This window comes from Acetobacter oryzoeni (assembly GCF_004014775.2).
In the GTDB taxonomy this organism is placed as follows: Bacteria; Pseudomonadota; Alphaproteobacteria; order Acetobacterales; family Acetobacteraceae; genus Acetobacter; species Acetobacter oryzoeni.
In genome coordinates this window covers 1,869,335-2,100,020 of the sequence record NZ_CP042808.1, presented here as the reverse complement: position 1 = coordinate 2,100,020, position 230,686 = coordinate 1,869,335, and the positions used below count along the sequence as shown (strand labels likewise).

The 230,686-nt window shown below is 51.8% G+C and carries 198 protein-coding genes, 4 tRNA genes, 1 other RNA gene, 1 pseudogene and 1 riboswitch (2 of these 205 cut by a window edge); of the genes and pseudogenes, 102 read left to right on the top strand and 102 right to left on the bottom strand.

Annotation, left to right across the window (positions count from 1 at the left end):
• Both EOV40_RS09620 and EOV40_RS09615 read left to right on the top strand, forming a co-directional pair.
• Positions 1-773 carry the 3' portion of an FAD-dependent monooxygenase gene (locus tag EOV40_RS09620; RefSeq protein WP_128105787.1) on the top strand. Its footprint begins 688 nt before the window's first position, so the window shows 773 of its 1,461 coding nt (coding positions 689-1,461); its start codon lies off the left edge, out of view; the stop codon is at positions 771-773.
• 84 nt (positions 774-857) lie between these two features.
• Positions 858-2,645 (top strand): thiamine pyrophosphate-requiring protein, encoded by a 1,788-nt coding sequence (locus EOV40_RS09615; RefSeq protein ID WP_128105786.1) that lies wholly within the window; start codon positions 858-860, stop codon positions 2,643-2,645.
• A gap of 80 nt (positions 2,646-2,725) precedes the next feature.
• Here the strand turns inward: EOV40_RS09615 and EOV40_RS09610 are convergent, their stop codons facing one another.
• The 3 genes from EOV40_RS09610 to glgX form a co-directional block, all read right to left on the bottom strand.
• Positions 2,726-3,580, bottom strand: a complete 855-nt coding sequence (locus EOV40_RS09610; protein ID WP_128105785.1) for an SDR family oxidoreductase — start codon at positions 3,578-3,580, stop codon at positions 2,726-2,728.
• A 20-nt stretch (positions 3,581-3,600) separates the two neighbouring features.
• Positions 3,601-3,903, bottom strand: a complete 303-nt coding sequence (locus EOV40_RS09605; RefSeq protein ID WP_128105784.1) for a plasmid stabilization protein — start codon at positions 3,901-3,903, stop codon at positions 3,601-3,603.
• A gap of 136 nt (positions 3,904-4,039) precedes the next feature.
• The gene (gene glgX / locus EOV40_RS09600) at positions 4,040-6,160 is read right to left on the bottom strand and encodes a glycogen debranching protein GlgX (RefSeq protein WP_128105783.1); all 2,121 of its coding nucleotides are present in this window, start codon (positions 6,158-6,160) and stop codon (positions 4,040-4,042) included.
• A gap of 211 nt (positions 6,161-6,371) precedes the next feature.
• On the opposite strand from glgX, the gene glgA reads away from it, so the two are divergent.
• From glgA to EOV40_RS09575, 5 genes are all read left to right on the top strand, one after another.
• Positions 6,372-8,000 carry a glycogen synthase GlgA gene (glgA, locus tag EOV40_RS09595; RefSeq protein WP_128105782.1) on the top strand — a complete coding sequence of 543 codons (1,629 nt, stop codon included), beginning with the start codon at positions 6,372-6,374 and terminating at the stop codon, positions 7,998-8,000.
• 51 nt (positions 8,001-8,051) lie between these two features.
• Entirely contained in the window at positions 8,052-10,280 is a 2,229-nt protein-coding gene (gene glgB, locus EOV40_RS09590) for a 1,4-alpha-glucan branching protein GlgB (RefSeq protein ID WP_128105781.1), read from the top strand.
• A 32-nt stretch (positions 10,281-10,312) separates the two neighbouring features.
• Positions 10,313-12,070 (top strand): malto-oligosyltrehalose trehalohydrolase, encoded by a 1,758-nt coding sequence (treZ, locus tag EOV40_RS09585; protein ID WP_128105780.1) that lies wholly within the window; start codon positions 10,313-10,315, stop codon positions 12,068-12,070.
• Positions 12,067-14,664, top strand: a complete 2,598-nt coding sequence (gene treY / locus EOV40_RS09580) for a malto-oligosyltrehalose synthase (RefSeq protein ID WP_128105779.1) — start codon at positions 12,067-12,069, stop codon at positions 14,662-14,664. Before treZ ends, treY begins: the two co-directional genes overlap by 4 nt.
• A gap of 71 nt (positions 14,665-14,735) precedes the next feature.
• Positions 14,736-15,617: an SDR family oxidoreductase gene (locus EOV40_RS09575; protein ID WP_244296875.1), complete on the top strand. Its 882-nt coding sequence runs from the start codon at positions 14,736-14,738 to the stop codon at positions 15,615-15,617.
• A 48-nt stretch (positions 15,618-15,665) separates the two neighbouring features.
• Here the strand turns inward: EOV40_RS09575 and EOV40_RS09570 are convergent, their stop codons facing one another.
• Both EOV40_RS09570 and nac read right to left on the bottom strand, forming a co-directional pair.
• Positions 15,666-17,027: an amidase gene (locus EOV40_RS09570; protein WP_128105778.1), complete on the bottom strand. Its 1,362-nt coding sequence runs from the start codon at positions 17,025-17,027 to the stop codon at positions 15,666-15,668.
• Between the two features lie 145 nt (positions 17,028-17,172).
• Positions 17,173-18,120 (bottom strand): nitrogen assimilation transcriptional regulator NAC, encoded by a 948-nt coding sequence (gene nac, locus EOV40_RS09565; protein ID WP_087651851.1) that lies wholly within the window; start codon positions 18,118-18,120, stop codon positions 17,173-17,175.
• A gap of 351 nt (positions 18,121-18,471) precedes the next feature.
• Between nac and EOV40_RS09560 the strand changes: the two genes are divergently transcribed.
• Positions 18,472-19,674, top strand: a complete 1,203-nt coding sequence (locus EOV40_RS09560) for a pyridoxal phosphate-dependent aminotransferase (RefSeq protein ID WP_128105777.1) — start codon at positions 18,472-18,474, stop codon at positions 19,672-19,674.
• A gap of 97 nt (positions 19,675-19,771) precedes the next feature.
• Here EOV40_RS09560 and EOV40_RS09555 read toward each other — a convergent pair whose 3' ends face one another.
• From EOV40_RS09555 to EOV40_RS09540, 4 genes are read right to left on the bottom strand one after another with little or no spacing between them, the layout of a single operon-like run.
• Entirely contained in the window at positions 19,772-20,179 is a 408-nt protein-coding gene (locus EOV40_RS09555; RefSeq protein ID WP_128106239.1) for a biotin/lipoyl-containing protein, read from the bottom strand.
• A 25-nt stretch (positions 20,180-20,204) separates the two neighbouring features.
• Positions 20,205-21,602, bottom strand: coding sequence for an acetyl-CoA carboxylase biotin carboxylase subunit (accC, locus tag EOV40_RS09550; protein WP_128105776.1), 1,398 nt, complete (start codon positions 21,600-21,602; stop codon positions 20,205-20,207).
• Positions 21,599-22,048 carry an acetyl-CoA carboxylase biotin carboxyl carrier protein gene (locus EOV40_RS09545; RefSeq protein WP_128105775.1) on the bottom strand — a complete coding sequence of 150 codons (450 nt, stop codon included), beginning with the start codon at positions 22,046-22,048 and terminating at the stop codon, positions 21,599-21,601. Before EOV40_RS09545 ends, accC begins: the two co-directional genes overlap by 4 nt.
• Positions 22,049-22,060: 12 nt before the next feature.
• Entirely contained in the window at positions 22,061-22,813 is a 753-nt protein-coding gene (locus EOV40_RS09540) for an SDR family oxidoreductase (RefSeq protein ID WP_050818406.1), read from the bottom strand.
• Between the two features lie 336 nt (positions 22,814-23,149).
• On the opposite strand from EOV40_RS09540, the gene pxpB reads away from it, so the two are divergent.
• The 10 genes from pxpB (at position 23,150) to EOV40_RS09490 (ending at position 33,607) form a co-directional block, all read left to right on the top strand.
• On the top strand, positions 23,150-23,851 hold the full coding sequence (gene pxpB / locus EOV40_RS09535) for a 5-oxoprolinase subunit PxpB (protein ID WP_128105774.1): 702 nt from the start codon (positions 23,150-23,152) through the stop codon (positions 23,849-23,851).
• Positions 23,848-24,849 (top strand): 5-oxoprolinase subunit C family protein, encoded by a 1,002-nt coding sequence (locus tag EOV40_RS09530; protein ID WP_128105773.1) that lies wholly within the window; start codon positions 23,848-23,850, stop codon positions 24,847-24,849. The genes pxpB and EOV40_RS09530 overlap by 4 nt, the downstream gene beginning before the upstream one ends.
• Complete coding sequence (locus EOV40_RS09525) at positions 24,846-25,607, top strand: LamB/YcsF family protein (RefSeq protein WP_128105772.1); 762 nt, start codon at positions 24,846-24,848, stop codon at positions 25,605-25,607. The genes EOV40_RS09530 and EOV40_RS09525 overlap by 4 nt, the downstream gene beginning before the upstream one ends.
• 118 nt (positions 25,608-25,725) lie before the next feature.
• A complete protein-coding gene (locus EOV40_RS09520; RefSeq protein WP_128106238.1) occupies positions 25,726-26,637 on the top strand; it encodes a DMT family transporter in 912 nt (303 codons plus the stop codon).
• A 131-nt stretch (positions 26,638-26,768) separates the two neighbouring features.
• A complete protein-coding gene (locus tag EOV40_RS09515; RefSeq protein ID WP_128105771.1) occupies positions 26,769-27,989 on the top strand; it encodes an MFS transporter in 1,221 nt (406 codons plus the stop codon).
• A 250-nt stretch (positions 27,990-28,239) separates the two neighbouring features.
• The gene (locus EOV40_RS09510) at positions 28,240-30,711 is read left to right on the top strand and encodes a TonB-dependent receptor plug domain-containing protein (RefSeq protein ID WP_087651853.1); all 2,472 of its coding nucleotides are present in this window, start codon (positions 28,240-28,242) and stop codon (positions 30,709-30,711) included.
• 104 nt (positions 30,712-30,815) lie between these two features.
• Complete coding sequence (locus EOV40_RS09505; RefSeq protein WP_080986835.1) at positions 30,816-31,559, top strand: energy transducer TonB; 744 nt, start codon at positions 30,816-30,818, stop codon at positions 31,557-31,559.
• Between the two features lie 90 nt (positions 31,560-31,649).
• The gene (locus tag EOV40_RS09500; protein ID WP_244296871.1) at positions 31,650-32,663 is read left to right on the top strand and encodes a MotA/TolQ/ExbB proton channel family protein; all 1,014 of its coding nucleotides are present in this window, start codon (positions 31,650-31,652) and stop codon (positions 32,661-32,663) included.
• A gap of 29 nt (positions 32,664-32,692) precedes the next feature.
• Positions 32,693-33,112 (top strand): ExbD/TolR family protein, encoded by a 420-nt coding sequence (locus tag EOV40_RS09495; RefSeq protein ID WP_128104741.1) that lies wholly within the window; start codon positions 32,693-32,695, stop codon positions 33,110-33,112.
• A 54-nt stretch (positions 33,113-33,166) separates the two neighbouring features.
• The gene (locus EOV40_RS09490) at positions 33,167-33,607 is read left to right on the top strand and encodes an ExbD/TolR family protein (protein WP_012812288.1); all 441 of its coding nucleotides are present in this window, start codon (positions 33,167-33,169) and stop codon (positions 33,605-33,607) included.
• A 75-nt stretch (positions 33,608-33,682) separates the two neighbouring features.
• On the opposite strand, the gene EOV40_RS09485 is transcribed toward EOV40_RS09490, so the two are convergent.
• A complete protein-coding gene (locus EOV40_RS09485; RefSeq protein WP_167506833.1) occupies positions 33,683-33,832 on the bottom strand; it encodes a hypothetical protein in 150 nt (49 codons plus the stop codon).
• Positions 33,833-34,007: 175 nt separating this feature from the next.
• Positions 34,008-34,934: a LysR substrate-binding domain-containing protein gene (locus tag EOV40_RS09480; protein WP_128105769.1), complete on the bottom strand. Its 927-nt coding sequence runs from the start codon at positions 34,932-34,934 to the stop codon at positions 34,008-34,010.
• A 120-nt stretch (positions 34,935-35,054) separates the two neighbouring features.
• On the opposite strand from EOV40_RS09480, the gene EOV40_RS09475 reads away from it, so the two are divergent.
• From EOV40_RS09475 to EOV40_RS09445, 6 genes are all read left to right on the top strand, one after another.
• The gene (locus EOV40_RS09475) at positions 35,055-35,924 is read left to right on the top strand and encodes a pirin family protein (RefSeq protein WP_128106237.1); all 870 of its coding nucleotides are present in this window, start codon (positions 35,055-35,057) and stop codon (positions 35,922-35,924) included.
• A 98-nt stretch (positions 35,925-36,022) separates the two neighbouring features.
• The gene (locus EOV40_RS09470) at positions 36,023-36,595 is read left to right on the top strand and encodes an NADPH-dependent FMN reductase (RefSeq protein WP_128105768.1); all 573 of its coding nucleotides are present in this window, start codon (positions 36,023-36,025) and stop codon (positions 36,593-36,595) included.
• A gap of 175 nt (positions 36,596-36,770) precedes the next feature.
• The gene (locus EOV40_RS09465; protein WP_128105767.1) at positions 36,771-37,172 is read left to right on the top strand and encodes a GlcG/HbpS family heme-binding protein; all 402 of its coding nucleotides are present in this window, start codon (positions 36,771-36,773) and stop codon (positions 37,170-37,172) included.
• A gap of 25 nt (positions 37,173-37,197) precedes the next feature.
• Complete coding sequence (locus EOV40_RS09460; RefSeq protein WP_128105766.1) at positions 37,198-38,433, top strand: MFS transporter; 1,236 nt, start codon at positions 37,198-37,200, stop codon at positions 38,431-38,433.
• A gap of 457 nt (positions 38,434-38,890) precedes the next feature.
• On the top strand, positions 38,891-40,282 hold the full coding sequence (locus tag EOV40_RS09455; RefSeq protein WP_128105765.1) for an NAD-dependent succinate-semialdehyde dehydrogenase: 1,392 nt from the start codon (positions 38,891-38,893) through the stop codon (positions 40,280-40,282).
• Positions 40,283-40,460: 178 nt separating this feature from the next.
• Positions 40,461-41,753: an NAD(P)/FAD-dependent oxidoreductase gene (locus tag EOV40_RS09445; protein ID WP_050818394.1), complete on the top strand. Its 1,293-nt coding sequence runs from the start codon at positions 40,461-40,463 to the stop codon at positions 41,751-41,753.
• Here the strand turns inward: EOV40_RS09445 and EOV40_RS09440 are convergent.
• Positions 41,725-42,357: a TetR/AcrR family transcriptional regulator gene (locus EOV40_RS09440; RefSeq protein ID WP_128105764.1), complete on the bottom strand. Its 633-nt coding sequence runs from the start codon at positions 42,355-42,357 to the stop codon at positions 41,725-41,727. The two genes, EOV40_RS09445 and EOV40_RS09440, sit on opposite strands and share 29 nt — an antisense overlap.
• Before the next feature lie 257 nt (positions 42,358-42,614).
• Between EOV40_RS09440 and EOV40_RS09435 the strand changes: the two genes are divergently transcribed.
• From EOV40_RS09435 to nadC, 3 genes are all read left to right on the top strand, one after another.
• Positions 42,615-43,499, top strand: coding sequence for an NUDIX hydrolase (locus EOV40_RS09435; protein ID WP_128105763.1), 885 nt, complete (start codon positions 42,615-42,617; stop codon positions 43,497-43,499).
• 80 nt (positions 43,500-43,579) lie between these two features.
• Positions 43,580-44,560: a quinolinate synthase NadA gene (gene nadA / locus EOV40_RS09430; RefSeq protein ID WP_128105762.1), complete on the top strand. Its 981-nt coding sequence runs from the start codon at positions 43,580-43,582 to the stop codon at positions 44,558-44,560.
• Between the two features lie 26 nt (positions 44,561-44,586).
• Positions 44,587-45,444 (top strand): carboxylating nicotinate-nucleotide diphosphorylase, encoded by an 858-nt coding sequence (gene nadC, locus EOV40_RS09425; RefSeq protein ID WP_128105761.1) that lies wholly within the window; start codon positions 44,587-44,589, stop codon positions 45,442-45,444.
• Positions 45,445-45,491: 47 nt separating this feature from the next.
• Here the strand turns inward: nadC and EOV40_RS09420 are convergent, their stop codons facing one another.
• Positions 45,492-46,496: an alpha-E domain-containing protein gene (locus tag EOV40_RS09420; protein WP_208729326.1), complete on the bottom strand. Its 1,005-nt coding sequence runs from the start codon at positions 46,494-46,496 to the stop codon at positions 45,492-45,494.
• On the bottom strand, positions 46,496-47,974 hold the full coding sequence (locus EOV40_RS09415; protein ID WP_128105759.1) for a circularly permuted type 2 ATP-grasp protein: 1,479 nt from the start codon (positions 47,972-47,974) through the stop codon (positions 46,496-46,498). The genes EOV40_RS09420 and EOV40_RS09415 overlap by 1 nt, the downstream gene beginning before the upstream one ends.
• Before the next feature lie 247 nt (positions 47,975-48,221).
• Between EOV40_RS09415 and EOV40_RS09410 the strand changes: the two genes are divergently transcribed.
• The gene (locus EOV40_RS09410; RefSeq protein WP_128105758.1) at positions 48,222-49,058 is read left to right on the top strand and encodes a transglutaminase family protein; all 837 of its coding nucleotides are present in this window, start codon (positions 48,222-48,224) and stop codon (positions 49,056-49,058) included.
• Positions 49,055-50,131 carry a zinc-binding metallopeptidase family protein gene (locus EOV40_RS09405; protein ID WP_128105757.1) on the top strand — a complete coding sequence of 359 codons (1,077 nt, stop codon included), beginning with the start codon at positions 49,055-49,057 and terminating at the stop codon, positions 50,129-50,131. Before EOV40_RS09410 ends, EOV40_RS09405 begins: the two co-directional genes overlap by 4 nt.
• A 106-nt stretch (positions 50,132-50,237) precedes the next feature.
• Here the strand turns inward: EOV40_RS09405 and dld are convergent, their stop codons facing one another.
• The gene (gene dld, locus EOV40_RS09400) at positions 50,238-51,953 is read right to left on the bottom strand and encodes a D-lactate dehydrogenase (protein ID WP_128105756.1); all 1,716 of its coding nucleotides are present in this window, start codon (positions 51,951-51,953) and stop codon (positions 50,238-50,240) included.
• A gap of 254 nt (positions 51,954-52,207) precedes the next feature.
• On the opposite strand from dld, the gene EOV40_RS09395 reads away from it, so the two are divergent.
• The 3 genes from EOV40_RS09395 to EOV40_RS09385 all read left to right on the top strand — a co-directional run bounded on the left by EOV40_RS09395 (position 52,208) and on the right by EOV40_RS09385 (position 54,881).
• Positions 52,208-53,659, top strand: a complete 1,452-nt coding sequence (locus EOV40_RS09395; RefSeq protein ID WP_128105755.1) for an aldehyde dehydrogenase family protein — start codon at positions 52,208-52,210, stop codon at positions 53,657-53,659.
• 193 nt (positions 53,660-53,852) lie between these two features.
• Complete coding sequence (locus EOV40_RS09390) at positions 53,853-54,614, top strand: glucose 1-dehydrogenase (RefSeq protein WP_050820249.1); 762 nt, start codon at positions 53,853-53,855, stop codon at positions 54,612-54,614.
• Positions 54,615-54,662: 48 nt separating this feature from the next.
• Positions 54,663-54,881, top strand: coding sequence for a hypothetical protein (locus EOV40_RS09385; RefSeq protein WP_128105754.1), 219 nt, complete (start codon positions 54,663-54,665; stop codon positions 54,879-54,881).
• Positions 54,882-54,950: 69 nt separating this feature from the next.
• Here the strand turns inward: EOV40_RS09385 and EOV40_RS09380 are convergent, their stop codons facing one another.
• Positions 54,951-55,421, bottom strand: coding sequence for a c-type cytochrome (locus tag EOV40_RS09380; protein WP_087651857.1), 471 nt, complete (start codon positions 55,419-55,421; stop codon positions 54,951-54,953).
• Between the two features lie 419 nt (positions 55,422-55,840).
• Between EOV40_RS09380 and EOV40_RS15140 the strand changes: the two genes are divergently transcribed.
• The 11 genes from EOV40_RS15140 to EOV40_RS09330 all read left to right on the top strand — a co-directional run bounded on the left by EOV40_RS15140 (position 55,841) and on the right by EOV40_RS09330 (position 65,447).
• On the top strand, positions 55,841-57,868 hold the full coding sequence (locus EOV40_RS15140) for a VapE domain-containing protein (protein WP_208729151.1): 2,028 nt from the start codon (positions 55,841-55,843) through the stop codon (positions 57,866-57,868).
• A 157-nt stretch (positions 57,869-58,025) separates the two neighbouring features.
• Positions 58,026-58,298 (top strand): HNH endonuclease, encoded by a 273-nt coding sequence (locus EOV40_RS09370; protein WP_050818380.1) that lies wholly within the window; start codon positions 58,026-58,028, stop codon positions 58,296-58,298.
• A complete protein-coding gene (locus tag EOV40_RS09365; RefSeq protein ID WP_124297189.1) occupies positions 58,295-58,624 on the top strand; it encodes a hypothetical protein in 330 nt (109 codons plus the stop codon). Before EOV40_RS09370 ends, EOV40_RS09365 begins: the two co-directional genes overlap by 4 nt.
• 76 nt (positions 58,625-58,700) lie before the next feature.
• On the top strand, positions 58,701-60,335 hold the full coding sequence (locus EOV40_RS09360; RefSeq protein WP_050818378.1) for a terminase large subunit: 1,635 nt from the start codon (positions 58,701-58,703) through the stop codon (positions 60,333-60,335).
• Between the two features lie 244 nt (positions 60,336-60,579).
• Positions 60,580-61,038: a hypothetical protein gene (locus tag EOV40_RS09355; RefSeq protein ID WP_128105753.1), complete on the top strand. Its 459-nt coding sequence runs from the start codon at positions 60,580-60,582 to the stop codon at positions 61,036-61,038.
• Between the two features lie 2 nt (positions 61,039-61,040).
• On the top strand, positions 61,041-61,937 hold the full coding sequence (locus EOV40_RS09350; protein WP_128105752.1) for a hypothetical protein: 897 nt from the start codon (positions 61,041-61,043) through the stop codon (positions 61,935-61,937).
• A gap of 135 nt (positions 61,938-62,072) precedes the next feature.
• A complete protein-coding gene (locus EOV40_RS15000) occupies positions 62,073-62,225 on the top strand; it encodes a hypothetical protein (protein WP_167506866.1) in 153 nt (50 codons plus the stop codon).
• The gene (locus EOV40_RS09345; protein WP_128105751.1) at positions 62,226-63,518 is read left to right on the top strand and encodes a phage major capsid protein; all 1,293 of its coding nucleotides are present in this window, start codon (positions 62,226-62,228) and stop codon (positions 63,516-63,518) included. It begins immediately after the preceding gene.
• Entirely contained in the window at positions 63,515-64,048 is a 534-nt protein-coding gene (locus tag EOV40_RS09340; protein ID WP_050818374.1) for an HK97 family phage prohead protease, read from the top strand. The genes EOV40_RS09345 and EOV40_RS09340 overlap by 4 nt, the downstream gene beginning before the upstream one ends.
• Positions 64,048-65,172 carry a phage portal protein gene (locus EOV40_RS09335; protein ID WP_128105750.1) on the top strand — a complete coding sequence of 375 codons (1,125 nt, stop codon included), beginning with the start codon at positions 64,048-64,050 and terminating at the stop codon, positions 65,170-65,172. Before EOV40_RS09340 ends, EOV40_RS09335 begins: the two co-directional genes overlap by 1 nt.
• A complete protein-coding gene (locus EOV40_RS09330) occupies positions 65,169-65,447 on the top strand; it encodes a helix-turn-helix transcriptional regulator (RefSeq protein WP_128105749.1) in 279 nt (92 codons plus the stop codon). The genes EOV40_RS09335 and EOV40_RS09330 overlap by 4 nt, the downstream gene beginning before the upstream one ends.
• Before the next feature lie 29 nt (positions 65,448-65,476).
• Here the strand turns inward: EOV40_RS09330 and EOV40_RS15290 are convergent, their stop codons facing one another.
• Complete coding sequence (locus EOV40_RS15290) at positions 65,477-65,797, bottom strand: hypothetical protein (protein WP_244176697.1); 321 nt, start codon at positions 65,795-65,797, stop codon at positions 65,477-65,479.
• Positions 65,798-66,034: 237 nt separating this feature from the next.
• Here EOV40_RS15290 and EOV40_RS15530 point away from each other — a divergent pair.
• Positions 66,035-66,388 (top strand): annotated as a pseudogene (locus tag EOV40_RS15530) (tyrosine-type recombinase/integrase); the annotation flags it as partial.
• Positions 66,389-66,575: 187 nt separating this feature from the next.
• Here the strand turns inward: EOV40_RS15530 and EOV40_RS09320 are convergent.
• From EOV40_RS09320 to EOV40_RS09285, 8 genes are all read right to left on the bottom strand, one after another.
• Positions 66,576-66,651: transfer RNA gene (locus EOV40_RS09320), tRNA-Phe, on the bottom strand.
• A 55-nt stretch (positions 66,652-66,706) separates the two neighbouring features.
• The gene (locus tag EOV40_RS09315; RefSeq protein WP_003628614.1) at positions 66,707-66,892 is read right to left on the bottom strand and encodes a DNA gyrase inhibitor YacG; all 186 of its coding nucleotides are present in this window, start codon (positions 66,890-66,892) and stop codon (positions 66,707-66,709) included.
• Positions 66,889-67,974: a ribonuclease E/G gene (locus EOV40_RS09310; protein WP_128105748.1), complete on the bottom strand. Its 1,086-nt coding sequence runs from the start codon at positions 67,972-67,974 to the stop codon at positions 66,889-66,891. Before EOV40_RS09310 ends, EOV40_RS09315 begins: the two co-directional genes overlap by 4 nt.
• Positions 67,971-68,603, bottom strand: a complete 633-nt coding sequence (locus tag EOV40_RS09305) for a Maf family protein (protein WP_128105747.1) — start codon at positions 68,601-68,603, stop codon at positions 67,971-67,973. The genes EOV40_RS09310 and EOV40_RS09305 overlap by 4 nt, the downstream gene beginning before the upstream one ends.
• 4 nt (positions 68,604-68,607) lie before the next feature.
• Positions 68,608-68,826: a translation initiation factor IF-1 gene (infA, locus tag EOV40_RS09300; protein ID WP_003623225.1), complete on the bottom strand. Its 219-nt coding sequence runs from the start codon at positions 68,824-68,826 to the stop codon at positions 68,608-68,610.
• A gap of 74 nt (positions 68,827-68,900) precedes the next feature.
• A complete protein-coding gene (gene hisD, locus EOV40_RS09295; RefSeq protein ID WP_128105746.1) occupies positions 68,901-70,214 on the bottom strand; it encodes a histidinol dehydrogenase in 1,314 nt (437 codons plus the stop codon).
• A 14-nt stretch (positions 70,215-70,228) separates the two neighbouring features.
• The gene (gene hisG, locus EOV40_RS09290) at positions 70,229-70,960 is read right to left on the bottom strand and encodes an ATP phosphoribosyltransferase (RefSeq protein WP_003623223.1); all 732 of its coding nucleotides are present in this window, start codon (positions 70,958-70,960) and stop codon (positions 70,229-70,231) included.
• A gap of 174 nt (positions 70,961-71,134) precedes the next feature.
• Positions 71,135-73,978, bottom strand: a complete 2,844-nt coding sequence (locus EOV40_RS09285) for an Rne/Rng family ribonuclease (RefSeq protein ID WP_456304288.1) — start codon at positions 73,976-73,978, stop codon at positions 71,135-71,137.
• A gap of 492 nt (positions 73,979-74,470) precedes the next feature.
• Between EOV40_RS09285 and EOV40_RS09280 the strand changes: the two genes are divergently transcribed.
• On the top strand, positions 74,471-75,370 hold the full coding sequence (locus tag EOV40_RS09280; protein WP_128105744.1) for an N-acetylmuramoyl-L-alanine amidase family protein: 900 nt from the start codon (positions 74,471-74,473) through the stop codon (positions 75,368-75,370).
• Here the strand turns inward: EOV40_RS09280 and EOV40_RS09275 are convergent.
• Together EOV40_RS09275 and EOV40_RS09270 are read right to left on the bottom strand one after the other, a co-directional pair.
• Entirely contained in the window at positions 75,334-76,272 is a 939-nt protein-coding gene (locus EOV40_RS09275) for a DMT family transporter (protein ID WP_050818367.1), read from the bottom strand. The two genes, EOV40_RS09280 and EOV40_RS09275, sit on opposite strands and share 37 nt — an antisense overlap.
• Before the next feature lie 140 nt (positions 76,273-76,412).
• Positions 76,413-76,499, bottom strand: a tRNA-Leu gene (locus tag EOV40_RS09270).
• A 181-nt stretch (positions 76,500-76,680) separates the two neighbouring features.
• Here EOV40_RS09270 and EOV40_RS09265 point away from each other — a divergent pair.
• The 5 genes from EOV40_RS09265 (at position 76,681) to EOV40_RS09245 (ending at position 87,202) form a co-directional block, all read left to right on the top strand.
• Positions 76,681-77,634 carry a complex I NDUFA9 subunit family protein gene (locus EOV40_RS09265; RefSeq protein ID WP_128105743.1) on the top strand — a complete coding sequence of 318 codons (954 nt, stop codon included), beginning with the start codon at positions 76,681-76,683 and terminating at the stop codon, positions 77,632-77,634.
• 194 nt (positions 77,635-77,828) lie between these two features.
• Entirely contained in the window at positions 77,829-79,277 is a 1,449-nt protein-coding gene (locus tag EOV40_RS09260; protein ID WP_128105742.1) for an NAD(P)-dependent oxidoreductase, read from the top strand.
• On the top strand, positions 79,277-83,833 hold the full coding sequence (gltB, locus tag EOV40_RS09255; RefSeq protein ID WP_128106235.1) for a glutamate synthase large subunit: 4,557 nt from the start codon (positions 79,277-79,279) through the stop codon (positions 83,831-83,833). Before EOV40_RS09260 ends, gltB begins: the two co-directional genes overlap by 1 nt.
• 61 nt (positions 83,834-83,894) lie before the next feature.
• Complete coding sequence (locus tag EOV40_RS09250; RefSeq protein WP_128105741.1) at positions 83,895-85,832, top strand: M3 family oligoendopeptidase; 1,938 nt, start codon at positions 83,895-83,897, stop codon at positions 85,830-85,832.
• A gap of 2 nt (positions 85,833-85,834) precedes the next feature.
• Positions 85,835-87,202: an ABC1 kinase family protein gene (locus EOV40_RS09245; RefSeq protein ID WP_128105740.1), complete on the top strand. Its 1,368-nt coding sequence runs from the start codon at positions 85,835-85,837 to the stop codon at positions 87,200-87,202.
• Positions 87,203-87,256: 54 nt separating this feature from the next.
• Here the strand turns inward: EOV40_RS09245 and EOV40_RS09240 are convergent, their stop codons facing one another.
• Positions 87,257-87,862, bottom strand: coding sequence for a hypothetical protein (locus EOV40_RS09240; RefSeq protein WP_196332574.1), 606 nt, complete (start codon positions 87,860-87,862; stop codon positions 87,257-87,259).
• A 221-nt stretch (positions 87,863-88,083) separates the two neighbouring features.
• Here EOV40_RS09240 and ispH point away from each other — a divergent pair, with 221 nt between their 5' ends.
• Genes ispH through EOV40_RS09220 form a run of 4 tightly spaced genes read left to right on the top strand, consistent with a single transcriptional unit; the run spans position 88,084 to position 92,095 of the window.
• On the top strand, positions 88,084-89,085 hold the full coding sequence (ispH, locus tag EOV40_RS09235; RefSeq protein WP_026019375.1) for a 4-hydroxy-3-methylbut-2-enyl diphosphate reductase: 1,002 nt from the start codon (positions 88,084-88,086) through the stop codon (positions 89,083-89,085).
• A 9-nt stretch (positions 89,086-89,094) separates the two neighbouring features.
• Positions 89,095-90,069: a homoserine kinase gene (locus EOV40_RS09230; protein ID WP_050818360.1), complete on the top strand. Its 975-nt coding sequence runs from the start codon at positions 89,095-89,097 to the stop codon at positions 90,067-90,069.
• The gene (gene rnhA / locus EOV40_RS09225) at positions 90,053-90,547 is read left to right on the top strand and encodes a ribonuclease HI (protein WP_050818359.1); all 495 of its coding nucleotides are present in this window, start codon (positions 90,053-90,055) and stop codon (positions 90,545-90,547) included. The genes EOV40_RS09230 and rnhA overlap by 17 nt, the downstream gene beginning before the upstream one ends.
• Before the next feature lie 30 nt (positions 90,548-90,577).
• Positions 90,578-92,095, top strand: coding sequence for a hypothetical protein (locus EOV40_RS09220; protein WP_128105739.1), 1,518 nt, complete (start codon positions 90,578-90,580; stop codon positions 92,093-92,095).
• An 11-nt stretch (positions 92,096-92,106) separates the two neighbouring features.
• Here EOV40_RS09220 and EOV40_RS09215 read toward each other — a convergent pair whose 3' ends face one another.
• Genes EOV40_RS09215 through EOV40_RS09205 form a run of 3 tightly spaced genes read right to left on the bottom strand, consistent with a single transcriptional unit; the run spans position 92,107 to position 95,217 of the window.
• Complete coding sequence (locus tag EOV40_RS09215) at positions 92,107-93,126, bottom strand: OmpA family protein (RefSeq protein ID WP_128105738.1); 1,020 nt, start codon at positions 93,124-93,126, stop codon at positions 92,107-92,109.
• Positions 93,123-93,938: an NAD kinase gene (locus tag EOV40_RS09210; RefSeq protein WP_050818356.1), complete on the bottom strand. Its 816-nt coding sequence runs from the start codon at positions 93,936-93,938 to the stop codon at positions 93,123-93,125. Before EOV40_RS09210 ends, EOV40_RS09215 begins: the two co-directional genes overlap by 4 nt.
• Before the next feature lie 49 nt (positions 93,939-93,987).
• Positions 93,988-95,217 carry a glycosyltransferase family 4 protein gene (locus EOV40_RS09205; RefSeq protein ID WP_128105737.1) on the bottom strand — a complete coding sequence of 410 codons (1,230 nt, stop codon included), beginning with the start codon at positions 95,215-95,217 and terminating at the stop codon, positions 93,988-93,990.
• 89 nt (positions 95,218-95,306) lie between these two features.
• Here EOV40_RS09205 and EOV40_RS09200 point away from each other — a divergent pair, with 89 nt between their 5' ends.
• The 4 genes from EOV40_RS09200 (at position 95,307) to infC (ending at position 99,793) form a co-directional block, all read left to right on the top strand.
• Positions 95,307-96,170, top strand: a complete 864-nt coding sequence (locus EOV40_RS09200; RefSeq protein WP_128105736.1) for a tetratricopeptide repeat protein — start codon at positions 95,307-95,309, stop codon at positions 96,168-96,170.
• Positions 96,167-97,123 carry a glycosyltransferase family 9 protein gene (locus EOV40_RS09195; RefSeq protein ID WP_208729149.1) on the top strand — a complete coding sequence of 319 codons (957 nt, stop codon included), beginning with the start codon at positions 96,167-96,169 and terminating at the stop codon, positions 97,121-97,123. Before EOV40_RS09200 ends, EOV40_RS09195 begins: the two co-directional genes overlap by 4 nt.
• 45 nt (positions 97,124-97,168) lie before the next feature.
• Positions 97,169-99,100 carry a threonine--tRNA ligase gene (gene thrS / locus EOV40_RS09190; protein ID WP_050818353.1) on the top strand — a complete coding sequence of 644 codons (1,932 nt, stop codon included), beginning with the start codon at positions 97,169-97,171 and terminating at the stop codon, positions 99,098-99,100.
• Between the two features lie 156 nt (positions 99,101-99,256).
• Positions 99,257-99,793, top strand: coding sequence for a translation initiation factor IF-3 (gene infC / locus EOV40_RS09185; protein WP_035351884.1), 537 nt, complete (start codon positions 99,257-99,259; stop codon positions 99,791-99,793).
• A 68-nt stretch (positions 99,794-99,861) separates the two neighbouring features.
• Here infC and EOV40_RS09180 read toward each other — a convergent pair whose 3' ends face one another.
• The 5 genes from EOV40_RS09180 to abc-f all read right to left on the bottom strand — a co-directional run bounded on the left by EOV40_RS09180 (position 99,862) and on the right by abc-f (position 105,674).
• Positions 99,862-100,572, bottom strand: coding sequence for an SIMPL domain-containing protein (locus EOV40_RS09180; protein WP_050820246.1), 711 nt, complete (start codon positions 100,570-100,572; stop codon positions 99,862-99,864).
• A 160-nt stretch (positions 100,573-100,732) separates the two neighbouring features.
• A complete protein-coding gene (locus EOV40_RS09175) occupies positions 100,733-101,614 on the bottom strand; it encodes a sensor histidine kinase (RefSeq protein ID WP_128105735.1) in 882 nt (293 codons plus the stop codon).
• A 111-nt stretch (positions 101,615-101,725) separates the two neighbouring features.
• Complete coding sequence (locus EOV40_RS09170; protein ID WP_128105734.1) at positions 101,726-102,403, bottom strand: response regulator transcription factor; 678 nt, start codon at positions 102,401-102,403, stop codon at positions 101,726-101,728.
• Positions 102,404-102,478: 75 nt separating this feature from the next.
• A complete protein-coding gene (locus tag EOV40_RS09165; RefSeq protein ID WP_128105733.1) occupies positions 102,479-103,600 on the bottom strand; it encodes an AI-2E family transporter in 1,122 nt (373 codons plus the stop codon).
• Positions 103,601-103,784: 184 nt separating this feature from the next.
• Positions 103,785-105,674, bottom strand: coding sequence for a ribosomal protection-like ABC-F family protein (gene abc-f / locus EOV40_RS09160; RefSeq protein ID WP_128105732.1), 1,890 nt, complete (start codon positions 105,672-105,674; stop codon positions 103,785-103,787).
• Positions 105,675-105,809: 135 nt separating this feature from the next.
• Between abc-f and ndk the strand changes: the two genes are divergently transcribed.
• Both ndk and hpnR read left to right on the top strand, forming a co-directional pair.
• Positions 105,810-106,232 carry a nucleoside-diphosphate kinase gene (gene ndk, locus EOV40_RS09155; protein ID WP_035362113.1) on the top strand — a complete coding sequence of 141 codons (423 nt, stop codon included), beginning with the start codon at positions 105,810-105,812 and terminating at the stop codon, positions 106,230-106,232.
• A 263-nt stretch (positions 106,233-106,495) separates the two neighbouring features.
• Positions 106,496-108,055: a hopanoid C-3 methylase HpnR gene (hpnR, locus tag EOV40_RS09150; protein ID WP_050818349.1), complete on the top strand. Its 1,560-nt coding sequence runs from the start codon at positions 106,496-106,498 to the stop codon at positions 108,053-108,055.
• 21 nt (positions 108,056-108,076) lie between these two features.
• On the opposite strand, the gene EOV40_RS09145 is transcribed toward hpnR, so the two are convergent.
• Positions 108,077-108,739 carry a hypothetical protein gene (locus tag EOV40_RS09145; protein WP_128105731.1) on the bottom strand — a complete coding sequence of 221 codons (663 nt, stop codon included), beginning with the start codon at positions 108,737-108,739 and terminating at the stop codon, positions 108,077-108,079.
• A 132-nt stretch (positions 108,740-108,871) separates the two neighbouring features.
• Between EOV40_RS09145 and EOV40_RS09140 the strand changes: the two genes are divergently transcribed.
• On the top strand, positions 108,872-109,084 hold the full coding sequence (locus EOV40_RS09140) for a heavy-metal-associated domain-containing protein (protein WP_003623174.1): 213 nt from the start codon (positions 108,872-108,874) through the stop codon (positions 109,082-109,084).
• 173 nt (positions 109,085-109,257) lie between these two features.
• On the top strand, positions 109,258-109,557 hold the full coding sequence (locus tag EOV40_RS09135; protein WP_003623170.1) for a hypothetical protein: 300 nt from the start codon (positions 109,258-109,260) through the stop codon (positions 109,555-109,557).
• A 15-nt stretch (positions 109,558-109,572) separates the two neighbouring features.
• Here EOV40_RS09135 and EOV40_RS09130 read toward each other — a convergent pair whose 3' ends face one another.
• Positions 109,573-110,136 carry an HNH endonuclease gene (locus tag EOV40_RS09130; protein WP_050818347.1) on the bottom strand — a complete coding sequence of 188 codons (564 nt, stop codon included), beginning with the start codon at positions 110,134-110,136 and terminating at the stop codon, positions 109,573-109,575.
• A 192-nt stretch (positions 110,137-110,328) separates the two neighbouring features.
• Here EOV40_RS09130 and gluQRS point away from each other — a divergent pair, with 192 nt between their 5' ends.
• The 3 genes from gluQRS to EOV40_RS09115 are packed head-to-tail and all read left to right on the top strand — an operon-like array spanning position 110,329 to position 113,816.
• Entirely contained in the window at positions 110,329-111,240 is a 912-nt protein-coding gene (gene gluQRS / locus EOV40_RS09125) for a tRNA glutamyl-Q(34) synthetase GluQRS (protein ID WP_128105730.1), read from the top strand.
• 8 nt (positions 111,241-111,248) lie between these two features.
• Entirely contained in the window at positions 111,249-112,607 is a 1,359-nt protein-coding gene (locus EOV40_RS09120) for a pyridoxal phosphate-dependent aminotransferase (protein ID WP_208729146.1), read from the top strand.
• A 3-nt stretch (positions 112,608-112,610) separates the two neighbouring features.
• Complete coding sequence (locus tag EOV40_RS09115; RefSeq protein WP_128105728.1) at positions 112,611-113,816, top strand: pyridoxal phosphate-dependent aminotransferase; 1,206 nt, start codon at positions 112,611-112,613, stop codon at positions 113,814-113,816.
• Positions 113,817-113,867: 51 nt separating this feature from the next.
• On the opposite strand, the gene EOV40_RS09110 is transcribed toward EOV40_RS09115, so the two are convergent.
• On the bottom strand, positions 113,868-114,902 hold the full coding sequence (locus tag EOV40_RS09110; RefSeq protein ID WP_128105727.1) for an ABC transporter substrate-binding protein: 1,035 nt from the start codon (positions 114,900-114,902) through the stop codon (positions 113,868-113,870).
• Positions 114,903-115,023: 121 nt separating this feature from the next.
• Here EOV40_RS09110 and EOV40_RS09105 point away from each other — a divergent pair.
• Positions 115,024-115,099: transfer RNA gene (locus EOV40_RS09105), tRNA-Asn, on the top strand.
• Between the two features lie 111 nt (positions 115,100-115,210).
• On the opposite strand, the gene EOV40_RS09100 is transcribed toward EOV40_RS09105, so the two are convergent.
• A complete protein-coding gene (locus EOV40_RS09100; RefSeq protein ID WP_128105726.1) occupies positions 115,211-115,567 on the bottom strand; it encodes a RidA family protein in 357 nt (118 codons plus the stop codon).
• A gap of 45 nt (positions 115,568-115,612) precedes the next feature.
• Positions 115,613-116,452 (bottom strand): pantoate--beta-alanine ligase, encoded by an 840-nt coding sequence (gene panC, locus EOV40_RS09095; protein ID WP_128105725.1) that lies wholly within the window; start codon positions 116,450-116,452, stop codon positions 115,613-115,615.
• A 205-nt stretch (positions 116,453-116,657) separates the two neighbouring features.
• Between panC and dnaE the strand changes: the two genes are divergently transcribed.
• From dnaE to parC, 9 genes are all read left to right on the top strand, one after another.
• A complete protein-coding gene (gene dnaE, locus EOV40_RS09090) occupies positions 116,658-120,077 on the top strand; it encodes a DNA polymerase III subunit alpha (protein WP_128105724.1) in 3,420 nt (1,139 codons plus the stop codon).
• Positions 120,078-120,079: 2 nt separating this feature from the next.
• A complete protein-coding gene (locus tag EOV40_RS09085; RefSeq protein ID WP_128105723.1) occupies positions 120,080-121,465 on the top strand; it encodes an anthranilate synthase component I family protein in 1,386 nt (461 codons plus the stop codon).
• A complete protein-coding gene (locus EOV40_RS09080) occupies positions 121,462-122,262 on the top strand; it encodes an aminotransferase class IV (protein WP_128105722.1) in 801 nt (266 codons plus the stop codon). The genes EOV40_RS09085 and EOV40_RS09080 overlap by 4 nt, the downstream gene beginning before the upstream one ends.
• A gap of 71 nt (positions 122,263-122,333) precedes the next feature.
• On the top strand, positions 122,334-122,729 hold the full coding sequence (locus tag EOV40_RS09075; RefSeq protein ID WP_128105721.1) for a hypothetical protein: 396 nt from the start codon (positions 122,334-122,336) through the stop codon (positions 122,727-122,729).
• A gap of 309 nt (positions 122,730-123,038) precedes the next feature.
• The gene (locus EOV40_RS09065) at positions 123,039-124,166 is read left to right on the top strand and encodes an aromatic ring-hydroxylating oxygenase subunit alpha (protein ID WP_050818336.1); all 1,128 of its coding nucleotides are present in this window, start codon (positions 123,039-123,041) and stop codon (positions 124,164-124,166) included.
• 166 nt (positions 124,167-124,332) lie between these two features.
• Positions 124,333-125,139, top strand: a complete 807-nt coding sequence (gene rpsB / locus EOV40_RS09060) for a 30S ribosomal protein S2 (RefSeq protein ID WP_050818335.1) — start codon at positions 124,333-124,335, stop codon at positions 125,137-125,139.
• A 134-nt stretch (positions 125,140-125,273) separates the two neighbouring features.
• Entirely contained in the window at positions 125,274-126,179 is a 906-nt protein-coding gene (gene tsf, locus EOV40_RS09055; RefSeq protein WP_050818334.1) for a translation elongation factor Ts, read from the top strand.
• A gap of 15 nt (positions 126,180-126,194) precedes the next feature.
• Positions 126,195-126,986: a DNA repair protein RecO gene (recO, locus tag EOV40_RS09050; RefSeq protein ID WP_128105720.1), complete on the top strand. Its 792-nt coding sequence runs from the start codon at positions 126,195-126,197 to the stop codon at positions 126,984-126,986.
• A 78-nt stretch (positions 126,987-127,064) separates the two neighbouring features.
• A complete protein-coding gene (gene parC, locus EOV40_RS09045; RefSeq protein WP_128105719.1) occupies positions 127,065-129,269 on the top strand; it encodes a DNA topoisomerase IV subunit A in 2,205 nt (734 codons plus the stop codon).
• A gap of 10 nt (positions 129,270-129,279) precedes the next feature.
• Here parC and EOV40_RS09040 read toward each other — a convergent pair whose 3' ends face one another.
• The 3 genes from EOV40_RS09040 to EOV40_RS09030 form a co-directional block, all read right to left on the bottom strand.
• Positions 129,280-130,053, bottom strand: coding sequence for an arginyltransferase (locus EOV40_RS09040; protein WP_128105718.1), 774 nt, complete (start codon positions 130,051-130,053; stop codon positions 129,280-129,282).
• A gap of 74 nt (positions 130,054-130,127) precedes the next feature.
• Complete coding sequence (gene hemB / locus EOV40_RS09035) at positions 130,128-131,132, bottom strand: porphobilinogen synthase (protein ID WP_050818330.1); 1,005 nt, start codon at positions 131,130-131,132, stop codon at positions 130,128-130,130.
• Positions 131,133-131,248: 116 nt separating this feature from the next.
• A complete protein-coding gene (locus EOV40_RS09030; protein WP_128105717.1) occupies positions 131,249-132,730 on the bottom strand; it encodes an amino acid permease in 1,482 nt (493 codons plus the stop codon).
• A 181-nt stretch (positions 132,731-132,911) separates the two neighbouring features.
• Here EOV40_RS09030 and glyA point away from each other — a divergent pair, with 181 nt between their 5' ends.
• Entirely contained in the window at positions 132,912-134,204 is a 1,293-nt protein-coding gene (gene glyA / locus EOV40_RS09025; protein ID WP_128105716.1) for a serine hydroxymethyltransferase, read from the top strand.
• A gap of 40 nt (positions 134,205-134,244) precedes the next feature.
• On the opposite strand, the gene EOV40_RS09020 is transcribed toward glyA, so the two are convergent.
• Positions 134,245-135,303, bottom strand: a complete 1,059-nt coding sequence (locus tag EOV40_RS09020; protein ID WP_244296863.1) for a M14 family metallopeptidase — start codon at positions 135,301-135,303, stop codon at positions 134,245-134,247.
• Positions 135,304-135,467: 164 nt separating this feature from the next.
• Between EOV40_RS09020 and EOV40_RS09015 the strand changes: the two genes are divergently transcribed.
• On the top strand, positions 135,468-136,676 hold the full coding sequence (locus EOV40_RS09015) for a glycosyltransferase family 4 protein (protein ID WP_128105714.1): 1,209 nt from the start codon (positions 135,468-135,470) through the stop codon (positions 136,674-136,676).
• Between the two features lie 15 nt (positions 136,677-136,691).
• Positions 136,692-137,801: a glycosyltransferase family 4 protein gene (locus tag EOV40_RS09010; protein ID WP_128105713.1), complete on the top strand. Its 1,110-nt coding sequence runs from the start codon at positions 136,692-136,694 to the stop codon at positions 137,799-137,801.
• Here the strand turns inward: EOV40_RS09010 and EOV40_RS09005 are convergent.
• Entirely contained in the window at positions 137,752-138,954 is a 1,203-nt protein-coding gene (locus EOV40_RS09005; protein ID WP_128105712.1) for a DEAD/DEAH box helicase, read from the bottom strand. The genes EOV40_RS09010 and EOV40_RS09005 overlap by 50 nt on opposite strands.
• 129 nt (positions 138,955-139,083) lie before the next feature.
• Between EOV40_RS09005 and EOV40_RS09000 the strand changes: the two genes are divergently transcribed.
• Positions 139,084-140,115 (top strand): mitochondrial fission ELM1 family protein, encoded by a 1,032-nt coding sequence (locus tag EOV40_RS09000; protein ID WP_128105711.1) that lies wholly within the window; start codon positions 139,084-139,086, stop codon positions 140,113-140,115.
• A gap of 23 nt (positions 140,116-140,138) precedes the next feature.
• Here EOV40_RS09000 and EOV40_RS08995 read toward each other — a convergent pair whose 3' ends face one another.
• Positions 140,139-140,333: a hypothetical protein gene (locus EOV40_RS08995; protein WP_003623125.1), complete on the bottom strand. Its 195-nt coding sequence runs from the start codon at positions 140,331-140,333 to the stop codon at positions 140,139-140,141.
• A 36-nt stretch (positions 140,334-140,369) separates the two neighbouring features.
• Complete coding sequence (gene serB / locus EOV40_RS08990) at positions 140,370-141,260, bottom strand: phosphoserine phosphatase SerB (protein WP_128105710.1); 891 nt, start codon at positions 141,258-141,260, stop codon at positions 140,370-140,372.
• 30 nt (positions 141,261-141,290) lie between these two features.
• Between serB and miaA the strand changes: the two genes are divergently transcribed.
• The 4 genes from miaA (at position 141,291) to ilvC (ending at position 145,833) form a co-directional block, all read left to right on the top strand.
• Positions 141,291-142,304, top strand: coding sequence for a tRNA (adenosine(37)-N6)-dimethylallyltransferase MiaA (gene miaA / locus EOV40_RS08985; protein WP_128105709.1), 1,014 nt, complete (start codon positions 141,291-141,293; stop codon positions 142,302-142,304).
• 14 nt (positions 142,305-142,318) lie between these two features.
• Complete coding sequence (gene ilvB, locus EOV40_RS08980; RefSeq protein WP_208729144.1) at positions 142,319-144,169, top strand: biosynthetic-type acetolactate synthase large subunit; 1,851 nt, start codon at positions 142,319-142,321, stop codon at positions 144,167-144,169.
• Positions 144,170-144,235: 66 nt separating this feature from the next.
• The gene (ilvN, locus tag EOV40_RS08975) at positions 144,236-144,754 is read left to right on the top strand and encodes an acetolactate synthase small subunit (RefSeq protein ID WP_003623117.1); all 519 of its coding nucleotides are present in this window, start codon (positions 144,236-144,238) and stop codon (positions 144,752-144,754) included.
• Between the two features lie 59 nt (positions 144,755-144,813).
• Positions 144,814-145,833: a ketol-acid reductoisomerase gene (gene ilvC, locus EOV40_RS08970; protein WP_128106233.1), complete on the top strand. Its 1,020-nt coding sequence runs from the start codon at positions 144,814-144,816 to the stop codon at positions 145,831-145,833.
• A gap of 83 nt (positions 145,834-145,916) precedes the next feature.
• Here ilvC and EOV40_RS08965 read toward each other — a convergent pair whose 3' ends face one another.
• The 3 genes from EOV40_RS08965 to EOV40_RS15135 are packed head-to-tail and all read right to left on the bottom strand — an operon-like array spanning position 145,917 to position 149,118.
• The gene (locus EOV40_RS08965; protein ID WP_128105707.1) at positions 145,917-146,912 is read right to left on the bottom strand and encodes a copper resistance protein B; all 996 of its coding nucleotides are present in this window, start codon (positions 146,910-146,912) and stop codon (positions 145,917-145,919) included.
• On the bottom strand, positions 146,909-148,654 hold the full coding sequence (locus EOV40_RS08960) for a copper resistance system multicopper oxidase (protein WP_128105706.1): 1,746 nt from the start codon (positions 148,652-148,654) through the stop codon (positions 146,909-146,911). The genes EOV40_RS08965 and EOV40_RS08960 overlap by 4 nt, the downstream gene beginning before the upstream one ends.
• A 44-nt stretch (positions 148,655-148,698) precedes the next feature.
• Positions 148,699-149,118, bottom strand: coding sequence for a hypothetical protein (locus EOV40_RS15135; RefSeq protein WP_208729135.1), 420 nt, complete (start codon positions 149,116-149,118; stop codon positions 148,699-148,701).
• Positions 149,119-149,241: 123 nt separating this feature from the next.
• Here EOV40_RS15135 and EOV40_RS08950 point away from each other — a divergent pair, with 123 nt between their 5' ends.
• The gene (locus tag EOV40_RS08950; RefSeq protein WP_128105705.1) at positions 149,242-151,614 is read left to right on the top strand and encodes a heavy metal translocating P-type ATPase; all 2,373 of its coding nucleotides are present in this window, start codon (positions 149,242-149,244) and stop codon (positions 151,612-151,614) included.
• A 5-nt stretch (positions 151,615-151,619) separates the two neighbouring features.
• On the opposite strand, the gene EOV40_RS08945 is transcribed toward EOV40_RS08950, so the two are convergent.
• From EOV40_RS08945 to EOV40_RS08920, 6 genes are all read right to left on the bottom strand, one after another.
• Positions 151,620-152,924 (bottom strand): lipoprotein pyruvate-formate lyase, encoded by a 1,305-nt coding sequence (locus tag EOV40_RS08945; protein WP_128105704.1) that lies wholly within the window; start codon positions 152,922-152,924, stop codon positions 151,620-151,622.
• Between the two features lie 33 nt (positions 152,925-152,957).
• The gene (locus EOV40_RS08940) at positions 152,958-153,587 is read right to left on the bottom strand and encodes a nicotinamidase (RefSeq protein WP_128105703.1); all 630 of its coding nucleotides are present in this window, start codon (positions 153,585-153,587) and stop codon (positions 152,958-152,960) included.
• 12 nt (positions 153,588-153,599) lie between these two features.
• Positions 153,600-154,928, bottom strand: coding sequence for a glutamate--tRNA ligase (gltX, locus tag EOV40_RS08935; RefSeq protein WP_128105702.1), 1,329 nt, complete (start codon positions 154,926-154,928; stop codon positions 153,600-153,602).
• A gap of 56 nt (positions 154,929-154,984) precedes the next feature.
• Entirely contained in the window at positions 154,985-155,404 is a 420-nt protein-coding gene (locus EOV40_RS08930) for a hypothetical protein (RefSeq protein ID WP_042787758.1), read from the bottom strand.
• A complete protein-coding gene (locus EOV40_RS08925) occupies positions 155,401-156,648 on the bottom strand; it encodes a nicotinate phosphoribosyltransferase (RefSeq protein ID WP_080986698.1) in 1,248 nt (415 codons plus the stop codon). The genes EOV40_RS08930 and EOV40_RS08925 overlap by 4 nt, the downstream gene beginning before the upstream one ends.
• 80 nt (positions 156,649-156,728) lie before the next feature.
• Positions 156,729-158,108: a class II 3-deoxy-7-phosphoheptulonate synthase gene (locus EOV40_RS08920; RefSeq protein ID WP_050818311.1), complete on the bottom strand. Its 1,380-nt coding sequence runs from the start codon at positions 158,106-158,108 to the stop codon at positions 156,729-156,731.
• A 291-nt stretch (positions 158,109-158,399) separates the two neighbouring features.
• Here EOV40_RS08920 and EOV40_RS08915 point away from each other — a divergent pair, with 291 nt between their 5' ends.
• On the top strand, positions 158,400-158,804 hold the full coding sequence (locus EOV40_RS08915) for a hypothetical protein (protein WP_003623098.1): 405 nt from the start codon (positions 158,400-158,402) through the stop codon (positions 158,802-158,804).
• On the opposite strand, the gene EOV40_RS08910 is transcribed toward EOV40_RS08915, so the two are convergent.
• The gene (locus EOV40_RS08910) at positions 158,801-159,400 is read right to left on the bottom strand and encodes an IMPACT family protein (protein ID WP_128105701.1); all 600 of its coding nucleotides are present in this window, start codon (positions 159,398-159,400) and stop codon (positions 158,801-158,803) included. The genes EOV40_RS08915 and EOV40_RS08910 overlap by 4 nt on opposite strands.
• 172 nt (positions 159,401-159,572) lie before the next feature.
• Between EOV40_RS08910 and EOV40_RS08900 the strand changes: the two genes are divergently transcribed.
• The gene (locus EOV40_RS08900; protein WP_087651874.1) at positions 159,573-160,031 is read left to right on the top strand and encodes a hypothetical protein; all 459 of its coding nucleotides are present in this window, start codon (positions 159,573-159,575) and stop codon (positions 160,029-160,031) included.
• Between the two features lie 50 nt (positions 160,032-160,081).
• Here EOV40_RS08900 and EOV40_RS08895 read toward each other — a convergent pair whose 3' ends face one another.
• The 23 genes from EOV40_RS08895 to rnpB form a co-directional block, all read right to left on the bottom strand.
• Positions 160,082-160,906, bottom strand: coding sequence for a pyruvate, water dikinase regulatory protein (locus tag EOV40_RS08895; RefSeq protein WP_050818308.1), 825 nt, complete (start codon positions 160,904-160,906; stop codon positions 160,082-160,084).
• Between the two features lie 50 nt (positions 160,907-160,956).
• Entirely contained in the window at positions 160,957-163,632 is a 2,676-nt protein-coding gene (gene ppdK, locus EOV40_RS08890; protein WP_128105700.1) for a pyruvate, phosphate dikinase, read from the bottom strand.
• Between the two features lie 223 nt (positions 163,633-163,855).
• Positions 163,856-165,943, bottom strand: a complete 2,088-nt coding sequence (gene ligA / locus EOV40_RS08885; protein WP_128105699.1) for an NAD-dependent DNA ligase LigA — start codon at positions 165,941-165,943, stop codon at positions 163,856-163,858.
• Complete coding sequence (recN, locus tag EOV40_RS08880) at positions 165,936-167,669, bottom strand: DNA repair protein RecN (RefSeq protein ID WP_167506865.1); 1,734 nt, start codon at positions 167,667-167,669, stop codon at positions 165,936-165,938. The genes ligA and recN overlap by 8 nt, the downstream gene beginning before the upstream one ends.
• 157 nt (positions 167,670-167,826) lie before the next feature.
• Positions 167,827-168,864, bottom strand: coding sequence for an outer membrane protein assembly factor BamD (locus EOV40_RS08875; protein ID WP_128105697.1), 1,038 nt, complete (start codon positions 168,862-168,864; stop codon positions 167,827-167,829).
• 96 nt (positions 168,865-168,960) lie between these two features.
• The gene (gene lpxC / locus EOV40_RS08870) at positions 168,961-169,941 is read right to left on the bottom strand and encodes a UDP-3-O-acyl-N-acetylglucosamine deacetylase (RefSeq protein ID WP_128105696.1); all 981 of its coding nucleotides are present in this window, start codon (positions 169,939-169,941) and stop codon (positions 168,961-168,963) included.
• Between the two features lie 153 nt (positions 169,942-170,094).
• Complete coding sequence (gene ftsZ / locus EOV40_RS08865) at positions 170,095-171,609, bottom strand: cell division protein FtsZ (protein ID WP_128105695.1); 1,515 nt, start codon at positions 171,607-171,609, stop codon at positions 170,095-170,097.
• Between the two features lie 86 nt (positions 171,610-171,695).
• On the bottom strand, positions 171,696-173,132 hold the full coding sequence (gene ftsA / locus EOV40_RS08860; RefSeq protein WP_050818302.1) for a cell division protein FtsA: 1,437 nt from the start codon (positions 173,130-173,132) through the stop codon (positions 171,696-171,698).
• Positions 173,125-174,087, bottom strand: a complete 963-nt coding sequence (locus EOV40_RS08855) for a cell division protein FtsQ/DivIB (RefSeq protein ID WP_050818301.1) — start codon at positions 174,085-174,087, stop codon at positions 173,125-173,127. Before EOV40_RS08855 ends, ftsA begins: the two co-directional genes overlap by 8 nt.
• Complete coding sequence (locus EOV40_RS08850) at positions 174,084-175,022, bottom strand: D-alanine--D-alanine ligase (protein ID WP_128105694.1); 939 nt, start codon at positions 175,020-175,022, stop codon at positions 174,084-174,086. Before EOV40_RS08850 ends, EOV40_RS08855 begins: the two co-directional genes overlap by 4 nt.
• Positions 175,019-175,963, bottom strand: coding sequence for a UDP-N-acetylmuramate dehydrogenase (murB, locus tag EOV40_RS08845; RefSeq protein ID WP_128105693.1), 945 nt, complete (start codon positions 175,961-175,963; stop codon positions 175,019-175,021). The genes EOV40_RS08850 and murB overlap by 4 nt, the downstream gene beginning before the upstream one ends.
• Entirely contained in the window at positions 175,960-177,393 is a 1,434-nt protein-coding gene (gene murC / locus EOV40_RS08840; protein ID WP_128105692.1) for a UDP-N-acetylmuramate--L-alanine ligase, read from the bottom strand. The genes murB and murC overlap by 4 nt, the downstream gene beginning before the upstream one ends.
• A complete protein-coding gene (gene murG / locus EOV40_RS08835) occupies positions 177,390-178,538 on the bottom strand; it encodes an undecaprenyldiphospho-muramoylpentapeptide beta-N-acetylglucosaminyltransferase (protein WP_128105691.1) in 1,149 nt (382 codons plus the stop codon). Before murG ends, murC begins: the two co-directional genes overlap by 4 nt.
• Complete coding sequence (locus EOV40_RS08830; protein ID WP_050818296.1) at positions 178,535-179,698, bottom strand: FtsW/RodA/SpoVE family cell cycle protein; 1,164 nt, start codon at positions 179,696-179,698, stop codon at positions 178,535-178,537. Before EOV40_RS08830 ends, murG begins: the two co-directional genes overlap by 4 nt.
• Before the next feature lie 7 nt (positions 179,699-179,705).
• A complete protein-coding gene (murD, locus tag EOV40_RS08825; RefSeq protein ID WP_128105690.1) occupies positions 179,706-181,121 on the bottom strand; it encodes a UDP-N-acetylmuramoyl-L-alanine--D-glutamate ligase in 1,416 nt (471 codons plus the stop codon).
• A complete protein-coding gene (gene mraY / locus EOV40_RS08820; RefSeq protein WP_050818294.1) occupies positions 181,118-182,212 on the bottom strand; it encodes a phospho-N-acetylmuramoyl-pentapeptide-transferase in 1,095 nt (364 codons plus the stop codon). The genes murD and mraY overlap by 4 nt, the downstream gene beginning before the upstream one ends.
• The gene (locus EOV40_RS08815) at positions 182,212-183,597 is read right to left on the bottom strand and encodes a UDP-N-acetylmuramoyl-tripeptide--D-alanyl-D-alanine ligase (RefSeq protein WP_128105689.1); all 1,386 of its coding nucleotides are present in this window, start codon (positions 183,595-183,597) and stop codon (positions 182,212-182,214) included. The genes mraY and EOV40_RS08815 overlap by 1 nt, the downstream gene beginning before the upstream one ends.
• Positions 183,594-185,063, bottom strand: coding sequence for a UDP-N-acetylmuramoyl-L-alanyl-D-glutamate--2,6-diaminopimelate ligase (locus EOV40_RS08810; protein WP_128105688.1), 1,470 nt, complete (start codon positions 185,061-185,063; stop codon positions 183,594-183,596). Before EOV40_RS08810 ends, EOV40_RS08815 begins: the two co-directional genes overlap by 4 nt.
• Entirely contained in the window at positions 185,060-187,078 is a 2,019-nt protein-coding gene (locus tag EOV40_RS08805) for a peptidoglycan D,D-transpeptidase FtsI family protein (RefSeq protein WP_050818291.1), read from the bottom strand. The genes EOV40_RS08810 and EOV40_RS08805 overlap by 4 nt, the downstream gene beginning before the upstream one ends.
• A 32-nt stretch (positions 187,079-187,110) precedes the next feature.
• Positions 187,111-188,106: a cell division protein FtsL gene (gene ftsL / locus EOV40_RS08800; RefSeq protein WP_128105687.1), complete on the bottom strand. Its 996-nt coding sequence runs from the start codon at positions 188,104-188,106 to the stop codon at positions 187,111-187,113.
• Positions 188,107-188,110: 4 nt separating this feature from the next.
• The gene (gene rsmH / locus EOV40_RS08795; protein ID WP_128105686.1) at positions 188,111-189,118 is read right to left on the bottom strand and encodes a 16S rRNA (cytosine(1402)-N(4))-methyltransferase RsmH; all 1,008 of its coding nucleotides are present in this window, start codon (positions 189,116-189,118) and stop codon (positions 188,111-188,113) included.
• Positions 189,115-189,600 carry a division/cell wall cluster transcriptional repressor MraZ gene (gene mraZ / locus EOV40_RS08790; protein ID WP_128105685.1) on the bottom strand — a complete coding sequence of 162 codons (486 nt, stop codon included), beginning with the start codon at positions 189,598-189,600 and terminating at the stop codon, positions 189,115-189,117. The genes rsmH and mraZ overlap by 4 nt, the downstream gene beginning before the upstream one ends.
• 288 nt (positions 189,601-189,888) lie before the next feature.
• An RNA gene (rnpB, locus tag EOV40_RS08785) (RNase P RNA component class A) lies at positions 189,889-190,316 on the bottom strand.
• Between the two features lie 60 nt (positions 190,317-190,376).
• On the opposite strand from rnpB, the gene EOV40_RS08780 reads away from it, so the two are divergent.
• Positions 190,377-191,435, top strand: coding sequence for an alpha/beta hydrolase (locus tag EOV40_RS08780; protein WP_128105684.1), 1,059 nt, complete (start codon positions 190,377-190,379; stop codon positions 191,433-191,435).
• Positions 191,436-191,450: 15 nt separating this feature from the next.
• Here EOV40_RS08780 and EOV40_RS08775 read toward each other — a convergent pair whose 3' ends face one another.
• Both EOV40_RS08775 and zwf read right to left on the bottom strand, forming a co-directional pair.
• A complete protein-coding gene (locus EOV40_RS08775) occupies positions 191,451-191,897 on the bottom strand; it encodes a hypothetical protein (RefSeq protein WP_050818287.1) in 447 nt (148 codons plus the stop codon).
• Complete coding sequence (zwf, locus tag EOV40_RS08770) at positions 191,894-193,528, bottom strand: glucose-6-phosphate dehydrogenase (RefSeq protein ID WP_128105683.1); 1,635 nt, start codon at positions 193,526-193,528, stop codon at positions 191,894-191,896. Before zwf ends, EOV40_RS08775 begins: the two co-directional genes overlap by 4 nt.
• A gap of 95 nt (positions 193,529-193,623) precedes the next feature.
• Here zwf and EOV40_RS08765 point away from each other — a divergent pair, with 95 nt between their 5' ends.
• Both EOV40_RS08765 and EOV40_RS08760 read left to right on the top strand, forming a co-directional pair.
• Positions 193,624-193,896 carry a DUF2312 domain-containing protein gene (locus EOV40_RS08765; RefSeq protein ID WP_003623048.1) on the top strand — a complete coding sequence of 91 codons (273 nt, stop codon included), beginning with the start codon at positions 193,624-193,626 and terminating at the stop codon, positions 193,894-193,896.
• Between the two features lie 23 nt (positions 193,897-193,919).
• Positions 193,920-194,573, top strand: coding sequence for a hypothetical protein (locus tag EOV40_RS08760; RefSeq protein WP_128105682.1), 654 nt, complete (start codon positions 193,920-193,922; stop codon positions 194,571-194,573).
• 3 nt (positions 194,574-194,576) lie between these two features.
• Here the strand turns inward: EOV40_RS08760 and proB are convergent, their stop codons facing one another.
• The 4 genes from proB to rplU all read right to left on the bottom strand — a co-directional run bounded on the left by proB (position 194,577) and on the right by rplU (position 197,517).
• A complete protein-coding gene (gene proB / locus EOV40_RS08755) occupies positions 194,577-195,704 on the bottom strand; it encodes a glutamate 5-kinase (RefSeq protein ID WP_050818285.1) in 1,128 nt (375 codons plus the stop codon).
• Between the two features lie 54 nt (positions 195,705-195,758).
• Entirely contained in the window at positions 195,759-196,778 is a 1,020-nt protein-coding gene (gene obgE, locus EOV40_RS08750; protein ID WP_050818284.1) for a GTPase ObgE, read from the bottom strand.
• 108 nt (positions 196,779-196,886) lie between these two features.
• Positions 196,887-197,156 carry a 50S ribosomal protein L27 gene (gene rpmA, locus EOV40_RS08745; protein ID WP_050818283.1) on the bottom strand — a complete coding sequence of 90 codons (270 nt, stop codon included), beginning with the start codon at positions 197,154-197,156 and terminating at the stop codon, positions 196,887-196,889.
• A 46-nt stretch (positions 197,157-197,202) separates the two neighbouring features.
• Positions 197,203-197,517, bottom strand: coding sequence for a 50S ribosomal protein L21 (rplU, locus tag EOV40_RS08740; protein ID WP_003623027.1), 315 nt, complete (start codon positions 197,515-197,517; stop codon positions 197,203-197,205).
• Positions 197,518-197,736: 219 nt separating this feature from the next.
• Here rplU and EOV40_RS08735 point away from each other — a divergent pair.
• A tRNA-Ser gene (locus tag EOV40_RS08735) sits at positions 197,737-197,826 on the top strand.
• 725 nt (positions 197,827-198,551) lie between these two features.
• Here the strand turns inward: EOV40_RS08735 and EOV40_RS08730 are convergent.
• Positions 198,552-200,312 carry a glycosyltransferase family 2 protein gene (locus EOV40_RS08730; RefSeq protein WP_128105681.1) on the bottom strand — a complete coding sequence of 587 codons (1,761 nt, stop codon included), beginning with the start codon at positions 200,310-200,312 and terminating at the stop codon, positions 198,552-198,554.
• Between the two features lie 489 nt (positions 200,313-200,801).
• Between EOV40_RS08730 and EOV40_RS08725 the strand changes: the two genes are divergently transcribed.
• From EOV40_RS08725 to EOV40_RS08715, 3 genes are all read left to right on the top strand, one after another.
• On the top strand, positions 200,802-201,386 hold the full coding sequence (locus tag EOV40_RS08725; protein ID WP_128105680.1) for a glycosyltransferase family 2 protein: 585 nt from the start codon (positions 200,802-200,804) through the stop codon (positions 201,384-201,386).
• Positions 201,349-201,978: a hypothetical protein gene (locus EOV40_RS08720; protein WP_128105679.1), complete on the top strand. Its 630-nt coding sequence runs from the start codon at positions 201,349-201,351 to the stop codon at positions 201,976-201,978. The genes EOV40_RS08725 and EOV40_RS08720 overlap by 38 nt, the downstream gene beginning before the upstream one ends.
• A gap of 213 nt (positions 201,979-202,191) precedes the next feature.
• Positions 202,192-203,469, top strand: coding sequence for a glycosyltransferase (locus EOV40_RS08715; RefSeq protein ID WP_167506864.1), 1,278 nt, complete (start codon positions 202,192-202,194; stop codon positions 203,467-203,469).
• Here the strand turns inward: EOV40_RS08715 and EOV40_RS08710 are convergent.
• From EOV40_RS08710 to pgm, 3 genes are all read right to left on the bottom strand, one after another.
• Positions 203,464-204,294: a hypothetical protein gene (locus EOV40_RS08710; protein WP_128105677.1), complete on the bottom strand. Its 831-nt coding sequence runs from the start codon at positions 204,292-204,294 to the stop codon at positions 203,464-203,466. The genes EOV40_RS08715 and EOV40_RS08710 overlap by 6 nt on opposite strands.
• A gap of 60 nt (positions 204,295-204,354) precedes the next feature.
• Positions 204,355-204,678 (bottom strand): hypothetical protein, encoded by a 324-nt coding sequence (locus EOV40_RS08705; protein ID WP_128105676.1) that lies wholly within the window; start codon positions 204,676-204,678, stop codon positions 204,355-204,357.
• A 360-nt stretch (positions 204,679-205,038) separates the two neighbouring features.
• Entirely contained in the window at positions 205,039-206,697 is a 1,659-nt protein-coding gene (gene pgm / locus EOV40_RS08700) for a phosphoglucomutase (alpha-D-glucose-1,6-bisphosphate-dependent) (protein WP_128105675.1), read from the bottom strand.
• Positions 206,698-207,449: 752 nt separating this feature from the next.
• On the opposite strand from pgm, the gene EOV40_RS08695 reads away from it, so the two are divergent.
• Both EOV40_RS08695 and EOV40_RS08690 read left to right on the top strand, forming a co-directional pair.
• Positions 207,450-211,097: a Hint domain-containing protein gene (locus tag EOV40_RS08695; RefSeq protein ID WP_128106232.1), complete on the top strand. Its 3,648-nt coding sequence runs from the start codon at positions 207,450-207,452 to the stop codon at positions 211,095-211,097.
• Positions 211,098-211,453: 356 nt separating this feature from the next.
• Positions 211,454-212,410 (top strand): alpha/beta hydrolase, encoded by a 957-nt coding sequence (locus EOV40_RS08690; protein ID WP_003624578.1) that lies wholly within the window; start codon positions 211,454-211,456, stop codon positions 212,408-212,410.
• A 51-nt stretch (positions 212,411-212,461) separates the two neighbouring features.
• Here EOV40_RS08690 and EOV40_RS08685 read toward each other — a convergent pair whose 3' ends face one another.
• Both EOV40_RS08685 and EOV40_RS08680 read right to left on the bottom strand, forming a co-directional pair.
• Entirely contained in the window at positions 212,462-213,166 is a 705-nt protein-coding gene (locus tag EOV40_RS08685; protein ID WP_128105674.1) for a hypothetical protein, read from the bottom strand.
• 101 nt (positions 213,167-213,267) lie between these two features.
• Positions 213,268-213,510, bottom strand: a complete 243-nt coding sequence (locus EOV40_RS08680; RefSeq protein ID WP_050818276.1) for a hypothetical protein — start codon at positions 213,508-213,510, stop codon at positions 213,268-213,270.
• Positions 213,511-213,735: 225 nt separating this feature from the next.
• Here EOV40_RS08680 and EOV40_RS08675 point away from each other — a divergent pair, with 225 nt between their 5' ends.
• Positions 213,736-215,094, top strand: a complete 1,359-nt coding sequence (locus EOV40_RS08675) for an NCS2 family permease (RefSeq protein ID WP_128105673.1) — start codon at positions 213,736-213,738, stop codon at positions 215,092-215,094.
• A 47-nt stretch (positions 215,095-215,141) separates the two neighbouring features.
• On the opposite strand, the gene EOV40_RS08670 is transcribed toward EOV40_RS08675, so the two are convergent.
• From EOV40_RS08670 to EOV40_RS08645, 6 genes are all read right to left on the bottom strand, one after another.
• Positions 215,142-216,458 (bottom strand): outer membrane beta-barrel protein, encoded by a 1,317-nt coding sequence (locus tag EOV40_RS08670; protein ID WP_128105672.1) that lies wholly within the window; start codon positions 216,456-216,458, stop codon positions 215,142-215,144.
• 129 nt (positions 216,459-216,587) lie between these two features.
• On the bottom strand, positions 216,588-217,175 hold the full coding sequence (locus tag EOV40_RS08665; RefSeq protein WP_208729133.1) for a hypothetical protein: 588 nt from the start codon (positions 217,173-217,175) through the stop codon (positions 216,588-216,590).
• 42 nt (positions 217,176-217,217) lie between these two features.
• Positions 217,218-217,769, bottom strand: a complete 552-nt coding sequence (locus EOV40_RS08660) for a flavodoxin family protein (protein WP_128105671.1) — start codon at positions 217,767-217,769, stop codon at positions 217,218-217,220.
• Positions 217,770-217,953: 184 nt separating this feature from the next.
• Positions 217,954-218,592: a ubiquinol-cytochrome c reductase iron-sulfur subunit gene (petA, locus tag EOV40_RS08655; RefSeq protein ID WP_003624571.1), complete on the bottom strand. Its 639-nt coding sequence runs from the start codon at positions 218,590-218,592 to the stop codon at positions 217,954-217,956.
• A gap of 18 nt (positions 218,593-218,610) precedes the next feature.
• The gene (locus EOV40_RS08650) at positions 218,611-219,384 is read right to left on the bottom strand and encodes a cytochrome c1 (protein ID WP_128105670.1); all 774 of its coding nucleotides are present in this window, start codon (positions 219,382-219,384) and stop codon (positions 218,611-218,613) included.
• Positions 219,384-220,802 (bottom strand): cytochrome b, encoded by a 1,419-nt coding sequence (locus EOV40_RS08645; protein WP_128105669.1) that lies wholly within the window; start codon positions 220,800-220,802, stop codon positions 219,384-219,386. Before EOV40_RS08645 ends, EOV40_RS08650 begins: the two co-directional genes overlap by 1 nt.
• 230 nt (positions 220,803-221,032) lie before the next feature.
• Positions 221,033-221,179: riboswitch (FMN riboswitch) on the top strand.
• A gap of 99 nt (positions 221,180-221,278) precedes the next feature.
• On the opposite strand from EOV40_RS08645, the gene ribD reads away from it, so the two are divergent.
• The 6 genes from ribD to EOV40_RS08615 all read left to right on the top strand — a co-directional run bounded on the left by ribD (position 221,279) and on the right by EOV40_RS08615 (position 228,555).
• Positions 221,279-222,331, top strand: coding sequence for a bifunctional diaminohydroxyphosphoribosylaminopyrimidine deaminase/5-amino-6-(5-phosphoribosylamino)uracil reductase RibD (gene ribD / locus EOV40_RS08640; RefSeq protein WP_128105668.1), 1,053 nt, complete (start codon positions 221,279-221,281; stop codon positions 222,329-222,331).
• On the top strand, positions 222,313-222,915 hold the full coding sequence (locus tag EOV40_RS08635; protein WP_128105667.1) for a riboflavin synthase: 603 nt from the start codon (positions 222,313-222,315) through the stop codon (positions 222,913-222,915). The genes ribD and EOV40_RS08635 overlap by 19 nt, the downstream gene beginning before the upstream one ends.
• A gap of 14 nt (positions 222,916-222,929) precedes the next feature.
• Complete coding sequence (gene ribB / locus EOV40_RS08630; protein WP_128106231.1) at positions 222,930-224,243, top strand: 3,4-dihydroxy-2-butanone-4-phosphate synthase; 1,314 nt, start codon at positions 222,930-222,932, stop codon at positions 224,241-224,243.
• 36 nt (positions 224,244-224,279) lie between these two features.
• Positions 224,280-224,765 carry a 6,7-dimethyl-8-ribityllumazine synthase gene (ribH, locus tag EOV40_RS08625; RefSeq protein ID WP_128105666.1) on the top strand — a complete coding sequence of 162 codons (486 nt, stop codon included), beginning with the start codon at positions 224,280-224,282 and terminating at the stop codon, positions 224,763-224,765.
• Positions 224,766-224,835: 70 nt separating this feature from the next.
• Complete coding sequence (locus EOV40_RS08620; RefSeq protein WP_087651892.1) at positions 224,836-225,846, top strand: lysylphosphatidylglycerol synthase domain-containing protein; 1,011 nt, start codon at positions 224,836-224,838, stop codon at positions 225,844-225,846.
• A 114-nt stretch (positions 225,847-225,960) separates the two neighbouring features.
• Positions 225,961-228,555 (top strand): MMPL family transporter, encoded by a 2,595-nt coding sequence (locus EOV40_RS08615; protein WP_128105665.1) that lies wholly within the window; start codon positions 225,961-225,963, stop codon positions 228,553-228,555.
• A gap of 105 nt (positions 228,556-228,660) precedes the next feature.
• Here EOV40_RS08615 and EOV40_RS08610 read toward each other — a convergent pair whose 3' ends face one another.
• The 3 genes from EOV40_RS08610 to EOV40_RS08600 all read right to left on the bottom strand — a co-directional run.
• Positions 228,661-229,920 (bottom strand): NAD(P)/FAD-dependent oxidoreductase, encoded by a 1,260-nt coding sequence (locus EOV40_RS08610; RefSeq protein WP_050818268.1) that lies wholly within the window; start codon positions 229,918-229,920, stop codon positions 228,661-228,663.
• Positions 229,921-230,021: 101 nt separating this feature from the next.
• The gene (locus tag EOV40_RS08605; protein ID WP_050818267.1) at positions 230,022-230,258 is read right to left on the bottom strand and encodes a DUF3297 family protein; all 237 of its coding nucleotides are present in this window, start codon (positions 230,256-230,258) and stop codon (positions 230,022-230,024) included.
• 101 nt (positions 230,259-230,359) lie between these two features.
• A protein-coding gene (locus EOV40_RS08600; protein WP_128105664.1) for a hypothetical protein crosses the window boundary here: on the bottom strand, positions 230,360-230,686 show its final stretch. The gene runs 438 nt beyond the window's last position; 327 of the gene's 765 nt are visible here — the last part of the coding sequence; the start codon falls outside the window, past its right edge; the stop codon is at positions 230,360-230,362.

The window sequence follows — 230,686 nt, the reverse complement described above, 5'->3', positions numbered from 1 at the left end:
ATATGCCGCATTTGGAAGAAATGCAGACCATCATAAACCAACGCGGGCCGGGTGGAATTGCTTTGTCCGATCCGATATGGCTATCTAGCTTTAATATTAATGAACGCAAAGTTCGAGAATATCGTAAAAACCGTGTATTTTTGGCAGGCGATGCAGCACATGTTCATAGTCCTGCAGGTGGGCAAGGCATGAATATAGGCATGCAAGATGCCTTTAATCTTGCATGGAAGTTAGCCCTTGTAGAACAGGGAAAAGCTAAACCCTTCCTTTTGGATAGTTATAGTATTGAACGCAATGGTGTGGCGCAGCAGATATTGTCGGTCTCTAGGTGGATGACTAAAGTTGTTCTTGTCAGAAATCACCAGTTGCAGAGAATGCGCAATGTTATTGTAAAATTATTTTTCAGTATTCCGATAATTCGTCGCGCTCTTGCTAACAGGCTTTCTGGTATCAGAATAAATTATCCTGATAGTCCTCTCAATGCAGGTTCAATACGTGGTTTATATAGTCCTGGAGAAAGATTGCCTATAAAGCATCACTTCCATCGGGGTGATACTCCGCGTTTTTTACTTGCAGCCAAACACAACGTAAAAGCACGTAATATGCTTTTACGTTATACATCCTTGTTAGAACCAGAACTATATGCACCACCGTATGCAAATGGTATCTGGCTTATAAGACCGGATGGTTATGTTGCAGTGGCAGCGCAAGGTGGAGACTGGACAATTATTGATACATTTTTATCTAGTATATCCGTAAAGAAACATCAGTAATTTAAAATATATTTCCGTAATTAAAAGCAACCTCTTCAAAATATGGTCGTTTATTCACTTCATCCCCTGGAGGAGATTCCAAAAATGAATGTGAGTGAATTCTTATGGAAACGTCTTCAGGAGTGGGGGCTCAAGCGTGCTTATGGTTATCCGGGCGATGGAGTGGGTGGTATTGATGTTGCGCTCCAAAAAGAAATTGATGCCGGGAACTTTGAATATATTCAAGTGCGGCATGAAGAAATGGCAGCATTTATGGCCACGGCTCATGCCAAATTTACAGGGCAAGTGGGGCTCTGCTTTGCGACATCCGGCCCTGGCGCGATCCACCTTTTAAATGGACTGTATGATGCCAAGCTAGATCATGTTGGTGTTGTGGCCATTATGGGCCAGCAGGCACGGGTAGCGATTGGCTCCAATTACCAACAGGAAGTTGATCTGCAATCACTCTGCAAGGATGTTGCTTGCGAATATATCGTGACAGTAACTGAACCATCACAGATCCGCCACGCGATTGATCGTGCAGTACGGATTGCACGAGATAAACATGCTCCCACGGTTATTATTGTCCCTAATGATTTACAGTTACTCCCTTATTCAGAACCACTTATGGCGCACGGCTTTACGCACACGGGCATTGGCAGAACAACTGTTAGCAAAGTGCCAGAGGATGAAGCCTTACGTGCGGCTGCCGAGATACTGAATTCAGGAAAAAAAGTTGCAATTCTTGCTGGGGCTGGCGCGTTGGATGCAACAGATGAGCTTGTGGATATTGCGGAAATACTTGGTGCAGGTATAGCCAAAGCTCTTTTGGGTAAGGCGGCAGTTCCTGATGACTTGCCTTTCGTTACCGGTTCCATTGGTTTGCTGGGTACAAAACCTTCGTGGGACTTAATGAAAGAATGCGATACCTTTTTAATGGTTGGCTCAGCCTTTCCTTATAGTGAATTTCTGCCCAAACCAGGACAGGCGCGTGGTGTGCAAATTGATATCAACAGTGCCAATCTTTCCCTGCGTTACCCAATGGAAGTGAATCTTCAAGGTGATAGCGCAGCAACATTGCAAGCCCTTGTTCCGCTCCTTCGGCGCAACCACAATCGTTCGTGGCGGGTGCGAATTGAAAAAGAGGTGGCTAAATGGTGGAAGGTTCTGGAAACGCGCGCCATGGCGCGCGCACAGCCTCTTAATCCCCAACGTGTATTTTGGGAGCTTTCATCCCGTTTGCCAGAAAATGCTATTATTACGGCAGATTCTGGTTCTGTTGCCAATTGGTATGCGCGAGACCTTAAAATACGACGAGGCATGAAGGCTTCTCTTTCGGGTGGGTTGGCATCTCTTGGGGCAGGCACACCATACGCTGTGGCAGGAAAAATGGCGTTTCCAGAACGCACAGTTATTGCCTGTATGGGAGATGGCGCCATGCAGATGAATGGTTTGAATGTTATGATTACAATTTCCAAATACTGGAAGCAGTGGTCCAACCCAAAATTGATTGTTCTTGTATTAAACAATCAGGATCTTAATCAGGTAACTTGGGAAGAGCGTATTCAGCTAGGTAAAGGTAAGACGGAATCAACTCAATCTATCCCTGATTTTCCTTACCATAAGTATGCAGAACTGCTGGGGCTTAAGGGGATTTATGTTGATGATCCAGAAAAAGTGGCGGCCGCATGGGAAAAGACCCTAGATGCAGATAGGCCAGTTATTCTTGAAGCCCGAACAGATCCCAACGTACCGCCATTGCCGCCTCATATTACTTTACAGCAAGCCAAAGCCTTTCTTTCCTCATTACCAACAGATACAGAGCGTAGCAGTGTAATTAGTAGATCAGCTAAGCAGATTTTTGCATCTATTATGCCTGCACGTAAATCATAATCCGTTGGGTAAAATCTTTGGCCGCCTATTAAAAACAAGGCGGCTGTAAGTTTTTTGTTTTTACCTGCGGTATCTTTATTCTAAAGCATAGGTCTTCCGCCAGTTACGGGAAGAACAGCGCCTGTTGTGTAACTTGCTTCATCTGAAGCGAACATGACGTAGGCAGAAGCGAGTTCTGCTGGTTGTGCTGGCCGGCCAAGAGGAGTGTTTTTACCAAATTTGGCAATCTCTTCCTGCGGCATTGTTGATGGAATAAGAGGTGTCCAAACTGGACCAGGTGCAACGGCATTTACACGAATATTTTTTTCTCCCAACATTTGGGCAAGGCCCGCTGTAAAATTGGAAATAGCTGCTTTTGTGGCAGCATAGACAGGCAAATGTGGAGATGGTTGTACAGCGTTGATCGAAGTGGTGTTAATAATCGAAGCACCACTGCTTAAATATGGCAAAGCTGCCTGACAGAGAAAAAACATACCGTAAAAATTTGTACGGAACGTAGTATCAAGCTCTTCTTCATCAATTTCGGAAAGATCTTTAATAGATTTTTGATGAGCCGCATTGTTTACCAAAATATTGAGATTTCCGAATGCATCTATTGTGCGTTTTATAATATCGTTACAATGTGAGCGTAATCGAATATCTCCCGGGAGTAAGATTACGCGGCGCCCGGCTTTTTCTACCCATTCAGCTGTTGTCTGAGCATCTTTGTCTTCTGTATAATAAGCAATTGCAATATCTGCACCTTCACGTGCAAAAGCAATGGCAACTGCTCGACCTATTCCAGAATCTGCTCCTGTTATCAAAGCAACTTTGCCAGAAAGCTTTCCAGATCCTCGATAACTTTCTTCTCCATGATCGGGGATAGGATTCATTTTGTCTGTTTCACCAGGAACTGTCTGATGTTGAGGGGGAATTCTTTCTTCATGTACCATCATATTTGCTCCTAAAGAGTGCGTTATGTTGAATTTTTCTTGCGAGTTTGAGCGGCTTTTCGTGCAGAGGCAGAGCGCTCTTCTGCCGTCCGGTGGGCGGAGGCCTCTCCACCTGCTTTGCCACCTTTGCGTGAGGGAGCATGTGTTACGGGATGGCCTCTTCCTGATCCACTTTTCTTGCCGCCACCGGTTTCTTTGTTAACCGTAGCCCAAGCCCGGCGTTCAGCTTCCTTTTCACTGACACCATGTTGCTCATAGCTTTTTTCGATATGTTCAGCTTGTCGTTTTTGCTTGTCTGTGTAAGTAGATTTGTCACCACGAGGCATGATTTATGCTCCGTTTTTTATGGTTCTAACTTTCTTTTCGTATCTCACGAAAGAAAGATATATGTTTGATAGTAACGTTGAGTAATAAGAAAAGTTTTTGTTAAATCAGCCTGTTTTATACGGTGTTAATGAAAAGTTAAGTTCCAAGAAGTTCAAAAAGTAAAACGGAACGTTCTGTAACAGTAAAAGCTCTTTTCTGTTCAAAGATACCCTTTTCTATTTCATCGCCAGCATCGGGACGGTTGGTATCAAGAAGCAACTTCCAATCACCGCCTTCAGCTTCTGGTAAAGTAAATTCCACGCTGTCTGTCCAGCCGTTTAAAATCAGGAATAATGTTGCATCTCCACCACGTTGCATAATTCCACTCGGTTGGGCGCGCCCATCTAGCATAAGACCAAAGCATTGTGCATGGTCCCATTCTTCCTGTATTATTTCCATGCCATTGGCGCTAATCCAGGTGAGTTCTTTAATATCCAGTTCTTTGTTGTAAGCTTCAGTAAGAAAACGGCTACGCCGTAAAATAGGAAAACGCTTTCTAAGATAGAGTATTCTTTGTGTGAAAGTTTTTAGGGTTTGCCCTGCTTCTTCAATGTTCCAGTTTATCCATGATATATCGTTATCTTGGCAATATGCATTGTTGTTTCCATTTTGAGTGCGACCAAATTCATCTCCTGCCAGAATCATGGGAGTACCTTGTGAGAACAGGAGAGTTGCCAACATATTTCGGCATTGTCTCCAGCGTAATGTATTAATATTTTTATCGTGAGTAGGGCCTTCTATGCCATAGTTACAGGAACGGTTGTTGTCTGATCCATCTTTGCCACCTTCACCATTGGCATCATTGTGTTTATCGTTGTAGGAGAAACAATCTTTAAGTGTGAAACCATCATGGGCTGTAATAAAGTTAATGCTAGCCCATGCCTGACGGCCGCTATGGTTAAAAAGGTCCGGACTACCAAGAAGGCGCGGCGCCAGAGCAGCAGCACGTGCTTCTCCTCGCCAGAAATCTCGTACGGTATCACGAAATTGGTCATTCCATTCTGACCAACTGGGAGGGAAATTTCCAATCTGATATCCACCGGGGCCAATATCCCATGGTTCGGCAATGAGTTTGAGGTGCGCCAAGGTGGGGTCTTGTCGGCAGACGCGTAAAAAACCAGCTTGGCGGTCAAAACCATTTTTTTCCCGCGCTAGAATAGAGCCAAGATCAAAGCGAAAACCATCCACGCCCATTTCTTCAGCCCAGTAACGTAAGCTGTCTGCCACAAATTTTATGACGTGCAGGGTATTCAGATTGAACGTGTTGCCGGTACCTGTATCATTGATGTAATAGCGAAAATTATCAGGTATGAGCCGATAGTAAGAGGCATTGTCCAACCCTTTAAAGGACAACGTGGGACCAAGTTCATTACCTTCTGCCGTATGATTATAGACGACATCCATAATAACTTCCAAATGAGCTTTATGGCAGCGCGCAACCATCTGCCGGAACTCTGCTGTTGGATCAGCATGGTTTGCAGCATAGCGCGTATCTGGGGAGAAGAAACCGATGGTATTATAGCCCCAATAATTTGTAAGGCCTTTTTCTATAAGAGATTGAGGGTTTACAAAACTCTGGATAGGCAGAAGTTCAATAGAGGTTATGCCTAAAGACTTGATATAATCCAATACAGAATCATGGCAGAATCCGGCATAGGTGCCGCGCAAATTTTCAGGCACCAAAGGGTTATTTTGTGTAAATCCCTTAATATGTGTTTCGTAAATAACAGTATCAGACCAATTTATTTTTAGTGGTTTGTTTTTTCTTTCTGATGGTGTGGAAATAATACATTTCGGAATAAAAGGTGCGCTATCTTGCTCATCAAAACTTAAATCCAAATCAGGGTGTCCCAGTTGATACCCAAAAAGGGCAGGGTTCCATTCCAGATTTCCCAAGTAGCTGCGAGCATATGGGTCTAAAAGCAGTTTGTTGGGATTAAAACGGTGTCCGGCATCGGGCTCGTAGGGGCCATGTGCACGTAACCCATAGAGCTGGCCCGGATGTAAATCAGGTATCCAACCGTGGAAGACTTGATCTGTGTATTCTGGAAGACGAATACGGTTTGTTTCTGTTTTTCCATCCTGGTCAAAAAGACAGATATCTACAGCCGTAGCGTTGGCAGAAAAAACAGCAAAATTAACACCAGATCCATCATATGTTGCCCCAAGTTCTACGGGGTTTCCTTCACGTAGGCGCTGACGAAGCGGAAGACTCATTGGCAGTGTCCTCATTCATTTTTCACCCCTTGGCGAAAACATGGCACAGCATAAGTCCGTAACGCGTGGTCATTGCGAAAATTCAGTAACATAATCGTGTGTGAGGGACATTTTAGGAGGGGCAACGTTCTATATGTCATAGCTACTGATAGCTGCGTCATACCTGTCAGGGCGAAATATTCCATTCAAGATATACAAAAAGGGATGAGACATGACGCAGACATCCGTTGAAATGCTACCAACCAATCTGAACGTTCTTTCCGTTGCGTCAGAAATGTATCCGTTAATAAAAACTGGTGGTTTAGGGGATGTTGTCGGCTCTTTACCCGGTGCTTTACGTACATATGGAATAAAAACGCATACATTATTGCCTGGCTATCCTTCCGTAATGGATGCTTTGGAAGGGCGACAAATTGTTAAGCAATTTGATAATGTATTGGGATATGCTGTTACTATTTGGGAAGGCGTGACAAAGAATCGTGCATTATTTGTAGCTGATGTGCCCGCTTTATATAATCGAGCGGGAAACCCTTATGGCAGCCCAACAGGCCAGGACTGGCCAGATAATGGCATACGTTATGCGGTTCTGGCACGTATTGGCGCATTTATTGCGCAAGGATATCTGGAACATTGGCGGCCTGCAGTCGTGCAAACTCACGATTGGCATTCCGCATTAGTTGCAGCTTATCTGCATTATGATGCCGTAGAAGCTCCGCCTGTTGTACATGTTATTCATAATTTGGCGTTTCAGGGCATTTTCCCCCGTAATAAACTTGAAGAATTCGGGTTGCCACCGCATGCATTTGCCTTGGAAGGTTTGGAGTATCATGGGCAGATAAGTTTTTTGAAGGGAGCACTCTTTTTTGCAAATCGCTTAACAGCGGTATCTCCTACATACGCAGAAGAGATTCAAACACCAGAACATGGTATGGGTCTTGATGGTTTGCTTCGTACCCGGTCGGCTGCGTTGAATGGCATTCTCAATGGCCTAGATCTTTCGGAGTGGGATCCTATGACAGATCCTGCCGTAACATTTCCATATGCAGTTGGGGATATCATTGGGCGCCGTGCAAATAAAAGAGTATTACAAGCTGAATTTGGATTGCCGCAAACGACAGAAACCTTTCTTTTAGGGCTTGTTAGCCGTTTAACCACACAAAAAGGTGTGGATATTCTGGCCGAAATTGTACCGCGTCTGTTTGAATGGAATATACAACTTATTATTGTAGGTGTGGGAGATCGGGAAATTATGCGATCTCTTGCGGAACTGCAAAGTCGTTATCCACATCAATTAGCATGTCATTTGCATTATAGCGAAACTCTTGGTCATAAATTGCATTCTGCTGTTGACGCTTCTCTTATCCCATCCAGGTTTGAGCCGTGCGGTCTCACCCAACTACATGCGCTGCGTTATGGATCTGTGCCAATTGCCGCGCGTGTTGGCGGGTTATCAGATACCATTGTGGATGCAAATTCAGCTGCGATAGCAGAAGGTGTTGCGAACGGTGTTTTATTCGCTCCAACTAATAGTGAAACACTTTTGGTAGCTATTAGGCGAGCATATGCTTTGTTTCAGCAAAAATCTGTTTGGGCACGTTTGCAGCGTAATGGTGCATTGCATGATGTCTCATGGGAAGGGAAAGCGGCAGAATATGCCCAATTATTTAGAGAGTTAGCTGGTCACTCCCCATTACATCATAATACTTACGCCGAAATTGCGCCTCGCCGAGGCGATATTTTACAGCGCTCGTTCCGGGCTCTGCGCAGAATACAGCCAGCCCGTATGCCGCTTGGTGGACAAAAAAGTGAAAGCCTGAAGAGCACAGGAACATATGCTTGATTAAGCAGAACAGAATTATTTTGCAGTAATAAAAAAACGGTGTGTATTGCGATGCCTGCTCGCTCTGTATCTAAAAATCGTAAAACGGCAGATTTGGCGCTTCAAAAGCACATAGAAGAGCTTGTTGTCGGAAACTGCTCTAATCCTTTTGCTGTATTGGGGCGGCATCCTGATGGGCGAGGGGATATTGTGCGCGTATTTTTCCCGGATGCTTTTGAGGTTCGGGTCATTATTACCTCATCGGACGGCTCTATCGTTGAGCGACAAATGCAGCGTATTCATCCTCATGGCGTTTATAGTGTTACGATTCCCAAACGTAGCCAAAGTTATTTTGTAAGGGTGAAGTGGGCGGATAGTTGGCAAGATGTTGTTGATCCTTACAGTTTTGGTAAATTATTAGGAGATTTAGACCTACATTTATTTTCAGAGGGACACCATCACTCTCCTGATGAGATTATGGGGGCACATTGTATCGAGATTAATGGTGTAAAAGGTGTGCGCTTTACGGTTTGGGCGCCTAATGCCAGTAGGGTTTCTGTTATTGGAGATTTCAACATCTGGGATGGTAGACGCCACCCTATGCGGTTACGCCATGGAGCAGGAGTATGGGAGCTGTTTGTTCCCGGCCTTATGGCAAGTGAACGCTATAAATATGAAATTCTTTCTTCTAAAGGCAAAGTTTTACCAGCAAAGGCAGATCCTTATGCGCGTTTTACGGAAAAGCCTCCAGCTACAGCATCGCGCGTTGCAGCCCCACAGAATTATGAATGGCATGATACGGAATGGATGGAGCAAAGGCATAAACGGCATAAAGTTAATGCTCCGCTATCTATTTATGAAATTCATGCACCTTCTTGGAGACTGTCAGAAAATGGCCAAGGGTTTATATCTTGGAGCAGTTTGGCTGATGTACTTATTCCCTATATTCAGGAATTGGGATTTACGCATATAGAGTTACTTCCAATTACAGAATATCCTTTTTCTGGATCCTGGGGATATCAGCCTGTCAGTATGTATGCACCAACAGCTCGGCATGGTGAGCCCTCTGAGTTTGCTGCATTTGTAGATCGGTGCCATCAGGCTGGTATCGGGGTAATTATGGATTGGGTGCCGGCTCATTTTCCTTCTGATCCGCATGGACTTGCCTGTTTTGACGGTACACATCTTTACGAACATGCTGATCCACAAGAGGGATTTCATCAGGACTGGCACACACTTATCTATAATTTTGGCCGGAACGAGGTGAGGGGCTTTTTACTGGGAAGTGCCTTGTACTGGCTGAAGCATTTTCATATTGATGGTCTGCGGGTCGATGCCGTTGCATCCATGTTGTATCGTGACTACAGCCGTAAGGATGGGGAATGGAAGCCTAATATTTATGGTGGGCGTGAAAATCTTGAGGCTGTCTCGTTTTTTCACGAATTTTCTGCACTTATCCGAGATACGCATGATGACGTTATGCTGATAGCTGAAGAGTCTACTGCGTGGCCGGGCGTAACCATGTCTGCTGAGGCAGGCGGATTAGGGTTCCATTTTAAATGGAATATGGGCTGGCTGCATGACACTTTGCGTTATATGCAGCGAGATCCGCTCTGGCGTGGTTATCATGCGCATGATCTGACGTTTGGCATGATTTATGCCTATTCCGAACGGTTTATTTTACCTCTTTCTCATGATGAAGTTGTGCACGGCAAAGGTTCTCTTTTGTCGCGCATGCCGGGGGATGCTTGGCAGAAGCATGCAAACCTACGGTGCCTTTATGGGCTTATGTGGGCGTATTCCGGTAAGCAGCTACTTTTTATGGGGGGGGAGTTGGCCCAATGGGAGGAATGGAACCATGATGGCCAAATAGCCTGGCACAGGCTGGTAGAGGCATCTGGAAAGGGGATGCATGATACCGTTGCCACTCTCAATCGCCTTTATCGTGCTTATCCGGCTTTATATGCGGATGATTATAGCCCTCAGGGTTTTCAATGGGTGATTGCAAACGATACGCAAAATTGTGTTTTTGCATGGTTGCGTTATGCGCCAGATGCAGCACCAGTGTTGGTTGTCTGTAATATGACCCCTGTGCCTCGCCATAATTATAGGGTGGGAGTGCCGCATGGTGGATATTGGCACGAAATCCTCAATACTGATGCTGCATGTTTTGGTGGCTCTAATGTTGGCAACGCTGGGGGCCTGTATGCGCAGGATGTGCCGGCTCATGGAATGTGTTGTTCTCTAGAGGCAACGCTCCCACCTCTTTCTGTTTTATATTTTAGTCCGGTTGCTATCTAGGCACGTTATGCTTGCTTGAAAGGTTCCTGACCATGCGCACGTTTCTTTTTAGAAAAAGTTTTGGTGCGGAACTGTTGGAAAAAGAACAAACCTTTTTCACTCTTTGGGCACCTTCAAGTGAAAATGTCTTTTTACATATAGAAGGTATGCAAGATCAAAAAATGCATTCTAATGGCCTTGGGCATTTCAGCCTTATGGTTCCTTGTGGTGCAGGGGCACGTTATCGTTTTTGTATTTCTGGTGGTCTGTGCGTGCCGGACCCCGCAAGCCGTAGTCAGCCAGATGGCGTGCTTGGTGCAAGTGAAGTTATAGATCCAGAACATTATCAATGGCAGTGCCCAGAATGGCAGGGTAGGTCTTGGCATGAAGCTGTTATTTATGAACTGCATGCAGGTTTGCTGGGTGGCTATGGCAGCATATGCCAACAGCTAGATGAATTGGCAGCGCTTGGCATTACAGTTATTGAACTTATGCCGATAAATAGCTTTGGGGGGACTAGAAACTGGGGATATGATGGTGTTTTACCGTATGCTCCAGCAGTTTCTTATGGTCGGCCAGATGAATTGAAGCATCTGATTGATGCAGCCCACATGCGTGGAATTATGGTTATCCTTGATGTTGTTTACAATCATTTTGGACCCGAGGGAAATTTTTTACCTGAATATCCTGATGATTTTTTCGATCATGATCAGCACTCTACATGGGGTGTAGGTATTCATTTTAGCAAACCTGAAGTGAGAGATTATTTTATAGAAAATGTAATATACTGGATTATGGAATATCGGTTCGATGGTGTACGGATTGATGCAGCATCTGCCATTTCTGACCATACATGGTTTGAAGCTTTGCAGAAACGGGTCCAGACCACGATTGAACCGGGCCGACATGTGCATTTGATCCTTGAAAACGAAAATAATGATGCAGGTCTGCTAAGAAATGGTTTTACGGCTCAATGGAATGATGACGGCCATAATGCCTTGCATGTTCTTCTGACGGGAGAACATGAAGGATATTACAAAATGTTTTCTAAAAACCCAACGCAGGATTTAGCGCGTGTTTTAGCAGAAGGTTTTGTTTATCAAGGGCAATTCAACCCTTATTCTGGCAAAAGGCGAGGAATGCCTAGTGGGGATCTGCCTGCAACAAAGTTTATTTTATTTTTGCAAAATCATGATCAAACAGGCAATCGCGCATTTGGGGAGAGATTGTTAGCGCTGGCAAATCCAAAAGCTGTGAAGGCAGCCTATGCTTTGCTCCTTTTAAGCCCAATGATTCCCATGATTTTTATGGGAGAAGAGTGGGGGTGTATCACACCGTTTTATTTTTTCTGTGATTTCCATGGTGACTTGGCTGAGCAGATCCAAGAAGGGCGGCAAAAGGAATTCTCTCAATTTTCTACATTTCAAAACGAGGAAGAGCGTAAACGTATTCCAGATCCGAATGCATTAAGCACTTTTGAAGCGTCTAGACCTGATAGAAGTTTGCGGGATACAGATTGGGGAAAGGAATGGTTGGCCGTTACACATCACTTACTCGAACTGCGTAAAAAATGGATTATTCCTTATCTGCATTATGTGCAGAGTGCAGGAGTAAAAATACTAGGATTGGGTGCTATTTGTGCTCATTGGTATTTGAGAGATAAAAAATTACTTACTATTTTTATAAATATTTCTGATGAAAATTATAAAATTACTGAGCCGCATGGTGTTTTGTTCGCCATTCCAGATACAAGAGAAGCAGGAACATTGCCGGCATTCAGTTTTGTGGCCAGTATGGAAAGCAGGTCATGAACAGATCATTACGTGCAACTTATCGACTGCAATTTCATAAAGATTATACTTTGTATGATGCCGTGCAACTTGTGCCGTATCTTGAAAACCTTGGCATTAGCCATATTTACGCATCCCCACTATTGGCAGCAGTACCAGGTTCAATGCACGGATATGATACAATTAGTTGGGATTATATAGACCCAGAAAAAGGTGGAGAAGCTGGGCTACAAGCTTTGGTAGATGCACTACGTGCCCATAATATGGGCCTTATTCTTGATATTGTACCTAATCATATGTCCACACACCATCTTAACGTATGGTGGCAGGATGTTTTGAAATATGGATATAGTAGTAAATATGCAGCTTTCTTTGATATCGATTGGGATGTATCTCAGGTAGATGAGGCGCACCATATTATCCTTCCATTTCTTGAGAAACCTTTAAGTGATATCATTAGAGAAAAGAAAATTCGTTTTTTATATATGGATGAAGAAAGGTCTTTTGTCTTTGTTTATGAAGACAGAATTTTTCCAGTAGCCTTAGAAAGTATGAAATGGGTAGAAGGTTTTGCTGAGTATAAAAATGAAGAGAGTCTTACCTCTGTTTCAAGAAAACATTTGATAGATTTTTTTTCTTCTGAAACGTCAGAAGGAAGGCAAAACCTTTCGATGTTGCTTCAAAAGCAACATTATCGATTGGTTTGGTGGCGTAATGCTGGTGATTTAGTAAATTGGCGTCGTTTTTTTGATGTAACATCACTTATTGCACTTCGTATGGAACAGTCATACGTTTTTAATAATACTCATGCATATTTATTTGATTTATATCAACGAGGTTTGATTGATGGGTTTCGAATTGATCATATAGATGGTTTGTTACAACCAGATGAATACTGTCGGAATTTAAGAAAAAAACTGGAACAACTAAAACAAAAAAGACCAGAGTTTTTACGTAATGATCCTATTATTTTTATAGAAAAAATTTTAGCTGATAAGGAATCTCTCCCAAAAAAATGGCAGGTTTCTGGCACCACAGGTTATGATTTTCTTGAGCAAATTTCTCTTCTTTTGCATTCTCCAAAAGGAGAGAAAAAGTTAGATTTCGTATGGGAACAATGTGGGAGTTTCCCCTATAAAAAAGTGCAGGATTTAGCGCGGAATGAAAAACTGAATTCTTCATTTTATAAAATGTTTCATGATTTGATATCATCTTTTGTAAAATTTTTTCCGTTAGAACAGAATATAACAACGCATTCTATAGAAACTGTGCTGCGCAATATTCTACTGTCATTTCCTATATATCGTATTTATTTTTCAGGAAATACTATCAGCAAACATAGCCTTCCATACTTACGAAAGGCCTGTAATGAAGCACGTAAAGGGTTACCTTCTTATCATCTTCCATTATTGAATAAGATTGAGCAGATTTTAAGCCAGGCAATTTATCAAACATTGAATAGAAAAGCCCCTGAAAATTTATTTGTTAATCTCACAGCTCCTTTGGCAGCAAAGGCTGGGGAAGATACCGCATTCTATCGTTATGCATGTTTATTGTCTCGGAACGAAGTTGGGACAGATCCTGCCCTTTTTTCAAAAAATATAGAAGCATTTCATCAAGCCAATATGTCACGTTTTACATCATATCCAGAGGCATTGCTTTGTACGGCGACGCATGACCATAAACGAGGAGAGGATGGCAGGGCTCGCCTTATGGTTTTAAGTGAGCCTGAGGTGAAATGGCCTGAAACTGTCATGCGCTGGTTTGCAGAAAATCCATATATTTCTAAAGCAGATCAAATTTTTATATACCAAACCCTTATTTCTGCCTGGCCATTAAATAATGAAGATTTTTCTAATTTTTCTCAAAGACTCCAATCTTATTTAACCAAAGCTTTGAGAGAAGCAGGCTTATGCACTAGTTGGGATAATCCCGATTTGGCATATGAAAAAACATGCCAAAATTTTATGGTGCAGCTTTTATATACATCATTTGTCAAAGATCTTGCCACATTCATAAATAATATTTCTCCTTCTGCAGCTATTAATAGTCTTACCCAGGTTATTCTTCGTTATACGGTTCCTGGCGTTCCTGACCTGTATCAAGGGCGTGAGGAATGGGATTTTAGTCTTGTAGATCCCGATAATAGAAGGCCTGTGAATTATCTAAAATTACAAAAAAGTTTAGGGAGAGAAGAAAATCTTTCAGCATTAGCAACAAGTTGGCGTGATGGGAGGATTAAACAAGAAATAATCCGAAAACTTTTGATATTAAGAAAAAATTATCCACAATTATTTATAAACGGTTTGTATAAAGAAATTTTGGTAGAAGGTGATTTGTTAGATAATGTTGTGGTATTTCAGAGATTTACTAAAGATATAAAAATAATTGTTATCACGTCACGGTTTAATTTTTCACTTAAAATTAATGAGAGTTTACAAAGCTGTCATGAAGGATGGAAAAAGACTAAGATTTTTTTACATGATGATTGGAAAAGTGCAGAATGGAAAAGCATTTTATGGAATAAATCCTGTAAAAATAAAGACTTTGATAATCTTGGCTATTTTTATGGTGCGTTGCCGTTTGATGTTCTTATTGCGCATCATGTTACATGATCTGGTGTATAAAGCAGGATGCGGATTAAAGATCAAAAGGCAGATTGGGAACATATACGCCAGACCACACGTTGTTTGATCTCTATCTGAATGACGAAGAGGAAAAAGTTGTGGCGACAATACTCATAACTGGTGCAGGCACAGGTTTTGGTCACGAAGTTGCACTTCGACTGGCCGCCAAAGGTTTTAATGTGATTGCTGGAGTGGAAATTGCAGCACAAGTTCATTCTTTGTCTGAAGAGGCAAAAAAACGTGGTGTCAACTTATGTGTTGAGAAACTGGATGTGACGTGTGAGGGGGACCGTTTGAAGGCAGCTAAATGGGATGTTGATATTTTGCTGAATAATGCAGGTATTTCTGAAGGGGGTGCAATTGCAGATATTCCAGCCGAAAATTTGCGCCGTCAGTATGAAGTCAACGTCATCGGTCCAGTTATACTTACGCAGTTGTTACTGAAGAAAATGGTAAAGAACAAGAAAGGCCGGATTGTTTTTATGTCATCTGTAGCTGGTTTAACGACAGATCCGTTTTCCGGCGCATATTCCTCTTCCAAACATGCTATTGAGGCAATTGCATCTGCTCTAAGTCAGGAAGTCAAGGAGTTTGGTATCGAAGTTGCCACGGTAAACCCTGGACCATTCCTTACTGGCTTTAATGACCGTATGTTCGATAGTTGGCAAAGTTGGGTCGATGATCCTACACAACGTTTATTCGACTATGAAAATATTGCATTTCCGCATGAACAGTATGATCCCGAACCTGTTTTTGAAACGACAATTGGCGTTCTGACAGGGGAAATTGATAATTATCGCAATGTTGAACCCAAGGAAATTATCAGCCAGCAGAAAGAACTTCTGGATGCTGTATGGAAACAGAAAGTGACTGATGGACTTGGGAAACGGTCCGACCTAGTGCAAAAGGCTTACGATATCAGGCCGGGAACCCCAGCCTGATACAGCCTTCGGAAAGCAGGGTGGCCAATAGGTGCAGGCGTATGAAGTTTAATCTGACAGCATATGTTCAATCTGCGCAGCAATATGGAAAAGGGTACGATCTTCTGCATGGCGGCCCATAACCATCAGTCCTACGGGAGCCTCACCCGCACGATGGCATGGAAGACTGATAGCACAAAGATCAAGAAAATTGGCTATAGTGGTGTTGCGCAGCAAAAGCAGATTAGTTGCGATGTAATGGGCATTGTCATTCATATCGCTGATTTTGGGCGCGATAATGGGCACAGTTGGTAAAATAACAGCGTCATAATGGTTCATAATATCGGCTGCCTGCCGGATAAGTCTGGCTCTGCTTTGCTGCAAAGAAATATAATCTACGGCGTTTTGCTCATAACCTCTTAGAATGCGCTGCAATACAAAAGGATCATAAAAGCTACGGTGCGTTTTTAGCAAAGATTGATGCCATGTGAGAGATTCAGCTGCGGGAAAACCTCCCTTACTGTTGGCCTTAGGAATTTCTTTAAGGGGAGGGCATGTAAATGTTTCCAGTACAACGCCGTTACCGGAGAGCTTGCGCAAACTCTCCTCCCATGTCTGGGCTACTGTCTTGTCCATATCTTCCATAACGGAAGTGCCAAGAATACCTAAGCGGAGCGTGTTCCCCTCCCGTCCGGTTGGGGCATCTTGTATGCGGAGTGTTCCTGTTGCCATAAGGCTATCTGCAGCCCAGCAGCACTTTACGGTACGACCAATGCTGCCAATGGAATCTAACGTGAAAGAAAGGGGCACAGTGCCTTGGGTAGAGATACGGCGTGCTGTAGGTTTGAAACCAACAAGGCCAGTAAGTGCCGCAGGGATACGGCAGGACCCCCCCGTATCACTGCCAATACCGACAAGAGCCATGTTGTCCGAGACTGAAATGGCCGCTCCAGAAGAAGAACCGCCGGGAATGCGTTTTTCATTTCTGTGCCACGGATTGGCTGGGGTGCCAAAGTGAGGGTTTATGCCAATGCCGGAAAAAGCAAATTCGGTCATGGTTGTTCTGCCAACACTAATTAGCCCGGCCTGCTTAAGCCGCTGAATAGCTGGCGCATCCATACTGGCTGGTGGCGCATCTGCTAGCACCATGGAACCGGCTTTGGTGGTGGAACCAGCTTCGTCAAAAAGATCTTTAACGGAGACAGGAAGCCCGGCTAAAGGAGATGGGGCTTGTCCCTTTGATCGTAATCTATCCATGTCATCGGCTTGCTGGCGCGCAGCCATGGCATGCACAGATATGAAGGTACGCGGGCCTTCTCCATGTGGGTCTGCAATATTGGCTAAAGCGTTTTCTACTAATTGCCGGGCCGTTGTACGGCCATCCGCAAGTGCCTGTGCAGCATCTAGCATGGATGGGAATAGAAGGGACATGAGGGGCAGTTCCGTGTTTATTGGCTGTTGATCCATGACAAGAATGGGTGGGAGTGTATCATGGTTGGCTTACAGCCACAGCAAAAGACAGGTCACGCCAGTTTTATGTGAACATATGTCCCGAATTATTGATTGTGTTAAATTTTTAATTATTGGCATCCATAATTTGTGTGCCCGGCCAATTTTGAGACATCACCATGCTTTTTGCCAATTCAATAAGAATATTTCTAACGGCAACACCAGCCTCTGTTTCAGGAATACTTTCTGGTACGCATAGAGAAACATCTTCCTGAATGATGGGGCTGCGGAGTTCATGCACGCGGGATTTGCCCGGAACAATAATCTTGCTGGCAACAGACCAAGGCAGGATAGTAAAACCAATACCAGCAGCAACGGCATCCTGAAGTGTCAGAAGAGCTTCAACTTCTGCAACAATATGTGGCTCTATTTGCTTGCGTGCAAAAGCAGTGTTGATACGTTTGCGCACAAAATTGTAGTCTGGAGGAAGCAATAGGGGCACTTCAGTAAGTTCTGAAAGTTTGACAGGTGCTGATCCCCTTTCTGCAAAAGGGGAGTTTTCTGGTGCAACCAAGAAAAAATTTTCTTTCATCAAGGGTGTAAAATTCACACCTTTGATTGGCCCAGCACCGTGGATAATGGCCATATCTAACCGACCGGTCATGACCATTTCGCTGTAAATATCATCAAAGCTTTCGGTTAAATGAAGGATGATGCCAGGCAGTTTGGCACGCACTTCTTTCAGAAGAGCCAAAGACAAAGTAGAACCAGAGGAATATGGCGAAAGACCAACAGATACTTTGCCAACTAAAGGCCCACCACCACTGCTGACTTCTGTCATGGCCCGATCAAGCTGTTTGATCATGGTTTGAGCGTGACGGTAAAGTTCCAACCCTGCAGCTGTAGGAGTGACCCCCATTTTACTGCGGATAAGCAACTTTTGTTTAAATGCGGTTTCAAGAGAGGCTAACTGCTGGCTGAGGGCTGGCTGCGCAATGTTCAGGATATCAGCAGCACGGGAAATGCTTCCGATATCAATAATTTTTACGAATGCCTGTAGTCGCCTGATGTCCAATTTGAGTCATCTCCATGCGCTGCATTTCAAATTATTGTTACCGAAAATATGCCGTCAGTCAATAAGCATTCGAAACGAATATTTTGATGGAACTTCCATTCATAATTGAGTATTTATTTCAACAAATCTATAAAATTACATTACTTTCAATAAAATTATAAATAAAATAAGAAAATACAAAATATTTTTTATGTTTTTCATTCATATACTTTCCATAATATTCTTGTATGGGGGTAGAAGATTTTCAAAGCTATCTCTTAAGGGTGGGTTTGGCGTACATTCATTCGATATTGATAATTGACTGAATATTCTCACGCGCCTGCGCAAGAATATCTTCGGAGTATGTGTGTAATGCCGGGTTTTGCCGATCGACTTAACGGAATTGCCATTTCTGCTTCAGCCGCAATGACGGATAAAGCAACAGCATTGAAAGCAGAGGGCATTCGGGTCATCAGCCTTTCATCGGGAGAGCCGGATTTTCCTACGCCTCCACATGTTGTTGAAGCTGCGGTTGAAGCCGCACGTGCCGGTGATACAAAGTATCCGCCACAATCAGGCAAGCCCGCACTTAAAAAAGCGGTGCAGACCAAATTCTTGCGCGAAAACAATCTGGATTATGCGCTGGATGAAATTCTGATTGCCAATGGCGGCAAGCAAATCATTTTTGATGCCATTATGGCAACCTGTAACACGGGTGATGAAGTTGTTCTGCCAACACCTTTCTGGATTAGCTATGCTGATCAGGCACGCCTTGCCGGGGCAAGCGTGGTGCAGGTGCCATGCAAAGCAGAAAATGGTTTCCGCCTCCACGCAGCAGATTTGGATGCTGCGATTACCGAACGCACCAAATGGGTTATTCTCAATTTCCCTAATAATCCATCTGGTGCCTGTTGCCCCCGCGCAGATATGGAAGCTATTGCAGCCGTACTGCTCAAGCACCCTCATGTTTGGATCATGACGGATGATATCTACGAACACCTTGTGTATGATGGTTTTGAATTCTGCACGATTGCCCAGGTTGAGCCACGGCTAAAAGATCGTGTTCTTACTGTTAACGGTGTTTCTAAAGCCTATGCCATGACAGGCTGGCGTGTAGGATATTGTGGCGGCCCCAAAAATCTGGTTGCCGCTATGAATAACATGCAAGGGCAGTCAACAAGCGGTATCAACACAATAGCACAGGCCGCAGCCGTAGCCGCGCTGGAAGGGCCTCAGGACTTTCTCAAAGATCGTGCGCAAGAATATCAGGCACGGCGTGATCTTGTAGTTGATCTGCTGAACGCCATTCCAAATGTGTATTGCCACAAGCCACAAGGTGCCTTTTACGTATATGCAGATATTAGCGCATGTATGAACAAGGTTTCTGCTGGTGGTAAAACTATTGCTACGGACACAGATTTTGTCATGGGGCTGCTTGAAGAACAGCAGGTCGCAACAGTGCAGGGAACAGCTTACGGAATGAGCCCGTTTTTCCGTATTTCCTACGCAACAGATGTAGAAACATTGCGCGAAGGTTGTGAGCGTATTGCAAAGTTTGTTGAAGGCTTGAAGTAAGAGATTTTTGCCTGCAAGGCTTTTGAGATAACCCCATTTCTTAACGAGATGGGGTTATTTTTTGTTCTCTTACTGGGGTTTTAGAAAAGAATAAAAATTAAGAAGACTGAAGCGTTAGAATAGGCTGACCGTATCCAATTAACTCACCTTCTTTAGCGAGAACGTCTGCAACTATACCATTACTGGATGCTGTAACTGGTATGGTAACGTCTTCTATCTCCAATATGGCAACAATTGCACCTGTGCAAACAGAGCTTCCAACAGGTGCTAATGCTTCCTTTGTAGCAGGATTGTGCAGTAACAAATGACCAAAATAGGGGGCTGTAACAGTTACATTTGTTTCCGCTTGTATGTTGAGTGATGATGGTTCCAAAGCATTGTGTTGCTCAGAACCATCCGTAGGCATTTCAGCCGTTTCAACACAAATACGGAAATGCGTGCCCTGTGCATTAGAAAGCTCCAGAGAACTCAGGCCTGCTGCATGTAGCCATTGGCTAATCTGCACAACTTCGTCTGAATTGGGCAGGCTTTCAAATGTCGGCAGAGACAGAGGCTTTGTCATCAGGATTTTCCCTTTTTTCCAACCAGTGTTCTAAATGGTGGATATCAACCCCACCTTTCAGAAAATCCCGGTCACACAGTAATGCCTGATGGAGCGGAATATTGGTTGCTATTGTTTCAACCTGCATTTCAGAAAGGGCAACCTTTAGGCGTTGAATGGCCTCTTCTCGTGTTGCTCCGCGCGCAATAACCTTGGCAATCAAGGAATCATAATATGGCTGCACCACACTGCCCGCAACAATATGCGTATCTATACGAATACCAGCCCCACCGGGCAGATTCCACTGGCTGATCTGGCCGGGGGAAGGTGCAAAGGTAAAGGGATCTTCAGCATTAATTCTGCACTCAATGGCATGACCAGATGTCTGAACAGCGTTTTGTGCTATCATGAGCGGCTTGCCTTGCGCAATTTCAATTTGCGCACACACAATATCAATGCCTGTGGTTTCTTCTGTAATAGGGTGCTCAACCTGTAGGCGCGTATTCATTTCAATAAATGCAAAGATACCGTCTTCATACAGGAATTCGAACGTGCCAGCACCGCGGTACTCGATATTACGGCAAGCCTGCGCACAGCGTGCACCAATTTCTGCAATAAGTTCAGATGGAATACCCGGAGGAGGCGCTTCTTCCAGCACTTTCTGATGACGACGCTGTAAGGAACAATCGCGCGCTCCCAGCCATAAGGCGGTGCCATGCGTATCGCACAGAACCTGAATTTCAATATGTCTGGGTTTTTGCATAAACCGTTCAAGGTACAGTGTTGGGTTGCCAAACGCCTGCTGTGCTTCCTTGCGCGTAAGGGCAACAGCTTTGATAAGTTCATCAGCAGACCACACAACCCGCATGCCGCGGCCACCACCACCACCAGAGGCCTTCACAATAACCGGAAAGCCCACAGAATTGGCAAGGTCCAGAATGGCATTTTCGTCTTCTGGTAATGGGCCATCAGATCCGGGCACGCAGGGTACGCCAGAGGCTTGCATGGTCTGTTTTGCCGTAATTTTATCCCCCATCAGGCGGATAGAATCAGGCGTAGGGCCAATAAAGGTTATTCCTGCTTTTTCAACGGCTTCTGCAAAATCAGCATTTTCTGAGAGAAATCCATAGCCAGGATGAATGGCAGTGGCTCCAGTCACTTTTGCAGCTAGAATAATGCTAGCGGCGTCCAGATAACTGCGTGCGGCAGAAGCCGGGCCGATGCATAATGCAATATCGGCTTCCAGAACATGGCGGCTTTGAGCATCAGCTTCTGAATAAACGGCAACAGTTTCTAACCCAAGCTGCCGACAGGCGCGTTGAATGCGGAGTGCAATTTCGCCCCGGTTGGCAATTAGAACGCGCCCAAAGCGCTGCGGCGCGCTCATGATAGACGCATCAGAGGCTGATGCGCCTCAACTTCACTGCCATCAGGTACTAAAATAGCTTCAACACGTCCGGCAATCTCGGTTTTGATGGGTGTAAAAACTTTCATGGCTTCAATCAGACCTACTTGCTGTCCGGCATGAAGAGTGTCTCCCACAGCCACAAAAGGCGGTGCATCGGGTGCAGGAGAAAGATGCAGTGTTCCATACATGGGAGCAGTTACCAGTAATTCTTTGGGAGGGCTGGCTTCTGCTTTTTCTATAGGGGGCAAAGATGTTGTGGGGGCAACTGGTGGAGCTGCCGGAAGGGAAGAAGCAGGAGGCATTGAAGCCTGTACCTGCCTTGCCCGCGTGATTTTAACAGTTTGGCCGCAATCCGAAATCTCAAGCTCACGGAGCGGAGCACGGCCAAACAGGTCTATCAGCGCTTTAAGAGCTTGAGTATCCATGGTTATCAGCTATCAGGCTTTGGTAGGTTTCTTTGCGAAGTTCAGGCCACCCACAACCTGCATGGTTGGCAGCACTTCCATAAAGCTGACATTCATGCGCTGCGGTGCTGTAATGGCAAAAGCAATGGAGTTAGCTAAATCTTCTGGCAGCAGTGAATCATATTCATCAAAGAAGCGGCGCTGTGCTTCTTCCATATTCCCAATCAGGCGACCAAACACTTCTGTTTGTACACGAGCAGGAGAAACTTCTGTAACGCGAATATTCTTGCCGAACAGATCACACCGGAGCTGTTGAGAGAGCGAATGCACGCCAGCCTTGGTGGCATGATAAACCGTGTTGCCACCAGCAAAGGCATAATGCCCAGCAATGGAGGTGATGTTCACAATATGGCCGCGGTCACGTGCAATCATTCCGGGAAGGGCAAGGCGGGTGAGTTGCAGAACAGCGCGCAGATTGATGTCCACCAGGCCATCAATGTCTTCTTCTGTGGTGTTGGTAATGTTGCCTGTGCGGGACTGGCCAGCATTGTTGATAAGAATATCAATTTCATGGTCTTGGAAAATAGCAGCCATGGCATCAAGATCGGCAACACTTGCAGCGTGCACAATGCAGCCCGTTTCTTCTGCCAGCTTGTCCAGACGCGCCTTGTCACGCGCAACAGCATGCACTTCCAGCCCCAGTTCTCGCAGGCGGCGTACGGTTGCTGCGCCAATGCCAGATGAGGCGCCGGTAACAAGTGCTGTACGGTAGGGCTGATTTGTCATGGCATAAGTTCCCGATAAAATATGGATTAATCTGCTTATGATAAAAACAGAATTCACCAAGTCATTTCACTTTAGAGACGAAATAATGCATTGACCAAGATGAGTTCGATCTTGCGTCATAAGATTATCCAATGCGTCCAAGTTGTGAATTGGTCATAAGATTATTGTATATCACCACACAAAGATAATGTTAGCCGGGCTTTGCTCTCTCCCTTTATCGTTACGAATACAATACGTAACGCCGCAAAACAGGATGTCTTTGGTGGTAGCTTTCTTATTTCAGTGCTCGTGTTGTTTATCTTCCAAGCACATTTGGGGTGATAAGGCCGCACATTCATGACAGATACTATCTCTATGCTGGAAAACACTCCATTTGGGCATTCAGCGGATACGCCAACAATTAGTATGATCGGCACGCGGGCTATGCTGTTTGAAGCGCCCGGTGCATTCACTCTGGCTTGTCAGCGGCGTATCTGGGCGTTGATGGATGCCTGTGCAGATCGGGCAGATATTGAAGAAGTTATGCCGGGTGTAACCAACCTGATGCTGATTTTTTCAGTTCCGCCAGAAGACCCGGAAGCTGTGGCAGGCTGGTTGCGCAAGGCATGGGCAACATTACCAGAAAAGCATATCAAAGGCCGCTTGTTTGAAGTGGGCGTGCGCTATGGTGGGGAATTAGGGAGTGACCTGCCACGTGTGGCAGAGCATTGCGGTATGTCTACGCAGGATGTGATTACCCTACATCAGGCACCCCTTTATACAGTATGTGCCTTGGGCAGCGTGCCCGGCTTTGGCTATCTGCATGGGTTGGACCCACGCCTTGCCACACCGCGCAAGTCTGTGCCTTCTTTGAAAATGCTTGCTGGTACAGTCACTATTGGCGGGCCACAAGCAGGTATATCAGCCCTGACAGGGCCGAATGGTTGGAATTCCATAGGCTTTACAGACCTTGTGATGTTTGATCCGGAGCGTGATCCGCCAGCGTTATTTGCTGTGGGGGATCAGATCCGCTTTTATGCCGAAAGTATTGAAGTGTGATTACAGTTCTTGAAACAGGTGTGCTCAACAGTGTGCAGGATGTAGGGCGGTTTGGGTATCGCCATCTGGGTGTTAGTACTGCTGGAGCAATGGATCCGCTGGCTTTGCGCTGCGGCAATGCACTGTTGGAAAATGCGCCCAATGCTGCCTGTATTGAGGTGCAGACATTTCCATTCAAGGTTCGTTTCGACAAAGCAGTTAGTTTTGTTGTCACAGGTGGGGAAGGTGCTCTCACACTTGGCGAAAGAAAAATCCTGCCTTGGTTTGTTGTGTCTGCCCAAGACGGAGATGTTTTAACAATTGATCATCCTACCGTTGGTGCACGGATGTATCTTTGCGTATGTGGTGGCATTAATGTGCCGGAGGTTCTTGGGTCCCGTAGCACGCAATTGCGAGGTGGATTTGGTGGCTATCATGGCCGCCCCTTGGAACAGGGGGATCATCTTGCATGTGTCGGAGGGTGTGTGCCTGATGGCTTTGGGGCGCTTCCACCATCGCAGGCATTGAAAGTAACCTGTGAAAAGGAAAAAACCGTAACATTACGGGTTATTCCGGCAACGGATTATCTTTTGTTTTCTGAAGACTCTCGCAAGCATTTTTGGGATGCATCATGGCAAATCACAGCGCAAAGTAACCGTTTGGGGTACCGCCTAAAAGGTGGCGCGCTGAAACTGCAGCACCCTGTGGAATTACGTTCTTACGGTGTCATTCCGGGTCTTATTCAAGTTCCTCCTGCTGGGGAGCCTATTGTGCAGATGGCAGATGCCAATACTGCTGGTGGTTACCCACGTATTGCAACAGTAATTGATGCTGATGTGTGGCGGCTCGCGCAGGCACGTATCGGAAGTTACATTCAGTTCCAGCAATGCGATCAGGCAGAAGGCTTGCGGGCCATGCAAGAAGTTGATGACTATCTGAACAATATTCAAGATATTGCGGCACTTTACAAAAAATCGCTCATCAGAAGGGATGCCGGAAAAGCCGGTAAAAAATCATGAAGATTGATTTGAACGCTGATATTGGCGAAGGCTTTGGCCGGTGGACTGTTGCCAATGATGATGCGCTGATGAAGGTGATTTCATCTGCAAACATCGCGTGCGGTTTTCACGCAGGTGATCATCTGATTATGGATCGCGTGGTAAAAGCAGCCAAGGAACAGGGAGTGAGCATTGGGGCGCATCCCGGTTTGCCAGATCGCATGGGGTTTGGTCGGCGCAATATGGTGGTCAGCCCAGAAGAAATGGAAGCGATGCTGGCTTATCAGATTGGCGCACTGAAAGGGATTGCTGCAAGGCATGATATGCGTGTGGGGCATGTAAGTTACCATGCTGCTTTTGGGAATATGGCCAACGCTGATCAGGATTTAGCAGACCGCTTAGCCCGTGTGATTGCAAAAATTGATCCTGAACTGGTTATGCTGGCTATGGAGGGGCACCCCATCGATCTTGCTGCCAGAAAAGCAGGATTACGTGTGCGATATCTTTTTCTGGCAGATCGGGCCTATCAATCCACCGGAGCTCTGGTTCCACGTGGGGAGGAAGGGGCAGTGATTCATGATCTTGATAAAGTTAAAGAGCGTGTAAAGAACTTCTTGGAAACAGGAAGTGTAACGACAATTGATGGTAAAATATTACCTATAAAATCACGTTCCATACTTGTGCATAGTGATACGGCGGGTTCCGATAAATTAGCAGAGGCCATTGCAACTCAGGTTCATGCCATGGGCGGAAGAATTGCTGCGGCGGATACGGAGTAAGCTGCCATTATCTGGCAGATAACAGTGGAAAATACGGTAAGAAAAAGGATATGATTTTGCGCAAAAAAGGACAGAAAAAAGAGGATATGTTTCTGTCCGGAGCAGAGCAATAATGGCTATGCAGCATAATTTGGCGCGAGGCGCTTATTTTCTTGCCTTGGCAACATTGTTTACGGCTCTGCTTAATGCGCTTCAAAAAATTACAGGTTCAACACTTTCTGTTGTTGAAATTGTCTTTTTTAGAAATCTCTTTTCAATGCCGTTTGTTATTGCCATCGCTTTACGTGGTGGTCTGGTTTTAAAAACGCACCACTTTGGCGGCCATGTTATTCGCTCTGTTGTGGGGCTTATCAGCATGATTATGACTGTTGTGGCAGTCACTCATCTGCCGTTAGCTGAACAGCAGGTTCTTTCTTATACACAGCCGCTGTTTCTCATCTTGCTGTCTATCCCATTCATGCATGAACGGCCATCTGTTCAAAGATGGGTTGCGGTAGGTGTCGGATTTGTTGGGGTTATTATTGTTGCAACCGGCAAGGGTCTGTTAGGAGCGGCACATGGTACGGTGCCTACATGGGCTTACGCTGTTGCGTTGGGGCAGGGCGCTGTTGGGGCATTAACAACCATGCAGATCCGGCAGCTTTCAGCAACGGAAAAAAGCACAACAATTGCAATGTGGCAGGCCATTTTAATGACAATTGCTACAGCAGCAGCTCTACCTTTTGTCTGGCAGATGCCAACACGGGCTGATGTATTATGCCTTATTGCAGTTGGTGCTTTTGCTGGCATTGCACAGGTGTTGCAGACAGAGGCTTTTGCTTCGGCTCAGGTTTCAGCCATTGGGCCATTTGCATATTGCGGTCTGATTTGGGCGGCTCTTATCGGCTGGCTAGGTTTTCATGAGATACCTGGTGTTGCCATGTTTATAGGTGGTCTGCTGATTATTGGTTCAGGCCTGTGGATGTTAAGGCATGAACGACCACAAAAACAAAAAGTGGTTTTAGAAACAGAATCTTCTTCTGGCGCATAATATGAAAGACGTTTTTTCTTTTATAGACGGGTGAATTGCGTCCATAATGTTTCGGTATCGTAAGTAATATTGATGATCTGCGCGATGCAGGGTGGCTCTTGGAGCCATAAAGTTGAAGGGTAGAGGAAGATATGAACAAGGCTGCAGGTTCATCAAGATACATATTCTTCACTATGATTTTTCTGATGTATGTCATCAGTTATGGAGACCGCGCAGCTCTTTCTATTTCACTTCCGGCATTGGGGCAGGAGTTCTCCTTGTCTTCCGTGCAGATGGGGTGGGTTTCTTCCAGCTTTCTGTGGTCTTATTTTTTGCTGAATTTGCCTTCAACAATATTTCTGGATCTTGTTGGCGCGCGTTTGGTTGGTAGTCTGGCTGTTTCTGTTTGGTCATGTGCCATGGTGCTTGGCGGACTTACACAAAATGTTACTCAATTTATTTTATCACGCATGCTGTTGGGGGTAGGAGAGGCTCCTACATTCGGGGTTGGGGCAACTATAGTTCGGAACTGGGCCAAGCCGCATGAGCGTGGAACAGTGATGACCATATTGCTGACCGGTATGCAGATTGGGTTGGCTGGGGGAACAATTGCTGGCGCGTATCTTATAGCAAAAGTAGGGTGGCGGTTTGAATTTATGGCCTTGGGTGCCATTGGGCTTGTTTGGGCTCTTGCATGGTGGCTGATTTATAGAAATCCGGCTAAAACTGCCGCGCAACCGCGTGTTCGCCCTATTCGGTTTTCAGAAGTATGTGCACTCTTTCGATCTTCAACCTTTTGCGGCATTCTGGTTGTGCAGTGTACTCAAAACTTTCTGAATTTTCTATTGATGTCCTGGGTGCCATTTTACCTTATTCATGAACTACATGTTAATGTTATTGGATCAGGGAGTGGTACGGCAGGATGTTATGTACTGGGCGCTGTGGGAGCTATTATTTTAGGGCGTATTGCGGAGCACATTGTATTCCGCAATCATTCAGATTCTAGTCATCGCCGGTTTATTGTCGCGTTTTGTATTATGGGAAGTGCGATGATTGGTGTTCTCCCTTTCTTTCATCAGGCAACACCTATCCTTATTATTTTATCTCTGTCTCTTTGCTGTCTGATTGCAGCAAATGGTGCCAACACAGCCATGTTGGCCGACATGTTGCAGGATGGACAGAAAATAGGATCCGTTACAGGGGTTACGCTTACTTTCAGCAATGCCATTGGGCTTACAGCGCCAATTCTGACAGGATATATTGTGTCATATACAGGCAATTTTAATATGGCATGGTATAGTTGTTCAGTTGCGTTGATTTTCGCTGGCTTCATTTCGCTGCTGACAGTGCGTAAGCCGATTGTTATGGCATAAGTGCTTAAAAGAGAAATATAGATACTTAGGAGTATCTATTGATTGCATAGGAAAGCCCCCGTGAAAGCTGTAAGCGCAGCTTTGCGGGGATTTTTTATTATGCAAAACCTCGGTTTTACCGAGAGATATAAGCTCTGCCTTGAGCGCAGGGGAGATATATCAATATTAAATATGACGTCAAAACGTAACGGAACCGTATCATAATTTCATACGATATTTTCTTAATCCTACCGGATTTGAGGGTGATGCGATGGCCAGGATCTCAAAGTTTGAATTGTCGCTTGTCGCGAGTGTGGCATTCGGTGCTCTCATTCCGGCAGAAAGTGGGTTTGCTGCAGATACAACATCTGCAACAGCAAACCCACAAAAGGTTCTTGTAAAAAAAACCAAAAGTGCAAAAGCAGCGCCAACCCGACGCACCAAAAATCTTGCGGCATTGCGTGGTGGTGAAGAGGCTGTTGAAGTTGGTGGACATTCCAGCAACTCTGTATTTTCTCCGGTAACGCAAAAGCATAGTACGACGCAGGTTACTGTGGTGACGGGTGCTGAACTGTTAAAAACAGGCCAGACAAACGTGCTCTCTGCTCTGGCACAGGCAAACCCGGCTATTACAACAGCAGCTTTGCCAGGTGGTGGTGCCAGTTCATTTGTGCAGACTATGCAGCTGCGTGGGCAATCTCCTGATGATACGCTAATTTTGGTGAATGGTCATCGCCGGCATATCGGGGCCAACTTCAATTCAAACTCTGGCACAAACTGGGGGAGTGAGCCTGCTGATATTTCTCTCATTCCAGTATCTGCCATTGATCATATTGAAGTTGTTACAGAAGGTGCTTCGGCCCTTTATGGGCAGGATGCCATTGCCGGTGCTGTAAACATTGTGCTCAAGCACAATACGCATGGTGGCAGCGTTAATTTTAAGAACAGTGGTTATTATGCAGGTGATGGTCAGGCCTTGGATGGCTCGGCTAACTACGGTATGGCGCTGGGTCATAATGGTGGCTATCTGGATCTTGCAGCGCAGATTTCTCATCAATTGCCAACCACACGTGGCGGCGATTTTTATGGGACAATGTTTGATGATTCCAGAAATGAAACGGCAAACCGCAATGTTCAGCGTGGGCTAGGTATTCCTAAATCCACACTGGAAACTATCAGCGAAAACATGTCTGTGCCGTTGGCAAGTAGCGGGTTCAATTTCTACAGCACTTCCACGTTTTCTCACAGACGTGCCAACGTGCCTGAAACCTACCGTGCCAACACGGCGTCTGATGAGTGGATCAATCCAGACCTGTATCCAGCTGGTAACCAGCCTTATATTGCAATGGATCAGCTGGATTTTGAAACGGATAACGGCATCAAGGCCCGCAAGTTTGGTTTTGCATGGGATGCTTATGTAACCTACGCACGTGATAAGCAGAATTACCGCACTACCAATTCTGAAAACGTTTCCATACCCGGCAGCACGCAAACATCTTTTTATGATGGTGCTTCAGTTGCAACAGAGTTAACGGCTGGCCTGCGTGGTTCTCGTTCGTTCCGTCCAGATTGGGCGCCACGGCCTATCAATCTGCGGTTTGGTGGTGAATATCGCCACGATACTTTCCAGATGGTTGAAGGTGAAATGGCCTCATGGAGCGGGATGGGCGCAACAGATCACCCTGGTAACGTTCCCATGGCGGCAACCTATCAGAACCGCGATGTTTATGAAGGTAATGTCAATCTTGATTTCTACGTGACCAAGCAGTGGGAATGGACATTGGGTGGCCGTGTTGGCAGCTATAATAACATTGCAACAGTGGAAACAGGGTCTGTTGGCACGCGCTACAACTTTAATAAGCGTTGGGCGATCCGTGCGAATGTGAATACGGGGTATCGTCCACCTACCTTGGGTGCGATGAACTACTTCTATTCTGCGCCGTATCCTGGCTATACGGTAGACCAGATTCCTGCAGGCAGCCAGATTGCTAAATATCTTGGTGCGGGCAGCATGAAAGGGGAATATTCTCGTAGCTACTCAATCGGTTTTGATTCCACGCCGGTTGATGATTTCCACGTAACAGGCAACCTCTATTACATTGCCATTAACGGCAGAATGGGGAGCACAAAAACCTATTCGGTAGATCAGAATGACTCTGTTCTTCTGGAAATGCTGAAAAACGCAAATCTGGAAAGCGCAACCTCACTCTCATATTATGCAAACCTGTATAATACGCAGACATTTGGTGGCGATTTGAGTGCAGATTATACCCTGCACACAAAAAATCTTGGTCAGTTCCGCTTTGCTATGGGGATCAACTTCTCGGACAACGAAATTCGTTCTGCAAAGTCTGATCTGGTAAATGAATATACCAAGATGATGGTGTTGCACTCTGCTCCCAAAAATCGTGAGCAGATCAGCGTCAATTGGACGCGTGGAAAGTGGTCCTTTATGGCGCAGGAACTTCGGTATGGTTCCATTGTCTATATGGCATCCCCAACAGGGGCGGGCAGTGTACCGTTCCAGCAGAATCCGGGCTTTATTACCAATCTGGAAGTTGACTATAAAATTTTCCCGCGGTGGACTGTGGGTATTGGGGCTAACAATGTAGGAAATAAGCATCCTACCCGTGTGCCAAGCTCCATTGCCAATACCCAGCAAGGTCTTGCCAAATACGCATCCTATTCTCCGTATGGGTTCAGCGGCGGGATGTATTATGTGAAAACTTCTTTGGATTTCTAAAGGGAAAGGAAGGTGTTCACATTTAAGCCTTTGGAACCATGGCTGACACATCTTGGGTTGTTGAAACAAATAGCCCAAGCCAGTGCAAAAACAGCGAGAGCATAATGCAGAATATTTCAGAACACTCCGAAAAGCTGGAAAGTGACGCTGCTCAACGAACAGAGGGGAAGGAGCGTTATGTTCTTCGCGCTGGTGGTGCGGTTGGGGCTGGTGCGCTTATAGCGGTTCTTCTTTTGCATGGAGCTGGTGTGTGGGGGCTGATGTATGGGATGGGCACGAAGGCGAGCGTGCCCGTTGAACACCCGCCCATTCAGACGGAAGTGCTGCCACCACCTCAGCCGCCACCGCCGCCACCTCCACCGCCGCCGCCACCGCCGGTGATGGCAGAGCCGCCGCCGCCGTTCATTCCACCGCCCAAGATCAAGGTGCCACCGCCGCCCAAGCCGCCCATCAAGCATGTGGCCAAGGCGCCCCCCAAACATCCGGCACCCCCACAGACCAAAACGGCCAAGGCGCCACCTGCCGCCACCGAACCCGCAGCCAGCGCACCGTCATCCGATGCGCCAGACACCACGGCCGGAACGGCACCGCTTAACCATGTGCAGCCGGTCTATCCCCCAGAAATGGAGGAAGACAACATCGAGGGCCGCGTGACGGTTGCATGTGATGTGGAACCCACGGGCATGACCAGCAACTGCCAGGTGCAGTCGGTCTCTGGTGGTCAGGCCTTTGCCCAGGCGGCGTTGGATTACGTGCACAAGGCCCGTTATCGCCCGGCCATGCGCAATGGTGTGCCGGTGAAGGAACTGCACAAGGTCTATGTCATCCACTTCAAGCTGGATGACTAAGATCAGCTTACGAACACAATAACGGATTGCCCGGCCCATAATGGCCATACCCTGCCGGATCGGGCCCTGATGATGAGGATTATGAGGAAGATGACCAGACTGCCCCGTTCTTTTGTGTCAGGTCTTGCGGCTCCGGCTCTGGCGCTGCTGATGAGCACTGCAGCCCCAGTTGCGGCTTTTGCGCAGGATGCCGCGCCCGCAGCACCCGCACCCGCAGCCACGGCCCCGGCTCCTGATGCGGCGCCATCTTCCGCACCGGCACCTGCCGCCACACCGGATGCAGCCCCAGCCCCTGCGGCGCCAGAAGCGCCTGCACCTGCTGCCAGCGCCCCGGCCGAACAGGCGCCACCTGCAGCAGACACCAAGGAAGAAGCCAACCCCTACGGTCTGGGTGCTCTGTGGTCCAATGGGGATATCATTGCCCGCGGCGTGCTGCTGATCATGCTCACCATGTCCCTGGGCACATGGTATATCATGATCACCAAGTTCATCGAGCAGGCCCGCCTGTTCGCTGCCGCCAAGGAAGCCACCAAAAGCTTCTGGACCAAGCACAGCATTCAGGAAGGTGCTTCCGCACTCACTTCCACATCCCCGTTCCGCTACATCGCCGATACCGGTATTGTGGCTGCCGAACACCATGAAGGCACGATGCAGGAAAGCATTGACCTGCATAGCTGGACGGGCATGTCCATCCAGCGCGCGGTCAACAACATCCAGAACAGCCTGCAAAAGGGTCTGGCCTTTCTGGGCACCGTGGGTTCCACCTCTCCGTTCATCGGTCTGTTCGGCACGGTGTGGGGGATCTACCACGCGCTGACAGCCATCGGCATTGCCGGTCAGGCTTCCATCGACAAGGTGGCAGGGCCCGTGGGTGAATCCCTGATCATGACGGCCATTGGTCTGGCCACCGCGGTGCCGGCCGTTCTGGGCTACAACCTGCTGGTGCGCCGCAACAAGACGGCCATGGACCTGGTGCGTGACTTTGCTGCTGACCTGCAGTCCATCCTCATCGGTGGCGTGCGTCATGGGGCTGCGGTGGATCAGATTGTGGTGCGCCCGGATAACTCCCCCACCACGGCCACGGTTTCCAACCGCGTCGGCTAATCGCTCAGGTCAAGGCAAGGAGAACGCTTATGGGCATGCAGGTTGGCGATAGCGGCGGGGAAGACGACGTCGTCTCCGCCATCAACACCACACCGCTTGTGGATGTGATGCTGGTGCTGCTGATCATCTTTCTGATCACCATTCCGGTGGCGACACATACCGTGAAGGTGCAGCTGCCCAAGGACATGAACCAGCCAACCCAGACCAAGCTGAGCAATGTGGTTTTGGCAGTCACGGCGGATGGTCAGACCTTCTGGGATGAAACGCCGATCAGGGACCGGGCCGATCTTCTGGCCCGGCTGGAGAAGGCGGCGGTGCAGAAGCCCCAGCCGCAGATCCAGATCCGCGGAGATGTGACCACACGCTATGAGAGTGTGGGCCGTCTGGTGGCGACGTGTCAGGAAGCGGGCATCAGCCATATCGATTTCATTACGGAAAAGCCGAAATAGGCAGGGGCGGGTGGCGCAGCACGCCACCCCATCCTGTGGGGGAGAGCACAGGCCATGGGCATGAATGTTGGCTCCGAGAGCACAACGGAAGATGAAGGCATTGTCGATATCAACACCACGCCGCTGATTGACGTGATGCTGGTGCTGCTGATCATGCTGATCATCACCATCCCGTTGCAGACGCAGGCGGTCTCGATTGATCTGCCGCAGGGCAACCCGCCGCCCAGCACGGAAGAAACACCTGTGGTGACACTGGTTGTGGACTTTGACAACTCGCTGACCTGGAATGGCCAGCCCATCAATGGCGAGGCCGATCTGCAGGCGCATCTGCGTGAGATCGCCAGCGGGCCAGAGGCTTCCCGCCCGGAGTTCCACCTCCAGCCCAACCGTCTGGCTGACTACAAAACCGTCATCCACGTCATGGCCGACGCACAGCGCCTCGGCGTCACAAAACTCGGAATCGTCGGACAGGAACAGTTCGCTGACGGTAAGTAATAAGGGAGGCTCTCTCTTTAGGAATGTTTGCCTAAAGAGAGAGCTATCTTGAAGGCACGTTAAAGATAAACATTCTTATTTCTTGGGTTTTTTAGGTGGATCTTTATCTCCGGTAAAACCCGTTTGAGACGGCGGATCACTAGCCGGAAAGCTTTCATCCAAAGCCTCATCAAGCTTTTCATCTTGAGCCTGCTTTTTGCTGTCTTTGTTTTTCTTTTCGGCCATAACAAACCTCATACATATTGTAGTGGAACAAGCCGCATCCAAAATGGCAGGATCTTTGGGTGTCTGCCTGATTGGTGTAGGGCGTGTAGATACAACGTTCCCGACAAATAAGGTTTCCGTTTTTACAATTCTGAAAAAATGTTTTTGTTATCTGTTTTGAAAAGAGGGTTTTGTGTCAGAGGGATGTTTTAAAAGCTTCAGTGGCCAGGTTGCGTTGTGTGCGGCATTCCGCGGCCAAAAAATCCAGTAAAGCGCGAACAGCGGGTACAAGCCCACGGCGAGATGGAAAGACTGCATGAATAATACCTGCTTGTGGCTGCCAGCCAGGAAGCACACGTACGAGGCGCCCTGCTTCAATATCCTGCCAAACCATCATGGTGGGCATTTGCACAATACCTGCACCTACAAGGGCAGCTTCACGTAGCACAGCCATATCGTCTGTTGCCAATCGTGGTTCATGGAAAATGGTCGCTGTTTGTCCTTCCTGATTTTCGAGCAACCATGAGTGAGAACCCGGCGTGGTATGAAAATCCAGGCTGGGAAAGGCGTTTAAATCAGCCGGAGAAGCCAGAGGGCGAGGTACAAGGCTAGGGGCTGCAATTAAACATTGCGTGCTGGTATCAAGCGTACGCATTACAAGATCGGATGATGCAATGGGCGGAAACCGCACGCGTATTGCAAGATCCATGCCTTCTTTTAAAACATCTACGCGCCTGTTGGTGCTTTCAAGCTGTAGTGTTACGGCCGGATAGAGCATGATAAAGCGGGCAAGTAAGGCGCCAAACTGAAAGTTCAGTAAGGCTACAGGGCAGCTTAGGCGCACAAGCCCACAGGGCTCGCTTTGAAGTTGGGCTACAGAGCGCTCTGCCGTGTCTGCTTCCTCCAACATGGCAATACAGTGTTCGTAAAAACGATGTCCTGTTTCTGTAACACTAAAGTGGCGTGATGAGCGTTGGATCAGGCGCGTATGCAGGCGTTCTTCCAAAAGGCGGATGCGGCGGCTGAGAAGAGATTTTTGTAGGCCAGTTGCACGCGCAGCGGCAGAAAAACCACCATATTTTACAACCTGCACAAAATATCCAAAGTCGTTAAGGTCTCTCATCGTCCTGCTCATGCAACGCAATGTTTTATTTAGGAATCTTTATAAGACGATAAGAAAGGTGCATGTTTCATGTCAACACAAGGCGCAAAAGCGCTTCTTGCTTCAGACAGGACAAAAGTCATGCAGAAGAAAATTCTTGGTCGTTATGGAAATGACCGTGGGCACTGGGTTGGTGATGGTTTTCCCGTACGCTCTCTGTTTTCCTATACAGATTTTGGTGAGCATCTGAGCCCGTTTCTGCTGTTAGATTATGCTGGCCCGCATAAATTTGCGCCCACAGATAAGCGGCGCGGCGTAGGCCAGCATCCACACAAAGGGTTTGAAACCGTTACCATTGTTTATGATGGTGAAGTGGAACACCGTGATTCATCTGGCGGTGGCGGTATTATTGGCCCCGGGGATGTGCAGTGGATGACAGCAGGCAATGGCATCCAGCATGAGGAATTTCATTCTCCAACCTATGCAAAAACGGGAGGAGATTTTCGGATGGTGCAGTTGTGGGTGAATTTGCCCGCCAAAGACAAAGGTGTGCCGGCAGGTTACCAAACTATAGAGGCAGGAAATATTCCGGCAGTTATATTCCCGGGCAATACTGGCAGCTTGCGTATTATTGCAGGAGATTATGAAGGCCAACACGGACCTGCGCATATTTTCTCTCCGCTGAATGTATGGGACGGGAAGCTGGAGGAAGGAGCACACATCACGCTTCCTTTGCCAGCAGGGCATAACGCAGCCATTGTTTCACTCGAAGGGAAGCTGATTGTGAATGGTGCGGAAGAAGTGGGAAGTGCACAATTTGCGCTTCTGGGCAGGGAAGGGGCAGAGGTAACATTACAAGCAACCCAGCCTTCCAGTTTTCTTGTTTTAACTGGCGCACCGTTGAATGAACCTATTGCCGGATATGGACCGTTTGTCATGAACACGCGGGAGGAAATCCGTCAGGCGATTGAAGATTTCAAGAGCGGACATTTTGGCAATATCTCAGCCTGATACCTCATGCCATGGCACGCAACGATTGTGCAGACTGCACGTCATGTCATCCATGGCGGTCTATTGTTCAATAATGACTTCAAGTTAGGGCAGAAAATATGACGCAGGGAAAAGAAACTCTACATTTTGTAACGATGTTGGGAAGCCTGCGTAAGGCATCTTATAACGGTATTGTGGCACGCACGTTACCTGCATTGGCGCCAGAGGGCATAACTATTTCAGCACTCGGGTCCATTGCTGAGTTTCCACATTATAATCAGGATGTGCAGGAGCAGGGTTTTCCTGCTGCTGTGCTTGCGATGGGGGAGCAGATTAGGAAAGCCGACGGCGTTATTATTGTTACGCCAGAATATAATTATTCCGTGCCGGGTGTGCTGAAAAACGCGCTTGATTGGCTTTCTCGTCTTACGCCGCAACCATTTGCACGTAAGCCTGTTGCATTACAGACGGTTTCTCCCGGAATGATTGGTGGTGCACGTGCGCAGTATCACATACGCCAGAGCATGGTGTTTATGGATGCTCTTGTGCTGAACAGGCCAGAAGCCATGATAGGTCAGGCAGCGGATAAGTTTGATACAGACAAGCAGGAACTGACAGACGAGCGAACACGCGCTTTTCTTACGCGCCAGATACAGGCATTGGCAGATCTGGCACGTAGAGAACAAAAATAGACTATCGGAGGAATTGTGGGGCCGAAAATAAAAAACCAATAAGGGCCTCACACTCAATTTGTAACAAGAATATGTTCATTGCCGTTAAATAAATGTGTTTTGTGTATAATTTCTCTTTCATTTAAGAGCGAGATGAGTAGTCTGCGCGCTTTTCTTCGTGCAGGAGTTCTGTTTCATGCAGCTTTCTATGGCTTTATCCATGCTGGATGCCGCCTTGGCAGAGGCACGCCGGCTTAATGTGAATGTATGTGTCTCCATTGTAGATACCGCTGCATGGCCAGTGGTTTTTGCCCGGATGGATGGGGCGCCATTAGGTGTGGTTGATGTCAGCCAGAAAAAGGCGCGCACGGCGGCTCTGTTTCAGATGGACAGTGCGGATTTTGCATCAAAAGGCCACCCGAATGGTGAGGCCTATACACTGGAAAATACAAACGGTGGTTTAACCAGCTTTGGCGGTGGGTTGGTAATTAAAGCCACTGATGGTTCCTTTTTAGGTGCCATAGGTGTTTCCGGCGCCAAAACGGAAGATGATATTGCCATTGCGCGTGTTGCAATGAAGCAGGCCGTAAATAACTGATCCTATCTTATTTTTGAGTTTTTAAATGACCACAGCTCCTCAGCCTCCTCCCGCAAGTACTTCGTTCATTGAGCCCCCTCATGGTCGTGCTGCAGCCCTATTTATTCTTACTTTTGGCACTTTTGTTGTGGGAACTGGTGAATTTGCCATTATGGGCATGTTGCCAGAATTTGCTCGTTCCTTACATCTATCTGCGGCAGATGCAGGATACGCCATTACAGCCTATGCTTTGGGGGTGGTGATTGGCGCGCCACTTATTACAATTCTGGGTGCTCGGCTTTCCCGTAGAGAGCTCCTTCTTTCTTTGTTGGTGTTGTTTTGTTTCGGGAATTTCCTGAGCATTTGCATGCCCACGCCAGAACTGGTTGAAGTGGCGCGGTTTATTACCGGCCTGCCGCATGGGGCATTATTTGGTATTTCTGCGCTTGTTGCGGCTTCCATGGTGGAGCGTTCACGCCGCGGATGGGCTGTTGGGCGGGTTCTGTCTGGTATTGCCATTTCCACTTTGGTTGGCGCACCGTTTTCTACATTTGCGGCGGATCATTTTGGCTGGCGTGTGGCCTATCTTATTATCGGTATATTTGGCTGCATTACCTTTTTGGGGGTGTGGCGGTATATTCCGGCAGATCAACCCAACCGCAAGAACTCACCGCTTAAAGAAGTTTCTGCCATGGGTAACACGCAGGTTTTGCTTACGTTGCTTACAGCGGCTATCGGTTTTGGCGGTATGTTCGCCATTTATACTTATCTTACCAGTATCCTGCAGAATGTAACGCATGTGCCGGAATGGTCCGTTATGGTGTACATGATTATCTGGGGCATGGGCATGTTGGTGGGGGCCAATCTGGGCGCATGGCTTGTTGATCGTAAGTTGGATCTTGCTGCAATACTGGCTCTTGGCGGAAGTGCAGTTGTTATGCTTGGATTTTCTACGGTTTTGCATCAGCCGTTGCTCTTGGCGCTTGCTGTCTTTCTTATTCCAACCTTTGTAAATGGTTTGGGGCCTGCATTGCAGACACGTCTGATGGATTTTGCTGGGGATGCACAAACCTTGGCGGCTTCCCTTAACCACTCTGCATTTAATATTGCCAATGCATTGGGGGCAGCGCTGGGGAGCATGTTGCTGGCACATCAGTTTGGGTATTCGGCTCTGGGTGTTGGGGGCGCTGTTCTCTCAGCTGGTGGTCTTGTCGTGTATTTGCTGGCAATTCTGGTGTTGCGCCGGAGTGGGCAGAAAGAAATCAGGCAACCTATTTCCTGAATAGATTATGATAGAGTGCCTGAGACGGCATTCTATATTGAGTTGTGTGCGAACATTTTAAGCTGGAAGGGCAATATCCCTTTCAGCTTTTTTGTATTTACTACATGGCAAGGTGAAAGGGGGAGGGCAGAAGCATAATACCTGCTTGAACCCATTTATACGATCCCACCATAAATGGGATAAGAGTTATAAGACGACTGGTCTAATTATAAATTGACTTCATCTATATCCGTTCATATACAGATAACCAGAACAGGCCATACAGATTCGGTAGGAATATTTCCAGTTTGTATATGGAACTTTACCATCAGGGATTTTCCTGCTCGATAAAAGTTGACCGGTCTATTTTTTGGATGAGGGAGACGATGCCACACATAAGAGCATTCTGCTCTGCCGGGTGCATGCCGCATTTGCGGGCTCGTTCTGCTTTTTCCATTTCACTGTTCACGAGGTAAAAATGGCGTACGCGACAACCAATCCCTATACAGGGGAAGTTCTTGCTAATTTTCCTGAAGCTACAGATCAGGAAGTTCAGACCGCACTGTCCGAAGCTCATGCCGCTTTTGAAAAATGGCGTGATACCTCCTTTGCTGAACGCGCTCGTATTATGAATGCCGCAGCTGCCATTCTGCGTCGTGATGTTGATAAGTATGCCCGTCTGGGCACGCTGGAAATGGGCAAGCTGTTTGCAGAGTCCAAAGCGGAAGTTATCCTTTCTGCTGAAATTTTCGAATACTATGCAAAATATGCAGAAGAGCTGCTGAAGCCGGAATCCCTGCCGGTTGCTGATCCGGCTGAAGGCAAGGCTGTTCTGGTGCACGAACCTCTGGGTATTGTGCTGGCAATTGAGCCATGGAACTTCCCGTTCTATCAGGTTGTTCGCATTATTGCGCCGCAGCTTTCTGCTGGTAACGCTGTTCTGCTTAAGCACGCTTCCAACCTGCCGCAGTGCGCTGCTGCATGTGAAGAACTGATGAACGAAGCTGGCCTGCCAAAAGGTCTGTTCCGTAACCTTTATACAGCACGCCGCCACACAGAAGTTATCCTGAATGACCCCCGCGTTTGCGGTGTGGCACTAACAGGTTCTGAAGGCGCAGGCACCATTATTGCTGGTGTTGCTGGTAAAGCCCTGAAAAAGGCAACCATGGAACTGGGCGGCGCAGACGCCTTTATTGTTCTGGACGATGCCGACGTAGAAAAAGCTGCTAAATGGGCCGTTATTGGCCGCCATTGGAATGCTGGCCAGGTATGTGTATCTGCCAAGCGTCTGATTGTTGCTGATTCCATTTATGATCGCTTCCTGGAACTGTACAAAAAGGGTGTTTCCGAGCTGAAAGCTGGTGACCCGATGGATCCTTCCACAACGCTGGCACCTCTGTGCTCCAAAGGCGCTATGGATGATCTGCATCGCCAGGTGACAGAAGCCATCAAGCATGGTGCGAAGGTTGAAGTAATTGGGCCAGAAGTTCCTGGTAAGGGTGCTTTCTTCCGTCCGCTGCTGATGACCGGTCTGGACGGTGATAACGCAGCCCGCCATTGGGAATTCTTTGGCCCGGTAACGCAGTTGTATCGTGCAAAAGACGAGAACGATGCAATCCGCATTGCCAATGATTCTCCTTATGGTCTGGGTGGTTCTGTCTTCACTAAAGACGAAGCACGCGGCGCACGTGTGGCTGCAAAAATCCGCACGGGTATGGTGTTCATCAACCATCCGCTGGTGCCTAAGGCAGATCTGCCCTTCGGTGGTATTAAAAACTCCGGTTATGGTCGTGAACTGATTGGTCTTGGTATCAAAGAGTTCGTGAACCACAAGCTGATCAACACGGTCGATATCGACGCACCGTTCTGATCATACTGTTAGCAGGCGCCTGTAAAGGTGCCTGCTTTCACAGAATAGTTATAGTATAAGAAATATAAGTAATTAGAATTATATAGTGTAATAACAAATAATTCTTTTTAATAAAAATATTCATCCCAAAATATAACGTTATCTCCCGCTTACTTCCTGAAAGAGGCATGTAAACCTGATGTCGTCCAAGTCTGAAATTCTTATTGTCGGTGGCGGAGTGGCAGGACTTGCCCTTGCAACGCGTCTGGGTAAAACACTTGGCCGGCATGGAAAAGCACGTATCACGCTTATTGATAAAAGCTTTTCACATGTATGGAAGCCCATGCTGCATTGCTTTGCCGCAGGCACAGTGCAGAATGAAAATGACCGCATCAGTTTTATGGCACAAGCCAGCAGCCACAATTTTGAATTCTGGCCTGGTGAAGTTGTTTCTATTGATAGAGAAAAGCGGGAAGTTGTTTTAAGCCCCCTACATGCATCAGACGGCAGCAAGGTTCTGGATAGCAGAACCATGACGTATGATGCCATTGTGCTGTCCATCGGAAGCCGCGCCAATGATTTTGGCACCCCCGGTGTACTGGAAAATTGTCTGTTTATTGATAATCTTGTTGAAGCAAATGCTTTTAATGAAAAGTTCAGAATGGAAATTCTGAAGTCATTTGCTGATAATTCCGAATTGGATATTGCTATTGTTGGGGGTGGGGCCACAGGCACTCAGCTCGCTGCGGAACTTCATAAATCTCTTGAGATTGTTGACCCGGTCAGCTTGCATGCATTTGGCAAGGCACCGCCAAAACTGAGCATCACTTTGTTACAGTCTGGCGCACGTATTCTTCCTGCCTTTCCGGAATCTGTTTCCATTGCAGCGCAGCAGGAACTGGAGCGGATTGGTGTGAATGTGCGCACATCTGCGCGTGTTGCTGCTGCTGATCCCACAGGGTTTACGCTTAAAGATGGCACACATGTGCCAGCTACCCTGCGCGTATGGGCAGCCGGTGTGAAGGCGCCGGAGGTGACAAAAACCTATGGCGGCCTTTCCCTAAGCCGTTCTGGGCAGATCAACGTCAAACCCAACCTGTGTTCTGTTGATGATGATCGTATTTTTGCAATGGGGGATTGTTCTTACATTGTAGATGATCCGCTGCCCGCTACGGCACAGGTTGCTCGCCAGCAGGCGCATCATCTGGCACAGCATCTGCCAGCATGGCTGGAAAGCGGTAAGGAAGTGCCTTCCTGCATCTTCCATAACAAAGGCGCCATTGTTGCATTGGGTAATTACAATGGCTGGGCCGCTCTGCCGGGTGGCCGCGTTATGGGGGGCGGTATGCTGCATGGGCTTTCAGCCCGTATTGGGCATATCATGCTGTATCGTCAGCACCAGATAGAACTGTTTGGCTGGATACGCGGCTTGGCTTCCATCTTTGCTGATATGGTAGAAACCGTTATTCGTCCTTCCGTGCGGCTGGACTGATCTGATTTGCGGTGCAACCAAGAAGCGTGAGCGAAGTTTGCCATGCTTCATCCATTGGATGGGATGAATGCGTAATTTTCGTCATTAAGGTTGCACCCAGCCAGAGCTGATAGAGTGATGATGCAAGTTTATGGGCAGGTAGGGCGGAGTGTACAGACCCGTCCTCCTGTCCTATTTTGATAACTTGAGAGACATGGGTGATAACGGAAGCTGTGCCGGTTTCCATAATACGGCGCATGCGTTCTGATATGTCAGAAACCTCTGCGGCCAGTTTAACAATCAGGCATTTATCCCCAACTTGCCCTTTGATATGTGAACAGCGCCAGAAATCCAGATAAGAAAATAACTTTTGCGCACCATTTTTATCTGGTGTGGCAAAGAGCGCATGAATATTTATTAAATAATCATGCATGTAAGAGCGGAGAAGTTCCTCTCCAAACGCCTCTTTAGATGCAAAATAATGGTAAAACGAACCCTTGGGAATACCCGCAACTTCTAGAATTTGCGAAAGGCCCACTGCCGAAAATCCGCGTTCAGCAATAAGCGCGCGTGCTGAATCTACAATTTTCTTTTTTGCGATATCATGTTTTGTAGGCGTCTTCATGGGCGCGGGAATATCCTGATTTCTTTCAAAAAGTTTCTATATCTTTATCTAAACAAGCACAAATATCAGCCTGAAGATGCCAGAAATGAATGATGTCTCTGTATAATATCACGAGACATGTGCATTTGGAAAATATTGCAGTGGAAACATTGTTAAGAATATCTGTTTTTTTGTGTGGAATCTTCACGCCCATATGAAAAATGAGTATGCAGATTTCATCCATGATATTTTCATTTTTGCTCCATTATTGAGGCTTCATGAAACAGACAGCGTTTTGCAGGGCAGAGCTTGTAGCCGTTCTTTTGAATGTCAGAAAGGATACGCCCTGTGTGCTTACGCTGGAAAATGGTCTGGCCTTACCATCTGGCCCGTTAACCTTGGGCGGTCATTCCTTGCAAAAGGAACTATGCCGATGGGTGGAGCAGCAAACGGGCGTGATATTGGGTCATACAGAACAGCTTTATACGTTTGCAGATACGCAGGTGGCAGATAAAAGCCGCTTGGTGCGTATTTCCTATATGGCTCTGATCAGTTCCAATGCAGACCAAACAATAGCAGAGCGTTCCCTATATGATTACTTTCCGTGGGAGGATCGGAGAAATCCAGAGGCTCAGCCTCTCCTGGAAAGTATCATTTTATTACTGAAAAATTGGGCCGGAAAGAGTTCTGCCAAACAGCAAAGATGCGCCAGACTGTTTGGCCTTTCTCCGCATCCATGGAACGATGAACTGGCTTTAGACCGTTACGAACTTTTGTGGGAAGCTGGTTTGGTGCACGAAGCCAAACATTTTGAAGGACAACTTCAATTAGGTTTGCCAATGCAGGCAGATTATAGGCGCGTTTTGGCGACAGCTCTTTCGCGCGTGCGGGCTAAAATTCGCTATACAGCGGTTGTATTCGATCTGTTGCCACAGACATTTACATTGTTGCAGCTTCAGTTGGCCATGGAAGCATTGGCGGGTTGTTGGATGCACAAGCAAAACTTCAGACGCCTGGTTTTGCAGCAAAAGCTGGTGGAAGAAACGGGTAATTTTGATGTGCCTCAGCAGGGGCGGCCTGCAAAACTATACTGTTTTCGGCCAGAAGCAGGGCAGAACTGCTATCTGGCTGGCGCTAAATTGCCGCTAACGCCATTGTTATAAAAAGTAGGTTCAAAGTGCTTGTTTTTCCTGTGCGGTACATATACTCAAATTGAGCATATGTACCGCGCAGGAGGGTATTCATGTTGGTCGTCAATGTTCCAGACAGGGATACTCTGTATCAGCCTGTAGCCAGCATTATGGCACGAGATTTGTGGGAAGAACGGTATGCAGCGGATATTGAGGCGATTATACGCCTTAAAAAGCAGCATAATGCCGTTATTCTCGCGCATAACTATCAAACGCCAGAAATCTTTCATTGTGTGGCTGATATACGGGGCGATAGCCTTGCTCTTGCACGTGCAGCGCAGAATATAGATGCCGATATCATTCTTATGGCTGGCGTGCATTTTATGGCAGAAACAGCCAAATTGCTGAATGCAGAAAAGAAAGTTCTTATTCCGGATGTAGCTGCAGGTTGTTCTTTGGCGGAAGGCATTACAGCCGAGAATGTGCGTAGCCTTAAACAAGCGTATCCCGGCGTGCCTGTTGTAACTTATGTGAACAGCACCGCCGCAGTTAAGGCCGAAAGCGATATCTGCTGCACTTCAGGTAATGCGCGCAAGGTGGTGGAAAGTCTGAACGTTCCGCGTGTCATCATGATTCCAGATGAGTTTCTGGCCCGTAATATTCAGGCTGAAACCGGAATTGAAATGATAACATGGCCTGCACATTGTGAGGTGCATGAACGGTTTACCCCGCAAGAAATTCGGCAATATCGGCGTATGCATCCAGGGGTTAAAGTTGTTGCGCATCCTGAATGCCCACCAGAGGTAGTGGCAGCGGCAGATTATTCGGGCTCCACTGCCCAGATGATTACCTATATTGCGCAAGAAAAACCCGAAAAAGTCCTTCTGGTAACAGAATGTTCTATGAGTGACAATTTGGCAGCAGAATATCCAAACACAACTTTTGTGCGGCCCTGTAATCTGTGCCCGCATATGAAGCGGATTACATTGCCCGCTATCCGAAAGTCTTTGGAAAATCTGGAGGCCGAGGTTGTTATCCATGAAGCCTTGCAAGAGCGTGCCCGCTTGGCTGTTGAGCGTATGCTGCGTGTTTAAAGGCTAGGATAGGAGCTTCCATACATATGTCTTACACATGCCATTTTCCTGCTTTGTTATGGAAACCTGTTGTTCAAGCCGCATTGTTTGAAGATCTGGGGCAGGGAGGAGATATTACCACGCAAGCATTGGTAACGCCGGAGCAGAAAATACGCGCAGTATTTCGTGCGCGTCATCCAGGTGTTATTGCGGGGCTTGAAGGCGCACGGCAAGCTTTTGCTTTGTTGGACGAGCATGTGCAGTTTCGTACCCTCAAGCAGGATGGGGACAAGCTGGCCATTGGTGATGTAATTGCCGAAGTAGAAGGCGATGCCCTAACTGTTCTGGCAGGAGAGCGGACAGCCCTGAATATCCTCTCGCATCTGAGTGGTATTGCCACTCAAACACGCCAGATGGTGGATGCAGTGGCGGGCACAAAAGCTGTTATTTGCTGCACCCGTAAAACACTGCCGGGTTTAAGGGCTTTGCAAAAATATGCTGTAAAGGCGGGAGGAGGTGGCAATCATCGTTTTCGGTTAGATGATGCTATTTTGATCAAGGATAATCACCTTGCCTTGTGTGGTGGACGGGTTGATGTGGCTTTGCAAAAAGCACGTGAGCGAACAGGTCATCTTATGAAAATCGAACTAGAGGTAGATACGCTTCAACAGTTAAAAACTGCTCTAGCCTGCGGCGGTGCTGATGCCTATCTGCTGGATAATATGGATACGGACACTCTGCGTAAAGCTGTCAGTATGATCAAGGGCTCTGCCATAGCCGAGGCATCAGGCGGGATTACGCATGAAACAGTGCGCGCTGTTGCTGAAACCGGAGTGGATGTTATTTCTGCAGGGTGGCTAACCCATAGCGTAAAAGCTTTGGATATTGGTTTGGATTACATCTAGTTTTCCAAAATTATATCCAAAAGCTTTTATACTCTATGCAACCAATCTTAGGCTTGCATCTGAAAATCTGCCTGAACGGATACAACTGAAACAGGAGGCCAGAATTCCAATGCAATCTGCCCCTGTAGCTGTGCAAGCTGCTGTTGTATCCAACTCATGTAATCATGTAGGCCACGAATAATGATATCTTCTGCAGTTTGATCAGCAAGTGTCACGCGCAGTTCTGCAACACATTCCTGCAGTTGGCTGCAACGTGAACGCAAACCGGGGTAAGAGGCTAAAAGCGCGAGCGTTTCATCCATCAAGCGCAAATTGGCAGCTAAGGACCGGCAGAAACCTTCATTCTTTAGCAAGAAGCCTACAATATTGGCAGGCGTAATTGTAACAGGCCGCAAGCGTCGGAAAGCATGGTAGGCTGCGGCAGAACGCAATACAGCTGTCCATTGTGTGATGTCGATTTCAGAGCCGGGAGCCTCTCCCTGCGGCAGCAGCATATGGTAGCGAATATCTACCAAGCGCGTAATTTGGTCGCACCGCTCAAGCGTTTTGCCGAGTTTGTAAAAAAGCCATGCCTGATCGCGGTAAAGCGTGCCTTCTGTAATACCAAAATGAGCCTGACAATCCTGTTTGATATGTGTGCACAGGCTTGAAAGGCTGTTTTGATAAATGTCCTTTTCTTTTAGATCCAGAACCCAGCGCGTGAACACATTTAACTGTGTCCACATTTCAATAGAAACCAAAGGGCGAACAGCACGCGCATTTTCACGTATTGCGTGGGCAGTTGCGCAGATAGAGGCCGGGTTTGCCTGTTCTGTCAGATAAAAGCTGGCGACGGCGTCTGCATCGCCTGATGGGTGCAGGGCAAGAAAAGTTTGCTCGTCCGAGTTAATTTGCACAATGGAATGCCATGCAATCTGGCCGTTGGCATCGCGCACAAATGTTTCTGTTACCTCCAGAAGGCGGGCCAGATTTTCTGTGCGCTCCATATAGCGTGCCAGCCACATCATGCATTCGGCGTAGCGAGAGAGCAGGTGGCCCTGTGTTTCGTTCATCATGATGCCATCACCCATGTATCTTTAGAACCACCACCCTGAGATGAATTCACCACCAGAGACCCTTTGCGGAGTGCCACACGGGCCAAACCACCGGGCAAAACCCATACAGAGCGACCGGTTAAGGCAAAGGGACGGAGGTCCACATGCCGGGCTTCCACGCCATCCGGGCAGAGGGTGGGGGTGACAGACAGATTGATAACGGGTTGGCTGATATAGTTGGAAGGATCAGCCAGTAATTTTTCTCTAAAATCTGCCAGTTCTTTTTGGCTGGCGTGCGGGCCAATTAACAGGCCATACCCCCCTGATTCTCCAACAGGTTTTATAACCAGCTTGTTCAGATTGGCTAGCGTATAGGCAAGGCCGTCTGGTTCTGCGCAGATATGCGTTTCAACACTTTGCAGAATGGGGTCTTGCCCTAAATAGTACCGAATAATGCGCGGCATATAAGCATATACGGCTTTATCGTCAGCTACACCTGTGCCTAAGGCATTAGCGAGCGTGACGTTGCCGCGTCTATACGCTTCTACCAATCCGGGAACCCCCAACAAACTGTTAGGGTTAAACGCGAGTGGGTCCAAGAAATCATCATTCAGGCGGCGATAAATGGCATGTACGGCCCGCGGGCCGTTAACCGTGCGCATAAACACCCGATGGTTTTCAACAAACAGATCTTTACCTTCCACAAGGGGCACGCCCATCTCGCGCGAGAGGAAAACATGCTCAAAGTAAGCAGAATTATAAATGCCGGGAGAAAGAAGAACGACTTGTGGATCCACTACGCCTTCTGGGGCCACTTCACACAAGGTTTGATGTAGGCGCAGGCCATATTCTTCAACCGAGCGAATGGGCAGGCCCGATGCCAGATCCGGCATAAGGCGTAGCATCATATGCCTGTTTTCAATAACGTAGGATACGCCGGAGGGCGTACGGGCATTATCTTCCAGAATCAGAAACTGGCCGTTATCATCCCGTATCAGATCCGTGCCGTTGATATGCACATAAACGCCGCCCGGAACATCTACCCCCACCATGGCCTCACAGTAATTGGGGTTATTCAGCACCAGTTCGGCGGGTAATATGCCATCACGCAGGATGTTTCGATCATGGTAAATATCATGCAAAAACAGATTGATAGCCTGAATACGCTGTTGCACACCGCGCTCTACGTGGTCCCACTCCTGTGCGGTAATAACGCGGGGGATGGCATCAAATGGCAGAATACGGTCAATCGCTTCCTTATCTGAATACACTGTAAAGGTAATGCCCATGCGGTAGAGCTGGGCCTCTGCAGCCTGCGTTCGGCGGCGCAGTTCTGACAGACTGAGTGCTGCAAGCCGGTCTTTTACACATTGTAGGGTGGCGGGCGTTGGATCACGCCGATTCATCAACTCGCAGAAAAAATCAGGGATGTGGTAATTATCCAGTAATCCTGAGGAAGTGGCCTGAGGGGGAGCATGCAGGGCTGTTGGTGTCATGGTTTCTTTCCCGTCAGGCTGGTGGCCAGTGCGGCCTCAACTCGTTTCACTACCGAATTAACTGAACAGGTTTCCAGATGTTTGCCAAGTCTAAAAAAGCGGCTATTTGAGCAAGTTTTTGATTGCGTTGGATATGTATTGCATGTGCAGACCATGCTGCTATGGTTTTACGCTACAAGTGTGTGTTCTTGTTGAACGAGGCAACAATGCTTGCCATAAATAAGATAAAAGACAGGGTTAGGGTTTGATGAGTTCTCACGTTATGCTGACGCATCGAACCTGCTATCGGTATGATAGGCCCGTCAGCATGGGGCCACAAACAATTCGGCTACGCCCTACGCTATATTCCCGCACACCTGTGCTCTCGTATAACCTACATGTGCAACCAGCAGAATGCTTGGTAAATTGGACACAGGATGCACTGGGCAATCAGATTGCGTGTGTTGAATGTGCCGATCAGGTGACGCAGTTTGATATTGAAGTTGCGCTGATGGTGGATCTTACGCCGTATGATCCTCTTGCTCATACAGTTATAGGCTCGGAACCTGTGAATGAGGGAAATGGGCAAACGCCGCAGCATATAAGTGAGAATATGCAATCACTCATAGGTGCGCATCAGGTTCTGGCCGCGCAAAACCCTTTGGATAAAATAAAAGCCCTTAACCAGCTTATCGCACAGCGGATTCAATACCAACGGCGTATGGAGCCGGGGGTCTGGACGGCAGAGGAAACATTGCAGCGTGCAAGCGGTTCTTGCCGAGATAGCGCATGGTTGCTGGTAAGTGCCGCGCGTCAGCTTGGTTTTTCGGCGCGCTTTGTTTCCGGTTATCTTATTCAGGAAGAATGTGCGGAAGGTAAGATGACAACCCTGAATGGTGACTTACACGCGTGGGCGCAGGTTCTTATCCCGCAAAAGGGCTGGATTGGGTTTGATACCACATCTGGTTTTCTGGCAGGAGCAGGGCATATTCCGTTGGCAGTTGCAAATACCCCGCAGGATGCAGCGCCAGTTTCTGGCGTGTTGGATTGTTGCAAAGCCGTATTTGATGTGTTCATGCAAGTGCAGCACTTACCCCAACAATGAAACGGTTTTTCTGCCAATCCTGCAACCATCTGGTGGGGTTTGAGGCGACACAATGTGAGTGCTGTGGTGTTACTGTAGGCTATTTGCCAGAGCTTGCTGCCATGACTGCGCTAGAACCTCAGGCCGATGGAACATGGTTGCCTTTGGAAGAAAAGGCAGAAGGCAAAGCGCATGCCTTTTGTATCAATCATGCTTATGGCGTGTGTAACTGGCTGACATTAGCCGCAGATAATGGTGCATCTGCCGGGTTCTGTATTGCCTGTCAATTTAACCGCGTGATCCCCAATCTGAATGTGCCAGAAAATAAAGACCGTTGGTACAAACTGGAAGTTGCAAAACACAGGATGTTTTACACAATTCTGCGTTTGAAGCTTCCATTTAAAAACCGGCGGCAGGACCCGGAAAACGGTTTGGCGTTTGATTTTCTGGATGATGCGGCAGATGGTTCTGTTGCCGTCATGACAGGCCATAGCAACGGCATTATCACGATTGCCACTAAGGAGGCAGATGATGCCTACCGTGAAAAGATGCGCATTGAAATGGGAGAATATTACCGTACTCTGCTAGGGCATTTTCGCCATGAAATTGGGCATTATTACTGGAACGTTCTGGTAAGAGACGGTGGAAAGCTGGAAGCCTGCCGTGCTGTATTTGGTGATGATCGTGCAGATTATCAGGCTGCATTACAAACTTATTATGCGCAATCTCCTCCACAAAACTGGCGTGAGAATTTTGTAAGCTTTTATGCGACATCTCACCCATGGGAAGATTTTGCGGAAACATGGGCGCATTACTTCCATATCGTTTCTACACTAGAAACAGCATTGGCTTACGATATGACGGTAAGTGCTACAGTTGGTGGGGATGCTCCTCTTTCTCCGCATGGAGATCCATATACAACCATGCCTTTTGAGGAAATTATCGACGCATGGGTTCCGCTCACTTATGCGGTCAATAATTTGAATCGTTCCATGGGTTTGCCAGATTTTTATCCATTTACGTTAACGCAGGGCGTTCTACACAAACTGCATTTCATTCATGATCTTATTCGAGGTGCTCAGAATAAATCATAAACTCTTGGAGCGTGTGGGCTTGATGTATGCGCAAAATAAAACCCGATGCAGCCAAAGGAGCCGCATCGGGTTTTGAGTGTTATGCTAGGCTAACAGAAAGTTGCGATTACACGCTTTCTGCAACCCAGTTTTTGCGTTTTGTTGCCTGGCCAATGCCGGGGTTCATGCAGTTGCAGGGATCAAGCTGCTGATAGTGATCCAGCATGTTTTGCGGAGCCTTGTACAGGTGGCCCACATTATGCTCAGCCGGATAGCGCGCTCCACGGGCATCCAAACCGGGCAGCATTTCATGCTCAACAGCTATGGCATTGTAACCCTTTTTCACCACGTAGTCCTGATGCATGACATGGCAGAGGAAGTGGCCGTAATAGAGTTTAACAATCAGCTTGTTTTCAATATCCTGCGGAAGTTTTTCAAACCACTCCCGATCATTCCGGCGCAGGGCAACGTCTAGCGCCACAATGTCTTCTGCTTCCTTATGGTGCACTGCGCGGTATCTTACAGCCGCGCCAGCAGCAGCAAAACGATGCAGGAAGGCAAGTTTGCCTTCTTCTGGCGTGCATTCAAAATATTCGCCAGTGACACTGCCAAAATATGTCTGCAGATATTGGCGCATAGGTCCAGCCAGATCGTGCGAGACCTTGAGCATGAGGTGGTGTTCAAACTTGTCCCGATAATCTAGCATCCGCTTAGGCAATTGGCGAGGCAGCAGGTAGCTGACAGCCTGCATGATCCGATCACTCAGGTGGTCGGGCAGGAAGCCAAGTTTTTTGGCAAAAATGTCAAACCGTGATTTCATGGCGAACATTTTTGGCAAGAACTTGGTGCCAAAATAACGGATAACTGCAAAGGTATCCTTGCCGTATTTTTCAGCAATATTAAACGCATCACGGTGGATATATTCCCCCGCAATCGGCAGTTCATTAAATGCTGTCAGCACATGGCGGCGCAGGTTTTCCAGCTCATCCGTATTGTTAGTGCCGATATAAAAAACAGATGTGTCTTTGTTGGCGGGGAAGGTATCAAGGCGCACAGCAAACACAACCAGCTTGCCCGCGCAGCCTGCAGCTTCGTACCAGCGTGCCGGATCTGCATTGTAGCGGGCAGGGGTGTCGGCATCAATTTCGCGCACGTGGTTGATGTAATTGCCATCGTGCCCTTTGCCGGCGTTCCAATCAATATCTGCTTCTGTAAAGGTGCCAGCTTCCAGCTTCTGCAGTATGGCTTCCGGGTCATTCCCCAGTTGGATACCCAAGTGGTTAACGAGTTGCAGTTTACCATCTGGCCCGACCTGACCAAACACAGCCATTTCTGTATAGGCAGGGCCGCGCTGCACCAATGCGCCACCAGAGTTGTTGCTCACACCACCCAAAACAGAGGCACCAATACAGGAGGAACCAATAACAGAATGCGGTTCGCGCCCAATGGCAGCCAGTTTGCTTTCCAGTTCGTAAAGCGTGGCACCCGGTAGGCACACCACCTGCTTGCCGTTGCCAATCAGGTGAGATTTATCCAGCCGCAACGTGCTGATAAGCACGATATCGCGGTCATAATTATTGCCATCGGGGGTGGAACCACCAGTCAGACCCGTATTGGCGGCCTGCATGATAATAATTTTATCAGCATTTACGCAGGCCTGAGCAACATGCCAAAGTTCGATAAGTGAGCCCGGCTGGACAACAGCAAGCACCTTACCCGCGCCAAAGCGAAAACCATGGGTAAAGCGATATGTGCTGTCTTCTCCGGTCAGGACATGGTGCTGGCCAGCTATATTCTTCAGCTGTTCAATCAGCTGTTTGTTGTTTTCTGCGGCGGTTGTCACGCATAAATCCTTTCTACGGCAGCCGGAGGTCGTGTTTCAGATACCGGCAAGAGTATAACGTAAAGCTGTTTTCACGGTTATGCCTGATATTGCGCCGTGAATAACAAATGACAAGAAACATGGCATAGGCAAGCAAGAAAGTCTTTGGCTACCCCCGTTTCTGGTAACGCATGGCTGTTATAACATGTTGGGGCGCGTTTGTCGTATTATCCTGAAATGCCCAACGCATCAGGCGGTTACTGGAGGGTGATGAAATGGATTGTTTAGAAAATTCTGAAAGATTTTTTATCAATGGGCAGTGGGTTTCCCCATCTGCTCAAGATCAAAAAGACATTATCAACCCAGCAACAGAGAAGCCATGTGGCCGTATTGCATTGGCCCACGCGCAGGATGTGAATCGGGCTATTGAGGCTGCTCATGCGGCATTTGAGGCATGGAGCACCACAACGCGTGCAGAACGGCTAGAGGTTCTAGGCCGTATTCCCTCTCTCTATCAGCGCAGAGCGGAAGAGATGTCGCGGGCGATCTCTCTGGAAATGGGGGCTCCCATCACTCTCGCGCGGGAAAGTCAGACACCGGCAGGCTTGGCGCATATAGAAGAAACGCTAGATGCCTTGCGCCACTACAAGTTTGAGGAATGTGAGGATGATATTCTTATCGCTCATGAACCAATAGGTGTTGCCGGGCTGATTACGCCATGGAACTGGCCCATGAACCAGATAGCCTGCAAGGTTATGCCTGCCTTGGCTGCCGGATGCACTGTTGTGCTCAAACCCAGTGAAATTGCACCTTTATCTGCCATTATATTTACAGAAATCCTGCATGAAGCAGGTCTGCCCGCTGGTGTATATAACATGGTGCAGGGTGATGGCCCTGTGGCCGGAGAAGCCTTGGCAAGTCATCCGTTGGTCAATGTGGTGTCTTTTACCGGGTCAACACAGGCAGGTATTGCCGTGGCGCAGGCCGCAGCGCCTACTGTTAAACGTGTTTTGCAGGAACTGGGCGGCAAATCTGCCAATATTATTTTCCCTGATACGGATTTTGCAGATGCAGTAGAACGAGGTGCCCAAGACTGTTTTGGAAACTCTGGCCAGTCCTGTGATGCACCAACCCGCATGTTGGTGCCGCATGAGCTGATGGAAAAGGCCATGGATATTGCTGCTAAAGTTGCGAATGGCCTGCGTGTGGGCGATCCGGCTGATAGCATGACAGAGCTTGGCCCCGTTGTAAGTGCCAGCCAGTTTAAGCGTATTCAGGCATTGATTGAAGAAGGCACGGCTCAAGGAGCCATTCTGGCTGCTGGCGGGGTAGGGCGCCCAGAAGGGCTTGCGCAAGGCTATTACGTGCGCCCAACCGTGTTTGGTCACGTGACATCGGATATGGTGATTGCGCAGGAAGAAATCTTCGGTCCGGTTTTGTGCATCATGGGGTATGCGGATGAAGATGATGCCATCCGGCTGGCAAATGGCACGCCATATGGTTTGGCGGCATATGTGCAATCAGGCAGCGAGGAGCGTGCGCGCCGGGTTGCGCGCAAACTCCGGGCCGGCACAGTTACCCTTAATGGTGCAGCGTGGACCGTAAAGGCCCCGTTTGGTGGCTATGGTCTGTCTGGCAATGGTCGTGAATGCAGCCGCTTTGGAATTGCAGAGTTTCTGGAAACCAAAGCAATTATTGGGTACGGGGCAGACTCAAAAAAGCAGTGAACGGCTCGGAAAGAAACTATCATTGTCCTGGCACATTATGTTCAGGGCAGAAGTTTGTCCCAATCTTTGGGGCATTTTGAGATGCTCCAAAATACACATTTGCAAGAATTGATGCAGGTCATGGTTGGGATATCTGATTCAGGCTGGGATCAGCATGCAATGCAACAGAATGCATAAATGGGGGAAAAGTATTATGGCACGTGTGGCAGGCAAGGTGGCTATTGTTTCTGGCGCCGCTAACGGCATAGGCAAGGCAACCGCACAGCTTTTGGCCAAGGAAGGCGCTAAGGTTGTTATTGGTGACCTGAAAGAAGAAGACGGGCAGAAAGCCGTTGCAGAAATTAAGGCAGCAGGTGGTGAAGCCGTATTTGTCAAATTGAATGTAACGGATGAGGCTGCATGGAAGGCTGCTATTGAGCAGACGCTCAAGCTTTATGGGCGGCTGGATATTGCAGTGAACAATGCAGGCATTGCGTATTCTGGCAGTGTGGAAAGTACATCTCTGGAAGATTGGCGGCGCGTTCAGTCCATCAATCTGGATGGCGTATTTCTGGGCACACAGGTGGCTATTGAGGCCATGAAGAAGTCTGGTGGTGGGTCTATTGTCAATCTGTCTTCTATTGAAGGCTTGGTTGGGGATCCAACATTGGCTGCTTATAATGCCAGTAAAGGTGGGGTAAGGCTGTTTACAAAATCTGCGGCTCTACATTGTGCCAAATCTGGTTACAAGATTCGCGTCAATTCAGTGCACCCCGGTTATATCTGGACACCAATGGTGGCCGGTCTCACCAAGGAAGATGCCGCTGCCCGCCAAAAACTGGTGGATCTGCACCCCATTGGCCATTTGGGTGAGCCCAACGATATTGCTTATGGTATTTTGTATCTTGCCTCGGATGAATCCAAATTTGTTACCGGAAGTGAACTGGTGATTGATGGTGGTTACACTGCACAATAAGCAAAGCAGCACATGCAGCTGCATGCAGGTGTAAAGGAGTGAAATTTCATGTCCGGTAAAAAGCACTTTTCCCCACGGAGGGAGAAAAAACATGCAACACGGGAGGACCTGATTCTCGCCTTGCTCAATCAGTTTGGTTCTTCTGTAGAAACTGATCGGGAGAAATATCTGGATCTGGTGTCTGAAATTGCAGAAGCTGTAGATGGACGCCGAAAGAGAGCAGGCACAGTAGATGCTACCGAAGGCAATCCAGACGTTAGCGGCTAAATATTTTTAAAAATTAAAGAGAATTAAAAAGAGCCAGCCATTTATAGCAATGACTGGCTCTTGTTTCATTTATGGCAGAGGGTGAGCAGCATTCAGCTTTTCACGCTCTTCCAGCACAACACCCGGCTGCAGCGGTGTAGCGCGTTCCTTTTTAATATCATCAGCCGAGAAGGTGGGCGTAGAAGCCGCGCCACTCAGGGAAGAAACATAAGTCAGCAGAGCGGCAATTTCTTCATCAGACATGGATGACATGGAAGGCATGTACCCCATGTAGGAACCACCAGCTGCCTTCAGGCTGCCAGCAAGGCCGTTCAGCAGTACGTGCGTCACGTAGGTTTTGCCTTCAGGAGAAGCCGCAATTTTGTCAATGCGTCCTTTCAGGGGAGGAAACTGCCCAGGAACGCCATCGCCGCTGCTCTGGTGGCACATGGCACAGTGCGTTGCATAAAGCTGTGCGCCATCTGCCGCTGCATGCGCCGCACCGGAAAAGCCTACGCCCCCGGTAACAGCTGCTAGCAGAGCGAGAACGGTCTTTTTCATAAAATACTCCTGAAAACTGTTCGATAATGAAATGACTATACACGGATAGCCTATCTTCTCAACCTAAGGAGGTTGAAAGAATATGCTTTCTTTATTTCGAACAATCAGGGCGGAAGAAAGGCTTTGTGGCTACAAATAAGGGGGAAAACGGTTACATAGCCGCGCAAAAAGGGAGAACAGGGCGCATGAGGTGCTACGCATTTTGCGCGCATATTAAGATAATGGATAGAAAGCCACTTAATTGCAGCATTATTAAATTTTTAGGGGGAGAACGGTTTTACCGTTAAATGGTGCCCAAGGGCGGCATTTCTACCCCCAATAAAAACAAATAGTTACAGCGCGGTGGGTAAAAGCCTCTGCCACTTTTTTATAGCGTTTTTTTGGGGTTCTGTCCCACAAATTCGGCACGGTGCGACTCTATGAGTGACGCCGGGAATACTGCCTTCAAAGCGTGTGCTAGCGATGTTGCGCGGCGCTTGCTTGGCGAACCCAACAAAAGCCAGTCCATAAAAACAGAATGGCGCTGGGGAAGTCGTGGTTCGTTCTGTCTCGATGTGAGCAAGGGAACGTGGTTTGACAATGAAACCGGCGAAGGTGGCGGTGTTGTTGCTTTGGTCATGCGTGAACAGCGTGTGCCCAAGGCAGAAGCCATTAAGTGGCTGCAAGACCACGGATACCTTGAAAAATTAGAACGCAAACCGACCCAGAAAGGCCAGATTGTCCAGACTTACGATTATGTGAGCGAGGATGGTGAACTGCTTTTTCAGGTCTGCCGGATGGAGCCGAAGGACTTTCGCCAGCGCAGGCCACTGGAAGGCGGCAAATGGTCTTGGCAAACCAAAGGCGTGCGGCGTGTCTTGTATCGTTTGCCGGAAATCCAGCAAGCCATGCAGGCAGGTCAGCCGATCTATGTTGTAGAAGGCGAAAAATCAGCCTTACGCATGGCTGAATATGGCTTTGCGGCAACATGTAGTCCCGGCGGTGCAGGAAAATGGCGTGCAGATTATTCCAGCAGCTTGCGCGGTGCAGATGTAGTCATCCTGCCGGACAATGATGCACCCGGCAAAGATCATGCAAACCGAGTCGCCAAAGCATTGCATGGCAAGGCCAAGCGTGTGCGCATCCTCACATTGCCAGATTTGCCAGCAAAAGGTGATGTATTCGACTGGTTAGAGGCCGGACACGGTGCGCAAGAACTGGCAGCACTTGCAGAAGCAGCGCCAGATTATGATGCTGCCGATGTGGAACCCAAGGAAATTCTCTCACCAGATTGGCTGGAAATGTGCTTGCGTGATGATCGCGGGCAGCCGATTCCCAACGTAGCAAATGTGCTTCTGGCTTTGCGTGCAGACCCTGCATATTCAGGGAAATTCGCATACAACCAGATGGTCTGCCTGCCATACTTGGCACAACCACTCGGCCCGCAGGCGGAGCCGTTCACGCCACGTCCGATCACGGATGAAGATGTAACGCACGTTCAGGAACGCTTGCAGATTGCCGGTTTGCGCCGTGTTAGCAGCGAAATCATGCACCAAGCTGTCAGATGTGTAGCCGTAGAACGCGCCTACCATCCTGTGCGTGATTATCTGAACGGCCTGCAATGGGACAAAATACCCAGACTTGATACGTGGCTGACAGATTACCTTGGTGCGGAAATGTCAGAATACCATGCCGGTATTGGCCGCATGTTCCTGATTGCAATGGTTGCTCGCATCTTCAAACCCGGATGCAAGGCAGACTACATGATGGTGCTGGAAGGCGAACAGGGTGCAAAAAAGTCTACAGCCTGCGCCATTCTAGGTGGTGAATGGTATTCTGATGGTATGCCAGACCTGAAAACCGGCAAAGATGTGCAAATGCATCTGCGCGGCAAATGGCTGCTGGAAATTGCAGAGCTTTCAGCCTTAGGCAAAGCCGAAAACGAAATGCTCAAGCATTTCATCACACGAACAACAGAACGCTTCAGGCCACCATTCGGCCGGTGTGAGGTGATAGAGCCAAGGCAATGTCTGTTTGTCGGAACCACCAATAAATCCGTCTACCTGTCTGATGAGACAGGCGGACGCCGATATTGGCCCGTGAAGATAGGCGAAATTTCCATTGATGATCTGGCGGCTGATCGTGACCAGATACTTGCCGAGGCTGTTCATGCGTTTCGGCATGGTGCGCAATGGTGGCCAGATGCCAGTTTTGAGAAGTTTTTCATCAAACCAGAGCAAGAAGCACGTTTTGAGCAGGATGAATGGGAAGGCTTGATTGCAAACCATTTGATTGGCCGAAATAAAGTCACCATCCATCAGGTGGCTCATGACTGCTTATTCTTTGAAAACAAGAAGATAGGCACAGCAGACCAACGCCGAATTGCCAAAATTATGGAACGCCTTGGCTGGAAACGTGGCACTGTTCGCGGGACTGGTGGCGTTCGATTGTGGGAAAAAATGGTATGAATTACACATCAAACAGGGACGCAGTGACGCACAGGGACGCACTTTCTTATAGAGCGCCCATGCGTGTGCGCGCACACCTACGCACGGACATACCCTTCTATAGAAAAGTGCGTCCCTGTGCGTCACTGCGTCCCTACATGGTGCAGAAAGCAGCCTAATGACGAGCTTTTACAAAACCACGTTCTGGAAACGCTTGCGTGCTGCGTGCCTGAAACGTGACCGGATTTGCACAACACCCGGCTGCAATGCCCGTGCTGTAGTGGCTGACCACATCATACCGCGCTCCAAAGGCGGTGCAGACGCATTGGAAAACCTGCGTGGTCTATGCATTCGGCACCACAACATGCGCAGACACGGCAATGAACCATACCTCAAGGGCTGCAACACGAATGGTCAGCCCGTAGACCCAAACCACTGGTGGAATTCATGACTACAGACCTGACATCAACTTTTATTGCTGATCTGACCGCCCAATCTGAAACCGTAGATGCCAATCGTGTTGCAATGGCTTTAAATCAGGCATGGGGCATTGCATCCGATTATTGCGGGCAGGATGTGACCACCCTTGACCCGATGCCGCAGACCATCACCCGCACAGTGATGGACATTGCAGCAGCCATCTACCATCAGGCAGCGCGTGATCGGTCTATCACCCAAGACCAAACCGAAGGTGTGGGCGCAACCAGCTTTGGCCTTAGCGGATGGGCTGACATGCTGGAAAACCTTGACCCTTGGCGCGGCTTTCATGTGGCTTAAAAATCGCTCAGGGCTTGGGGTTCTCGACCGTGCTGGGGGTCAAAAAATAGTTAGTTCAAAATTGGGATTTTAAAAAATGGGCCTTCGTGGACCCGGTGCCAAACCGGTTTTAAAGACAAAGACCCCGGCACCATTGCCGCTCTTTGGTGATGCACCCGGTGGGGACCAAGTTGCAAGCACCGGTGAACTTCCACTGGTAGGAGAAACGCGGGCAGAGAGGCTGATCTGCTGGATAGAACGCCTGACAATTACCAGTGGCGCTCTGGCAGGCCAGCCCATGCGGCTGGATGAGTGGCAGAAAGATATCATCCGCGCCTTGTATGAGACCGATGAAAACGGCCTGCGCTTTGTGCGCACCGGCGTTATCAGCATGGGCAGGAAGAACGGTAAAACAGGGCTGGCATCAGCTTTGGCGCTTGCCCATTTGTGCGGGCCGGAAGCTGTAAAACGTGGGCAGGTGTTGAGTGCTGCCGCAGATCGCGGGCAGGCGTCCATTGTGTTTGATGAGATGGTGGCCTTTGCCTTGGAACAGCCCCAGCTTGCAGCGCGTCTGGTGGTGCGGGCCTTCAATAAAACCGTAGAGGATGCCGTGACCGGCTCGGTCTATAAGGCACTGTCAGCAGATGCTCGTAAGGCACACGGCCTTTCACCAACCTTTGCGATTGCGGATGAGGTTGCCCAGTGGCGCGACCGTGATCTGTTTGACGCACTTAAGACCGGCGGCGGTGCGCACAGGGAAAGCCTGCTGCTGGGCATTTCCACCAGATCACCAGATGCAGATAACCCACTTGAGGAGCTTTTACGTTACGGTGCCAGCGTGGCAGATGGCACCTTCCCAGATCGGACGTTCAAGTCCTTTGTCTGGTCCGCGCCTATGGATGCAGACCCGTGGGTTGAGGCAACGTGGCGCATGGCAAACCCTGCGCTGGGCACATTCCGCAGCGTGGAGGACATACGCTCCCAGGCAATGCAGGCCATGCGCGTGCCGTCACAGGAAGCAGCTTTTCGAGCTTACACCCTGAACCAGCCGGTGACATCAGACGTGCGTTTTTTGCGTCCTGATGATTGGGACGCCTGCGCGGGAGAGGCCGAAGCAGCAGGGCCGTGTTATTGTGGGCTTGATCTGGCGTCAGGCGCATCTGACTTGACGGCCTTTAGCTTCTATTGGCCGGAAACCGGAAAACTGACCGTCAAGGCATTCTTGCCAAGTGAGCTGGTGGACGTGAAGCAATCTGAAGATCACGCACCATACCGGGAATGGCTTTCGGCTGGTCTGATTGAAGCAATACCAGGGCGTGCCATTGATCGTGCATGGCTTCTGATGTGGGTTGCGCAAGCCATAGAAGGGCTGGATGTGGTTGCTATCGGGCTGGATAGGTGGAACCTGAAAGACTTGGAGGCCGTTGCAGACCGTGAGGGCATAAGCCTGCCGTTGTCACCCGTGGGCATGGGCTTCAAAGATCAGTCACCAGCCATAACGGCTTTTGAAACCGTGGTTCTTCAAGGCACGCTGCAACACGGCGGCAATCCATTGCTGCGCTGGGCTGTATCGAACGCGGCTTTGGATACTGACCCGGCGGGCAATCGCAAGTTGAGTAAGCAGCGTGCCAGAGGCCGTATTGACCCACTGGTTGCTAGTGTGGTGGCCGTAGGCTTGGCTGCAAGTGAGCCCGCCGAGGAAGAACTATTTTTCGATGTGATCGCGTTGTGATGTTGACACAGGAATCGGGTTTTGGCAGGTTCACCAGCGGAGTTTGATCACTCCTTGTAGCTGAAGCGGTGACTGCACGTAACGTGGTATCCGCGCAAATAGAATTTCTCCGGGGGCGTGGGCGCTGTCCAGGGCGCAAGCCTAAAAACCCTCGGCCTGACTTCAGCCAGGTGATCAACCCCCGGAGGCGCGCGCTTTGATCAGTAGGTGCCTTCGGCAATCAAAGCTGAAGGAGTCGCACGTCATGCGCTCATTGTCTCGTCGTGACATTTTCCCCGCATTTGGAGCCGCCGCACTGGCAGGCATTGCCGCCGCCGGGTTGGCAAAACCAGAAACCCTGACCGCCGCGCCTGCCGCGAAGCCGGAAGGGAAAGACGCTGTTGGCATTGCTCTGTGTGAACGCTTCATCAAAGATAACCAATTCGCACAATCTTTCTATGATGGCGTAAATAGAATTGATGATGATGACAGGCGAGATGTCATTGTTAACTCTATTTATGACCGAAATGATGAGGTTGTAGAGAGCATTGTTCTTTGGCGTGCCGTTACGCCGGAAGGCATAAAAGCAAAAGCTCGTGCTCTTGCTGTATGGGCAGGCAAACACATTGCATATAGTGCACATAGTGGCTTGTGGGAAGAAACACTTCTACTTTCTCTGCTACAAGATTTGGCTCCCGAAATTATGAAAATGCAGGGAGCATAAAGATGTTTTTCCGTCATCCCTGCGAGCCAAAACCAGAACGGCCACCAGTTCCATTCCCTGTTTTTCCATTGCCAGTGCAAAATAGTATTGACGCAAGTTATAACCTGCGTGATATATCTCTCATGGGCATATTAATTTCTGAGCATGAGTGGAAAATGATACAATTTGATATACGTCAGTTGGCACAGGCATCTGGTATGACGGAAGCTAATATTGTTATGCTTATGAACAGAATGCCAGAATTGTTTCCAGAAGATCAGGTAGCTAAGGGACACGGCAAAAAGCGGCTTGTATCTGTAAATGGTTTGCGGCGCATTGCATTTGTAGGAGCTATCGCAAGCATTGGCATTGGACCAACACAAGCGGCAAAATTTGTAATTACATTTTTGGAGAATGTTGCTTTGCGTGGCTGGGCTAAGGCAATTATTGACCCTATGCCGTGGCCTGAGCATAGAAAAGAAGCAGATAGATTGCTTCTTGATGCTAATTTAATAAAATTACCGCACTATAAGGATATTATTTGCAAAGAAACCAATGATATTGGTATTGATGAATTAAATTTCAAGTCTTCCGATGACATTACATTTAATTGCGTAATGAGTATTATGGAAAATGGTGATGAATGGGATTTATATAAGGCTGGGAAAGGAGATGTAATACTTACAATTATAAATGGTGATTATGTTGCTGTTAATAGATTGGAAGAAGATGAACTGATATTTGCATTCCAAATCCGAGGATGGGAAAGAGGAGCTGATCTTATTTTCAAAGATATATTCAAGAATAAAGACAAAGAAGACATTCAAGCAGAATTGTCAGTTATAGAAAATGCTTCCGTAAAAATAGTAATAAATCTTAGCGCAACAACACGCATAGCCTTTATGCGGTCAGTTTTATAAATAAAAAAGCGTTGCAGGGGCTGAACTGGAAACCACCACCCTGCAACGCTCTTATCCGATTACGAGAATGACCGTCCCGCAATGCCTCCCAAGTTATAGGCGAGGCATAATAGAAGTACAAGTGGAATTCATCCAATGAGTGAAAATAAAGAACTTTCGCCATTTCAAACCATTGGCAGCCTCGTATCCAAACTTGTGGAAGACATGAACCCACGCCGGGTTTTTGAGGAATTTTATCGTGAAGAAGTCAACGAATTTGGCTTTGTTCATGAAATGGAAGGGCTGTAAATGACACTCCGCGAAATGCAGGCACGTAAAGCAGAAATTGCAACTGAACTGCGTGCCTTGAATACTGCACATCCAGATGCATTACCGACCGAAGCACAGACCCGCTGGACAGAACTGTCCACTGAATTGGCCGGTTTGGAAAGCCGTATGGCGCGTCAGGCGCAAATTGATGAACTGGACAGAACAGCGCCAGCCGATCGCATAGGCGGTGGTGCGCCAGTGCAGCCAGAAATCCGTGTTGCCGGGTTCGATGAACCAGCCAGGACGCCAGAGAATTTTGACGGCCTGTTCTTGCGCACACAGGAAGGTCAGACTGTTCCGGTTTTGGAGGCGCGGCATAGTCTTGCATCATTCCTGCCTGCAACAGAAAACCGCGCACAAGAACTCGGCCTTGGTGGCTTCTTGCGTGCGCTTTATCGTGGCCCGCAGACTGAACTTGAACGCCGCGTCATGTCAGAAAGCAGCATTGGTTCAGGCGGTGCGCTTGTGCCTGTGCCAGTCGCTGCCGGTATTCTTGATGAACTGCGAGCAGCAACGGTTTCTTTCTGTGCTGGTTGCCGCACTGTGCCGATGGGTTCCCAGTCTCTTACATTCGGGCGGCTGACCAAAACACCAGTAGGTGCATGGCGGGCAGAAAATGCCGCCATTGTTGAAGATGAAAGCACCTTTGACCAGGTGAAAATGACCGCCAAGTCATGGGCATTGCGCTGCAAGATCAGCCGCGAACTGCTGGAAGATGGGCAGAATGTGGATAGCATTATCCGTTCCGCCTTTGCTGCATCTGGTGCTTTGGCATTAGATCAGGCCATTCTGTTTGGTGATGGCACCGCCAACAGCCCGCTTGGCATCGTCAACACGCCAAACATCCAGACATCAGCTCTCAACGGCAAGTTAACAAACTGGGACCCGGTTTTGGATGCCGTGCTTGATCTGGAAAACGTGAATGCAGGCAAGGTGTCTGCCATGATTATGGCGCCGCGCACCAACCGTGCAATTCGTGGTTTCAAGGATGCCAACGGCAACCCATTATCTGCCCCGGCTGATGTTTCCACTATTCCGCGCCTCACAACCACAAGCGTTCCGGTAAATCAGGGCACGGACAATAACGCCAGCAGCATTGTCATGGGCGATTTTTCCCAGGTCTACGTTGGTATGCGCACCAGCTTGCAGATTAGCGTGTTGAACGAACTGTATGCAGAAAACGGGCAGATTGGCTTCGTGGCATGGATGCGTGCAGACGTTCTGGTCGTGCGGCCACAAACATTGCTGACCCTGACAGGTATTACGCAATGACGGGCGCGACTGGCAGCGTGGAAAGGCGTTCGTGTGGCGTAGAATTTCGCGCCGCCGGTCGCAAGCTGGAAGGCTATGCCGCAGTGTTTGGGGCATCAGCTCGCATTGGCAGTTTTTCAGAAACCATCCGTTCTGGGGCGTTTTCACAAACGCTCCAGAGCAACCCGGATATTCTTGCCTTGGTAGATCATGACCCAACTAGGCTGCTGGCACGCACGGCGTCTGGTTCGCTCAAACTGGCGGAAGACACGCGCGGGCTGCATTTTGAACTGGCAATCCCAGACACCCAGCTTGGTCATGATGTTCTGGCTTTGGCCGAGCGGCGTGATCTGGGCGGCATGTCTTTTGGTTTCCGCGTCAAAGATGAAGCGTGGCCCGCGTCAGATCAACGGGAACTGCGTGCAGTCGATCTGGTGGAGATCAGCGTTGTGCAGGCGTTTCCTGCCTATGCCGATACCACCATATCAGCACGTAGCCGTCTGGTTGGTCTGACACCTGCACAACGGCTGCGCTTCTTGGAGACAATCTGATGAGCTTTCTTGATCGCCTTTTTGGCCGCACAGAAAAGCGCGATACGGTATCAGCAGAACCTGTTTTGCCCAGCATGTGGTTTCCACGCGGTCCCGGCAATCCAGAAGGACTGTCAACTGTTCTGGCTTGCGTCAACGCGATTGGCAGCGGCATTGGTTCGCTGGATGTGTATGTTTACAACACATCTGGCGATACCAGAACAGAAGCCCCAAACCATCCAGTGGCGCGGCTGATACGCCAGCCCAATGAGAATCAGACATGGCCCGATCTTGTGGAATGGCTCATGGGTAGTGTTCTGCTGACAGGCAACGCGCTGCTGACCATCCAGTATGATGGTGCAGGCCGTCCTACGGGATTAACACCTGTGCCGTGGCAATGCGTGCAGGTGGATAGGCTGGCATCAGGTCGCCTGCGCTACACGGTCATTGCATGGCAAGGTATCACACGCACCTATCTGGATGATGAGGTTTTCCACCTGCGCGACCGTTCAGATGATGGGCTGATGGGACGTAGCAGGTTAAGCCGCGCAAGAGATGTGCATACGGCTGCTGCTGCCTTGCAAGATTACAGCCTGAACATGTGGCAGAACCAAGCCACACCAAGCGGCATCATCACATTCGAAAATGCACGGCCTGCACCAGCCGCACTGGATGAATTGAAGCAGGAAGTCCGCAACAAGTTTTCTGGCACCGGCAATGCACGTCAGGTCATGGTTATGTCCAATGGCATGAAGTGGCAATCTATCGGTATCAGCCCAGAAGATGCCGAAGCATTGGAAAGCCGCAAGTTCAGCGTTCAGGAACTGTGCCGAGTCTATGGTGTGCCGCCACCGATTGTGCAGGATTACAGCAACAACACATTCACGAACGCAACACAGGCCAGCTTGTGGTTTGCCACCAATACGTTGCTGCCTTGGGCACGCAAGATTGAAGCTGAATTCAAGCGTTCAGTGTTTGGTGCATCCAGCCCGTTCGAAATGCACATAGACCTGTCCAGTCTGATGCGTGGTGACTACGCAACCCGCTGGCAGTCCTATGGCATTGCCATACAGAATCAAATTCTGACCGTGAACGAAATTCGTGAGCAGGAAGGATATAATCCCAAGCAGGAGGATGCAGCGTGAAATCGCGTTATGACCATCTGCCGCCCGGTCTTTTGCCTATTGTTTTGCGCCGTAAAGCTGCATCGGCATTTTTTGATGTAAGCGAAAGCACTTTTGACAAAATGGTTGAGCAGGGACTTGTCCCTAAACCGGCGCGTATAGGATCAATATCAATCTGGTTCCGGCCTGCTTTAGTAGCAGCGGCGGCAAGAATGACCGGCACAGAGCTGCAATATTCTGCCCAGTCGGAAATGCAGGATGCACCTAACGAATGGGATGCAATCGTTAAAAAATGATACAGGTGAAGCGGCGCTATAAATACGTGTCAGAAGATATAGACCGGCACGGCAATGTGCGTGTGTATTTGCGCCGTCCGGGCCATAGAAAAGTCCGGCTGCATCAGATACCCGGAACGCCGGAATTTGATGAAGAATACCGCAAGGCAATGGCAGGCGAAATCCTGCCAGCCACGCCAACCAGAGAAGTCGTCATTCCGGGCAGTTTTCGGGATCTGTGCATAAGCTATTTTGGTTCGGCCATATTTGCACGGCTGGATGGTCGCACCCAGTATGTCCGGCATGGCGTTCTGGATGGTCTGTGTGAAACATGCGGCAAGTTTCAGGTTGCTACCATCCAGCCACGGCATGTTCTGGCGTTGCGAGATAGCAAGCAGGGCAAAGTAGCGGCAAGCAACGGCATTCTCAAAGCCTTACGCCAGCTTTTTGCATATGGTGTTCAGATTGGCGCGTTAAGCAAAAATCCAGCCAAGGACGTGCCTTATATTCCATCATCAGGAACGGGTTTTCATAGCTGGTCAGAAAAAGAAATCGAGCAGTTCGAAAATACCCACCCGATTGGAACGCCTGCCAGATTGGCTTTTGCCATGCTGCTTTACACAGGGCAGCGCCGTGGTGATGTGGTGCAGATGGGCATCAAGGATGTGCGGAATGGATACATCACCTTCACCCAAGAAAAGAACATCAAGAAGAAGCCTGTCACACTCACGCTGCCAATCTTTCCTGAACTCAAGAAAATCATAGAGGCAACACCAGGCGCGTTAGAGGGAAACACATTCATCCAAAGCACCTATGGCAACCCATACACGCCAGAAGGTTTTGGGAATCGGTTTCGCCAATGGTGCAACGAAGCAGGGCTACCGCATTGCGCAGCGCATGGCTTGCGTAAGGCAGCAGCGGTGCGGATGGCAGAGATCGGATGCACAGCGCATGAGATCGCGGCTGTAACAGGCCACCGGTCATTGAAAGAGGTTCAACGCTACACGCTTGCAGCAGATCAGAAGCGACTGGCAGCGAGTGCGTTCGCACGTATGCAGGGACAAGAAATGTCCCACAATGAAGCGAAAAATGCAGAGTGGGGCAAAAACAGCCCGCAACGCATTGTAATTAAAGGGAAAAAATATGATATGGTGCCCAAGGGCGGGATCGAACCACCGACACTGCGATTTTCAGTCGCATGCTCTACCAACTGAGCTACTTGGGCACCGCAGCCTCGCGGCGTGAGAGAGCATGTATCTCACTCTTTGCACGAGATCAAGTCACCTTTCGTCATTTCTTTCAGCTTTTTCATCATTTTCAATCGGAGCAGGCGCACCGGGAATACGATAGTCGCCAGAAAACCAGCGGCCGAGATCCACATCCGCACAACGTTTTGAGCAAAAAGGCCGAAATTCAGCCTGTGCAGGTTTGCCGCATACGGGGCATTTAGCGGGTTTAGAAGTCATGCGTCCTGAACCGTCCAGAAAAAATCAGGCAAAGCAGGATCAGCCTTTAGGGCTAAAGGCTTCCCACGGAGCTGCACACAGTCTGCCACAGCTTGCGGGTCCTGCTCCAGTGCCCGAATAAGGGGAATACTGCCACGTAAGATGGTTGCTGTAGGGGCTTCTGCCAAAATGGTGCGGAGCGCCTTAAGCGCATGCCCATGGGAAGAGTTTAGAAGCTCTGGAAGAGAAGGATAAATACGCGGGCGCACAATTTCAATCAGCCCTAAAGCGCTGACACCAAGGCAGCGTGGGCGAAGAGGGTCTGCCTGCAAGGCTGCCTGCACAACATCCTGCAAGGCCTGACGCTTGCGCATGGCCATCCCTGCTGGATCAATAACAATGGCGCCAGAAAGATTGCGCAGGCGAATTTGGTGCAAAAGTTCAGGCAATGCATCACGGTTTGCAGCAAATTGTGCAGTCTGCTTAGGCCGAGACCCCGCAACAGGTGGGGCATCTATATCAATGGCAACAAGTGCAGGGGTGGGCGTAATGGTGGCCTGCATATTGCCGGGCAGTTCTACGGTGCTGTCTTCCAGAGCATGACATGCAGCCACGATTTCTGGTGGCATGGGTGTAAACCCGGAGTCTCTTTTTGCGCGTAAGGATAGAGGCACGCGGGCAGCTGCTTGTGGGGTATCTACTACAATGGTTGCCTTAGGCCATTGGCTGGCCAAACGCTCTAAAGGTGTTGGGCCAGCAGTTACAAGGCCAATATCCTTACCTTGTGCAGAAGGCTCCAGCATGCGTACACGCACACCCTTGCCACCTTGTGCAGCGCGAGAAACGCAAACTGTTATGCTTTGGCCTTCGGTAAGATGCGAGACCGCTTTCTGATCAGATAGAAAGCCCTGCAAGCCTTGGCCCAGATCAACAAAAGCCCCACCCATAAAGGCTGCTTGCGCCGCCACGCGGGCAACATAAATATTGCCAACAAGATCCGGGGCAGCTGGCCGCCAAAGTGCGTAATCCAGCAGCGCATCATCTTGGGTAACGGCAAGGCGCATTTCACCCGGAAAGGTGGCAACACGCAAATATTGCATCACGCCAGCCAAGGCCCGGGTTGCCCACGTAAAAGTTGGGCTGTTTCGAACAGAGGCAACCCAATAACAGCTGAGCTGCTGCCAGATAGAAAGCGAATAAAGCTGGCTGCATGGCCTTGCAGGGCATAACCACCTGCTTTGCCTTCCCAATCACCTGCATCTAACAAGGCGTTGATCTGATGAGGCGTGAGGCGGTTAAACGTAACTGCTGTTTCTACCAGCCGGTCCGCTGCTTTGCCTTTTGACCAAGTGGCACTGGGCATAACAGCAACAGATGTGATGACCGTGTGCCGTCTGCCAGAAAGACGTTCCAGACAGAATTGCGCTGTTTCACGGTTTTCGGCTTTGGGCAAAATACGCCGCCCCAACGTAACCACTGTATCCGCAGCAAGAATTAATGCGGGTTCGGTCACATAGGCAGCTACAGCGCGCGCTTTTTCTAACGCCATACGGCGCGCATAAGCGCGAGGAAGTTCGTTTTTTGCGGGTGTTTCGTCAATATCAGCCGGAACAATGCGGTCAGGCACTACGCCAATCTGGCGCAGCAGATCTACCCGCCGGGGCGAAGCAGATGCCAGTACAAGGAGAGGTGCCTCTCCTTTAACGGAGTTCTGCTGGCCGGAAACTGTCACGGCTTTATTTGAAGCGGAACGTAATGCGACCCTTGGAAAGGTCGTAAGGTGTCATTTCAACATTCACGCGGTCGCCCGCCAGAACGCGAATACGGTTTTTACGCATTTTGCCGCTGGTGTGCGCCAGAATAACGTGTTCATTGTCCAGCTTTACGCGGAACATGGCATTAGGCAGCAGTTCAGTTACCGTGCCGCTAAATTCAATCATGTCTTCTTTAGACATTGCATCCTTCGTATGTTTCAGAGCCGTTAAAGGTCAATCTTGGTGAGCAGATATGGGTGACCGGCAGCCTATGGTCAAGCATTAGGTGTTGAGGCTGCCAGTGCATCCAGTCTGGCGGAAACGCTAAGTGCATGGGCTTCCAGGCCTTCGGCCTGAGCCAATGCTACAGCAGCAGGTCCAATCTGGCGGAGGGCATCAGGCCCACCGGAAAGGAACGTTGTACGCTTCAGGAAGTCAAAAACAGACAGGCCAGAAGCAAAACGCGCGGTGCGTGAAGTCGGCAGCACATGGTTGGGACCACCTACGTAATCCCCAACTGCTTCTGGGCAGAAACGGCCCAGAAAAGCCGCCCCGGCATGGCGCACATGGGCAAACAGGCTTTCCGGGTCATCTACCATCAGTTCAAGATGTTCAGGGGCAAGGCAGTTTGCCAGTTCCACTGCTTCTTTCATGTCGCGGCAGATGAGCACCGCCCCGTTACGGGCCCAGCTTGCACCGGCAATAGCTGCGCGGGAGAGCACGCGCAGTTCAGCTTCCACAGCCGCAATCACGGTGTCTGCAAACGCTGCATCCGGGGTAATGAGAGTGGCCTGCGCGCATTCGTCATGCTCAGCCTGTGCCAGTAGGTCTAGAGCAATGAGGCGCGGATTTGTATTCGAATCGGCAATCACCACCACATCAGATGGGCCAGCAATGCTATCTATGCCCACGTAGCCAAAAACCTGACGCTTGGCTTCGGCCACATATGCGTTGCCCGGGCCAACAATCCGGTCAACCGGGCGGATAGTTTGCGTGCCGTAAGCCATGGCACCCACTGCTTGCGCACCACCAACACGGTAGATTTCTGTCACACCGGCGCGATGCGCGGCGGCCAGCACCAGTGGATTAATAACTCCATCAGGCGTGGGCACGCACATGGCTAAACGCTTTACCCCAGCAACTTTGGCGGGAATGGCGTTCATCAGCACGGAAGAGGGGTATGCGGCTTTGCCACCGGGCACATACAGGCCCACAGCATCCAGCGGAATCCAGCGCATGCCCAGTGTCATACCAACATCATCTGTGTAACGGATATCAGAAGGCAGCTGGTTTTTATGGAAGGACTCGATACGTTGTGCCGCAACATCCAGAGCTTCCAGCAACTCCGGTCTTACTTTTGCACGTGCTTGCTCAATTTCTTCTGCTGTAAAGGCAAGCTGCTGAGCCGTAAGGGGCAGGCGATCAAAGCGTTCCGTAAAGGCGCAAAGTGCAGTATCGCCCTCTTTGCGCACCGCAGCCAGAATATCCGCAACCGGTTTATGAACTTCCTGCCCTTGTTCCTCACGGTTTGAAAGAAGGGCGGTAAATTCGGTTTCAAAATTCGGTTCGCGCGTATCAAGCCGTTTCATGGAATGCGTCTGCCTTACACATTTTCCGCAACGGGCGAGGATGCAGCAAGCGCCGTGCGAAAGCGGGAGAGAATGCGGTCAATCTGTTCCGGGCGGGTTTTAAGGGCCGTGCGGTTAACAATTACGCGGCTGGTAACCTGCGCGATGGTTTCCACTTCCTTCAAGCCGTTGGCTTTTAGGGTAGAGCCCGTGTCTACCAGATCCACAATCAGACGAGAAAGCCCAAGCATGGGGGCCAGTTCCATAGCGCCATGCAAATGCACGATGGTGGCGTTAATGCCCCGTGCTGCAAAAAAGCGCCGCGTGATAGCAGGGTATTTGGTGGCCACGCGCACTTCGGACCATCGCTTCCATTCCTGCGGATCATGCGGAAGGTGGGCAGGCTGCGCGACAGAAATGCGGCATGCGCCAATACCCAGATCAAGCGGGGCATAAATTTCGGGGTAATCGAATTCCATCAGCACATCAGCGCCGCAAACGCCAACCTGAGCACCACCGCTGGCTACAAAGGTTGCCACATCAAACGAGCGCACGCGCACCACATCAACCTGTGGGTCCTGGGTGGGAAAGCGCAGTTTGCGGCTATCTCCGCCCAAACATTCCGGGGCAGGGGCCATGCCTGTGCCAGACATAAGAGGGGACACGGCTTTGAGGATACGGCCTTTAGGTAGAGCCAGAACTATGCGCCCGTTATCTTCCGTGCCGAAAGATGTTTCGGTCTGATGGGCAGGGCGGGGATGGTTCATGAAAACTCCGGCGGAGGCAAGGCGTGTCAAATTAGGCCTGCACTCCTACCACAAGGTGCAGCAGAAGAAAAATATGTAGTGGCCACATCTGCTATCCGTTTGCTTCTGGCAGATATGGCTACCCACCAGATCTAAAGGGAAAACCCTTTAGATCTGGTAGAGGCATGGTGTGATTTACTTCTTCCACCAGCCGGTACGTCTGCGCGTTGCCGGCGGGCTATCTTCGATCACGATAGGCTGAACGATAGCTTCTTCCGTTTGTTTATCAGAAGCCTCGGTTGCGGCTGCTTTAGGGGCAGCTACAGCTTCGCTTTCGCTGGCAGCTTCCGTAGCAGGTGCGGGTTCTGCCTTTTTGCGAGTAGTACGCCGACGCGTTGTTTTCTTCGGCTTTTCCTCGGCAGTTTCGGCTGTGGAAGGTTCTGCTGTTTCCGCAGTCTCATCCTTTGCCGCTGTTTTGCGGCGGGTTGTGCGGCGGCGCACAGGCTTTTTGGGCGGCTCTGCTTCAGCTGAGGCAGCCTCATCTGCCGGTGCTGCTACAGGAGCTTCAGCCTGTTCGGCAGTTTCTTCTGCTGCAGGTTCTACCTTCTTACGTGTACGGCGGCGGCGTGGTTTAGGCGCTTCTTCCGTTTTTTCAGGCTCTTCCGCTGCGGTCGCAACAGGCTGAGGCGTAACCTCTTCTGTTTTCACTGGTTCAGCAGGTGCGCTTGCAGTTTCTTCCTGCACGTTTGCCGCTTTGGGTTCTGGTGCAACTTCGGCAGCCTGTTGGCGTGCAGTATTTTCCAGCAGCTCGAAAATATCTGGCGCCCCGCCAAATGGATTGGCCGGTGTTGGGCCTTCCCATGCTGGCATAGTGGGTCGTGGTGCGGGACCTTCTTCGATATCTACGTGGATTTCTGTGCGCGTTTCAGCCGGTTTGCGCACGCGGGAGCGGCGGGTTCTACGCCGGCCCGGCACCAGATTGGTTTCTGCATCTGCTTCTGCAACAGGTTCTGCTGCATTTTCAGAGGCTGCAATTGGTGCGGCTTCATCTGCTTCCGGTGTGACGGCATCAGATTGCGTCTGTGTCGCAGATGTCTGATTGGTATCCTGATCACTCCGCCGACGGCGCCGACGGCGACGGCGACGACGTGGCTCATCCGAATTATCGACAGCTTCCTGAATGGCAGAAGGTTCTGCCGCCGGAATTTCTGGCGCGGCTGCAACAACCTCATCTGCCACAATGTTTTCAACTGGAGGCAATGGTGGCTGGATCCGTGGCGGACGGGCATGCTGGCGACGTTCGATCCGAACTTCCGGAGCAGGCAGCGTATTGTCTGCGGCAAACAGCACTTCCATCTGGTGGCGCTGTTCAATCTGGGTCAACCAGTCTCGCTTGTTGTTCAGGATATAGAAAGCAATATCCGCAGCAACATGCACGGTAATAGCGGAAGAACGGCGGCGCGCACCTTCCTCTTCCACTGCGCGCAGAACATGCAGGGCGGAGCTTTCGATGCTGCGCATCATGCCTGTGCCATTACAGTGCGGGCAGGGCATGAAGGCAGCTTCTGCCACAGATGGCCGCAACCGTTGGCGCGACATTTCCAGCAACCCGAAGTGGGAGATGGAGCCAATCTGAATACGGGCCCGATCATGCCGTAGGGCATCTTTCAGGCGGCGTTCGATCATGGAGTTGTGACGGCGGGACTCCATATCAATGAAGTCGATCACAATCAGCCCAGCCAGATCACGCAGGCGCAGTTGGCGGGCCACTTCATCAGCTGCTTCCTGATTGGTACGGAAGGCTGTTTCTTCAATATTACGCTGGCTGGTGGCTTTGCCGGAGTTTACGTCAATGGCAACCAGAGCTTCTGTCTGGTTGATAACCAGATAACCGCCAGAGCGCAGAGACACCACAGGGGAGAACATGGCATCCAGATGCCCTTCCACGTGGTAGTGCGTGAACAGGGGCTGGTTTTCCTTGTTCCACAGTCGGACTTTTTCTGCATGCTGAGGCATTAGCATGCGCATGAAGTCCCGCGCGGCCTTCCAGCCGTTTTCTCCATCCACCACAATTTCGCTGATTTCGCGGGTGTAAACATCGCGGATGGCGCGTTTTACCAAGCTCGCTTCTTCGTAAATCAGCGCGGGTGCAACAGATTGAAGCGTATGCTCCCGGATATCATCCCACAGATGGAGCAGGTATTCGCAGTCTCGCGTAATTTCGGGGCCGGGGCGCTGGGCACCTGCCGTGCGCACAATCATGGCCATGCCGCGGGGCAGGTTCAGGTCAGAAACAATATCCCGCAGGCGGCGGCGGTCTGCCACAGATGTAATCTTGCGTGAAACGCCACCACCACGCAGGGCATTAGGCATAAGCACGCAATAGCGCCCAGCCAGAGAAACATAGGTGGTCAGGGCTGCGCCCTTGTTGCCGCGTTCTTCCTTAACCACCTGCACCAGCAGCACCTGTCGGCGGCGGATAACTTCCTGAATGCGATAGTTGCGCAGGAATCGGGCAATGCGTTTCTGAATAAGGGCTTCTTCACCCGTATCTGTTTCGCCGCCTACATAATCAGGTGCATCCTGCTTATTGGCAGCGCGCTGGCCCTGTTCTGAACCTTCCTCTTCCTCATTCTGAGCAGAGGAGTCAGATTCAGAAGTGTCCTGTTCAGCGTCAGATGCCTGTGTTTCTGCGCTTTCTGGCGCATCATCTTCATCAGCGCCGTTTTCACCGTTTTCCAGCAGAGCTTCTTCTTCAGCCTGCAAAGCGAGAAGCTTTTCGCGGTCAGAAACCGGGATCTGATAGTAATCAGGATGGATTTCGCTAAAAGCCAGAAAGCCGTGACGGTTGCCGCCATATTCTACAAAGGCGGCCTGCAGGCTTGGCTCTACGCGAACAACGCGGGCAAGGTAGATGTTCCCTTTAAGCTGCTTTTTGGCAGCAGATTCAACATCGTAATCTTCAAGCCGATTTCCGTCCATCACAACAACGCGCGTTTCTTCCGCGTGTGTTGCGTCGATCAGCATACGCTTTGACATAAAAAGAAAAACTCCGGTGCGCCGGTGGCCAGCCTGTGTGGTGCTGCCGCGTAAATGGCATGGCACGACGGAGCAGGGGCACTTCCGGCGGATATAAACAGGCGTGCGATAAAAATTGGAAGGCGTACAAAGTTTCCACGGCTGCCCCTGTATCAGCATCCATCAGGCATGGTACGGCCTGCGGTCTGGCTGTTTTCAGCAAAGGGGAGGGGCGGGCGATGGTCATGTATCCTTCAGTCAGTGTTTTCTGCCCCTGATCTTTATGCGTGCGGGCGCGGTATTTATGTAACCGGCGGCCCCCGTTCACGGCATGGACGGAGCGGAAAAAGCGCATGACGGGCATTTCTACCCTTGTGCCACGCTGTGTGAACATGGCTCAAATAACTATAAATCGCAAGCCATTCGTAACAAACACTGTTTTAGGGTGCCGATACACCTTTTTTCTGTCATTTTCAGTGCACACTTTGGCATAAAGTGAATAGGAGCACTTTAATGGCTTTTCAGGCAGACAAGATGGACGGCAAAACTGTTACTTCTGCAGCGGTGCAGAAGGGCGTAATGCGCCGTTCCGGCCTGCTGTATTTGGGTGGTGGCGGACTTGTTGCTGCCAGTGTGCCGGCAGATGTTTGGGCTGCAAGTAAGCAGGCAACAGGGCATAAGCTGGCCGCTCCGGCCATTATTGGCAAAGCACGGCCTGCTGCTCCGCTTGTAATGCTAGACCCCGGGCATGGCGGTAAAGACCCAGGCGCCATTGGGTACACCGGCACATATGAAAAGCATGTGGCAGAAGCTGCCGCGCAGGAATTGAAGCGGCAATTATTGGCAACAGGCCGTTACCGCGTGGCCATGACACGTGCCGGAGACCATTTTGTGCCGCTGGATGGCCGGGTGGAATTGGCACAACAGCACGGAGCTTCACTGTTCATTTCCATGCATGCCGATGCCTTGCACAGCCCACAGGTGCGCGGCGCAAGTGTTTATACCCATTCGCACGGTGCATCAGACAGTCAGACAGCGGATTTGGCCAAGACTGAAAACAGTGCAGACAGATATGGTGGACCAATGGTGCACAGTGCATCGCCAGAGGTGCAGCAGATTCTTGCTAGTCTGGTAACAGAGGAAACCCGCAAAGGGTCAGCCCACATGGCGCAGGCTGTTGTGTCAGCTTTCAATTCTCGGGTGTTGCTGCTGCCGCATCCACATCGGCATGCGGCTTTTGCGGTGTTGAAATCTGCCCAAATCCCTTCTGTTCTGGTTGAAATGGGCTTTATGTCAAACCGGATGGATGAGGCCGCGTTGCGTCAGGCTGGCCACCGGGCCATGGTGGCCGGGGCCATGCGAGATGCCGTTAATCGTTACTTTGCATCAGCTGGCGTAGGGTTGGCAGGCTGAAGACGCGCTTGCTTGCGGGCAAGACGGCGTTGCTTAAGGATCAGCAGGTGCTTGCGGAACCAATCCAGCATGCCAGATAGTGTAACAACTGTTACGCCAATGATTGTCCATTTATCCAACGGTTCATGGAACAGTGTGTAACTAAACAGCACCGCCCAAACCATTTGGGTATATTGAGGCAATGCAACGCGGCTGGCAGGGGTAAGGGTGGCTGCCAACATAATAAGTAACTGACCGAGGGCGGCCAGAAACCCATAGCCAAACAGATTTCCCCAATCTGCAACCGTTTCGGGCCATGTAAAATTGGGAAGGGCCAGAAGGCCATCTCCCAGTAGTGGTCCGGCTAAGCTGGAACCTAGAACGCCCAGTTTTGTCGTGCCTGTACCAGCTACCCGGTAAGCAATAACATTTACAGCACTGGCAATGGCGGCGGCTAATGCGCAGGCATGCCCAAAATGAAGTGGCCGCACACCGGGGCGCAGCACGATGAGAACACCGGCAAACCCGATTGCCACCGCAACCCAGCCCCAAGGGGACACTTTTTCCTTAAGAGCCACCACAGAAAGAATGGTGGCGATAAAAGGCATAAGGAACATCAGCGAGAGTGCTTCTGGCATGGACAGAAGCATGAAGGATTCTACGCTGGCGGCTGTGGCAACAAAGGTAGCCGCAGCCCGAATCCACCACATGCCCGGTTTTTGAATGGGCAGAATGTTCAACCACGATTGCCCGCGTGTTTTAACAAACGGAACCAGCAGCAGCCCAAAAACCCCACCAGAAAAGGCAACCTCAAATGGGTTGAGCCTGCCGGTCAGCAGTTTGGAGAAAGCATCGCTTATGGAAAAAGCTGCAAACCCCAATAAAGACAGCAGCAGGCCCTTGGTGGGCGGGCTAAGTTTCATGTGTTTTGCTCTGCCTAAAGGCGCGTAAGTGAAAAGAATAAAGAGGTGTCATAAACAGCCCGAAGGCTGAATTGAATACTCAATTCTTTATATTTACCATTTAGGGAGAAGAAAATATCATATAAGTTATATATGATATTTGGTGCCCAGAAGAAGACTCGAACTTCCACGACCTTGCGGCCACAGGTACCTGAAACCTGCGCGTCTACCAATTCCGCCATCTGGGCTCAAATGGCAACCAGGAGTGTTCCCGGCTGGTGATGAGCCGTTTACCCCGCTGTGAGGGGGGCGTCAACAGGGAAAATGATTTTTCTGACAGATTTGTGTCATTTGTCTCTCTGGCGTGGGCGGAGGGAATGGCACACAGTGCACAAAATGCTTGGTAAACCTAGAAAATGAGGGTGACTTATGGGTGCGCGTAAAATTGCAACCGTATTGGGTGGTGGCGGGTTTGTAGGGCGTTATGTGGTGCAAAATCTGGCACGCGCTGGGTATGAAGTGCGCGTGGCCAGCCGCCGGCCAGATTTAACGGCACGTTTACGTGCGTTGGGGCGTGTAGGGCAGATTGCACCTTTTTATGCATCTGTTGTGGATGATGCTTCCGTGGCCTGTGCCGTGCAGGGTGCGGATGTGGTGATCAACCTTGTGGCTGTTTTAACTTCCGTAAAGCAGCAAACGCTCCAAGCTGTTAATGTGGAAGGTGCAGGGCGGGTAGCCCGTATAGCTGCAGAAGCAAATGTGCCGGTGTTTGTGCAAATGTCCGCACTTGGTGCTTCGGAAACAGCTCTTTCAGATTACGGTAAAAGTCGCGCTGCGGGCGAAAAGGCAGTGCGCCAATATCGGCCGGATGCGGTGATCATACGGCCTTCGGTTATTTTTGGGCCGGAAGATCATTTCTTTAATATGTTTGCGGGCCTTGCGCGGTATTTGCCGTGCTTGCCGGTTTACGGCGCACATGCGCGCTTACAGCCCGTGTATGTGGGGGATGTGGCGCAGGCAATATTCATGGCTGCACAGTCTTCAGCTTTTGCGGGAAAGGAGTTTTTGTTGGGTGGCCCGCAGGAAATGACCATGCTGGATATTGCCCGTTTTGTGTTGCGTGTAACGCGGCGGCATAAGCCCATTTTTATTGTGCCGGCAGCGCTGGCAAAATTGCAGGCTATGATTTTGGAGCAGCTGCCGGGGCATTTTCTCACGCAGGATCAGCTACGGATGTTGGCGTCTGATAACGTTGTGCCGGCGGGCCAATCCGGTTTTGAAGCATTGAATATAGTGCCGCAAAGTGTTGGGGCTATTGTGCCGTCTTACTTGGCGCGGTTTAGGGGCGGTGAAGCCCAAAAAGACATATCCGTTCCTGTATAATGGGTTGAAGATAAAAAGGTCCGAAAAGTTACCTTTTTATCTGACCGATTGGACGAATTTAGGTTTCATCATGGTGAAAAATATAAAAAGGTAAGCATTGCTGTCTTTTTATATTTACACAGAACAAGCACGTTAGCCCCAGCAAAGTTTAGGGGCGGAGTCTGTCTGGCGCGCCCTTTCTCCGGGGATGCCACATGACGACCAAGATGCTTCAATTTGTCTCTGTGCCGCAAAAGCAGCCAGACAAGCGCGCGGCTACGGCGCGGCGGACAGATTTTGATGAAATTTATGAAGACTTCGCAACACCAGAAGCAGCCCAGCAGGCCAGCCGGTGTTCACAGTGCGGCGTGCCATTCTGTTCGGTTCATTGTCCGCTTGGCAACAATATTCCTGATTGGCTGATGCTGACAGCACAGGGGCGGTTGGAAGAGGCCTATGGCGTTTCCTCCGCTACCAATACGTTCCCAGAAATCTGTGGTCGTATTTGCCCGCAGGATCGGCTGTGTGAGGGCAACTGCGTTATCGAACCGGGTTTCGAAAGCGTGACCATTGGTGCGGTAGAACGCTACATTACCGATACCGCGTTTGAAAAAGGCTGGGTTAAACCCGTTAACCCGGTGCTGGAGCGTAGCCAGTCTGTTGCTATTATTGGTGCTGGCCCGGCTGGTTTGGCAGCGGCAGATCAGCTGCGTGCACAGGGTTATAAAGTGCATGTGTATGATCGGTATGATCGGGTAGGCGGTCTGCTGGTTTACGGTATTCCCGGCTTTAAGCTGGAAAAACACATTGTGGCGCGCCGCCATCAGCTGCTGGAAGAAGGCGGCGTGGTTTTTCATCTTGGCCAAGGCATTGGGGATGGTGAAGGCGAACTGTCTTTTGCAGATTTGCGTAGCCGCCATGATGCTGTTCTGATTGCAACTGGTGTTTACAAATCGCGCGAAATTGGCGGCCCCGGTGTTGGGCTGGCAGGTATTGAAAAGGCGCTGGACTACCTTACGGCGTCTAACCGTCGCTCCTTGGGCGATACTTTGCCGCCAGAAGCACAGGCATTGGATGCAGCGGGCAAAAACGTGGTGGTTCTGGGCGGTGGTGATACCGCAATGGACTGCGTGCGCACGGCTATTCGCCAAGGTGCAAAATCCGTGAAATGCCTGTATCGGCGCGATAAAGCCAACATGCCCGGTTCTGCCCGTGAAGTAAAAAATGCGGAAGAAGAAGGCGTACAGTTTGAATGGTTGGCAGCCCCAGAAGCCTTTTTGGGTGATGGCCATGTTTCTGGCGTGCGTGCCGTGCGGATGAAGCTGGGCCTGCCAGATGCTACGGGCCGTCAGTCAGTTGAGCCGCTGGAAGGGTCTTCTTTCACGCTGGATGCCGATCTGGTTATCAAGGCTCTTGGGTTTGACCCGGAACCTCTGCCGCAACTGTGGGGGCAGAAGGATCTGGCCGTATCCCGTTGGGGGACGCTCAAGGTTGCTCAGAAAGATTTCATGACATCTCTGCCGGGCGTGTTTGCCGCAGGGGATATTGTGCGTGGGGCCAGTCTGGTTGTGTGGGCTATCCGTGATGGACGCGATGCCGCCGCTAGCATGCACGCATGGATTCAGGAAAATGTAACGGCTACCGCCAAGGCGGAGCAGGGCTAATGGATATGGAACAGTTTCCCAACACCGTTTCCGCTGAAAGTGGCGAGGAATTTCTGAAAGCGTGGGATGCCAACGTGGCCGCGCTGGATGGACTGTATGATCCCGCTGATGAGCGCGATTCCTGCGGTGTGGGCCTTGTGGCCGCACTGGATGGCAAGCGCCGGCGTGAGGTGGTTGAAGCTGGTATTGCCGCGCTGAAAGCGATTTGGCACCGCGGTGCGGTGGATGCCGATGGCAAGACAGGCGATGGCGCGGGTATTCATGTAGAAATTCCGCAGGAATTCTTTGCAGATGCCATTACCAGCACGGGTGATCGGCCGGATGAAAGCCGGATTGCGGTCGGGCAGGTGTTTCTGCCCAAAACCGATCTGGCTGCGCAGGAACAGTGCCGCCAGATTATCGAAACCCAGATTCTGGCGTTTGGCTACGGCATTTACGGCTGGCGTCAGGTGCCGATTGATACGTCCTGCATTGGTGAAAAAGCCAACGCAACGCGCCCGGAAATTGAGCAGATCCTTATCCGCAATCTTCCCAACAAAGGGGAAGAAGAGTTTGAGCGTGATCTGTATGTGATCCGCCGCCGGATAGAAAAAGCTGCCATTGCCGCGCAGGTTGATCTGTATATCTGCTCGCTGTCATGCCGCTCCGTTATCTATAAAGGCATGTTCCTTGCTGAGCATCTGACAGAGTTTTATCCGGATCTGCTGGATGAACGCTTTGTCAGCCGCTTTGCTATCTATCACCAGCGTTATTCCACCAACACCTTCCCCACATGGAAGCTGGCGCAGCCATTCCGCCGCCTTGCGCATAATGGTGAAATCAACACCATTTCTGGCAACATCAACTGGATGAAAAGCCATGAAACACGGCTTTCTCACCCAGATCTTGATCCGTGGATGGCGGATATCAAGCCGCTGGTGCAGGCTGGTGGGTCCGATACCGCAACGCTGGATAACGTTTACGAACTGCTGACTTTTGCAGGGCGCGATGCGCCGTTTGCCAAGGCGCTGATGATCCCGGCAAGTGTGGGTGGCAATTCCTCCATGAAGCCCGCACACCGTGACATGTTCACGTATTGCAACGCAGTCATGGAACCGTGGGATGGCCCCGCAGCACTGTGCGCTACAGATGGCCGCTGGGTTGTGGCTGGGTTGGATCGCTCTGGCCTGCGCCCGCTGCGCTATACGGTCACAACTGATAACCTGCTGATTGTTGGTTCTGAAACCGGCATGGTGCGTGTGCCTGAAAACGCCATTGTCAGCCGTGGCCGCCTTGGGCCGGGTGAGATGATCGGCGTCGATCTTCAGGAAGCCAAGCTGTACGGTAATACCGAACTGCTTGATCTGCTGGCTGCACGGCAGGATTTTTCCAGCTGGATCAAACGTACCCAGAAAATTGGCCATATCGTCCGTTCGGATGTGACGGAGCCAGTTTATTATGAAGGCGAAGAACTGCGCCGCCGCCAGTTGGCTGTGGGCAGCACGCTGGAAGAACTGGAAGCCATTCTGCACCCGATGGTATCTACCGCCAGTGAAGCCATTGGCTCCATGGGGGATGATACGCCGCTGGCCGTGCTTTCTCCGCGGTATCGTGGGTTGGCGCACTACTTCCGGCAGATGTTCAGCCAGGTTACCAATCCGCCCATCGATTCCCTGCGTGAATCCCGCGTGATGAGCCTGACAACGCGGTTGGGCAATCTGGGTAATATTCTGGATCAGTCTCCCGAACAGTGTGACATGCTCCAGTTGCCCAGCCCGGTGCTGACATCTGGTGAGTATGAAGGGCTGCGTAACTTTACGGGTACGTCTGGTTGCGTGATTGACTGCACATTCCCTGCTAAAGATGGGGAAGCAGGGCTGCGCGAAGCCATTGCCCGTATTCGCCGAGAAGCAGAAGAAGGCGTGCGTGGTGGATGCACACACGTGTTTCTGACGGATGAAGATCAGTCTGCCGAGCGCGCATCTATCCCCATGATTTTGGCAACAGGTGCTGTGCATACGCATCTGGTGCGCACATCCTTGCGTACATTCACGTCTTTGAACGTGCGCACAGCTACGGCGCTGGATGTGCACGCCATTGCGGTGACAATTGGCGTAGGTGCCACCACGGTTAACCCCTATCTGGCGCAGGAAAGCATTGCAGACCGGCATCGCCGTGGCTTGTTTGGGCAGATGAGCCTGCGTGAGTGCATGGAACGCTACCGTAAGGCGGTGGATAAAGGCCTGCTCAAAATTATGTCCAAGATGGGTATTTCCATCGTGGCGTCTTACCGTGGCGGTTGTAATTTTGAGGCTGTTGGCCTTTCCCGCGCGCTTACGGCAGAGTTCTTCCCGGGTATGCCTTCACGTATTTCCGGTATTGGGCTTTCCGGTATTGCACGCAATGTGCTGCAACTGCACGAACACGCATGGGCTGCAACAAATACGCTCACCTTGCCTGTCGGCGGTCTTTACAAGCTGCGCCGGAGTGGGGAGCAGCACGCATTCGATGGCGGCCTTATCCATATGCTGCAAACAGCAGTGGCCACAGGCAGCTTCACCATCTACCAGCGCTATGCAGATGCCGTGCATGCTCAGCCACCTGTCGCCCTGCGTGATCTGTTGGACTTCCGTGATGGGCGCACGCCTATTCCGGTTGAAGAAGTGGAAAGCATTACGCAGCTGCGTAAACGCCTGATTTCCCCGGCAATTTCCTTGGGCGCGCTCAGCCCGGAAGCGCATGAAACGCTTTCTATCGCCATGAACCGCATCGGCGCAAAGTCCGATTCTGGTGAGGGTGGGGAAGATCCGGCACGCGCCAAGCCACGCCCGAATGGGGATAATGCATCCTCCGCCATCAAGCAGGTGGCATCTGGCCGGTTTGGTGTTACGGCACAGTATCTGAACGATTGCCGTGAGCTGGAAATTAAGGTGGCACAGGGTGCCAAACCGGGTGAAGGCGGGCAGCTTCCGGGCTTTAAGGTTACGGAGCTGATTGCCAAGTTGCGCCATGCAACCCCGGGTGTGACGCTGATTTCCCCGCCGCCGCATCATGATATCTATTCGATCGAAGATCTGGCGCAGCTGATTTACGATCTGAAGCAGATTAACCCGGAAGCAACGGTTACCGTTAAACTGGTGGCACGTTCCGGCATTGGCACCATTGCAGCCGGTGTGGCCAAGGCAAAAGCTGATGCCATTCTTATTTCCGGCCATTGCGGTGGCACGGGCGCAAGCCCGCTCAGCTCCATTAAATATGCGGGCTTGCCGTGGGAGCTTGGGCTGGCAGAAACGCATCAGGTGCTTATGCTGAACCGCCTGCGCCACCGCGTGCGTCTGCGGGCCGATGGTGGCATCAAAACCGGGCGTGATGTGGTGATAGCCGCCATGCTTGGGGCTGAGGAATTTGGTATTGGCACAGCCAGCCTTGTGGCCATGGGCTGCATTATGGTGCGCCAGTGTCATTCCAACACCTGCCCGGTAGGCGTGTGTTCGCAGGACCCCAAAATGCGTGCCAAATTTGAAGGTACGCCCGAAAAGGTCATCAACCTGTTCTCCTTCATTGCAGAGGACGTGCGGAATATTCTGGCTTCGCTGGGCTTCCGCTCTCTGGATGAAATTATCGGACGTACGGATCTGCTGCGGCAGGTTTCCCGCGGGGATGATTATCTGGATGATCTGGATCTGAACTCCCTGCTGTCTCAGGCAGATCCGGGGCCGTTTGCCCGCTACTGCACGCTGGATGGCCGGAACGAAGTGCCGGATACGCTGGATGCGCAGATGATTGGCGATGCCAAGCCGCTGTTCGACCACGGTGAGAAAATGCAGCTGCACTACAATGTGCAGAACACCCAGCGCGCCATTGGCACGCGCATTTCCTCTTTGATCGTGCGTCAGTTTGGCATGAAAACACTGGCGCCGGGGCATCTTACAGTGCGTCTGCGTGGGTCTGCTGGTCAGTCTCTGGGGGCGTTTGCTGTGCAGGGGCTCAAGCTGGAAGTGCTGGGTGATGCCAACGATTACGTGGGTAAGGGGCTTTCTGGCGCAACCATTACGGTGCGTCCTTCTCCGTCCTCCACGTTGGTGTCTAACAAGAACGCCATTATCGGCAACACGGTTCTGTATGGGGCCACTGCGGGTGAACTGTATGCCGCAGGGCAGGCGGGTGAACGTTTTGCCGTGCGTAACTCTGGCGCAACCGCAGTTGTAGAAGGCTGTGGTTCCAACGGGTGTGAATACATGACCGGCGGCACCGTGGTGGTGCTGGATGATGTAGGCGATAACTTTGGCGCAGGCTTTACCGGCGGCATGGCCTTTGTGCTGGATAAGGACAATGTGTTTGACAGCCGGGTAAACCCCGAATCCTTGTTGTGGGTGCGCGTCACTGAACCCAAATGGGAGCAGATGCTGCGTGGGCTTGTTGAACGGCATGTGGAAGAAACAGGTTCTGCTTATGCCAGCATGTTGCTGCATAAATGGGATGAGGTTCTGCCGCACTTCTGGCACGTTGTTCCCAAGGATTACGCCCGTATTATCGGCTTTACAGCGCCGGAACAGCAGTTGGAAAAAACAGCCTGAACCATAAGGCTGAATGTAAGCTGACATAAGCAGATGGGCGGAGGGGCAACCTTCCGCCCATTTGTTTTTCATGTCTGTTGTGCATGTGAACTGCGCTTGTGTTCACGGCCTCTCGCTTCCAGCAGAAATGCACTGTAAAGTGTTCAATATGGAACACACAGCGCATTCCCTCCGTTCACATCCGCTTCCGGTTTTTGCAACACAAGCCGGTACTGTTGCCAACACACCTGCAGGGCAGGGGGCGGCCTCTCTTCCGCGTTGGGATCTTTCAGCCCTTTACGCGGGGATGGATGATCCGAAGCTGCATGCTGATCTGGCTGAAGCAGAAAAAAAGGCACAGGATTTTGCCAAGCAGTATCAGGGCAAAATCAGCGGCCTTTCTGGCAAGGAACTGGCAGACGCCATTGCAACCTTTGAAGTTATCGAGGAAATGCTGGGTAAGGCAGGCTCTTACGCCTCCCTGCTGTTTGCAGCCGATTCTTCCGATGCTTCCATTAGCCAGTTCAGTCAGTCTATCAATGAACGGCTGACGGCTATCTCCACCCATCTGCTGTTTTTCACGCTGGAACTAAACCGGCTGGAAGAAGCTGATCTTCAGGAAAAGCTGAAAGACTCCGCACTGGCGCATTGGCAGCCTTACCTGCGTGATATCCGCATGTATCGCCCGCATCAGCTTTCGGATGATGTGGAAAAAGTTCTGCTGGAAAAATCTGTAACTGGTGGGCAGGCATGGTGCCGCCTGTTTGATGAAACCATTGCAGCCCTGCGCGTCACACTGGATGGGCAGGAAATTACGGTAGGAGATGCGCTTAACCGTTTGTCTGATACAGATCGGGCCACGCGAGAACAGGCAGGCAAAGCCGTAGGCGGCGTGTTTGAAAAAAATGTCCGCCTGTTTGCGCTCATCACCAATACGCTGGCCAAGGATAAATCCATTTCGGATAATCTGCGGCATTTTGCGCGGCCAACCTCATCACGCAATCTTTCCAACATGGTGGAAGATGAGGTGGTGGATGCGCTTGTTTCTGCCGTGCGGGCTGATTATCCGCGTCTTTCCCACCGCTATTATGCTCTAAAAGCCAAGTGGATGGGGCTGGACAAGCTGGAGCACTGGGACCGCAACGCCCCGCTGCCCGGTAATGATGACAAGCTGATTCCGTGGTCTGAAGCCAAGAATATTGTGCAAAAGGCGTATGATGGTTTTGACCCGCGTATGGGCAAGGTCATCAACACTTTCCTGACCAACCCGTGGATTGATGTGCCACCAGCACCGGGCAAATCTCCCGGTGCTTTTGCGCATCCTACCGTGCCTTCAGCACATCCTTACATCCTGCTGAACTATCATGGCCGTATCCGGGATGTCATGACACTGGCGCATGAGCTGGGCCATGGTGTGCATCAGGTTCTGGCGGCAAAGCAGGGCTACTTCATGTCCGACACGCCGCTGACGCTGGCTGAAACGGCCAGTGTGTTCGGCGAGATGCTAACATTCCAGTCTCTTCTGGATGCAGAAAAAGACCCGCAGCGCCGCCGTCTGCTGCTGGCCGCCAAGGTTGAGGATATGCTCAACACCGTGGTGCGCCAGATTGCGTTTTATGAATTTGAAACCCGTGTGCACGATGCCCGTAAAAAAGGTGAGCTGCTGCCTGAACAGATTGGCGCTATCTGGCGCAGTGTGCAGACAGAAAGCCTCGGCCCGGCCTTTAACTTTACACCGGAATACGATGTGTTCTGGGCTTATATTCCGCACTTCATCCATTCTCCGTTCTATGTATATGCCTATGCATTCGGAGATTGTCTGGTGAACGCGCTGTATCAGGTGTTTAGTGAAGGCGCACCGGGTTTTCAGGATAAATACATTGCCATGCTGGAAGCAGGCGGCACCCTCCGCCACAAGGAACTGCTGGCCCCCTTCGGGCTGGATGCATCCGATCCGGGCTTCTGGCGCAAGGGGCTGGATGTAATTTCCGGCTTTATTGACCAGTTGGAGCAGGGCTGATTATGGCGCGAGATATGGATAATACCGGCGTTTTTGGTGAACTGCGCCGTATGGTGCAAACAACCGGAACCGTTGGTGGCATTGCAGCCCGGCTGGCAGGCAACAAGATAGGCCTGCGTTCTGGCGGGGCTTCTCACGCTGAAGATCTTAAATCCATGCTGGGTGGGCTAAAAGGCCCGCTCATGAAGGCAGCACAACTTCTGGCAACTATTCCCGGTGCATTGCCCGATGAATATGCCGATGAGTTGGCGCAGCTTCAGTCTAACGCGCCACCAATGGGGTGGAGCTTCGTGCGCCGCCGCATGACGGCTGAACTTGGGCCGGGGTGGGAAAAGAACTTCCGTTCCTTCGGGCGGGAAGCTGCTGCGGCAGCCAGCCTTGGGCAGGTGCATCAGGCTGTGCTGGCCGATGGCCGCCGCGTAGCCTGCAAGTTGCAGTACCCGGATATGAAGGCGGCAGTTGAGGCCGATCTGCGTCAGTTCCGCATGGCTATTGGGGTTTACCACAAGCTGGATAACGCCATCCGGCAGGATGATGTGGTGGAGGAACTTTCTGAACGGCTGCGGGAAGAGCTGGATTACCGGCATGAGGCCGCCAATATGCGCCTCTATCACTCCGTGCTGGCAGATTGCCCGGAAGTTACGGTGCCCTTGCCGATAGATGAGCTCTGCACGCAGCGGCTGCTGACAATGGAATGGGTGCAGGGGCAAAACCTCAATGCAGCCATCAAGGCCGGTCTGACAGAGGAACAGAAAAAACGCATTGCGCGTGCGCTGTTCCGGGCTTGGTATGTGCCACTCTATCAGTATGGCGTGGTGCATGGAGACCCGCATATGGGCAACTTCACCATGCGGGAAGATGCCGGCCTGAACCTGCTGGATTTTGGGGCTATCCGTATTTTCCAGCCTTCGTTCATCAAGGGGAACATAGATCTCTATTACGCGCTCCGTAACAAGGATATGGATATGGCCGCGCATGCTTATGAAGCATGGGGCTTCCGTGACCTGACGCGTGAGAAAGTGGCTGTTCTGAACGAATGGGCGGGGCTGTTATACGCACCGCTGATGGTGGATGAAGAACGCTACATTCAGGATGACAATAACCCGGCCCTTGGGCGGGAAATTCTGTCCAAGGTGCACGAGGGGCTGCAAAAAGCAGGAGGTGTGCGCCTGCCGCGTGAATTTGTGCTGGTTGATCGTTCAGCCCTTGGGCTGGGGTCTGTATTCATGCGGCTGAAGGTTAAGATGAACTGGTATCAGCTGTTCCATGAAATCGTGCAGGATTTTGATGAGCAAGCTTTGGCACAGCGCCAGCAGGCAGCCGTCACGGCCGCACATTTTCCATCAGAAACGCAGCCCGCTTCCCGATAAAAGATATTTTGGCTGGGGGTGATAAAGCCCCCAGCCAAGTGCTGCCGCTTAATATCAGTAAGCCTGATACGCTGCGCGTTTCAGATGGACCTGATTATATTCAAGCTGGTCTTTGGTTAGCTGGAAGCCAATTTCAAATCGATAATCTGAATCCACATTTTTGGGTGGAATAGGCAGATCTACCGTGATCACCTTTGTGTCGTCTTCAAAGGTGGAGAGGTTGGCTGGGAAGGACACGGTGTGGTGGAACACATGCTTGTTCACAATCCTGTCTCCGTGCAGCACGGCAATAAACCACGGTAGGGTGAGTGTATTGGCTGTTGCGGCCGGGCCGCGTTCAATCACAAAGCGCAGCACGATTCGGGTTTTCAGGTCCTTGGGGCCTGCGGCAAGGCAATCACCCTGTAATTGCAGGATGCTGGCGCGGGCCACCATGTTTTTAAAGCCTGTCTGCTTACCTTGGTAGAGGTAGTAATCCGCCGCTTCAGAGGGAATATGCGTAATGGGGCAGGTGGGCGCAAAATCCATGGATTTGCTTTCACCATCACCGCAGCCGCCAAGGGTGGCCAGCAGCCCAAGTGCTGCCAGACCCGGGGCGGCAATACGGGGGAACAGGCTGCGCCGTTGGTTGTGATTAGGGAACATGTATGGATCCGGCATTATCGGTTAAAACGGGTTGAACACAGCAGATAGCAGCCATCACACCCACATAGGTATGTTTTTCAAGGCTTTGATGCCGTAAAACGGGTTGCATCCCATGCGTCCTTTGCGTAGGCCACAACTTCCGTCACCTTTATGGGTTTCGGGCATAGCCTGTTTTCAATATGCTTCTTCATAGCCAGTTTTCTTCTATACAGTCCGCTGCAACTTTGGGGAACACCATGCCCGATCAAACTGATACCCTTACCCCGCCCCAGAGCGCAGATGCTCAGCACGGCAGATCTCTTAAGGTTCTGCTGGCAGGCCCACGTGGTTTCTGCGCAGGGGTGGACCGCGCCATCCGTGTGGTGGAAGAAGCCATCCGCCGCTACGGTGCGCCTGTTTATGTCCGCCACGAAATTGTCCATAACCGGACAGTGGTGGAAGAGCTGGAAGCACAAGGCGCCATCTTTGTTGAGGAACTGGATGAAGTTCCCGTAGATGGCCATGTTGTTTTCTCTGCTCATGGCGTGCCCAAAACCGTGCCGGTTGAGGCCGAACGCCGTAACCTGCTGTATCTAGATGCCACGTGCCCGCTGGTTTCCAAGGTGCACCGTGAAGCTGAGCGTCATTTTGCCGGTGGTGGGCCAGAAAGCCGCCATATCCTGATGATTGGCCATGCAGGCCACCCAGAAGTGGTTGGCACAATGGGCCAATTGCCACCCGGCGCCATGACGCTGATTAACGATGCAGAAGAAGCCCGCACGGTAGAGCCGGAAGATCCAACCCGTCTGGCCTTTATCACCCAGACAACGCTTTCTGTAGATGATACGGCAGAAATCGTAGATATTCTGCGTGCACGCTTCCCCTTGATTGAAGGGCCAAAGCGCGAAGATATCTGCTACGCCACCACAAACCGTCAGGAAGCTGTAAAAACCATCGCCCCTGAGTGCGATCTGGTTATTGTTATTGGCTCTCCCAATTCTTCCAACTCCCAGCGTCTGCGTGAAGTGGCGGAACGTTCCGGCACGCCGCGTGCGCTTTTGGTGCCGCGTCTGGATTCTCTGGATTGGTCCGTGCTGGAAGGCGTGAACACGCTGGGCATTACGGCTGGTGCTTCTGCGCCGGAAGCACTGGTGCAGGAAATGCTGGCAGAAATGGCCAAGCGTTACACGCTGTGCATTGAAGAGCGGATTGTGAAGGAAGAAAACGTAACGTTCCGCCTTCCCGCACCGCTGGGCTAAAGGTGCTGCATGGCCGTCTATACGGACGTTGGGAACGAGGCCCTGGAAACGTTTTTGCAGGATTACGCCATAGGGTCTCTGGTTGCGTTTCGCGGTATTGCCGAAGGGGTGGAGAACAGTAATTTCCAGCTGCGTACAACAGATGGAGATTACATTCTTACCCTGTACGAAAAGCGGGTGAATGCGCAGGATCTGCCTTGGTTTTTGGGCCTTATGCAGCATCTGGCGCGTGAGGGGGTAACATGCCCCCAACCCGTGGCTGATTCGCAAGGCCATGTGCTGAAAACACTGGCAGGCAGGCCCGCTGCCATAACCACATTCCTGCCCGGTGTTTGGCCGCGCGTGGTGCGGCTTGAGCATTGTCGCCCGCTTGGGCGTGCTTTGGCGCAGCTACATGTGGCAGGGCGCTCTTACAAGCCGGAACGTCAGAACAGCTTGGGGCCAGATGCGTGGTTTGCGTTGCTGCAAAGCTGCGGTGCGGGCGCAGATAATGTGTGCGCAGGTTTGCGGGATGAACTGCAAAACGCGCTTGAGCATATTTTGCCATTCTGGCCGGGGCGGGGGAATAATCCGCTTCTGCCGCGCGGGCAAATTCATGCAGACATGTTTCCAGATAACGTTTTCTTTCTGGATCATGCCGTTTCAGGCGTGATTGATTTCTATTTCGCCTGCACGGATCTTCTGGCCTACGACATTGCTATCTGTTTGAACGCATGGTGCTTTCAGGCTGATGGGGCGTTTAACATCACTTTTGCCCGGCACATGATGCAAGGGTATGAGGAAATACGCCCGTTAGAGCCAGCAGAGCGTCAGCTTATGCCTGTTTTGGCCAGAGGTGCGGCCATGCGCTTTTTGCTCACCCGGCTGTATGACTGGATTAACACGCCAGCAGATGCCTTGGTGACGCCCAAAGATCCTATGGATTACCTGAAGCGCCTGCGCTTCCATTTGGAAACGGATAGTGCTGATGCCTACGGATTCTGAAAACAGCACCGCAACGGAACAACCTGCTCTGGCGGTTGAAATCTGGACAGATGGCGGATGCCGCCCAAACCCCGGCCCGGGTGGCTGGGGCGTTCTGCTGCGCTGCAAAGGTGTGGAACGGGAGCTTTCTGGCGGTGAGCGTGAAACCACCAACAACCGTATGGAACTCACCGCCGCTGCAGAAGCGCTGGAAGCGCTTACGCGCCCTTGTGTGGTGAACCTGCACACAGATAGCGAGTATGTGCGCAATGGCATTACCCGGTGGCATACGGGCTGGGTAAGGCGGAATTGGCGTAATGCATCGGGTGATCCGGTAGCCAATATGGATTTGTGGCGCAGGTTGCTGGACGTAGCCAAACGGCATGAGGTTTCATGGCATTGGGTAAAAGGACACTCCGGCGTGCCAGAAAATGAACGGGTGGACCAACTGGCAACAGAAGCCCGGGAAAAAATAGAACAGTCTCTTTTAGAGAGCTAAAAACAAACCGGCTGAAAGGCCGGTTTTTTCATGGGGCATTGTGAGGGAAAAATCACTGTGGCTGAAGGCAAAACATACCAAACCGTAGCCGGATATATGGTGGCATTTGTGGCGTTAACGCTGCTGTATGCCGCTTTGGGTATGACGCAGCCTTTTAATTCAGACAGTGTTTCTACCCTGCTGGCAGCGCAGGATATTCTGCACGGCAATATCTTGCTGAAGGGGTGGGACCTTTCCACCCAATCCTTCTATTTTACTGAAGTTCTGCCTTACGTTGTGATGTTTGGCCTATTTGGCTGGCATGTATCTTTTTATTACATCGTGCCCGCCATGCTGTGGGCCATTGCCATGTTGCTGGCGTTTCGTATTGCGCGTTTGGCAACGGGCAATACGGGGTGGCCGCTTCTTGTTTTGTTAGCGGCGCCGAGTGCCTTTGCGGTCCATCTGGTGTTGTCACCCTGTTACCATGTTGGCGCTTATGTGGGCATGTTGCTGTTCTGGCTGATGTGGTTGCAGAAGCCTCACTGCCTACAATCCAAAAGTTTGTTCGGCACCTGCGCGCGTTGGAGTGGTACCGTTCTGTTTGTTGCGTTGATGCTGAGCAGTGATGATCTGGTAAAATACACTCTGGCTTTACCGGTTATTTTGGCTGCTATCGGATGCAGTCTGGAACAGCGCACCCCAAAATATGTCGGGCTTGCCAGCAGCATGGTGGGCGCATTGCTATTGGAGCACGTTATTAAAACAGTGCTGGCCCATAATGGCGCCTTTCATGTGCCGGGGTTATGGAGCTCGTCTTTTGGTTCACAAAGCCGGGCCTCGTACAATCTGGGCGTCCTGTTTTCCGGCTTTTTACAGTATTTTGGTGCCGATTTTTTTGGAAAGCCGATTACGCTTTCAGGCTCTGGGCGCGAATTGTTTCATCTGGTTTGTGCAGGTGGCACGGTATGGGGTTGCTTTTATGCGCTGCGCAAGAACCGACAATGGAGCTTGTTTGATCTCTCATCCGTATTTGCCATTGTTATTATGTTGGCAGCCTTTGTTTTTGGCGAATTGACAATGGATGAGCAGTCATTCCGCTATCTGGTTTTTCCATGCCTGTTGTCTGTTTTACTGGCTATTCGGCATGTGCAGGTGCCCCGTGGCTACGGCTTGCTGTTGGGTAGCTGCTGTATTGTGTATGCGGCAACAATTTTGCCGCGCCCAGTTGTGGGATACGCAGCGGCAAATCAGAATTTTCCGGTTAACCGCACTCTGGAACAAATGGGGCTGAAGCAAGGTTTCGCGCCATATTGGAGCGCAGCGCGCAATAGTCTGCCATTTCCGGCACGTCTTGCACCAGTTGAATTCACGCCATCAGGCATCAAAGCATTTCATACCCTTAGCAAGCGGCAATGGTATGAAATGGGCGGCAATTTTATTGTGTGTGAAAGTGCAGATCAAGCCAAGCAGGCGCAAACACAGTTTGGGCCTGCACAAAGGGAAATACGCATAGGCAGCAATACGCTGCTGGTGTGGTCACATCCCTTTAAGGTGCCGCAGAACTGAAGAGCCCGTTTTCAGGGCTCAACGTCAGACTGATAAATATCAATATAATCCTGCGGTGTGTTGGGGGCTGACTGTTTGGGCAGCCCAATAACGCGCACATAAATGCGGGTAGAAGGTGTGCCGCCATTCATGAGCACGCTGCGCGCCGCTAACCCGCGCGCCAATGCCATGCGTCGTGGCAATGATGGATCATCCACTGCACCAGAACTATAGGCATCTATCAGGGCACGCACATGCGGCTTGTCAGACAAACGCTGCCCAAATGCCAGAATGGCCTGATGCGTTTCCGGGTTAAGTGTTGCTGCTTCTGGCGCAAAGGTAATGCGTACGCCGCCTTCAATAGGCGTTACGGTGCCTTGGGCTTTCAGGTCCACAGTGGGTTGTGGTGGCACCGGGAAAGGGTGAACTTCCACGTCTGATGGCGCAGGAGTTAACTGCGGCAGCGGTGGGGGTGCATTTGGTATTGTTGCTGGCGGCGGGGGCTTACGTGGTTGGGCCGCAGGTGTAACGCTTTTAGTTTCTTGCGCCGGGGTAGGCGCGGCCTTAGCCACAGGTGCAGGTGCAGGTGCAGGTGCAGTAGATGGTTTGGTTTCAGCCGGGGCCTTGGTTACCGGTTTGGTGGCGGGAGCACTTTTAGGCGCCGTTGCAGCCGGCTGCGTATTTTTTACGCTGGATGTTTCTTTTTTCTGCGCTGTGGTGGTTTGCGGCTTTTCTACAACGCGGCGGCGCGTTTCAGTGTGCGCGGGCGTTGTTGTGCGGCGCGGAGCCGCTTCATGCACAGGTGCCGCGGGTGTTGGGGGCGCGGCTACAGGCGCTGCACCACCTAAACTGTCCAGAGCCTGACTGTTGGTGACAATCTGAGCATGTGAAACCGCACTGGTGGCAAGCAGGCTTGCAGCACACAGAAGCACAAGGCGGCGAGAGAAAGGAAACATGTTCTGCATTAAATGGAAGACTAATCCAGAAAAAGAGGAAGAAGAACAGTGGCAACCTGCTTTTGGTGCCTGAAAGCGGCCACACTGCGGCATCATGCAGAAAACTGTTCTGCCGCAATACGTTCGGAAAGGGTTTGCCCGGGGTCAAACAGCAAGGTTACAGCCAATTCTCGGTCTTCCCATGCCTGCACAGAAACAACATCCCGAATTTCTATCGAATCGGCAACGGCTGCAACAGGGCGCTTATCGTGTTCCAGAACACTAAAGCCGACATGCGCTGAGGAAGGCAGAAGTGCCCCGCGCCAGCGGCGTGGGCGAAAAGGGCAGATAGGGGTAAGTGGCAGCAAATTGCCAGAAAGCGGCACAATAGGCCCGTGGGCAGAAAGATTATAGGCGGTGGAACCGGCTGGTGTGGCCAATAAGGCGCCATCACAGATCAGTTCGGGAATACGCACCAGCCTGTCCACATCAATGCGTAGTTTGGCTGCCTGCCGTGTCTGGCGGAACAGGTAAACATCGTTCAACGCCAGAGCCTCGTGCGATTCACCATGTGCCGTTACGGCTTTCATGCGCAAGGGGTGAATAACCGCCGCTTGCGCATGCGCTAATCTATAGGGAAGGTCTTCCTCATCGGTGGGGTTCATCAAAAACCCAACAGAACCACAGTTCATGCCATAAACTGGCGTGGTCAGTCCCGCTTCCAGAATAACGCGCAGGGTTTCCAGCATAAAGCCGTCTCCACCCAAGCAGATCACAACGTCTGCCTCACCAGGGTGGCAGTTGCCATAACGGGTTACCAGCCGATCAAGTTCATCCCGGGCGGTTTCTGTAGGGGCCGCCATAAATGCCAGATGTTGTGGAGGCCGCATAAAGATTGAGGGCGGGTTTGTAAGAGAAGTAGCAGTCATGCCTGTGTCCTGCTTCCTTCCAGGTCAGGAAAATTAAAGTCTTCCTTCCTTATCCTGCAAATGTTGGTTCCTGAAAGAGGGCAGCATCATTTTTAATGCAGGCAAAGCGTTCTGCCAGCGTGGTGCCAAGCAGTTCATCATACACAGCCAGCGTGGCATGTTGCATGGCAAAGGTGCTATAATGGTTTAGTACCATCTGGCGTGCAGCGTATCCAATTTCTTCTAGAATTTCTGGCGGCGCAATCAGTACGTTATGGATGGTTTGTGCCAGTTCTTCAGCATGTGCAGGGGTAAAGCTAAAGCCCGTTTGGCCATTGGCGACGGTTTCCACCGCGGCACCATGATGCGCCACAATAACCGGGCAGCACATTGCCTGAGCCTCTACCACCACACGTCCAAAAGGTTCCGGGCGGAGGGAGGGTACAACCACCATGTTGGCAAGCATCATGGCGGCAGGCATATCATCGCAATGGCCTGCAAAACGGACACGGTCAGTCAGGCCCAGCTGTGCTGCTTTGGTGCTTAGTTCTTGTGCGTATTTATCTTCTGCGGCGCAACCACCAGCAAATACGCAGTGCCAGTTTACGTCTGGTAACAGGTCAAGCAGTTGTGCCAGTGCATCCAGCACAAGGCTTTGGCCTTTCCATGCTGTCAGCCTGCCGGGCATGAGAATAACCGGGGCATCAGCAGGAAGCGCCCATGCCTCCACCAAACGGTGCACACGCTGGCCGGATACCACTTGAGGAGAAAACTGATCGGTATCTGCCCCCCGCGGAATGGTGCGCAGCCGATCTGGCCCGACATGGTATTCTTCTGCAAGGCGCTGGGCGATGTGGTTGCTGATGGCAATAACACGATCACCAGATGCCAAAACGGCATTGTAATGCCGTTTGCCGGGAAAACTGTTGGCGTGCACGCCATGCCACGTTGTTACAAAAGGTGTTTGCGTGCGCTTGCAGGCCATTTTGGCAACCCATGCCGGCGCGCGTGAGCGCGCGTGAACAAGCTGCACATTATGCTGGCGAATGATATTGCTGAGGAAGTGGCTGTTTTTGGCAATTTTCAAAGGGTTGCGGCTGCCACAATCGGGAAGGGTAATGTGCTCAGCACCAGTATGTCGTAGCAGAGGCTCCATACGCCCGCCAGCGCTGATAACAAGCGCCTTGCCCCCAGCCTGTGTAATGGCCTGCGCCATTTCTATGGTGCCTCTTTCCACTCCGCCCTGCTCCAAAGCGGGCAGGATTTGCAGAATGGAGGCAGAGGCCAGAAAACTGCTCATGAACAGGGTGTTATCACAATTTGCACATTTTGTGCCATAAGAGACAGTAGGGCAGAACTGTTCTTCCTTTTCAGGTTCCCGGCCTGTGCGTGAATGAACCTGTTTGGTATGGAGGCAGGATGAAGTTTTCTTTTGTGCCTACACGGCGGCATCTTCCCTGCGTGGTTGCAGGTACAGCTTTGCTTGTATCCGCACCTGTTATGGCGGCCACGGCACGCGGCCATGTGGCGGCTGCATCCGGGCCAGTTAATGGGCAGAAATGGTCGGTCGAAGCCTGTATGGCCATGGTGGGGGATGATCCTTTTGGCGCAAGAGATTACGCGCTGGACTGGGAGCGCCACGGCAACGGAGGGCAGGAGGCTAAGCATTGCCACGCCTTGGCATTGCTGGAAGCTGGAGATGAAGAAAGTGCGGCGCAGGAACTGGATGAGCTTGCCCACCAACCCATAGAACATGCAGAGCGTGCACCTTCCAGCTTTCGCGCAGGGTTAGAGGAAGATGCGGCAGATGCTTGGCTTTCTGCCGGGCAACCAGAAAAAGCCTTGAGCAGTGTAGATTACGGGCTGGCGTTTGAGGATGATACCCGCCTGCATCTGCTGCGTGCCCGTGCCTTACTGGCGCAGGATCAGGCCGATGTAGTGGTTAAAGAACTTTCTGCGCTGGTGGCTAAAAAGCCAGATATCGGGGCCGAAGCCTATGTGTTGCTGGCATCGGCAGAGCGCCGCGTAGGGCAGCTTGATGCAGCAGCGACACACGTGGCCCATGCTTTGGAGGTAGAGCCGGAAAACCCGGCAGCCTTGCTGGAACGCGGCATTGTGCGTGAACGTAAAGGAGACGCCACCGGCGCACAGGCAGATTGGCAGCGCGTGCTTGATCTGGCGCCAGATAGCCATGAGGCAGATCTGGCGCGGCAGGACCTTGCCGTTATGGCTGCAGACCCGGATACACCATGAAGCCCCTCATGCACTCTGAAAAAGCTCAAGGCATCATACCGCAGCGCATTCTTGTCATCCGTTTGGGGGCGTTGGGAGATTTCGTGCAAAGTTTTGGCCCGTTTCAGGCCATTCGGCAGGCATTTCCTGCTGCACATATCACCTTGCTCACAACCGCGCCGTTTGTTGAGCTGGCCAAGCTTTCGCCTTGGTTTGATGAGGTGCTGACGGATACACGCCCACGTTGGACAGATGTGCCGCAAATTCTCGCCCTGCGTAAGATGCTGCGTGGGTATGATCGGGTTTATGATTTGCAGACATCAGCCCGCACAGCGCGGTATTTTGTGCTGGCCGGTCGGCCTGTTTCATGGTGTGGGCATGTGGGAGAAGGGCATCTCGCCCATTTAAACCCGTGGCGGGATGAAATGCACACTCGTGCTCGCCAGCGTGATCAGCTCTCTATGGCCGGCATTAAGGATGTGCCGCTGCCAGATATTTCTTGGTTGCGTGATAAAGGGCCAAAGCTGGATGAGCCCTATGTATTGATTGTGCCCGGGGCGGCTGTGCATCGGCCCGCCAAACGCTGGCCTGCCAGACGGTATGGTGAACTGGCAGCAGAAATTTTTCGCCGTGGTTTGCAACCTGTCTTGGTGGGGCATGAAACCGAGCAGCCTTTGGCGCAGGACATCCTGAAATATTGCCCCGAAGCGTTAAACCTAATGGGTAAAACCACTTTGCCTGAGCTTGCAGGGCTGGCAGCACGGGCGCAGTGCGCTGTGGGGAATGATACAGGCCCCATGCATCTGGCTGCCGTTATGGGCTGCCGCTGTGTTGTGCTATTTTCTGCTGATAGTAACCCTGCGCTTACAGCCCCGTTAGGCTGGCAGGCAGGGCAGGTGCGCGTACTACGTGTGCGTGATCTTGCATTGCTTTGTGTGCAAAGGGTTGCAGCCGCGCTCTGGTGGCGTCATTAAGCATCTTCCATCAGTTTCTGATTTTCTTTTCTGGAGCCTTTGACCATGCCCGCCATTACCTTGCCTGACGGTTCTGTTCGTAGTTTTGACGGGCCGGTTACAGGCACGACGGTGGCGGAAGCTATCGGCCCCGGTCTTGCCAAAGCCGCATTGGCCATGGAAGTGGATGGAAAGCTGTGCGATATCCGCCAGACCATCAACAAAGATGCTGCCCTGCGGTTTATTACCCGCAAGGACCCGGAATCGCTGGAACTTATCCGGCACGATGCCGCCCATGTGCTGGCAGAAGCCGTGCAGGCGCTGTATCCCGGCACTCAGGTTACAATCGGCCCGTCCATTGAAAACGGCTTCTATTACGATTTCTATCGTTCCGAACCGTTCTCCCCGGAAGACTTTGCGGCCATCGAAGCCAAGATGCGCGAAATTGTCGCCAAGGCTGAGCCTTTTGTGCGTGAAGTCTGGAAGCGCGATGATGCGATCCGCTTTTTTGAAGAGCGTGGTGAAAAGTTCAAAGCCGAGTTGATCCGCGATCTGCCGGAAGATGAAGAAATTTCCATTTATCGGCAGGGTGAATGGCTGGATCTGTGTCGTGGCCCACATTTGCGCACCACCAAGGATGTTGGCACTGCTTTCAAGCTGATGAAGGTGGCAGGTGCCTATTGGCGTGGGGACCACCGTAACCCCATGCTCACCCGTGTGTACGGCACGGCATGGCGCGATCAGAAGGAACTGGATGCGCACCTGCACCAGTTGGAAGAAGCAGAAAAGCGCGATCATCGCCGGATCGGCAAGGAAATGGGCCTGTTCCATTTTCAGGAAGAAGCCGTAGGGCAGGTGTTCTGGCACGCCAAAGGCTGGCGGCTTTATACCGCGTTGCAGGATTACATGCGCCGCGCCCAAACACGCCACGGGTATCAGGAAGTACGCACACCGCAGCTTGTTGACCGTGCCCTGTGGGAAGCTTCTGGACACTGGGACAAATACCGCCACCACATGTTCATTGCGACGGTTGAGGACGAGAATAAAACACTCGCACTCAAGCCTATGAACTGCCCGTGCCATGTGCAGATTTTCCGCCACGGCCTGCGCTCTTATCGTGAACTGCCGCTGCGTATGGCGGAATTTGGTGCCTGCCATCGCTATGAACCATCAGGCGCATTGCATGGCCTGATGCGTGTGCGCGGCTTTACGCAGGATGATGCGCATATTTTCTGCACCGAAGACCAGATCGCAGATGAAACTGTGCGTTTCGTGAAGATGCTGCACGATGTGTATCAGGATCTGGGCTTTGAGCATGTGCGTGTAAAGTTTGCTGATCGCCCAGAACAGCGTGCTGGCAGCGATGAGGTATGGGACAAGGCTGAAAATGCCCTGAAAGAAGCCTGCACCGTGGCTGGGGTAGAATACGAACATAACCCCGGTGAAGGTGCATTCTACGGCCCCAAACTTGAGTTTGTGCTGCGTGATGCCATTGGGCGTGATTGGCAGTGCGGTACGTTGCAGGTTGATCTGGTTCTGCCAGAACGACTCGATGCCAGCTACATTGGTGAAGACTCCGGGCGGCATCGCCCCGTTATGCTGCATCGTGCCATTCTGGGTTCTTTCGAACGCTTCCTTGGTATTCTGATCGAACAGCACGCAGGGCGTTTCCCGCTTTGGTTAGCGCCTGTGCAGGTGGTTGTGGCTTCTATTGTAAGCGATGCCGCACCTTATGCAGAGGAAGTGGCTGCTGCCCTGCGTGAAGCCGGGTTGGCTGTGGAAGCCGATGTGCGGAATGACAAGATCAACGCCAAGGTGCGTGAGCACAGTGTGGCCCGTGTTCCGGTTATTCTGGTGGTTGGCCGGCGTGAGGCAGAGGAACGCACTGTTGCCATGCGCCGCCTTGGCACGCAGGCGCAGGAGACTCTGAGTTTGGATGAGGCTGTTACGCGCCTGAAAAACGAAGCAACACCGCCAGATTTGCGCAAAAAAGGGTGAAGCAGAGTTTTATTGTTACAGCAGGGCAGCAATGAAGATGTTTTTGTGCTTGCCCTGCTTGATAAAGCGCGGATAATTGCGCACATACTAACGATAGGCAGAAGCACCTGAAGAGGTGTGTCTGCAAGTTATTGAAATGTACTACAGGAGCCGACCATAGCCAGATCACCGTATCCCGCGCCGCCCAGCCGAGAAGGGCCGCGAGTGAATGAAGAAATCCGTGTGCCGCAGGTTCGCCTTATTGATGAAAATGGCGAAATGGCCGGTATCATGACCGTGCGCGATGCTTTGGCAAAAGCGTATAGTGTTGGGTTGGATCTTCTAGAAATAAGCCCGAATGCTGAGCCGCCTGTTGCCAAGATTCTTGATTACGGCAAGTTCAAATACGAACAGCAGAAAAAGCGTAACGAAGCCAAGAAGAAGCAGAAGGTCATTGAAATCAAGGAAGTCAAGGTTCGTCCGAATATCGACGAAAATGACTACCAGGTTAAAATGCGTGCTGTGAAAACCTTTATTGGTGAAGGTGATAAGGTAAAGGTTACGCTGCGCTTCCGTGGTCGTGAAATGGCGCATCAGGAACTGGGTATTAAGGTTCTGGAACGCATTCGTGGCGAAATGGATGAGGTTGCCAAGGTGGAGCAGATGCCACGCCTTGAAAACCGCCAGATGATCATGGTTCTGGCCCCGCGCTAAACCGTGCTTTCAGTCTGATTTCCGGAAAAACCCCTGCCTCCTTATTAAGGAGGCAGGGGTTTTCTGTTTTACGGACCAAGCAGGATAGTTGCGTGCGCGTTTGCGCGAACGTGCTGGGTTTGTGCTGTGCTGGATGGGGCTGCCGGGGCATCTGCGCTGCGAGCCATAGACATCATCATAGGCATGGGGCGCATGATTGGGTTTTCAGACATGGTTACGTTTGAAAAACGCACGACATGCAAGCCCAGAGATGATGCTACCGTATCTGCCTGCTTTTTAAGCTCGGCAATAGCGTTCTTTTCAGCATCCAGAAGCAAGGCGTCTCGTTTATCATCAGAAATAGACCAATCCAGACTTTCCAGAATAAGGCCATTCGCTTGCAACTGCCCGGCTAAGGGGAGGAGTGCGTTGCCATTCTGGGCTTTTAGGCTCAACCTTTGGGTGGCTGTCCAAAAAGCGGGGTCTTTGTCTGGGCGTGTTTCAGAAACATCGTATCCAGTTACCGCTAACTGCACGGCATCATTTTTGCCTGTCTGTTCAGTAATTTTCTGCACCAGTGCATTGACAGCCTGCTGAGCAGTTGCCGCATTTTTATTGCGTGCTTCTGCCCGGAATGTAGCAGTCAGCTGGTCTGGCGCTGCATCTGTTGTGCCAGAAGCAGAGAGTTCAAGCTTGGTAAAGGTGTTTGTATCTTCTGCATGAGCTGCAGGGAGCAGTGCCATGAATGCGCAGGAGCTTGCGGAAAGCAGGCTCAGAATGGAACGAGAATAAAAACGCATCAGGATATGTTTCCTTTTAAGATCAGTAGCCTGATAAAATAACGCAGGCTGCCACAACGGGTGAATGCTTGCTGTTAAGATAACAATCCATCAGTGAGGCAAGTTCAAGGCAGAGGGGTATATATCTGCCGCAAAGAAAAAGTTGTGTCGAAAACGTAGATTAACGGTTTATTTCCGTTACGTTGTCACTTTCTGTGCGGGGTAAGGGCATATCAATACGTACGATCAAGCCCGGATTGTTATCGGCTAGATGGAGTTGGCCATCATGCAGTTGCACAATAGCCTGCACAACAGAAAGCCCAAGGCCCGAGCCAGCAATATGGCGTGACTGTTCTGCCCGAAAGAAACGTTTTGTGGCATGTGCCATGTCTTCCGGTGTCATGCCGAGACCGCGATCTGCTATGCTAAGCTGTATGGTGCCACCATTTTTTGAATGGCGTTTTGGTGAAAGAACCTGTGCAGAGCAAGTAATGAGGCTTTGGGCAGGGGAAAATTTAATGGCATTGTCCAGCATATTGGCCATAGCCTGCTGAAGCATGGCGCGATCACCATAAAATGGAAGTTTTTCGGGAAAATTGGTCTTAATTGTTATCTCCCGGTCTTCTGCAACGGCAGCGTAAAGTTCCAGAATGTCCTGTAGGGCTGGTATCAGATCAAACCATGTAAAAGCAGAATGGCGGCTTCCAGTTTCTATCTGCGCGATACGTAATAAGGCATCACAAATGCTGGTAACATGATCAAGATGCGCAATAGCGTGGTCAATGGTTGTGCGTAGTGCCACCTCAGTATGTGCGTGTGCAACGGCATCTTCCAGTTCAGCGCGCGCGCGCGCAATGGGTGCACGCAGATCATGCGCGATGGCGTTGGAAGTTTGCCTTATGCCATCCATTTGCTGGCTGATACCATCCAGCATGGCATTTATGGCGGTGGCAACCTCATCGCTTTTATCTTCATTTCCAGTCAGTGGAATACGCTGAGAAAGATCACCGTGCATAATTGCGTTGGTGGTCTGGTGGAGGAAATGAAGAATGCGATGGACCATTTTGCGGATCATTCCTACCCAGCTTGTAGAGATTAAAGCCTCAAGTTCCGGCTGATCCAATCAAACCGTGGTAAAAGGATTTCTCCCTTTAATCCTTTGGTGCCACTTAATTCATTCTTGCAGCATATACCCAGCATTGCGGATGGTATGCACAAGGGCGCGCTGAAAGGGTTTATCTATTTTCTGGCGCAGACGCGAAATATGTACGTCGATCACGTTTGTCTGGGGGTCAAAATGGTAATCCCACACCCCTTCAAGCAGCATAGTACGCGTAACAACCTGACCGGCATGACGCATCAAAAATTCCAAGAGGCGGAATTCACGCGGCTGCAAGTCAATTTTCTGCCCAGCGCGCCTTACATTGCGCGAGAGCAGATCTATTTCCAGATCTCCAATTATAAGGCGCGTCTGGGGTTGGGCCTCGTTTCTGTTGCGGCGGACCAGTGCTTCCAGACGGGCCTGAAGTTCAGAAAATGAAAAAGGCTTTGTAACATAATCATCCCCACCGGCTTTCAGGCCGGCCACTTTTTCATCTACATCTGCTAAAGCGGAAAGAAGCAGCACGGGGGTTGTGTTGTTTTGATTTCGCAATGTTTGCAGGATGTGAAGGCCCTCTACACCACCCGGCAGCATGCGATCTAAAATAATGACATCAAACTTTTCGCTAGCAGCCAGAGATAAGCCGCTTTTGCCATCTTCAGCCTGCTCAACCAGGTGTCCGGCTTCTGCAAGGCCTTTGGCAACAAAATTGCGAACTGTTTGATCGTCTTCAACAAGAAGAACGCGCATGATCCAGACCTTACATTATCCAGAGCGTATTACCAAAACCTTACGATAATTATACAATCATGTCACTGCCCGCGTTTAAATCTGATCTTTTTCGTCTAACTTGGGGGTGAGGCCATCCAGCGTTGCCATCAATACAGCCGTAAGTGGAGAGGCAAAAATCAGGCCCGGAAACCCCAAGATGGCGCCAAAGAGGGTCTGTGATAGCACTGTAAGGGCAGGGGGCATTTGCACGGCGTGGCGCTGAATAACCGGGGCCAGCACATTACCTTCTAAAAACTGGATCACGCTATAAAGCACAGCCACCATAATGGTTTCCCGCGTGCCCAGAGAAAGAGCCAGCAGTAACGCAGGAACAGCCCCCATAATGGCGCCAATATACGGGATAAAATTACACAGCCCGGCAAGCACACCCAGCGCCAGCGCCAAAGGCACGCCAATAAACCACAGGCCAAGGCCAGAAAGCGTGCCAACCACCAGCATGTCTAAAGATTGCCCGGCAACCCATGCCCAAAGTGTCTGCCCGGCTCTAAGTAGGAGATCGCGCACTTTGGGGCGTTTGGAAACAGGCACCAACCGCAAAAAGCCATTGGCGTAAACAGCCGGAGACATTGCAAAATACAACCCGGCAATCAGCACGACCAGCAATGTGCCAATAGCCCCAAAAGCAGACCCCAGAATGCCTGTCATGGACCCGGCAATGCGGGAACCAAGAGAAGCAAGGCTGCTGGTATCTCCCCCGCCAGCCTGATGGCCACCTAAAGAGGCAGGGAGATAGTTCAGGATCATTTGGCCCGTGGGCGTGCTTTGCAGGGTGCTGCGCAGTGCCGTTTCCTGCTGGCGCAAGGCATCTTGCAGGCGCAGGGCTTCACTGATCATGGCTGGCCCGCTGTTCCAGACCAAAAAGACAGCACTGCCAATTAATCCGCAGATAACAGCACTAAGCGCCCACCCATATGGCAGCCGAAGGTGGCGCACCAGAATTTTAGACAGCCCATGCAGCACGACAGCACAAAGCACTGATGCAAACACCACCATCAGCACATCGCCCATCAACCAAACAACCAGCGCAATAACAGCGCCGCTGAAGGTCATGCGCAGGATTCTGGAAATGGATTGTAGCCAATCTGCCGAATGCGGCTTGCCTTCATACGGCCCGCCAGCAAGGGGAGTGGCAGGAGAATGGGTATCTGAAGGCATGCGCAAATGTCTTTCGGAATGCTGTTTGAGGCTGGAATGTTTGGAAGGGTAAGACAAAGAGGCAGTGCTACTGCGTTTGAGATGTATTCTTATCCATGTGTCTCATGATCTGAGAAGAAAATTCTGAAAAGTCAGACACAAAAAACTGGCGCATTGGCAAAAATGCCTCACGCCAGTTTGGAGGTCAGGCCTCGTTGGCGGCTTCTTCCATTTCAGCTTCGGCGGCCAGCCAGCGTTCTTCCACTTCTTCCTGTTCTTTTTTAAGGGCAGCAAGGCGTGTGTTCAGGCGCGTGAGGTCCTGCGTTTTTCCTTCGCTATACAAAGCGGGATCAGCCAGGCTGGCTTCAATTTTCTGCTGTTCCTGCGCCAGTTTGGCAAGGCGTGCTTCGGCGTCTTTGATAACCTTGCGCAAAGGGGCTAGGGCCTTGCGGGCTTCTGCGCGCTCACGCCTGTCATCCTTGCGGCTTGGCTGGGCCGTAGTGTCCTGTTTGGGGCGGTTTGCTGCGCGGTTGTGTTCAATCAACCACGCGCGGTATTCCGCCATATCACCTTCAAACGGAGTGATCTTGCCATCGCCTACCAACCATAGCCGATCCGCCACAAGCTCAACCAGATGTGGATCATGGCTGATCAGAACCACAGCACCTTCATAATCTGCCAGTGCACGAATAAGCGCATCGCGCGCATCTAGATCTAGATGGTTGGTGGGTTCGTCCAACAGCAGAAGTTGTGGGGCATCTCGCGTTGCCAAAGCCAGCAGCAGGCGTGCTTTTTCTCCGCCCGAAAGGTCTTTTACCGCTGTTTCAGCGCGTTCTGCATCCAGCCCAAAGCGTGCCAACTGGGCACGCACAACCGGAGGTGTGGCTTTGGGTAGGGCACGCGCCATGTGGTCTATAGGTGTTTCGTTCAGGCGCAGTTCTTCTGCTTGATGCTGGGCAAAATACCCAATTTTAAGCCGTGGGTTTCGCTCTACCGTGCCAGATAGTGGTTCCAGCCTGCCAGCAAGAAGCTTGGCAAAGGTGGATTTACCGTTGCCGTTGGCGCCAAGCAGGGCAATGCGATCATCCATATCCAGCCGGAGGGAAAGATTGCTGAGCACAGGTTTGCCATCATACCCCACGCTGGCACGGTTCATGGTCAGAATGGGAGGGGGAAGCTGCTCGGGTTCGGGGAATGAAAAGTGCGCGGGCGTTTCTTCCACTACGGATTCGATAACGGGCAGTTTTTCCAAAGCTTTCAGGCGGGCCTGTGCCTGCTTGGCTTTGGTGGCCTTGGCTCGAAATCTATCCACAAAGGACTGCATATGAGCCCGCTGGGCCGCAATTTTTTCAACCTGCCGGGCCTGCTGTAAGGCTTGCTCGGTACGAATGCGCACAAAATTTTCGTATCCACCCGGCGTTAGGCTGAGCTTGCCGTGGTCCAGATGCGCAATGGCATCCACGCAGGAATCCAGCAGCCCCCTATCATGGCTGACAATCAGTGCAGCTCCAGCGAATCGGCGTAGCCAATCTTCCAGCCAAAGGGTGGCTTCCAAGTCCAAATGGTTGGTGGGCTCGTCCAGCAGCAGCAAATCTGGTTCAAGAAACAGGGCTGTAGCGAGGGAAACACGCATGCGCCAACCGCCGGAAAAGTCTGAAACAGGGCGAGCCTGTGCGGCCGCATTAAACCCTAACCCAGCGAGAACAGAGGCCGCGCGTGCTGGTGCGCTATCTGCACGTATGGCGCGTAGGCGCTCATGTATTTCCGTAATACGTACGGGGTCGGTTGCTGTTTCGGCTTCTGCCAGAAGGGTGCTGCGTTCGGTATCACCGGCCAGCACGGTATCCAGAAGCGATGCGCCATCTGCCGGGGCTTCCTGCTTTACGCGTGCCATACGGGCGCGGGCGGACAGGCGAATTTCACCACCATCTGGGGAAATATCGCCCGCAATTGCGGCCAATAGGGTGGATTTTCCGGCCCCATTGCGCCCGATAAGGCCCACCTTGCGCCCGGGTTCTATAGACAGGTTAGCCTGGTCCAGAAGGGTGCGGCCTGCCATACGCAGGGTAAGATCGGATATGACAAGAAGGCTCAACGCAACTCTCGTTTCTTTATGAATCGTGCATTACATCCGGCATGGTACCTACCAGCCCGCGCCGATATGCTCTAGATGGTGCGCTACGGCTGCCACCCTTATGGTGCTGGTATGCCAGAAAACAGGAGAAACCCAATGGCTAAAGAACGTACGCTATCCATTATCAAGCCAGACGCAACCCGTCGCAACCTGACCGGCAAGATCAATGCCGTGTTTGAAGATGCAGGTCTGCGCATTGTTGCCCAGAAGCGCATTCAGCTCTCTCCGGCTCAGGCTGGCGCATTTTACGAAGTGCACAAAGAACGCCCGTTCTATAACGATCTGGTGTCCTTCATGATCTCCGGCCCGGTTGTGGTGCAGGTTCTGGAAGGTGACAACGCAGTTGCCAAAAACCGTGAAGTGATGGGCGCAACAGACCCCAAAAAGGCTGAACCCAACACCATCCGCGCTCAGTTTGCTGAAAGCATTGAAGCAAACTCCGTGCATGGTTCCGACAGCGCAGAAAACGCAGCGAACGAAATCCGCTTCTTCTTTGCGGAAACCGAAATCCTGCCCTGATCCGTTTTTTCGGATTTACTCTGGCTGGTGCCTAGGCTGCCAGCCAGAGCTATATAAATATATATTGCTGCGGCCGGCTTATTGGGCGCAGTATGCAAGAGGTAAGCACCTTTTGCATGGGAGGTGTGGCTGCAAAGATGGGGTCACGCCTAACATTTGCTCTATAAGCATTCCTCTAATATGTAAGCATCCAAAGAATTTTTCCGGCTGCGTGTTGAGGAAGCCTCCGCGCGCTGTTGGCTTTGCGAGCGAAAAGGAATGACATGAAAGTTCTGGCGGTTCACCCCAGCGCCCTGATGTACACGCGGGTCTTTCTCCGTCTGGAGCCTCTTGGCCTGGAGCTGGTGGCTGGTGCGGCCCGCAGTGCGGGGCATGATGTACAGCTTTTGGATCTTCAGGCTGAAACGCATGAAGATTACTGGAAAATGCTGGATGAGTTTCAGCCCGATGTGGTGTGTTACTCCGGCAACTATCTGGCAAACGTGCCAGAAATTCTGGATCTGTGCCGCGAAACCCGCTACCGCAACCCCAATATCTTCCAGTTTGTAGGCGGGCATTCCGTATCCTTTATTGCAAAGGATGTGCTGGAACTTTCTGAAGGTACCATCAACTGCATTCTGAAAGGTGAAGGCGACGCCACGGTTGGGCTGCTGCTGGATGCCGTGCAGAATGGCAAAGATATCTTGGAAGTGCCCGGCGTTATCACCAAGGATGGTGAAGGTCCGCCGCCTATTTTTGTAGAATCTCTGGATCAGGTGCGCCCGGCGCGTGATCTTCTGCGCCATCGCAACAAATACTTTATTGGCACGCTGGACCCGGCAGCCTCTATCGAATTTGCACGTGGCTGCCCGTGGGATTGTACATTCTGTTCTGCTTGGACATTCTATGGCCGTTCCTACCGCACAGCCAGCCCGCAGGTGATTGCGGATGAGCTGGAGGAAATTAAGGAACCCGGCATCTTTATCGTGGATGATGTGGCCTTCGTGCATGAAGAGCACGGCATGGCCATTGCCAACGAAATCAAGAAGCGTGGCATTAAAAAGGAATACTACCTTGAAACGCGTGCAGACGTGCTGCTGCGCAACAAGGAAGTGTTTAAGGTCTGGAGTGAAATCGGGCTTTCCTACATCTTCATCGGCATGGAAGCTGTGGATGAAGAAGGCCTGAAGCAGTTCCGTAAGCGCGTTTCTCTGGATAAAAACTTTGAAGCGTTGGAATACGCACGTTCTCTGGGCTTGATTGTTGCCATTAACATCATTGCTGATCCTTCATGGGATCGGAAGCGCTTTGAAACGGTGCGCCAGTGGTGTCTGGAAATCCCGGATATCGTGAACATTTCTGTCACCACGCCGTATCCGGGCACAGAAATCTGGCACAAGGAAGCACGCCGCCTGACAACGCGGGATTATCGTTTGTTCGATATTCAGCATGCCGTGCTGCCCACCACGTTGCCGCTGCCAGAGTTTTACGAAGAGCTGGTAAAAACCCAGCAGGTGCTCAATACCAAGCACATGGGTTGGGAAGCGCTGAAAGACACCGCAGGTATTGCGGCGCGTCTGCTACGCAATGGCCAGACCAACTTTGTAAAAATGCTCTGGAAGTTCAATTCGGTCTTCAACCCCAAACTTCAGCTGGCGGATCATCAGCGTCCTGCACGGTATCTGATGCCTGTGCAGCCTGATGCCGTGACCAAGCTGAACAAGAAAGACCTGTACGTGCATGGTCCCGGTGGGCGTAAAACCCGCGCGCTGGATGATGCGACTGAAAAATTTGTAGATACAACCCGTATGGGTGAATGCGCAGAGGCTGACGCCGAAGCGTAAAAAATAAACTAAGGTTTCCGTCTATGCTGGCAAGGCTGGCGGCGGAAGCCTTAGGGTTTCTGTGGTGTAGGTTTCAATCACCACACAAAAGGCTTGGCCTGTTTGCGCGCGCAACACTGCCATATGGCGGAAGAGGTAGGGTGGCAGGTCAATAGGTCGGTCAGAACCTGCAGGTATCCCATTCCGCTCCCAATGTTCAGGAAGAGGGAACCACAAACTTTCCCGTTTGATGAGTTGTCGGGAAAAGTTAAGGGCCGCCACAACAAGCCCAAAGGGCTTATCTGTTGTGTTCAACTGTGTAGCCATTTCCGGGGATAATCTTGCCGGAACGTACCAGTTTTCGGCTTCTGAAAAAACCTTCCCATGTGCGGTAAGCTGCACTTTCCTGTAATGTACATCCTCTGTTTGCGTATCAGAAGCGCCCAATAGCGTTTTCAGCAGGAATGGCGGGCAGGGCGTACTGCCTTCCGTTTGGCGGTGGGCATGTAAGTTGTTATCCGGCGCCAGATTGTAAGTATTTATCCACTGTTCCAGCACACGTGTGGCGCTGGGGTTGGCAAGCAGTCTGTTTTCCAGCTTTTCTATAAGTGTTGCCAGCATCAGACGGTGGAGCGGCGTATCCCGCCACTGAGTTGAGGTGTTGTGCATTTTGCTGGGGCCAGAAGGCGCGGAAAGGCTGCTCATGCACGCAATATAGCATGAGAATGCAGGATGGCAGACTGCCTATATGCTTATTCCGTCTGGGCCAGAGCTGCGCTATAAGGCGCGCAACGTATGATGCGGCGTAAATATGTTATTTAAGAAAGGTACAGATAAATGACCCAAACCACAGCAAGCTTTATGGTGGATGGTATGTCGTGCGATGGCTGTGTGTCTGCTATCAAGCGCGCCCTTGCTGCTATTGATGGTGTAGAAGCCACAGATGTTAATCTGGCAACGCGTGAAGTGAAAGTAACGTATGATCCAACTCGGGCTGGCGTTTCTTCCCTGCAGAACGCAATCCGTGGCGCAGGCTACGAAGTAAGCTAAAAGCGGATCTTGGTATTTAAGCCGGTTCTGCCATGCGGCTGGCAGACAGGGGGCGTGATGTTCCCTGTCTAGCTGAGGTAGGTAGAAACTGGCAGTATGCATATTTCCGAATGACACATCAGCGCGGCCAGCAGCCGCTGCAAGATATGCTGAAGCAAGGTGGCTGATCCGTTATGCAGATGAAAAATACATTACGCCTTGGGTTTGTAGCGGTAGGCCTAGCCCTGCTGGGTGGCTGCTCTTCCGAGGTTGGGCGTCTGCCATTGGTTGATACGGATATTACCTGCCTGCGCAAGCAAATGGCCGGGCCGATGTATCTTAGCTTTCCGCTTGCTGCCAATACATGCCAGCGTATGACCAACCACGGCTTTATGTTTGGTGAGAAAAACGCAAAGCCGATTCCGCTGAACCTGAAAGATGCCCCGGATCTTCAGAAACTGGCAGATGAATACGGCTACAGCTATACGCGCTGAAAAGCGGCTGCCTGATCAGTTTTCCAGTTCAGTGTCCCAATACAGATAATCGCGCCAGCTCTCATGCAGGTAGTTAGGCGGAAAGGCACGCCCGTTTTCCTGCAACTGCCAGGATGAGGGGCGTTCTGGCCGATGCCGCGGCAACATGCCAATAACATGCGGAAGGTGCGAACCTTTGCGCAGATTGCAGCATCCGCATGCGGTTACAATATTTTCCCAGCTTGTTTTGCCACCTTTGCAACGTGGGATAACGTGATCAAACGTGAGTTCCTGCGTAGGGTGGCGTTCACCACAATACTGGCAGGAAAAATTATCACGCAGAAAAACATTAAAGCGGGTGAAGGCTGGCTTACGTGCTGCTGGAATATAATCTTTTAAGGCAATCACACTGGGGAGGCGGATAGTATGATGCGGAGAATGAACTTCGGTATCGTATTCACTCAGCACAGAAACCCGATCCAGCCACACAGCTTTAATGGCATCCTGCCATGCCCATAGGGAAAGAGGGTAGTAGGAGAGAGGCCGGAAATCTGCATTGAGAACCAATGCAGGAAAGTTGAGGGTACTACCGTCAGGCAAGACTTGTCTCCTCGGCTTATCTTCGAGGGCGCATCTTTCTGCGATCGTAAAACTCGGAGCCGATTGCCTGCAAAAGGTGCGTCGTCGAGGTAATTACTGCATGCAGTATTGCAGAGGTTCTGGAGGGAGGCAACAAAACGGCTGTCTGTTTGGTGCCTCTTTTTAGATTTTAGTAATAGTTTCACGAAAAACATGAACAATTTATTACATAATAGTCAAATAAATCCTGCGCGATGGATCACACGCTTTGCCCCCAGCCCCACGGGCTTTCTGCATCTGGGGCATGTGGCCTCGGCTTTGTATGGCTGGCAAAAGGCGCAGCCGGATGGAGAATGGTTTGTGCGGCTGGAGGACATTGATATCCAACGCTGCAAACCTGCATTTATTCCCGCCATTCTGGAAGATCTGGAATGGTTGGGGTTGCACTCTGGGCGGCCCGTTTTAAGGCAATCAGCCAATATGCCAGCGTATCAGGCTACGTTGGCAACATTGAATGCAATGGGGGTGCTGTATCCCTGTTTTTGCACGCGGTCTGATATCATGCGTGAAAGTGCTGCCATATTCTCAGCACCTCATACGGCTCCAGATGGTAGTTTGTGTTACCCCGGAACGTGCCGCCATCTTTCAGATCAGGAACGGCAGGATCGTATTAGCCAAGGGCTGCACCACGTGCTGCGGCTGGATATGGGTAAAGCCTTGCAATGGGTGCATCAGCACACACAAGGCGGACCATTAACGTATCAGGATCAAGAGCGCGGAACAGTTGTGTGTCATCCTGAATTGTTTGGGGATGTGGTTCTTGCGCGCAAGGATATTCCCGCATCCTACCATCTCTGCGTGACGCATGATGATGCAGCCCAAGGTGTTACGCTGGTAACGCGAGGGGAAGATTTACGGCCAGCAACAGATCTGCATCGGGTATTGCAAACACTTATGGGGTGGAGCGTGCCGTTATACAGTTTTCACCCTCTATTGTGTAACGCAGAAGGGCGCAGATTGGCCAAGCGGGATGGGGCATTGGCTGTGCGCGCTATGCGTGAAGCTGGTCTTTCGGCGGAAGATGTGCGTTGCAAAGCGGGTTTCCCTCATATTTTTGAGAGATAAACCCTGAATTGCGTACAAAAAACGCGGCGTATGAGAAATCTCCGGTTCCGCCAGAGGCCGAACAGGATTACTGTGCCGCCCCAGAACCAAATGTCTGTTTCTGGGGCATGGGTGATGTCCTGGTTATTGGCATGAAAAACATAGTGTCGGAAAGTAAGAGAACCATGAGCATTGTTGCTGACCGCATGAACAGGATCAGCCCGAGCCAGACGATTGTCATTTCGACACGGGCCCGCGCACTCAAAGCCGAAGGCCGGAATATCATCAGCCTTTCTGCCGGTGAGCCAGATTTTCGCACGCCCGAAAACATCTCCCGCGCAGCGGCCAAGGCAATTGAAAACGGCCAGACCCGTTATACTGATGTTGCTGGCACGCCAGAACTGCGTAAGGCTGTAGCAGAGCGCTTTAAGCTTGATAGTGGTCTGGATTACACGCCAGAGGAAGTTATTGTTTCCACTGGCGGCAAGCAGATTATCTACAATGCCATGATGTCCACCCTTAACCCGGGTGATGAGGCCATTATTCCGGCACCTTGCTGGGTTTCTTACCCCGATATTGTCACGCTGGCAGAAGGCACACCTATTATTGTGCCCTGCAAACGTGAAAATGGTTTTCGGATTACGGCAGAACAGCTGGAAGCCGCTATTACACCACGCACAAAATGGTTTTTCCTGAATTCACCCTGTAACCCAACAGGTGTTGCCTATTCAGCCGAAGATCTGCGCCCGCTGTGTGATGTTCTGCTTCGCCACCCGCATGTGTGGATCTTTACAGACGATATCTACGCCAAGCTGGTTTACGATGGTTTCCGCCCCGCCACCTTTGTGGAAGTGGAGCCGCTGCTGCGTAGCCGCACCGTTACCATGAATGGCGTTTCCAAGGCGTATGCCATGACAGGCTGGCGTATTGGTTTTTCTGGCGCTCCGGTGGAACTGACAAAAGCCATGAACAAACTGCAGGGGCAGTCCACCTCCAACACCTGTTCCATCGCGCAGGCTGCGGCTGTGGAAGCACTCACCGGCCCGCAGGACTTTATTCAGGAAATGGTTGCCACCTATCAGGGGCGGCGTGACATGGTTGTTTCCATGCTGAATGAAGCCGAAGGGATGGAATGCGATATGCCACAAGGTGCATTCTATGTGTTCCCGTCGGTGGAAAAATGTTTGGGCAAAACATCTCCGGGCGGCAAAAAGCTGGAAACGGATGAAGATTTTGTAACAGCCCTTCTGGAAGAAGAAGGCGTTGCTGCCGTGCATGGTTCGGCCTTCATGTTCCCCGGCCATATCCGTATTTCCTATGCAACCGATACAGATAGCCTGCGAGAAGCCTGCACGCGTATTCAACGTTTTTGCAAAGGGCTGCTGTAAAATATGGCGCGGTCTTTTGCGAACAGACTAAAAGGTTTGCCTGCGCCTGCCACTATTGAAATGGCACGCCGTGCACGCGCCCTTAAGGCGGAGGGCAAGCCCGTTATCTCCCTTGCGTTGGGGGAGCCGGATTTTGCCACGCCGCCTGCCGTGGTGGAGGCTGCCCATCAGGCAGCCTTGGCCGGGCAGACCAAATATCCACCCGTAGATGGCACGCCTGCACTTAAGGCGGCCATTGCCCGCAAGTTTACGCGTGAAAATGGGCTGGATTACAAGCCGGAGGAGATTATGGTCTCCAACGGTGGCAAGCAGGTTATTTTTAATGCGTTCATGGCCACGCTGAATGCGGGTGATGAAGTGGTGGTGCCCACACCTTACTGGGTGAGCTATCCGCTTATTGCCCGTATGTTTGGTGGCACGCCTGTTTATGTTTCCTGCCGGGAGGAAGACGGCTTTCGCCTGAAGGCAGATGAACTGGCAAAAGTGCTAACACCTCGCACGCGTTGGGTGGTGCTGAACTTCCCCAATAACCCAACAGGTGGTGTGTGCTCAGCGGAGGATCTGCGCGCTATTGCGGAAGTGCTACGGCAGTATCCAGATATCTGGATACTTTCAGATGAGATTTACGAACATCTGGTGTTTGATGGTGCAAAATCAGCATCCATCGCGGCGGTTGCGCCTGATCTGAAAGACCGTACCATTACCCTCAACGGTGTTTCCAAAGCGTATGCCATGACAGGCTGGCGCGTTGGTTTTGCGGGTGGTCCGGCAGATCTTATTGCCACCATGCGGGGTGTTCAGGGCAATGCCACGTCTGGTGTGTGTTCCATAGCGCAGGCAGCAGCTGCTGCTGCCTTGGATGGCCCGGCAGATCTGGTGCAGGAAATGGTGGCAACATATGGCCGCCGCCGCCGGATGGTGGTGGAAGCCTTGCGCGCTATTCCGGGCTTTACCTGTGCTATGCCAGATGGTGCGTTTTATGCGTATCCGGGTGTTGCTGGGTGCCTTGGCCGCACGACAGCAGCAGGCAAACGGCTGGAAACAGACCATGACTTTGCACTGGCCTTGCTGGAAGAGGCTTTTGTAGCCACCGTGCCGGGAAGCGCCTTTGGGCATTCACCTTATTTGCGCCTGTCCTGCGCAACGGCAGATGAAACACTGCAAGAGGCCTGCCAGCGTATTGCTCAGTTTGTAGAAGGCTTGCAGTAAGGCTTTTAAGTAAAAACGCAGGCTTATTTGAGACTAAGTCCTGCGTTTTTATTATTCTTTTAAAACGTTGCGGGCGTAATGGTGAGCAAGTGCCGTGCTGTCTTCCGTTTCGGGTAGCAGCCCTACCAGTTGCAGTTCATCACAATACTGCGCCAGTTGATCGCGTAATGATTTACCAATAACAGGCCGGATAGCTGGTTCGCTGTGTAGCATTGCGCGTATGCTGGCAGCAGAAAGATCCGAAACATCCGGGGCAATCAGGGTTGCGGCATCATCGCGGTGGGTGTCTGTCCATCGGGCGGCATCACGCAGGGCCAGCACAAGGGCAATGGCTGCATCCGGGTCATCCTGTAGCACAGAGCTGGAGGCACCAAGCACCATGCTTGTGCGCTCGGCATAATGGCCTGTGTTGCTGCCAGCCAGTTCAATAAACAGATCAGGGAATGATTGGAGCAGCCACCAAGCCTGATAATCATGCGCGACAACAGCATCAATTCTTTGGTTGCGTGCGGCATCATCAATTTGCGGGAGCGGCAAGTCCAGCCAGTTGATGCGGTTCATGGCGTCCAATCCCTTCCGACGCATCATGATGGCAAAAAACAGCTTATCTGCCGCGTTCTGGTCCATAACGGCTACTGTGTGGCCCATAAGCTGGTCCAGCCGTGTAATATGGCTACTGCGGCGCACGAGCAGGCGGAAGTTGCCGGGCTGCACACCAATCAGCAGTTGCGCATTAAGCCCTGCATAAAGATGCCTGAGCCACGTAAGGGCAGGGGCTACGGCGTAGGGAATGTCACCTCTGGCCAGTGCATTAATGGTGTCTTCTCCATTAATGGTGGCAAAGGGTAAATCTACATCCAGGCTATAATGCGCAAAAAACCCTTTTTGCGCGGCGACAGCCAATACGGGTGCCGATCCAGAATTGGGCCAACCTATTTTGATCTGCCGATAAGTGCCATCTGGCTGTTTGTGTGGATGATGTTTGCCACGTGTTGCCAGAAAGGTTCCTCCACCAATGGCGGCAATACCGCCCATGCCAGCAAGCAGGAGGTTACGACGTGTTTGGGAAGGACCTTGGGCGCTCATTTTTGTAGGTTTACTATGTCTTGCTGTGTCTGTCGCTTTATGAGTGATGGAGGGAATATGAAAAAAAATAAAAAAGGGGGTTTACGGCGCGATTTAGGTTAGCTATATGCTCCCTCGCTGGTCCCGAATAGCTCAGTTGGTAGAGCAAGCGACTGTTAATCGCTGGGTCGTAGGTTCGAGTCCTACTTCGGGAGCCAGCCTTATTTCCTTCTAAAATTTATAAAATGCAGCAATGCCTTAGAGCATTTGTTTTGCGTGTAGGCTTGTGTTGTGAGCAGCTGTTAAAACAACTGCCCACCTAAACACAATTACGGCTGAGGCAATGCGGCAATACCGGTTAATTCCACTTTCCATGTGGGGTCAGCCAGTTTGGCTTCTACCGTTGCGCGGGCTGGTTTGTTGTTTCTGTCTAGCCACGCATCCCATGCACGGTTCATGCCAGCCATATCATTCATGTCAGCCAAAAAGATCTGAACAGAAATAAGATGGCTTTTATCTGTGCCTGCTTCAGCCAATAAGGCATCTACTTGCCGTAGAATATCAGCCATTTGGCCTTCAGCATCCAACGAGGAATCGTCGGCAATCTGGCCGGCTAGATAAACCAGGCCATTATGAACAACGGCGCCTGTCAGACGTTCTTCAGGGGCAAGACGTTTAATGCTCATGATTTTGGGCTCTTTGCTGTTGTGAATAGAGTCTTGAGGAAAGTGTTAGGCAAACGGCATATTATCAATAAGCCGAATGCTCCCTAGGCTGGCAGCCACAAACAGGCGCGTACCTTTGCCTGCAATAGGGGCGGGTGCCAGATTTTCCGCATGGCGGAGTTCCAGATAATGGACGTAAAAGCCCGCTTTCTTCAATGTCTCACGGCATGTGTCTAAGCTGCTTTCTACGCTTGTACCATTCTTCATGGCTGCAAGGCATGCTGCCAAGGCTTGGGGCAGCAGAGCGGCCTGTTGGCGTTGTTCTGGAGTAAGCCTGCGGTTGCGGGATGAAAGCGCCAGCCCGTCTGTTTCCCGCAAGGTCGGCACGGGCAGTATATCCACTGGTAAATCCAGATCCTGCACCATGCGTTTGATGAGGCAGAGCTGCTGATAGTCTTTTTCACCAAAAGCCGCGATATTGGCGCGTGTTTGTAAAAACAGCTTGGTGACCACTGTGGCAACGCCATCAAAATGGCCGGGTCTGTCTCCTCCACACAGCATGTTGTCCAGCCCGGAAACACTTATGCGAGTTGCAAAGCCGGGTGGGTACATCTGGCTTTCATCCGGCGCATAAAGCACATCCACTTTGCCAGTCTTGCGCAACAAGGAGGCATCGTCTTCCAGCCCACGTGGGTAATGCTGGAAATCACTGGTGTTATTGAATTGAATGGGGTTTACAAAAATGGATACAATCCGACGAGAGGCTTTGCCATCCAGCGCGTTGATGAGTGAAAGATGGCCTGCATGAAGTGCACCCATAGTTGGCACAAATCCAATAGTTTGACCCTCTTTCTGCCAACTGGAACTTAAAGCGGCCAGTTCTGCTTTGGTTTTTATAATCTGCATAATGGAAGTCCTGAACGGTCAGTAATTTTGCAAGCCGGAACACAGCGCCAAGCTTTGTTGGGCTGCAATGTATCGTTGAAACTGTCTTACTGCCAGAACTGACCAGAAAGCCTTCTGGGGAGGGTCTCTTTCATGCATATCCAGGCAAGCCAAAACAGAGCTTTTAGGCAGAGTGAAAAGGCCCAAGTCTGTGCTATAAAGGCGCATGTCTTACGCTGATTTCGTCCACCTTCGTGTTCATTCTGCCTATTCGCTCAGCCAGGGGGCCATTCGTGTGCCCGATATTGTGGGGCTGGCGAAGGAAATGCATATGCCTGCTGTGGGCATTGCTGATTCAGGTAATTTGTTCGGGGCGTTGGAATTTTCTCAGTATTGTACAAAAAGCGGTATTCAGCCCATTATTGGCAGCCAGATTGGCCTGCCTGCGCGTAATGACAAACCCGGCTCTCCAGCTGAGCCTGTCGTGCTTCTGGCGCAGAACGAGGCAGGGTTGGCCAATCTCCAGTTTCTTTCTTCAGCCGGGTTTCAGAACTCAGATCCGGCAGATCCTTTTGTCTCGCTAGACCTGCTGTGTGAAAAAGCAGAGGGGCTGCTGCTGCTAACCGGTGGTACACGTGGGCCACTGTTCCAGATGCTGGCGGAAGGGCAAACGGAAGACGCTGAAAAATGGCTGTCCCATGTGCATGAGGCATTTGGAGACAGGCTGATTGTAGAATTGCACCGGCATGGTCTGGCTATTGAAAAAGCCGTGGAACCGGGCGTGCTCACATTGGCAGATCGGTTCGGGCTGCCTTTGGTGGCCACCAATGAATGCTTTTTTCCTACGCCAGAAATGTACGAAGCGCAGGATGCTCTGTTGTGCATTGCCCAAGGGCGCACCATGGCGGAAAAAGATCGCTTCCGCGTTACGCCGGAACATTGGTTCAAGCCGCCGGAAATGATGCGCGCACTTTTTGCCGATCTGCCAGATGCGTGTGACAACACATTAGAAATTGCGCGCCGTTGCGCCATTAAAGTAGAAACCCGCAAACCACTTCTGCCCGTTTGCCCTAAGGTAAGAGAAGGCGCGACAGAAGATGAAACCCTGCGCGCCATGGCGTGGGAAGGGTTGGAACGCCGCATATCCAGTATGAAGCTGGATGCCGAAACCGTAGAAAAATACAAGGAACGTTTACGTTTCGAGCTGGATATTATCTCCAAGATGGGGTTCCCCGGTTACTTCATGATCGTGGCGGACTTTATCCAGTGGGCCAAGGCGCATGGCATTCCAGTTGGGCCGGGCCGTGGTTCTGGTGCGGGGTCCTTGGCGGCATGGGCGCTTACCATTACGGATATTGACCCTATTCCGTTCAATCTGCTGTTCGAACGTTTTCTAAACCCAGAACGCGTTTCCATGCCTGACTTTGATATCGATTTCTGTCAGGACCGGCGAGACGAAGTGATTGCCTATGTGCGGCGTGAATATGGGGCAGATCGCGTTGCGCAGATTATTACCTTCGGTAAGCTGCAAGCGCGTGCTGCTGTGCGCGATGTTGGGCGCGTGCTGGGCCTGCCATACGGTATGGTTAACCGTGTGGCAGAGCTTATTCCCAACAACCCAGCCAAGCCGGTTACCCTGAAGGAAGCTATTGCAGGCGAGCCTAAGCTGCAGGAAATGCGTGATAATGATGAGGCCCTGCGCAGGTTGCTGGAAATTGCCCAGCAGCTGGAAGGGCTTTTCCGTCATGCCAGTACGCATGCGGCGGGTGTGGTTATTGGGGATCGGCCGCTTGTGCAGCTTGTGCCGCTGTACCGAGACCCCAAAAGTGATACGCTGGTTACCCAGTATAACATGAAGTTTGTTGAGCAGGCAGGCCTCGTCAAGTTCGACTTTCTTGGCTTAACAACACTTACCATTCTCAAACGGGGTGTCGATTTTATCCGCCGAATGGGCAAGGATGTGGATATCAGCCACATACCGTTGGATGACCCCAAAACGTATGAAATGCTGGGGCGGGGTGATACCGCCGGCGTGTTCCAGTTTGAAGGCGCGGGCATGCGCGATGTTCTCAAGCAGATGCGCCCCACCCGAATAGAAGATCTTATTGCTGCTGTGGCGCTGTATCGCCCCGGCCCAATGGCCAATATTCCCGATTACTGCCGCAGAAAACACGGTGAGGCATGGGAACCCCCGCACGAGGAAATCCGTGATATTCTTGAAGAGACCTATGGCATTATGGTCTATCAGGAACAGGTTATGCAGATTGCCCAGAAAATGGCTGGCTACAGTCTGGGTGGCGCAGATTTGCTACGCCGAGCTATGGGTAAAAAGATCCGTTCAGAAATGGATCACCAGCGCGAAATCTTTACAGAAGGCGCAACCAAACGCGGGATTGACCGTGATAAAGCCGTTGAGGTGTTTGACCTCATGGCCAAGTTTGCAGACTATGGTTTTAATAAATCCCATGCTGCAGCTTACGCTTTTGTTTCCTACCAAACAGCATGGATGAAGGCTAACCACCCAGTAGCCTTTTTGGCAGCCTGTATGTCTCTGGCGCGGGAGCGTACAGAAAAACTTGCTGCTTTGCGGCAGGAAGCAGAGCGCATGCACATTGCTGTTCTACCGCCGAATATCAATAAATCAGAAGCTGATTTCTCGGTAGAAAAACAACCAGATGGCACATATGCTATCCGTTATGCGCTGGCTGCTATTAAAAAGGTTGGCTATGGCGCAATGGAAGCACTGGTAGATGCAAGGGGAGAAAAACCCTTTAAAAATCTGGCGGATTTTGCAATCCGTATTGACCCGAAGCACATCAACCGGATGCAGTTGGAAAATCTGGCAAAAGCTGGTGCGTTTGAATGTATTGATAAAAACCGGGCACGCGTTTTCAGGTCAGCAGATGTTATCTTGCGGCGGGCCCATAGCCAGGCGCAGGAGGCTGCTTCTGGCCAGATTGGGTTGTTTGGCGGGCCGGGTGAAGTTGAGCCCTTGCGGTTAGTGGAAGGGCATGATTGGCCAGAGTTTGAGCGTCTGGCGATGGAAGCCGAAGCTATTGGCTTCCATATGACAGCCCACCCGCTGGATGCGTATGGTTCGGTACTGCGTCGTCTGGGGGTTACGCGCACATCGCAGTTGTTAACTGCGGCGGAGCTTGGCGGCGGGCGTGTTAAAATTGCTGGCTGTGTAGTGGATAAAAAGGAACGTCCCACACGCACGGGTAACAAAATGGCATGGGTACGCCTTTCCGATGCATCTGGCGGCTGCGAAGTAACTGTTTTTTCGGAAGTGCTGACGCGTGTGCGCGATATTCTGGTGGCGGGCACGGCTATTCTCGTAACAGCTGATTTAAAGCTGGAAGGGGAAGCCCTACGCCTTACCGCGACAGATATTGTGGATTTGGAAGCCGCCGCTGCGCAAGGGCAAAGCGAAATGCGTGTTTGGTTGGAAAAGCCAGATGCCTTGCCAGATTTACAAGCTATTCTGGAACCACAAAAGGGCGGGGCAGGACGGATTGTTCTGCTGCCAGGTGTTGCAGATAGTTGTGATGTAGAAGTGCGGTTGCGTGGACGCTATAAGGTTACGCCCGTGTTGGGGCAAAGGCTGCGCACGCTTTCTGGTGTTTCACGGGTGGAACAGGTCTGACATTGGTTCAGATAAGGGAATTGCAATGGAAGAACCCTGATGCCGTTTTATCGGTATGGGGCAATCAGCCGTGGTGTGCTTTTCTGGATAGTGGCGGAAAGATAGACAATCGGAGCCGATGGCAGATTTTTTGCCATAGGCCATGCCATACAGTGGTGGCTTGGCCTTATGAAATAGAAGTGGACGGTACAAAACAACCTTTTGTTTCAGCTGGTCATGTTTTTGAAACCCTGCGTGTTTTTCATAATGAATTAAAAGAAGGAGCGAATAGAACGCGCCCGCAAGATATTCCATTCTGGGGTGGTCTTGTTGGCTTTGCCAGTTATCAAACGGGAATGATGCTGGAGGGCGTTTTCTCTCGGCATAAAGATCAAAATACGCCCTTATTGGCAGCGGGCGTGTATGATCATGCTTTTATTTGGGATCGCTTTGAAAAACGTGTGTTTCTTGCAGGAACGTCAAAATTCTTTGCAGATTCTGCACATGTAGCGCAGTCGATAAGTGAGTGGAATAAGCTTCCTGAGCATGCTGCGCTATGTAAGATACTTACAACCACGCAGTTTGTGGCAGATCAAAGCCATCATGCTTATTGTCAGAGCATTGCACAAACGCGGGACTATATTGCCGCAGGAGATATTTTTCAGGCGAATATAACGTGTCGGCATACAGCGGAAATAGATGAATCTCTGCCAAGTGTTGAGGTGTATCGTGCATTGCGGCAACAAATACCGGCACCTTTTGCTGCGTATTTGTCATGCGGGCCAGATTTTGCGTTACTTTCTGCCTCTCCAGAAAGGTTTTTGAAAGTGGACGCGAATGGTTGTGTATCATCGCGGCCTATCAAGGGCACGGCACCACGTGGGCAAACGCCGGAAGAAGATGCTTTTTGGCGTAAAACGCTTCTACATGATGAAAAAGAACGCGCCGAAAACCTGATGATAGTTGATCTTATGCGGCATGATATTGGCCGCATGGCGCAAATAGGCAGCATGCATGTGCCAGACTTGTTGGAGGTGGAGCAGTTTCCGCACGTGCATCATCTGGTATCAGAGGTTCGCGGAAAGTTGCTGCCTAACAAAGATGTTTTTGATCTTTTAAAAGTAACCCTGCCGCCGGGGTCTGTAACAGGGGCCCCAAAATATCGGGCGATGCAGATTATAGATGAGTTGGAAGCCTCAACTCGTGGTGCATATTGTGGCACGGTGTTTTGTATTGGGGCAGATGGCAGCATGGATAGCTCCGTGATTATCCGTAGTTTGGAACGCTTTAAAAATTGCCTGAGTATTGGTGTTGGCGGTGGTGTAACCATTCTGTCTGATCCAGAAAAAGAATATGAAGAAATGCGTCTGAAATTTGCGCCGTTTCAGAAGTTCTGGGGGCAGGAATGAGTGTTGTTTGGTTAAACGGAAAAATATATCCCGCTGAACAAGCCACTATCAGCCCTCTGGATCGGGGCGTGACATTAGGAGACGGGTTATTCGAAACTCTGCGGGTTAAAAACAAAACGGTTTTGCATTTTATATTGCATTATCAGCGTCTTTGTAATGGTGCATGGGTTTTGGATATGCCTGTGCCAACACAAGACGATGCTTTGCAGGCTGTGCAAGAGTTTTTGGCACAAGCAGGGTTTGAGAATGGTTCTATTCGGTTGACTGTCACACGTGGGGTCGCGCCACGCGGTTTGTTGCCACCAGAACACTGCAAACCAACGGTTTTTATAACAGGAACTGCGGGCAATTTTAGAGAGCAGTCTGTGCGTATGTGTGTGAGCACTCTGGTGCGACGGGATGAGCGCTCGCCACTTTCTCGCATTAAGTCGTTAAGTTATTTGCCTGGAGTTGTGGCAAGGCAGGAAGCTGACCGTAAAGGGTGTGATGATGCTTTTTTGCTGAATATGCAGGGGCGTATAGCAGAAAGTACAATCAGTAATGTTGTTGTGCAAACAGAAGAAGGGCTGATAACTCCTCCAGTTACAGAAGGTGTTTTGCCGGGGATTGCGCGCAGGCTGTTGCTGGATGCAGGAGTAGTGCAGGAGCGCGTGGTCACTTACACAGATATTGTAAAAGCGCAGGGTGTTTATTTAACCAACAGTCTTTCCTTGCGTGTTGTGACGCATTTGGATGGAAAGCAGATTGCATATCATCCAGAATCTTACCGAAAAATAAGGGATATTCTGGAAAAATAAAATTTTGCAACTCTTCCAAATTGTTGGCGTTGGAAAACGGGATACATCATTTTATTCCAAAGGAGTGTCCCATGCAGAAAATTTTCACTTCCATGCTGCTTGGTGCGTCTTTAAGCGTGATGCCGGCATTGGCTATGGCTCAAGATAATAGTGGCACGCCACCTACAGCAGAGGGTGCAGCCTCCCAACAGGGGCAGCCTCCATCAAAGGCAGCGGTAGGGCCAAATGGTGAGCATGTTGATCCATCTAAAAAGCTATGGAGCAATCCGCGCACGGTAGATGAGCAACCGGGCACGCAACCGCCTTCGAACGATGGAAAACACCCAGCCCACCCGGTTAAAGAATACCATCCGCACCATAGCCAGCACGACAAAAAAAATGGGGTTATGGAAAGCCCAAGTGAAACAATCCCCGGTAACAATCAGCCGTCTTCTACGCATTTGCAAGAAAATCACGCACCACAATAATGCAATGAAGACCAGATATCCTGTTAGGCATGTGGCTTGGCAGGATAGGACCGTTGCGGCCAGTGCACAGCTTGGTTGGCTGTTTGCATCTGGGCGCAGCGTGTAAAATCGGCTAGCCTTCCCACCTATGTGATGGCGCGGCAGGGCTGAGCAAAAAGCAGCTTCAATATCTTGAAGGCGTCATCCCCGCCCATGTTTGCTCTGATGGTTCCGTAATTCGGCACTGGGGAGCACGTGGGCATAGGCATGTTTTAAAGGTGATGTTGTTCCTGCTGCATCGGCCTTGTTGGATTCTGAAAGGGTGACGTCATGCTGGTGGAAGAGGCCAAGGGCAAACAGGCGGACGGTTCGAATACGCCGCATTATGATCTTCGGCAGATCGATTGTGATCCTAATTTCTGGTACCCTGTGGCGTGGTCGCATAAAGTGCGCCCCGGCAAAGCATTTGCCGCACGCTATGCGGGGCACCCCATTGCACTTATTCGCCCTGAATATGGGCCTGTCTATGCGCTGGAAGACCGTTGCGCACATCGGCAGGTGCCGCTGAGCAAAGGGGTTGTAGATGATAAGGGCTGCGTAAAATGCTGCTACCACGGGTGGGCATTTGATCGCGCCGGCAAGTGCGTGACCGTACCTTATTTGAATAAAGAAGGGGTGGGGCGCCCGGTTAAATCCTACCCTTGCCGTGAAAAAAGCGGCCTGATCTTTATCTTTCCCGGTGATCCGGCTTTGGCAGATAAGGTTCCCGTGCCTGATGTGGCGCAAGTGGGTAACCCGGAATACAAAACCCGCATGTTCAGCCCACGCCTGAAATGCCACTATACCTTCATGCATGAAAACCTGATGGACATGAACCATCAGTTCCTGCACCGCCGGCAGATGGGTTCCATCACGGCCCGTTTTTTGGGGCAGGACAAGGGTGATGACTTCCTGGAAGCACGCTACAGCTTTGCCCGTAAAGGTGGCAATCAGCCGCTTGCAGAAGCCCTGATTTTTGGCAAACACCATGATTTTGAAGGCCGCGAACAGCCGGTTGAAGAAGTTGTGTCCATCCGCACGACCTATCCATATCAGACTCTGCAGATCCACGATAAGGATGGTGATCTGATTATGGATCTGTGGACATCCTATGTGCCGCTGGGCGAAACGCAGCAGGTTACACAGGCATTTGGTCTGCTTTCTGTTAAAAAACCCAAATGGAACTTCTTGCTCAATCTGGCATGGCCTGCACTGGGTATTTTTACACACCGCATCTTTGAAGAAGATCGTGAAATTGTGGAAATGGAACAGAATGCATGGCGCGAACTGGGTGGGGACCACAACGTTGAAGTGTTCCCAGTTGTAAAGTCACTTCGTGCTCTGCTGGCACGTAGCGGTGTGCCCAACAAATACGCGCATCCGGTGGAAACAGCCTCCCAATCAGAAGACGCAGCTTAATAAACAGTGTTTTTTGTCTTGTCCGGGCGCAAAAAAACGGCCATAAGAGCCGCGCTCGGTCAAGGCCGGGAGCATAACGCACGCGAGGAAAACACCATCTGGTGCTCTGTCTGTCTGGCAGGGTAACCCCTCGCGGAGGAATAACCAGAAAGGTAGGAATACGCTTATGGCGATGCCTGATTTTACCCTTCGTCAGCTTCTGGAAGCTGGTGTTCACTTTGGTCACCACACCCGTCGCTGGAACCCGCGCATGGCGCCATACCTGTTCGGTGTGCGCAACCAGGTTCATATCATTGATCTGCAGCAGACCGTTGGCCTGCTTGATCGCGCTCTGCAGGCTATCCGCAACACTGTTGCCGGTGGTGGCCGCGTTCTGTTTGTTGGCACCAAGCGTGCTGCGCAGGATCCGATCGCAGAAGCTGCACGTCGCTGCGGTCAGTATTACGTCAACCACCGCTGGCTCGGCGGTATGCTGACAAACTGGAAGACCATTCAGGGCTCCATCAAGCGCCTGCGTGGCATTGAAGAAACGCTGGACGGCGCAACAGCTGGTCTGACCAAGAAAGAAATTCTGGACATGACCCGCCAGCGCGACAAGCTGGAACGCTCTTTGGGCGGGATCAAGGAAATGGGTGGCCTGCCGGACATCCTGTTCGTGATCGACACCAATAAGGAAAAGCTGGCTATTGAAGAAGCCAACAAGCTGGGTATCCCGGTTGTGGCCATTCTGGACAGCAACTCCGATCCGCGTGGCGTAACCTTCCCGATCCCGGGTAACGATGATGCCATCCGCGCTATCGGCCTGTATTGTGATCTGGTTTCTTCCGCAGTTCTGGACGGTATTTCCGCAGAACTGGGTGCTTCCGGTCAGGATATCGGCGCTGCTGAAGAACTGCCTGTTGAGCCTGCTCTTGAAGCTGCTCCGGCAGCTGCTGCCCCTGCAGCAGAAGCTCCAGCACCGGCTGCAAGCTAACGGAATACACAAACAGCCCGGTTATCATGCCGGGCTGTTTTTTCCTGCATGAATGCCTGCATTGGCAGGCCATGGAATATTCCGGTTCGCGCCCCTGAGTGGGCGCGTTCGGGTTTTTCAAGGAGTATGGAATTATGGCGGCAATTACAGCTGCACTGGTCAAGGATCTGCGCGAAAAAACCGGCGCAGGCATGATGGACTGCAAAAAAGCACTGAACGAAGCCAACGGTGATATTGAAGCCGCTATTGATTGGCTGCGCACCAAGGGTCTTGCTGCTGCGGCAAAAAAATCTGGCCGTGTTGCTGCTGAAGGTCTGGTAGGCGTTGCTTCTGCAGACAAAGTGGCTGCGATGGTTGAAGTGAATGCCGAAACCGACTTTGTGGCTCGTAACGAATCCTTCCAGAACTTTGTGGAATCCGTTGCTAAAGTTGCGCTGAAGGTTGGTGAAGATCTGGAAGCCATTAAGGCTGCCACGCTTGAAACCGGCCGCACAGTTGCTGATGAGCTGACGCATCTGGTTGCGACCATTGGTGAAAACATGACCCTGCGCCGGGCTCGTGTGTTCACTGTGCCGTCTGGCGTTGTGGCAACCTATGTGCATGGTGCGCTGCGCCCCGGTCTGGGTAAGATTGGTGTTCTGGCCGCCGTTGAAGCTCCGACAGCTGATGAAGCTATCGAACAGCTTGGCCGTCAGGTTGGTATGCATGTTGCTGCCACACGTCCTTCTGCTCTGGATGTTTCCAGCCTTGATCCGGCAGAAGTTGAACGTGAACGCGCAGTGCTGATCGAACAGTCCCGCGCTTCCGGCAAGCCAGAAGCTATCATCGAAAAGATGGTCGAAGGCCGTATTCGTAAGTTCTACGAAGAAGTTGTGCTTCTGGAACAGGTATGGGTACATGATGGTGAAACCCGCGTGAAAGACGTGCTGAAGAAAGCTGGCGTTAAGCTGGTTGGCTTTGACCGCTTCCAGCTGGGTGAAGGCATTGAAAAAGAAGCTGATGACTTTGCAGCTGAAGTTGCAAAGGTTGCTGGCGTCTAAGGTCGGGCTTTCCGAATGACGGACAAGGGCGGGACTTCCTATCAAAAGGAGGCTCCCGCCCTTGTGCTTTTTGCGGGTGTGCAGGGTGAAACCAGTGCACGCGTGCATGTTCTTACAGAAGATTACGGTCCCCTAAGGGGCATTGCCTATGGCGGAGCCAGTAAAGCAGGCCGCGCCCTGTGGCAGCCGGGCAATGTTGTTAAAACAAGCCTTCATAAACGCAGCGCTGCTGCATTATTACAAATTTCAGGTGAATTACTTTACGCCTGTGCCGCACGTCTGCTGGATGCTCCGTTAGCGTTAAGCATGGTGCAATCAGTTTGCGTATTGGCAGATGTAACCTTGCCAGAAGCTGATCCTTGCCCGTTCCTTTTTGCAGAAACAGTGCGTTTGCTTACCTTTTTGGGGTATGATCCTGTTGTTGCAGAACGTGAAGGTATGCCCCACGTTGTGCGGTGGGAAATGGCATTGCTGGCAACGTTAGGCTTTGGGCTGGATCTATCAGCTTGTGCCGTTACCGGTAGCACAGAAAATTTGCATTATGTTTCACCACGTACAGGCCGCGCAGTTAGCGAAGAAGGTGCGGGAGAATGGAAAGATCGGCTCTTGCCGCTTCCATCTTTTTTGCGGGATACAGAACAAACCGGTAATGCGGCAGATTGGCTGGAAGGTTTGCGCTTAACAGGCCACTTTCTGGCGCGGGATGCCTTTGGCCAACGCCATTTACCGTTACCTGCAGCACGCCAACGGCTGTATGACAGGCTGGAAATGCGTGTTCTGGCAGACCAAACACCAATAACCGAGTAGCGCAAGACTGGCACAACCGATACGAGGGCTGTATGTCTTGTTTCTAATGGATCATGCACAGCTTTCCAGGGATGGCAGATGAGCGAAACCGCAGGACATATTGAGGAAACAAAACTGGCGGAGGCGCTGAGTGAGCGTTATCTGGCCTATGCGCTTTCCACCATCATGTCCCGCTCTTTGCCGGATGTGCGGGATGGGCTTAAGCCGGTGCACAGGCGCTTGGTTTATGCCATGCATCAGCTCCGGCTAGATCCGGCTTCCGGCTTCAAAAAATGCGCCCGCGTGGTGGGTGATGTTATCGGTAAGTTTCACCCGCATGGTGATGCTTCGGTGTACGAAGCTCTGGTGCGGTTGGCGCAGGATTTTGCCGCACGGTACCCGCTGGTAGAAGGGCAGGGGAACTTCGGTTCTGTTGATGGTGATAACCCGGCCGCCATGCGGTACACGGAAGCCCGTCTGACAGAAGTTGCCGTGGCCCTGTTGGATGGCATTGAAGATGATGCCGTAGATTTCCGCCCCACCTATGATGGTGAGGAGCAGGAACCCGTTGTTCTGCCATCGGCCTTCCCCAATCTGCTTGCCAATGGTGCGGCAGGTATTGCTGTGGGTATGGCAACCAGCATTCCACCCCATAATGCGGCAGAAGTATGCGCTGCTGCTGCCCTGCTGGTGTGCAAGCCCTCGGCTACCACGCAGGAGCTGCTAGAGCTTATGCCGGGGCCGGATTTTCCAACCGGTGGTCTGATTGTTGAAGATTCGGATGCCATTTTGCAGGCGTACGAAACCGGGCGCGGTAGCTTTAGGATGCGTGCGCGGTGGGAGGTTGAGCAAGGCCGTTTTGGCACATGGCATATTGTGGTGACGCAAATTCCGTATCAGGTGCAGAAATCGCGCCTGATTGAGCAGATTGCGGATTTGCTGGACCAGAAAAAACTGCCTCTGCTGGGGGATATCCGTGATGAAAGTACGGATGAAATCCGCCTGATTCTAGAGCCTAAAACACGTGGCATAGAACCAGAAGTGCTGATGGAAACGCTGTTCCGTGCCACACCGCTGGAAAGCCGCTTTGGCCTGAACATGAATGTGCTGGGGGCGGATCGCTCACCTGGTGTCATGGGGCTTAAACAGGTTATTCAGGCATGGCTGGACCATCGGCATGAGGTGCTGGAACGCCGCAGCCGCCATAGACTGACAGCTGTAGAGCGGCGGCTGGAAATTCTTTCGGGTTTTCTGGCTGTCTACCTGAATCTGGATGAGGTTATCCGCATTATCCGTGAAGAGGATGATGCCAAGGCCAGCTTGATAGCCACGTTCAAGCTGACAGACTTGCAGGCAGAATCCGTGCTCAACATGCGGTTGCGGAGTTTGCGCCGGCTTGAGGAAATGGAAATTCGCAAGGAGCATGACGCACTTTCTGCTGAGAAAGCAGCATTGATGGCGTTGCTTGATAGCGAAAAACAGCGCTGGAAAACAATCGAGCGCGAACTGACCGGTATGATCAAGGCCTTTGGAAAAGGCCGTTTGGGTGAGCGTAGAAGCACCATTCTTTCTGCGCCCAAGCCGGTTGATATTTCCGTGGTGGAAGAAGTGGAGCGTGAACCGCTCACCATGATCCTTTCTCAAAAAGGCTGGGTGCGTGCGGTTAAGGGCCACAATGTTGATCTGGAAAACCAGAAGTTTAAGGAAGGAGATGCCCTTAAGCTGGCCATTCCTTGCCAGACTACAGATCGGTTGTGTTTCTTTGCAACAGATGGGCGCGCCTATACCGTAAAAGGGGCGGACCTGCCACGAGGCCGTGGAGATGGGCAGCCTATTCGCCTGTTGATTGATCTTTCCAATGATGAGGATCTTCTGGCCGTTTTCCCCATAGAAGATGGAAAACGCCGCTTGGTGGCCTCAAGCGCTGGGCGCGGCATGCTCGTGGATGATGAAACTTTGGTGGCGGAAAAACGCTCTGGCCGGCAGGTTCTGAACCTGAAGGAAGGTGAGTTTGCCCGTGTATGCGTGCCAGCAGAGGGAGACCACGTCGCTGTTGTAGGGGATAACCGGCGGTTCCTGATTTTCCCATTGGAGCAGTTGCCCGTCATGACACGAGGCCTCGGTGTTGCTCTGCAAAAATACTCAGATGGAGGATTACGTCAGGCTGTGGTGTTTACTGCGGCGGATGGATTGCTCTGGCCGGGCACTGCGCGTGTGCGTCAGTTTGCTGATTTGCAGGATTGGGTCAGCCGTCGTGCCGCAGTTGGCAAGATTGCGCCGCCTTGGGCTGCTAAAAAAGCTTAAGCGTAGCCGTTTAAAACAGAGGGCCTTCCGGAAACGGATGGGCCCTTTCTGTTTGAGGGGGCTGGTTGAGATCCAATTTTTGCCATGTGCCGTGGCGCAGAATTTCTGCGGGCTGGAAGCGTTCTTTATACGCCATTTTGGGGCTGCCTGGTACCCAATATCCCAGATACAGATATGGCAGCTCCATTTGCACTGCCAATTCAGCCAAGGAAAGAATGGCAAAACTGCCAAGCGAACGCTGTGGACAGTCTGGTTCATAAAAGCTGTAAACGGCAGAAAGCCCATCTTCCAGAACATCAATCAGGCTGGCAGCCATTAATGTGGAATCTGGCGTTCGAAACTCTATAAGCCGTGTATCTACAGGCGTTTCTTCCACCATAATTCGGTAATCATGCATGGACATGCCTGCCATTTCACCATCTGAATGGCGGCTGTCCAGATACCTTCGGAAAAGCGCGTATTGCTCATCTGTTGCTGTGGGGGGCAGGAGGCTGCGCGTAAGGTCTGCATTGCGCCGTACGGCGCGTTTTTGTGTTCGATTAGGTGTAAGGCGCCTGACAGGCAAGCGAATGGGAATACAGGCAGAGCAGCCATCGCAAATAGGCGCATAAGCCAAGGTATGGCTACGCCTGAAACCTGCATGTGAAAGGCGGCTATGTAGGAAATTGGCCTCTGGAGTTGCCAGATCCACCAGTATTTTACGTTCAATACGGTTGGGCAGATACGGACAGGCACCGGGGGGAGCGGTATAGAAGAAGTGTGGCCTGTCTTGCGATGACGTCATGGGGAGAAGTTATCCCGCAACAAAATTATGGGCCAGAAAACTCTGGCCCATATGCCGTGATATTGACCAAAAACTTATTGGCCAAAAGATGCCCGGATACGTTCTGCGGCTTCAATAGCAAAGTAAGTTAAAATGCCATTGGCTCCGGCACGGCGGAAGGCCAGAAGGCTTTCCATAACGGCGCGTTCATGGTCTAGCCAGCCATTGCGGATGGCGGCCATCAGCATCGCATATTCACCAGATACCTGATAGGCAAAGGTGGGCACGTGGAATTCATCTTTCACACGGCGGATGATATCCAGATACGGCAGGCCGGGTTTGACCATCACCATGTCTGCACCTTCAGCAATGTCCATTTCCACTTCGCGCAGGGCTTCATCGCTGTTGGCGGGGTCCATCTGATAGGTTTTTTTATCACCTTTCAGCATACCGCCAGAGCCCAGAGCATCACGGAATGGGCCATAAAAGGCACTGGCGTATTTGGCCGCGTAGGACATGATACGGGTGTTGATTAGCCCGTTGCCATCCAGATCACGCCGAATAGCTTCAATACGGCCATCCATCATGTCTGACGGGGCAATAATGTCCACACCAGCAGCAGCCTGATTAACAGCCTGTTGGGAAAGAATGGTTACGGATGGATCATTCACCACGTAGCCATTTTCAATCAGGCCATCGTGGCCGTGGCTGGTGTAGGGGTCTAACGCCACGTCACCAATCAGCCCAACTTCCGGAAATTCCTTTTTAAGCAGGCGGGCAGCCCGGCACATCAGGTTATCCGGGTTTGTGGCTTCCGTGCCGTTTTCATCCCGCGCTTCTGTGGGCGTGATGGGAAAAAGAGCCAAAGCCGGAATACCCAGCTTTGCGGCGGGCTCAACATGTGCGGCCAGCTTGTCTAGCGTCACACGGTGTACGCCAGGCATGGAGGACACCTCGGTAACCGTGTTGGTGCCTTCCATAAAAAAGATAGGCCAGATCAGATTGTTGATGCCCAACGTATTTTCAGCAACCAAACGGCGCGTGAAATCATCAATCCGGTTGCGCCGGGGGCGAGCCAGAGGAAAACGGCCAGCCATCATGGGCAGGATCTCCTTGCTGCTGCCTGCGGGCGTAGTGGGGCACTAAAAAGAACCCCAACCACGGCGGGCGGGACAGGCGGGTGAATGCTGCCCAGAAGTATGCGCGCCTGTGCGCTTTATGCAACCCTGTCTGGCGGAATGCTGGGTCGCGCTAATGCGCTGTGGTAACGGCCATAGGTTAGGTAAATCACCATTCCTATAGCCAGCCACACAATCAGCCGGATCCATGTCAGCTCATCAAGTGAGACCATGACAGTGCCGCAAGTGAGAATACCCAGAACAGGAATGATGTCTCCGCCGGGAACCCGAAAAGCACGTGGGTGATCAGACGCTTTGCGGCGCAGGATCATCACGCCAGCACAGACCAGAATAAAGGCCAGAAGCGTGCCGATGGATGTCATGTGCCCTAACTCAGAAATGGGCAGAAACGCGCTGAGCAGACAGATAATGACCATGAAAAAGACGTTGGACATCCACGGTGTCTGATATTTTGGGTGTGTGGCGCTGAACATGGGGGGCAGAAGGCCATCGCGGGACATGGCAAAAAACACACGGCTCTGGCCCAAAAGCATACCCATAAGAACGGATGTAAACCCGCAGATAATGCCAATTTTAATGGCCAGTTGTAGCCATGGATAGGGCGTGCGGTTAATGGCTGTAGCCACTGGCGCGGCATCACCCAGCATGTCTTTGTAATTGACCAGACCGGTCATTACAAAAGAGAAGCAGACATAAGCCAGAGCACAAATCAGCAGGCTACCCAGAATGCCAATGGGCATATCACGCGCCGGATTTTTGGTTTCCTGCGCTGTGGTGGAAACGGCATCAAAACCGATATAGGCAAAAAAGATAGTGCCCGCAGCGCGCATAATGCCAGACCAGCCATACTGCCCAAATGTGCCCGTGTTTTGTGGAATAAAGGGGTGATAATTGGCCGGATTAATGTAGTGGATGCCAAAGCCGATAAACGCTGCAATCACCAGCAGTTTGATAACCACCACAACGGCGTTCACCATAGCGGATTGCGAGATCCCGCGGATCAGGATCCATGAAACCAGACAGGTAATAAAAACTGCGGGCAGGTTCATTAACCCGGAGACCATGCTGCCATCGGGCATCTGTACGGTTTCAAAGGGTGAAGCCGTAAGCCGCGGGGGCAGCACTATGCCCCACGAATCCAATAATGACACCACATACCGGGACCAACTGACCGCAACAGTGGCCGCACCCACGGCGTATTCCAGCACCAGATCCCAGCCAATAATCCATGCCATCATTTCCCCTAGTGTGACATACGCATAGGTGTAGGCGCTGCCCGCAATAGGGATCATGCTGGCCAGTTCACTATAGCACAGCCCGGCAAAGCCACAGGCAATGGCTGCAATAAAAAAGGAAAGAACCACAGCAGGACCGGCATTTTCAGAAGCAGCAATGCCGGTAAGAGAAAACAGGCCTGCCCCGATTGTGGCACCAACACCCAATGCCACAAGGCTTCCCGGCCCCAGAACACGCTTAAGCCCAGGTGCTGCCTGTAGCTTGTCCAGCGGCAAACATCGCGTAAATGCCGATGTTACAGAGGGGGCAGACTTCTGCTCCATATATTTTTCTCCTGTCCGGGCCGCACGGAAAGCGGTAAGAAGCCTCCAACGGTCTTTTTTTCTATAAACAGGCCAGCAGCACATCCTGGCAAGATGTGTTTCAAACGTAACGAATGAACACCGCCAGCCGCCCGGCAAATATGCTGGTGAACATATTGTCTGATTTTGAGGGAACACCTGAATGAGCCACACGGATCTGGATCGCTTTTTCCATGCGTCTCTAGCCCAGACTGATCCGGATGTTGCAGCCGCCATTGAAGGCGAGCTGAAGCGTCAGCAGGAAGGCATTGAACTGATAGCCAGTGAGAACATGGCGTCTGAAGCCGTGCTTCAGGCTCAGGGCAGCGTGCTAACCAACAAATACGCCGAAGGTTACCCCGGCCGCCGCTATTACGGTGGCTGTGTGGAAGTGGACAAGGTTGAAAACCTTGCCATCGACCGCGTGAAAACCCTGTTTGGTGCCGCATTTGCCAACGTGCAGCCGCATTCTGGCGCCAACGCCAACCAGGCCGCGTTTATGGCTATGGGCAAGCCGGGTGATACGGTGCTGGGCATGAGCCTTGCGGCCGGTGGCCACCTTACCCACGGTGCAGCCCCTAACTATTCCGGCAAATGGTTTAATTCCGTGCAGTACGGTGTGCGTCAGCAAGACGGCATGCTGGACTATGAGGAAATGGAACGGCTGGCGCGTGAGCACAAACCTTCCATCATTGTGGCTGGTGGCTCTGCTTATCCGCGTATCATTGATTTTGCCCGCTTCCGCCGCATTGCGGATGAAGTTGGCGCCTTCCTGATGGTGGATATGGCACATTTTGCTGGCCTTGTGGCTGCTGGTCTGTATCCGAACCCGCTGGAACACGCGCATATTGTCACCTCCACCACGCATAAAACCCTGCGTGGCCCACGTGGCGGCCTGATCCTGACCAATGACGAAGCATTGGCCAAAAAAATCAACTCCGCTGTGTTCCCTGGTTTGCAGGGTGGCCCGCTCATGCACGTTATTGCCGGTAAGGCTGTGGCGTTTGGTGAAGCCCTCCGTCCAGAGTTTAAGGAATACCAGAAAGCTGTGCAGAAAAACGCAGCCGTTCTGGCCGAAGTTCTGGTGGAACGTGGGTTTGATATTGTTACCGGCGGTACGGATTCACACCTGATTCTGGTTGATCTGCGCCCCAAAAAGGTAACAGGCAAAGCCGCAGAACAGGCTCTGGAACGCGCCGGTATTACAGCCAATAAAAACGCCATTCCGTTTGACCCGGAAAAGCCAGCCATCACTTCTGGTGTGCGTCTGGGTAGCCCGGCAGCAACGGCACGCGGCTTCCGTGAGGAAGAGTTCCGCCAGGTTGGTGAAATGATTGACGAAGTTCTGACAGCTCTGGCCGCTTCTGGCGGTGAGGGTAACAGCGAAGTTGAAAACGCTGTGCATAAACGCGTTAAGGCTCTGTGCGCTAAGTTCCCTATCTATAGCCGTGCATAATATTTAAGCCTTTTTAGGCTCTCAGAACGGGCATGTAGGCTTAGGCTTGCATGCCCGTTTTGCTGTTAAGGCGCTTTGCAAGCCTTACGGCTGTATGCCCGCGGCGGGGGCGTAAATTGGGCATAACCAAGATACAGTTGTTGTAGGGCGTGCGAATTTCATCCTGCCCATCAAAAGCAATAACAGTGCCTGCTTTGCGGATAACACTGCCACTCGTAAACGGCTGCACAAAAACAAAACGAGATGTCAGCGCTTGCACGCAGTCTGTCACAACAGCTTGCCTTACAGAATCTGAAGGTGTTGCTGGTATTGGGGCGGAGGGCAGGGTGCCGGTTTGTGTTAGAAATAAGCGGGTGCTGAGCAAGGCCTGCTGTGCGGCATCTTTTTGCCAGTGTTGCCCTGCTTCTAGCAGGCAGGCGCGTGTATATGAATGCGGCGTATTAAAGCGCGTATAATCAATAAGCCTTAATCCATCTTCATGCCCACCATCCTGAACAACAGCAGGAGGGTTGGTTTGCGCGCCGGATACACAGCAAGCAAGATCTCGGCTGTTTTCGGCCATGCTGCATAGGAAGAGAGGTTGCGCGGGCCACAGCATGGTGTGGATATCCAAAAGAATATCCACCGTTTCCAGCACAGGCAGCACTTCACGCACACGTTGCATTTCAACCGATGTGTGTGCCGAGGAAATTAACTCAGGCCGCCACAATCGGTTCATATCTTCATCTATAAAGCGGGATAATGTGGGGCGGGCAGGGTTAAAGGTTTTGTAAGCGGCCAGATTAAGAAAAATCAGGCTCAACCTTCCATGTAACGGGCGCAATGGCTGCATAAGAAGCTGTTGCAGAGCGTAGGCTCCAGCATATTCGTTGCCATGCATAAGGGCTGTAACAGCCACATGCGGGCCGGGGCGGCGGCTTTCAAAATGATGCACACCTTGAATACCACAGTTTCCTGCAATCCATGGGCTAATATCTGGTGGCGGGTATTCAATGCGCACGGCAGGCAAGGCTGGGGGAGAAGGCGGGAGTAAGGCAGAAACAGCCCGAAACCGAAAAGCACTCTCAGGCCGCACATGCCGCTTGGATGCGCAACTCATAATCCCCTCTCCAGACGCCATGCTGGCAAGGGTATCTCGGCGTGTATGGGGGAATGAAGGAAGGAACAGCACCGCATGGGCAAAAGTATGCGGTGGGTTGTGCGGGCCTGCAATCCCTGCTTTGTCTCAACTTTCTTCTTATTTTCAGGTGACGGATAGCACGAGTGACATCTTCCCTTCATCCTCTCCATCACTTGTGGCGTCTGTTTCCTGTAGCTCAAAGGCGGCGTTTATTGGCCAAGGCTACGGCTTTGCTTGCTCCTAAAGCGGTTCATCCCACGCCGATTGCTGATGCAAATGTGATTATTGGAGGAGAGCTTGCCCGGGGTTCCGGCTTGGGTGAGGGGGCCAGATTGCTTTTGCGAGGTCTGCTTTCTCAAGGCGTAAGTGTAAAAGGGGTAGAGGCTAGTCTTTTACAATCGCAGGGGAAAGAGGGGCTGGATTCTGTTTTTGCAGATCCAAAAGCGGCTTTGGTGCTGCATGTAAATGCACCACAAACACCAGCGGCCCTTTTGCGCCTGGGCCGAAAGCATGTGCTCGGGCGCCGTATTGTGGGCTATTGGGTGTGGGAGCTACCGGTTATCTCGCCAGAATGGCATGCTGGCGTGCCATGCGTGCATGAAATCTGGACACCTTCGCATTTCAGTGCGCGCGCGCTGGAACCTCTTATGCCCGGCCGGATCAAGGTTGTGCCCTATCCGTTGGCGTGTGTGCCTCCGCAGCCTTCCAAATTGGATCGTCAGGCTTTTGGGTGGCCAGAGGATGCTGTGGTGGTGTTGGTTTCCTTTAGTCTTGCATCCAGTTTTGAGCGCAAGAACCCTTTGGCGGCTATAGCAGCGTTTCGGCAGGCGTTTGGAGACAGGAAAGACCGCCTGTTGGTAATGAAAATATCTGGCTCGGACCATTATGCAGCAGATATGCAGCGCCTGAAGGATGCGGCAGGTGGCGCACAGAACATCCGCTTTGAAAACCGTATGCTGCCAATGCCCGATGTGTACGCCATGACACAGCAGGCTGATATTGTGCTTTCCCTACACCGGAGCGAAGGGTTTGGGTTGGTACCTGCAGAGGCCATGCTTCTGGAACGCCCTGTTATCGCCACAGATTGGTCTGCTACGTCAGAATTCCTAACATCAGAATGTGGTTGGCCAATTTCTTACAAACTTGTAACAGCTACCGATACGCGGGGTGTGTATCAGGTCCCTCAGGCTGTATGGGCAGAGGCAGATATTGGGTGTGCAGTAGAAGCATTGCAAACTCTTGCAGATAATGCCAACAAGCGCCGCCAGCTTGGGCAGGCTGCTGGTAAGGCGGCATTGCGGGCTTTTGGGCCAACTCCTTTACTGAATGCAGTAGCTGCATTGCAGAAGTAGATTAGGAAAAATGGTTTGAGCGGCATGCGGGTATTTGTCTGGCAGTGGGGGCGCAAAGGGGCCGGCCCGCGTATTGCTGCAGAACTTGCCAAAGCCCTGAACGCGTTGCCAGATACATCTGCTGTTCTTTCTCTCTCCTCTGGGGCGGAGGTGCTACAGGCCGAGCCTGATCTCCATAATGATGTACCGGTACGTACCTACAAAAGCCTTTCCAGCTTTTTTATGCGCTTGTTGCAGGCTCCGCGTATGGTGCACGCGCTTGGCCGCATGTTACGCGCTGTTCGGCCTGATGTTGCCATATGCGCTATGCCAGGGCCGCTTGATCTGATTATGGTGGCAGCTTTGCGTAAAGCTGGTGTGCCTGTTGTGGTGCTGGTGCATGATGCCGCAACTCATCCTGGTGATGGTTTTGTTGGGCAGATGTTTTTGCAGCGCCTGCTGGTCTGGTTTGCTGATATTCCGGTTACATTAAGCCGTCATGTGGCGGCCCAGCTTGAAAAACAATGGTGTATGCGCGGGCGGCGTGCGTTGGTGGCTTTTCATCCACCTTTTGCGTTTGTTGCGCCAGAAGGGCAGCAAACGGCCCCCTTTGCGCATAAAGGGCCGGTTCGGCTGCTGTTTTTTGGCAGATTGCTGTCTTACAAAGGTCTGGATCTGCTGGCGCAAGCTCTTACAGCTATAGGGACGCAAGGTGATTATATCTGCCAGATTGCAGGTAAAGGGCCCCATAGCGCAGAACTGGAACAGCTTGCAGGCTTACCCAATGTGCAGATTGAAAACACATGGGTGCCAGAAACAAAAGTCAGCCAGCTTCTGGCTTGGGCGGATGCGCTGGTGCTGCCTTACAGAGAGGCCACGCAAAGTGGTGTAGGGGCAGCAGCCCTTGCTGCCGGGCGTTGGGTGATTTCAACAGATGTAAGTGGTCTGGCAGAACAGTTTGCCGGGCAACCCAATGTGTTGTTCTGCAAGCCAGAAGCCCAAAGCATTGCAGCAACAATTACAGCATTTGTAAAAGATAAGCCTGCTGCCACACCGAATACGCAAGGTAAGCGGGAGGCTGAGCAGGCATGGCAGATTATGGCCGAACAGATTTTGAACGGCGTGAGGCTGTTTGAGGCTGGCTAGGTGCGGGAAGAGCCTGCTCGGCGTTGATAATTCGCAGTTTTACGTGAGCGCCAACCTCAATTTGCCGGAGGCTTTTACGGTCATCCATTGTGCATAGTGTAAGGGCAGATCCTTTTTCTCCGCCACGGCCCGTGCGCCCGATACGGTGCAAATAGGTTTCTGGCTGATCCGGCACATCGTAATTGATAACCTGCTTTACAGAAGGCACATCCAAGCCGCGTGCCGCAACATCTGTAGCAACAAGAATAAAGAGCCGCCCGGATTCAAAACTGGTAACCGTGCTGGTGCGCTTATCCTGCGCAATATCTCCATGCAAAGGGGCGGCGGCAAGCCGGGCTTTTTTAAGCAGAGCGGCAAGCTGATCAGCCTCTGCTTTTGTGCGCACAAACACAATGCTGCGCATTTTGGGCGCGCGGCTGAAAAATTCCTTAATAAAGCCCGGTTTCTGGGCGGGATCTAAAAACAACGCCGCTTGGCGGATGGGGCCGCGCTTTTGGGGGGCTTGTTCAATACTGATTTCAACCGGCTTATGCAGTAGGTTCAAAAGCGTGCTTTTAAGACTTTCGGGCTGGGTAGCAGAAAGCACCAATGTTTGCCGCATGGACGGCAGATAGGAGAGCAGTGTTTCTGTATCTTCCTGAAATTCGGGAGAAAACAGACGGTCCCCTTCATCCAGAACCAGATATCCGCATTCTGAAAGGTCGCAAATCCGGTTGGAAACAAAGTCCAGCAGGCGTCCGGGTGTTGCAATCAGAATGCGTCGGCCAGTGGCTTGCGCAAGAAAATGCTCCTGCTCTGCGCGGTCAGAGCCGCCAAACAGCGGCACGAGGGTAACAGGTGTTTGCTTCTGGCCTTTTTTGCTTTCGCCTAAACAGGCGCGAAAAACCTTTTCTACCTGCAAAACCAGTTCACGCGTGGGCACAAGCACCAGCACAAAACGTGGCTTGCGAGATTTCAGCAGCTTCTGGCTAAGCGGCAAGGCATAGGCAGCCGTTTTGCCGGTGCCCGTGGGTGCTCGCACCAATACGTCTCTGCCATCCAGAATGGCAGGAATAGTAGCCTCTTGCACTGGAGTAGGGGCAGCCATGCCCGCCTGCTGCGCATATGCGCATAATGCTGGATCTAGGCCCAGATCATGGAAACTGCCGGACATCGTGTTGCCTTTCTCCTTATCTGGAATGCGCAAACACGCCTTGCACGCTTTCCGTTCCAGCGGCAAGGAGAGAAAGACACGGGGGTGCTTTTCAGCACTCTCCCTTGCGCAACAGAGGAATAACGCATCATGGCGCGTGCAGATTACGCCGGAACCCCAGAGGGTTCAAATATGTCGTCTTGCGGAACGCAGGCGGGCGTTGCTGCCTTTGTTGTGGGGGAAGATTTTGCTGGTATGCGGTCTCAAGCTCTGGGGCTTGTAGCACGTGCAGGGTGGAATGGCACTTTTCACCCCATATGCCCCAGTAAACTGGCCCGTATTATGCTGCGTGGGCCGCGCTGGATTGGTAAGCCCTTTTTACGCGGGAGCGATGGGGCTGATCTGGAAGAATGTCCGGCTTTTGCACACTCCTCCGTTGTGGTGAGTGTTGGTGGTAAAGGTGGAGAAGTTGGTGCTGGTTTGCGCGGCTCACACCGGCCTGTGGTGCAAATTCAGAACCCTCGTAAAAATCTGTCTCGGTTTGATCTGATTGTTGCCTGTCGGCACGATGATATTGCTGGCCCAAACGTGTTGCTTGGCCGCACAGCATTGCACGGGCTTACGCCCGAAGCCTTGGAACAGGCGCGCGCGCAATGGAAACCGCAATTTGCAGAACTACCACGCCCTCTTATTGCCGCTTTGGTTGGAGGCTCTAACGGGCGCTTTCATTTTGGAGAGGCAGAAGCCCATCGCCTTGGGCAGGTTTTGGTGGAAACACTCAAGGCGGAAGGGGGCAGCTTGGTTGTCACCCCCTCTCGTCGTACAAGCCCGGCAGCCATGAAGGTGCTGACAGATATTGTAGAAAAAGCAGGTGGCCATGTTTGGAATGGGGAAGGGGAAAACCCCTATGAAGGACTGATTGCCTGTGCAGATAATCTGATTGTCACGATTGACAGTGTTTCGATGATATCAGAAGCAGTTGCCGGGTGTGCGCCAGTTACCATCTATCCGCTGCCGGGGCGTTCACGCCGGATTAATGATTTTATAGAAGAGTTGGAACTGGCTGGGCGCGTGCATGTGTTGGAAGATACAGAAACGCGCCTTCCGGCCCCGTGGTTGGCGTTACCGTTAGATGATACGCCCTATATTATTGCGGAACTGCACAAACGGCTTGGTTTTTAACCACGCCATTTGTGCCGTACATTTTAAATCCAGATAGATCCAAGCAGGATAAGCGTGCCCACAATAAGTGCGGCAACATGGCGCATAACGTGCTCTGGCGTATCTGGCGGCAGGTTGAGGTAAAAGACAAAGCAGTAAGCTACCAGCCCACACCCAACAATCACGCAGATTGTACGGACGATGGGGTAAGTTGAAATATCACGCGGATCAAACTGCATAATCTTTTCCTTACGCCGTCATGCCAAATCTAATGTTTAGTCCCTGATAAATGCAGAAGCGGGATACCCTTGTGCAAACAGAGCCGTGCGGAGGGATGTATGGTTGATCTGGGCTGCAATTTCCTTGCGCACAACCGGTTTGGCATAAAAAGCCATACCTAGCCCGGCCTTACGCAGCATGGGTAGATCATTGGCGCCATCACCAATAGCCAGCGTGGCTTCTGTGGGCAGGTTGTGTGTAGCTGTCAGCTTTTCCAGCAGGCTCAGCTTTGCATCGGGGCCCAGAATAGGCTGGCCGGTTGCGCCTGTCAGGCAATCTTCTGCATCAAAAAGGAGCGTGTTGGCGTGGTTTTCATCAAATCCGCACAGCGCCGCAACCTTGGAGGTAAAAAAGGTAAAACCACCAGAAACCAGCGCCGTGTAAGCGCCGTGGGCATGCATGGTCTGCACCAGTTCGCGCGCGCCAGAGTTCAGTTTGACGTCCTTCCACGCTTTTTCCAGCAAGGAAGCTGGTAGTCCCTTCAACAGGGCCACGCGTTCACGTAGGGATGTTGCAAAATCCAGCTCACCATTCATGGAGCGTGCGGTAATAGCGGCTATTTTTTCACCAATACCGGCATGGGTTGCCACATCATCCAATGTTTCATTGGCAACAATGGTGCTGTCCATATCAGAAACCAGCAGTCTTTTGCGGCGCGTGGCTGTATGTGTCAGCACCGTATCTACGGGCAGGGTGTTCAGCGCTTCCCGCACGGCTGGCAGTTTGGTGGCTGCATTTTCCGGGCAAGGAATATCAACGGCTTCCCCGGCAGAAAGCACAATGGCTTCTGCATTGGTGGCAAGAATGTCGCGCACCAGTGCAATGGTGGCGCTATCAAGGGTGGTTGCCTCACGCTGGGCAACAAGGGTCAGAACAAGGCTCGTCATGGCAAAGGGGTGTGTGGCAGGAATGCAGGCATGAGGCAAGCAGAACACCATATGGGCAGACTTGCGGATGCTTCCGCCAACCTGCCCGCAGCACTTATTGTGGCCGGGCCAACCTGTTCCGGCAAATCAGCTTTGGCGCTGGCATTGGCCCGCAGATTGAATGGCGAGATTATTAATGCCGATTCCATGCAGGTTTATAAGGACCTCCATATTTTAACGGCTCGCCCCAGTGCGGAGGACGAACAGCTTTTGCCACACCGGCTGTATGGTGTGCTGCCAGCAGAAGAAAAAGGCAGTGTGGCATGGTGGCGAGAGCAGGCTTTGGCTTGCATGCAGCAGGCATGGGCGCAAAACCGTTTGCCCATTTTATGTGGCGGCACAGGCATGTACTTGCACGCCCTTACAAATGGCTTGGCCATTATCCCGGATGCTGGGGAGGAGGCCCGGCAGGAGGCCCGCCAGAGTGTGGCACAGTACGGCGCACCTGCTTTGCACGCCCGACTGATGGAAGTGGACCCTGAAACAGCTAGCCGTCTGAGGCCCGTGGATTCCCAACGTGTTTCACGCGCGTGGGAAGTCTGGCGTGGCACAGGGCATGGGCTGACATGGTGGCATAAGCAGCCCGGCTTACCGCCTGCTGCCTGCCGGTTTGTAGCTGTGCGCCTAAATCCTGAACGTGCGGAACTGCGGGCACGTATTGCCGCAAGGTTTGAGAACATGCTGCGCAATGGTGCTGTGGCGGAGGTGCAGGCGCTATTGGCCCGAAAACTGGATACCACCCTGCCAGCCATGCGCGCGCACGGTGTGCCCGAGCTTTCTGCCATGCTGCGTGGAGAGATAACCGAGCAAGAAGCCACGCAACGGGCTGTGCAGGCCACAGGGCGTTATACCAAGCGGCAGGCAACGTGGTTTGCGCACCACAGTTTGGCAAAAAAGGGCTTGGAATGCACAGTTGATGCATCTTTTTCTGATTTTGCGCAATTTTCGGAAAGAAAATACGAAGAAATTGTATCTTTCGTTCTCTCTGGGATTGACGCTGCCTGATTCGAGGCCTAAAGATGCGGCCTGTCCCATTTCCGGGAAGAGAGGATGACATGACACTCAAAGCTGCTTCGGCACCATCAGACGCACGGAACACACCAGCTCTTTCTGGTGCGGAAGTCCTTATGCGCGCGCTGGCTGAGCAGGGTGTGGAGATTATTTTCGGATACCCGGGCGGGGCGGTCCTGCCGATTTATGATGCCCTGTTTAAGCAAAACCAGATTCGCCACGTGCTGGTAAGGCACGAGCAGGCGGCTGTTCATGCAGCAGAGGCTTATGCGCGTTCTACCGGCAAGGTAGGGGTTGTGCTGGTTACCAGTGGTCCGGGTGCTACAAACGCCGTAACCGGCTTGCTGGATGCCATGATGGATTCCATCCCGCTGGTGTGTCTGTCCGGGCAGGTGCCTACAAGCCTGATTGGCTATGATGCGTTTCAGGAAGCAGATACCACCGGCATTACGCGGCCTGTTACCAAATACAATTATCTGGTGCGCAAGCCCGAAGATCTGGCGCCAACAGTGCATGAGGCCTTTGCCATTGCACGTTCTGGCCGCCCCGGTCCGGTGCTGATCGATCTGCCTAAAAACATCACCGTGGGTGATGCGCCATATATGGGCGCTCAGGACATTGCACCCCGTACGGAAAGAACACAGGCCAAGCCGGATAAAGATGCTGTGGCCCGCGCCGTAAAGGCCATGAAAAATGCCAAGCGTCCGCTGTTTTATACGGGTGGTGGCATTATCAATTCTGGCCCGCAGGCCAGTGAAGCCTTGCGCAAACTGGTGAAGATGACGGGCTTTCCCATCACCTCTACGCTGATGGGGCTTGGGGCTTATCCGGGCACCGATTCCCAGTTCTTGGGCATGTTGGGGATGCACGGCACCTACGAAGCCAATCTGGCCACGCATGATTGCGATGTGCTGATTGCGCTGGGCAGCCGGTTTGATGACCGTGTGACCGGGCGCGTGGATGCGTTTTCCCCTACATCCTTCAAAATCCATGCGGATATTGATCCGGCCCAGATCAACAAGATCATCCACGTAGATGAAGCCATTATTGGTGATGTGGGTGAAACCATCGCCATGATGATTGAGGAATGGGAAAAAGAACCCGCCTACACCCATCAGAAAGACCTGGCGGAATGGTGGAGCCGGATTGATGCATGGCGTGCGCTGGATTGCCTGCGCTTTACGCAGGATCAGGCGCCAGATGCGGTTATCAAGCCCCAGCAGGCTATTCGTCGTATTTACGAACTGGCGCGTGAAACCGGGCGGGATACCTATGTTTCAACCGAAGTTGGGCAGCATCAGATGTGGGCTGCGCAGTTCTTCCGGTTTGATCATCCCAACCGCTGGCTCACATCTGGTGGTCTTGGCACCATGGGCTATGGCTTGCCAGCAGCCGTTGGTGCGCAGATTGCACACCCCGATGCATTGGTGATGGATATTGCTGGTGAAGCTTCCACCCTGATGAACATTCAGGAACTGGGCACCATTGCGCAGTATCGCCTGCCGGTAAAAATCTTCATCATCAACAACCACTATATGGGCATGGTGCGCCAGTGGCAGGAGCTGCTGCATGGCTCTCGGTATTCTGAAAGCTACAGCGATGCGCTGCCAGATTTTGTAAAGCTGGCAGAAAGCTTTCACGGCACAGGCCTGCGGGTTACGCAGTTGAGCCAGTTGGATGATACCATCCGGCAGGCACTGGCGCATGATGGGCCGGTAATTGTGGATATCTGCGTGGCGGAAGGTGAAAACTGCTTCCCCATGATTCCCTCTGGTGCTGCCCATAATGAAATGATTTTGGGGCCAGATCAGGAAGAAAGCGGAGCCAAGATTACCAAAGAAGGGCAGATGCTGGTCTGAGGCCGGTCGGGGCTTTCCCCAAGAGGTCTCTTTCTTCTTCCAGTCTGATTTCAGGATACACTGACAATGCAGCAGGAAAATTCCGGTTCTGCCGTTATCTCTCTTTTGGTGGATAATGAAAGCGGCGCTCTGGCCCGTATTGTGGAGCTGTTTTCTGGCCGTGGATACAATATCCAGAGCCTGACAGTGGCCCCGGTTGATGAAAACCAGACCACATCCCGCGTGAATGTGGTGACAACCGGTACACCTTCCGCCATTCGCCAGATACGCGCCCAGATTGCGCGTGTGGTGCCTGTATCCCGTGTTGTGGACCTTACGGCAGAAGGCCCATATGTGGCGCGGGAAATGGCGCTGGTGAAAGTGGTTTCCTCTGGCGAACCACGCACGGAGGCCCTGCGGATTGCGCAGGCATTCCGTGCACGGGCGGTGGACACCACGGCGAGTTCTTTTGTGTTTGAACTGACTGGCTCTACAGAAAAGCTGGACAGTTTTATCGAGCTGATGCGTCCGCTTGGGCTGGCTGAGGTGTCGCGCACAGGCGTGGCCTCCATTTGCCGCGGGCCGCAGACAATTCAGAGCATCTGAAGTATGAGAAAAGCCGGAAAAGCTATTCCGGCTTGTTAAAAGGAGCAAAAACCATGGCAATGCGCGTGTATTACGACCGTGACGCCGATGTGAATCTGATTAAATCCAAAAAGGTTGCCATTATTGGTTATGGTAGCCAGGGCCATGCCCACGCTAACAACCTGAAGGACAGCGGCGTGAAAGAGGTCGTGATCGGCCTGCGCGAAAGCTCCTCAGCAGTTGAAAAAGCCAAGGCTGCTGGCTTCACCGTGATGACCCCAGACCAGGCTGCTGCATGGGCAGACGTGGTTATGGTGCTGACGCCGGATGAAGGCCAGGGCGCACTGTACAAAGAATCTCTGGAAAAGAACCTGAAGCAGGGTGCCGCTCTGGCATTTGCTCATGGTCTGTCCATCCACTTCCGCCTGATTGAAGCGCGCCCTGATCTGGACGTGTTCCTGATTGCACCAAAAGGCCCAGGCCACACCGTGCGTTCCGAATATCAGCGTGGCGGCGGCGTGCCCTGCCTGGTTGCTATTGCGCAGGATAAGTCTGGCAAGGCTCTGGACATTGCTCTGTCCTATGCTTCCGCCATTGGTGGTGGCCGTGCAGGCACGATCGAAACTTCCTTCAAGGAAGAAGTTGAAACCGATCTGTTTGGTGAACAGGCAGTTCTGTGCGGCGGTCTGGTTGAACTGATCGGCGCTGGCTTTGAAACGCTGGTTGAAGGTGGTTACGCACCGGAAATGGCATACTTTGAATGCCTGCACGAAATGAAGCTGATCGTGGATCTGATCTACGAAGGCGGCATTGCCAACATGAACTACTCCATCTCCAACACAGCTGAGTATGGTGAATACGTATCTGGCCCGCGCGTGATTACGCCGGAAACCAAGAAAGCCATGAAGGGTATCCTGACGGACATCCAGAACGGTACGTTCGTGCGTAACTTCGTGCTGGAAAACCAGTCCGGCAACGTGTTCTTCAAGGCCACACGTGCACGTAACGATGCCCACCAGATTGAAGCTGTTGGTGAAAAACTGCGTGGCATGATGCCGTGGATTGCAAAATCCCGTCTGGTTGACAAAACCAAGAACTAATTCAGTTCTGGCGTTAGCCGTAGCAAAAAGCCCTGCCACCAAATGTGTGGCAGGGCTTTTTCTATTTAAGGGTTATCGCAAGGCTAAAACCACGAGCGAATGCCAAAGGTAAAACGTAAATCCTCTGGCCCATTTTCTGCCATGCGGGTGTTGTTTCTGGCTATGCTGGCGGTGCTGCCATAATGCCCGGCATAGGTAACAGCAATATAAGGGGCAATCTGGCGTTTGAACTCATAGCGTAGGCGCAAACCTGCATCTATGTCAGAAAAACCTCGGCTTACACCGCGTTCCGGGTCTGCATGAGAATAGAAGTTCAACTCGGCCTGTGGCTGTAAAATCAGGCGGTTGGTAATCAGGAAGTCGTAAGAGCCTTCCAGTTTGCCAGCTACACCAGTGTTGTTGAAATACGCCGTGGCAGAGACATCAAAAAAGTAAAGTGCCAGCCCTTGTACGCCCACCGCACCCCATGCGCGGGTAGGGCCGCTATCTACATCCAGCCGAATACCAGCCTGCACATCAAAATAGGTAGAAATGGCTCGGTCATAGAAGAACTCATGATCACCATCTGAAAAACGGCGGTGGCCATCTAGCACGCCTTCAGACTTTACCCAGAACTTGTTGTAATCCGTGCCAAACCACGCTTGGCCAGAATACCTAAACAAGCTGTTGCCCGGTGTATATCGGCCTTCAAACTGCTCCAAGAGAGCATGGAAATATGTGTTGTGGTCCATAACCGGATGGATGTGCTGTACGTAATGCACTTTAGGCACAGGTGGCGGCGTTGCAGGCCACTGGGCACTGGGCGTTACGGGTGGGTAGGCAGAAGTGCCCACCTTGGTGCTTTTGTTGGGTGCAATGGTGTGCCCAGAATGCTGGGCCGGGTTTGAGCTTTGCTGCGGTTTAGGTTTTGGGGCAGGCATGTCCATGTCGCCCATATCCATATCATCCATGCCTTCCATACCTGCATGGTTCATGGAAGCTGCCTTGGCATGGGGCATAACTGCAGGAGCCATAAGCAGAGCGGACATACCCCACAGCAAAAAACGGGAAATGTATTGGCGGTTCAAACATGTTTTCATGACACCACCACCGTGCGAAACATGCCTAAATCCATGTGGTAAAGCAGGTGGCAGTGAAAAGCCCATAAGCCCGGTGTATCGGCAGAAACCAGATAGCTTAGTTTTCCGCCCGGTTGCACAATAATGGTGTGTTTTACCGGGTTGTACAGGCCGTTCCCGTTTTCCAGTTCGCTCCACAAACCATGCAGATGGATGGGGTGTTCCATCATGGTGTCATTTATCAGGGTAAAGCGCACCCGTTCACCCAAACGCAGTGGAATAGGCTCGGCTTCCGAGAACTTTTTGCCATCAAATCCCCAGATATAACGCTCCATGTTGCCGGTAAGATGCAACGTGATCTCGCGCGATGGCGGGCGTTGATCTGTAGCTGGGTGGGTGGCGCGCAGGTCTGCGTATGTCAGAACCCGTCGGCCGTTGTTTTGTAAGCCATCACCGGGGTCTGCCAGACGGTTGATCGGCATGGCGGCGCGGTTCTGGTTTTCTACATTCAAAGGCGGCGCATGCGTTTTTGTGGCTTGGTGCATAGGCATGTCGTGCATATTCATGCCGCCCATATCGTGCCCTCCGTGCATGGCCATACCCATATCCACCATGGTGCGTACGGGCCGTTCATCCATGGGGGGAACAGGTGCGCTCATGCCGGAATGAGGGGCAAGCGTGCCGCGGGCATAACCCGTTCTATCCTCACTTTGGGCAAAAATGCTGTAGGCTTGGTTGCCTTGAGGCTGCACAATGCAATCATACGTTTCAGCCACACCAATGCGGAATTCATCTACCCGCACGGGTTCAACATTATTTCCATCCGCCTGAATGATATCCATCTGTAAGCCGGGAATACGGATATCGTAAAAGGTCATTGCGGAAGCGTTGATAAACCGCAGTCTGATGCGTTCACCGGGTTTAAAAATACCGGTCCAGTTGGCAGCAGGGGCGCAGCCGTTCATCAGATAGGTGTAGATAATGCCGCTTACGTCTGAAATATCCGTAGCGGACATGTTCATGCCAGCCCACTGCATGCGGTCTTTTAGTGTCGGCCAAACGCCGGATTTCTTGGCATCATGAAAAAACGAGACAGCCGTACGTTGCCGGAAATTATAGTAGTCATCCTGAAATTTCAGCTTGTTGATGATGGTATGGGGCGCCACATCAGACCAATCTGAAAGCAGGATGACGTAATCCCGGTCATAACTATTGGGGTCTGGCTCCTTGGGGTCAATCACAATGGCCCCATACAGCCCCATGGCTTCCTGCATGTTGGAGTGGCTGTGATACCAGTATGTGCCACTCTGTTTTACAGGAAAGCGATAGGTAAAGCGTGCGCCGGGTTCAATTCCGGCAAAGCTTAGCCCTGGCACGCCATCCATATGTGCGGGGCACCGGATGCCATGCCAGTGGATGGAGGTTGTTTCGTCCAATGTATTATGGATGTTCAGGCGTAAATCATCGCCTTCACGCCATCGCAGGATAGGGCCGGGCACACCACCATTCATGGTGGGCACGCGCTGCGGTTTGTTTAAAATATTTACGTTTGCCCAGCCGATGGTCAGATCAAACGTGTTGCTGGCGTTTGGGGGTACAATCCCGGATGTGTGGGCAGAAGCAAAAGCTTGTTTGGGTGGCTTAAGGGTATACAGGGCTGCCAATGCGCTGCCGCCAGTTATAAACTGCCGACGAGACACATTTCTCCCTTTCAAAACAGGGCGAATATGCATGGGTATTGTCCATTCTGCATCATGCTGCACGCATATAGGAACGCGCAGACCGACTGATTAAAACGTATGAAAAATCAGGCGTTATGCAGTTTGGGTGGTCTGAGCAGGGGATCTGCTGTGTAATCTGGCAGGAATAAAACATTCCTGCGTAACCGATGCGCAGGCATTTGCCATGCAGCATCATGCGCAGGCGTATAAGGCAGAAGCGCAGAAAGGCCGGCTGCAGAGCAGTCTGGCTGGCAACAATGCTGTTGATGATGGTGTGTATGGGTTTGCAATGCACAATGAGCAGCATGTGCCGCATGATGTTCCATCGGCATGTTCATGGAAGCATGAGAATGGCACTCGGCAGATTGTAAGCCTGTGTGCCAGTTCGTCATGGCGTGGGCGGATGCAAATATCTTGCCCGGCAAAAGCGCATGCAAGCTTATCAGCACTGCTACAAAAAGCAGGCCGCTCAGAATTTTTCTGAAAGGCAGGATGCGATCCATCATCTCGCCACCATATCTGCAATGTGTATATGAGAGCAAGAAAATGTCCTGCAAAGCAGGAAGTCGTATCATAGTGGTTTTCTGGTGCGGTGCGCAGGCGTGGCAGTTACAGGCGGAGTAGGGTGAATGAGCCAGACAATCAGTTTCCCGGTAGAAGGGATGTCCTGCGCCGCATGCGCTGCCCGGCTGGAAAAAGTGCTGAACAGGCTGGAGGGTGTGCAGGCCTCTGTCAATTTTGCAACGGCCAAGGCACAGGTTGATTTGGGAGCAGGTGCAAGCAACGTAACGGATATATTGGACGCCGTTACCAAAGCCGGGTTTGGAGCGCAGACATCCAGCGTGGATCTGGCTCTGACAGGGCTTTCTTGTGCGGGCTGTGCCGGACGGGTGGAAAATGTGCTGAACGCCCTGCCATCTGTGCATGCAAACGTTAATCTGGCTACCGAGCGTGCACACGTTACTTTTGTTCCCGGCATAGTTACCGCGCAGGCGCTGATAGCTGGGGTAGAAAAAGCCGGATATGGCGCAAGTGTCTTCCAACAGAAAACAGCGGAAGAAGCCAAACATCAGCGGCAGAAGGAATGGCGCACCGCACTAACAGGTTTTGTGCTGGCTGCGGTTTTAAGCCTGCCATTTCTGCTGGAAATGGTGGGTATGATGGTAGGCGCACACCATACGGTTATGTTGCCGCTATGGGTGCAGCTTGTTTTGGCTACTGTGGTGCAGTTTTGGTGTGGCCGCTCCTTTTATGCGGGTGCATGGCACGCATTGCGCAGCGGTGCCGCCACCATGGATGTACTGGTGGTTTTGGGCACCAGCATTGCCTATGGCTTCAGCGCGGTTGTGGTGCTGTTTGGGCTAGATCAGCCTGTTTATTTTGAGGCCAGCGCACTGGTGATTACGCTGGTATTGCTGGGCCGTTTGTTGGAGGCCCGCGCCAAGGCGCGCGCAGGTGCTGGTATGGAAAGCCTGCTGCGGCTTCAGCCCAGAACAGCACATGTTGAACGCGCTGGGCAGATAACCGATGAGCCCGTAGAGCAGTTACAAGTGGGCAATGTGTTTCTGGTGCGCCCCGGTGAGAGTATTCCGGTAGATGGTGTGGTGCTTTCTGGTGCATCGGATGTGAACGAGGCCATGCTGACGGGTGAGAGTGTGCCTGTTGCCAAGCAAACGGGTGCCAACGTGTTTGCAGGCACATTAAACCAGACAGGAGCCCTGCGCGCCAAAGTAACCGGTGTTGGCAGCCAGACAGTGCTGGCAGGCATTGTGCATATGGTAGAGCAGGCACAGGGCAGCAAAGCCAGTGTGCAGCGGCTGGCAGATAAGGTGGCGTCTGTTTTTGTGCCGGTGGTGCTGGCGCTGGCTGTGCTGACATTTGCCACAGGCTGGTTGCTAACAGGTGTGTGGGACCAAAGCCTTGTTAACGCTATTTCCGTGCTGGTCATCGCCTGCCCGTGCTCTTTGGGGTTGGCTACTCCTACCGCCATTATGGTGGGCACGGGGCTGGGCGCACGTGCGGGAATCTTGTTCCGTAATGCAGATGCGCTGGAACAGACACGCAAGCTCACAACGCTTGTGGTGGATAAAACAGGCACCTTAACCCAAGGGCAGCCCGCAGTTGTGGATGTTCAGGTGGCAGAGCATGTTTTTGCACATGATGTACTTGCCGTGGCATATGCGCTGGAAAGCCAATCCGAACATCCGTTAGCGCGTGCGGTTGTGAACTATGCACGTGCGCAGGATGTTACTGCGGCAGAAATATCTGGCTTTCAGGCTGTGCCGGGGCAGGGTGTTAGAGCAGAATATCAGGGCCACCCTATTGCGTTGGGTTCTCCTGCATATCTGGATACCTTGGGGTGCACGATCGATCCTGATCTTACCCAAAGCTGGCAACAGCAGGGGCGTACAGTTGTGGGTGTGGCGCAGGGGCAAACGGTTTTGGCATGGTTTGTGCTGGCAGATCAGATCCGCCCAGAAGCGCAAGAAGCAGTAGCAGCCTTGCAGCAGCAGGGTTTGGATGTGGTGATGCTTACGGGGGACAACGCCCGTGTGGCGCAGGCCGTGGCCCAGCAGGTGGGCATAAAAACAGTTATTGCTGGCGTGCTGCCAGATGGCAAAGAGGCTGAAATTCGTAAACTGAAAGAGCAGGGCAAGTGCGTGGGCATGGTGGGCGATGGTATTAATGATGCCCCAGCTCTAGCCTCTGCCGATGTTGGTTTTGCCATAGGTGCTGGGGCAGATATTGCCTTGGAAACGGCCGATGTTGTGCTAATGCGCAGCAACTTACTGGCTTTGGTGGATGCGCTTTCTCTCTCACGCGCCACGGTTTCCAAAATATGGCAGAACCTGTTTTTTGCTTTTATTTACAATGTTCTCGGTTTGCCTTTGGCAGCCCTTGGTAAGCTGGACCCGGTTTTGGCAGGGGCTGCCATGGCGATGAGTTCTGTTTCCGTTGTCAGCAATTCTTTGTTGCTGAACCGGTGGAAGCCCAAATCCTAATTCTATCAGGTGGGGAGGGAAGGATTGGTTTCCCCCAATAGAATACTGCCTTCTTCTGGCAGCCATTCCCCTGTGTTTTCATCACGCCCTTGCAGGTAAAACTGCCGGGGCGCGGTGTCTGAGGCAGATTGTGCGGCCTTTTGCAAAAATTTCTGCATGGGGGCGGATTGTTTGCGGTTTATCAGACAGTTCAGCTTGCTGTCAGGAAAAGCTTCCAGCATATGCGCTGAGCAATCTTCTCCCGCAAAAATCATGAGCGGCGACATTTGCCGTTTTGCGACAAAGTATTTGTGAATAATGGCGGTTTTTCCTGCATCTGCCGGGAAGGGGTAATGTGCGACCTCGGTGGAAAGCAGGATTTTTTTACGCTCGGCCAAACGTGCGCCAAAAACATGTTCACGCGGCAGGTTGTATCCATATTCAGCCGATGTGGCGAAAAGCGCCGTAATATCCTCCATGCCGGAGGTGCAGATAACCGGGTCTATCCCGTGTTCTTGCAAGATCTGGAACAGGTTGGCCATTTCCGGCGTAAGGCGCAGAGCTTGCACAACTTTGGTAGATACCGGGCCTGCCTTGCCGGGGCGTTCTGCCGGGCATTCCCATGTTTGCGTGGTTATGGAAGCCCCAAGGCACCATTCGTTAGCGGCACGGCTAAGGGCTATAACGTCTGTTGCCGTCTGCCCTGCGACCAGCCGTATCATCCAGCGTTGTGCGGCTTCTGGCCCATGTAGTGTGGCAACAGCCTGTTGGCAAAAGGCCATTCTGGCCCGAAAAGCTTGAAGAGTGACATCTTTTGCCAACACATCCCGTGGGAGTGGGTGGGGCATGTGCCCATAACGGGCTGCCAGTGCACGGTAATCCTCTATCAGATCATCCACCAGCACAGGAAAGGAAACAGGTTGCCCGGCCATATTAACAAATGGTGCCGGTAAGGGGTGCGCAAATGCATGCACGTGGATGAGATGCCGGAATTCATCTGCACGCATCAGAAAACTAAAGTGTTCCAGCATGTAGAGGAACAGCGTTTCCTGCACATCGCCCACAATGGCTGTGTTGTTCCAGTCCACCACCACGTAGGGCCGGCGCTGCGGGTTGTAGGTGGAGGAATATTGCCCGTTGGCGTTGATAACGGTCTGAATGGCCTTATGCACATGCGGTGCCCATTTAAGGGTTTCCAGCATGGGCGGCTCGCGTTCCATCAGTTCGGGAATAGATGTTGCACGTGCAACAATGGGTGGTCCAGCCAGAGCAGAAATGCCCATACCAGCACAGCAAAGACTAAAACGACGGCGAGAAAGACTGTTACGCATAAAAACCTCTGGCTGGTTTGCGTAGGGTATGAATCAGCGCGTTAAGTAAGGTGTGTGTAATTGTAAACCAGAATACAGCAAAATACCTTTTGCCTGACAGGCCATTAAAGTGGGGGTGAGGTCAGACTCTAGACCTTGGGTGGCATCTGTAAGAAGCACGGTTGTATATCCGGCTTTTTGTGCATCTAGTGCAGTGGCTTGCACGCAGTATTCCAATGCCAAGCCACATACAAAAACACGTGTGATGCCATGCTGTTTTAAAACAGCATCAAGCAACTGGCCCGACTGTGTTTGAGCCCCAAAAGCAGAGTAACTGTCCTGATCGGATTGTGCGCCTTTAAACAGGTGCAGGGTACGTTCAGGCAGGTGTAAATCTTGGGGAAAGTCTGCTCCGTGTGTATTGGCTACACAATGTGGAGGCCACAGACCGTTCTGATGAGTGGTTTTGAAAGAAACATGATCGGATGGGTGCCAGTCCTGCGAGGTCACGATCAACCCAAAAGGTAAATGTGCCAATCTGTTAATAACAGGCACAATGGTATGACCTTTGGGCACAGGCAGAGCGCCATCTGGCAGAAAATCGTTCTGCACATCCACCACAATCAGCGCATCCGTTTTGCCCGGTATAAAGGCAGGAAGGGAAGGCGCTGATTGCAGAGGCATGTGTGTTACTCTTTATGCAGAAGGAAGCAGCCGGGCCAAGGCGCGGGAGCGGCCAATTAACGGCAGAAGATCACGCAGTTCCGGCCCTTGTTCTTCCCCTGTCAGTGCCAGACGGAGGGGGTGAAACAGGGCTTTGCCAGAACGGCCCGTTTTTTCACGCACAGCGGTTGTCCATGCCTTCCATGTGGTTTCATCCCACGGTTCAGGCGGCAACAAGCTGGCGGCTTCTTTCAGGAAGTCATCTTCACCTTCCTGCACAGGAGGGATGATGTCTCCATCCGTTATATTATGCCACAGGCGTGCTTCTGAAAGCAGTTCGATATTCCCGCGAATAGCCAGCCAGAAGGCTTCGGTCGCGCCTTTAGGCAATCTGTCAGCCACATCTGCATAGGGTGTCTGGGCCAGCAGCTTATGGTTCATGGCCAGAAGCTGGCGGGTATCAAACCGTGCTGCAGAGCGGGAGATATGGGAAATATCGTATATCTTGGCCTGCTCATCAAACGGGAGCAGCACCGGATCATCCGAAGAACCAAGGCGGGCAAGGTAGGAGATCAGCGCGGTTGCTTCTATGCCGTCCTGACGGAATGTGCGTAGTGAACACGCATCAAAGCGTTTGGAAAGTTTGCCACCGTTTTCATCAAGCAGCAGCGGCAGATGTGCAAAACGGAAATGGTCAGGATGTGCGCCAAGGGCTTGGGCAATATCAATCTGCACGCCCGTGTTGGTCACGTGGTCTTCCCCACGGATAATGTGGGTAATGCCTGTTTCCAGATCATCCACAACAGAGGCCAGTGTGTACAGCACCGTGCCATCTGTGCGCACCAGAACGGGGTCTGAAACAGAAGGGAGTTTAACCTGGCAATCGCCCATCACCATATCGCGCCAGCGCACGGTGGTGTTGGATAGCTTGAAGCGCCAATAGGGCACTTTACCATTTGCTTCTGCCTGGGCGCGCTGCTGGGGGGTCATTTTCAGCATGGCGCGGTCATAAACCGGGGCGCGGCGCTGGCGGATCTGTGTTTCGCGCTTGGCGGCCAGTTCCTGCTCGCTTTCAAAGCAGGGGTAAAGGTGGCCAGAAGCCTTCAGCTTCTCAATAGCTGCAGCGTAGCGGTCCAGCCGTTCTGTCTGCCGGAAGGTTTCATCCCACTGAATGCCCATCCAGTGCAGATCTTTCTGGATAGCTTCCACCAGCTCCTCGCGGGAGCGGCCGATGTCCGTATCATCAATACGAAGTTGGAATTGGCCACCGTGGCGGCGGGCGTAAAGGGCATTGGCAAGTGCCTGACGGGCATTGCCAACATGCAGGAGGCCGGTAGGGCTGGGAGCAAAACGGAGTTTCATGACAGAAGCTTATGGCGCGAATGAACAGGAAAGGCCAGCCACAGCGTTATGCTGTGTTAGTGCTGGTGGCCGCCATTATCGGCATCGTCTGTCGTGCCGTAAAGGTCTGTCAGGTCTTCGTTATCTTCAACCAGCCGGCGCGGGTCCAGCGCGCGCCAGTCTCGTTCCATCGGTGTTGCGCGGTGGGCTGTAAAATCATCCAGCTCATTGGCGGAATGCCAGCCATCTTCACCTGCATCCAGCACAACGGCATCTTCACCAAAGCTGAACCACGTTGTCAGCACATCTTTGGCGCTGGCGCCGGGGGTGCGGCAGCGTTCTACACTGTCGCGCACATAGGCGCGGGCAAATGCGTTGGCGTGGGCCAGATCATGAAAAACGCCAACATCTTCCACAATGTTATCTTCCGCACCCCCAGAAAGATCCAGAATGCGAACTTTCCATGTTTTGTCTTCGGTATCAGTCTTCTCGGTCATGCCTGTTCGCCTTTGGTGGTTTTGCGGAAGGAGGGAAGAAGGAATTCCCGCCCGATTTTTACCCGTTCAACGCCGTTGTAGGAGACAATATCGGCTGTGGCGTAGGTTTCGTTCCACAGTTCAGGAATAAAGGAGCCTGTGCCAACAACATCAATAGGGGCGTGTGCATCCGCCATACAGGCGCATTTGGTTACGCCGAAGCCAGATGAGGCAATAATTTTAACGTGCGGAAAACCTGCGTGGTCCAGCTCTTCACGCATTTTCCAAATGGCTGCGGCAGAAACACCTGTGCCAATCAGGTAACGCAGTTCTTTATCAGACCGGTAACGGCGCAGTGCCTCTGGCGCATGACGGTTGACCACCGCATAGGATTCCTGCGGGTTTAACCCCTGCATAAAGCGGCCACCATGCGTATCCAGCCTGACAGCCAGTTTGCCTTCTGCCGCCAGTTTGGGAAAGCGATTGCAAACGGCTAGTGCGTCCGTAATTTCCTGCCCAAAGTAATCTACCAGCACCACAAGGTCTGTATGCGGGAATTCTGCATGGAACATTTCAGCCGCACGCACGGTAGAGCCCGCATAGCCAATTAAGGCATGAGGCATGGTGCCTGCGCCATGTGTGCCCCCAAAAAAGGGTGCTACGGCATCATTGGCTGTGCCTACAAACCCTATAGCCCCGTTTTCCTGCGCCTCACGCCCCCCAACAGAAGCCGCATATGCCATAAGCTCCTGCATTTCATACCCGGCGCAATGGCGGGCATCCATGGCCAAAAAGCGGGTATGGGGTAGGGAAAGCGCCATCTGGTAAGCGCGGTGTGCTGCAACACATGGGCTGCCGAGTTTTTGCAACAGCAGTGTTTCTAAATCCGCCAGATGGGTAAAGGAGCCTGTTACGTAAACCAGCGGCTCACCAGCACCTACCCATTCACCTTCTGGGTGCACCACATCTACGGTGTAGGGGGCTTGACGCTGGGCCATAACATTTTTCAGCCATTCCAGCATCAGCCCCGGAGCAGAAATAACCGGACGACGGATAAAGAAGGCGTATGTAACCTCACAATCTCCAAACCGGCTTACAATCTGGCGGGTACGATTAAAGTAGGAATCTGTGCGCGCGCGAATTTCCGCATCGGAAAGCGGTGCTGCTGTGCGGGCGGAACAGACGCCAGCTGAAGGTTTGGAGAAGGAATGCGTCATCCTGATCTGCTCTTTCTGCCATTGGGGCTGCAGGGATGATGGGAACAACAGGGGGCAAGGTAAACCCCACCCCCCGGTTCTGTGATCAGCCTGAATGTTCAGGCTGAGTTCATAAAAGCGTGTTTGCCTTAGCGTTCGCTTTTGAGTTCTTCCGCAATCAGGAATGCCAGTTCCAAGGATTGTTCGGCATTCAGGCGCGGGTCACAGAAGGTTTCGTAACGATTGCCCAGATCTTCTTCTGTCAGGCAATGCGCACCACCTACGCATTCCGTTACGTTCTGGCCTGTCATTTCCAGATGCACGCCACCAGCAGGCACGTTTTCTGCCGCACAGACAGCAAAGAACCCTTTTACTTCCTTCACGATGGAATCGAAGGAACGGGTTTTGATTTTCTGCTGTGTGGATGTGGTGTTGCCGTGCATCGGGTCTGTCAGCCACGTTACAGTCTGCCCGGTCGCTTTTACGGCCCGCATAAGTGGGGGCAGTTTTTCTGTAATCTTATCTGCACCCATACGAGAGATAAGCGTAATACGCCCGGCTTCGTTTTTCGGGTTCAGAATTTCTGTCAGCTTTTTAATGTCTTCCACGCTGGTGGTGGGGCCAACCTTAATGCCGATAGGGTTACGCACACCACGCAGGAACTCCACATGCGCGCCATCAGGCTGGCGGGTACGATCCCCAATCCACACAAAGTGGGCGGAGCAGTCGTACCATTCACCAGATGTCGAGTCGATGCGTGTCAGAGCCTGCTCATAAGGCAGCAGTAGCGCTTCGTGAGAGGTGTAGAACTCTGTTTCATCAATCTGCGGGGCAGATGCAGCGTTCAGCCCACAGGCCTGCATGAATGCTAGCGTTTCCCCAATGCGTTCCGCCATTACGCGGTAACGGTTGGAAAGGGGAGAACGCTCCACAAAGCCCAGATTCCAGCGGTGCACCTGATGCAGGTTGGCATACCCACCGTGCGAGAACGCACGCAGCAGGTTCTGGATACCGGTGGACTGAAAATAGCCGGTTTCCATCCGTGCAGGATCAGGGATGCGGGATTCAGGCGTAAAGTCTGAACCGTTAATAATGTCACCCCGGTAAGATGGCAGGGTGACGCCATTTACGGTTTCCGTATCGGAAGAGCGCGGCTTGGCGAACTGGCCAGCCATACGGCCAATTTTAACAACCGGCACCTTGGCGCCAAATGTCAGCACCACGGCCATCTGCAACAGCACGCGGAAGGTATCGCGCACGATATTGGCTTTAAATTCACCAAAGCTTTCAGCGCATGCGCCGCCTTGCAGCACAAAGGCCTGCCCGGCAGCGGCCTGAGCCAGATGGTTGCGCAGGGTGCGCACTTCCCCGGCAAACACCAGCGGCGGATAGGAACTCAGCCGGTCTTCAACCGTTTTAAGCGCGGCCTGATCCGGATAACTGGGAATCTGCTTTACGGGAAACGAACGCCAGCTATCCGGCATCCAGGTCGCAGACGTCGGGTTGGGCTGGGTGAGCGTTGCACTCATAACGCGGTTCCTGTCAGTTTAAGGGTGGTCAGGTCAAAGATTGAATAAAGAGACATAAAGCACTTTGCACCCGCTTACGGATGCCAAGGGGAAGCCTTTATGTCTAAAACAGCGGCAATAGGCAAATCTGATCTTTATACCAAATGCGCGCGCCTGCCTTTAATGTATGGCGGGCATATGGCCGTTTGGTTTGGCATTTTGCCACGTTGGTGCAATATAGCACCAGCACAGCCCGGCTGGAACGGTTTTTCGGGCAGGGTAAATTTTCATTTTTTCGCGGGGTAACGCGCAATGGCGCAGCTGCGTAAACCGTTTGTAACGGTGCTTTCGGGCATATGTGTTGGTTTTGGCCTTATGGCTGGTATTTCTGCAGCTTATGCAGATCCGGCCCTGATGCCAGATGATAATGTTTCCTTTGCTGAAGGTTCTGGCAGCCTCGATTCCAATGGCCAGCAGAGCCAGTCTTCTGAAAAGAAGACTGTTCATGGGCATCGTAACCTGCCGCCGGGGTACCAGGATGCACCATCTATGGATTTCCAGCATGGCGCAGATCCAGATCATCTGGCCAAGGTGCATCGTGACTCGGTAACCGGTTCCGATATTTCCAAATACGGTTCTGCCTATCAGAGCAGCGGGCCGTTTGGTTCTGGGCAGGTTGGGGATTCTACCGGCAACGGGTGGGTTATCCCGCGCTAATTTTCTTCCACCACGTGTATCTGGGCCTGACCATTTGTCAGGTCTGTGATGCGTTGGGTGATGCCTTCCTGCCATTCTGCTGGCAGCGTAAGAACGAACTGGGCCCCCAGAGCATCAAATTCTGGCGTGTCAGCCTCAACACCCCATTCAGGTAGACGAGACTGCAGCAGCCCGATAAGTGAAAACGGGCAATGAAAGCTCAGCTTGATACGGTCTATCAGCGGTTCTTTGGGGGCTTCCCGCAAACATTCTGCCGCAGTGCCCGCATAAGCGCGCACAAGGCCGCCAGCCCCAAGCTTGATGCCGCCAAACCAGCGCGACACCACAATGGCAACCCGATCAAGCTTTTGTGCAACAACAACTTGTAAAATGGGCCGCCCGGCAGTGCCCGATGGTTCTCCGGCATCATGGCAGCGGCAGTGCGGGCCAAACTGCCATGCCCAGCAATGATGCGTGGCATCTGGCCCTGCCGCAGCAATACGGCTGATAAAAGCTTCGGCCTCTTCTATGCTGTTTATGGGCGTAGCGCTGGCGAGAAAGCGGCTTTTTTTAATATCCCGTTCCAGAGTAAAGGGGCTGAGAAGCGTTTCGGTCATGCGCTTGATGATACAGCCTGCCTAAAGCCCCGCAAACATGTATTCTGGCGGATATATACGCAGAATATCGCTGTTATGGCCTTATTAAGGATGTTTCTTTGGTAAAAGGGCATGACAGGATGGTGAAAAACAGGCTTGCTCTGTTGGGTGTAGGATCGTTTTGTTCCAATATATGGGAACAATGGCCTTTCACTGCTGCCAGACCATATATCTGTTGGCAGTGAAGCAGAAAAAGGAAAGCAGCAGCATGATGCCTGTGTTGCGTAAGAAGTGGTTAGTTGTGGCAGGTATTTGCGCAGTTGCTCTGCCTGTTCTGAATATGCCTTCTGCCATGGCAGAAGAAGGGATGGGCGATGATGACGATGCAGAAACGCATCGCCCTGCAGATATGCACAAGTTGGCAACCAAACCGCCATTGCCACGTGCCCATAAAGATTTCAGCAAATATCGCTACAAACCAGAAGGCGATAAAGTTCAGGAACAGCCCGATGCCAATCGGCTGTTATTCTGGACACAGGATGGCAAGCCAGATGGTTATGCGCAGCGGCGTGGAAGCAGCATTATTTATTATAATGCACAAGGGCAGGCGATACGCATCCAACACCTGACCCCAGCAGAAATGGCTGAATAAAACGGGTTTCCTTCTTCTTTCTGGGTCATATCAGAAAGAAGAAGGTATTTTTACCCAGCGGAAATCAGATCCAGAATAGCAGCGGATGTTTCCTCAATAGACCGGCGGGTAACATCAATAACCGGCCAGTTATGGCGGCGGCATAAGCGGCGCGCCCAGTGCAGTTCTTCCTGCACCTTTTCCAGATCAATATAGGCGTAATCTGCTACCGGATCGATCTTGGCCTTGGATGGCACCATCTGAGACAGCCGATTACGGCGAATTTCAATCAGACGTTCCGGGTCTATTGTAAGGCCAATAACGGGTTTATCTGTTGTGAACAGATCCTGCGGTGGCTCAATGCCCATAACCAAGGGCACATTGGCGGCTTTTAGGCCCCGGTTTGCCAGATAGAAGCATGTAGGTGTTTTGGAAACGCGCGAAACACCAACCAGAATAACATCTGCTTCGTTCAGGCCCTTGGTTTCCTGCCCATCATCATGCGCCAGCACATAATGCATGGCTTCAATACGCTGGTAGTAGTTTTCATCCATGATGTACTGGCCACCCGGATGACGTGTCGCTTCTTCGCCCGTTTCTTCCGTCAGAAAGTGGAGGGCATTATCCAGCACGTCCAACAGTCTTACCTGTAGGCTTGCGCAGCCAGCTTCCATATCAGCCTGCAAGGTCGGGTCTGTTAATGAAGACATCACAGGCCCACGGTCTAGCGCGATATGCCGCAAAACCCGGCGGAGCTGAAGCTGCGTGCGAATAAGGTTCCAGTGGCGCAGATGCACCTCTGTATTGGGAAACTGCGCAATACAGGCGCGGGCAACAGAATCCAGCGTCTGGCCCGTTGCTTCGGAGACAAGGTGGAGCGTGATTTTTTTTTGCATGATCTGGATTTGAAAATGGCCGCCTCGGTGAGAGGCGGCCACCTTTTCGTTCAGGCTTTTACGGCCTTGTTATTTTTGGCAGCCAGTGCGGCCTGTGCTGCGGCCAATCTGGCAACGGGCACCCGGAAGGGGGAGCAGGAAACGTAATCCAGTCCAACTTCCTCAAAGAAGGAGATGGAAAGCGGATCGCCCCCATGTTCACCACAGATGCCCAGTTTGATGTCAGGCTTGGTGGCGCGGCCTTTTTCAACACCCATACGCACCAGTGCGCCAACGCCTTCGCGGTCGATCGAAACAAACGGATCCTGCGGCAGCAACCCTTTTTCCACGTATTCTGGCAGGAAGGAGCCAGCATCATCGCGGGAGAGGCCAAGGGTGGTCTGTGTCAGATCGTTTGTGCCGAAGGAGAAGAAGTCTGCACTCTGTGCAATCTGGTCTGCCGTAATGGCTGCGCGTGGCAGCTCAATCATGGTGCCGATCTTGTAAGACAGCTCTGCTTTGCGTTCAGCAAGAACGTCAGCAATGGCGGTTTCACAGGTTTTACGCACCAGATCCAGCTCTGCTTTTGTGCCAATCAGCGGGATCATGATTTCCGGGGCAACAGGCTTGCCTGTTTCCTTGGCGATATCAAGAGCCGCTTCTGCAATGGCACGCACCTGCATGGCGTAGATTTCGGGGTATGTAATACCCAGACGGCAGCCACGGTGGCCCAGCATTGGGTTGGCTTCAGATAGCGCAGAACGGCGAGCCCGCAGGGTTTCAACATCCTGCCCAAGCGCTTTGGCAACTTCTTCCAGCTCTGCTTCACCATGCGGCAGGAACTCGTGCAGCGGCGGATCAAGCAGACGAATGGTAACAGGCAGCCCCGCCATAATGCGGAACAGTTCTGTAAAATCACTCCGCTGGAAGGGCAGAAGCGCGTTAATGGCCTTGGCGCGTGTGGCTTTGTCATCCGCCATGATCATCTGGCGCACATGGCCAATCCGATCCGGGCCAAAGAACATGTGCTCTGTGCGGCACAGACCAATACCTTCAGCCCCAAAACGACGGGCTGTTGCCGCATCTTCTGGTGTTTCAGCATTGGCGCGCACACCAAGGCGACGGATGGAATCGGCCCACCCCATAAGAGTTGCAAAGTCACCTGAGAGTGTTGGCGGAATGGTGGGAACACGGCCTTTGTAAACAGCACCCGTGCCGCCATCCAGCGTTAGCCAGTCACCTGCTTTGAGCGTATGACCATCCACTGTCATGGTCTGGGCTTTGTAATCCACAGTAATGCTGCCAGCACCGGCTACGCACACGCGGCCCATGCCACGGGCCACCACGGCTGCGTGGGATGTCATGCCGCCGCGTGTTGTTAGCACACCGCGGGCAGCGTGCATGCCGTGCACGTCTTCCGGGGAGGTTTCAACCCGCACCAGAATAACATCTTCACCTTTGGCAGCACGGTCTTCCACGTCCTCGGCAGAGAACGCGATCACGCCTGTTGCCGCCCCCGGAGAAGCGGGAAGGCCGCGGGTTAGAAGCTGACGTTCTGCCTTGGGGTCCAGCACAGGGTGCAGGAGCTGATCAAGAGATGCAGGTGGCACGCGGTTAACGGCTTCTTCCTGCGTGATCAGGTTTTCCTTGGCCATATCAATGGCAATGCGCAAAGCAGCGGCGGCAGTGCGTTTGCCCGAACGAGTCTGGAGCAGGTACAGCTTGTTGGCCTGCACCGTGAACTCGATGTCCTGCATATCGCGGTAGTGGCGTTCCAGCAGATCGCGCACTTTCAGCAGTTCCTGATACGCGTTGGGTAGGGCCTTTTCCATAGGCACCTGGCCTTCAGCCGCACGAGATGCAGCCATGGGCTGCGGTGTGCGGATACCAGCCACAACGTCTTCACCCTGCGCGTTAATCAGGTATTCACCGTAGAAAATGTTTTCACCGGTGGAAGGATCACGCGTGAAGCAGACACCGGTGGCACAATCATCACCCATGTTGCCGAACACCATGGACTGCACGTTAACAGCCGTGCCCCAGCTTGCCGGAATATCATGCAGCTTGCGGTAGGTGTTGGCGCGTGGGTTCATCCATGAGCCAAACACGGCCCCAATGGCGCCCCAAAGCTGTTCCTTCGGGCTTTCAGGAAAGGCGGTGCCGGTTTCCTGCAGAACAATCTGTTTGTAGCCTTTAACGACTTCCTGCCATTCTTCAGCGCTCAGAGACGTATCGTCATCTTTGCCGATGGCACGCTTGATCTGCTCAAGCAGATCTTCAAAGCGGTGGTGGGCAACACCCAGCACAACAGAGCCGTACATCTGAATGAAGCGGCGGTAGCTATCCCATGCAAACCGGGCATCACCGGATGATTTTACAAGCCCTTCAACGGTGCTGTCATTCAGCCCCAGGTTGAGAACTGTATCCATCATGCCGGGCATGGAAACACGTGCGCCAGAACGGACAGAAACAAGCAGGGGGGCATTGGCATCGCCAAAGCGCAGGCCCATGGCTTTTTCAACCAGACCCATAGCTTCTTCAAGCTGGGATTCCAGCTCAGCCGGGTATTTCCGTCCGTTTTCGTAGAACGCCGTGCAGACTTCAGTGGTAATGGTAAATCCGGGGGGGACGGGCAGGCCGATATTGGCCATTTCTGCCAGATTGGCTCCCTTACCGCCGAGGAGATTGCGCATCCCGGCGTTGCCTTCGCTCTGGCCTGCGCCGAAACTGTAGATCCACTTGGTCATGTGCCGTTCACTTCATTCCTGCATACAGTAAAGCCAAAAGCCCCGACCGAGGGGAGGAAAAGGAGATAACGGGGCGATAGGCTGGCCTGCGTGCTATTTTTATTCTTGGTTTTGGACGACTTTGGTAATCCATCCCTTCGTTGGAAGGTAGCATGGCGCAGTTTTGCTGGGTGGGCAATCTCTCTTTTGTATCAGAATACAAAAAAACGTGTGCAACGCCCCGTTATTCCTGCTCAGAGCAAAAAGCGTTCCATTCAGCCTCATCCATGGTCTGGAGGCCAAGTTCCGCAGCCTTTTTAGCTTTCGAGCCAGCTTTTTCCCCCAGAACAACCAGATCTGTCTTTTTGGATACAGAATCCGAAACCTTGGCACCCATCCGTTCTGCCGTTGCTTTGGCTTCTGGTCGTGTCATGGTGTGCAGGGTGCCGGTAAACACAATGGTTTTGCCAGCCAATGCGCCTTCGGATGCCGCAGTTTCTTCCGTTATGGTTAAGTTTGCGCGTAAATCTGCCAATGTTTGCAGGTTATGTTCTTCTGCCACAAAGGCCACCAGATCTTCCGCTGTGGCTGTGCCTATGCCGGTAATGGAGCCCAGTTCCAGCCGGGCATCAGATCCGATAATGGCGGCAGCCTGCATCTGGCTGAACCAGTTTTCATACGTGCCGTAATGGCGTGCCAGCAGGCGGGCATTGCTGGCGCCAATGCGGCGGATACCTAGCGCATAAATAAAGCGAGAAAGGGAAATGGTGCGCCGGCTTTCTATAGCTTGCAGCAGCTTTTGAACTGATTGTTCGCCCCATCCATCGCGTTTTTCTATGTCTGCCGCGTGTTCATGCAGACGGAAAATATCGCCCGGGGTTAAAATCAGGCCGATATCATGAAATTCACGAATGCTGCGGTCTCCCAGACCTTCAATGTCAAACGCTTGGCGGGAAACAAAGTGGATAAGCCGTTCTACAACCTGCGCAGGGCAGGTGAGCCCCCCCGTGCAACGGCGCACAGCTTCTCCTTCTGGCCGAACAGCCGCCGCCCCACAAACAGGGCAATGATCGGGGAAGTGATACGGTGCCTGCCGAGGCGTGGCATCTGAAGAAGGTGCAACACCCAACACTTGCGGGATAACATCCCCCGCACGCTGGATGAAAACCATATCACCGGGGCGGACATCCTTGCGCGCAATTTCATCTTCGTTATGCAAGGTGGCGCGCATAACCAGCACGCCGCCAACATTTACGGGTTCTAAATGCGCAACGGGGGTGAGGGCACCTGTGCGGCCAACCTGAATTTCTATCTCTTTCAGGCGTGTGATGGCTTGTTCTGCCGGAAACTTCCACGCAATGGCCCAGCGTGGGGCACGGCCTGCAAAACCCAAGCGTTCCTGCAGGGCCAGATCATCAATTTTGTAAACAACGCCATCAATATCGTAGGCAAGTTCAGCCCGGCTCTGGCTGACTTCCGCAAAAAAGGCCTCGGCATCTTCCACGCCTTTAATCTGGCGGGAAAGCGGATTAACCGGAAAACCCCATGCTTTGAGTTGTTCCAGATATGCCCAATGGCTGCGGCTGATTTTTTCTGAGCAAAAGCCAAGCGCATAGGCAAACAAGGATAGCGGGCGTTGCGCCGTAATTTTGGGGTCTAGCTGCCGCAGGGAGCCTGCAGCTGCGTTGCGCGGGTTGGCAAACAACCGCTTGTTTGCTGCTTCCTGCGCGGCGTTGAGTTCCAGAAAGTGTTTTTTGGAAAGGAAAACCTCACCACGAATTTCGATCAGATCGGGATAGGAGCCGGAAAGACGTAACGGCAAATCCTTAAGCGTACGCAAATTGGCGGTAACGTCTTCCCCCTCAGTGCCATCGCCACGGGTGGTGCCACGCACAAAACGGCCTTTTTCGTAGGTCAGGCTGATGGAAAGACCATCAATTTTGGGTTCACCTACAAAGATCAGTTGTTCTGTTGCTTTTTGATCCAGCCCCAAAAAGCGGGTGGCGCGGCTGATAAAGCCTTCAAAATCTTCCCGGTCAAACACGTTATCTAGTGAGAGCATGGGCACAAGGTGGATGTGCTTGCCAAAAGCTGTATCCGGTGCGGCGCCTACGGCTTGGGCTGCGCTGTTTTCTGGTTCGGCCTCTGGGTACTGGGCTACAATGGCATCATACCGCCGGCGCAGGGCATCATATTCTGCATCACTGATTTCTGGAGCATCGTGCCGATAATAGGCCGCATTGTGGTGGGCAATTTCGGCAGCAAGGCGTTCCAGTTCTTCCCGTGCTTGTTGGGGTGTCATGTCGGCGGGAAGAAGGGCAGTTTCAGGCATTATTCTCATGTCCAAGCAGGCTGGCGGCGGCGGCGCGGGCGGCATCGGTTACTGTATCACCTGCCAGCATACGCGCAATTTCCTCATTACGCTCTGTGTCTGTAAGCGGGGTGGCGTGTGTTACGGTCTGGCCGTTGCGGGTAAGTTTGCCAATACGCAGGTGCGCATCTGCGCTGGCGGCCACTTGAGGGCTATGGGTAACAGCTAGAACCTGCACATTTTGTGCAAGCCGATGCAAACGTTCACCAATGGCGGCGGCTGTTGCGCCACCAACGCCTGCGTCAATTTCATCAAAAATCAGCGTGCCAATACCAGACTGACCTGCCAGCACCAGTTTAAGTGCCAGCATAAGGCGGGAGAGTTCACCACCAGAAGCAACCTTCGCCAAAGGTCCTGCGGGTTGGCCGGGGTTGGCTGCGATCAGAAAGATCACCTGCTCCATACCCTGTCGGCTCCACTGTTCAGCAGGAAGCACTTTGATATCCACCAGAAAGCGTGCTTTTTCCAGTTTGATAGGCTTTAATTCCGCTGTAACAGCCTGCTCCATTTTGCGGGCAGCCTTGGTGCGGGCTTCGTGCAGGGCTTCGGCTTTTTGAATATATGTTACGCGCGCTTCTTCAGTGGCCACTTTAAGAGATTCCAGCGCTGCGGTGCCGTTTTCCAGCGCCGTCAGGCGGCCAGAAAGGCGAGTCAGCAGATCTGCCAGATCATCTACGGCAATGGAATGTTTGCGTGCCACGGTGCGCAGGGCAAACAGGCGCTCTTCTGTATCTTCCAGCAGCCGAGGGTTGGCTTCTGTATCTGCTGCCAGGCGGGAGAGCAGGTTTTCGGCTTCTGCCAAGGCATTTTCGGCATTTTCCAAAGCCGTGAGGGCCTCTGTCGTGCGGACTTCCAGAGGTTCGGCTTCTGCCGATGATGGGGGAGCAGCAGAAGCATTTGTTGGCACAAGGCGCAGCAGGGCGCGGGTTGCCCCGCGTAAAGCGGCGGCAGGGCCGGGGGATCGTCTATCTCTGGGGGTGAGTTCAGAAAGGGCTGCGGCTACAGCCTCTCCGCGCCGTTCAGCTTGCTGTAAAGCGTGACGTTGCTGGGCCAGTTCTTCTTCCTCACCCGGTTGTGGGGCAAGGGCAGTGAGTTCATCAACTGTGTGGCGCAGCCATTCTTCTTCTCGTGCGGCTTCCTCTAATGCGCGATGCGCATTGGCAAGCTCTGAACGCAGGGTTTGCCAGCGGTCAAATGCACCGGCAACACTATTTAAAAGGGAAGGTTTAACGCCGTATGCATCAAGCAGCCCGCGATGCGTGCTGGAATCGGCCAGCCCCATTTGCTCGTGCTGGCCTTGAATTTCAATAAGGGTGGCCGCCACGCGCCGCAAAAGTGTGATGCCAACAGGCTGATCATTGATCCATGCACGGGAGCGGCCTTCCTTGGAGATGACGCGGCGGAGGACCAAAGGCTCTTGCACTTCTGCGGGAATGTCCTGCTCTTGCAGGATTCCGAATGCCTCGTGTGAAGCAGAAACATCAAAACTGGCGGTTACGCGCGCTTCTGGCGCACCAGTACGCACTAGGCCGGCACTGGCGCGATCACCCATAGCAAGGCCCAAACTGTCTAGCAGAATGGATTTGCCCGCCCCGGTTTCCCCCGTAAGTGCAGTAAACCCTGCATGGAGTGAGAGATCGAGCGTTTCAATCAGCACAACGTCCCTGATGGAAAGGCTTGTTAGCATAATGGCATCCGGTTTTCCGGGCTTGCGCCCAAATGACAGGAAAGACGGCAAAACACAAAAGCCAATAGCTTCCTGCTTGCCCCGCCCGCATGGGGCGGCAAACGCACAATACTCATTTCAGGCACAAGCCGCCAGAAAAATGTTCTCTATATGTTCTTTATTTTGGAGGTGAGCCTGCAGAATCCGCCGGCGCTGTAGGTTCGGCTTTTACAGGCGTAACAGGTGCTGCCTTGATAGGCATGGCCTGCGGCTGCGTGTTTTCATTCCGCGTATCTGTTGCCAGAGCATCTGGTTCCATGGCCGTACCTTTTTTGGCGCCAGCCGTTCCGGGTTCTGCATCTTTTGGCATGTCGGATGCGGAAACAACTTTACCGGGAATAGGGAACTTATCTGTCAGCAAATGATAACGGTGCAGGTTATCGTAGGCATACCGATACCATTTGCTACCGGGATAGTTGTACCCCAGCACAATGGCAGATTTACGCGCCTGATCTGTTAGGCCCAGATCCAGATACACTTCCACCATACGTTCCAAAGCTTCGGGCACATGGTTGGTGGTCTGGAAATCCTGCACCACACGTTGGTAGCGGTTGATGGCGCCTTCGTAGTTTTTCTCGCGCTGATAATAGCGGCCAACTAGCATTTCCTTACCGGCCAGATGGTCTCGGCAAAGATCAATTTTTAGCTGCGCATCACGTGCGTATTTGGATTGTGGAAAGCGTGTAACCACTTCTTCCAGCGCATCCATGGATTCAGCGGTGCCCTGCTGATCGCGCTGGACGTCTGCAATCTGCTCATAAAAGCACAATGCGCGCAGGTAATAAGCGTAAGCTGAATCTGAGCTGGTGGGGTGTAGGCTAATAAAGCGGTTAAGCTGCTGCACGGCTTCAGGGTATTTCCCTTTCAGGTAATACGCATAGCCTTCCATAAGCTGGGCATTCGCAATGTAACCAGAGTATGGGTAATTCTGCTGCAGCGTTTCAAACTCTGAAGCCGCAAGGGCATAGCGCCTGGTACGCAGGGCATCAATGCCGTTATTGTAAAGCGTTTCAGGCGCAGCAATTTTGGGAGCCGGCGGAAGCTTCTTGTTTTCATTAAACAAGCCACAGCCTGCCAAGCTTGTCAGCAGGGCAACTGAAAGCACGCGGGGCAGAACGTGGCGAAGCAACTGTGGTTTAATGCAAATATCAGACATACCGGCTCTTCATTTAGAGACGGCATCTTATAGCATGCCCACTGCGCAAGAAAAGCAATGAAACAGCTATTGATTCGTTATTGCGCCAAAAAGGCATCAGGCGGCAGACGCTGCGGGGAGGGATGTGGTGATATCACGCCACGCATTCTGGTCTGCAAAAAGAGCGCGCAGCACCTGATTGTTCAAGGCATGGCCAGATCTGTGGCCGCGGAACTCTCCCAGTAATACACCGCCTGCAAGATAAAGATCTCCCACTGCATCCATAACCTTATGACGGATAAACTCGTCCGGTTTGCGAAGGCCTGAGGGATTTAGAATATGGTCATCATCCACCACAATGGCATTGTTGAGTGAGCCACCGCGTGCCAGTCCGGCACGGTGAAGGGCTTCAATTTCTGCTTTAAGGGTAAAGGTGCGGCTGTTTGCCAGCTCATGCCGGAAAGACCACGGTGTAAGCTCTGCACTATAGCTTTGCTGGCCAATGGCTTTTGCCGGAAAATCAATGCTCAGAGAAAGATGGAGATGGTGGCCTGCGGTAGGGTGCAGTTCGGCCCATGAATCATTGTGGCAAATGCGAATGGGTTTGCAGACTTCAATAAAACGACGTGGGGCATCCTGTGCTTTCCGCCCGGCACAATCCAGCAGAAATACAAAATCGGCGGCAGACCCATCAAAAACTGGAGTTTCTGGGCCGTCAATCAGAATGAGTGCATTATCTACGCCGCAGCCGTTCAGGGCTGCCATAAGATGTTCAACCGTAGCCACCCGGTTTTCTGGGTGCTGCGCTTCACCCAAAACGGTGCTCAGGCGTGTTTCCAAAACATTGTCATATCGTGCTGCAATAGGGGCCGCATTGGGGAGATCTGTGCGCTGGAATACAATTCCATGTCCGGCAGGCGCAGGATGTAAGCTCATGCGGATGGATTGCCCTGTATGCAACCCAGTGCCAGTGCACGAAATGGCATGACGCAGCGTATGCTGCAAAGCAGACGGGGCTTTCCTAACAGAACGCATAAAAGATGCTGGGCTTTCTACAATATCGGAATACAGGAGTGGCTCCCTTAGCAGACCGTCCATTATCTGGGCATCCTATGCTTGCGTAGATAGAAAGTTAAAACAACGCTAAAGCTTGTTTCTGGTTGAAGCCAGTCAACGATTATTGCCATCTATTACATAAAAAATGCGCCGCCTCGTGAAAGGCGACGCATTTATAGAGTAAAGTGTAAAAAATTAACGGCGCAGGAAGGTCGGAATTTCCAGGCCGGAATCTCCTTCACCAGAACGCAGGCCAGAACCCTGATCAGCTTGGCTGATGGTCGGGCGAGGCTGAGCGTTTGGTTCCTGCCGTGCTGCATCAGCAGCATTGCGACGGAACGCGCCGGTTACGCGGCCAAACAGGCTACGATGAGCGGGTGCTTCCTGCTGCTGAGGTGCTGCGGAAGGCTGGCGTGGTGTTTCTGTAAACAAGCCGGCGCGGGGGGATACAGCCGGGCGCAGTTGCTGGGGTTGGCTAGGTGCGGCAGCTGGAGCAGCCTGCACCGGCACCGTATGTGCAGGTGGTGCAGAAACATTATTGGCACCAGCAGGCTGAAAGAGCTGAGCATGTTGCGGTGCGGCAGTAGCCTGCGCGGTAGGGGCAGCCTGCGTGGTTGTGGGCGGAACAGGAGAAGCTGCCGGCGCGGGTGCAGCGGCACCACCAACAGCAGCCTGCGGCTGTTCTGCCTGAGCTTCACCTTCAACAGCAACCAGATGCGGGCGATCTGCCGAATCGGAAGGCATATCAATGCCCGTGGCAACCACGGATACCCGGATACGGCCGCTCATCTTTTCATCAATAACAGTACCGAAGATCATGTTCGCATCTTCAGGCACTTCGCGGCAAACACGGTTAAACGCTTCTTCGGCTTCAAAGAAGGTCATGTCTTCGCCACCGGTTACGTTCACCAGCAGGCCCTTTGCGGTAGACATGCAGGTGTCTTCCAGCAGCGGGTTGGAAATGGCAGCTTCGGCAGCTTCTACGGCGCGGTTCTCACCTTCGCCTTCACCCGTGCCCATCATGGCTTTGCCCATTTCAGCCATAACGCTGCGAATATCGGCAAAATCCAAGTTAACGTAACCGCGGTCCATCATCAGATCGGTTACGCCGCGCACGCCCATGTTGAGCACCTGGTCAGCCAGTTGATAGGCTTCGCGCAGGGTGGTGCGTTCGTTAGCAATACGGAAAAGGTTCTGGTTGGGAATAACAATCAGCGTATCAACATACTGCTGAAGTTCCTTGATACCTTCATCAGCAACGCGCCCGCGGCGTTTGCCTTCGTAAGCGAAAGGCTTACTGACAACGCCAATGGTCAGAATATTCCGCTCACGCGCCATGCGGGCAATAACAGGGGCTGCCCCTGTGCCCGTGCCACCACCCATGCCGGTGGTGATAAAAACCATGTGAGCGCCATCCAGATACCGGGCAATTTCATCTGCAGCTTCTTCTGCCGCCGCGCGGCCTACTTCTGGCTTTGCACCGGCACCCAAACCGTGGGTGAGATGTGGGCCAAGCTGGATTCGGCTATCTGCCAGACTTTTTTCAAGGCTCTGGGCATCTGTGTTGGCAACAACAAAATCAACACCCTGCAGGTTGGACGCAATCATGTTGTCAACTGCGTTCGTTCCCCCACCGCCAACACCAATGACTGTGATTTTTGGGGAAAAATCAGCATGTGTTTGGGGTGGAACGGTCAGGTTGAGTGTCATGTGTGTCTCCCGAACGGCTGCAGCTTACCGGTATATGCTTAGAGAAATAAGATTACGTTCAGATTACCAAGAATTTGTTAGCTAAATCAAACCCTCTCTCGAATAAAAGCGACGAGTTTTTGTAAAAAACCGGTAGGAGCTGCTTCCCGAAACTCTACGTCTCCAAAAGGACGTTCTGCGCTGGCTGCCCAACACAGCAACCCGGCAGCAGTTGCAAAGCCCGCAGCAGCGGCAGTATTTTCAGGCAAACCAACAATGTGCTTGGGCCTGCCGAGGCGCACAGAGCGCGTAAAACCAGCCCCAGAAGGGCGTCCAGAACTTACCGGCATGCCAAGTATGCGCTCTGCCATAGGGCGAATGCCATCTAGCAGGGATGCACCACCCGTTAAAACAATGCGCCCACTGGCCGCAGTGCCAAGGCCGGCGCCATCCAGTTTTTCGCGCACCAGTTCCAGCGTTTCTTCCACACGTGGGCGGATGATATGGCCAAGCTGTGCGCGAGAAACCTGCTCAAAGTGCGGCACATCGTTGCCCAGAAGTTCAACGGTGAGAACTTCGTCTTCTACATCGGATGCCAGATCGGCACTGCCGTAAAAGGTTTTTAAGCGTTCGGCATTTTCCAAAGAGGTGCTGAGCCCACGTGCAATATCACGCGTAACATGCAGCCCGCCCACACCAATTTGCGCGGTATGCAGGATTTGCCCTTCACCAAACACAGCCAGAGATGTCGTGCCACCACCCATATCCACTACTGTGGTGCCGAGGTCCCGCTCATCCGCATCCAGCACGGAAAGGCCAGATGCAAGAGGGGAGGAAACCAAGGCTTCCATTTTCAGTTCCGCACGGCTGAGTACGGTTTCCAGATTCATCAGGGCTGTTGTGGCCGCATCTATAATATGTAGGCGTGCCTTTAGTGTTTCGCACAGATGCCCCCGCGGGTCTGAAACACCTTCTGTGTCATCCACGGTAAAATCTATGGGCAGGGTATGAATCACTTCACGCCCCTGAACGGTGGCCTGGATACGACCTTCCGTGACTACGCGCCGGATATCAGCTTCCGTAACCACGCGGCCACCAATCGGCCAGCGCACGTTAAACAGACGGCTGGCCGGATGCCCGCATGAAAGGTTTACCACCACCTTGTCAATGGAGCGTTCAGCCATGGTTTCGGCTTGCGCAACGGTGGTCCGAATAGCTGCTTCTGCTTCCTGTAGTTCCGTAATGGCGCCATTGCGCACACCGGCAGAACGCCGCCATCCGTAACCCACCACACGCAAATTGCCGTTAGGCTCACCTTTGCCAATCAGGCAGGTAATTTTGGTAGAACCAATATCCAGAACAGCCGTGTAGCCATTGCGCCATGTATGTGGCCGCTTATTTTTCTCACTAGGTGGCAAGGGGAGGGAACTTTCCCCGCCACTCATCAGCAAGGAAGAGCCGCTTGCTGCTGTTGTGCGCTTTTTATGCAGCCGATCAGAAAGACTGAAGCCAGAGGAAGCGGGTGAACGCGTGGGGTCACTCATCTGGGTTTTCCTCCGGGTTATCTTTTTTTGCTTCTTTAGACGCAGGATGCACAGGATGCGAGGCCGGTTTGGGCGTGTCAGCCTTGTGCGGAGCAGGGGCTGAAGCATCTTGTGTGGTATTTCCTGCATCCGATGGAGGTGGAACTGCAGGCGGTTTTTCCTTGATGGTCAATCGGTCTGGCAGACGCATATCTATCAGCAGCACAGGCCGATCCAGCAGCCGTGTTGTGGCGTTGATTTTTGCCAGCCTGTGAATGGCCGGTGCTTCCTCGCCTTCAGGCAGAAGTACGGTCGCGCCATCGCGTAATGTCAGATTCCAGCGTCTGTCGCTTACACGCACAGCAGCCGTAACATGGGCTTTAACGTCTGGCTCTTGGGCTAGAATATCAATCAGGCTGGCTGCCGATGTGTTTGCGCCATCACCTACAACCAATGGCAGTTTGGTAAAGGCTTCAGCATCCTTACCCGTCATGCCTTGGTCTGGCACGCGGTTGCCTTGCTTGTCTATCAGTTCAAAATGCCCTTGATGCTGCCACACTGCATAAGGCAGACGTTCTGTAATATGCACGTCAATTTCGCCAGAGAGATGGCGTTCTATGGTGACGTGGTCAACAAACGGCAGGGTATCCAGCTTTTGCCGTGCATCGGAAACACTAAAGTCCAGCACGGGGTCTCCAACTTCCACACCCAACGCATCACGAACGCTTTGCTCACTTGTGAGCTGTGCGCCATCAATATGAATACTGGTGACGCGCAGGGTAGAGGTGCCCAGCAACTTATCCCGCAAAGGAGCCAACTGCTCCTGCACGGCAGGGATTTTCAGGCTGACATATCCGGCCCCACCTAGTGCTGCAAGAAACAGCAGCCCGGCTATGGGGCGCAGCAGGCGTTTTTGCCGCCTGAGAAAAAGCCCGATGCGGGAGGGCCTGTTAGCAGGAGATGGAGGTGCTCTCATTGTCGGCAGGTAGCCTGCTCAACCAGCCACGCGCAAAGTTCTGGATAGCTGATACCACAATAGGCGGCCTGTTCGGGCAACAGGGATGTGGCTGTCATACCCGGCTGCGTGTTGACCTCTAGCAGAACAAGATGCGGCTGGTCCGGGTTGGTGTCATCCAACCGGAAATCAGAGCGTGATGCGCCAGAACAACCCAAAGCCTGATGCGCTTTTACGGCAACTTCCAATGCCAGCTTAGCACTGGCGGCATCAATTTGTGCAGGCAGAACATGGGCGGAACCGCCGACCTGATATTTGGAATCATAGTCGTAAAAATCATGCCCAGTGCCGGTAGGGGTGATATCCGTAATGGTCAGGGCACGATCGCCCATTACTCCTACGGTAATTTCCCGGCCGGGAATAAAGGCTTCTACAAGAGCCTGGGGGCCGTAAGTCCAGTTTTTAACAATATCAGCCCGCGTGTTGGAGCCAGCACGTACAATGGAAACCCCAACGGATGAACCTTCATTAAGCGGCTTCACCACATAAGGTGTGGGCAGGGGGTCTGCATTGGCAAGGGTGGCAATATCCACCACCATGCCTTCTGCCACGGGCAGCCCGGCTGTTTGGAAAATGGTACGGGCAGCGGCTTTATCCATAGCCGTAGCAGAGGCCCGAATGCCCGAATGGGTGTAGGGAATACCCATCCAGTCCAGAATGCCTTGAATACAGCCATCCTCACCAAAACGACCATGCAGGGCGTTAAACACCACATCCGGTTTTTGGGTGTTCAGTGTTTCAACCAATGCGGCCAAATCTGCTTGGGCATCCAGCGTGCAAACATCATACCCTTTGCTGCGCAGAGCTTCTGCTACACCTTGGCCGGATGAAAGGCTGACCACCCGTTCGGAAGACATGCCACCCATCAGCACGGTTACGCGTTTTGGTGCATTCATTGCGAAGATGCCTCCGTTTTACCTAATCGCTTGATTTCCCAATGCAGGGAAACGCCGGAGTTCTGGGCAACACGTGTGCGCACGTCTTCCCCCAAACCTTCCAGATCAGTCGCAGTGGCATTGCCCAGATTGATAAGGAAATTGCAGTGTTTTTCGCTTACCTGTGCATCTCCGTGGCGCAGCCCGCGGCACCCTGCGGCGTCAATCAGTTCCCACGCTTTGCGCGAAGATGTTTCTGCATCCGGGTTGCGGAAAGTGGAGCCACCCGTGCGTGCGCGTACGGGTTGAGAAAGCTCACGCGCAGCGCGTACTTCTGCAATACGGTTGGCAACATCCTGTGGGTTTGCAGGTGTGCCACGTAAACGCGCACGAATAACAAATGCACCTTCCGGCAGGCCGGAACGACGATATCCAAACCGCAGGGCAGCATTATCCAGCCGGATTAGGCTGCCATCACGGGTAATAATTTCAGCCCAGTCCAGAACATTGGCAATGTCTGATCCATAAGCACCTGCGTTCATGCGCACGGCACCGCCGATAGAGCCGGGAATGCCGGCCAGAAATTCCAGCCCGGAAAGCCCGGCCTGTGCAGCATGCTCGGCCACTGTGGCATCCAGGCACGCACTGCCCGCTATAATGCCATCAGCTTCTACCGTAATGTCTGCAAAGCCACGGGCCATACGGACAACAACGCCTTCCAATCCACCATCACGGATGATGACGTTAGAGCAAGCCCCCAAAGCCGTTATGGGCAATTCGGGGGAGAGGCGTTGCAGAACACCAGCCAGATCTTCGGCATCAGCAGGTTGAAACAGCCATTCCGCTGCCCCACCAACCCGAAACCATGTGCGCGGGCCAAGAGGTGCCTGTGGTGTCAGCCTTCCGCGCATATTGGCAAAGGCGTGCTTGACCATATCCTGCATGGAGGCCGGATTGTTCATGCCGCGTTGCCACCCTTATCTTCAGCCTGCAGGACAGCAAGCTGTGCAGGCAGAGCCTGTGCCCAGTTGGTAATGGTGCCTGCACCAAGGCACACAACGTAATCACCCGGCTTGGCAATGGCGTTGATCATTTCTGCCAGATGGTCCGGGCTGGAAAGTGGCACAACAGAGCGGTGGCCACGTTCGCGCAGGCCTTCAATCAGTTTGTCACGGCTGGCATCGGGCAATGGGTCTTCACCCGCAGCGTAAACATCAGACACAATCACGGTATCTGCATCATTCATGCAGGCGCAGAAATCTGAGAACAGGATTTTCAGGCGCGAATAACGGTGCGGCTGCATAACGGCAATAACGTGGTTAGCCCCGGCTTGCCGGGCTGCTTTGAGCACAGCTGCAATTTCAACGGGATGGTGGCCGTAATCATCAATCACCGTAATGCCACCGGCTTCCCCCGTGCGGGTAAAGCGGCGTTTGACACCACGGAAGCTGGCCAGACCGGAACGGATAACATCATCGCTGATGTCCATTTCCGTTGCTACGGCAATGGCAGCCAGAGCGTTCTGCACGTTGTGAGAACCCAGCATGGGCAGGCGGAAAGGCCCGGCCTTGCGGGTGCGGCGGCTCACACGGTCTGTCAGCGTGACTTCAAACGTGGCGCCCAGCTTGTCGGTAATCAGTTTTTCTGCGCGCACATCAGCCTGTGGGGAGAACCCATAGGTGACAATCCGGTGGTCAGACAGGCGAGGGATCATCTGCTGCACGGCTGGGTGATCAATACATAGCACGGCAAATCCGTAAAATGGCACGTTGGAAACAAACTGGTCGTAAGCAGCTTCCATGGCTTCGGGGGAGCCCCAGTGGTCCAGATGTTCCGGGTCCATGTTGGTGACAACGGAAATCACGGAAGGCAGGCGCAGGAAGGAGCCATCGCTCTCATCAGCTTCAACCACCATCCAATCCCCTTTACCCATGCGGGTATTGGTGCCGTAGGCTTCAATAATACCGCCGTTAATCACGGTTGGGTCCAGCTTGGCGGCTTCCAGCACCGCAGCCACAAGGCTGGTGGTGGTGGTTTTGCCATGCGTGCCGCCCACAGCAACAGACCAACGCAGGCGCATGAGTTCGGCCAGCATTTCTGCACGGCGCACAACCGGAATCAGTTTGGCGCGTGCGGCTACAACTTCCGGGTTGTCGCGCTTCACGGCGGTGGAAATGACCACTACCTGTGCATTACCCAGATTTTCTGCCTTATGGCCAATGGTTACGGGAATACCCGCAGCCCGCAGGCGTTTTACATTGGCATTTTCTGCAATATCCGACCCTTGAACAGAATAGCCCAACAGGCACAGCACCTCCGCAATGCCGGACATGCCAATGCCGCCAATGCCGACAAAATGGATGGTTCCGATGGAAAGGGGGAGGGCTCTCATGCGCGTGTCTCCGTCTCGCTGGAGGTCGTCGGATGGGCGGGTGCAGGGGAAGGAGTGAAGCATTCTTCTACTATATCGGCCAGGCGGAGGGCTGCATCCGGGCGGGCAAGCGTGGCAGCGGCTTGGGCTGCCTGTGCCAGTTCATCCGGCGCGGTGAAAAGATCATTCAGGCGGCTGGCAAGAGCCGCAGAGGTGAAGTCTGGCTGGCGGATCATCCAGCCTGCTCCAGCATTTGTAATGGCGCGGGCGTTTTCTGTCTGCTCATCGCTGGCGGCAATGGGCAAAGGCACCAGAATGGACGGACGGCCCGCCGTTGTAATTTCTGCCACGGAAGATCCGCCAGCACGGCCAATAACCAGATGGGCGGAGGCCAGAAGTTCGGGCACATCCTGCAGGAAGGATTCAACGCGTGCCTGCACACCCATTTCGGCATAGGCAGTACGCACGGCATCCAGATCATCCTGCCGTGCCTGTTGCGTAATACGGATACGTTGGCGCAAGCCCTCTGGCAGTTTGGCTATAGCCGCAGGCACAACCTGAGAGAAAATGCGCGCACCTAGAGATCCACCCCATACCAGCAGATTGATATGATCAGCTGGTGGTACCCATCCTTCACCCGCAAGGGCGGCAATAGCGGGGCGCACGGGCATACCCGTAAACACGGTACGCGCACCAATGGGCAGTTTGGCAACAGAGGGGAAAGACGTGGCAATAACATCCGCAAAGCGGGAAAGCACCGCGTTCGCTTTGCCCAATACGGCATTGCCTTCATGAATAATCAGAGCAGGATGCTTACGGCCGATCAGCCGCGCACCTAGCAAAGGCGGTACGGAAGGATAACCCCCAAACCCTACAACAACATCAGGTTTGATCTGCTGGAGAATGGAGCGTGCTTTCCATGCGCTCGCCAACAGGGTGAGGCCTGCACGAATGGCACGTATTGGCCCACGCCCGGCTACACCAGCCCCGCTGAGAACATATTGCGGGCCACGGGCAAATACGCCACTTTCACGCTTGCCAGCGCGCCCATCTGTCATGAGCACAAGGTGATGGCCACGTTCTGCCAATGTGTCTGCCAGAGCTTCGGCCGGGAAGAAGTGTCCGCCAGTGCCGCCTGCGGCAATGACGATAGTACGTGAACTCATGCTGACCGCCATTGTCTGAGTGTGGTTACAAAACCATTGCCAGCAAGGGGGCGCCCCTGCTGTTGCCGTGTAAGAGCAAGCACCATGCCAATAGCCAATGCGACTGACATGGCAGAAGACCCACCATAGGAAATGAATGGCAGTGTCATGCCCTTGGTGGGGATAAGATGCAAGGAAGAAGCCATGTTCACAAATGCTTGCAGACCAAAGCCTGTAACCAAGCCAGATGTGGCAATAACAACAAACGGATCATCCTCACGGATCAGGCGGAGCAGGGTGCGCACTACAATGACGCCAAATACGCAGATGATGAGCATGCACACCACCATCCCATATTCTTCTCCCGCCACGGCAAATACAAAGTCTGCATGTGCGTCTGGCAGCAGATCTTTCACACGGCCTTCACCGGGGCCGCGCCCCAGTAAGCCGCCATTACCAAAAGCACGCAGGGCGGTATCAATCTGGTAATGATCCCCCACGCCGGGGTGCATAAAGCGCTCAACGCGGGAACGTACATGCGGGAAGATAAAGAATGCTGCAATACCCGCGGCAATCATGCCGCCAAAGCCCAATGCAACCAGTATAAGATTGAGGCCATCTACAAAGAGCTGCACCAGAAACACGGCGGTAATAACCGTAAGCATGCCAATGTCTGGCTGAGATTTCAGCAAAAGCACAATCAGCCCATACAGGGCAAAGGCAATCAGCATACCGGGGAAGTAGCGTGAAACGCGGCGCTGTGTCAGCAACCACCCCGTAACAACTGCAAAGCAGGGCTTCAAAAACTCAGATGGCTGGAGAGACATCATGGGCAGGGCAATCCAGCGCCGTGCCCCTTTGATTTCTATGCCATGCACAAGGGTGAGCGCTGTAGCCCCCAGCATCAGCACCCCGCCTATCATGGAAAGGCGTAGAACAGCCTTGCGGGAAAGCATGGAAATGCCCACCACAATAACACCCGCAATGCCCAGAAACAGCACCTGTTTGAAAATGAACATATTGCGCGATGCGCCAATACGCACAGCCACAGCAGGGCTGGCGGCCAGCATAAGGATGTAGCCAAAACCTATAAGGATAAAGGTGCAGATCAGAGTTGTCCGGTCTACATTCCGCCACCAGCGGCCAAACGGGGAATCATCGGTGCGGGAAGAACCGGCCATCAGTCTCTCACTGCTCTGTCATGCCCGCATGCCGGGCGCAAACCTCATCCGCCATTTCCTGAAAGCGCAGGCCACGTGCCTCAAACCCAGAAAACTGATCAAAGCTGGCGCAGGCGGGTGAAAGCAGCACAACAGGCGTATGCGTACGGTGTGCTTCCGTATAAGCCGCAGGCACGGCGTTTTCTAGTGTTTCTGCCATTGTAAAAGGCACGTTGTGTTCTTTTAGTGTTTGGGCAAGCAGCGGTGCATCCCGCCCAATCAGGAATGTATGTGCAATATGCGGGAAATAGGGCGCAAGAGAGGCAATGCCGCCTTCTTTTGCCGTGCCGCCTGCAATCCACACCAGTTTTTCATAACATCCCAAAGCGCGAGATGCTGCATCTGCATTTGTGGCTTTGCTGTCATCTACAAAATCCACCCCGTTGCAGGAGGCTACAAGCTTTTGCCGATGCGGCAGACCGGGAAAGGAGGCCACAGCCTGTGCAATGGTTGCATCTGGCACAGCCAGAAAACGCGCGATAGCAATAGCGGCGGCAGCATTTTCCGCATTGTGGGTGCCGGGAAGGCTAGGTCCGGTTTGCGCTATGCGTGTGCTGTGGTGCCATATGGCACCATCTTTGCCGTAGTAAGAACAGGCAGGGTTGGTGCCGGAAATGGTTTCACATTTGGCAGGGCCGTGTTCCAGTTCTGCGGCAATGGCGCGGCACCACTTATCATCCACGCCAATAACGGCCAGATCCGTGTCTGTTTGGCCGGTGAACACACGTTTTTTAGCTTGGGCGTAGCCATCCATCCCTGCATGACGGTCCAGATGATCTGGTGTCAGGTTCAGCAAACATGCGGCATCAAAGCATAGGGTATCCAGCCGTTCCAGCATGTAGGATGACATTTCCAGCACATATACGCCGTTATCTGGCAGCAAAGGCAGCGCCAGAGCGGCTGGCCCAAGGTTGCCACCAGCAGCTACGGGCAGTTTGGCTTCTGCCAGAATATGGGCCAGCAAAGTGGTGGTGGTGGATTTGCCGTTGGTGCCTGTAATACCAACAAAACGGGCCTTGCTGCCAGATTGACGCACAGCCCGATAAAGCACTTCCGCATCGGAAAGAATGGGAATGCCCGCAGCCTTGGCCATAAGGGCAATAGGGTGCGGCTTGGGTAAAACGTGCGGAATACCGGGTGAAAGAATAAGCGCTTCAAACCCATTCAGGCTTTCAAATGGCTTGCACGTAATACGTGTGGCAACATCAGGGGCAAGGGTGGAAAGTGCATCTGCCAGCCCTTTGCGTCCGGCCTCACTATCATCCCATACCTGTACGGTGGCACCTGTGCTCGCCAGCATAAGCACGGCTGGCAGGCCATTTTTGCCAAGGCCGAAAACAGCAAAGCGCTGCCCGGAAAACAGGGAGGGTGAAAAGCCGTTCATCTTAGTTTCAGCGTGGCCAGACCACACAGCCCCAGAACAATGGAAACAATCCAGAACCGGATGACAATCTTGGGTTCTGCCCACCCTTTTTTCTCAAAATGGTGGTGGAACGGGGCCATAAGGAACACACGCCGGCCAGTGCGTTTATACCAGAACACCTGAATAACCACAGAAAGTGTTTCTGCTACAAACAGGCCGCCTACAATGCACAGCACCAGTTCATGCTTGATGGCAACGGCCAGAGAACCCAGCGCCCCACCAAGGGAGAGAGAGCCCGTATCCCCCATAAATACCGAGGCCGGAGGGGCGTTAAACCACAAAAACCCAAGGCCAGCGCCAACAAGGGCAGCGCAAAATACGGCAAGTTCCCCTGTGCCGGGCACGGCGTGGATTTGCAGGTAATCAGCAAAAACGTGGTTGCCAACCAGGTAGGAAAGAATGGCAAACACCAAAGAGGCCACAATAACAGGCCCGATAGCCAGTCCATCTAGCCCATCTGTAAAGTTAACCGCATTGCCAAAGCCGGTAATCACGATCATGGCAAATACGGGGTACAGAATACCCAGTGGCAACAGAAGGTCTTTTACAAACGGAAAAGCCAGATGGTTTGCCAGTTCTGGCGGCATGAGAGATTGCAGCCACCACCCGCACAGAAGTGAAATACCAAACTCGCCACCAAGTCTGGCACGTTTGGAAAGGCCATCCGTGTTGCGGCGTGCCAGTTTGCGGTAATCATCTGCAAACCCAATGGCGCCAAACCCCAGAGTGGTGAGCATAACAGCCCACACAAAGCCGTTTTCCAGATCTCCCCAGATCAGCATGGAGATCACCAGAGAAATCAAGATCAACACACCGCCCATTGTTGGTGTGCCGGTTTTTTCCAGAATATGGCGTTCGGGGCCAACGGCGCGAATAGGCTGGCCTTCCCGCTGGATACGGCGCAGCGTTCTAATAAGCGGGCGGCCCAGAAGCAGGCTGATGCCCAAGGCTGTCATACACGCACAGCCCGCGCGAAACGTGATGTAACGCAGCAGGTTCAGGATTGTGATGTGTCCATCATGCGCGGCGTGAGAAATCAGCATATACAGCATTAGGCACACTCCACTGCCGGAAGTGCGTTGAGTGCAGCAATAACGTCCCGCATGCGGCTTCCTAAACTACCCTTCACTAATACGGCATCCCCCTTGCGCAAAGCCGCGCAGACATGAGGAGCAAGTAAGGCAGCACTTTCTGCCCATGCGCCCTGTTTGGAGGGCGGAAGGGCATCAAAAAGGGTTTTCATGTAGGATCCGCAGCAAAAAACGAGGTCAGCAGCACTGGCAGCAGGAGCAGCAAGTGCCTGATGTTCGGAAATGGAAAATTCACCCAACTCACGCATATCGCCCAGAACGGCGATACGGCGTGTGGCGGGGATATGGCGCAGAACATCCAATGCAGCCCGGATGGAAGCCGCCGAGGCATTATAGCTTTCATCCAGCAGTGTAATGGCCCCACCGGCAATTTGGATAAGGGCACCACGGCCCTTACCGGGACGGAAATCTGCTAGTGCATCTGCTGCATTGGCAACATCTGCGCCAAGCGCAGCACAGGTTGCCAATGCAGCAACGGCATTGCGTGCCAAATGCGTGCCGGGTGCTGGAAGATGAACGTTGAATGTTTTGCCTTGAATGGAAACATCAAAGCGCGAGCCGTCAGCACCAGTATGCAAATGGGCCAGATGTGCCGTGCTATGAGGGTTCACACCACAAGGCCACAAAACAGCCTGCGCTTTTTCTGCCGCCGCAGTAAAAAACTGTGTGCCGTGCGCATCGTCCGGCACAATGGCAATGCCGCCTTTGGGCAGAGCTGTAATGATGGAAGCTTTTTCTTTTGCAATAGCGTCCAAGCTGCCCATATGGCCCAAATGTGCTGAACCAATAGTGGTAATAACGGCCACATCAGGCTGCACCATTTTGGCAAGCGGAAGAATTTCCCCCGGATGGTTCATGCCAATTTCACTGATACAGAAAGCAGCTTCTCGCGGTAGGCGTGCAAGCGTGAGTGGCACACCCCAATGGTTGTTGTAGGAGGCCTCTGCCGCATGTGTCAGGCCAGAAGGTGCCAAGCAAAGGCGCAGCATTTCCTTGGTGGTGGTTTTACCCACACTGCCGGTTACGGCAACAACCTTACCCTTAAAACGTGCCCGTGCGGCCTGCGCCAGCTTTTGAAGGCCCTGCATGGTATCTGCTACCAGCAGAATACGCGGGTCTGAGAACCCTTCGGCGGAATGCGCCAAAACGGCCGCAGCACCTTTTTCAAGCGCTGTGGCAATATGTGCGTGCCCATCACTGTTATCGCCTTTTAGGGCAATAAACAGGTCTCCGGGGGCAAGGGTGCGCGTATCAATGGAAATACCGGTAACAGAAACAGAGGTATGCCCTAAAAACGTTCCACCCGTTGCGGTTTCCAGTTCTTCCCGCGTCCACAATAGGCTCATGGATGGCCCGCCAGTGTGCGCAACACGGCGGCATCATCAAACGGTAAAATGGTATTGCCTATAATCTGTCCCTGTTCATGGCCTTTGCCGGCCACAACCAGCACATCGTCTGCTTTAAGCATGGAAAGAGCTTCTGCTATTGCTTGTTTTCTATCTGCAATTTCCAGCGCCCGCGGGGCACCGGCTTTTATTTCTGCACGAATAGATGCGGGATTTTCTGTGCGTGGGTTGTCATCCGTAATAATGGCAATATCTGCACCTTTAATGGCTTCCTGACCCATAAGAGGGCGCTTGCCACTATCACGATCACCTCCGGCACCCAGAACAACAACCAACTTGCCGCGTGCGTGGGGGCGCAAAGATGCCAGAAGCCGTGCCAGCGCATCTGGAGTATGGGCGTAGTCTACATACGCGCAGGCTCCATTGGGCAGAACGGTTGCACGTTCCAGCCGCCCCCGAACCCCTTTAAGCTGCGGCAAAAGGGGCAGAATATGTGCAATCTCGGCATCATCCTGCGCAGCAAGAGCTACAGCCAGCAATACGTTATCTGCCTGAAAGCGCCCCGGAATAGGGAGAAGAACCGTGCTGGTATGGCCATTGTGCTCAATGGTCAGTTCCTGTCCGGCAGGAAGGGCATTGTGTGCCACAAGGCGTAATGTTGTGCCTTGTTCACCAACCAGTCTCAGCCGCAGGTTCCGGCGGGCTGCAATAGTACGGATAGCTTGGAGCGTTTGTGCATCCATATCGGCATTGGCAGCGGCAATGGCATGTTCTGGCAGAAGGGTATCAAACAGCTTCAGTTTGGCTGTGCGATAGGCTTCTATGGTCAGATGATAATCCAGATGGTCCCGCGTCAGATTGGTAAAGCCGGCCGCAGCAAGCCGGAGGCCATCTAACCGTCCCTGTTCCAACCCGTGGGATGAGGCTTCCAGCGCAACATGGTTAAACCCGGCTTGGGTAAGTGCTGCCAGCCCATTGGCAAGGGCAACTGGGTCTGGCGTTGTAAGCGCGGGAAATGAAATGGAAGTATTTTCCGCCCCGGTCAGGCCAAGCGTGCCAATGGCAGCGGCTTTAAAACCCTGTAGCGCCCAGATTTGGCGAATAAAATCTGCAGTGCTGGTTTTGCCATTTGTGCCGGTAATGGCCACCAGATGATGTGGCTGAGGCCCTGCCAGAGCAGCGGCCATAAGTGCCAGTGCATGGCGCGGGTTGGGTGCCAGGATAAGCGGGCAGGCGGGTACATCTGTTGGCCACTGTGTATCTGCAGGTGCCAAAATTGCTGCCGCACCATTTTGCACGGCTGTGGCAATAAAGGTTCGGCCATCGGTTTTAACGCCCGGCAAAGCGGCAAAAATTGTGCCCGGCTTTACCTGTCGGCTATCCGCTGTAATGGCAGAAATCTCAGGATTTTCAGGTAGGGCTGGAAGCCCTGCAGTCGCAAGAAGGGTGGAGAGGGAAAGGCTCATTCGTCCATAACCTCCGCAGCCGCTTTTTTGCGTTCAGCCATGGCGCGTTTAAGTGCTTCTTTTTCAGCCTTATGTTCAGCTTCGGCTTTGCGTGGGTCTCCCGGATCATTCCCCGGACCAAGTGGCCTTACGCCACGTGGCACCGCAGGATGCATGGGCAGAGCCATTTGCGCATCAATCTGCTCAGCATGCTCTGTATCGGGAAAAATCTGGAGCATGGGCCCAATGCGTGAAACAATTTTGGAAACAGTAGGTGCAGCGTTCCAGCCTGCTGTTGTCCAGCCATGGGTTTGCGGAGTAGGTTTGGGGCTATCCAGCATGACATACACGGCATAATGCGGTGCATTCATGGGGAAGATCCCTGTAAACGCCGAAATGTTCACGTGCTTCAGGTAGCCACCATGTGGGCCAATCTTTTCTGCCGTGCCGGTTTTACCACCCACAAAATACCCCGGAGATTCTGCAGTACGCCCTGTGCCGTGGGTAACATCCAACCGCAGAAGGCGGCGTAGAAGGCTGGATACTTTTTCAGAAAGAATGCGTGGGCCAGCAGGCGTGACAGGAGCATCCACCGCGCTACTTGGGGTGTCATCTTCCACGCTTTGCTCCAGCGCGGCGTTCTGGATGCCGCTGGCAAATTGCGGGCTTATGCCCGGCGCGCTGGTTGTAGCATTGGCTGGGTCTTCCTTGTCCAGCAAGGTAGGCGTTACCAGAATGCCACCATTAACCGTGGCCGCAGTGCCACGCACAATGGCCAATGGAGGTTCAGCCACACCATGCCCGAACCCGACTGTCATGACCGTGGCAATGCCCCACTGATGCGGCACCAAGGGGCGTGCAGCTTCTGGCAGTTCAACCGGGACGGGGGAGAAAAACCCCATCGAACGCAGCCATTCGGACTGCTTTTTGCCGCCAACATCCAACGCAATATGTGCCGCTGCCGGGTTGGAAGAATAAGCCATCACTTCGGGCAGTGTCAGCCACGGAGAAAAATGGTCACTCTTCATATCGCGGATGGTAAAGCGCCCGATATGCAATGGTACGGATGAAAACCGGTCCCAAATATGGATAGTGCCCGTTTCCAGCCCCATGGCTGTTGTTTGTAGCTTAAAGGTGGAACCGGGCTCATACAAACCGGTTACGGCGCGGTTAAAGCGTTCATCATTGGTGGCATGGGCAAAATTATTGGCATCAAAGTCAGGCAGGCTGACCATGGCAATAATTTCACCTGTGCGCACATCCATCACAATGCCGCAGGCCCCAATGGCCTGAAAGGTCTGCATGGCATTTGCCACTTCTTCACGCACAGCAGACTGAACACGAATATCCAAAGACAGATGAAGGGGGCGACGATCAGAAAGCAGGCGCTTATCGAAGTATTTTTCAATCCCGGCCACGCCGTGATCATCAATATCAACAGTACCCATAATCTGGGCGGCCATGCGGCCTAGCGGATAATGCCGTCTTTCGCCCGGTTCAAAATAAATACCCGGAATGCCAAGATTATTGATGGCCAGTTCCTGCTGGGGCGAAATGTTGCGTGCAATGTAAACAAACTGTTTGGGGCGGGAAAGGCGATCAGCGGTTTCCTGCTCATCCAGATCCTTCAGGATGGATTTGAGTTTGTGTGCAACATCCTTGGGGTCAATCAACTCTTGCGGGTTGGCATACACCTGCGCAACAGGCAGGGAGAGCGCCAAGGTCTGCCCATTGCGATCTACGATAGAAGCGCGATGCACCTGCGGTAGCGAGAAATCCCCAGCAAGGCTGCCCCTGGGGTCAATTTTAGGAATTTCAGGAACCTGCGGTGCAATCTGCCGCTTTTCCGGCGCCATAGGGTGAATAACTGTTGCGATACTCAGCTTGATAGCGACAACAGCAAAAATCAGGCAAAAACCGCCAGCAACACCCAAAAGCCTTACATGCATTTGGTCCCGATGTGCGCGGGCGCGCAGATCGTCCCCCGTAACACCTACTGTGCGCGTTGGGTCGGGGTCATTGGGGGAGACAGACATGTCAGGTCAGAAAGGCCTTTAACCACAAAAAATCAGTTGGCAACCGGAACCGGAGCCGGCAGCGCATCACCACCACGGCTCAGCAGAGAGCCGCTGCTATAGCTGGAAGTAGCGCGTGCTTCCATATAGCTGGAAGGTGCAGAAGATGCACGATGAGGGCGCGTGGCGTGCCAACTGGCTGCCGCAACCGGAAGTGGGTGCCGAATTGGCGTTGCATCATCGTCCGAAGCCTGCGCTACGTGCCGAATAGCCGGAGATGCTGCCCGCGTAAGGCTATGGCGAACCGGAGCTACAGGCGCATCATCATCCGCATTGGCGGAAGCAACAACCTGTGGGCGTGGGGTTTCAACTGCCATATGGTGTACAGGGCGGGCAGGTGTAGCGGGGTCGGCAACCTGCGCAACACGTACCGGTGCAGCTACAGGTTCCGGCACAGCATGTGGGTGATCATGATGTGTGACTGGTGCATGCAAAACAGATGCTGCATCGGCCACAGATGTTGCGCGTGGGTGCAGGGTGGGTTCCGTTGCAACATGCGGCACATCCGCCACAACAGTAGGAGCAGCCACAGGGCGCGCCGAATGAATGACTGCTGGTGGGATGACGTGCGCAGGGCGCGCATCGGCCACAACAGCCGGAGCCGGTGTATGCGCAGGGGGTGCCATAACCGGTGGTGGCGTAATGTTGGTTGATTTATCAGCAACCAATGCCGGGGCTTGGGGCAGAGCATCTTTTGCAACGGCAGGAAGGTGGCTTTCCAAATCAGCCATACGCACAAACTGCGTTGGATTCATGGTCTGCAAACCAGATTCATGCCGTGCCACAAGTTGGGCAAGGCGTTCAGGCTGGTTTTCCAAAGCCCATTCCGTGCGCAGAATGGATGTTTGTGTGCGAACGTGCTCCGTTTCCTTCACGATCTGAGAAATCTGCTGATCGAGAAGGGTGGTCTGATGCTTCTTTGTATAAAGGAAAAAGCCAGATGCAATCGCCAGAACCGCACAGCAGCATGTAAATGGACGGGGGATCATGGACTTAGCCCTTTTTTACGGAAGCAGGGGTTGATGCACGTTTCATGACAGCGCGCAGCCGTGCACTTCTGGCGCGAGGATTATGGCTACATTCAGTATCGCTGGGCCGCCGGGCTTTGTGCGTAAGGGCTACAAAGTCCGTCTGCGGCGCTGGTGTTCCGGCGGCACGGGGGTCATAGCGCGAAAAGCTTTTATCCTTGCCCGTGGCATGTTGGACCATACGCTTGGCGATACGATCTTCCAGTGAATGGAAGGAAACAACAACCAGCCGCCCACCCGGCGCCAGCATATCCAGCGCCTGTTCAAGCCCGCGTTCAATTTCGCCCAGTTCATCATTCACGGCGATACGCAGCCCCTGAAAGGCGCGTGTAGCGGAATCTATGCCGGAGCGATCTTTGGGGATCACAGACCGCACGAGCTCAGCCAGTTGCGTTGTGGTCTGGAAAGGCGCTGCCGAACGGGCATTCACAACGGCGCGCGCAAGGCGGCGCGCGTGGCGTTCTTCCCCATAGAAATGGAAAATATCTGCCAGCTCTGCTTCCGGTGCCTTATTGACGATATCTGCTGCTGAGGGGCCGGATTTTTCCATGCGCATATCCAGCGGGCCTTCCATACGGAAGGAAAAGCCACGGTCGGCTTCATCCAACTGGAAGGAGGACACACCCAGATCCAGCACAATACCATCAAAGGTGCAGATACCTGCAGCACTTGCAAGCGCCTGCATATTGCCAAAGCTACCTTGCAGTAAGTGAAGGCGAGATCCGCCATCTGCTGTGGGAAATGCGCGGCTTAATACCTGCCCACGCGCAATGGCGTCCGGGTCACGGTCAATGCCCCATACGTTGCAATCAGCACTTTTTAGAATAGCGGAGCTGTAGCCGCCACCGCCAAACGTGCAATCCAGAATACGCTCACCATCTGCGGGATGAAGATATTCCAGAACCTCTGCCAACATAACCGGAATGTGGCCCTGAGCCGTTTCAGGGTGCGTGAAGGAAGAAAGAGCGTTCATGCATTACGCCCTTTTGGCTCTGCACCATTTGCAGCCGGAATGCTCACACGGCGTGAACGCTGGCGTGCTTCTGCCCGGCGCTGCTGCGCGGCCTGAGGCTCCCAGATCTGAAAGATACGGCCAACACCCATAAAGGCAGCCGTTGGGCTTTCTGCCAGCCCGGCATGTTCACGTAAAAAATCAGGTAAAATAATGCGGCCTTCACGGTCGGGATCTATGGGGTAGGCATCGGCATACAGAGCGGCAGCCAGATCATCATGCTCATCAGAAAACATGTCCAGCCGATCAAGCGGTTCGGTCAGGCGTGCAAAAGCAACGGCAGGCCATGCCTCAACACATGGCAGGGTATGGGAGGGGCGGAGAATCATCAGCGCGTCACCTTCCGTCTGCTGCGTTTTGAGCACTGAACGGAACCCGGCAGGAATCGAAATGCGCCCCTTGGCGTCGAATCGATTTTCATGCGTGCCGAGAAATACGCCCACGTACGTCAGAAGCCTTTGCAGAAACAGCCTTTCCGTTCGCAATTCAGCGGGGAACAGAACCGCCTTCACCACACTTGTGGTCTGGTATGGGATAGCATGGGATGTTATGGGACGCAAATTAAAATGACAGAAAAAACAGCAGAAAACCGCCATTATTTAAGTATTCATGCAGAAAAGATTTCTGGCACGAATGTATTGATTTTGTGGCGGCAAACAAAAGATTGCCGTTTTCTGTTCTTTTTATGTTCTGTTTTTGGTGTGAAAACACAGTGGATTAGTCAGAAAGAGAGTGTCAGGTGGTCTGTAAGCCGGGTTCTGTCCACCTCTGTAAAGAGGCTGGACGGTCATTCGTCTAGGGCATGTTTTGCAACATGCCTCTCGCAACCAACCCGAACGGCAGGGCGGAAGAACCCCCGAAACCACAAGGGTTTCTGCCGTTCCTATTCGGTTTTGCTCCCGGTGGGGTTTACCGTGCCTCCTCTGTTACCAGCGGAGCGGTGCGCTCTTACCGCACCGTTTCACCCTTACCTTCAGCCTGTCCCATAAAATCCCATAAGGATTTTACAAAGTCAGACCCGGAAGGCGGTCTGTTTTCTGTGGCACTTTCCCTAAGGTTACCCTCGCCGGCCGTTAGCCGGCACCGTTCTTCCGTGGAGCCCGGACTTTCCTCTCTCCCACCCGTTAAAGAGCAGGACAGCGACCGCCCAACCACCTGACGGAGCGCACCCTGCGTCGGGCTTGCGTTCAGGTCAAGCCGCAACTGATGTTATGAAGGCATGACGATGCAGAAAATTGCCGCTAATCAGGTCGCTATGTCTGATTTTTCTGATGTGCCTCAAAACTCTATGCCCGCACGGCCTAATCTTCCATCCCGGCTTTTGCTGCGCTGTATCAGATGGCAAGAGCAGCTCACGCGCAAGCGTGCGGAAAAAGATGCGCCTGAAGCAGACGGGCCCCATAACGCAGCCCAGGAAATCTCTGCGTTTCTTGTGCGGTTGCGTAAAGCGATGGATACGCCCTCCTTTCCACTTCGCCTTTCATCTGTGCCGATAAGACGGGTCGTTACTTTATCCATTCCCGGTGCTGCGGGGCCTATGCGGGCACGGCTTTTTATTCCCTATGGGCGGGTAAGGGGCGCTTTATTGTATTTGCATGGGGGCGGGTTTGTGCACTGCGGGCTTAATTCCCATTACGGGATATGCTGCCGCTTGGCGCGAGCCTCTGGTGCGGCGGTGTTATTGCCCGATTATCGCTTGGCTCCAGAACATCCTTTCCCTGCGGCTATTGATGACAGTCAGGCTGCCCTGCAATGGCTGGCTGGTGCGTCTGCCCGGTATTGGGGCGGTAAGGTTGCTGTGGCGGGGGATAGTGCTGGCGGAAATTTAGCCGCTGTTCTGGCGCAGGATGGGCGCGCCGGGCTGGGGCCCCAACCTGTTATGCAGGTGCTGTATTATCCATCGCTCTATGGAGAGAAGCTTTTTCCATCGCATCGAACGTATGAAAAGGGCTATTTCCTCTCTCGTCGCTCAATGGAATGGTATGGAGATCAGTATATTCAAAAGCCTGAACACTGGAAGCATCCACGCTTTGTGCCGGGCTTAAACCCGGATCTGCAAGGTTTGCCACCAGCCGTTATTATTACAGCGGAATGTGACCCGATGCGTGATGAAGGTGCAGCCTATGCGCAGGCGTTGGAAAAGGCTGGGGTTAAGGTGATATATCGCTGTTACCCCGGTGCCCTGCATGCATTCCTGAACTTTTACGCCTTTATGCCGCATGGCAAGGCGGCTTTGCGGTTGGGTGGCAAGGCATTGAAGAAAGCCTTTGCCGGGTAAAACCGGCCAGGCCCATTACGGAATGGGATGAAACACGCCCGGTGAGCCCTGATCTGAATATACAAGCCGGTTCAGCCTATCCACGCGCAAAGTGAACAGTTTGGGCAAATCATCTTTCGGGCCGGGGCAGGTGCCGGAATGCTTTTCCATAACATCAATGCGTGATGCGGTGGGGGCATCGTTTCCGTTTACCACAAACAGCAGGCAATCCGGCCGATCATGCGTCATGCCGTTATGGGTGACCTTCAGGCGCAGGTGGCGCACCAAGGCCGTATCATCAAACCAGCTTGCGGGTTTGAAGGTATAGGAATCCACCAGCCGATCGAGCGTGCCGGTTTTGGCCAGCAGGATCATCATAAGGGAAAGAGGCAGAACAATTGCCAGCCGCCGCAGGATATGTTGGCGCAGAGTGCGTTTTGCAAATGGCCCACGGCCAGTCATTTTGGGTGAGGGTGTGTTCATGTCAGCATATCTTCGTGCCAAAGGGCACCATCACGCGCCAGAAGCGCACGGGTGGTTGCAGGGCCCCAACTGCCTGCAGGGTAGGGTTCCAGCGGGGTAAGCGCATAGCGCCATGAATCCAGAATAGGCTCGACCCATTTCCATGATGCCTCAACTTCATCTCGCCGGATGAAAAGGGCAGGGTCTCCGCGCACAGCGTCTAGCAGCAAGCGTTCGTAGGAATCCTGATACTGCACGGCAAATTCGTTTTCGTAAGACATGTGCAGTGTGGCGTTGCGCACTCTGAATCCGCCAGCACCGGGGTCTCGCGCTGCCAGAACAAGTGAGAGTTCTTCATGCGGGGCAATGCGGATGACCAACCGGCCGGGAGAAGGCATATTGGTAAAAATAGGCCAGACCTGCGGGCGGAACTGGATAACAATTTCTGTGGTTTTGGTGGCTAACCGTTTGCCTGTGCGCAGGTAAAAAGGTGTGTTGCCCCAGCGCGCCGTACGAATTTTTGTGCGAATGGCCACAAATGTTTCGGTATCACTCGGGCGGCCCGTTTTCAGGTCTTCTACATAACCGGGAACATCTTCCCCTTTTACGCGGCCTGCGGTGTATTGCCCACGGATAACGTTTTTACGCACCATATCCGGTGTCATGGGGCGTAGGGCGTTGAGCACTTTCAGTTTTTCGTTCCGTAAATCATCAGCACGGAGAGAGGCTGGTGCATCCATGGCCACCATGCATAGCACCTGTAAAAGGTGGTTCTGCACCATATCGCGTAATGCGCCAGATTTATCATAATAGGAGCCGCGATCACCCACGCCTACTGTTTCTGCGGCGGTAATCTGCACATGAGCAATCGCTTCGGAAGACCACAACTGTTCCAGCGCGGGGTTGGCAAAGCGTAAGGCCAGAATGTTCTGCACGCCTTCCTTACCCAGATAGTGGTCAATCCGGTAGATGGCATCTTCAGAGAAGTAACGTCCTACACCTTCATTGATCTCATTGGCAGATTGCAGGTCTGTGCCAATGGGTTTTTCCAGCACCACCCGCGTGTGCTGCGTGATCAGGTTATGCTGGGAAACTCCAGCACAAATGGCGGAATACAGCGCGGGTGCCGTGGCAAAATAGAAAACCCTTGTGCGCTCTGCATCGGGGAGGGTGGCGCTGAGTTCCTGCCAGTGAGGGCCTTCTTCCGTGGCATCAAGATATACATAGGTCAGAAGGCCCAGAAACTGGTTGAGTGTTTCTGTGTCTTTGGCAATGTCAGGGGCAAATTCGTGCAGGGTGGCGCTGCACAGGTTCCGAAACTGCTCGGTATTTAACTCAGACCGTGCTGTGCAGATAATTCGTGCTTCCTGATCAAATTCGCGGGCATGAAAGCGGCGCAAAAAAGCAGGCAGCAGTTTTCGGCGTGTCAGATCACCTGTCGCGCCAAAGATGACAAAGTCAAAAGGTTCCGTGCGGTTCACAAGAGCCATGATGCAGGGGTCTCGCTGGTCAGCCGGAGGGGGATGCCCGCCGTAAAAAAGTCGTGGTTTGCGGGCAAAAGGCCCGGAACAGGAACAGGGTGCAGTGCTTATGGAAGGCCGCCCGCGTGTTTGCAAGGGGTTCTGATGTGCTGCATCATTGACCACATACACGTGGCGCGATAAGCCCGCGCTTCACTATCTGGCAATGTTAGCAGGTTCTGCCTGCGCAGTGTTGGGTGTTTGTATATAAATGAGGAGGCCGAAGCATGGATGGCGAACGCATTTCCGGGGATGAAGATGCAGCTGTTGGCGGTATTGCCGCAGATCGGCTGAGAAGCATTATTGAGCGTGTTGAACGCCTGGAAGAAGAGCGCAAGGCTCTGGCCGGAGATATCAAGGATATCTTTACAGAAGCAAAGTCTGCCGGGTTTGATGTAAAGGTTATCCGCCAGATTATCCGCCTGCGGAAGCAGGAACCGGCAGAAGTGGAAGAGCAGGAAACACTGCTGGATATCTACCGCCGCGCATTGGGTATGTAAAAGGCTAGTCGGGTCTATTTCCCATGATGTCTCTGTCTTTTCCTGATTGGATGCCTGTCTGGGGCCAGCTTCTGGTTCTGGCTTTTGGTGTGTTGTTCGCGCTTGCTTTCATGATGATGCCTTTTGCCGTGTTTGGGGTAAAAGGGCGCTTGGGTGAGATTTCTCTCCAGTTGGAGGAAATTCAGGCCGAACTGCGTGCGCAGGCCGTGCGGGGTGCTCCTGCGTATCAGGAGCCTACCTTGTCTGGCATGGCAGAGCGAAGCAGCAGCACATCATCCGGCGTGGTGGTGGAAGAGGTGCGTCCGCCGGAGGTTGAAAAACCTCCTGCGGCACCTCGCGCTGTGCCCGTTTTTCCTGAACTGCGAACCCCTAAGGTTTCTGATGCGTATGAAGCGCGAGAGGAAGCCCCGCCAACACCGCATCTTGCGCCAGACCCGGCAAAGCCGGTAGTGCGCCGCATGCCGTGGCACGAACCAGAAGCGCCACGCGCAGAAACTGGCGCAGAAATACTCCGCCGGCAGCGTGCGCCAGATGCCAATCAGCCACCATATCGGCCTGATTTTTCTCATGAGGCTCCGCAGCCGCATCCATCTGTGCGGATACCGCGTATTGATGAGCATACAGGCCGTGCAGAACCTGTGCTGAACTGGCCCAGAAAAAATCCGGCAAACGATTAAGTTTTAGATCATGACGAGGTCATCACGATGGATGATCTCGTCCCGTCCATGCCACCCCAGAATATCCGTAAGCTCGGTGGAGCGGTGGCCCGCAATACGCCGGGCATCATCTGCATCATAGGCGGCAAGCCCATGTGCCAGCACGATGCCATCTGTATTGATAATTTCTACCAGATCACCCTGAGAGAAATCTCCCTTCACCCCAAGCACACCTGCGGGCAAAAGGGATTTACCTTGCTGCAATGCGGTTACGGCACCATCATCCACCATAATTTCACCCGCTGGTGTTAGGCTGCCTGCAATCCATTGTTTGCGGGCTGTATGGGCACAATCTTGCGGCAGAAACCATGAGCAGCGCCCACCTTCCAGCAAAGAGCGGAGCGGATGGGGCGTTTTGCCCAAGGCAATAGCCATGGCACAGCCTGAGCGCGTAGCAATGCCCGCAGCCAACAGCTTGGTGCGCATACCCCCAGAAGAATAACCCGGGGGTGGTTCACCCCCCATAGCTTCAATTTCTGGGGTAAGGGTTTCAATCACGGGCAGATGCTGTGCATCCGGGTTTGTGCGTGGGTCCGCTGTATAAAGGCCATCAATATCAGACAGCAGCACAAGCTGATCCGAATCCGTCATTTGCGCAACGCGGGCTGCCAGTCTGTCATTATCGCCAAAACGGATTTCGGCTGTGGCAACGGTATCATTCTCGTTAATAACGGGAACGCATCCCATTTCCAGCAGAGTATTCAGCGTTGCGCGTGCATTCAGGTAACGTTTGCGGTCTTCTGTATCTTCGGGGGTAAGTAGAAGCTGGGCAGCAATAAGGCCGTGGGCAGAAAGAGCATGGCTCCATGCCTGTGCCAGACTGATCTGCCCTACGGCAGCAGCAGCCTGTTTTTCTGCCAAACGGAGCGCGCCACCTGCCAGCCCCAATGTGTGCCGGGCAAGTGCAATAGCGCCAGAAGAAACAACAGTAACAGCCGTGCCCTGTTTGCGCAGATACGCAATATCCGCCGCCACACTGGCCAGCCATTCCTGACGCGGAGCCTGTTTTTCTGGGTCCACCACCAGCGCGCTACCTATTTTAACAACAAGCCGTTTGGCATTGGTAAGGGAGGGGCTGGTGTATCCGGTCATGGATCAGTTCCGTAAAAGGAAAGGGGCTTGAGGGACCTGCGGGCAGTTCAGTGTTCAGGCGGGGTTTTTATCCGCATTCTTGCGGTTTTCGGTAACCTGATTCTGGAGCATGCGCAGAAGCTCTGGCACGCCCTGATGGGTTGCTGCAGAAATTAATACCACGGGGGCACCGCTGGCTTTTTCCAGCGCCGCCCGGCGGGATGATGCTTCCCGCGGGGTCATGGCATCCATTTTATTGAGTGCGATGATTTCTGGCTTTTCTGCCAGCCCGCCATCATATGCGGCAAGTTCATGCCGAATGGTGCGCCATGCATCTACAACGCTGCCTGCGGCACCATCAATCAGGTGCAGCAATACGGCGCAGCGTTCAACATGGCCCAGAAAGCGGTCTCCAAGCCCGGTGCCTTCATGCGCGCCTTCAATAAGGCCGGGAATATCCGCCACAACAAATTCTTCCGTCATGGAAAGGCGCACCACGCCAAGCTGAGGATGCAGTGTTGTAAAGGGATAATCCGCAATTTTGGGTTTTGCAGCGGAAACAACAGAAAGGAATGTGGATTTACCAGCATTGGGCAAGCCCACAAGGCCGACATCTGCAATCAGCTTGAGGCGCAGCCAAACCCAGCGCTCTTCACCCGGCCAGCCTTTATCAGACCGACGGGGAGCGCGGTTGGTGCTGCTTTTGAAATGCGCATTGCCGTAACCGCCATCGCCACCACGGCAAAGGGTGATGCGTTTACCGGCTTCGTCTAAATCCGCCAGCAGGGTTACGCGGTCATCATCCATAATCTGGGTGCCAATGGGCACCTTGATGATAACAGGGGATGCCGCAGCTCCTGTGCGGTCAGACCCGGCACCGTTGCCGCCTTTGCGCGCACGGAAATGCTGCGTATAGCGAAAATCAATAAGGGTGTTCAGGTTGGGTACGGCTTCAAAAATAATATCGCCGCCACGCCCACCATTCCCGCCATCGGGGCCGCCGAATTCAATATACTTTTCCCGCCGGAAGGCTGTCACGCCATCTCCGCCATCTCCTGAGCGGACGTAGATTTTTGCCTGATCCAGAAACTTCATGACATACCTTACTCAAGTCCAGAACGCGAAAAAGGGCCGATCCTGAGGACCGGCCCCTGTTTCTGCTCCGGCCACACGGGAAAACGTGCGGTGGAAAAACCGAACTGCTTATTCAGCAGCGGCAGGCAGCGCATCCACAGAAACGTGTACGCGGCCTTCTGCACGGCGTTCGAAGCGAACATTGCCGTTAATCAGTGCAAACAGGGTGTGGTCTTTGCCAACACCAACGTTTACGCCGGCTTTCACCTTCGTGCCACGCTGGCGCACGATGATGTTGCCAGCAACAACCTGCTCGCCACCAAATTTCTTGACGCCAAGGCGGCGTCCGGCGCTATCGCGCCCGTTACGGGATGAACCGCCAGCTTTTTTTTGTGCCATGACCTAAGTCCTCCGTGGTCTTAACCAGTCTGAATCCCTAATGGGTTCAGGCTGCGTTGATTTCCTGAATGCGCAGAACGGTAACCGGCTGGCGGTGACCATTTTTACGGCGGCTGTTCTGCCGACGGCGCTTCTTGAAGATGATGACCTTCTTGAGGCGGTCCTGAGCGATAACGGTTGCCGTTACCTTTGCGCCAGCCACGGTGGGGGCGCCAATCTGGGTGCTGCCTTCGCCGCCAACGGCCAGAACTTCATCAAATGTAACGGTTGCGCCGGCTTCAACTTCCAGCTTTTCAACCTTCAGTACCATGTTGGGCTCAACCCGGTACTGCTTGCCGCCGGTGCGGATAACTGCGTACATAAACTGTCTCTTCCGATCTCTGGATTCTCGCGGCACCATTTAGATACAGGCGAAAATTCTGGTCGCTTTTTCTTCTTTGGCTGCACAATGCGCGCAGCATGGTTCCATCTGTGTGGATTAGGGCGGCTTTTTAAGCGGTGAGGGTAGGGCTCGTCAATAGAAATATAGGGTTCATGCCTTGCATGGGCTATAAAAGCGTGTCTATAAGCCCGCGATATAGGAGAGATGCCGGAGCGGTCGAACGGGGCGGTCTCGAAAACCGTTGTGCCTTTATAGGTACCGAGGGTTCGAATCCCTCTCTCTCCGCCAGTAAATCAATAAAGCACCAAATAAATTAGTATTTTATGGCGTAGTATTTAGATGCTTCCATCATCTGTTCTGCCTTAATGATATCTGGTCTTTTGCTGCGTTGAGAGTCTGTCTTCAAGCCAGGTCGGAGCATTTCTACCGACAAAACATCACATACACCTGCTTAGCGGCTGACGCAGGATAATGGCCCGTTTCAACGTCGAAGATCTAATACTCAGATCCTGAGCAATACGCTCACGCGACAGACCGCTGCTCAAAGCTAAACGCACTGCCTTGTGTCCGAACTCAAGTTCGTTATCTGATTCCGCATTAAAGATGTCTATGCCGATCAGAAATTACAAATGGAAGTGTTCATCCGCACGGTTGGTATCTCGCAGGCTACATGAGAATTGGGCGCGCCAATATCTCTACAATACGTGCTGCTTTCTGCTCTTGGAGCAGATCAGCGCTATCGCATAGTCCTTCAGAATAGGGAACTGCCCGCTGCTGCTCCAGCGCATGATTAAAATGCCTCACATAGAAACCGAAATCATCTGTTAAAGTGTCAAAAATCAGCCAATTAATGAAGAAGCATCACAAATATGGCGCTATAAGCACGCAAATAATCTATTGCTCATCAATAATAGAGATCATTTAGGGAGTATGGTTGGAATTATCCCTTTCTTTGCAATTATTTAATGATGGTATTGCAAGAAAGGGATAATAAAAATTTTTAATTTAACAGACTATTTATTTTGATTTGAAGTAAAAACCTTTCTCCAAAAGCCTTCACTTGTTAAATGCGTTAATGATTTCTGATATTCAGTTTTGGTTGACTGAAATTTGCGACAAAAAACAAAAGAAACTTTTCCCCAATCGCGTAAATTTTTGAAAAACTTTTTCTTATTATATTCAGCAATATAGCCTGTGTGATCAGGCGTTATATATAAAATGCGCTTATATCGAAAAACACGACGGAATACAGCATGGAAGTTCTTAGACTCCACTAGTGTTTTGTTTTTCATTAAGAAATTTGGAAGAAGGAACCCGTTTAATGTGAGTATTCTACAAAAACGGCGTTTTCTACTTTCGTGCAAACCCCGCCCATATTCGGCATCTTTGGGAATGTGTATAGGTTCACATTTCTCGCCTGGTGCAATCTGAGACAAATGCTTGCGCACATTTGCCATGTCGACATTGTTTTCCCAGAAAGATGGTCCTTTAAGCACATCTCGAACAGCTTCAATAAAAGCTTGTGCGCCACTGTAATTATAGGACATGTCTGAAGTTATCACGCACCCGAATGATGTGCGTAACATTTTCCATTTACTGGTATTCGTACCTATTATCAGGCACATTAAATGTGCACGTAAACTAAGGTAACGATTGATAGGGCTTTCTTTGATGCCAAAGTCATCAGCCCAGCCGCCAATTCCGTTGAGTGTCATGATATTAAAATGGTTTGTAAGACCAAATAACATATCATCCCCACGCACGAAAAATGGGAAGGACAGGTGGGTAACGTCTTTTATGCGGAAAGCAAAATGCCACCAGCCTCCGTATGTTACGGGTTCAGGAGTTTCAGCAACAAGAAGATCGTGCACATGGCGCATATCTAAGCCGTGCTTCAGGTTGACGACACCTGTGCCTGCAATACGTGCCCCTTTTTCATGAAGTCGAAAAGGCTCTGCTTCTCGTAGCATAGAACCTGCAACGGCGAGATTATCTACCTTTCCGTATTCCAGAATATGCAGCGTGCGGCGTATAGATTCCATTTCACACGAGGCATCATCATCCATAAAAAGACAATGCGTAAAGTTTTCGTCTTTTAGATAGAGTAATCCACGTGTAAAGCCGCCGGAGCCGCCCAGATTTTTACTGGGCAGTAAAATAGCATTTTCCTTTTCTGAATCTTCAATATTTTGCGAATTATCTACGACAATAAGTTCAATATGATCTTTATAATAAGGATCATTTAAAAGTTCGGTTGAAATGCGATGAATAGCCGGCAGAACATAATGTTTTCGATTGTAATGAGTAATAACAATACCTAGCCGCACTTTGTTGCGAGGTTTTGTTCTGGTGAAAAAATAGCCGCCAGTAATTTCTGCATCCGTAAGTGCACGCACTTCTAGATATAGCATACCATCATGAACACGGTTCCAAAATGGCAGATCCATTTCATATGGCGTATCAGAGAGTTCTATATCGTTTTCATATAACCATTGGTCTGCTCTGTCTAAAACATGCAAACCAAGACGAATACGTACTTTTCCCCGTCCTGTTAGAGAAAGGCCAAGATCATCAATTTGGCAATTTTCTTTCCATGGACGTATAGATAGGGAGTTGAAAAACGTATCAAAAATAGCTATCCCGCCCTTGACTAGCTCTATAGATTTCTTATTGAGTGAGGCATAGACTTTTTCTTCGTTCCCTCGAAAATACATATTTTCAGGGCATACTATATCGATGTTAGGGAACACGATTTGCTGAATTTTGTACATCATACCCTATATGTAAATAAAGAAAAGATTTTTTTCACATACAACGCAATCAGCAAAGATACAAATATTATTTAAGATAAAAACCAATGTTGTTTAGATTTTTCTACTAAATTAGGCAATGAACAGTTTTAGTATAGATTGCTTGCTTTCTCAGTTCAAAGAAGATGCGGTAAAACTAGGTTCCTGATTTCGGGATAGACTTAATATAATAACGTAACATATCTCCCCGTATATTTCTTAATTATTATAAAAAATGAGATCTATAAGAGTAATCTGCTCGCAAGATTTTACGTTCTTTATGGTCTTCTGACGTGTTTTGTATGTTCAGTGTTATCGTGACAATTGCCCCGTCTACTCATCTAGTGTTCTAGGTTGTGCACCCATTGAAGGTGGCGCAGCCATGTTAGTGGACTGGCAGTTTCTTTTTTTCATCTGTATTCTTCGCGGTCAGAGTTTGCTTTATAATGCTCAACATGTTCGAGGATAAAACGAGTGAGCATTATTTTTGAAGAAGACGGCGCCGAAAGCGTCGATCTTTCCATTATTGTTCCAATGTACAACACCGAAAAATATATTTGTGAAACATTGAACTCCCTTGTTTCATCGGATTTCCAGAATCTGGAAATCATCGTTATGGATGATGGGAGCGAAGATAATTCTTTGCAGATTGCGGTAAACTGGTTCCAGCAGCGCAAACAGGCAGGGAAAGTTCTGTCCCATAAAAATCAGGGGCTTTCTGCATCCCGCAATGAAGAGATAAGGCTTGCACGTGGAAAATATATCACGTTCTTTGATAGTGATGATATCTGCGTCGCCGCGACGTACAGAAAAATGCTTCATGTTCTGGACAGGAACCCGATTGATTTTGTTATTGCCAGAGGTGTTTCCTTTGATAACAATACACAGGCAGTTAGCGGCTTCCCAGATTCATATGTATGGGACAGCATTCTGCAGGGGCGTACAATCCATATCTCTACGCTGATGCAGGAACCCAGAATTGCCCGTCTGGAATCCAGTTCGGTATTGCGTATTTTTAAGCGTGAGTTTGCTGATCAGCAATCAGCTGACATTCCCTGAAAAATTGTTCTTCGAAGATGCAGCCTTTCATGCCGCCTGTATGCTTCGTGCAAGGCGGGTTGTTCTCTTGGGTGAAACCCTACTGTTTTATCGGGTTGGCAGGGAAGGGCAGACAACGGGTTCTTTCGGTAAGAAGCGTTTTAATATGCTGCGTATCCTTGATATTATCAGAGAGGACGTTGAGCAGAATGACGTGCCCGACAGCATTGGGGCCAACCTGATTGGTCTGCTCGTTAGAATGGTTGTGTGGTGCAGCGAGTTCTGTGCCTATGATGACAGACCAACTTTTATCCTAGATGCAGTGAAAAGGCTGAATGCCTTTCCAAAAATGTGGATACCACTTTACGCCAGCGATTATGCATACGATGACTGGGAGCGGGAACTCTGCGCCGCAATAACATCATGCGACTATGGAAAGCTGGCCAAGATTGCAGAAAATGTTCCTGAGGACAAAGCTGATTTTAATAAAAATGAGGATGCATCATTAATTGGTGCAATATTGGATAACAAAAAAATGCACTCTATTTTTAAAAAAGCTAATCGACGCATAAAGAACATTACCCAATCTCTAAAAACCAGATCAGGTAATTAAGTCATGATTAAAGTTCCTTCCCTAAGCAAGATTGTTAATCAGATCAGAACTTCCCGTCTGATTGACGTAGAAATGCTGAACGATGATATCTGGCGTCTGGAAAATGCTTTTTTCGGCTCAGACTGGCGCCCTTATGCGCCGCAACCGGATATTTTGCTTATTGGTGCCCGATCTGGTCTGGAAATTGCGCTTGCGCTATGGGCCAATACGGCTGTGCACGTTTATGTTGTTGAAAGCTGCGCATCTCATAGAGAAACTATTGAGAGCCTGTTCCCTGACAGAGTGCATTGTTTTGCCAGTGTTCACGAGTTTCTGGCTAGTAAGAAAGGCATAAAACTCAGCGGCATGCGGGTGGATGTCGCCTATTTCGACGCTGATGAGGTAACTGCCGTTCTGGAAAACACAGATGTCCAGCACATCTGCTGTGAAATGAATGAAGACCAGCAGGATCCTCTGGCGCTATATCGGTTTTGTCAGAGTCATGTGGACAGTTTTTATTTATATATGTTCAACGGGCGATATGGCACTGCGGGTAGGCGCATGGACCCCAGCATTCCCGAAGTCTCTGTTGTGGTGGCGGCGTATGGGGTGGAAGCTTACCTGGACGAATGTGTTCAGTCCCTCGTTTCACAGACCATGAAAAACCTTGAGATCATTATCGTTGATGATGGCTCGAAAGATCGCACAGGTATTCTGGCAGATGAATGGCAGAAGCGTTTTCCTCAAAACGTAAGAGTTATACACAAGGAAAATGGTGGCTGCGCATCTGCGCGGAATGCAGGGCTTTTGGCCGCCAGAGGTGAATATGTTGCCTTTGTGGATGGAGATGACTGGGTTGAACCACCCATGTATGAAGATCTTTATCGTGCGGCAGCCTTGCGTAACGCAGAGATCGGACAGTGTGGTTTTTATGAGTTCTACAGGAAAGATAAAAAAATACTGCACCCGACCGCCTATGGTGCAGATGGTCCAAATGGCACAACCGGCCTGGTGATTGATCCGCAGGATTATCTGACCCTGATGCCTTCAATCTGGCGGCGGATATATAAAAGATCATATCTCAAACAGTATGGTATCCAATTTCCTGAGCATATTCGTCGGCATGATGATCTGCCATTCGCTTTCCTGACCATTTCCAGAGCAAGACGTATCAGCGTAATTCCTGACTGTTATTATGCTTATCGCCTCAACCGTCCGGGGCAGGATGTTTCTGCTACCGATAGACGGATGTTCATTCATTTCGAGATTTTCTCTTGGCTCTACAGTCAGGTTCGTCCGTGGGCGTCCGCCAGAATCATGGAGCAGATGAAACGGGTTGAAATCGGCACGCATGCATGGATATTGAGCCGCCTGGATCAGCCTTTACGCCCTGAGTATCTGCAAACTGCACTAGCAGGCATTGAGAAACGATATAATGGTTATGATGTTGGGTTTAACTGGAAAGCCCATCTCCAGAAAGCAGCGGAGAATAAAGAGGCTATTGAGTCATAACCCAAGAACGTAATTCATTATTTTCAGGATAGTTTCCTGGTTTTCAGGGGGCTTTGCACGAATGTTTTTCATATTTGTGCAAAGCCCTTTTTTTCTTTCTATAAATTCAAACTTCTTTTCTGGAATGACAGCAATGCTGCCTTTGGAAATCTCTTTGATAGCTTGCGGAATATTCAGATCATCAGCTTTCATGACAGGCCATAGACTGCCCATTGCCGTAATACCCGCATGTTTGATCTTATAGTAATCATTCTCATACAAAGCTACGCCACCAATTCCCATCATCGCATAGAAAAAGTGGACGTGATATCTTGATGTGAAAACAAAACTATCAGGGTGATATGGCAACCCTTTTTCCAACATGGAAAATGTGGAGACAAATTCTACATATATTCCATATCGGTAAGCTTTTTCCAGAAAGCTGCGATCTAACTGGTGAATGTCTTCTGGAGCTGCTTCAAATATGAGAATTTTTCCAAAACCGGCTTTTTTCATGGCCGTTAGTGCTTCATCGGTAAAAAAACCACCAATGACACTTAATCCTGAAAAAAGATGATTCTGTAAGGATAAACCGATAAATGGCTGGCTGTAATGAAAGTTATAAACAGATTCATCGCCTGCAAAATAGAGTATAGCATCGTCTCCGGTACAGGTGGGAGATCCTGATACTTCTTCCGAATACTGCTCTCTTGTATCTATTTTTTCGAGGCTTCCGAATAGCGTCCTGAGCTCATCGTGTTCAGTCTGCAAAGCGGGAAGCAGCCCTTGGCCTGTTGCAATAACAGGAACTTTCAGTTTCCAACCGGCAAAACGGGCCAGTCCCAAAAGTGCATAATTTATGGGCCAGAGAGCATTAATATACCCTCCACCAACAAAATGTATGGATTATATATTGGTTTCTTCAAAAGGCTTTAGAACCAGATCAATATCCTCAAAGGTTATGCTTCCCTTGTTGGTGTAGATGGTTTTCAGGTCAGTCACAGCCTGCCAGAGACTTAGATGCAGAGGGGCGGACTGAACATCGCTACCCAGATCAAAGGTCAGGCAAGGGTTTCTGAAACCATCGCAGATCAAACGGCCTTCAAACTGTGCCCGATAATAAAGTGTCCATATCTTCAGGATAGCTTCGTCCCCAAAATTGGGGCCACCAATAGCTCCAATGAGATATCTCTCTGTATCCACGTTTTCGCCTTTGGTTTTTGCAAACATGCTTTTCATCTTCTAACAGGCTGTTTCAAAAGTGTCTAAATTGTCCAAAAACGTGTGTCGTACTTAAAGGTTTCTGTAAGTTTTTGCTTACGTGAAGGCAGGAATGTCGCCCGCTGCACGGGAGAGCGGCTGATGTGCCGGATGGGATTGAAGGCGTTATGCGTGACAAGGATGTCAGAACCTTCTGGCCTGATCTGCAACGCCCGTGTCCACAAGATATAGCGCAGTGCCAGTTCTATGAGCCAGATATGCCGCCGCCTCGTTCGTAGGGTAGGGCATTCAGGGGCGCGGTGGCCCACGCTCCTGAATAATCTTTCTGGCAAACTGATGATTTGAGGGCGGCCTCTAAACTCAGTCAGTCTACTTTTTGGCAGCCGTAGCAAACAGAGCCGAAATTGCATTTTGCGCTTCGGTCTGAATGGTTTTGAGGTGTGCTTCGCTCTTGAAGCTTTCAGCGTAGATTTTATAGACGTTTTCAGTGCCTGATGGACGAGCCGCAAACCAGCCATCCTTGGCCGAAACTTTTAGGCCGCCAATAGCCGCCCCATTGCCGGGAGCGTTCGTCAGGGTGCTGATGATTGGTTCACCCGCCAGTTCGGTCATGCCAATTTGCTCAGGAGACAGGTTTTTCAGGATAGCCTTCTGCTCAGGATCGGCTGGCGCATCAATACGCGCGTAATATGGTGTGCCGAGGCGTTTGGTCATATCCTCATATGCAGCACCGGGATTGCGCTTGGTGCGGGCTGTCATTTCGGCTGCCAATAGGCCGAGGATGATGCCGTCCTTGTCTGTGCTCCATACTGTGCCATCACGGCGCAGGAAGGATGCGCCTGCACTTTCTTCTCCACCAAAGCCTAGCGTGCCGTGGTACAGACCATCCACAAACCATTTGAACCCAACAGGAACTTCTACCAGTTTGCGGTGAATTTTCTTGGCTACACGGTCAATCATGCTGCTGCTTACCACCGTCTTGCCCACGCCTGCATTGGCGTTCCAGTTTTCGCGGTTGCTGAACAGGTATTCAATCGCGACAGCCAGATAGTGGTTGGGGTTCATGAGCCCGTATTTGCCTGATACAATGCCGTGGCGGTCTGCATCCGTGTCATTCGCAAAGGCGATGTCGAACTTGTCCTTCATTTCAACCAGACGCGCCATGGCGTAGGGGGAGGAGCAATCCATGCGGATTTTTCCATCCCAGTCAGCGGTCATGAAACGGAAAGTCGGGTCTACTTCCTTGCTGACGATCGTGGCGTTGATACCGTATTTATCTATAATCGGCTGCCAATAATCCACTGCGGCGCCGCCTAGCGGGTCAATGCCGATAGAGATGCCGGATTCACGGATAACATCCATATCCACTACAGATGCCAGATCATCCACATATGGCGTAATATAGTCATGGCGCTTTGTGGTAGGTGCCTTTAACGCATCTTCAAGGCTAATGCGCTTTACGCCTTCCATGTTCTTGGCCATGTAGGCGTTGGCTGCGGCTTCTACTACCTTGGTAATATCGGTATCCGCTGGGCCACCATGGGGGGGATTGTACTTATAGCCGCCATCTTCGGGAGGGTTATGCGATGGTGTAATCACTACGCCATCAGCCAGATCGCTGCTACGGTTGCGATTATAGGTCAGGATTGCGTGTGAGATGACAGGCGTGGGAGTGTAGCCATCCTGCGCATCAATGCGAACTTCCACACCATTGGCCGCAAATACTTCCAGCGCAGATTTCAGCGCAGGACGAGAGAGGGCATGAGTATCAATGCCGATGAACAGCGGCCCGGTAATACCTGCATCTTTGCGGTAGTCGGCAATTGCCTGACTGATCGACAAAATGTGGTTTTCGTTAAAGCTGGTGCTCAGCGAGGATCCACGGTGCCCCGATGTGCCAAATGCCACGCGCTGTGTTGCAATGGCGGGATCGGGCTTGCGGGTATAATAGGCATCCAGCAGGGTATCTATATTAACTAAGCGGGATGGATCGACCGGCTTACCGGCAAATGGGCTTATGCTGGGCATTGAGTGCTCCCAAAATACGATACGAATAAAGTATATATTCTATAAATTCTTACAGGTGGATACAGGCAGCGTCCACCCGCAAACTATTCCTGCATGGCAGAGCCAGATTAGGTGGAGAAAAGGAAGGTCTCAGACTGGAATATTTGTGTCCGAAGTATGGCAGCGATATTGGAATATATGAGGGTTTATTGATGTTTATTACACAAAAACAAACAAAACATCCTCAGGGTGATATAATTTCAATATTAAAATCAAATTCTTAAATATAGTGTGTCGTTATGTGTGCAATATTTTTTGCCCGGTTTGTGTTTAAGGTAAAGAGTGTTCAATTTTGTGTTTTGCATGAGTGTCTTTTTTATTCATTATTTTAATAAAAATTACAAAAAATATAAAACAAATTCTATTAATTTATGTAATGATTTTATGTCTGATATATTTTAAATCATTGATAACAATATAATTTTCATGTTTTACAAATGAATTGAATACATAGTGAGAATATAAAATAATACATATCATTTTTCGGATAAGTGATCTGATATGTTCAGAGAGTTCTGGAAAAATTTCAACAAATGTGATGAATGTTCTTCCACGATTAACATAACAAAACATAATCAGATTCTGTTCGCCATTTTAAAACATAATTAACGATATCTGATTATGAAGAAGTATTCGAATAAGGAGTGGTCGTGGTTGCAGATAGTAATGTTTTGTCAAATGTTGTTGTTGGAAGTGGTGAAACAAGCACATTTATGAACGGAACTATTGTAGGTTTAACTGTTCAAAATGGTGGTTCCTTTACCAACCTTGCTACGGTGTCAAACGTAACGGATCAAGGTTCGTTTGAGAATTTTGGTTCGGCGCAAAATACTGTTGTTGAAAGTGGCGGCAGCTTTCAGAATACAGCCACCGTTACGAGTGTGACTGTGCAAGGCAGTGGTGGATTCTATAATTACGGTAAAGCCAATAATGTTTCTGCTCAGTCTGGCGCAATATTTGAAAATAGATACGGCACTATTTCATCTTTGTCGGTGCAAAGTGGTGCCGATGTTGATTTTATGGGAGGGGCAGGAAGCTCGGTTACAGTTGATTCAGGCGGATCTGTAGGGGCAGAACAATCTGCCAGCCTTACAACCGTAACAATGACAGCGGGCGGAAGCCTGGAAGTTTCAGATGGTGCTTCTGCAACGGATGTTACGATTACAGGAGATGCCGAAAATACTCTTGTTGTTGGTGATAAGGGTTATGTTTCTGGCGTAAATGTTTCAGGGAATACGCCGCAAACCAGTACTGCATCCGAAATTCACGATGTTATTGTGAACTCAGGCGGTGTTGCCGATGATGTAACAGTTTATCATGACCATATGGTGGTGAATGATGGTGGCCTGGCATCCGGTGTCACTCTGACTAATGCTGGCATTACCGTACAGAGCAATGGTGTTGTTTCTGCTGTGACCGTAACGAGCCAAGGCTCGAACTACGCAAATGGCGCATTTATTGATGGCGGCGTATCGTATGATGCGATCGTGAATAATAATGGTTTAATTGTAGAATATACAAATGGTTCAGCATACAACACCACTATCAATAATGGTGGTGAAGATGCTGTTCTGAATGGTTTAAGTGAATCCGCAATCGTTTCTTCCGGCGGCCTTCAGTTGGCGAAAACAAAAGGGGTTACTTCTGGAACAATACTGGATGGCGGGCAGCTTCAGGTAAGTGCTGGTGGTATTGCATCTGGCACAACAGTGAATGCCGGTGGCCTTGAAGTTGTGAGCTCGGGTGGCACAGCTATTAACCAGACTGTAAATGCCAGCGGCACCGTAGATATTCAGTCTGACGGCAGCGCCTCCAATACTCTGGTTCACCGCTATGGCGTAGAGAATGTTGCTCAGGGTGGTGTTGTCAGCAATTTCACCATTGATATGGGGCGGCAGAATAACGCCGGCAGTGCCGTAAGTGGCCTGATTGAGAATTTGGGTGAAGAGCGCGTTCAGTCTGGTGGTTATGATGCCGACATGACAGTTACCGGCCACGGGCATGAAGTGGTGAGCGCGGGTGGTACTGCCGTAAACACAATTTTTAATGATACGGGTTTTGGCTTTATTGCAGGCACACTGGATAATGCCACGGTAAATTCCGGTGGATGGATCAATGTTTCATCGGGTGGCCTAACATCTCACACAACAATTAATGGAAGCGGGAGCGAATACGTAAACGCTGGCGGCAGTGCTGTTGATCAGACGGTAAACGCTCATGGCACGCTAACAATTGCATCCGCCGGTATTATTGGTGGCATAACCGTGCTGAGCGGCGGCGCATTGAGCGGTGGCGTTTTAAGTGCTGGAGCAAAAGTTTCTGCGCTATCTGGAGGTTACGAAAACGGCGTAACAATTACAGCAGGCGGATATTCCGAAGTTGATTCAAAAGGCACAGCCACAAATATCAGCATTGTAGATAACGGTATCCAGACTGTTGCCTCTGGTGGTCTGGTCAGTGGTTTTGAAATCAACCATGCCCGTCAGTATGATTGGGGCAGTGCCGTTTCAGGCACAATCTCTAATCTGGCTGAAGAACGTGTGATGTCCGGCGGGCAGGATAGTGACATGATTGTCACCAGCCACGGGCATGAAGTTGTGAGTGCTGGTGGTATCGCTTATCACACCACGTATAATGTTACCGGCTTTGGCTATATCAGCGGTTCTGCTGTGAGTGCTGTTGTGAATTCTGGCGGCATAGAGTTTGTGCAGAATGGTGGCGTTGCTACATCTACAACAGTCAACAAAGGCGGCCTGGAAGATGTTGATACAGGCGGCACAGCAAAAGGCGAAACCGTAGAAAGCGGTGGCACGCTCGACGTTTATTCCCAGGGTTCCTTGCAGAGTGCTAATGTGTTTGGTGGCACGGTGGATGTTAACTCTGGTGGGTCTGCTGCAGATGTAAATGTTGCCAGTGGCGGCAGGCTGAATGTGCAAAGCGGTGGTGTGCTGAGCGGTACAGAAGCTTTGCAAAATGGTGGCAAAGCCACCATATGGGCCGCAGCTGGTGGGGTTGTTGATCTGGAAGGTAGCACCAATACCGGGCTGACCTTGGATGGTATTGATACATCTTCCGCCACGACAGTTACGACAGAAGTGACTGGTTTTGACGGCAATTCTGCCGGAAACTCGGACGGTATTGTGCTTGCCGGGGTTAAGGCAGCCGATATTACCTCCACCAGTTATTCAGCAGATGGTAATTACGTCACCTTGTCCTTTAACGAGGGCGGATCTGTTACGCTGCATATTGATGATGTCAGCAAGTATGGGTACGAACTTTCTTCTGATGCGGATGGCAATGCCGTTTATGAAGTCTGTTTTCTTGCAGGCTCCATGATCCGCACACTGTCTGGTGATGTTGCAGTTGAAACTTTGCAGCTGGGGGATAAAGTTCTCACATTTGCAGATGGTCAAAGCACTGTTCGTAAAGTGACATGGGCTGGTAAGGCGCATGCCAATGTGCGGGCTGGTCTGCCAGATGATGAGGCAGGATACCCAGTGCGTATCCTTAAGGATGCCATTGCAGATGGCGTGCCTTACAAGGATATGCTGATTACATCTGAACATTGCCTGTTCTTTGAAGGCAAGTTTGTGCCTGTGCGCATGTTGGTGAACGGATCTTCCATCTTTTATGATAAATCTATCACCTCTTACGATTACTATCATGTAGAAACAGAAGAACATTCTGTGATTACAGCAGATGGTATGCTGACAGAAAGCTACTTGGATACCGGTAACCGCCGGGCGTTCCGTCAGGCTGGCTCTGTCATGAGCATGGGCGGAAAAGTCAAAAGCTGGGAAAAAGATGCTGCAGTAGATTTGTGTGTGGATCGTGCTTTTGTGGAGCCGCTGTTCCGCAAATTGGCAGACCGCTCAACAGGTATTGCAGAGCATCTGGTGGCTGAAGCACCGCAGGTTCTTACTGAGGAGCCAGACTTGCATCTGGTAACAGATAAAGGCGCCATTGTGCGTGCCGTGCGGCGTAACGGCCAGCGGTATAGCTTTATGCTGCGTGCAGGTACACGCTTTGTACGCGTTGTTTCCCGCGCTGCACGGCCTGCCGATGTCATCGGGCCTTTTGTGGATGACCGTCGGGTTATGGGCGTAGCTGTAGCGGATGTGCATCTTGCCGCAGCCGGAAAGCAGCATGGCATCATCGCACATCTCAAGCAGGACAAGCCCGAAGGCTGGCATGAAACGGGTTGGACAGATTGCGCATGGACAGATGGCAATGCCTTGTTGCCCTTGGAAGATCATCTGATCGGCCATGAAATAGCGCTGCTTTCCATAACAATCCGTGCTGCAGGGCCTTACATTGCGAACACTGAAAAACAAGCTGATAGCAAAAAGAGTTTTGCTTAATTAAAGAAAGTGTTTTCATGGTCAGCCTGGTGTCAATCAGGCTGACCATGAATCTATCTGGGTAATAGGTTAGCTGGTATTTTTAGAATACCTGTTGTTGCTTGGTGTCGTTTATATTCATACAGAAAACATAAAATATATTATGAATTTCAATTACGTTTAAATAGTATTTCTTTTAATAAATTAAACTTATAATACGTATAAACATAATATGTTATGTGAAAATCATATATAAAATATCTGAGTATTGTATTTTTATATTGATACCAATCAATAAACTCTAAGGTTCATAGGTATATACACTTGTCTTGCGGCATGGTCTGTGATGCCAGCCGCAAAATAGGAGGCGAGTTACTATGCCAAAATCAGTAGTTAATCCCGAATTCCTTCCCATTCTTGAGAAAATGCCATCTTTTGATGGTCTTTCGTCGCTTTCACTGCCAGAAGTGCGAGAAGTTTTTCTAACATCTGTGCGCCTTATAGAAGGTCGGCCTCTGCCAGATGTTATCACGCGGGAAGAATACGTACCGGGGTTGAACAATGCCCCAGATGTGCGTGTGGTTGTTTATACGCCGCGTGAAGTGCAGCCCAATGCGCCTGCCATGGTTTACATTCATGGTGGCGGTCTTGTTTCTGGCCATCCAGAAGTGGATGACCCCAAATGCCAAAAGCTGGCCAGTGATCTGGGATTTCAGATTTTCTCTGTAGATTATCGGCTGGCGCCTGAGGTCAAATATCCCGGTGCGATTGAAGACTGTTACGCAGTGCTGAAATGGGTGCATGAAAACGCCAGCAAACTTGGTATTTCGCGTGATAAGGTTGTTGTTGCGGGTGAAAGTGCAGGTGGTGGTTTAAGTGCAGCGCTGAGCCTGATGGCGCGTGACAAAAAAGAATACAAACTGGCTTTTCAGTTGCTTATTTACCCCATGCTGGATGATCGCACGGCAATAAACAGTGATCCGGGCGCCAATTTTGGCGAATTTGTCTGGACACGTTCTGCCAACAAATACGCATGGCAGGCTTATCTGGGTGATAAAGCGGGTGGCCCGCAAACGCCGCCATATGCAGCGGCTGGCCGTGCAACTGATCTGGCAGGTTTGCCTCCCACCTTTATTGGTGTGGGATCAATGGATCTGTTTTTGAAAGAAGACCTTGATTACGCAACCCGCCTGATGGCAGCGGCCGTGCCAACGGAAGTTATGGTGGTGCCGGGGGCGTATCATGTGTTTGATATGTATGTGCCAGATGCCGAACTTTCCCGTAGGTTTATGGATGCCTACTGTGCAGCACTTAAACGCACATTGAATCTGTAATACCAACAGTGCCTGACAGGTTGTTTAGCCTGTCAGGCTGTGGTGTTAGCTTTACCCACCACCTCTGCATGAAGCCATTTCTCTGGTGGAAACTGCTTCCGATGCAGCCTTGCGAAGCTGCAAGGCACAACTTTGCGCAGAAATAATCATTCTTTGTGCGCTAGCAGAAAAGGGCAATCTGCCGCCGCTTTTGCCTGCTGCAATAAGAGCAAGATCCTTATACGCATCTACAAAAATATTTTGTGCAACACTGCCAATATCCTCACAGCCGCCTAAATCTGTCGGCTGGAACATGTTTTTTGCGCGAAAACAAAGCAGAGAGATCTTTTTTCCGGCTGAATAAGATGAGGCAGCATTGACTCCATTATTGGAGAGATAGGCTTGCACATCATCTATGCCTGATGGGGATGAGGCATAATCAACATAAAAATCTTCCCCTGTTTGAGAAACAGAAAGAACCGGCCCGGTAATATAGATGGGCTTGTCCATAGGAAAATCTGTGGCCGCCGTAGAGGAATGAGACTTCCAGTGTGCCCAATAGGCTTGGGCCGTTACGGGTGTTGGGCGCGGAAAAACAGGAGCCCAATTTATAAGGCTTTTGCCGCCGCTTAGAAATGTTTTGATATCATTGGTCAGTAAAATGGATGCTGCATCAACATAAGGATAGGCATCATCAACAGTCTGCGGCGCAGAAGAGGCCATAACTGGTGTTGCCCATATCAGCATGGCAACCAGAAGTAACTTTTTCAAATTCATCTCCCTTCTTTGTCCGCAATTATATCTTCGGAGAGAAGAAGAGGGAGCCCCAGTCTACATTTTGGTGGCAGGTGGTTTTGGGCCACCTGCCTGCGCAATTTTCAGGAATGTGCGGCAATAACGGTTTTTGCCAGAGATTCAATATCAGAGGCTTCTACGCCCTCTGGGTTGCGCTCTGCTTTTTTGGCTACTTCGCGCTCGGCTTCACCAGCCTTTACGCCGCCTTTCAGCACATAGTTTGCAAGTTCGCGCACTTCTTCCTTGGTTGCCAGCTTGGGCTGCTTAAGGGCGCGTTCTGCCAGATGGAAAAGGGAGCTGGTTTCGTGCGGTGCTTTATCAGTCATGGAAAATATCCTTTTTGCCTTGATGCTTAAACCTAAGCATTTGTTCATTCTACGAAATGGGGATGCCTCCAGTATTCGGCTACGGGGGCAGGCCGGATGGCAGCTATGTGCTGCGCAGATTACATTCGTTAGCGCAGGAAAACTTTTATTCCGCTGGTGTTATTTTTGTTCGTACATCCGTAAGATACAATAGAAACTGGCCCTAGCAGCACTGCCGAGGAATGGATGAGATATTTATGGTCAGGCATGCGTGCATGTCTGGATCGTGCTTTTGATATTTCTGGCCGAGGGTCCAGTATCCCCAAGGAGGTTGTGGCAGGTATCACCACCTTTGGGGCTATGGCCTATATTATGGCGGTTAACCCCAATATTCTGGCCTCTGCCGGGTTAGACCAGCATGCCATGGTTATCACCACAATAGCTTCTGCTGTTGTGGGGTCTTTTATTATGGCCGTGGGGGCTAATCTGCCTATCGCGCTGGCACCAGTTATGAGCAGCAACGTGGTGTTTGCCCAGATTGTTGTTGTGCGTATGGGGGTGCCACCGGATCAGGCCTTTACCATGGTGTTGTTGGGTGGGCTTGGGTTTCTGTTCCTCTCCCTCACGCCGTGGCGGCGTAGAATTGTTGAAACATTCCCGCTTTCAGTCAAACAGGGCATTCATTTTGCTATTGGGGCCTTTGTGGCTCATATCGGCATTGTAAATGGGGGTTTGGTAACCAAGGGCGGGGAAGGGTTGGTATTTGGGCAACTGTCCAACCCCGTTGTGTTGTTGGCCTTGGCCGGGGTTTTTCTGGCCATGATGTTAAAATGGGCGCGTATACCTGCGGCCATTTTACTGTCTGTTATTGCAGTAACCATTGCCGGGCTGTGGGTTGCGCATCCAGATGGCAGCAGGGTTACACAACTGCCAGCACATTGGGTGGATTGGCCTTCCTACCCGTGGTTCATGTTATTCCCGTATGATTTTCACGGCCTGTTTGCCAATCTGTTTCTGGTTTTACCCATAACGCTTTATTTCTTTTTGGGTGATTTTTTTGATGCCACGGGCACCATGATGGCCGTGATGCAGCGTTCTGGCCTGAAGGATAAGCAGGGGCAGCCTTTGCTGGCAAAATCGGCTTTTGTGGCAGATGCAACAGCCAGTGTTATTGGGTCTGCTTTAGGCACGTCCACGGTTTCAGCGTATCTGGAATCTCTGGTGGGGGTGGAAGAGGGTGGACGCACGGGTCTGACAGCACTGGTGGTGGCCTGCCTGTTTGCTGTGTCCTCCATCTTGTGGCCGCTCATCATTTGTGTGCCTGCTGTGGCAACAGCACCGGCCCTGATTCTGGTGGGGTTGGGTATGTTGGGCAGCCTGCCGGATCTGAAATCTTTGGCTGTGCAGGAGCGGGTTATTCCGCTGTTTATGCTGCTTGTTACCGTGCTGACGGGTGATTTTATGGTCAGTCTGGCATTTGGCTTGCTGCTGCACACAGCCTTTGTGCTGACAACCCGCAAATGGGCGGAACTTACCCTGATGCTCTGCGGGCTAGACTGTGTATTTATTTTGTATCTGGTGCTCTCATCCAGATTGGGTAACTAAAAAACAAAACAGGCCGCCATGGATATGACAGCCTGTGCTTGAGTGTATCAGAACCCGATAACGGCATCGCCACCAAAGGTAAACATGCCGTTGTTTCGGCCACCGTTAAAAGGCGTGGTGCCGTTAAGGGAACGATCAAACCGTATTTCCGGCCGCAACTGGAAGACGCGCACGTGGTGCCCCAAATCTGGATGATACACGACGTTTAAGGACAGATCTCCATACGTAGTGCCGTGGCCAGATGGGCCAGCAACGGTTTCTCCACCCGTGCCAGCCAAGGCTTCCATATAGGAATTGTTGCCGCGGAAGGTGGCCACCATCATGTTGTTATTATCGCGGTAGATTTCCCCACGATAATTGAAGGTGAACTCCTTGTTGATCTTGTAGCTGAGGAAGCTGACAAAACTTTCTGCATCAGCACCAGCAAACTGCCCGCGCGCCCCAATGCCACGCACGCCTTCATCATGCAGATAGTTGAATTCTGCAGTAACAGAAAGCTTGTCGTTGATAGCATAGGTGGCGTTGATATCGTTCCAGAAGCGTTGCGCATGGTCTGCTTCATAATGTCCGACACTGCGCCATGAGTTTTCTGGCCCAACGCGGCTGAGCTCTACAATGCGTAGTTTGCCATGTGCCAGATTGTTAAGGTTAAAGCCAAAATAGGCCGCAGGCATGTGGTTGTTATCAGAATTGCCAAAGGATGTCTGGTTGCCGGTATCAATCCCGAACGTTACATCCACCATGGGTGTTACGTGCCAGTTAAACATGGCGCCGATATGCTCAAACGGCACAGAATATTCAGATGTATAGGCAAGCGTATAAAAGGCGCGGGATGTCGGGTCCAATCCTTCAACACCCATTGGGGCCTGCAGAATACCAACCTGCATATCCAGCCCACCTTTTGTCAGCCACGGCAGATGGACATCTACATGTGCTTGGGCGGGAATAAGCTGGTAACGCGCCTTCCATTCCTGATCTGAAATACCCAGCACATGGTAGTATCTGGCATCGGAACCATACAGCCCCTCCAGCGTGAAGCCGATTTGATAGTCGTTCAGGCTGGAATCAATGGCTTTGGAGATGGTGAATTCAGCTTGGTTGAGTTGTACCTGGTTAGCATGATCAGCCAGAAAGTCCCCGTAGTTATAGCCAGGGTTGGGGCGTGCCGGGTTGGCCATGATACCGCCTTCAATCTGCCCCGTAAGGGTAATATCAGACAGCCAGCGGCCCAAGCTGGAACTGCTTGTTTTCAGGCTTGTAAAGGGCAGAACCTGCGCGTGTGCTATTTTGTGCATGACAGGAAGCAACAGTGAAGATGCAGAAAACAGCAAGAAAAGTTTTGTTTGTTTGGGAAGCGTCGTCATGGAGGGTATTTCCCCTTCAGCGCGGCAGGTTGTATGGCCAGATCACTGGGAAGTGTAGATAAAAACATTCCGAAAAAGAAATAACAAAGAAATGATATATGTTATCCGCTGATAGAGTAATTTTATGGGTTATAGTTTTTGCCGCATTTGTTGCCGTAGGTCGTTACAGCGCTTTGTATAATGTGCTGCCTTAAACGCAGTAATAAAGTTAATGAAAAATGCCGCCGCTAAGGAGAGGAACGAAAGTAATGTCAGTAACTCTCCTGATGTTCTGATTGGGTCATCGTAATGCAAGCCAGAATACCACAACAGGCTTATGCTCACGATTGCACCAATAAAGCCGAAAACACCCGTCGTTTTAATCATGGAATCTTCCACGGTTTCAAACTCTGATGTTTCACGCCACAGGTCAAAAAGCTGGCGGTCTATTTCTCCTACCGCGCCAGCATGGGCGGCTTTATCTTCTGTTGTCACTTTGTGTGGGTTCTTGCGGTAGATTTCCAGCTCCTGCCGTGCCTTGGAAAACACACGGCGGCGTTCCTTAATGGCGGGGATGCTGATATCCACAAAGCTGAGAATAGCAACATTCAAGCCAGCGGAAAGCTGGATGATAGCCTGAAAATCCCCCCAAGAAACAGCCATTACGTCCCCGTTTGTGGTAGATGCTGGGGGTGTTTTAGCGTTTGAGGGGCTGGCTGAAAAAGGTATAGCCAGCATGTCTGCTATTCCGCGGCAGGAAACATGCTGGCTAAGTGTCTGTTATTTAAAGCGAGAAGTTACTTCTGCAATACGTGCGCCGTAAGCTGTTGCTGTATCCAGATCCCCGCTGGGAATTTCATCTACGCTGGCATCAGATGGGCTTTGCACCAGTAGGCCAGCGGCACCACCCAGCACGTTGAGATCTGCTTTTGTAGCGGCTTTGGTGTTGGAAGGAAGCAGGTCAAGACTGATCCAGATTCCACCGTGTTGAGCCGCCAGAACCTGAAGCCACGCCATGGTGCAGCCTTTATCTCCCACCGGGCTGGCGCTGTTTGTAAAGCCAGCAAACAGCTTGTTCTGCCACCCACGATTAAACCAGATGCGGGATGTGGCATCTGCAAACTTTTTAAACTGCCAACTGGCATTGCCCATATAAGTGGGGGTGCCAAACACAATGGTTTTGGCTTTATCTAAAGCTTCCCAACTGCTTTCTGGCAGATCACCATTTTGATCAATTTCCAGCAGTGTAGCGTTGGCACCTTTGGCAACGTATTCTGCAACCCGGCGGGTATGACCAAACCCAGAATGATAAATCACCACAATATCAGACATCTATTTTACACCCTTGCAATCAAGCTGGTTAGAAAAAGCAACCACAACACAGATTGGCGGTTTTCCATTCCCTCGATAAGAGTGAATTTTGACAATTCATCTCACACTCTCAGAGTGAAATAAGAGTGTCTGTTATGCTGATATAAAAAACGCCGCAGGGTGAATGCGGCGTTTGTAGAGAAGATTAAATCTGTTCGATTGTTGAGAAATCGAAGTTTTCCCCTTTGGGGTTTTCTCCCAGCCGGATGCTGGTGGGCGAGGGCATGGAATAAGGCGGGACAGGCAGATTATACGGAGCCGGTGCGCCTTTATAAACGCGGCCCGCCAGATCAAACTTTGATCCGTGGCACGGGCAGCCATAGCCACCACATGTATCGGCCGTGTTGCCTGTAGGTTGGTTAAGGCCCGGCACGCAGCCCAAATGCGTGCAAATACCCACGTAAACGCCATATTCCGGCACAAGAGAGCGATGCCAATTGCGGGCATAAGCGGGCTGCTGGTTTGCAGTGGATTCTGCATCCCGCAGTTTTTCAGCCAGAGCGTGGTCTTGCAGCAGAGCAATTTCTTCCGGCGTGCGGCGCATGATAAAGACAGGCTTGCCCTGCCAAACAACCGTCATCTGCTGGCCGGGAGTGAGCTTGGAAATATCAACATCCACTGGCAGATGGGCGGATGCACTATCCTGCGGCTTCAGGCTTTGCACAAACGGAACAGCACAGGCCGCCAAGCCTGTAACTGTGCCAGCCGTGGTTACAATTCCCAAAAAGTCACGGCGTCCGGGGGCTTGTTCTGTTGCTGCGGTTTCTTCGGTTTCGCGTGTCATGCTGTTCGTGCTTTCCGTTTATCCGTGCGATTTCAGGTTTTTCCAGATTTTCCGCTTCCATGCGATAGCCAGAACAAGCAGAACAGCCAGATAAGCCAGAACCCCTTTGCCAATATGGTGGCGCTCATTACGGTGTGGATCTGCAGCCCAGACCAGGAAGGTGGTAATATCCTTGGCCTGCTGCTCCACAGTTGCCGGTGTGCCATCTGGGTATTGAATGGCACCGTTCATTAACGGCGGGGGCATGCCAATCATATGGCCTTCTGCCCAATCATTATAGAACTTGCCCGGCACAATAGGGGCATCCGCCGGCGGGGGCATGCGGTAACCTGTTAGAAAGGCGTAAAGCCAATCTGCCCCACCGGGGTGCACAGCCGCCAAGCGAGATTGATCTGGCGGTGCAACCCCACCCATAACCGCAGCCGCTGCGGCATCATTGGGGAAGGGGGAGCGGAAGTGATCATCCGGCAGACCGGGCCGCATTGTGGGCATGCCCGAGATGCCAACCGGGCCGGCAATCTGCTTGCTATGGGCAAGGTCTGTAATCGCCTGATCACTTAGCCCAATCCCTTCCAGATCCCGATATGTCAGGCTGCGCATGCCGTGGCAGCTGGCGCATACATGATCATACACCAAAAAGCCGCGCTGCAGGCTGGCTTTATCATATGTGCCGGTTGCGCCTTCAAAGCTCCATTTCTGATGCGGCGGGGCTTTATCTGGCGTGTTGGCCAGTGCAGGCATTGCAAGGGTAAACGCAGCCAGCAAGGAGCCTGCAAAAACATGCTTACGCATCAGGCATCTCCCTGTGAGGCAGCAATGGAGGAAGGGAGAGGGCGCGTTTTTTCCGTGCGGGAAACAAGGGGAAGGAACACAAGGAAATACCCAAAATAATAAAGCCCGGCCAAACGGGCGGCAATCAGCCAGCCACCTTGTGCGTGATGCTTACCCGCATCTGCCAGCACAATAAATGCACACACAACGCCTAAAAGCCCAATGCGGCACAGAGGGCGGAAACGCATGGAGCGCACGGGGGAGCGATCAAGCCACGGCAAAGCAAACAGAACCAGCAAAGAGCCTGCGGCGGCAACCAGCCCACCAAACTTGGATGGCACAGATTGCAGAAGCCCATAAAACGGCAGGAAATACCATTCTGGCTCAATGTCTGCCGGGGTGTGCATGGGGTCTGCCGGGGTGTAGTTGTCTGGCTCAATCAGCATGTTGGGCCAAAAGAACATCAGGGCTGCAAACACCATGGCGAACAGAATAAGCCCAACCAGATCCTTGCTGACATAGTAAGGATAGAAAGGCACCGTATCCTTGGGTGTGCGTGGTTCAACACCAGTGGGGTTGTTGGAGCCTGAAACGTGCACAGCCGCTACGTGCATGCCCACAACACCCACAATCAGAAATGCCAGAACAAAGTGCAGCACAAAAAAGCGGTGGAGGAAGATGTCTCCCAGATGGTCACTGCCTGTCATAATGTGTTCCAGCGTTGGGCCAATACCCGGTATGGCACCTACGGCTTTGGTAATCACATCCGCGCCCCAGTAAGACATCTGGCCCCATGGCAGCAGATAGCCTGCAAAAGCAGTGGCCATAACCATTAGCATCAGCACAAGGCCGGTTAGCCACAGCAGTTCACGCGGGGCTTTGTAAGACCCGTAATAAAGCCCACGAAACAGATGCAGATACAGAGCGGCCAAAAACAGGTTAGCGCCTGTCATATGCATGGCACGTAAAAGCCACCCGCCAGAAAGCTGGCGTTCTATGGCTTCAACAGAAAGAAAAGCCCCTGCATCTGTGGGGGTATAGTTCATGGCAAGAAAAATGCCGCTTGCCAGCATCAGCCCCAGAACAAGCGTAAGAATAGCCCCAAAATTCCACCAGCCATTCAGATTGCGCGGCACACGGAAATCAACATATTCAGCCCGAAAGGCGGAAATGACCGGAAGGCGTCTGTTAATCCAGCCAGCCAGGCCAGAATAAGGTGGTGTGGAAGAAGCAGATGTTTGCTTCTGGTCGGGTATGCTCATGGTAAATCCATGTTGGCTGGCAGAAACAGGGGCAGGCAGTGCTCCGTGTTCCGCTGTGGCTGTAAGGAAAGGCAACGCATACCCAAAAGCGATATGCGGAATCCATGGCTCAGATGAGATATGAAGGGCATACAGGTTAAAGTCGTTTCGTCTGCCTGCGTATGATGCAAAACGCACGTGCTTGGTGTTGTGCCATAAAAACCTGCCATAGATTGCTATCAGAATGACCAAGATTAAGGAGCAATAAGTTCCTTTTACCTGATCCAGATAGATGCGGCGGCATCATAACTTTGCCGAAACATTTGGGCAAGGTGGGTGCAGTTTTTAACAAACTGTGAAGGGATTTGCTCTTGCATAAGGCAAAATGCAGGGCCATCATACTTGTTATCACTCGCATGTTGTGGGTGTGATGTTCTCAGGGCAGGGTGAAAATCCCTACCGGCGGTAAGCAGCGCACAGCGTTGTAAGCCCGCGAGCGCCCGCTTCTGGCGGGGTCAGCAGATCCGGTGCAATTCCGGGGCCGACGGTTACAGTCCGGATGGAAGAGAACAGAAAGACTGGTACGTGGTCGTGATTCGTTCAGAATTACGTGCGTGCAAGGCTATCTTATGCCCTGAGTCCGTCTGGTTTATGAGAACGCGGGCAGAAACAGGGTGAACAGCTTTTCACAGATTTCCCGACAGATCATGCCAGAACGCATTGGCGCGGCGTTTAACCTTGCCGTGGCTGAGGCGTGGAGCTTTGTAGGGCGTACAGCCCCCAACCCGCCGGTAGGGTGTGTGCTGCTGGATGCGCAAGGAGATGTGCTGGTTGTGGCCGCACATCATCAGGCAGGTACCGCACATGCAGAAAGATTGGCCGTAGAGCAGGCACGTGCTCTTGGGTTGGTGGAGCGGATTGATACCGCTGTTGTTACGCTGGAGCCCTGCAATCATACCGGTCGCACCCCCCCATGTACGGAAGCACTGCTTTCTACCCCTGTAAAAACTGTCTGGATTGGCTGTGCAGACCCTAACCCGCATGTGCAGGGCGGGGGCGCTGCCCGGCTGGAACGTGAAGGTATTACGGTTAACCGTTTGTGGCAGTGCATGAATGCTGCGGCCACATATGCGCGCTGCCGTGCGTTGTTGGCCCCATTTGCCATGCGCATGACACACGGGCGGCCTTGGGTAACCGTTAAACAGGCGCTGGATAGCAAAGGCTCCATGGTGCCCCCAAAAGGGCAAAAAACCTTTACAACTCCGGCATCCCTCCGTCTGGCGCATACTTTGCGGCGTGTCACAGATGGCATTGTGACAGCCACAGGCACTGTATTGGCTGACCGGCCCACACTAACCGTAAGGCATGTTGAAGATCACCCTGAACGCCGCCGCCTGTTGGTGGTGTGTGGGCAGGAACAACATGCGCCGGCTGAGTGGCTGGCCAGCGTTTCGGCTACATTCGATGTGCGCTTCTGCCCCGATATTGCGCAGCTGCCAGATATTCTGGCGCAAAGCGATGCGCTGTGGGTGCTGGTAGAAGCCGGGCCAACTCTGCTTGAGGCCCTTAAAACCCATAATTTGTGGGATGATTGGCTGACCATTCGTCAGGATGCTTCAGGGCAGGATCATCTTGCTGTTTCAACCCAACATGATGTCACACCTCTTTCTCTTTTTCCCGAATGGGTACGGTGTGCGCAGGAGCAGGTATGTTTTCCGGTATCATAGAATCTCTCGGTCATGTGGCTAAGGTGGAGCGCAGCCCCCAGTCTCTTATGCTGGAAGTGGAAACAGGGCTGTACGATGTGGCGGAGGGGGAAAGCATAGCCGTAAACGGTGTGTGCCTAACTGCTGTAGAGCCTTCAACAACCGGGCTTGTGCGCTTTTTTGTGAGCAGTGAGACACTGGACTGCACCACATTGGGCGTGCTTGAGGCTGGTGGCCGGGTTAATCTGGAACGGGCCGTTACGCCTGCCACGCGTCTGTCTGGCCATATTGTGCAAGGCCATGTGGATGCCGTGGCACGGTTTACAGAATGTACCCAGTTTGGTGATGCGCGGCGCGTGGTGTTTGAAGTGCCAGCCCAATTGCGGCGCTACATGGTGGCCAAAGGCTCTGTGGCGCTTGCGGGCATTAGCCTGACGCTGAATGAAGTGGGTGAGCCAAACGGCGAGACCTTTCCCATTGAACTGATGATTATCCCGCACACATGGGAGCACACCACGCTCGGCACGCTTAAAGTCGGTGATGCCGTGAATGTGGAAGTGGATATCATTGCCAAATATGTGGAGGCACAATGCCGGACCAAGTAAATACAGCAGCCCCTGTGGCAGCTAAGGCATCGGCAAGGCTTTTGCAGGCGGTAGAAGCCGTGCGTGCTGGCCGTATGGTCGTCATGGTGGATGATGAAGATCGTGAAAACGAAGGCGATCTGGTTATGGCCGCGGAGTTCATGACGCCTGAAGCCATGAACTTCATGATTACCCATGCCCGTGGCCTTGTGTGTCTGCCACTTACGCCTCAACAGGTGGATCGTCTCGGTCTGCCCATGATGGTGCGGCAAAGTGATAATACAGCCCAGTACGGTACGGCGTTTACGGTATCTATCGAGGCCAAAGAGGGCGTAAGCACCGGTATTTCTGCGCCAGATCGGTCGCATACTGTGCGTGTAGCGGCATCAGAAAACGCAACACCTGCGGATATTGCCACACCGGGGCACATCTTTCCGCTGCGCGCCGCCCCCGGTGGGGTGTTGGAGCGTATTGGCCATACGGAGGGTTCGATAGATCTGCTGCGTCTGGCCGGGTTAAAGCCAGCCGCTGTTATCTGCGAGATTCTGAATGAAGATGGCACCATGGCGCGCCGTCCTCAGTTGGAAGTCTTTGCCCGCCAGCATGATCTGCCGATTGTTTCTATTGCAGAGTTGGTGACGTGGATTAAAGCACATGGCCTGTCATCCTTGGCGACGCAGGCCGCTGAGGCAAATCCCGAAATTGCACCAGAACCAGCCGTGCCGGATCTGGCGCAGGCATCCTTACCCAGTGCTTACGGTGGGGATGATCTGGTGATTCATGCCTATCAGGATGAAAACGGCGTAGAGCATGTGGCCTTGGTAAAAGGTGATGTGCACCGCAAAGGCGCTCTGCCGCTGGTGCGCCTGCATTCTGAATGTGTGACGGGCGATGCCCTTGGTTCTCTGCGGTGCGATTGCGGTTCACAACTGCATGCGGCACTTCGGGCCATAGGGAAAGCGGAATGTGGCGTGCTGGTTTATGTGCGCGGGCATGAAGGGCGCGGCATCGGGCTGGTCAACAAAATCCGTGCTTATGAACTACAGGATGCCGGGCTGGATACGGTAGATGCCAACCATCGTCTGGGTTTTGCAACAGATGCCCGAGATTGGCGCGCAGCTTCGGGCATATTGCGCAGCCTTGGTGTGGGCGAACTGGATTTGCTGACGAATAACCCCGATAAAGTGCGCGCGCTGGAAGCACGCGGGTTTATGGTGCGCCGCCGGATTGGGCTGGAAATTCCACCCACAGTGCATAATCGCGCCTATCTGGAAGCCAAGCGCCGGCGCATGGGGCATCATCTTGGGCAGTTTGTTGCCGCTGATGCCGAACCAGATGTGGTTGTCTGATTTTTAAATAAGCGAATGATTAAAGGTGTTTGACTGATGGGTACACGTTCCCCTGTTTCCTTGCCGGATCTCAAGGCACTTTCTCCTGCGCCGCGTCTGGCCATTATTGTCAGCCGGTTTAACGAAGTTGTAACGGGTGGCCTGCGCGATGGTGCTATTGCGTGGCTGGCTGAACATAACATTACTGTGAAAGAGGGTGATGTTTTTGCGGCTCCCGGTGCCTTTGAAATGCCACTTCTGGCACAGACACTTGCCAAAACAGGCAACTATGAAGGCGTTATCTGCCTTGGTTGCGTTGTAAAAGGGGATACAGCGCATTTTGAATTTATCAGCCTGGGCGCCACAATGGGCATTCTTCAGGCCTCTTTGGCCACAGAAACGCCTATCGCCTTTGGTGTGTTGACAACTTATACAGAAGAGCAGGCGCAGGTACGCTCTGCTGATGATATCCACAACAAAGGGCGCGAAGCCGCTGCTGCGTGTGTGGAATCCTTGGCCTTACTGCGCCAGATCAAAGGCTGAAAAAATGGGTTGTGTTAGGCTGCACCAACCGAAAGTGTAAAAGCCAAGCCAGAAAAAGGATGGAGGAAGCATGAAGCGGGTCACTCTCATTGCCGGGATTTTCGGTTTGGGGTTGACCCTATGGATGCTGGCCCAGTTTGGGGTGTCTTCCATTTTTTCTCTGGTTATGACAGGCGGTTGGGGCATTTTGGCTGCCATTGCTTTTCATAGTGTGCAGGTTTTTCTTTCTGCTTCCGCTTGGCGCACCATTGCAGGCCGCACTTTTGGCCCGGTTCTGCCGCTAAGGGCCTATTTTATGCTCCGCTGTGTGCGAGAGGGCATAAATAATCTGCTCCCCGTAGCGCAGGTTGGCGGGGAGGTTATGTCCTCCCGCCTGTTGGCCCGTCGTGGTTTGGGTCTGAAGCATGCGGCTGCCGCAACAATTTGCGATCTGACAATCGAACTACTCAGCCAGGTGGTATTCACCCTCAGCGGCTTGGTTATGCTGCTGTTTCTGGTCAAACGCTCCGCCGTGACAGACCGCCTGCTGGAAAGTGCATTGGTGCTTTTGGCCATAGGTGGTGGCGTATTTATCAGCCAGTGGCTTGGCGCCGTGGCTTTTATAGAAAAATTGCTGATCCGCATTGCCGCTCATTTAGGGTGGAGCGGTGTTGATGGTATTCGCGGCCTTAATAAGGAAGTGCTCGCGCTATATAAATCAGGCCGCAACGCGGTTACAGGCCTGATATTGCAGTTTTGTGCATGGGCTTTAGGGGCTGTGGAGGTGTGGTTGATTCTGCACTTCATGGGGCATGGGTGCTCTCTTGCTACCGGATTTGTGATCGAAGGTGTGGGGGAAGCAGCTAAATCAGCCGGGTTTGCCGTGCCCGGTGCCCTTGGCGTATCAGAAGGGGGCTACATTATGGTTGGTAGCCTTTTTGGTATGCCGCCTGCTGTTGCCATTGCGCTTTCTCTCATCAAACGTTTGCGTGAAATTGCTTGGGGCTTACCCTCTCTTATACTGTGGCAATGGCTTGAGCATTCGTGGCGCCCTTATGCCGAGCGCCTGCGTAAAATGCCCTTTTCCCGCACGGGTCTGTAAAAAGGAAAACAGAGCCCTGCTTACATCATCACTTGCTTCTGGCTGGGGGGTTGGGCAAACCATGACAGCCCTGTCTGCTTGGGCTGTGATTATTTTGGGATCCTGTCGTTCATCATGCTGTTTGCACCCATAGGTCGTTTCATTACGTTCTGCGCCCGCCATGCCTGGGCTGTTGTGGCGTTGTTTCTCGTGCTTTCGGGGGCAGGCGTTTACGCTGGCATGACCCGTCTGGGAGTAACGACAGATACCAGCAAAATGCTTTCCCCCCGTTTGGAGTGGAAGCAGCGTTCCGATGAAATGGGGCGTTTGTTCCCCCAGAAGGAAAACCTTCTGGTGGCTGTCATTCAGGCCAAAATGCCGGAAGAAGGGCAGGAAACAGCGCGGGAACTGGCCGCCAAGATAAGCGCTGATCATACTCATTTTTCTTTTGCGCATAGGCCAGATGCCAACCCGTATTTGCTGCGCAATGGCCTGATGTTTCTGGAGCCACAGCCGCTTTCTCAGGTGTTGAATGATACCATTGCGGCGCAGCCATTCTTGGCGGCGCTGGCGCAGGATCCTTCAGCACGCGGCTTGTTTGGCGCGCTCTCCCTTATGGCGGAAGGCGTAAAACAGGATCAGGCCAATCTGTCTGACTTTCAGGCACCTTTGTCTGGTTTTGCCAATACGCTGGAACAGGCTGTGGCAGGCCATGCCGAGGCCATGTCCTGGCAGCAGCTTTTGGGCGGCAAGCTTTCTGATCTGGCAGGTAACTATCAGTTTGTTATCACCAAGCCGATCTTGGATTACGGGTCCTTCCAGCCGGGTGGGGCTGCGGCAGATGCCATGCGGCAGGCTGTTAATTCTTTGGAATTTGTTAAAAACGGACACGCCAAGGTTTATCTGACCGGGCAAGTGCAGCTGGATGACGAAGAATTTGCAACCGTGGCAGAAGGCATGGTGGCAGGGCTTCTGGGCTCTCTGGCACTTGTTACTTTGTGGCTTACGCTTGCTGTCAGAACATGGCGTGTGGTGCTGCCTATTGTAGTCACGCTTGTTGTGGGCCTGTTGCTGACAACCGGTTTTGCTGCTGTGGCCGTTGGTACGCTAAACCTGATTTCCGTGGCATTTGCTATTCTGTTTGTTGGCATTGCGGTGGATTTTGCCATCCAGTTTTCTGTCCGCTTTCGTGCCCAAACACCTACGCAGCCGGGTGAAGAAGGCGTTTTTGAAGCCCTGCGCCTGACGGGTGAAGAAACCGGGCATCAGATTCTTGTGGCTGCTTTGGCAACGTCTGCTGGGTTTCTGGCCTTTACCCCCACAGCTTTTCTGGGCGTTGCGCAGCTTGGTCTTATTGCCGGTATTGGCATGCTGGTGGCCTTTATCTGCACCACCACGCTTTTGCCTGCGTTGCTGAAAATCTGCCACCCGCCGCTGAACTGCCCTAGCATGGGTTATGCGTTCATGAAGCCGGTGGATATTAAAATCCGCCATATGCGCAAGCTGCTTCTGGGCTTTTTTACGCTGGTGGCTCTGGTGGGTTTGGCTCTGGTGCCCAGCCTACAGTTTGATGGTGACCCGCTGCATACCAAAAATCCGAACTCGGAAGGGATGCGCGCCCTTAAACTGTTAATCAATAACCCGCAGACATCTCCTTACAGCGCAGAACTGCTGGTGCATTCTCTTGCTGATGCAGAAAAAGAAACCACGCGCCTTTCTGGTCTGCCAGATGTAAATGATGTGATGTGGCTGGGTTCCTTTGTGCCAACCCAACAGCAGCAGAAACTGGCTCTTATTCAGGATGCTGCTTCCATTCTGTTGCCAACGCTTATTGTGCCACAGCCCAAGGCTGCTCCTACAGCGGATGATCTGCGTAAATCCGCGCATGATACGTCTGTTGCTTTGGCCGGGGTGCTAGATAAATTGCCTGCGCAGGATCCGCTGCGCCGTATTCAGGCTGCTCTGGCCAAGCTGGCTGAAGCACCAGATGCCACAGTGCAGGGGGCTAATACCGCATTGGTTCGCTTCCTGCCGACAGAGCTCGATCAGCTGCGCACCATGCTTCAGGCAACACCTGTAAGCATTAAAGACGTGCCTGCTGAAATTGCAGATGATTACCTGCTGCCAGATGGCCGCGCCTTGGTGGAAGTGCATCCTAAGGGTGTGATGTCCAATTCTGGCGCGCTGCGCAAGTTCGTGGCCTCTTTGCAAAAAGTAGAGCCGCAAATGGCTGGCACAGCGGTTGATATTGTGGAAAGCGCACGTTCCATTGTGAAGGCGTTTGAGCAGGCAGCAGGCGCAGCTATTGTGATGATTGCCGTTATTCTCATGCTGGCTCTGCGCCGTGTTAAGGATATGGCGTTGGTGCTGGCACCGTTGCTGCTTTCAGCCTTGATGACGGTTATTCTGATTGTGCTGCTGCCCGAAACCCTGAACTTTGCCAATATTATCGCGCTGCCTCTGCTGCTGGGGGTTGGGGTTTCCTTCAATATCTATTTCGTCATGAACTGGCGGGATGGCGTGAAGTATCCGCTGGCTTCTCCCACTGCGCGCGCCGTGTTGTTTTCCGCTCTTACAACAGGCACGGCCTTTGGCTCTCTGGCGCTTTCGCACCATCCGGGCACGGCGAGCATGGGGCGGTTGTTGCTGCTTTCTCTGGGCTGCACGCTGTTGGCCACGCTTGTGTTTGTGCCAGCACTTCTGCCCAAGCGGCCCATAGACGAGGCCTGATAAAAACAGTCCCCAAGAACCGGGTAATAAAAAAGCCTCCCGAAAATATCGGGAGGCTTTTTTTTGATATCGGCTTTCTGAAAGAAAAATCAGAAAGGCAGGTGCTTACTTCTTCACCCATTCAGGATGGTGCGGCATTTCAATATCACGCCCCTTCAACATCATATCCCAGTAAACACGCGGGAATACGGTTGTCTTCAGGAACCAGGCAAAGCGGCTAGGCTTGCGCTGATCGTAAGGGAAGCTGGGGGCAGGTTTGCCGCCGTACAGGAACTCCGCCAGAATAACCTTGCCATAAGCAACTGTTAGCGGGCAGGCGCCGTATCCATCGTAGCTGCCTGTCAGCGGTTTGCCATCCAAAGATGCCAGAACGTTTGCTGTTACTACCGGGGTTTGCGCACGGGCAGCAGCCATGGTTTTGGCGTTGGATGTGCCAATAACATCGCCCATACCAAAGATGGACGGATACTTGGTGTGCTGGAGCGTGCTGGGGTCTACATCCAGCCAGCCACCTTCATTTGCCAAGGGGCTTTTCTTGATAAAGTCTGGAGCACTCTGTGGCGGGGTGACATGCAGCATGTCAAACTCTTTCACCACATTTGTAACTTTGCCATCTGGCCCGGTAACGGCAAAGGTTGCCTTGTGTTCCGGCCCGTTCACGGCAATTAGCGTATGTTTGTACAGCACGTTAATGCCGTAATAGTCCACAGCTTCCTGCAAACCGGGGCGATAGTAACCAACGCCAAACAGCGCATCACCCGTCATGCAGAAATCTACGTTGGTGCGGTTTAGCGTGCCCTGCTTGCGCCAGTAATCAGATGCCAGATAGGCAATTTTCTGCGGTGCGCCTGCGCATTTGATAGGCATGGGCGGCTGGGTAAATAATGCTGTGCCACCGGAAAGGGACTGAATGCATGTCCATGTATATTCCACGGTGTCTTTGGAATAGTTACTGCATACGCCATTGCGGCCCAGCGTATCTGTCAGGCCTTCAATCTTGTTCCAATCGAGCTGGAGGCCGGGGCAGACAATTAGGCGATTGTAAGCAACCGTGCGGCCATCTTCCAGCGTAACCATGTTGTCATCTGGCTGGAAGGATGCCGCAGCAGCGCGCAGCCACGTGCAGCCTTTGGGAATAACGCCACCTTCCTGATCCAGCGTGCTCCGCAGTTTCATGACGCCTGCGCCAACCAGTGTCCAGCCCGGTTGATAGGCGTGAGTGGTTGCGGGGTCGATAATGGCAATATCCAGCGTAGGCCGTTCACGCAGCAGGCGGGCTGCTACGGCAATACCGGCCGATCCACCACCCACGACAACAACAGTGTAGCGTAGATCTGGTGTTGTGGAGTTTTCTGTTTGAGTCATGGAAGTCTCCCTGAATCTCACGTTGACGTGGGTGCACTATCCCAAACATCTACAATTTAATAAAGTATTTAATTGTATTTGGGATATGTGTGGAGGGCAGGTCAGTCCTTGATCCAGACTTCAACCGGGCCACTCAGCTTCATGGTAAGCGGGTTGCCGCGCCGGTCTACCGTTTTGCCTACAGCCACGCGCACCCAGCCTTCGCTGATGCAATATTCTTCAACGTTTGTTTTTTCCACGCCCTTAAAGCGCACGCCAATGCCCCGGGCCAGCAGGTCTTCATTATAAAAAGGGCTTTCCGGGTTTACGGAAAGGCGGTCGGGCAGGGTATCAGACATTTAGAGAGTCCTTAAAATATCGGTTAAAAGTGCCCCGATGTTTTAAGGGCTTTCATATTGAAAGACCATGCTCGATCAGCATTTACAGCGCAGAATGCGGGCTAATGGTTGCCTTGGGTTGAGGTCACAACAATTTTCCCTTTGCCATCACGCTCTGTGGCCAATGTGCCGGTGGCTTTATCCACTAAAATATTGCCTGCATTTTCAACATGCAAAGCTGCCACGGAAGTTTCACCATGAAATACAGCATCTGCGGTACTGTTGGATGTAATTTCCAGCGCTTCCAGTGTGCCTTGCTGGGCCGTAAAGGCGGCAGATCCACCAAGATAAACGGCCAGAGCCGGGGCTTGCACTTTTCCGAGGTTGAATGGAGCAGAAAGCGTCGAACGCAAACGTGCGGAATCTGCCAATACAGGAATGGTAATGCT

Excerpts from the sequence above, each read along its gene's own strand:
- EOV40_RS09615 (WP_128105786.1), top strand. The coding sequence starts at position 858 with ATGAATGTGAGTGAATTCTTATGGAAACGTCTTCAGGAGTGGGGGCTC.
- EOV40_RS09610 (WP_128105785.1), bottom strand. The coding sequence starts at position 3,580 with ATGATGGTACATGAAGAAAGAATTCCCCCTCAACATCAGACAGTTCCT.
- EOV40_RS09605 (WP_128105784.1), bottom strand. The coding sequence starts at position 3,903 with ATGCCTCGTGGTGACAAATCTACTTACACAGACAAGCAAAAACGACAA.
- glgX (WP_128105783.1), bottom strand. The coding sequence starts at position 6,160 with ATGAGTCTTCCGCTTCGTCAGCGCCTACGTGAAGGAAACCCCGTAGAA.
- glgA (WP_128105782.1), top strand. The coding sequence starts at position 6,372 with ATGACGCAGACATCCGTTGAAATGCTACCAACCAATCTGAACGTTCTT.
- glgB (WP_128105781.1), top strand. The coding sequence starts at position 8,052 with ATGCCTGCTCGCTCTGTATCTAAAAATCGTAAAACGGCAGATTTGGCG.
- treZ (WP_128105780.1), top strand. The coding sequence starts at position 10,313 with ATGCGCACGTTTCTTTTTAGAAAAAGTTTTGGTGCGGAACTGTTGGAA.
- treY (WP_128105779.1), top strand. The coding sequence starts at position 12,067 with ATGAACAGATCATTACGTGCAACTTATCGACTGCAATTTCATAAAGAT.
- EOV40_RS09570 (WP_128105778.1), bottom strand. The coding sequence starts at position 17,027 with ATGTCCCTTCTATTCCCATCCATGCTAGATGCTGCACAGGCACTTGCG.
- EOV40_RS09560 (WP_128105777.1), top strand. The coding sequence starts at position 18,472 with ATGCCGGGTTTTGCCGATCGACTTAACGGAATTGCCATTTCTGCTTCA.
- accC (WP_128105776.1), bottom strand. The coding sequence starts at position 21,602 with ATGAGCGCGCCGCAGCGCTTTGGGCGCGTTCTAATTGCCAACCGGGGC.
- EOV40_RS09545 (WP_128105775.1), bottom strand. The coding sequence starts at position 22,048 with ATGGATACTCAAGCTCTTAAAGCGCTGATAGACCTGTTTGGCCGTGCT.
- EOV40_RS09540 (WP_050818406.1), bottom strand. The coding sequence starts at position 22,813 with ATGACAAATCAGCCCTACCGTACAGCACTTGTTACCGGCGCCTCATCT.
- pxpB (WP_128105774.1), top strand. The coding sequence starts at position 23,150 with ATGACAGATACTATCTCTATGCTGGAAAACACTCCATTTGGGCATTCA.
- EOV40_RS09525 (WP_128105772.1), top strand. The coding sequence starts at position 24,846 with ATGAAGATTGATTTGAACGCTGATATTGGCGAAGGCTTTGGCCGGTGG.
- EOV40_RS09520 (WP_128106238.1), top strand. The coding sequence starts at position 25,726 with ATGCAGCATAATTTGGCGCGAGGCGCTTATTTTCTTGCCTTGGCAACA.
- EOV40_RS09515 (WP_128105771.1), top strand. The coding sequence starts at position 26,769 with ATGAACAAGGCTGCAGGTTCATCAAGATACATATTCTTCACTATGATT.
- EOV40_RS09510 (WP_087651853.1), top strand. The coding sequence starts at position 28,240 with ATGGCCAGGATCTCAAAGTTTGAATTGTCGCTTGTCGCGAGTGTGGCA.
- EOV40_RS09505 (WP_080986835.1), top strand. The coding sequence starts at position 30,816 with ATGCAGAATATTTCAGAACACTCCGAAAAGCTGGAAAGTGACGCTGCT.
- EOV40_RS09500 (WP_244296871.1), top strand. The coding sequence starts at position 31,650 with ATGACCAGACTGCCCCGTTCTTTTGTGTCAGGTCTTGCGGCTCCGGCT.
- EOV40_RS09495 (WP_128104741.1), top strand. The coding sequence starts at position 32,693 with ATGGGCATGCAGGTTGGCGATAGCGGCGGGGAAGACGACGTCGTCTCC.
- EOV40_RS09490 (WP_012812288.1), top strand. The coding sequence starts at position 33,167 with ATGGGCATGAATGTTGGCTCCGAGAGCACAACGGAAGATGAAGGCATT.
- EOV40_RS09485 (WP_167506833.1), bottom strand. The coding sequence starts at position 33,832 with ATGGCCGAAAAGAAAAACAAAGACAGCAAAAAGCAGGCTCAAGATGAA.
- EOV40_RS09480 (WP_128105769.1), bottom strand. The coding sequence starts at position 34,934 with ATGAGAGACCTTAACGACTTTGGATATTTTGTGCAGGTTGTAAAATAT.
- EOV40_RS09475 (WP_128106237.1), top strand. The coding sequence starts at position 35,055 with ATGCAGAAGAAAATTCTTGGTCGTTATGGAAATGACCGTGGGCACTGG.
- EOV40_RS09470 (WP_128105768.1), top strand. The coding sequence starts at position 36,023 with ATGACGCAGGGAAAAGAAACTCTACATTTTGTAACGATGTTGGGAAGC.
- EOV40_RS09465 (WP_128105767.1), top strand. The coding sequence starts at position 36,771 with ATGCAGCTTTCTATGGCTTTATCCATGCTGGATGCCGCCTTGGCAGAG.
- EOV40_RS09460 (WP_128105766.1), top strand. The coding sequence starts at position 37,198 with ATGACCACAGCTCCTCAGCCTCCTCCCGCAAGTACTTCGTTCATTGAG.
- EOV40_RS09455 (WP_128105765.1), top strand. The coding sequence starts at position 38,891 with ATGGCGTACGCGACAACCAATCCCTATACAGGGGAAGTTCTTGCTAAT.
- EOV40_RS09445 (WP_050818394.1), top strand. The coding sequence starts at position 40,461 with ATGTCGTCCAAGTCTGAAATTCTTATTGTCGGTGGCGGAGTGGCAGGA.
- EOV40_RS09440 (WP_128105764.1), bottom strand. The coding sequence starts at position 42,357 with ATGAAGACGCCTACAAAACATGATATCGCAAAAAAGAAAATTGTAGAT.
- EOV40_RS09435 (WP_128105763.1), top strand. The coding sequence starts at position 42,615 with ATGAAACAGACAGCGTTTTGCAGGGCAGAGCTTGTAGCCGTTCTTTTG.
- nadA (WP_128105762.1), top strand. The coding sequence starts at position 43,580 with ATGTTGGTCGTCAATGTTCCAGACAGGGATACTCTGTATCAGCCTGTA.
- nadC (WP_128105761.1), top strand. The coding sequence starts at position 44,587 with ATGTCTTACACATGCCATTTTCCTGCTTTGTTATGGAAACCTGTTGTT.
- EOV40_RS09420 (WP_208729326.1), bottom strand. The coding sequence starts at position 46,496 with ATGAACGAAACACAGGGCCACCTGCTCTCTCGCTACGCCGAATGCATG.
- EOV40_RS09415 (WP_128105759.1), bottom strand. The coding sequence starts at position 47,974 with ATGACACCAACAGCCCTGCATGCTCCCCCTCAGGCCACTTCCTCAGGA.
- EOV40_RS09410 (WP_128105758.1), top strand. The coding sequence starts at position 48,222 with ATGAGTTCTCACGTTATGCTGACGCATCGAACCTGCTATCGGTATGAT.
- EOV40_RS09405 (WP_128105757.1), top strand. The coding sequence starts at position 49,055 with ATGAAACGGTTTTTCTGCCAATCCTGCAACCATCTGGTGGGGTTTGAG.
- EOV40_RS09395 (WP_128105755.1), top strand. The coding sequence starts at position 52,208 with ATGGATTGTTTAGAAAATTCTGAAAGATTTTTTATCAATGGGCAGTGG.
- EOV40_RS09390 (WP_050820249.1), top strand. The coding sequence starts at position 53,853 with ATGGCACGTGTGGCAGGCAAGGTGGCTATTGTTTCTGGCGCCGCTAAC.
- EOV40_RS09385 (WP_128105754.1), top strand. The coding sequence starts at position 54,663 with ATGTCCGGTAAAAAGCACTTTTCCCCACGGAGGGAGAAAAAACATGCA.
- EOV40_RS09380 (WP_087651857.1), bottom strand. The coding sequence starts at position 55,421 with ATGAAAAAGACCGTTCTCGCTCTGCTAGCAGCTGTTACCGGGGGCGTA.
- EOV40_RS15140 (WP_208729151.1), top strand. The coding sequence starts at position 55,841 with ATGAGTGACGCCGGGAATACTGCCTTCAAAGCGTGTGCTAGCGATGTT.
- EOV40_RS09370 (WP_050818380.1), top strand. The coding sequence starts at position 58,026 with ATGACGAGCTTTTACAAAACCACGTTCTGGAAACGCTTGCGTGCTGCG.
- EOV40_RS09365 (WP_124297189.1), top strand. The coding sequence starts at position 58,295 with ATGACTACAGACCTGACATCAACTTTTATTGCTGATCTGACCGCCCAA.
- EOV40_RS09360 (WP_050818378.1), top strand. The coding sequence starts at position 58,701 with ATGGGCCTTCGTGGACCCGGTGCCAAACCGGTTTTAAAGACAAAGACC.
- EOV40_RS09355 (WP_128105753.1), top strand. The coding sequence starts at position 60,580 with ATGCGCTCATTGTCTCGTCGTGACATTTTCCCCGCATTTGGAGCCGCC.
- EOV40_RS09350 (WP_128105752.1), top strand. The coding sequence starts at position 61,041 with ATGTTTTTCCGTCATCCCTGCGAGCCAAAACCAGAACGGCCACCAGTT.
- EOV40_RS15000 (WP_167506866.1), top strand. The coding sequence starts at position 62,073 with ATGAGTGAAAATAAAGAACTTTCGCCATTTCAAACCATTGGCAGCCTC.
- EOV40_RS09345 (WP_128105751.1), top strand. The coding sequence starts at position 62,226 with ATGACACTCCGCGAAATGCAGGCACGTAAAGCAGAAATTGCAACTGAA.
- EOV40_RS09340 (WP_050818374.1), top strand. The coding sequence starts at position 63,515 with ATGACGGGCGCGACTGGCAGCGTGGAAAGGCGTTCGTGTGGCGTAGAA.
- EOV40_RS09335 (WP_128105750.1), top strand. The coding sequence starts at position 64,048 with ATGAGCTTTCTTGATCGCCTTTTTGGCCGCACAGAAAAGCGCGATACG.
- EOV40_RS15290 (WP_244176697.1), bottom strand. The coding sequence starts at position 65,797 with ATGCCGTGGCTGGATGGTAGCAACCTGAAACTTGCCGCATGTTTCACA.
- EOV40_RS09315 (WP_003628614.1), bottom strand. The coding sequence starts at position 66,892 with ATGACTTCTAAACCCGCTAAATGCCCCGTATGCGGCAAACCTGCACAG.
- infA (WP_003623225.1), bottom strand. The coding sequence starts at position 68,826 with ATGTCTAAAGAAGACATGATTGAATTTAGCGGCACGGTAACTGAACTG.
- hisD (WP_128105746.1), bottom strand. The coding sequence starts at position 70,214 with ATGAAACGGCTTGATACGCGCGAACCGAATTTTGAAACCGAATTTACC.
- hisG (WP_003623223.1), bottom strand. The coding sequence starts at position 70,960 with ATGAACCATCCCCGCCCTGCCCATCAGACCGAAACATCTTTCGGCACG.
- EOV40_RS09285 (WP_456304288.1), bottom strand. The coding sequence starts at position 73,978 with ATGTCAAAGCGTATGCTGATCGACGCAACACACGCGGAAGAAACGCGC.
- EOV40_RS09280 (WP_128105744.1), top strand. The coding sequence starts at position 74,471 with ATGGCTTTTCAGGCAGACAAGATGGACGGCAAAACTGTTACTTCTGCA.
- EOV40_RS09275 (WP_050818367.1), bottom strand. The coding sequence starts at position 76,272 with ATGAAACTTAGCCCGCCCACCAAGGGCCTGCTGCTGTCTTTATTGGGG.
- EOV40_RS09265 (WP_128105743.1), top strand. The coding sequence starts at position 76,681 with ATGGGTGCGCGTAAAATTGCAACCGTATTGGGTGGTGGCGGGTTTGTA.
- EOV40_RS09260 (WP_128105742.1), top strand. The coding sequence starts at position 77,829 with ATGACGACCAAGATGCTTCAATTTGTCTCTGTGCCGCAAAAGCAGCCA.
- gltB (WP_128106235.1), top strand. The coding sequence starts at position 79,277 with ATGGATATGGAACAGTTTCCCAACACCGTTTCCGCTGAAAGTGGCGAG.
- EOV40_RS09245 (WP_128105740.1), top strand. The coding sequence starts at position 85,835 with ATGGCGCGAGATATGGATAATACCGGCGTTTTTGGTGAACTGCGCCGT.
- EOV40_RS09240 (WP_196332574.1), bottom strand. The coding sequence starts at position 87,862 with ATGCCGGATCCATACATGTTCCCTAATCACAACCAACGGCGCAGCCTG.
- ispH (WP_026019375.1), top strand. The coding sequence starts at position 88,084 with ATGCCCGATCAAACTGATACCCTTACCCCGCCCCAGAGCGCAGATGCT.
- EOV40_RS09230 (WP_050818360.1), top strand. The coding sequence starts at position 89,095 with ATGGCCGTCTATACGGACGTTGGGAACGAGGCCCTGGAAACGTTTTTG.
- rnhA (WP_050818359.1), top strand. The coding sequence starts at position 90,053 with ATGCCTACGGATTCTGAAAACAGCACCGCAACGGAACAACCTGCTCTG.
- EOV40_RS09220 (WP_128105739.1), top strand. The coding sequence starts at position 90,578 with ATGGGGCATTGTGAGGGAAAAATCACTGTGGCTGAAGGCAAAACATAC.
- EOV40_RS09215 (WP_128105738.1), bottom strand. The coding sequence starts at position 93,126 with ATGATGCCGCAGTGTGGCCGCTTTCAGGCACCAAAAGCAGGTTGCCAC.
- EOV40_RS09210 (WP_050818356.1), bottom strand. The coding sequence starts at position 93,938 with ATGACTGCTACTTCTCTTACAAACCCGCCCTCAATCTTTATGCGGCCT.
- EOV40_RS09205 (WP_128105737.1), bottom strand. The coding sequence starts at position 95,217 with ATGAGCAGTTTTCTGGCCTCTGCCTCCATTCTGCAAATCCTGCCCGCT.
- EOV40_RS09195 (WP_208729149.1), top strand. The coding sequence starts at position 96,167 with ATGAAGCCCCTCATGCACTCTGAAAAAGCTCAAGGCATCATACCGCAG.
- thrS (WP_050818353.1), top strand. The coding sequence starts at position 97,169 with ATGCCCGCCATTACCTTGCCTGACGGTTCTGTTCGTAGTTTTGACGGG.
- EOV40_RS09180 (WP_050820246.1), bottom strand. The coding sequence starts at position 100,572 with ATGCGTTTTTATTCTCGTTCCATTCTGAGCCTGCTTTCCGCAAGCTCC.
- EOV40_RS09175 (WP_128105735.1), bottom strand. The coding sequence starts at position 101,614 with ATGGTCCATCGCATTCTTCATTTCCTCCACCAGACCACCAACGCAATT.
- EOV40_RS09170 (WP_128105734.1), bottom strand. The coding sequence starts at position 102,403 with ATGCGCGTTCTTCTTGTTGAAGACGATCAAACAGTTCGCAATTTTGTT.
- EOV40_RS09165 (WP_128105733.1), bottom strand. The coding sequence starts at position 103,600 with ATGCCTTCAGATACCCATTCTCCTGCCACTCCCCTTGCTGGCGGGCCG.
- ndk (WP_035362113.1), top strand. The coding sequence starts at position 105,810 with ATGGCTAAAGAACGTACGCTATCCATTATCAAGCCAGACGCAACCCGT.
- hpnR (WP_050818349.1), top strand. The coding sequence starts at position 106,496 with ATGAAAGTTCTGGCGGTTCACCCCAGCGCCCTGATGTACACGCGGGTC.
- EOV40_RS09145 (WP_128105731.1), bottom strand. The coding sequence starts at position 108,739 with ATGAGCAGCCTTTCCGCGCCTTCTGGCCCCAGCAAAATGCACAACACC.
- EOV40_RS09140 (WP_003623174.1), top strand. The coding sequence starts at position 108,872 with ATGACCCAAACCACAGCAAGCTTTATGGTGGATGGTATGTCGTGCGAT.
- EOV40_RS09135 (WP_003623170.1), top strand. The coding sequence starts at position 109,258 with ATGCAGATGAAAAATACATTACGCCTTGGGTTTGTAGCGGTAGGCCTA.
- gluQRS (WP_128105730.1), top strand. The coding sequence starts at position 110,329 with ATGAACAATTTATTACATAATAGTCAAATAAATCCTGCGCGATGGATC.
- EOV40_RS09115 (WP_128105728.1), top strand. The coding sequence starts at position 112,611 with ATGGCGCGGTCTTTTGCGAACAGACTAAAAGGTTTGCCTGCGCCTGCC.
- EOV40_RS09110 (WP_128105727.1), bottom strand. The coding sequence starts at position 114,902 with ATGAGCGCCCAAGGTCCTTCCCAAACACGTCGTAACCTCCTGCTTGCT.
- EOV40_RS09100 (WP_128105726.1), bottom strand. The coding sequence starts at position 115,567 with ATGAGCATTAAACGTCTTGCCCCTGAAGAACGTCTGACAGGCGCCGTT.
- panC (WP_128105725.1), bottom strand. The coding sequence starts at position 116,452 with ATGCAGATTATAAAAACCAAAGCAGAACTGGCCGCTTTAAGTTCCAGT.
- dnaE (WP_128105724.1), top strand. The coding sequence starts at position 116,658 with ATGTCTTACGCTGATTTCGTCCACCTTCGTGTTCATTCTGCCTATTCG.
- EOV40_RS09080 (WP_128105722.1), top strand. The coding sequence starts at position 121,462 with ATGAGTGTTGTTTGGTTAAACGGAAAAATATATCCCGCTGAACAAGCC.
- EOV40_RS09075 (WP_128105721.1), top strand. The coding sequence starts at position 122,334 with ATGCAGAAAATTTTCACTTCCATGCTGCTTGGTGCGTCTTTAAGCGTG.
- EOV40_RS09065 (WP_050818336.1), top strand. The coding sequence starts at position 123,039 with ATGCTGGTGGAAGAGGCCAAGGGCAAACAGGCGGACGGTTCGAATACG.
- rpsB (WP_050818335.1), top strand. The coding sequence starts at position 124,333 with ATGGCGATGCCTGATTTTACCCTTCGTCAGCTTCTGGAAGCTGGTGTT.
- tsf (WP_050818334.1), top strand. The coding sequence starts at position 125,274 with ATGGCGGCAATTACAGCTGCACTGGTCAAGGATCTGCGCGAAAAAACC.
- recO (WP_128105720.1), top strand. The coding sequence starts at position 126,195 with ATGACGGACAAGGGCGGGACTTCCTATCAAAAGGAGGCTCCCGCCCTT.
- parC (WP_128105719.1), top strand. The coding sequence starts at position 127,065 with ATGAGCGAAACCGCAGGACATATTGAGGAAACAAAACTGGCGGAGGCG.
- EOV40_RS09040 (WP_128105718.1), bottom strand. The coding sequence starts at position 130,053 with ATGACGTCATCGCAAGACAGGCCACACTTCTTCTATACCGCTCCCCCC.
- hemB (WP_050818330.1), bottom strand. The coding sequence starts at position 131,132 with ATGATGGCTGGCCGTTTTCCTCTGGCTCGCCCCCGGCGCAACCGGATT.
- EOV40_RS09030 (WP_128105717.1), bottom strand. The coding sequence starts at position 132,730 with ATGGAGCAGAAGTCTGCCCCCTCTGTAACATCGGCATTTACGCGATGT.
- glyA (WP_128105716.1), top strand. The coding sequence starts at position 132,912 with ATGAGCCACACGGATCTGGATCGCTTTTTCCATGCGTCTCTAGCCCAG.
- EOV40_RS09020 (WP_244296863.1), bottom strand. The coding sequence starts at position 135,303 with ATGAGTTGCGCATCCAAGCGGCATGTGCGGCCTGAGAGTGCTTTTCGG.
- EOV40_RS09005 (WP_128105712.1), bottom strand. The coding sequence starts at position 138,954 with ATGTCCGGCAGTTTCCATGATCTGGGCCTAGATCCAGCATTATGCGCA.
- EOV40_RS09000 (WP_128105711.1), top strand. The coding sequence starts at position 139,084 with ATGGCGCGTGCAGATTACGCCGGAACCCCAGAGGGTTCAAATATGTCG.
- EOV40_RS08995 (WP_003623125.1), bottom strand. The coding sequence starts at position 140,333 with ATGCAGTTTGATCCGCGTGATATTTCAACTTACCCCATCGTCCGTACA.
- serB (WP_128105710.1), bottom strand. The coding sequence starts at position 141,260 with ATGACGAGCCTTGTTCTGACCCTTGTTGCCCAGCGTGAGGCAACCACC.
- miaA (WP_128105709.1), top strand. The coding sequence starts at position 141,291 with ATGAGGCAAGCAGAACACCATATGGGCAGACTTGCGGATGCTTCCGCC.
- ilvB (WP_208729144.1), top strand. The coding sequence starts at position 142,319 with ATGCGGCCTGTCCCATTTCCGGGAAGAGAGGATGACATGACACTCAAA.
- ilvN (WP_003623117.1), top strand. The coding sequence starts at position 144,236 with ATGCAGCAGGAAAATTCCGGTTCTGCCGTTATCTCTCTTTTGGTGGAT.
- ilvC (WP_128106233.1), top strand. The coding sequence starts at position 144,814 with ATGCGCGTGTATTACGACCGTGACGCCGATGTGAATCTGATTAAATCC.
- EOV40_RS08965 (WP_128105707.1), bottom strand. The coding sequence starts at position 146,912 with ATGAAAACATGTTTGAACCGCCAATACATTTCCCGTTTTTTGCTGTGG.
- EOV40_RS15135 (WP_208729135.1), bottom strand. The coding sequence starts at position 149,118 with ATGATGGATCGCATCCTGCCTTTCAGAAAAATTCTGAGCGGCCTGCTT.
- EOV40_RS08950 (WP_128105705.1), top strand. The coding sequence starts at position 149,242 with ATGAGCCAGACAATCAGTTTCCCGGTAGAAGGGATGTCCTGCGCCGCA.
- EOV40_RS08945 (WP_128105704.1), bottom strand. The coding sequence starts at position 152,924 with ATGCGTAACAGTCTTTCTCGCCGTCGTTTTAGTCTTTGCTGTGCTGGT.
- EOV40_RS08940 (WP_128105703.1), bottom strand. The coding sequence starts at position 153,587 with ATGCCTCTGCAATCAGCGCCTTCCCTTCCTGCCTTTATACCGGGCAAA.
- gltX (WP_128105702.1), bottom strand. The coding sequence starts at position 154,928 with ATGAAACTCCGTTTTGCTCCCAGCCCTACCGGCCTCCTGCATGTTGGC.
- EOV40_RS08930 (WP_042787758.1), bottom strand. The coding sequence starts at position 155,404 with ATGACCGAGAAGACTGATACCGAAGACAAAACATGGAAAGTTCGCATT.
- EOV40_RS08920 (WP_050818311.1), bottom strand. The coding sequence starts at position 158,108 with ATGAGTGCAACGCTCACCCAGCCCAACCCGACGTCTGCGACCTGGATG.
- EOV40_RS08915 (WP_003623098.1), top strand. The coding sequence starts at position 158,400 with ATGGCGCAGCTGCGTAAACCGTTTGTAACGGTGCTTTCGGGCATATGT.
- EOV40_RS08910 (WP_128105701.1), bottom strand. The coding sequence starts at position 159,400 with ATGACCGAAACGCTTCTCAGCCCCTTTACTCTGGAACGGGATATTAAA.
- EOV40_RS08900 (WP_087651874.1), top strand. The coding sequence starts at position 159,573 with ATGGGAACAATGGCCTTTCACTGCTGCCAGACCATATATCTGTTGGCA.
- EOV40_RS08895 (WP_050818308.1), bottom strand. The coding sequence starts at position 160,906 with ATGCAAAAAAAAATCACGCTCCACCTTGTCTCCGAAGCAACGGGCCAG.
- ppdK (WP_128105700.1), bottom strand. The coding sequence starts at position 163,632 with ATGACCAAGTGGATCTACAGTTTCGGCGCAGGCCAGAGCGAAGGCAAC.
- ligA (WP_128105699.1), bottom strand. The coding sequence starts at position 165,943 with ATGCCTGAAACTGCCCTTCTTCCCGCCGACATGACACCCCAACAAGCA.
- recN (WP_167506865.1), bottom strand. The coding sequence starts at position 167,669 with ATGCTAACAAGCCTTTCCATCAGGGACGTTGTGCTGATTGAAACGCTC.
- EOV40_RS08875 (WP_128105697.1), bottom strand. The coding sequence starts at position 168,864 with ATGTCTGATATTTGCATTAAACCACAGTTGCTTCGCCACGTTCTGCCC.
- lpxC (WP_128105696.1), bottom strand. The coding sequence starts at position 169,941 with ATGGACGGTCTGCTAAGGGAGCCACTCCTGTATTCCGATATTGTAGAA.
- ftsZ (WP_128105695.1), bottom strand. The coding sequence starts at position 171,609 with ATGACACTCAACCTGACCGTTCCACCCCAAACACATGCTGATTTTTCC.
- ftsA (WP_050818302.1), bottom strand. The coding sequence starts at position 173,132 with ATGAGTGACCCCACGCGTTCACCCGCTTCCTCTGGCTTCAGTCTTTCT.
- EOV40_RS08855 (WP_050818301.1), bottom strand. The coding sequence starts at position 174,087 with ATGAGAGCACCTCCATCTCCTGCTAACAGGCCCTCCCGCATCGGGCTT.
- EOV40_RS08850 (WP_128105694.1), bottom strand. The coding sequence starts at position 175,022 with ATGAATGCACCAAAACGCGTAACCGTGCTGATGGGTGGCATGTCTTCC.
- murB (WP_128105693.1), bottom strand. The coding sequence starts at position 175,963 with ATGAACAATCCGGCCTCCATGCAGGATATGGTCAAGCACGCCTTTGCC.
- murC (WP_128105692.1), bottom strand. The coding sequence starts at position 177,393 with ATGAGAGCCCTCCCCCTTTCCATCGGAACCATCCATTTTGTCGGCATT.
- murG (WP_128105691.1), bottom strand. The coding sequence starts at position 178,538 with ATGAGTTCACGTACTATCGTCATTGCCGCAGGCGGCACTGGCGGACAC.
- EOV40_RS08830 (WP_050818296.1), bottom strand. The coding sequence starts at position 179,698 with ATGGCCGGTTCTTCCCGCACCGATGATTCCCCGTTTGGCCGCTGGTGG.
- murD (WP_128105690.1), bottom strand. The coding sequence starts at position 181,121 with ATGAACGGCTTTTCACCCTCCCTGTTTTCCGGGCAGCGCTTTGCTGTT.
- mraY (WP_050818294.1), bottom strand. The coding sequence starts at position 182,212 with ATGCTGTATATGCTGATTTCTCACGCCGCGCATGATGGACACATCACA.
- EOV40_RS08815 (WP_128105689.1), bottom strand. The coding sequence starts at position 183,597 with ATGAGCCTATTGTGGACGCGGGAAGAACTGGAAACCGCAACGGGTGGA.
- EOV40_RS08810 (WP_128105688.1), bottom strand. The coding sequence starts at position 185,063 with ATGAGCCTTTCCCTCTCCACCCTTCTTGCGACTGCAGGGCTTCCAGCC.
- EOV40_RS08805 (WP_050818291.1), bottom strand. The coding sequence starts at position 187,078 with ATGTCTGTCTCCCCCAATGACCCCGACCCAACGCGCACAGTAGGTGTT.
- ftsL (WP_128105687.1), bottom strand. The coding sequence starts at position 188,106 with ATGATCCCCCGTCCATTTACATGCTGCTGTGCGGTTCTGGCGATTGCA.
- rsmH (WP_128105686.1), bottom strand. The coding sequence starts at position 189,118 with ATGAACGCTCTTTCTTCCTTCACGCACCCTGAAACGGCTCAGGGCCAC.
- EOV40_RS08780 (WP_128105684.1), top strand. The coding sequence starts at position 190,377 with ATGACGATGCAGAAAATTGCCGCTAATCAGGTCGCTATGTCTGATTTT.
- EOV40_RS08775 (WP_050818287.1), bottom strand. The coding sequence starts at position 191,897 with ATGAACACACCCTCACCCAAAATGACTGGCCGTGGGCCATTTGCAAAA.
- EOV40_RS08765 (WP_003623048.1), top strand. The coding sequence starts at position 193,624 with ATGGATGGCGAACGCATTTCCGGGGATGAAGATGCAGCTGTTGGCGGT.
- EOV40_RS08760 (WP_128105682.1), top strand. The coding sequence starts at position 193,920 with ATGATGTCTCTGTCTTTTCCTGATTGGATGCCTGTCTGGGGCCAGCTT.
- proB (WP_050818285.1), bottom strand. The coding sequence starts at position 195,704 with ATGACCGGATACACCAGCCCCTCCCTTACCAATGCCAAACGGCTTGTT.
- obgE (WP_050818284.1), bottom strand. The coding sequence starts at position 196,778 with ATGAAGTTTCTGGATCAGGCAAAAATCTACGTCCGCTCAGGAGATGGC.
- rpmA (WP_050818283.1), bottom strand. The coding sequence starts at position 197,156 with ATGGCACAAAAAAAAGCTGGCGGTTCATCCCGTAACGGGCGCGATAGC.
- rplU (WP_003623027.1), bottom strand. The coding sequence starts at position 197,517 with ATGTACGCAGTTATCCGCACCGGCGGCAAGCAGTACCGGGTTGAGCCC.
- EOV40_RS08730 (WP_128105681.1), bottom strand. The coding sequence starts at position 200,312 with ATGATGTACAAAATTCAGCAAATCGTGTTCCCTAACATCGATATAGTA.
- EOV40_RS08705 (WP_128105676.1), bottom strand. The coding sequence starts at position 204,678 with ATGTTTGCAAAAACCAAAGGCGAAAACGTGGATACAGAGAGATATCTC.
- pgm (WP_128105675.1), bottom strand. The coding sequence starts at position 206,697 with ATGCCCAGCATAAGCCCATTTGCCGGTAAGCCGGTCGATCCATCCCGC.
- EOV40_RS08695 (WP_128106232.1), top strand. The coding sequence starts at position 207,450 with ATGAACGGAACTATTGTAGGTTTAACTGTTCAAAATGGTGGTTCCTTT.
- EOV40_RS08690 (WP_003624578.1), top strand. The coding sequence starts at position 211,454 with ATGCCAAAATCAGTAGTTAATCCCGAATTCCTTCCCATTCTTGAGAAA.
- EOV40_RS08685 (WP_128105674.1), bottom strand. The coding sequence starts at position 213,166 with ATGAATTTGAAAAAGTTACTTCTGGTTGCCATGCTGATATGGGCAACA.
- EOV40_RS08680 (WP_050818276.1), bottom strand. The coding sequence starts at position 213,510 with ATGACTGATAAAGCACCGCACGAAACCAGCTCCCTTTTCCATCTGGCA.
- EOV40_RS08675 (WP_128105673.1), top strand. The coding sequence starts at position 213,736 with ATGAGATATTTATGGTCAGGCATGCGTGCATGTCTGGATCGTGCTTTT.
- EOV40_RS08670 (WP_128105672.1), bottom strand. The coding sequence starts at position 216,458 with ATGACGACGCTTCCCAAACAAACAAAACTTTTCTTGCTGTTTTCTGCA.
- EOV40_RS08665 (WP_208729133.1), bottom strand. The coding sequence starts at position 217,175 with ATGCTGGCTATACCTTTTTCAGCCAGCCCCTCAAACGCTAAAACACCC.
- EOV40_RS08660 (WP_128105671.1), bottom strand. The coding sequence starts at position 217,769 with ATGTCTGATATTGTGGTGATTTATCATTCTGGGTTTGGTCATACCCGC.
- petA (WP_003624571.1), bottom strand. The coding sequence starts at position 218,592 with ATGACACGCGAAACCGAAGAAACCGCAGCAACAGAACAAGCCCCCGGA.
- EOV40_RS08650 (WP_128105670.1), bottom strand. The coding sequence starts at position 219,384 with ATGCGTAAGCATGTTTTTGCAGGCTCCTTGCTGGCTGCGTTTACCCTT.
- EOV40_RS08635 (WP_128105667.1), top strand. The coding sequence starts at position 222,313 with ATGTTTTCCGGTATCATAGAATCTCTCGGTCATGTGGCTAAGGTGGAG.
- ribH (WP_128105666.1), top strand. The coding sequence starts at position 224,280 with ATGGGTACACGTTCCCCTGTTTCCTTGCCGGATCTCAAGGCACTTTCT.
- EOV40_RS08620 (WP_087651892.1), top strand. The coding sequence starts at position 224,836 with ATGAAGCGGGTCACTCTCATTGCCGGGATTTTCGGTTTGGGGTTGACC.
- EOV40_RS08615 (WP_128105665.1), top strand. The coding sequence starts at position 225,961 with ATGCTGTTTGCACCCATAGGTCGTTTCATTACGTTCTGCGCCCGCCAT.
- EOV40_RS08610 (WP_050818268.1), bottom strand. The coding sequence starts at position 229,920 with ATGACTCAAACAGAAAACTCCACAACACCAGATCTACGCTACACTGTT.
- EOV40_RS08605 (WP_050818267.1), bottom strand. The coding sequence starts at position 230,258 with ATGTCTGATACCCTGCCCGACCGCCTTTCCGTAAACCCGGAAAGCCCT.